This is a genomic window from Arthrobacter pityocampae (assembly GCF_002927275.1).
Classification (GTDB): Bacteria; Actinomycetota; Actinomycetes; order Actinomycetales; family Micrococcaceae; genus Arthrobacter_D; species Arthrobacter_D pityocampae.
This window is the reverse complement of record NZ_PRKW01000002.1, coordinates 110,877-341,562: the sequence shown is the minus strand read 5'-3', so window position 1 is coordinate 341,562 and position 230,686 is coordinate 110,877. Positions and strand designations below refer to the sequence as shown.

Genomic DNA, 230,686 nt, shown 5'->3' with positions numbered 1-230,686 from the left:
GACGTCCGTGATCCTCGGCGCCCGCACGCAGGATCAGCTGGCGGACAACCTCGCCTCCGCCGACCTGGAGCTCGCGCCCGAGGAACTCGGCCGCCTGGACGAGGTCAGCGCCCCGACGTTCTCCGACTACCCGTACGGCGGCCCCGGCATCGAGCAGCGCAGCCGGGCGGTCGACGGCGGCCGCTAGCCCGACCGGGTGGCGGCGCGGCCCGGGGTGCGGACTGCCTACGATGGACGGATGAGCACTCCGTGGCAGGGCGCACCCGGGCTGGCACTCGTCCGCGATCCGGTCTCGGACGACGCCGCAGCCGAACTCGACCGCGGGATCGGCCTCCTCCGGGAGGTCGCCGCCGGGGACCGGCCGCCGACCCTGCGCCTCTACCGGCCGAGCCCCACCGTCGCCTTCGGGCAGCGGGACGCCCGGCTGCCGGGGTTCGGCGCGGCCTCGGACGCCGTCGCCCGGCACGGCTTCGCGCCGCTCGTCCGGCGTGCCGGCGGTCGCGCCGCCGCGTACCACGGGGGCTGCCTCGTGGTCGACCACATCGAGCCGGCGCCCGACGCCGTTGCCGGCACCCGGGCCCGCTTCGCGGCGTTCGGGAACTTCTTCGCCGGGGTCCTCGCCGATGTCGGGGTCGATGCCGGCGTGGGCGAGGTGCCGGGTGAGTACTGCCCCGGGGAGTTCAGCGTGCACGGGCGGCACGGCGGGGTCCCGGCGGTCAAACTCGTCGGGACGGCCCAGCGGGTGGTCGCCGGCGCGTGGCTCTTCTCCTCGGTGATCGTCGTCGGGGACGCCGCGCCCCTGCGGGCGGTCCTGACCGACGCCTATGCTGCCCTCGGGCTTGCCTGGCGTCCGTCCACCGCCGGCGCCGTCGAGGATCTCGCCCCCGGCGTGGGCGTCGACGCCGTCGAGGAGACGCTGCTCGCTGCCTACGCCGGCGTCGTCGGTCTCTCTGGAGGCAGCCGGCAGGCCCGCACCTTCAACGGGAGCACTGCGGCGTCCGGCCTGTCCTGAGGCCGGACGCCGCACGCGTCAGGAGCCGCGCCGGATCCACTCCTCGAGGTGCGGTGCCTCGTCGCCGATCATGGTGCTGTCCCCGTGCCCGGTCCTCGCGACGGTCTCCGGCGGCAGGGTGAGCAGTTTCGTCCTGATGGACTCGATGATCGTGGGGAAGTCGCTGTAGGAGCGGCCGGTCGCACCCGGACCGCCCTGGAACAGGGTGTCGCCCGTGAAGACGGTGCCCGCCTCCTCCAGGTAGTAGCAGACCGAGCCGGGGGAGTGGCCCGGCGTGTGCAGCGTCGTCAGGGTGACCCCCGCCACCTCGATGGTGTCGCCGTCACCGATCGACTGGTCCGGGCTCAGCTCGGGGAACACCATGTCCCACAGCGGGCGGTCGCCGTCGTGTAGGTAGATCGGAGCGTGCACGGCGTCGAACAGGTCGCCGACGGCGCGGATGTGGTCGTCGTGCGCGTGGGTGAGGAGGATCGCGCGGACCGTCCGTCCGTTGACCTGCTCCACGATCGCCGCGGCGTCGTGCGGGGCGTCGATGATCACGCACTCGTCGTCGTCGCCCACGATCCACACGTTGTTGTCGACGTCCCAGGTGCCGCCGTCGAGCGAGAAGGTGCCCGAGGTGACGAGGTGCTCAACCCGCGCCGCCATCAGAGCTCCACCACCGAGCGGAGGACCGTGCCGCCGTGCATCTTGTCGAAGGCCTCCTCCACTTGGTCGAGCCGGATGCGCTCCGTGACGAAGGCGTCCAGGTCGAGGGTGCCCTGCAGGTAGTGGTCGACGAGCATCGGGAAGTCCCGGCTCGGCAGGCAGTCCCCGTACCAGGAGGACTTCAGGGAGCCGCCGCGTCCGAAGACGTCCAGCAGCGGCAGTTCGATGGTCATCTCGGGGTTGGGGACCCCGACGAGCACCACGGTCCCCGCGAGGTCGCGGGCGTAGAACGCCTGCTTGTACGTCTCGGGGCGTCCCACGGCGTCGATCACGACGTCGGCGCCGTTACCGCCGGTCAGGGCGCGGATGGCCTCCACGGGGTCGTCGTCCTTCGAGTTCAGGACGTGCGTGGCGCCGAGGCCCTTCGCGAGCTCGAGCTTGCGGTCGTCGATGTCGACGGCGATGATCCTCGTGGCTCCGGCGAGCTTCGCCCCGGCGACGGCGGCGATGCCCACGCCGCCGCAGCCGATGACGGCTACGGAGTCGCCGCGGGAGACGTTGCCCGTGTTGATGGCCGCGCCGATGCCGGCCATGACGCCGCAGCCCAGCAGGCCGACGGCGGCGGCGTCGGCCGCCGGGTCCACCCTGGTGCACTGGCCGGCGGCGACGAGGGTCTTCTCGGCGAACGCGCCGATGCCGAGGGCCGCGGTGAGGACGGTGCCGTCCTCGAGGGTCATCTTCTGGGTGGCGTTGTGCGTGGCGAAGCAGTACTGGGGCTCACCCCTGCGGCACGCCCGGCACTCGCCGCAGACGGCGCGCCAGTTCAGGATCACGCGGTCGCCCGGGGCAACCGTGGTGACGTCGTCGCCGACCGCGCTCACGACGCCGGTGGCCTCGTGACCGAGGAGGAACGGGAACTCGTCGTTGATGGCACCTTGCTTGTAGTGCAGGTCCGTGTGGCAGACACCGCACGTGAGGATGTCGACGAGTGCCTCGCCGGGCCCGGGATCGGGGACCAGGATGGTCTCGATGGTGGCGGGGGCATCCTTCGCCCGCACCACGACGCCCTGAACTTTGTGCACCATGTGTTGCTGTCCTTCCGCTGGGAGTGGCGGCCGGATGACCGGCCTGCCGCTCCCAGCATATGGGGGACTGCTCGGGCCCTAGGCTGCGACCCTGGCCTGGACCTCGGCGAGCGACGGGTTCGTGGCGGTGCTGCCGTCGGGGAAGATCACGGTGGGCACGGTCTGGTTGCCGCCGTTGAGGGACGCCACGAGCTCGGCGGTGCCCTCCACCTCCTCGATGTTGATCTCGGTGAAGCCGATGCCCTGCGCCGACAGCTGGGACTTCAGGCGACGGCAGTACCCGCACCACGTGGTGGAGAACATGGTGATGGATCCTGCTTCTGGCGTGTAGTCCACGGTGCTCCTCGTCTGTGCGCGCAGGCTTCCCGCGCGCAGGTGTCGAAACGGTGCGGGCCCGGTGTGGTCCCGCACCGTCGTCAACACGGAAGCGCACCGGCTCATTCCTGCGGGCCCGCCACGTCCGGCCCGTCACGCCCGGGACCGGCACGGGTAGGCTTCCGGCATGGCTGAAGCAGAGGAAGACCCGAGCGTGAAGCAGTTGGCCGCCGTCCGGGTGGCGATCAACGAGGTGGACGAGCAGATCGTGTCCCTCATCTCCCGCCGCGAGCGGCTCGTCCGGCGGGCCGGCGCCCTCAAGCACGACGACGCCTCCGTCCGCGCCCCGGCCCGCGTGGAGCAGGTCATCACGAATGTGCGCGGCTACGCGTCGAAGCTGGGCGTCGACCCGACCGTCGTCGAGCACACGTACCGCGCCATGATCGATGCGTTCATCGAGTACGAGCTGCGGGTGCGCCGGGAGCTGTAGCGCACGCGCCAGGGGCGCTCCCGCCGTCGTCGCGCGGGGAGCCTGTTGGTCGGCCCTGCGCGCACCCGATACGATCAGCAGGGCGGTTCCCGGGCTCACCGGATGCCGTCACGCCCCCTCGGGCGCCCCCTGTTCCGATTCCCCAAGGAGACCCTCCGTGTCAGCGCCGCAGTCCATGAAACTCATCGTCGACGGCGAAGAGACGCAGGCGACGACGGGCACCACCGGCACGGAGCTGTTCTCCGAACGGCGCGACGTCGTCGTCATGCGGGTCGACGGCACCCTGCAGGACCTCGACCAGGAACTGCCCGACGGCGCCGCCGTGGAGGGTGTGACCCTCGAGGACCCCGCCGGGCTGGAGGTCCTCCGCCACTCCGCCGCGCACGTCATGGCGCAGGCCGTGCAGCAGCTGCGCCCCGGGGCCAAGCTCGGCATCGGCCCGTACATCACCGACGGCTTCTACTTCGACTTCGACGTCGAGGAGCCCTTCACCCCTGACGAGCTCAAGCAGCTCGAGAAGATGATGCTGAAGATCGTCAACGCCAACCAGCGCTTCGTCCGGCGGGTCGTGTCCGAGGACGAGGCCCGCGAGGCGATGAAGGACGAGCCGTACAAGCTCGAGCTGATCGGCCTCAAGGGCGGCGCCACGGACGAGGACGGCGCCTCCGTGGAGGTCGGCGCCGGCGAGCTGACCGTGTACGACAACGTGGACCGCAAGTCCGGCGACGTCGTGTGGCAGGACCTGTGCCGCGGTCCCCACCTGCCGAACACGAAGCTCATCTCCAATGCCTACGCGCTCACGCGCTCGGCTGCCGCCTACTGGCGCGGCAGCGAGAAGAACAAGCAGCTGCAGCGGATCTACGGCACGGCGTGGCCCACCAAGGACGCCCTCAAGGCGTACCAGGAGCGGCTGGCCGAAGCCGAGCGGCGCGACCACCGGCGCCTCGGCACGGAGCTGGATCTCTTCTCCTTCCCGGACGAGCTCGGCTCCGGCCTGCCCGTCTTCCACCCCAAGGGCGGGGTCATCCGTAAGGCGATGGAGGACTACTCCCGCCAGCGCCACACCGACGCCGGATACGAGTTCGTCTACACGCCCCACATCACGAAGGGGCACCTCTACGAGGTCTCCGGGCACCTCGACTGGTACCGGGACGGCATGTTCCCCGCCATGCACGTCGACGAGGAACTGAACGAGGACGGCACGGTGCGCAAGCCCGGGCAGGACTACTACCTCAAGCCGATGAACTGCCCCATGCACAACCTGGTCTTCCGGTCCCGGGGGCGGTCCTACCGCGAACTGCCGCTGCGCCTGTTCGAGTTCGGCTCGGTGTACCGCTACGAGAAGTCCGGCGTGGTGCACGGCCTGACGCGCGTCCGGGGCATGACCCAGGACGACGCCCACATCTACTGCACCCGCGAGCAGATGAAGGACGAGCTCACCGGGACGCTGAACTTCGTGCTGGGCCTGCTCAAGGACTACGGTCTCGACGACTTCTATCTGGAGCTCTCCACCCGCAACCCGGAGAAGTCGGTCGGCTCGGAGGAGATCTGGGACGAGGCCACCCGCACCCTCGCGGAGGTCGCCGAGGCCTCGGGCCTGGAGCTCGTGCCCGATCCGGGGGGAGCCGCGTTCTACGGCCCGAAGATCTCCGTCCAGGCCCGCGACGCCATCGGCCGCACCTGGCAGATGTCCACCATCCAGCTGGACTTCAACCTGCCCGAGCGCTTCGAACTCGAGTACCAGGCGGCGGACGGCTCCCGCCAGCGCCCGGTCATGATCCACCGTGCCCTGTTCGGCTCGATCGAGCGCTTCATGGGCGTCCTCACCGAACATTACGCCGGGGCGTTCCCCGCCTGGCTGGCACCCGTGCAGGTGCTCGCCGTCCCCGTGGCCGAGGCGTTCAACGACTACCTGTTCGACGTCGTCGACAAGCTCAAGGCCGAGGGCATCCGCGCGCAGGTGGACGCCGGCTCCGACCGCTTCCCGAAGAAGATCAGGACGGCGAGCAAGGAGAAGGTGCCGTTCGTCCTCATCGCCGGCGGCGAGGACCAGGAGGCGAACGCGGTCTCCTTCCGCTTCCGGGACGGCAGCCAGGACAACCAGGTGCCGGTCGACGAGGCCGTCCGCCGGATCGTGGAGGCGGTTCGCAGCAGGGAAGCGACGCTCTGATGGCCGACGCCGGCAGTCCGGATACCTCCCCCCTCGCCGAGCCGCCGGCCGACTACCCGGGCGACCGGGAGGTCACCGACGGGTTCGAACTGGCCGGCGTGCCCGACGCCTTCCAGCGGCTGTGGACCCCGCACCGCCTCGCCTACATCAAGGGCGGGCAGGAGCAGGTGACCACGGAGGAGTCCTGCCCGTTCTGCCGCGCGCCGCAGCTCAGCGACGAGGACGCCCTGATCGTCCATCGGGGTGACCACGCCTTCGTGCTGCTCAACCTCTTCCCGTACAACGCCGGCCATCTCCTGGTCTGCCCCTACCGGCACGTGCCCGACTACACGGACATCGACGACGCCGAGACCGCGGAGATCGCCGCCCTCACCCAGACGGCCATGCGCGTGCTGCGCCGGGTCTCCAACCCCTCCGGGTTCAACCTCGGCATGAACCAGGGCGTCACGGGCGGCGCCGGGATCGCCGCGCACCTGCACCAGCACGTGGTGCCGCGCTGGGGCGGGGACGGCAATTTCCTGCCGATCATCGCCCAGACCAAGGCCATCACCCAGACGCTCGGCGACGTGCGCGGGCAGGTCGCGGCGGCATGGGACGCCCACGACCGCACGGGATCGGCCCCCTGATGCTCAACAAGTACGCGAGGGGCTTCTTCACCCGGCTCTTCACGCCCCTGGCGCGGCTCCTCCTGAAATGGGGGGTGACACCCGACGCCGTGACCATCGCCGGTACCATCGGCGTGGCCGGCGGCGCGCTGGTGTTCTACCCGCTCGGCGAGCTGTTCTGGGGCACCCTCTTCATCACGGCGTTCGTCTTCTCCGACGTCGTGGACGGCATCATGGCGAGGATCAAGGGCCACAGCGGGCCCTGGGGCAACTTCCTCGACTCCACGCTCGACCGCATCGCCGACGGAGGCGTCTTCGCCGGCGTCGCCATCTGGTTCTTCACGGGCGGGCAGAACACGCCCGTCGCGATCGCGGCCCTGACCTGCCTCGTGCTCGGCATGATCGTCTCCTACGCGCGGGCGAAGGCGGAGTCCCTCGGCTTCACCGCGAACGTGGGGCTGGCCGAGCGCGCCGAGCGGCTCGTGTCCGTCCTCGTGGTCACCGGCCTCACCGGGCTCGGACTACCCGAGGGGTTCCTGCTCGGTGTGCTCGTCGTCCTGGCCGCCGCGAGCCTCGTCACCGTCTACCAGCGCATCAGCGGCGTCCGCCGACAGTCCCGCGAGCCGAGGCCGGCCGCCTGATCCCTCCCGGCTCCGGCAGGAGTGCCACGCCGACGACCCGGCATGCGGCACCCGGCACCGCTGAGCGTCGGTGCGCAGCTACGGCGGGTCCTGGATGTGAAGACCCGCCATAGCCGTCCTGTCGGATGGGGTGCCGGCGAGCCCCCCGCGTCAGGAGGAGCCCCCCGCGTCAGGAGACGGAGGCGAGGACCGGCCGGACTCCGGCGAACGCGGCCGCATGGTCGCGCAGGGGCGTCACGGCGGTGCCCAGGGCGGAGAGGTACTCGGCGCGCCGCTTCGGAGCCACCCTGGACGTCGGGGCGGGTGACGCACCGGGGGTGTCGGAGTAGTGGGTGGCGAGCCCGTCGTGCAGCAGCCGGAGCGCCTCGGACTTCTGCTGGGACACGGCCGAGTGCGTGGTCCCGAGCTCGGCGGCGACGTCGGTCACCGAGCGGCCCTCGAAGAAGACCTGCTCGATGATGTGCCGCATGCGGGCGGGAAGGTGGACCACGGCGGCCCGCAGGTGCCGGATCTGCTCGTCGGCGAGGAGGGACGCCTCGGGCAGCTGGTCGAGGGAGGGGACGAGGTCGAGCACCGTGTCGTCCAGGACGTGCACGGAGCGGGCGGCGTCGTCGAGCGCGGAATGGACGTCCTGGCGGCTGACGCCCAGCGTCATGGCGAGCTCGTCCGTCGTCGGCTTCCGTCCCAGAGTGGCCGCGAGGGCGTCCTGCGCACCGAGGGTGTCGCCGATCCGGCGTCGGACGGACCGCGGCGCCCAGTCGTTGGACCGCATCTCGTCCGCGAAGGCGCCGGTGATGCGGCGCCGGGCGTACGCCCCGAAGGGCACGCCGAGCGTCGGATCGAAGGAGTCGGCCGACGTGATGAGTGCGATCGCGCCGACCGAGGCCAGGTCCTCCCGCGAGAGATGCGTGGCGCGGGCACACAAGGACGAGACGAGATACCCGACCAAGGGCAGGTTGTCGACGATGAGTTGTTCACGGTTCCGTGAATGCATGAGCAAGCTCCCCAGCTGCTTAGTCGCATTGCTGCCCGGCGGCCCGTGAAGGCTGCCCGAGCGGCGGTGTCGAGATGAAGCTATCAGCGGCATTTCGGGCGCGGAGGCCCCTTAGGTCAATCCTGCTCAAAGGCTGAGGTTCCTCGGCTTACACCGGGCAAAACTTCGGTGTGCCGCCCTGATCCACCAGCGATGGGTGCGATGACTTGCGGCCGTGGGACCCGTCTGAAGGGGGACCGACCACGCTGAGAAGAAGGACACGCCATGCCGCACATCCCCGCGTTCCTGCCGCCCGACCTGCACATCGTCTCGCAGGCGGAGCTGCTCCTGCTGGAGCGGGGAGCCGCCGCCCGTGGCGGCCCGCCGAGCGGCGGCGCCGATGGGCCGTCCTCGCCGTGGCCCGACGAGCCCCTCGATCGGCTGCTGGATGAACTCGAGCGACGCGAGGCGGTCGCGGGCGGCCGAGTGGTCGGCACCGGACGCGTATCATGAAGTGTCAGCTTTTATCTACCTTTTAGGGGCAAGTTGTGTCCACCGTTGAAGGAAACCCGGCACCCGCAGCGCAGACCGGTGGAAACCGGGTGAAGCGCGGTATGGCCGAGATGCTCAAGGGCGGCGTCATCATGGACGTCGTCACGGCCGAGCAGGCCCGCATCGCCGAGGATGCCGGTGCCGTCGCCGTCATGGCCCTCGAGCGGGTGCCCGCGGACATCCGTGCCCAGGGCGGCGTCTCCCGCATGAGCGATCCCGACATGATCGACAGCATCATCGCGGCCGTCTCCATCCCGGTCATGGCCAAGGCGAGGATCGGCCACTTCGTGGAGGCACAGGTGCTGCAGTCCCTCGGCGTCGACTACATCGACGAGTCCGAGGTCCTCACTCCCGCGGACTTCACCAACCACATCGACAAGTGGAAGTTCACGATCCCCTTCGTGTGCGGCGCCACGAACCTCGGGGAGGCCCTGCGGCGCATCAACGAGGGTGCGGCCATGATCCGGTCCAAGGGTGAGGCCGGTACCGGTGACGTCTCGAACGCCACGATGCACATGCGCAAGATCCGCTCGGAGATCAACCGCCTGTCCTCGATGGCCGAGGACGAGCTGTACGTGGCCGCGAAGGAACTGCAGGCGCCGTACGAGCTCGTGAAGGAGGTGGCCGCTGCCGGTCGCCTGCCGGTCGTGCTCTTCACCGCCGGCGGCATCGCCACCCCCGCGGATGCGGCGATGATGATGCAGCTCGGCGCGGACGGCGTGTTCGTGGGCTCCGGCATCTTCAAGTCGGGCAACCCGGCCGAGCGCGCGAACGCCATCGTCCAGGCGACGACGTTCCACGACGACCCCGACATGATCGCCAAGGTCTCCCGCGGCCTCGGCGAAGCCATGGTGGGCATCAACGTCGACGAGATCCCGCAGCCGCACCGCCTGGCGGAGCGCGGCTGGTAGTCCGCCCGTCTCGTCCCGAAGGGTCGCAGCTCTCCGGCTGCGGCCCTTTCGCGTTCCCTGGACCCGGACGCGGATCAGGTCAGAACCCCAGGACGAAGGTCTTCCCGCGGCCGAGCAGCGTGAATCCCCGCCGGGAGAGGAACGCGTAGCCCTGCGGCGTGGCATTCACGGCGAGGTCCTCCGCCCCCGCCTCGCCCGCGGCGCGCGCGGTGGCACTGAGCAGCGCCGTCGCGAGCCCCTGCCGCTGGTACGCCGGCAGGACCTCGAGGTGGTGGATGCCGCCGAGCCGGTGCAGCCCCGCGATCCCGGCCGGGTGGAACGAGTACCCGGCGCCGGAGATATTGCCGTGCGCGGGGTCGCGCGTCACGGCGTGCCAGGCCTGGCGGGGCTCGGACCGCACCACCCGCAGCTCCTGCTGCAACGGCCCCGAGTAGTCGGGCACCTCCGGTGGTGAGGGAGGCGGCGCCGTCCCCGGACCCGACGACGGCGGCGACGGGCGCGGCCATCCACCACGGCTGCCAGCTCGGGCTGAAGCCGAGACCACCGAGGTCTGCGCCGTCCACCGCGCTGTTGAGCCAGACCCTGGCCGAGGACGCACCGAGCCGTGAGCCCTCGGCCAGGGCTGGCCGGACGGCGTGGGCGCGGACGGTCTCGGGGAACATCATCATGAGCTCCCGCCGCGCCGGCAGCCACACCCAGGTGGCGCCGTGCGTGGAGAACGTCCTGCCGCCGGTCGCCGTCGCGAGCGCCGCGCACCAGGCGGACTGCAGCCGCTGGCAGGCGGCGACGCTCACCATGTCCGGCCGCCGGCGGACGGTCGCCTCATGCGAGGCCGCGGCGCACCAGCAGGGGCTGGAGCTCCGCGTCCCGCCCACGGAACCTGCGGAACGCCTCCAGCGGATCGATGCCGTTGCCGCGGGAGAGCAGTTCGCGCCGGAAATGGTCGCCGTTCTCCCGGGTGAGCCCGCCCGAGGACTTGAACCACTCGACGGTGTCGGCGTCGAGCATCTCGCTCCAGATGTAGGCGTAGTAGGACGCCGCGTACCCGCCGGCGAAGATGTGCGAGAAGTAGGAGGTGCGGTACCGGGGCGGGACCGGCGCGAAGTCGACGCCGGCGTCCGCGAGCGCCGCGGCCTCGAAGGCCAGCGGGTCCTCGATCACGGTGCCGGCCGGCAGGGAGTGCCAGGCGAGGTCGAGGAGGGTCGCGCCGAGGTAGGCGGTGGTCTCGAAGCCCTCGCCCCAGGCGCCCGCCGCGTGGAGGCGGTCGATCACGTCCTGGGGGAGTGCCTCGCCCGTCTCGTGGTGCCGCGCGTAGTGCGCGATGACCTCGGGCCACAGGATCCACATCTCGTTGACCTGCGACGGGTACTCGACGAAGTCCCGGGGCACCGAGGTCCCGGCGAAGAGCGGGAAGGTGACGTCGGAGAACAGGCCGTGCAGGGCGTGGCCGAACTCGTGGAACAGGGTGACCACCTGGTCGTAGGAGAGCAGCGTGGGCTCGCCCGCCCCCGGCATCGAGATGTTCAGGTTGTTGATCACGACCGCCCGCGTGCCCTCCAGCCGGGACTGGTCCACGAAGGAGTTCATCCACGCGCCGCCCTTCTTGGTGTCGCGCGTGTAGAAATCCCCGAGGAACAGCCCGAGCCCGGACCCGTCCTCGTTGAAGACCTCCCACACGCGGACGTCGGGGTGGTAGCCCGCGAGATCGGGGCGCTCCGTGAACGAGAGCCCGTACAGGCGGTGCGCGGCGTAGAACACGCCGTCCTGCAGGACGCGCTCCAGCTCGAAGTAGGGGCGCAGGGCCTCCAGGTCGACGTCGAACTTCGCCTTCCGCACCTTCGCGGCGTAGTAGGCCCAGTCCCAGGGCTCGATGGCGTGGCCGGCCTCCGCCTCGAGCTCCGCGGCCTCGGCCCGGGCGTTACGCACCGCGGGGGCCGCGAGTTCGCGCATGCGGTCCATGATCGCCTCGAGTGACGGCGCGGTCTGGTTGTCGGTCGCCGCGGCGGCGTGCGTGTCGAAGCCGAGGAGGGCCGCGCGCTCCGCACGGAGGGCGGTCATGCGCACGGCGACGGCGAGGGTGTCGGCGTCGTTGCCGCGCGCACCGCGGGTCACGGATGCCTCGTGCAGGCGACGGCGGACGTCGCGGTCCGTGAGCGACTCCAGCGCCGGCTGAGCGGTGGGCAGGATGAGTGTCAGGAGGTACTTCCCCGGGTGTCCCGCGTCCGACGCCGCGGTCGCTGCGGCGGAGATGGCGTCGGCGGAGAGCCCGTCGAGTTCCTCGGCGGTCCCGAGCAGCAACGCGGAATCGTTCGTGTCCTTCAGCAGCTTCTGCGAGAACTCGGTGCTCAGCGCGGACAGTTCGGCGTTCAGCCGGCGCAGCGTGGCCTGCGCGTCGTCGTCGAGCTCGGCCCCCGCGCGCACGAAGCGGCGGAGGTATTCCTCCACGAGGCGGGCCGACTCCTCGTCGAGGCCGTCGACGGGCACCTGCCGGAGGCGCTCGAAGAGGGCCCGGTTGAGCAGGACGTTGTCCTCGTGCTCCGCGACGCGGGGGGCGATCTGCTGCTCGAGCTCCTGGACGGCCTCGGTCGCGTGGCTGACCGAGTTGCTGAAGAAGACCCGCGCGACGCGGTCCAGGGTGCCTCCGGCGCGCTCGAGGGCGACGAGCGTGTTCTCGAACGAGGCCGGTTCCCCGGAGCCCGTGATGCTGTCGATCTCGGCGAGGTGCTCGGCGAACCCGGCGTCGAACGCCGGCAGGTAGTGCTCGTCCCGGATGGCCGCGAACGGGGGCAGCTGGTAGTCGAGGGTGCTGGGCTCAAGGAAAGGGTTGCTCATGGGAACTAACTTTTGCACGTCGGTGCAGGAGTGCGCATCACCCTTGACCCGACCGCGCGGGTTTCCCTACTGTCGGAATGCTTCGCTGCCTGATGATCGCCCGTCCTTCCCGGACCGGTGGTCCCCGGGCGGGGGCGCACGGCACCGACGCCGATGCGATGCGGGGCACGCCGGGCAGCGCAGCCCGGCCTCGAGAAGGAGCACCGATGATCCACCGTTCCCGGACGTCCATCCTGCTGACACTGTCCCTCGCGCTCACCGGTCTCGGCGTGTCGGCCGGACCCGCGGGTGCGGCGCCACCGCCGCCGACGGTCGCCCCGCCATCGGACGGCGCATCATCGGACGGTGCATCATCGGACGGCACGACGCCGATCCCCAGGGTCGAGGGTCCCCTCGCCTCGACCGCCGACTCCTACCCGTTCGGTGCCGCCGACCACCAGGAGGTCCCGCAGGACCTCTCGCGGCTGGGCTACGTGGAGGAGGAGTACCTGGTCAGCGGCAGCTCGAACGTCTACACCTGGCCGTCCGCGGGACCCGCCCAGATCCGCACCGAGGATGCCCCGTACACCACCCGGGTGCTCGTCCGGAAGCCGGCGAAGGGGCAGAAGTTCAGCGGCAACGTCGTCGTCGAGATGCTCAACCCGAGCAACCTGTTCGACCTCAACATCGGCTGGGCCATGGCGCAGGAGCAGATCGTGGCCAACGGCGACGCCTGGGTGGGGATCACCGCCAAACCGATCGCGGTCCAGGCGCTGAAGACCTTCGACCCGGAGCGGTACGCATCCCTCTCCTTCGCGAACCCGCTGCCGCTGGATGATCCGCGGAACTGTGCGACGGTCGCCGCCGACTCGGCCCGGACCACCGAGAACGGCCTGATCTGGGACATCTACTCGCAGGTGGGGGCGTGGCTGAAGAGCAGCGACGCCGACAACCCGCTCCGCTACGGGGCGCGGGACTCCCGTGTGGAGTACGCCTACGGTTTCGGGTACTCCCAGACCGGCGGGTACCTCGTCAACTACATCAACGGCGTGCACCCGCTCGTCGTGGCGTCGGACGGGGAGCCCGTCTACGACGCCTACATCGTCGCCGTCGCCGGGGGAGCCTTCGCCGGCGCCTACCCGATGAACCAGTGCGAGCCTGCTCCTCCGGCCACCGACACCCGCCGCCAGTTCAAGGACGTGGGTGTGCCCGTCATGCGCATGATGTCGCAGTCCGACTACCTGCTCGGCATCGGCTCCCGCCGTGCGGACAGCGACGCACCGAACGACGAGTACCGGCACTACGAGATGGCCGGTGCCGGACACGCGACGCCGGACGAGCTGACCTATTCGGCGTCGTCCGCGGACATCGAGGCCGCCGGCCGGGCCGTCCCGCCGGCCTCGTGCAACGAGGGGCCGCGCAGCAGGTTCCCCAGCTCCATCTTCTTCAACGCCGCGCTCCGGAACCTCGACCTCTGGGTGCGGGAGGGCATCGCGCCGCCGCGGGCCGAGCCGATCCTCGTGAAGAACGGGGCGCCCGTGCTGGACGAGTTCGGCAACGTGCAGGGCGGTCTCCGCTCGCCCTTCCTCGACGCGCCCACCAGCACCTGGTACGGCACCGCCACGGGGGCGTCGTTCTGCTTCATCGCGGGCTATGAACGGCCCCTGTCCCAGGACGTGCTCGACGGCCTGTACCGGAACCACGGCAGCTACGTCCGGGCGGTCAAGGACAGTGCACGGAGCCTCGAGGACCAGGGATTCCTGACACGCTACGACGCCCGCGAGCTGTGGCGCGACGCGGCACGGAGCGACATCCCCTGAGCAGGGTCCCGCAGCACGCCGGCGCCGGCCCCTACCGGGGGCGGGCTCCTGCGTGCTGCCGGGCGAGCTCGGCGAGCGAGTCGTCCACGCTGCCGTCGTCGAACGCCCCGAACTTCCGCTCCGCCGCGGTGCGCAGGAGGAAGTCGGCGATCGCCGGGTTCTTCGGCAGCAGCGAGCCGTGCAGGTAGCTCGCCACGATGTTCCGGTAGCGGGCGCCCTCGTGCTTCTCCTCGGCGTTGTTGCCGGCCCCCTTCACCACGGTCGCCAGGGGCCGCAGCCCGCCGCCCAGGAAGGTCTGCCCGCTGTGGTTCTCGTAGCCGTGGATCTCCCCGAACTCCTCGCTCGTGGCCACGACGTTCCCGATGAGCCGCTCGGAGCCGCCGCGGGTCTCGAGGTCGAGCACCCCGATGCCGGGGATCACGGTGCCCTCGTAGGTCCGGAAGGTGTTGCCGAACAGCTGGTACAGCCCGCAGATGAGGAGCATCGGCGTGCCGTCCTCGGCGAGGGCGCGCAGCCGCGGCGCGATGGACTGGAGGTCCTCCTGGATGACCTCCTGGCCGCTGTCCTGGCCGCCGCCGCCCACGATGATGTCGACGTCGTCCGGGAACGTGTCGCCCGCGTCGTGCTCGAGGATCTCGGCGCCGTAGCCACGCCAGGCCAGGCGCTGCCGGAGCACGAGGACGTTGCCGTAGTCCCCGTAGATGTTCATCTCGCGGGGGTACAGCTGCAGGATGCGCAGCGATCCCTTCTGCGGATCGGCGGGCGCCTCGGTGAGGGCGGCGGCGGATGGGGCGTCAGTCATCAGGAGACCACCTCGACCTTCGTGATCTTGGAGAGCTCGCGGCGGACCGCGAGCATGGCGGTATAGGTGCAGAAGATGCGCTTCGGACGGCCGGCGGAGCCCTGGATGAACTGCCGGAGCGCGTCGGTGGTGTCGGGTTCGACGGCGCCGACCCGGACGTCGTCGTACTTCAGGCGCAGCGCCATGTCGTAGGCGCGGACCCCGCTGACGACGTCCACCCCGCCGAGGCCCAGCGAGTCGAAGTCGACGTCCCACAGCCAGGACATGTCGCGGCCGTCGGCGTAGTTGTCGTTGATCGCGATCATGGTCGCGCAGCCGGCGGGGTCGAAGGACTTCAGGCCCAGGCGGAACCCGCTCGGGTTCTTGACGAGGACCAGTTCCAGCGCCTGACCGTCGACGACGAGGCTCTCACCGCGGCCGAACGCCGGTTCGACGGCGGCGAGGGAGGAGAACAGGCGGTCGCCGTCGGCGCTGCCGCCGAGGACCGCGCGGGCCGCCGCGAGGGCCGCGGCGGCGTTGAAGATGTTGTAGACGCCGCGCAGGCGGAGATCGGTGCGCGTCGTCGTGCCGTCCACCGCGAAGGTGGCGGAGTTGCCGTCCACGGAGGTCAGGACGACGTCGGCGGGCAGCGCCGACGCCGGTGCGGTGCCCGCGGCGCCCCGCAGTTCGTCGTCGTTCGGGAAGGTGCTCCGCAGCGAGGCGTCGAGGCCGAAGTAGACGACGTCCGCCGCGGTGATCGAGGACGCCAGGCCGGCGACGCGAGGGTCCTCGCGGTTCAGCACGACCGTCCCCGTGGTGGCGAGGGCGATCCGCTCGAGCAGGCGCGTGGTCGCGTCGATCTCCCCGAAGCGGTCCAGCTGGTCGCGGAGGACGTTCAGCAGCAGGGAGTACCGGGGCGGGACGAGCTTCACGAAGTGCACGGCGTGGGCCTCGTCCAGTTCCAGGACGGCGACGTCGGCGCTCAGGCGCCCGCGCCAGTCCACCTCGCCGAGGAGGGCCGCCGCGACGCCGCGCGTGAAGTTGCTGCCCGTGCGGTTGGTGAACACCGTGAGGCCCTGGCCCTCGAGCAGTTCCACCACCATCTTGGTGGTGGTCGTCTTGCCGTTCGTGCCGCTGACGACGACGACGCCGCGGGGGAGGGTGGACAGGGCGCGGCCCATGAAACCGGGGTCGAGGCGCTCGACCACGAGGCCCGGGAACGCGGAGCCGCCGCCGCGCAGGCGGGAGGCGAAGCGCGCAGCCTTGCCCACGAGAACTGGAAGGGGATTCATGCCAACAAATTATCGCAGCCCGGAGCGCCTGCCCGGGACGCGGCGGGGAGGCGCTCCTCACGCTCCGGCCGCGATGGGCGGCGGAGAACCTAGAATCGGGGGATGACCTCTTCGTCCTCCCCGGCTCCTCCGCCCCCGCCCGGCGTCGTCGTCGGCGTCCTCGCCGTCCAGGGCGATGTCCGCGAGCACATCGCGACCATCGAGTCCCTGGGCGGCCGCGCGGTGCCCGTCCGCCGGGCCTCGGAACTGGCCGGGGTGGACGGCCTGATCATCCCCGGCGGGGAGTCGACCACGATGGACAAGCTCACCCGTACCTTCGGGCTGGCCGACCCGGTGCGCGAGCGGATCGCCGGCGGGATGCCCGTCTACGGTTCCTGCGCCGGCATGATCATGCTCTCCGACGTCCTCGCGGACCCGTCCGCGGACCGCCTCGGCAACCCCCAGCAGACCCTCGGCGGCCTCGACATGGTGGTGCGGCGCAACGCGTTCGGACGCCAGCGCGAGTCCTTCGAGGCCGATCTCGCGTTCGGCGGACTCGCCACGACGGGGGACGCCCGCGGCACCGATCCGGTGCGGGCCGTGTTCATCCGCGCGCCGTGGGTCGAGAAGGTCGGCGACGGCGTCGAGGTGCTGGCGCAGGTGCCCGCCGCGGAGACGCCGCAGCCCGGGCCCACCCCGGACGGGGACGGTGCCGGAGCGGACTTGGAACCGGTCGCTAGAATTGTCGCAGTACGTTCGGGGAACCTGCTGGCCACGAGCTTCCACCCGGAGATCACGGGGGAACGGCGGGTCCACGAACTGTTTATCCGGATGATCAGAGGAGAAGCGTAGGCATGTCGGGGCACTCCAAGTGGGCAACAACGAAGCACAAGAAGGCCGCGATCGACGCCAAGCGCGCGAAGTCCTTCGCCAAACTGATCAAGAACATCGAGGTCGCGGCGCGAGCCGGTGGCGCGGACGTCGCCGGTAACCCGGGACTCGAACTGGCCGTCTCGAAGGCCAAGAAGACCTCCGTCCCCATCGACAACATCAACCGCGCGGTCAAGCGCGGTGCTGGGCTGCTCGGCGAGGCCGTCGACTACCAGACCATCATGTACGAGGCCCGCGGCCCCCAGGGCTCGGCGCTGCTGATCGAGTGCCTCACGGACAACAAGAACCGCGCGGCCTCCGAGGTGCGCCTTGGCATCTCCCGCAACGGCGGCACGGTCGCCGACCCGGGCTCCGTGGCCTACCTGTTCGCGCGCAAGGGCGTCGTCACGCTGCCGAAGAAGGACCTCACCGAGGACGAGCTGCTGATGTCCGTCCTCGACGCCGGCGCGGACGAGGTCAAGGAGTCCGCCGAGGCCTTCGAGATCGTGTCCGAGCCGCAGGACCTCCGCGCCGTCGTCGCGGCGCTGGACGAGAGCAGCATCGAGTACGAGACGGACGACGTCGAATTCGTCCCCTCCATGCAGGTGGACCTGGACGCCGACGGCGCGCGCAAGTTCCTGAAGCTCGTGGACGCTTTGGAGGAGCTCGACGACGTCCAGAACGTCTACTCGAACGCGCACCTGCCGGACGAGGTCCTGGCGGAGCTCGAGAACGACGACTGACATCGTCCCCTCCGGCACCGGACTGCGGAGCGACCCGTGACCTTCCGTGTGATGGGCATCGACCCCGGGCTGACCCGCTGCGGGCTCGCCGTCGTCGACATCGAGCCGAACCGGCGCTCCACCCTCGTGGCCGTCGGCGTGGTCGGCACCGACGCCGGCCAGGGCCTCGACCAGCGGCTCCTGGTCATCGCCGAGGCCGTCGACTCGTGGCTGGACCTGCACGAGCCGCAGGCACTCGCCGTCGAGCGCGTGTTCAGCGGGACCAACATCAGCACCGTGATGGGGACCGCGCAGGCGACCGGGGCCGTCATCGTGTCCGCGGCGCGCCGGGGCATCCCGGTGGCCCTGCACACGCCCACCGAGGTGAAAGCCGCGGTCACCGGCAACGGGCAGGCGGACAAGGTCGCGGTCACGAAGATGGTGACGAAGATCCTCCGGCTCGACACGCCGCCCCGGCCCGCCGACGCCGCCGACGCCCTGGCCCTGGCGATCACGCATGCGTGGCGCCGCGGCGTGGGCACACAGGCCGCCGCCGCCACGGCCTCCATCACCGGCGGACTGGTCACCCCCGCGCAGCGCCTCTGGGCCGAGGCGGAGGCCCGGGCCCGCCGCCGCTAGGACATTCCGCGCGGTGTGGCGACTCGTGCCGACGGCCCGACGCCGGTACCGTAGTGCATTAGAACGTATGTTCGACGCCGGGTGGACGCCCGGTGGTCCCGTCCCGCAAGTGCCCTTGGAGCCCTTCATGATCAGTTCCCTGCGCGGAACAGTGACCCACGTGGGCCTGCACTCCGCCGTCCTCGACGTCAACGGCTTCGGCATGCTGGTCCAGGCGACCCCCCAGACCCTCGCCGGGCTTCGGGTGGGGGAGCAGGCGAGCGTCGCGACGGCCATGATCGTGCGCGAGGACTCGATGACGCTCTTCGGCTTCGAGGACGCCGACCAGCGGGAGGTCTTCGAGACGCTCCTGGCCGTCAGCGGCGTCGGTCCCCGCCTGGCCCTCGCCGTCCTCGCCGTCCACACCCCCGAGGCCATCCGCATCGCCGCGGCTTCGGGTGACGACAAGGCGTTCAGCAAGGTGTCCGGGATCGGACCCAAGGGCGCCCGCCGCATCGTGCTCGAGCTCGCCGGCAAGCTGGTCCCCCTCGAGGTGACGCCCGGGGTGCCCAAGCAGACCTGGCAGGGCCAGGTCCTCACCGCCATGATGGGCCTCGGCTGGTCCGAGAAGGACGCCGCCGCCGCGATCGACGCGGCCGTGGAGGAGGCGCCCGAGGTGGCCGCGACCGGTGACGTCGGCCAGATCCTGAAGCTCACGCTGCGCCGGCTCGGCCAGGACGGCGCCCGCAGCTCGGCACGGACGGCGGTGGGCCGATGAGCGACAGGCAGCAGGAGGAGGCGCCGCTCGTCGCGCCGGCCGCGGACCCGGAGGACCGCGCCGTCGAGGCGGCGCTCCGGCCGAAGAACCTCGACGACTTCGTGGGCCAGAAGCGCGTGCGCCGGCAGCTCTCACTCGTCCTCGAGGCGTCCCGCCTGCGCGGGCGGAGCGCGGACCACGTGCTCCTGTCCGGTCCTCCGGGCCTGGGCAAGACGACGCTCGCGATGATCATCGCGGCCGAGATGAACGCCCCGCTGCGCATCACGTCGGGGCCCGCCATCCAGCACGCCGGTGACCTCGCGGCGATCCTCTCCTCCCTCACCGAGGGTGAGGTCCTCTTCCTCGACGAGATCCACCGCATGTCCCGGCCCGCCGAGGAGATGCTCTACATGGCCATGGAGGACTTCCGCGTCGACATCATCGTCGGCAAGGGGCCCGGGGCGACCGCGATACCGCTCGAGCTGCCGCCCTTCACCCTCGTCGGCGCCACGACCCGCGCGGGTCTGCTGCCCGGACCGCTCCGGGACCGCTTCGGCTTCACCGGGCACCTCGAGTTCTACTCGACGGAGGAGCTGGAGCTCGTGCTCCGCCGTTCCGCGATGCTCATGGACATGAAGGTGAACTCGGCCGCGTTCGCGGAGATCGCCGGCCGGTCCCGCGGCACCCCGCGTATCTCCAACCGCCTGCTCCGGCGCGTCCGGGACTGGGCGCTGGTGCACGGCGTCGACCTCATCGACGCCCGGTCCGCGGGTGCGGCACTGGACATGTACGAGGTGGACGCACGGGGCCTCGACCGGCTGGACCGCTCGGTGCTCTCGGCGCTCATCACGAAGTTCAACGGCGGGCCCGTGGGCCTGTCGACACTGGCCATCGCCGTCGGTGAGGAACCGGAGACGGTCGAGACCGTCGCCGAACCCTACCTGGTCCGCGAGGGCATGCTCGGGCGCACGCCGAGAGGCCGCATCGCGACCGCGGCCGCGTGGCGGCACCTGGGATTCGAGATGCCGGCAAACGTCGCCGCCGCGATGCCCGAGGACCTGTTCTCCGTCACGCCCGAGGACCTGGCGGCCACGGATCCGACGGTCGACAGCTGGGCGCAGACCGACTCCTGACGCGGGGACGCTCAGGAAACAGCTCTACACTGGTGTCTCACGATGTGTGCCGCGGCACAGCCCTGCCCCACACCCCACCCCCAGGAACGGATCCCCAGTGCTTGCACATGTAGTCGCCACCTCCACCACCGGGCAGTCCGGCGGTTTCGACATCTTCAGCCTGCTGCTCCCGCTGGCCCTTGCCTTCCTCATCTTCACGATGTTCCGCCGGCAGCGGAAGACGCAGCAGCAGGTCAAGGACATGCGGACCCAGATGGAGCCCGGCACCGAGGTCATGACCCAGTTCGGCCTGTTCGGGACCATCGTCTCGATCGACCAGGAGAACAACAAGGCCGTCCTCGAGCTCGCGCCCGGCACCCGTGCGACGGTCCACACGCAGGCGCTCTCCAAGGTGGTCGAGCAGCACCCCGCCGTCGCCTCAGAGGACGCCGAGGCCCCCGTCGTCGATCCGGCGGACCGGACCGGCGACGGCTACGACGCCGCGTCGGTGCCCGACGACGTGTCCTCCATCGACGGCGTCGACCGCACGGCCGGCGGGGCCTCCGCCGGTGGTTCCACGGCCGCGGGGACCCCGGGGTCGCCGTCGGGCGTCGAGACCCCCGAGGAGACGCTCGAGCGCCTGAACCGGGAGCCCGAGCGGGAAAAGCGCGACGCGCGCGACCCCCGCGACCCGAAAGCGAACCCGGACCACTAGCATTCCGTAGGGCCCCCTACGGGGCCCCCACGATCCACCGGCGCCCCGACGCGCCACTGCATAAGGACATCCACCATGCCTCGTACCGGTCCCGGGACGGCAGCCAAGCGGACACTCGTCTGGCTGGGCGTACTGACAGCACTGCTCGCCACCCTGCTGGGAGCGGGCGCCCACTGGAGCACCGCGAGCTGGAGCCCGCGCCTCGCCCTCGACCTCGAAGGCGGGACGCAGATGATCCTCGCCCCCCGGGTCCAGGACGGCAGCGAGATCACACCCGAGCAGCTCGACCAGGCGGTGGAGATCATCCGCCAGCGCGTCGACGGGTCCGGCGTCGCGGAGGCCGAGATCAGCACGCAGTCCGGCCAGAACGTGATCGTCTCCCTGCCCGGCACCCCCGACGCGCAGACCCGCGACCTCATCCAGGCCTCCGCCCAGATGGAGTTCCGCCCCGTCCTCACCGGCGGGCCCGGCCAGGCGCCGGCCGCGGAGACGCCGACGCCGGAGGACCAGCTCCCGCAGCCGGCCGCCGAGCCGAAGGACGCGAGTGATCCCAACTGGATCACCCCCGAGCTGTACCAGGAGTTCGAGGCGCTCGACTGCCTCGACCCGGCAGCCCTGGAGCCCGCCGAGGAGCCCGCGCCCGCCGACAAGCCGATGGTCGCCTGCGAGCCCGACACGCAGGGCAAGTACATCCTCGGCCCCGTCGAGGTGCCCGGAACCGACATCTCCACGGCGAGCTACGGACTGGAGCGCAGCCAGGGAGGGCAGACCCTCAACAGCTGGGCCGTGAACATCGACTTCAACGACGAGGGCACCGAGGTCTTCCGTGAGGTCACCGAGCGGCTCTACGCCTTCGGGGAGGGCGATCCGCGCAACCAGTTCGCGATCGTCCTCGACGGCCGGATCGTGTCCGCGCCGACCACCAACGCCGTCATCCCCGACGGCAACCCCTCCATCAGCGGCAGCTTCACGGAGGAATCCGCGGCGGCCCTGGCGGAGCAGCTCAAGTACGGGGCCCTGCCGATCAGCTTCGAGATCCAGAGCGAACAGCAGATCTCGGCGACCCTGGGCGCAGACCAGCTGCGCCTCGGGCTCATCGCCGGCCTGATCGGCCTCCTGCTCGTCGCCGCCTACTCGATGTTCCAGTACCGGCTCCTCGGGCTGGTCACCATCGCCTCCCTCGTCGTCGCCGGTGTCCTGACCTACCTCGCCATCTGCATCCTCGGCTGGACGGAGAACTACCGCCTCTCGCTCGCCGGGGTGGCAGGCCTCATCGTGGCCATCGGCCAGACCGCCGACTCGTTCATCGTCTACTTCGAGCGCATCCGCGACGAACTCCGCGAAGGACGCGGGCTCGTCTCCGCCGTCGAGAACGGCTGGCGGCGCGCCAAGCGCACCGTGCTCGCATCGAAGGCCGTCAACCTGCTGGCGGCGCTCGTGCTCTACTTCGTCGCCGTCGGCAACGTCCGCGGATTCGCGTTCACGCTCGGCCTCACCGCGATCGCCGACCTCATCGTCGTCTTCCTCTTCACCCACCCGGTCCTCCGGCTCCTGGCGCGGACGAAGTTCTTCGGCGAGGGCCACCCCTGGTCCGGCCTGGATCCGAGCCGGCTCGGAGGCATCCCGCTGTACCGCGGCGCCGGCCGCCTCCGCCAGCCCGGCGAGGGCACGGTCAAGCCGGTCACCGTCGCACGGACCAAGAACAAGGGCGCCTCGGCCGAGGCCGAGCGCCGCCTGACCATCGCCGAGCGTCGCCGTGCGGAACAGCAGAAGGCCCTCGCGGGCCGCACCGGTTCCTCCCAGAAAGAGACCAACGAATGAGCCGCACGAACTTCGCCACCTTCGGCAACGAGCTGTACTCGGGGAAGCGCTCCTACCCCTTCGTCGCCAGGCGGAACCTCTGGTTCCTCATCGCCGGCGTCGCCCTGCTGATCTCGATCATCATCCCGGTGGTCAAGGGCGGCTTCAACCTCGGCATCGACTTCCGGGGCGGCTCGGAATTCACGGTGTCCTCCACCCAGGACACCGATCCCGCGATCGGCGAACGGGCGGTGACCGACGTCGTCCCCGAGGCCGTGCCGCGTGTCACCAACATCGCCGGCGACACCATGCGCGTCCAGACCGAACGCCTCTCCGACGACCAGACGCTGAGCGTCCGTGACAACCTGGCCACGGGCTACGGCGTGGGCGAGGACCAGGTCACCTCGAGCTACGTGGGACCCACCTGGGGTGAGGACGTCAGCCGGCAGGCGCTCATCGGATTCGGGGTGTTCGTCCTCCTGGCCGCGATCCTCATGGCGCTCTACTTCCGGACCTGGAAGATGGCGCTGGCCGCGATGGCCGCCCTGGTGGTGGTCATGGTCCTCACGGCCGGGCTCTACTCGCTCAGCAACTTCGAGGTCACCCCGTCGGCGATCATCGGCTTCCTGACGATCCTGAGCTATGCCCTCTACGACACCGTGGTGGTGTTCGACAAGATCCGCGAGAATACCGCGGACATGAAGACCTCCGTGGAGCGGACCTTCGCCGAACAGGTCAACCTCGCGGTGAACCAGACACTCGTCCGGTCCATCAACACCTCCGTCGTCGCGATCCTCCCGGTCGCCTCGATCCTGTTCATCGGGTCCTTCCTGCTCGGCGCCGGGACGCTCCAGGACCTGTCGCTGGCCCTGTTCATCGGCATCATCCTCGGCACCCTCGGCACCATCTTCATCGCCGCGCCGCTGTACGCCGCGCTGCGCATCAACGAGCCCGAGCTGAAGAAGCAGGAGGAGAGGGTCCTCGCCCGCCGGTCCCTGACGGCGTCCCCGGCCTGAGTCCTCCACCTCCCTAGCATCGGCGCCGGCCGCAGGCGACCCCTCCGGGTCGCGTGCGGCCGATGCCGTTTCCGGCACGGCTAGAATTGAACCGTCGCACGACCGGTGGCATCGTAGGCCCCTCGAGGGGCCCGGGATCGAGATTGAGGGATGGCACATGGCTGAAGCGGTGAACCCCAGGGGCGGGCCCGACGTCGGGCCCGGCGCCCCCGCGACCGGCGGGCAGGGCCCGATCGCCACGGACGCGGCGCGCCCCGGAGCGAACCGGGGGCTCGTGCAGCCCGAATCCCCGGCCTCCGCGCCGTCCGCGACGAGCGCCGACCAGGCCGCTCCCGGCCGGCGCGGGCGGACCCGCGCGCGCATCGCCCGGCTCACCGGCCGTGGCTCCTCCGGCTACTCGCCCGTCCTCGAGCCGCTCCTGCGCACGGTCCGGGCCAACAACCCGAAGGAGGACCTCGACCTCATCCAGCGGGCCTACCTCGTCGCGGAGCGCAGCCACGAGGGCCAGACGCGCAAGAGCGGTGATCCGTACATCACGCACCCCGTCGCCGTCGCCACCATCCTGGCCGAACTGGGGATGACCGGCACCACGCTCGCCGCGGCCCTGCTGCACGACACCGTCGAGGACACCTCCTACACCCTCGCCGAACTCACCCGCGATTTCGGGCCCGAGGTGGCCATGCTCGTGGACGGCGTCACCAAGCTCGACAAGGTGTCCTTCGGGGACGCCGCGCAGGCCGAGACGGTCCGCAAGATGGTCGTCGCCATGGCGAAGGACATCCGGGTGCTCGTCATCAAGCTCGCCGACCGGCTGCACAACGCCCGCACGTGGCGCTTCGTCTCGCCCGCCTCGTCCGCGAAGAAGGCACGGGAGACGCTCGAGATCTTCGCCCCGCTCGCGCACCGGCTGGGCATGAACACCATCAAGTGGGAACTCGAGGATCTCTCCTTCGCGGCCCTGCACCCGAAGGTGTACGAGGAGATCGTCCGCATGGTGGGGGACAGGACCCCGGAGCGGGAGAAGCACCTCAGCCTCGTCCGGAACCAGATCGACGAGGACCTGCGCACCGTCAAGATCAAGGCGACGATCACGGGCCGGCCCAAGCACTACTACTCGATCTACCAGAAGATGATCGTCCGCGGTAAGGACTTCGACGACATCCACGACCTCATGGGCGTGCGCGTCCTGGTGGACAGCGTGCGTGACTGTTACGCGACCCTCGGCTCCCTCCATTCGCGGTGGAACCCCCTGCCCGGGCGGTTCAAGGACTACATCGCGATGCCGAAGTTCAACATGTACCAGTCGCTCCACACCACGGTGATCGGTCCGGGTGGCAAGCCCGTGGAGATCCAGATCAGGACCCACGACATGCACCGCCGCGCCGAGTACGGCGTCGCCGCCCACTGGAAGTACAAGAGCGGGGGCCGGCAGCTGGAGGCGCAGGACGGCGGGGACATGGGGTGGCTGCGCAGCCTCGTGGACTGGCAGCAGGAGACCTCCGACCCCAACGAGTTCCTCGACTCCCTGCGGTTCGAGATCAACGCCGCCGAGGTCTTCGTCTTCACGCCCAAGGGCGAGGTGATGGCCCTGCCGGCCGGGTCCACGCCGGTGGACTTCGCCTATGCCGTGCACACCGAGGTGGGCCACCGGACCATCGGGGCGCGGGTGAACGGGAAGCTCGTGCCCCTCAACAGCGAGCTCAACCACGGTGACTCCGTGGAGATCTTCACGTCGAAGGCCGAGGGGGCGGGCCCGAGCCAAGACTGGCAGGGCTTCGTCAAGAGCCCGCGCGCCCGGAACAAGATCCGGCAGTGGTTCACGAAGGAGCGGCGCGAGGAAGCCGTGGACAAGGGCAAGGACCTGCTGACGCGCGCCATGCGCAAGCAGAACCTGCCGCTGCAGCGCATGATGACGCACACCGCCCTCATGACCGTGGCGGAGGAGCTCCACCATCAGGACATCTCGGCGCTGTATGCGGCCGTCGGCGACGGCCACACCTCCGCCCAGAACGTCATCGAGCACCTCGTGGCGCTCATGGGCGGCCACGAGGGCGCCGAGGAGAGCATCGCCGAGACCGTGGTCCCGGCCCAGCCCCGACGGCCCAAGTTCTCCGACTCCGGCGTGACCGTCCGCGGGGTCGGCGACGTCTGGGTGAAGCTCGCCCGCTGCTGCACCCCCGTTCCGCCGGATCCCATCATCGGGTTCGTCACGCGTGGCTCGGGCGTCTCCGTGCACAGGACCGACTGCCGGAACGTGCAGGAGCTGCGCGACCAGCCGGACCGCATCGTGCCCGTGGACTGGGCTCCCACGCAGACGAGCGTGTTCCTCGTCGAGATCCAGGTGGAGGCCCTCGATCGTAAGAGCCTGCTCTCCGACGTCACGAGTGTCCTCGCCGAGAACCACGTGAACATCCTCGCGGCCAACGTGAACACGTCCTCCGACCGGGTGGCGATGTCCCGCTTCGCGTTCGAGATGGGCGATCCCAAGTACCTCAGCCATATCCTCAGCGCGGTCCGGCGCATCGACGGCGTGTTCGACGTCTACCGGACCACCGGCTCGCAGCGCCGTCCCTGACGGCCGCCGCGCCGGGGCGCTACTCATGAGCGGCGTCCCGGGCGTGCCGTTCCTTCCGGTGCGGGTCGCCGGGCTGCCCGCACCCTCGTCAGGGCACGCGTCTTGCCGGGCACCCGGGAGGTGCTCAGGAGTGCAGCCTCCACGAGGCGGAGCGGGCAGTCCAGGTCACGGTCCCGGCTGATCGCCCGCAGGATGTGCACCGCGTCGCGGTCCTCGCCGTGCACCGCGATATCCAGGGCGGTGCGGAGCGGGGTCGTCACGGGGACCCCGCCCACCGTGTTGACGTCGAACGGTCCGAGCGCCACCTGGTGCATGACCGCGGAGGTGAAGGGCGGCAGCGCCGTGGTGCGCCGCCGGTGGTCCGTCACGAGGCTGATCACGGCCGGCGGTGGGGCGCACCCGTAGATCCAGGCCGCGCACGAGCGCCCCAGCGCCACCCGGGCGCGCACCGCCCGCGGGATACACCGGGCGGCAGCCTGCGACCTGACGACGGGGTCCTCCCGGAAGTCGCTCCGGAGGTAGGACCCGCCGATGACCAGGCGCACGAGGCCCTCAATCCGCATGGCCTGCAGCTCCGCCGCGGTGAAGATCTCCCCCGCATGGAAGAGCGCGCCCCCGGTGGACGTGACCGGAGGGCGGGCCGCTTCCGGGTAGCGCTCGGGAGGGACAGCGGCGGAGGGGCCGTGCAGGGGAGCCATCCCCTCAGCATGGGGACTGCGCCGCCCACGCAGAAGCCCCCCGGCGCCGATGTGGACAAGGGTGCCGGGGGGGCTTCTGCGGGTGCGCTCGGGCGGCTAGGAGAAGTCCTGCGCCGACCTCTGCAGCATGTCGAGCCACTGCTCGCGTGCGGCCAGTGCTTCCCGTGCCGACGCGATCTTCTTGGCGTCGCCGGCACGCTCGGCGGCGGCGAGGTCCTCCTTGAGCTGGGCGATCGTCGCTTCGAGCTGGCTCAGGGCGCTGTTGGTGCGCGCCTTGGTCTCCGGGTTCGTCTTCGTCCAGTGCTCGTCATCGGCGGCCTTGACGGCGTCCTCCACCTTGCGGAGGCCCGCGTCGATGCGGCCCATGTCGGCGCGCGGGACCTTGCCGGCCTCGTCCCACCGGTCGCGGACGGACTGCAGGGCCTTCTTCGCGGCGGCGAGGTCCCTGATCGGCAGGATCTGCTGGGCTTCCCGCAGCAGCGCTTCCTTAGCCACGAGGTTGCCCGCGTACTCCTCGTCCACGGCTTCGTTCGCGGTCTTGCGTGCCTCGAAGAAACGGTCCTGGGCGGCGCGGAAACGGGCCCACAGGGCGTCGTCGTCCTTGCGGCTGGCGCGCTTGGAGGCCTTCCACTCGTCCATCAGGTGCCGGTACTCGGCGGCGGTGTGGCCCCAGTCCGTGGAGCCGGAGAGCTGCTCGGCCCGCTTGATGAGGGCTTCCTTGGCCTGCTTGGCCTCGACGTTGTCACTGTCCAGCTGCGAGAAGTAGGCGCGGCGGTGGCGGTCGAAGATGGTGCGGGCGGACCGGAAGCGCTTCCAGAGCGCGTCCTCCGTGCCGCGGCCGAGCCTCGGTCCGTTCTTCTGGGCAGCCTTCCAGAGCTCGAACAGCTCGTTCATCCGGGTGCTGCTGGCTTTCCACTGCACGGTAGAGGGGTCGCGGTCGGCGAGCTCTTCCGCTTCGGCCACGATCGCCTCACGGGCCGCGAGTTCCTTGGCCTTCAGGGCGTCGTGGACGGCCCGCTCGGCCTTCTCCAGGCCCGCGATGGCCTCCAGCAGGGCGTCGATGCGCGCCTCGAGGGCGAGGACGTCGCCGACCACCTTGCGTTCGCCGACCTGGGCGCGCAGGTGCTTGGCCGTCTTGGCCATGTCCGACGCCGGCGCCTTGGCCTGCACCCGCTGCTCGAGGAGCGCCACCTGGCTGGCGACGTCGTCGTACTTGCGCACGAAGTAGGCGAGGGCCTCCTCGCGCGTCGCGTCCGGGTACTGGCCCACCGGGTGCTCCTCGCCGTCGACGAGCAGGAAGACGTGGCCGTCCTCCTCGACGCGCGCGAACCTGCCGGCCTCCGCGAGGGGGGTGCTGTGGGCGACGGGGGCCGCCACCGGCGTCGCGGCCTTCTTCACCGGGCGTGGGGCCATCGTCGTCGGAAGCGGGGGGCGGGGAGCGGAGGGTTGCGGCTGGGCGGCAGCAGGCTCCGCGGCAGCAGGCTCAACGGCCGCGGGCTCCGCGCTTTCTGCCGCAACGGGCTCGGCCACCGCGGCTTCCTCGATGGTCGTCGCGGGCTCTGTGGCCGCAGGGGGCTGCGTTGCAAGGGCCTCCACCGCCGCGGGGGGCTCTGCAGCCTCGGGCTCGACGGCCACCGAGGGGTCCATCGCCTCGGGCTCGTCAACAGCGGGCTCTGCAGCCGCGCTGGGCTCTGCCGCTACGGGTGCTGCATCGGTACCGTCGCTTGCCGCAGCGTCCTGCTGTGGGCCCTGGCCGATGGTCGTGTCGTCGGATTGCTGACTGTCTGTCACCGCTAGAAGTCTTTCGCTCGTCGGATGGCCGTGAACCGCGCCAGGGCCATGTCATGCAGGATCCAGGAGTCTATCGGTCGTGCCGGTCGCGATACGGCGGCGAGTGCCTTCCGGCCGACCTCGCTGCGCATCCCGCCCTGCCTTGAAAACCGGGAACCTGCCCTGAGGCTACTTTACCCACTGGCCCCTGTTCCGCGGCATGGCGGGAGGTGGGCGTACGCGGCACGCTCCCAGAGTGGTCAGATTCCGCTCACCAGTGTGTCCGTGGTGCTCGTGAGGTCCAGTTGAACCGTCGAGATGCCTGACCGCAGGCAGTGATGACGAAATCCTCGGTGACGCGGGCGTCCTCACTGCCCGTAACGGAACCGTCACCGAGGCCAAGACCACCGATGGCGAATGCCGGGACTACGGTGCTACCGGGCACCACGCAGGCCGGGGACATCGAGGGGAGACCCGGCAGGGCTTCGTGGTCGCGGAAGCGGCCCAGGCGGCGCAGGGGCCCTCCATTGTGTTGAACGTCGTCGACGGGGCCGAGCGCAGAAGGTCCGCCAGCGGCTTCCCGGCACGGAGGCGACTCCCGTACGTCAGGTCGTGGAGACCCTCGCCGCGGTTGGTTGTGTCCTGCAAATCCTGCATGCGACGCGGTCGGAGGAAGCGTGGCATAAGAAAGCCGCCGAGGAGACCGACGACCGACCTCCCGAAATTCGTGAAGGCTGAAATGCCGGACATCGATTCCGGGTGTCGAGTAGGAGATCGGTAGGAGGCAACGTCGACGTCCGGAAACCCGGCGGGCCCCTATCTGACCCGTCCCGCACTCAACGCCCTGAAAGGTGGCCCTGTAATACTGCGGCCAGCGCGCCTCGGAATGTCTTCGCTATGGCGACCCTCACGGACTTTTGAGCCGAAGTAGGAATGCTTCACTCGGATTGTCGAGCGGTGTCGGAGCTCCGGTCGCTGGGGTTCAGTGGCGACGGGAGGTCAGTGGGATGAACACTGCGTAGAACACGCCCCAGCAGATCCAGAACACGGTCGAGATCCGCCGCTCAGAAATGTCCGGGTACCTGCGGCGCACTACGGCGGCAATTCCGGACACTGCCAGTGTCACCATCATGAACCGAACCATCCGGCCGGGCACACTCCAGGCAAGAAGTGTCACCAGCGGGGTCCGTTGCAGGCCGGCTGCCCGAGCGTAGAGCTTGTACGGGATTCCGCGGGTGGGGCCCTTCATCAGGGAAGCGGCCCCGGATTCAGCGATGTCCTGCTCCACCTTGCTGATCATGGCGTTCGTGATCGCCGGAACTGTCACCAGCGCGCTGCGCGAGGCCTCGGCGGTGACCTTGTGGCCCCACCAGTAGGTCACCGTGCCTCCGGCCATGGCACCACCGAGGGCTGAGATCGTGGTGCTGAGCGCGCGCTTCGGCCGGCGTAGCCCCACCCAGGATGTCCACACATCGGGGACCACGAAGAAGAACGTCGCTTCTGCGAAGCCCCATGCTCCGGCGATTCCATGGTCCCGCAGGGCGTTCCTGAAAACTGATGTGCGTCGAGCTCTCATGCTTTCACTGTAATGAATGGTGACGTGGAATTACGGGATTGATCGCGGGTTGCTGCCAGTTCCCCCGCCCGACTCCCACTACCGTATGAAATACGGCAAAGGGCCAAATGAACGGACACTCCACATGAGCCAAGGAACGGACAGGCGGGCAATTCCGCAGCGCAGCAGCCGGTGGGCGACACGATCTGCGGATATCCTTGCGGCGGCGAAACTCACCCCCAACCAGATCTCGGTCGGTTCAGTGGTGTTCGCCGCTGTGGGCGCCGCTGCGCTGATCTGGTCGGCGCATACCGACGACGCCGTAAGCGGGGCTGTCCTGTTGGCCGTGGCTGCCGCCTGTATACCGCTGCGTCTGCTGCTGAATATGCTCGACGGAATGTTGGCGGTCGAGAAGGGCATGAGCTCACCGGTGGGCGATATCTACAATGAGCTGCCCGATCGGATTTCTGATGTCTTGTTCCTGGGAGCAGCAGGCATCGCGACCGCCGGGCTGCTGAGCGCGGGCAGGGTCGATCTCGGGGTGACGCTGGGATTCCTAGCGGCGATATTGGCTGTACTGACCGCCTATATCCGCAGCCTCGGGTCAGCCCTCGGTACGAGGAACTTCTTCGACGGGCCCCTGGCCAAGCCGCACCGTATGTGGTTGCTGATGGCCGGGGTCCTGGTGAGCATCGCCGAACCATGGCTTCCGTGGTCGGAAGGGTGGGTGCTGGTCAGCACGCTGGCGCTCATCGCGCTGGGCTCCCTGCTCACCTGCGTTCGCCGACTGCGCCGTGTCAGCGCCTCGCTGCGCGCCCGCAGCAAGGACCTGCCCGCGTGAACGTGAGTAGCGTTCTCCGGCGCGGCCTCGCCACCCTGATCAGCGCGTTCGCCGGGGCGCGTGTCGCGACTGCAGCCGGAGACTCCGAACCGGAGCTGCCGGAGCAGGCCATCTATTACGCGAACCATTCCAGCCATCTGGACTTCCTCACCATCTGGGCCGCACTGCCGGGAGAGCTTCGAAGACGGACCCGCCCGGTGGCCGCCAAGGACTACTGGGGCTCCGGGGTGCGCAGGGTCTTCGCTGATCAGATCTTCAACGCCTATCTGGTGGACCGCCACGGCTCCAGTGGCACTCGACAGCGCACCTCCGACTCGGGGGTCAGCCCCAAGGGGCAGGTGGAGGGCATGGCCGAGGTGCTGACGGCCGGGGACTCGCTGATCATCTTCCCTGAAGGCACGCGCGGCGACGGCGAAACGATCGCCCGATTCCACGGTGGACTGTACAAATTGGCGCAGCTTCACCCTGAGGTACCTGTGGTCCCGGTGACGCTGGCCAACCTCGGGCGGATCCTCCCCAAAGGAGAGGTGATCCCGGTCCCTCACCTCTCGACTGTCATCTTCTGCGAACCCCTGTACTTGGCTCCCGATGAGGAGCGGCAGGCATTCCTGGCCCGCGCCCGGCAGGTTCTCGTGGACTGCCTGGCGGAGCATCAAGGCCCGCAGCCGACGGATGCTTCTGAAGCGGACGAACGCGTGTCGCCCCCTCGCAGCCAGGCCCGGCAGGACGACCTGTGAGCGGCTGGGAACTGGGGCTGCTGGACTCGTCGTCGCTGAAACTCCTCGGCGGCGTCGTCCTCGTTCTCGTGCTGGCCACCGCGATCGCGCGGCTTCTGGGCCGCCGTCTGGGCGCAACGAGCACTGTCACGAATCTGAAGCAACGCATCAACGCGTGGTGGCTGATGGTCGCCCTGCTCGGCGCTGTCCTGGCCGCCGGCGAGACAGTGACGATCGTGCTCTTCCTCCTGCTGTCGCTCCTGGCGCTGCGCGAATTCATCACCATCTCACCCACCGGCCGCGGAGATCACAAAGCGCTCGTGTGGCTGGTCTTCATCATCCCCGCCGTGCACTATTGGTTCGTCTGGGAACACTGGTACGGCATGTTCAGTGTGTTCATCCCGGTGTACGCCTTCCTCTTCCTGCCGGCGCGTAATGCGCTGGCCGGGCAGACCGCCGGGTTCCTGCAGCGCACCGCGACCATCCAGTGGGCGCTGATGGTGTGCGTCTACGCCCTCAGCCACGCCCCGGCGCTCCTGCAGTTGCCGATCGCCATGGAGCTGGGCCGGGACGCGGCCGAAGGGTCGGCGCCGGGCGCCGGTGGGGCTACCGGCGCGCAGCTGCTGCTCTTCCTGCTGATCGTGGTGCAGGGCTCCGATGTGCTGCAGTACGTATGGGGCAAGACGCTCGGGAAACATCCGATCGCGCCGAGCGTCAGCCCCAACAAGACTTGGGAGGGGTTCATCGGGGGAGTGCTTTCGGCCACCGCCCTCGGTGCCGCCCTCTGGTGGGTCACACCGTTCACTCCGTTCATGGCCGCGCTCCTGGCGTTCATCTCGTGTGTGATGGGTTTCGCCGGAGGGCTGGTGATGTCCGCCATCAAGCGCGACCGCGGCATCAAGGACTTCGGCTCCCTCATCCCCGGCCACGGCGGCATCATGGATCGCCTGGACTCGCTGTGCTTCGCGGCGCCGGTCTTCTTTCACACCGTGCGATTCTTCTACACCTGACGACGCGTGGTCCGACGGCGTGGCACCCATCCGCCCCGCGGACAGACTGGCCCGGCTTTTCCCGCGAAGGGTGCCCGGCACCTAGGATTGAGGCCGCAGAACCGGATCGTCCCGCCGCCGGGGCGAGGACCGGAAACCCCGTGCAGGAGGAGATTCCCCCAATGGCCCGCAAGGCATCACTGTCAGGCTTTCCCGAATGGCTCCCCGAGGAGCGCCTGATCGAACTCCACGTGCTCGAGGTGCTGCAGCGCACGTTCGAACTGCACGGGTTCTCCAGCATCGAGACGCGCGCCGTCGAGACCGTCGACCACCTCCTGCGCAAGGGTGAGATCGACAAGGAGGTCTACGCGGTCTCGCGCCTGCAGGCCGAGGAGGCGTCCGCGTCCGAGAGCGGACTTGCACTCCACTACGACCTCACCGTCCCGTTCGCACGCTACGTCGTCGAGAACGCAGGCCACCTCGCGTTCCCGTTCCGCCGCTTCCAGATCCAGAAGTGCTGGCGGGGGGAGCGGCCGCAGGAAGGCCGCGCCCGCGAATTCACCCAGGCGGACATCGACGTCGTCGGCGATGGCACCCTCCCGTTCCGGTACGACGTCGAACTCGCTCTCGCCGTCGTCGAGGCGCTCGGTGCCCTGCCGATCCCCGACTTCACCCTGCGTGTGAACAACCGGAAGCTCGCCGAGGGGTTCTACCGGGCGATCGGGCTCACGGATACGGCGGCGGTTCTCCGCAGCATCGACAAGCTCGAGAAGATCGGCCCCGAGAAGGTGGGCGTGCTGCTGCGCGCTGAGGTGGGAGCAGGCGAGGAGCAGGTGCGCCTGGCCCTCGAACTCGCGGGGATCCGTACCCCCGACACGTCCTTCGTGGAGCGGGTCCGGGAGCTCGGCGTCACGAGCGAGCTCCTCGAGGAAGGGCTCGAGGAGCTCCGGCAGGTCGTGGGGGAGGCGTCACGGCGTGCGCCGGGCCGGGTGGTCGCGGACCTCAGCATCGCCCGCGGGCTCGACTACTACACGGGGACCGTCTACGAGACGGTGCTCGACGGGCATGAGGGGCTCGGCTCCATCTGCTCCGGCGGCCGCTACGACTCGCTCGCCCGCAAGGGTAACCGCACCTTCCCCGGCGTCGGCCTGTCTATCGGCGTCACCCGGATCGTTTCGCGGATCCTCAGCCAGGGCTTCGCCACGGTCTCCCGCGCGGTCCCCACCGCTGTCCTGGTGACGCTCGCGGACGACGACGCCTGGTCGCAGGCACAGGACGTCGCAACGGCGCTCCGGGGCCGCGGCATCTCCGCCGAGGTGGCCGCGACGGCCGAGAAGTTCGGGAAGCAGATCAAGTTCGCCGACCGCCGGGGGATCCCGTTCGTGTGGTTCACCTCCGCCGACGGCACGCACGAGGTGAAGGACATCCGGTCGGGCGACCAGGTGGTGGCGGACCCGTCCTCCTGGACCCCGCCGGCGGACGACCTCCGGCCCGTCGTCGCCCGGGCCTGACGGACCCGGCTGGGGCGGACCGCCGCGGCGGGCGTCCAGACCCGGGGGAACGTTACCCCGGGTCTGGGCCGCCGCGCCGGGTGCACCCACACGCCCGCCCGCGCGCCCGCCCGCACGCATGCACGCACGGGGGACTCTTCCGCGTCCCTCAGGCCGCACGCCGGCGTCGGACCAGTACCGCACCCCGGACGACGACCCCGGCCGCGAGCACCGCGAGCATGGTCACCACCGACACCGCCGGGAGGGTGAAGGCCAGGACGAGGCAGGCGACCGCACCGACGACGTTCAGCCAGCGCGGGGCGTACCACTGCCGGTCGGTGAGCGTGAACGCGGCCACGTTCGCGATCGCGTAGTACACCAGCACCCCGAAGCTGGAGAACCCGACGACCGTCAGCACGTCCGTGGCGAGCAGCAGGAGCACGACGACGGCGGCGGTTGCGAGGTCCGCCACCCAGGGCACCGCGAAGCGCGTCGAGATGCTGGAGAGCGCCGAGGGCAGGTCCCTGTTGCGGGCCATGGCGAGACTGGTGCGGCCGACGCCGGCGATCAGGGCGAGCAGCGCCCCGAGACTCGCGAGCGCTGCAGCGCCGACCACCACGGTGTCGAGCACCCCGGTGGCCCCTCCGGGCGGCGTCCCGGCGTCGACGACGTCCCGCAGCGGTGCACTCGAAGCGGCCAGGGCCTCCGGCCCGAGGGCATTCAGCAGCGAGAGTGCCAGGAGCAGGTACACCACGAGGGTGAAGCCGAGGGCGCCGAAGATCGCCCGCGGGATGTTCCGGCGCGGGTTCCGCACCTCCTCGCCCATGGTCGCGATGCGCGCGTAGCCCGCGAACGCGAAGAACAGCAGGGCCGCAGCCTGCAGCACGCCGACGACGCCGCCCGTCCCGCCGGAGCCGGCCGTGGAGGGTGCGGCCGGGGCGGTGAACGCCACGACGACGACGAACGCCAGGACGGGCACGACGAGCGAGACGATCACGCGCGTCGCGAGGGCCGTCCGCGTCACCCCGAGGAGGTTCACCGCGGTCAGGCCGACGACGGCGGCCACCGCGGCGGCCTTCTCCGCACCGGGCGCGGCGTACAGGCCGAAGGTCAGGGCCATCGCCGCACACGACGCGAGCTTGCCGGTGACGAAGCCCCACCCCGCGAGGAAGCCGGGCCAGGGCCCGAGCTGCTTCCTGCCGTAGAGGTAGGTCCCCCCGCTGGAGGGATAGCGGACGGCGAGGGAGGCCGTCGCCGCGGCATTGCAGTAGGCGACGAACCCCGCGAGGACGACGGCGAGGGGCAGCAGCAGGCCCGCCGCGGCACTGGCGGGGGAGAAGACCACGAAGGCGCCTGCGCCGATCATCGCGCCGACGCCGACCGTGGTGGCGTCGAAGCCGCCCATTGCGCGGCGCAGTCCCGGTGGCTGGGTCATGGTGCTCCTCGGTGGTGCGGGTGAACCGGAGTTCGCGTGATGACGGGTTCCGGTGGAGGGTGGCTCCTCGGACGCGACAGCCCGGAACGGCGTGTCCGGTTCGGCGGACCCGGACCGGTAAAGTTGGACGGGTTTGCACCAACTCTAGGCAGGCGAAGCTCGCCTGCGACTCATCGAACGTATCTGTGGGAAGGAATGCTGTGCTCCGCACGCATGAACTCGGCTCGCTTCGGCCCGAGCACGTAGGACAAACCGTCACCCTGGCTGGATGGGTCGCCCGTCGCCGGGACCACGGCGGCGTCGCGTTCCTCGATCTCCGGGACGCCTCCGGCGTCGCGCAGGTCGTCGTCCGCGAGGAGGACGTGTTCTCGTCCCTGCGCAACGAGTACGTCCTGCAGATCGTCGGCGAGGTCCAGCAGCGCCCCGAGGGCAACGAGAACCCTGCCCTTCCCACCGGCGCCATCGAGGTCATCGCGGACACCGTGACCATTCTCAACACCTCGGACCCCCTGCCGTTCCAGATCGACGAGCACGTGGAGGTGGGCGAGGAGGCACGCCTGCGCCACCGCTACCTCGACCTCCGGCGCCCCGGCCCCCAAGCCAACCTGCGCCTGCGGTCCGAGGCCAGCCGGATCGCCCGCGAACTGCTGCACGCCGACGGGTACGTGGAGATCGAGACCCCCACCCTGACGCGCTCCACCCCGGAGGGCGCCCGCGACTTCCTGGTGCCCGCGCGCCTCGCGCCCGGCTCCTGGTACGCACTCCCGCAGTCCCCGCAGCTCTTCAAGCAGCTCCTGCAGGTCGGCGGCTTCGAGAAGTACTACCAGCTGGCCCGCTGCTACCGCGACGAGGACTTCCGGGCGGACCGCCAGCCCGAGTTCACCCAGCTCGACATCGAGGCGAGCTTCGTGGAGGAGGACGACATCATCGCCCTCGGCGAGCAGCTCGTCGCCGCGCTCTGGAAGCTCATCGACGTCGAGATCCCCCTGCCGATCCGCCGCATGACGTACGCCGAGGCCATGGCCAAGTACGGCTCGGACAAACCGGACCTCCGCTTCGGGCTCGAGCTCACCGAACTGACCGAGTTCTTCAAGGACACCGGTTTCGGCGTCTTCAAGGCCCCCTACGTGGGCGCTGTCGTCATGCCCGGCGGCGCAGCGCAGCCGCGCCGGCAGCTGGACGCCTGGCAGGAGTGGGCGAAGCAGCGCGGCGCCAAGGGCCTCGCCTACGTCCTCATCGACGACGACGGCAGCCTCCGCGGCCCCGTCGCCAAGAACCTCACCGACGCCGAGCGCGAGGGCCTCGCGGCCGCGACCGGGGCCGCGCCCGGCGACTGCATCTTCTTCGCCGCCGGCGACCGCACGTCGTCGCGCGCCATCCTCGGCGCCGCCCGGGTCGAGATCGGCCGGCGCACCGGGCTCATCACGGAGGGCGACTGGGCGTTCGTCTGGATCGTCGACGCGCCCATGTTCGAGCCGGCTTCGGCCGCCGTCGCCGCGGGCGACGTCGCCGTGGGAGGCGGCGCGTGGACGGCCGTCCACCACGCCTTCACCTCCCCGAAGCCCGAATTCCTCGACACGTTCGACACCGACCCGGAGAACGCCGTCGCCTACGCGTACGACATCGTCTGCAACGGCAACGAGCTCGGCGGCGGGTCCATCCGTATCCACCAGCGCGACGTCCAGGAGCGCGTGTTCGCGGTCATGGGCCTCGGCAAGGAGGAAGCGCAGGAGAAGTTCGGCTTCCTGCTCGAAGGCTTCAAGTACGGCGCGCCTCCGCACGGCGGCATCGCCCTGGGCTGGGACCGCGTGGTCTCGCTCCTCGCCGGGACGGATTCGATCCGCGACGTCATCGCGTTCCCGAAGTCCGGCGGCGGGTTCGACCCCCTGACCGCGGCGCCCGCGCCGATCACGGCCCAGCAGCGCAAGGAGGCCGGGGTCGACGCCAAGCCGAAGGCCGACGGCGGGCCGAAGGTCGCCGCCGAGGCCTGATCTTCGGTCCGGTTCGGGACATGTGCAGCTACGGCGGGTGCCGGTTCACGGCGCCCGCCGTAGCTGTACCCCGCCGGACCCCGCAGACCCCGAGGACGGCGCGGGCGCGCAGGATCGGCGGCTTCGCTCTCGGACGAATTGCGACCGACGTGCCGTGGACGGGGGCACGCTGTGAAATAATCGGCAGCGTACGTGCTCCGGGGTCGGTGTAAGTCCGAACCGGCGGTTATAGTCCGCGACCCGCTCAACGTCCCGCACCCGCGGGACGGCGGCGGTTGAGCCGGTGGAATTCCGGGACCGACAGTCAAAGTCTGGATGGGAGAAGCACGAACAGCAGGGACTGACCGTTGCCCGTCGTCGGGTCGCGGGGCTTGCCGCGGCGTCGTCCGGGGTGGGACGTCCCTTCTGCTGCCGTTGCCCGGAGCCGTGGACCCGGTGAAGGATCGGCATGGATTTTCTGCAGTGGCTCTTCGAAGCCCGCATCCCCGTAGGCAACGGGTCCCTCCTGCTGCGCGAAGTGGTGGGCAACGTGTTCGGTCTCCTCAGCGCCTTCGGCGGCATGCGCCGTCGCGTGTGGGCCTGGCCGGTCGGGATCATCGGCAACGTGCTGCTTCTCACCGTCTTCCTCGGTTCCCTCTTCGGTGCCGCGAGCGCCGCCAACCTGCTGGGCCAGGCCGGCCGGCAGGTCATGTTCATCGCCGTGTCGATCTACGGGTGGCGCCGGTGGCGGGCCAGCCGCGACCACGGGGGCCAGGCCGTCGAACCCCGTTGGGCCGGGACGAGGGCGCGCCTCGGCATGGTGTCCTTCATGATCGTGGGCACCTTCGCCCTGACGCCCCTGTTCCGCATGCTCGGCTCGTACGAGCCGGTCTGGGCCGATGCCTGGACATTCGTCGGCTCCCTCCTGGCCACCTACGGCATGGCCAAGGGCTGGGTGGAGTTCTGGCTCGTGTGGGTGGCCGTGGACATCGTCGGGGTCCCCCTCCTGTTCAGTGCCGGCTACTACGCGAGCGCCTTCATGTACGTGTTCTACGGCGCGTTCACGCTCGTCGGCTTCTTCGTCTGGGCTCGCGCCCAGCGCGCCGAGAAGCCGCGCATCGAGACCCTCCTGCCGGATCCGACGCTGCGATGAGCGCGACGCCCGGCAGCAGCACCTCCACCGCGGAGAGGGCCGCCATGCTGCACGCCCTGGACCTCGCGGGGCGCGGGGTGCGCGGCGCCAACCCCCTCGTGGGCGCCGTCCTGCTCGCCGCCGACGGAGCCGTCCTCGGCGAGGGCCACCACCGCGGGGCCGGCACGCCGCACGCCGAACCCTCCGCCCTCGCCGATGCCCGGCGGCGCGGCAACGATGCCCGCGGCGGCACCATGGTCGTCACGCTCGAACCGTGCAACCACACCGGCCGGACAGGACCGTGCGTCGACGCGCTCATCGACGCCGGTGTGAAACGGGTGGTGTACGCCGCCGACGACGTCAACGGGGCTGCCGCCGGCGGGGCGCGGCGGCTGCGGGAGGCCGGCGTCGACTGCGTGGGTGGCCTCGAGGCGGCCCGCTCGCAGCACCTCAACCAGCGCTGGACGGCGTCCGTCCTCGCCCGGCGCCCCTTCGTCACGCTGAAGTCCGCGCAGTCCCTCGACGGCCGGGTGGCGGCCCGGGACGGCTCCAGCCAGTGGATCACGGGCGCCGGCGCCCGCGCCGACGGCCACCGGATCCGTGCACTCGCCGACGCCGTCCTCGTCGGCACCGGGACCGTCCTCGCCGACGATCCGCGGCTCACGGCCCGGAGCGAACCCGCGCCGAGCGCACCGCCGTCGGCCCCCGGTCTCCGGGTCGTCCTGGGGCTCACGCCCGTGCCCGACGACGCCCTGGTGCGGGGCGAGGGCTTCCTCCACCTGGCCACCCGGGACGTCCACGCGGCCCTCGGCGAGCTCCACGCCCTCGGGGTACGGCACGTCCTCGTGGAGGGCGGCCCGCGGGTCGCCTCCGCGTTCCTCCGGGCCGGGGTGGTGGACGAACTCTTCAGCTACGTGGCGCCCGTGATCCTCGGCGACGGTGCACCGTCCTTCCCGGACCTCGGGGTGGGCACCCTCACGGAGGCCGTCCGCTGGGCGCTGGATGACGCCGGCGGGCCCGCCGTCCGGCAGTTCCACCCCGACGTGCGGCTGCACCTCGGGCCCCCACCGCCTCCCGCCTGACCCGGCACACCCACCACACGCGAAGGAAGTACCAGTGTTCACAGGAATCGTCTCCGAGCAGGGCAGCGTCGTCTCCCTGGAGCTCACGCCCGACGGCGAGAGCGCACTCCTCGTCTTCGAGGCGCCCGGAACCGGCCGGGACCTCGCGCCCGGCGCCTCCATCGCCGTCAACGGGGTCTGCCTCACGGCCGTCACCCTCGACGGCGGCCGCGTGGGCGTCGACGTCATGGGGGAGACCCTGCGCCGCACCACCACCGGTGGCCTGCAGCCCGGTGCGCCGGTCAACCTCGAGCGGTGCGTCCCGGCGGGTGGGCGCCTCGACGGCCATGTGGTCCAGGGCCACGTGGACGGTATCGGTGTGCTCCTCGAGCGCGAGGACCTCGGCGCCTGGCACCGGCTCCGTTTCGGGCTCCCCGCCCACCTGGGACGGTACGCCGCGGAGAAGGGGTCCGTTGCGATCGACGGCGTCTCCCTCACCGTCACCGCGGTGAGCCCGCCCGAGGACGCCGAGCAGTGGTTCGAGGTGGGGCTCATCCCGACCACCCTGCGGGAGACGGGCCTCGGCGCGAAGAGCCTCGGCGACCCGGTGAACCTCGAGATGGACGTGCTCGCGAAGTACGCCGAACGGCTCCTCGGCTTCGCCGCCGTCGACGCCCGCCGGGACGCTTCCGCCGGGGGTGCACAGTGACGGCATCCGCACCGGTGCGCCTCGACCCGATCGAGGACGCCGTCGCCGCGATCGCCGCCGGCCGCGCCGTCGTCGTGGTGGACGACGAGGACCGCGAGAACGAAGGCGATCTCGTCTTCGCCGCCGAGGACGCGACACCGGCGCTCGTGGGCTGGACGGTGCGCTGGACGTCGGGCGTGCTCTGCGTGCCGCTGCGCCCCGACGACGCCGACCGGCTCCTCCTGCCGCCCATGACCGCGGTCAACGAGGACTCCAAGGGCACGGCCTACACCGTCTCGTGCGACGCCGCGGCAGGCGTCAGCACGGGGATCAGCGCCGCCGACCGCGCGCGCACGGCACGCGTGCTGGCCGATCCGGCCAGCAGCCCCCTGGACCTCACCCGGCCGGGCCACGTGTTCCCGCTGCGGGCCGCCCCCGGCGGGCTCCGCGAACGGCCCGGACACACCGAGGCCGGCGTGGAGCTCAGCGTCCTCGCCGGCAAGCGTCCGGCGGCTGTCATCGCCGAACTCGTCCACGACGGCGGCGACATGATGCGCCTGCCCGCGCTGCGCCGCTTCGCCGACGAGCACGGAATCCCGCTCGTCTCGATCGAGGACCTCGTGGCCTACGTCCGGGCGCGCGAGGACCACCGGCACACGGCCTGATCCGTCACCGCCTGATCCACCAGCGCCTGATCCACCCTTTCCGACCCCTGCAGTACACGAACCGAAGGAGACCCATGAGCGGCCACGGAGCACCCAGCATCGACGTCAGCGCACTGACCACCCCGGACGGCGCGCCCCTGCGCCTGGCGATCATCGCCGCGAGCTGGCACACGCAGATCATGGACGGCTTGCTCGACGGCGCCCGGCGGGCCGCGGCGGAGGCCGGTGCGGAGGTCACCGAGATCCGCGTGCCCGGCAGCTTCGAGCTGCCCGTCGCCGCCGCGCGCCTCGCCCCCCTGTTCGACGCCGTCGCGGCACTCGGCGTCGTCATCCGCGGCGGCACGCCGCACTTCGAGTACGTGTGCCAGGCGGCGACGTCGGGCCTCACCGATGTCAGCGTCCGCACCGGCGTCCCGGTGGGTTTCGGAGTGCTGACCTGCGACACCGAGCAGCAGGGACTGGACCGCGCCGGGCTGCCCGGTTCCTCGGAGGACAAGGGGCACGAGGCCGTCTCGGCGGCACTGGCGACGGCCGCTGTCCTCCGCGCGTCGGAGCGATGAGCACGGAGGCGTCCGTCACAGGGCGCGACCGGCGTGCCGCGACACCCGCGCGAGCCGATAACCTAGAGGGTGTGAAAACCTTTGATTCCCTGTTCGAGGAACTCAGCGCGAAGGCGGTGGAGCGGCCGTCGGGGTCGCGGACCGTCGCGGAGCTCGATTCGGGCGTGCACGGCATCGGCAAGAAGGTCGTCGAAGAGGCCGCCGAGGTATGGATGGCCGCCGAGTACGAGTCCTCCGCGGAGGCCGCGGAGGAGATCTCCCAGCTGCTCTACCACCTGCAGGTCCTCATGATCGCCAAGGGACTCACGCTGGAGGACGTCTACAAGCATCTGTAGCCGCACGGCGCCCCGTGCGCCCGTCCGCGGCTCCGCCACGTCCCCGTTCCTGACCAGCGAAAGATCCCCCATGCTCCGTGTTGCAGTCCCCAACAAGGGCGCCCTCTCCGAGGCCGCCTCGTCCATGCTCGCCGAGGCCGGCTACCGCCAGCGCCGCGACTCCCGCGAACTGGTGCTCGTGGACCCCGAGAACGAGATCGAGTTCTTCTTCCTCCGGCCGCGCGACATCGCGGTGTACGTGGGCTCGGGGACCCTCGACGTCGGCATCACCGGCCGTGACCTCTTCCTCGACGCCCAGGTCCAGGCCGAGGAGCTCATGCAGCTCGGCTTCGGCGCCTCCACCTTCCGGTTCGCAGGGCCGGCGGGGGACTTCTCCTCGCTGGAGGAGCTCGAGGGCCGCCGCCTCGCGACCAGCTACGAGGGGCTCCTGAAGGACTACCTCACCGCGCGCGGCATCACGGCGTCGGTGGTCCGGCTGGACGGCGCCGTCGAGTCCTCGGTGCGCCTCGGCGTGGCCGACGCCATCGCCGACGTCGTCGAGACCGGCAGCACCCTCCGCGCCGCCGGCATGGAGATCTTCGGCGAACCCATCCTGCAGAGCGAGGCCGTGCTGATCGGGCGGACCGGTGCGGAGGCGCCCGCCGGCCTCGACGTCCTGCTGCGCCGCCTGCAGGGCGTCCTCGTGGCCCGCCAGTACGTGATGATGGACTACGACATCCGGAAGCACCTCGTGGACGAGGCCGCGGCCCTGACCCCCGGGCTGGAATCGCCGACGGTCTCGCCGCTGCGCGACTCCGACTGGGTCGCCGTGCGCTCCATGGTCAAGCGCCACCAGACCAACCGCGTCATGGACGAGCTGTACGAGCTGGGCGCCCGCGCCATCCTCGTCAGCACCATCCACGCCTGCCGGATCTAGGGCAGGGACCGCCATGACCGTCGCAGTGCGCGTCATCCCCTGCCTCGACGTCGACGCCGGGCGCGTGGTGAAGGGCGTCAACTTCGAGGACCTGCGCGACGCCGGCGACCCGGTGGAACTCGCGCACCGCTACGACCGCGCCGGCGCCGACGAGCTCACCTTCCTCGATGTCACCGCGTCCTCCGGCAACCGCGAGACCACCCTCGACGTCGTCGCGCGCACCGCGGAGGAGGTCTTCATCCCGCTCACCGTGGGCGGGGGTGTCCGCGAGATCTCCGACGTCGACCGCCTCCTGCGCTTCGGCGCGGACAAGGCGTCAATCAACACCGCCGCCGTGGCCCGCCCGTCCGTCATCGACGAGATCACCGGGCACTTCGGGGCCCAGGTCCTCGTGCTCTCCCTCGACGCGCGGCGGACGCGGGACGCGAGCACCCCGTCCGGCTTCGAGGTCACCACGTACGGCGGACGCAAGGGCACGGGGATCGACGCCGTGGCCTGGGCGAAGGAGGCCGCGGACCGCGGCGTCGGGGAGATCCTGCTCAACTCGATCGACGCCGACGGCACCAAGGAGGGCTTCGACCTGGAGCTCATCCGCGCCGTGCGGGCCGCCGTCGGGGTGCCCCTGATCGCCTCGGGCGGCGCGGGCAAGCCGGAACACTTCCCGCCGGCGGTCGCGGCCGGCGCCGACGCGGTCCTCGCGGCCTCGGTCTTCCACTTCGGTCCGGTGGACGCGATCGCGCAGGTCAAGGCGGCCATCCGCGAGGCGGGCTTCCCCGTCCGCTGATTCCTGGGGCTGGCGGGCATGCACCCGGCGCGGCGGCCCAGAGCCGTGGGGGCGTTCCCCCGGGACCGGGCACCCGCCGCGGCGGCCCGGCACATAGGGGGGCCTAGCCGACGGAGACGTCGAGCAACCGGGCTAGATGCCGACGTCGGCGCTCTGCAGCAGGGCGACGGCGTCGGGCTGGCCCTCGAAGGTCACCAGGGCCTGGCTGCGACCATGCGCGTGCAGGAGCAGCTCACCCGGGTCGCCGACGATCGCCACCGACACGGGCGCACGCTTGGCGACGTGCCGGGGCCCGTCCTGGCGCACGAGGACGATGCCGAGGTCGACGCCCCGGTAGAGGAACGCCGCACGCTTGACGAGTTCCTCCCAGAGGGCGTTGGCGTACTCGGCGTCGAGCGCACGGGGCGCCCAGCGCGTCGTCGCGCGGCGGACGTCCTCGGTATGGACGAAGTACTCGATCAGGTTGGCACTCCGGTCGATGGCGTTGAGGCGCATCGGCGACAGGATCGGCGGGCCGGCGAGGAAGCGGTTCACGAGGGCCTCGTAGGCCGCGGGCGAGTTCGCCCGTTCGCCCGTCTCCCGCGTGGCACGCTCCGTCGCGGGGGCGAACTTCCGGATCACCATGCCGAGGCCCAGGGCGGGCCGGTGCTCCCGGAGGTACAGATGCGCGGCGAGGTCGCGCGTCCGCCACCCCTCACACAGGGTGGGGGCATCGGGGCCGGCTGCCAGGAGCGTCTCGGCCAGGACCTCGCGGGACGGGGTTACGTAGTGCATCACTGCTGAAACTAGCATGACGGGCCCGCGCGGGGGCAGGGCCCGCCCGTGCCCCCGCGCGGGCCGCACTAGAATCAGGGGTGATGCTCTCCTCCACCTCCTCCCCGAACCGCGCCGCCCCCTCCGCCGATGCCGGCACCGGGGGAGACGGCCCCGCCCTCGATCCCGCGATCGCCCGCGCCCTGAAGAAGGACGACGCCGGGCTCGTCGCCGCCGTCGTCCAGCAGTACGACACCCTCGAGGTCCTGATGCTGGGCTGGATGGACGAGGAGGCGCTGCGGCGCACCCTGACCACGGGCCGCGTGACGTTCTACTCGCGGTCCCGCTCCGAATACTGGCGGAAGGGCGACACCTCCGGGCACCGGCAGTGGGTCAGGGGCGTGGCCCTCGACTGCGACGGCGACGCCCTGCTCGTCACGGTGGACCAGGAGGGCGCCGCGTGCCACACCGGCACCCGCACCTGCTTCGACGGCCGGGCCCTTCCCGCCCGGACCGCCCACCGCCCCGACCCCGAAGGACTCTGACCCATGCAGCACCTGGGCGCCATCAGCCCCACCCTCGAGGAGTTCCGTGCGCTGGCCAGGGCCCGCCGCGTGGTCCCCGTGCACCTGACCGTCCTCGCGGACGCGCACACGCCGATCGGCGTGTACCGCAAGCTCGCCGCAGGGCAGCCGGGCACGTTCCTGATGGAATCCGCCGCCGTCGGCGGCGTCTGGTCGCGGTACTCCTTCATCGGCTCGCACTCCCGCGCCACGCTGACCACGCGTGACGGGCAGGCGCACTGGCTGGGCGAACCCCCGGCCGGCGTCCCCGTGGCCGGGAACCCCGTCGAGGCGCTCCGCCTCACGGTCGAGGCCCTGCGGACCGAACGCTTCGAGGACCTCCCCCCGTTCACGTCCGGGATGGTCGGCTTCGTGGGATGGGAGGCGGTCCGGCACTGGGAGCGGCTCACCAGCCCCCCGGAGGACGACCTCCTGCTGCCCGAGCTCGCGATGTGCCTGGTGTCCGACCTCGCCATCCACGACAACTCGGCGGGCTCCCTCACCCTCGTCGCCAATGCGATCAACTTCGACAACACCGACGAGCGCGTCGACGAGGCCTGGCACGACGCCGTCGCGCGCGTCCAGGGGATGCTCACCAAGCTCGTCGCCCCCACCGAGCTCGCCGTCTCGGTGATGGCGCCCGACGCACCGAGCGCCGAGGCGTCGACGGACCGCGTCCGCGAGTCCTGGTTCGAGCCCGACTACCTCGCGGCGATCGACCGCGGCAAGCGGGCCATCGTCGACGGCGACGTCTTCCAGGTGGTCATCAGCCGGCGCTTCGAGATCGAGTGCGACGCCTCGGCGCTGGACGTCTACCGGATCCTGCGCACCACCAACCCCAGTCCCTACATGTACCTGTTCAGCCTCGAGGACGCCGACGGCCGGGGCTACTCGATCGTGGGCAGCTCGCCCGAGGCCCTCGTCACCGTGACCGGGGACGAGGTCATCACGCACCCCATCGCTGGATCGCGGCCGCGGGGGAAGACCGTCGAGGAGGACCGCGACCTCGCCGTCGAGCTCCGCGCCGACATCAAGGAGAAGGCCGAGCACCTCATGCTCGTCGACCTCGCCCGCAACGACCTCTCCAAGGTGTGCATCCCGGGCACCGTCGACGTCACGCAGTTCATGGAGGTGGAGAAGTTCAGCCACATCATGCACCTCGTGTCCACAGTGGTCGGACGGCTCTCGCCGACCAGGAGCGCCTACGACGTCCTGGCGGCGACCTTCCCGGCGGGCACGCTCTCCGGGGCGCCGAAGCCGCGCGCCCTGCGCCTCATCGACGAGGTGGAACCGCACCGGCGCGGGATCTACGGCGGAGTGGTGGGCTACCTGGACTTCGCGGGCGACATGGACATGGCGATCGCCATCCGGTCGGCCCTGCTGCGCGACGGCAGGGCGTACGTGCAGGCCGGGGGCGGCATCGTCGCCGACTCCGTCCTGGAGGCCGAGGCGCTCGAGACGGTCAACAAGGCGGCAGCACCGCTCCGGGCGGCCCTGACCGCGGCAGGCCTGCGCGCGGCGACGGCGGACCTCCCGTGAGCGCCGCCGAGCGCCCCGCAGGCCGCCTCACGCGCCGCGGCGTCGTCGTCCTGGGGATCGTGGTGCTCGCGCTGCTCGCCTTCGGCGCGACGACGCAGACCTGGCTCACGGTGCGCCTGCCCCAGGACGCCGTGCAGACCCCCGATCTCGCCATCGCCGGCAGCGACGCCGCGACACCCGTGACGGCGTTCGCCCTCGTGGCCCTGGCCGCGGCCCTCGCCGTGTCGATCGCGGGGCGCGTGGCCCGTTGGGTCATCGCCGCCATCCTCGTCCTCTCCGGGATCGGGATCACGCTGTCCAGCACGGCGGTCGCGCTCGACCCCTCCTCCGCCGCGGAACCCGCCGTCGGGACGGCGATCGGCGTCAGCGGCCTCGCCGGAGCCGAAGCGTCAGCGACCGCCCTGCCGTGGGTGGCCGCAGCGGCCGGGGTGCTCCTGGTGCTCGCCGCCGGGTGGGTGCTCGTCGCCGGGCGGACGTGGGGGATCAACCGACGCTACGACGCCGGCCCCTCGCGGGTGGTCCGCGCCACCCCGGGCAGCACGCAGCCCGGAGCTCCCGCGCCCTCGACGGGGGACGTACCGCCCGGCGTCGTGCCGGGTGACACGGACACCGGCGCTCCCGGCGGGATGCCGGCCGACCCGGACGCCGTCGTCCACGCAGAGACGAACACCCCCGGGGCCGCCGGGCCTGGCGCCGCCGAGGCCCCGAGCCCCGCGGCCGATACCGCCCCGAGTCCTTCCGGAGGCACCCCGACCGACCCCTCCGACGAGCCGGACCACGGACAGGGCGGGCAGCGCCGCACGCGGCAGCAGCGGGGGAGCGCCCACGCCGACGAGATCGACAGCTGGGACGAGCTGTCCCGCGGCAACGACCCGACGCGCTGACCGGCAGCGCGCGTCCCGCCCGCTCACCCGTCCCGGCGAGCCCGACGACGCCCGCGACGCCGTCGCCGACCCCGCGCGCCGACCCGCGCCCGCCTACCCGTCCCGGCGAGCCCGACGGCGCCGCCAGAGCCGGCAGCGTGCCGTGGCGTCGGCCCATCAGTGGCAGAATGGGAGACGACCCGTTCGAAGGAGATTACCCATGGCATCCGAGACCAGCGCCAGCGCCACCCGCAACACCCCGGCGACCCACGCCCAGATGGGTGACGAGACGATCGGCCACGGTAACAGCCCCGCCGCGTGGACCTGCGTGCTGATCATGCTGGCCGGCGCCGCGATCGCCTCCTTCGCCTACATCCTCGCAAGCACCCCGGGCAACTTCGACTTCGGCACCCTCCTGTTCTGGGGCGGCATCGGCGTCATGTTCGTGGGCCTGATCGTCGGTTTCGTCATGCGCAAGATCGGCTACGGCGTGGGTGGATCGAAGCTCAAGAACAACGGCCACTAGATGACGGTCCTCGACGACATCATCGACGGCGTCCGCGAGGACCTCGCGGAGCGCCGCCGGGCACTGCCTCTCGACGACGTGCGCGCGGCCGCCCTCGCGGCCCCAGCACCCCTCGACGCGTTCGATGCCCTGGGCGCCGGACGCGGCGGAGCCGTGGCGGTCATCGCCGAGGTCAAGCGCAGCAGCCCGTCCAAGGGCGCCCTCGCGGACATCGCGGACCCGGCCGCCCTCGCGGCCCGGTACGAGCAGGGCGGCGCGGCCGTCATCTCCGTGCTCACGGAGCAGCGGCGGTTCGGCGGCTCGCTCGCCGACCTCGACGCCGTCCGTTCGGCCGTGGCCCTCCCCGTGCTCCGCAAGGACTTCACGGTGGACGAGTACCAGATCTGGGAGGCGCGCGCCCACGGCGCCGACGTCGTCCTGCTGATCGTCGCGGCGCTCACGGACGAGGAGCTGGGCGCGTTCCTCGCGCTCACCGCCGAGCTCGGGATGCACGCGATCGTCGAGACGCACACGGTCGAGGAGGTGCGCCGCGCCGTCGCTGCCGGCGCCGTGATCATCGGCGTCAACGTGCGCAACCTGAAGACGCTGGACATCCACCGGGAGGTCTTCGCGGAACTCGCGCACCTCGTCCCATCCGGGACCGTCGTCATCGCCGAATCAGGGGTGCGGGACGCCGCCGACGTGGCCGACTACGCCGCCGGCGGCGCGCACGCGGTCCTAGTGGGGGAGGCGCTGGTGCGCCACAGCGACCCTGCGGCGACGATCGGCGAGTTCACGCGCGTCGGCGGGGCCGCCTGGCGTGCCCTGGACGCTCCGGCGCACGGCTGACGGATCTTCTCCGGCGGCACGGCGCGCAGGTTCACGCGGCTCGCCCCGACGGGCCGACGAAGCAGTACACGGACCGGCCACCCCGGTCCGCGAGGGACCCGGGCGGCACCACCGGCCGGGTCAGGACCAACAGGACAGGAACGCTGAAGTCATGACCGATACGCAGCAGGACACAGGCCACGAAGGCACCGGCGTCCGGGCGGAGGACGCCATCGACGCCGGAACGGCCGAGGCCTTCCTCAGCCACGACGAGAGCCTCCGCCACGCCCCCGGTCCCTACTTCGGCGCGTACGGCGGACGATGGATGCCGGAGTCGCTCATCGCCGCGCTCGACGAACTGCAGGACACCTTCGACACGGCCAAGGCGGACCCCGGGTTCACGGCGCAGGTCGCCGAACTCAACAGGAACTACGCCGGCCGGCCCTCCCTGCTCACCGAGGCGCAGCGCTTCGCCGAACACTGCGGCGGCGTGCGCGTCTTCCTCAAGCGCGAGGACCTCAACCACACCGGCTCGCACAAGATCAACAACGTGCTGGGTCAGGCCCTGCTCGCCAAGCGCATGGGGAAGACCCGCGTCATCGCGGAGACCGGCGCCGGCCAGCACGGCGTCGCCAGCGCGACGGCGGCCGCCCTCCTCGGACTCGAGTGCGTCGTCTACATGGGCGCGGAGGACACCCGCCGCCAGGCGCTCAACGTCGCACGCATGCAGCTGCTCGGCGCCACGGTCATCCCCGTCACCAACGGCTCCCAGACACTCAAGGACGCCATCAACGAAGCCCTGCGCGACTGGGTGGCGAACGTCGAGACCACGCACTACCTGCTCGGCACCGCCGCGGGCGCCCACCCGTTCCCGTCCATGGTCCGGTACTTCCACGAGGTGATCGGCGACGAGGCGAGGGAGCAGATCCTCGAGCAGACGGGCAAGCTCCCCGACGCCGTCTGCGCGTGCGTCGGCGGCGGCTCGAACGCCATCGGCATGTTCCACGGCTTCCTCGACGACCGCGACGTCGCCCTGTACGGCTTCGAGGCCGGCGGCGACGGCGTCGAGACCGGCCGCCACGCGGCCACCATCACCCTGGGCCGCCCGGGCGTGCTGCACGGGGCGCGGTCCTACCTCATGCAGGACGACGACGGCCAGACCATGGAGTCCCACTCCATCTCCGCGGGCCTCGACTACCCCGGCGTCGGCCCCGAGCACGCCTACCTCGCCGACATCGGGCGGGCGCACTACGAGCCCATCACCGACGCCGAGGCGATGGACGCCTTCAAGATCCTCAGCCAGACCGAGGGGATCATCCCGGCCATCGAGACCGCGCACGCCCTCGCGGGCGCCATCAAGGTGGGGCAGCGGCTCGCGGCGGACCTCGGACCGGGGGAGAAGGCGTCGGACAAGATCGTCGTCATCAACCTCTCAGGCCGCGGTGACAAGGACGTGGCGACCGCCGCGGAATACTTCGACCTCCTCCCGGACGACAGTGCCGAGCAGGAAATCGCCCAGGAGGGTGAACAGCTGTGACCACGCATCCCGCCACCACGGCATCCACCGGCCCCGCCACCGGATCCAAGGCCGCGGCCGCCATCGAGAAGGCGCGCAGCGAAGGCCGCGCCGCCCTCATCGGCTACCTGCCCGCCGGCTTCCCCGACGTCCAGACCACCATCGACGCCGGCATCGCCATGGCTGAGAACGGCGTGGACCTCATCGAGATCGGCATCCCGTACTCGGACCCCGTCATGGACGGGCACGTCATCCAGGAAGCGACGGTCGAGGCGCTGGACAAGGGCTTCACCGTCCCCCGGATCTTCGACGTCGTCGAGGGCATCACGAGCGCCACCAACGCCGCCGTCCTCGTCATGACCTACTGGAACCCGGTCATGCGCATGGGCGTCCGCGCGTTCGCCGAGCGCCTCGCCGCCGCCGGCGGTGCCGGCCTCATCACGCCGGACCTCGTCCCCGACGAGGCCTCCGAATGGCTCGCGGCCTCCGACGAGTTCGGCCTCGACCGCGTGTTCCTCGTGGCGCCGTCCACGTCCCCGCAGCGCATGCAGGCCACCGTCGACGCCAGCAGGGGCTTCGTCTACGCCGTCTCCGTCATGGGCGTGACCGGCGCGAGGACCTCCGTCGGTGCCGCCGCACGCGCCGTCGTCGACGCCGCCCACGCCGCCGGGGCGGAGCGGGTCTGCGTGGGACTCGGAGTCTCGTCCTCCGCCCAGGTGCGTGAGATCGGCGCGTACTCCGACGGCGTGATCGTCGGTACCGCCCTCGTCGCCGCCCTGCGCGACGGCGGAGTGGACGGCGTCGCCGAGCTCACCCGCGAACTGAGCACCGGCACGGGCAAGGCGACCGCATGATCGGCGGCCGCCTCGCCGCCTCGATCCCCAGCCCGCCCGCGGACTGGGCGAGCTTCAGCCTCGGGCCCGTGACCATCCACGCCTACGCCCTGTGCATCCTCGCCGGCATCATCCTGGCGCTCCTGCTCACCCAGAAGCGCTTCGTCTCCTTCGGCGGCCACGCCGACGCGGTGTGGGACATCGCCATCTGGGCCATCCCGTTCGGCATCGTCGGCGGACGGCTCTACCACGTGGTCTCCTCACCGGACGCCTACTTCGGCCCGGACGGGGACCTCGCGCGCATCCCGCAGATCTGGCAGGGCGGCCTCGGGATCTGGGGCGCGATCGCGCTCGGTGCCGTCGGCGCCTGGATCGGTGCCCGGCGCGCTGGCGTCAAGCTCTCCGCGTTCGCCGACGCCGCCGCGCCCGGGGTGCTGCTCGCCCAGGCGGTCGGGCGCCTCGGCAACTGGTTCAACCAGGAGCTCTTCGGCTCGCCCACCACGCTGCCCTGGGGCCTCGAGATCGACGCCGACAACGCGAACTTCCCTCCCGGCGCGGACCCCGGCACGCTCTTCCACCCCACGTTCCTCTACGAACTCCTGTGGAACCTCGCCGGTGTGGGCCTGCTGCTGCTGCTGTCACGGAAGATCACGCTGCGCGGCGGCCGCATGTTCTGGCTCTACGCGGCCTACTACACACTGGGGCGCGTCTGGATCGAGGCGCTCCGCATCGACGACGCCGAGATGATCACGCTCTTCGGCATCACCCAGCGCCTGAACGTGTGGACCAGCATCGCCGTGTTCCTCGTGTCCGTCGCCATCCTCCTCTACCTGACGCTCACGCGGGACCCCGACGAGGAGCTGTCTGTGTACCTGCCCGGCCGGGCACCCGCCGACGCCGTCGACGACGGGGCCCCGACGCGTCCCGCCGGCGACGACGCCTCGACACCCGCCACCGAGACCCCGGGCGGGACGCCCAAGGGGCCGGGGACAGCCGCCCTAGCGGGGTCCGCAGGTCCCTCCGACACGGCTGCCGGAACCGCGTCCGATAACGCTTCAGCGACAGGTAGCCACGCCTCGGACACGGGGCAGGGCGGGCAGAACCGCCGTGGTAATCTGTCCGAAACAGACGGTTCCTGAGTAGGCGATTCGTGTACTCGGGCCCCCGCGCAAGCGGAGCCGCGGGAGTCGGACCCCGACAGCAGTCCCCGGGCCACCGCCCCTCAAGGACGCAACACCACACCGTTGTGGACCTCAGGTGCGACGGCCGGATCACCCTCCGGACCAGCACCACCATCGCCGCCACGGGTGCCTGACGCCCGCAGCAACAGCCCGCCAACAGCGCCGGGCGCCACCGGCACAGGTGCTGGGACTCGAGACACACATGACGGCGACCGCTCCCAGACAGCGGCGCCCGGGGCCAAAGGCTGTCCCCTCCCGACGCTCCATCATGGGGGAAGGATCCTGATCTGATGACTGCTGCGACACCAGAAACGCCGCCCGAGGCCGCCCCGGAGGCCACGACACCCGGGACGGACGACGCCGGCGTGATCTCGCCGTTCACGCGCTTCGCCTCCGTCCCCGAGGCCACGGGCCTCTACGACCCGGAGAACGAGAAGGACGCCTGCGGCCTCGCCGTCATCGCGACCCTCCGCGGTGAACCCGGCCACGACATCGTCGACGCCGCCCTGACCGCCCTGCGCAACCTCGAGCACCGCGGTGCCGTCGGAGCGGACGAGGGCACCGGCGACGGCGCGGGCCTGCTGACCCAGATCCCGGACGAGTTCTTCCGCGCCGTCGTCGACTTCCACCTGCCATCCGCAGGCTCCTACGTCGTGGGGACCGCCTTCCTCCCGACCGAGGACAAGGAGCAGGCCACCGCGCGGGCCGGCCTCGAGTCGCTCGCCGAGGCCGAGGGGCTCGAGGTGCTCGGTTGGCGCGTGGTGCCCGTGGTCGCCGATCTCGTCGGCGCCATGGCCCGTGCGTGCATGCCGCACTTCGTGCAGCTCTTCCTCGCCCCCCTGGACGGCGACGCCTCCGACCTCGACGCGAAGGCGTTCCGGGTCCGGAAGCGCGCGCAGAACAAGTACGGGGTGTACTTCCCGTCGCTGTCCTCCAGGACCATCGTCTACAAGGGCATGCTGACCACCGCCCAGCTCGAGCCTTTCTACCCCGATCTCTCCGACGAGCGCTTCAAGACCTGCCTCGGCATCGTCCACTCCCGGTTCTCGACCAACACGTTCCCGTCCTGGCCGCTCGCCCAGCCCTTCCGCACCATCGCCCACAACGGCGAGATCAACACGGTGAAGGGCAACCGCAACTGGATGCGCGCCCGGCAGTCGCAGCTGTCCAACCCGCTGCTGGGGGACGCTCCGGAGGAGCTCTACCCCATCTGCACCCCGGGCGCCTCCGACTCCGCGACCTTCGACGAGGTGGCCGAACTCCTGACCCTCTCGGGGCGGCCCATCACGCACTCGATCATGATGATGATCCCGGAGGCGTGGGAGAACCACGCCACCATGGATCCCGCGCGCCGCGCCTTCTACCAGTACCACTCCATGCTCATGGAACCGTGGGACGGGCCCGCCGCGGTGTCCTTCACGGACGGCCGCCTCGTCGGCGCCGTCCTCGACCGCAACGGCCTGCGCCCCGCGCGCTACTGGGTCACCGAGGACGGCCTCGTCATCCTGGCCTCCGAGGTGGGCGTGCTCGACGTCGAACCCTCCCGCGTGGTCCGCAAGGGCCGCGTCTCCCCGGGCAAGATGTTCCTCGTCGACACCGAGGCCGGCCGGCTCATCGAGGACCAGGAGATCAAGGCGGAGATCGCCGCCGCTAACCCGTGGGGCGAGTGGGTCAAGGAGAACCTGATCCAGCTCGAGGACCTCCCCGAACGCGAGCACGTCATCCACACGAAGGCGTCCATCAGCCGGCGCCAGCGCACCTTCGGGTACACGCAGGAGGAGCTGCGCATCCTGCTCGGCCCCATGGCGAAGACCGGAGCGGAACCCCTCGGCGCCATGGGCTCGGACACGCCCATCGCGGTCCTGTCCAAGCGGCCGCGCCTGCTCTTCGACTACTTCGTGCAGTCCTTCGCCCAGGTCACGAACCCGCCGCTGGACTCCATCCGCGAGGAACTCGTCACCTCCATGGGCGTCACGATCGGCCCCGACGGCAACCTGCTGTCCACCGGCCGGGTCCGCTCCAAGCAGATCGCCCTGAAGTTCCCCGTCATCACCAACGACGAGCTGGCGAAGATCGCCAACCTCGAGACCGACGACGGCGACCGCCTGACCGTCCGCGTCCGCGGGCTGTACCGGCACGACGGCGGCGAGGCCGCCCTGCGCGCCCGCCTCGCGGAGATCTGCGAGCAGGTCTCCAGCGCCCTGAACCGCGGCGTCGAGTACGTGGTCCTCTCCGACCGCGACTCGAACGCGCAGTGGGCCCCCATCCCGTCCCTGCTCCTGACCAGCGCCGTCCACCACCACCTCCTCCGGAGCGCCACCCGCACCAAGACCTCCCTCGTGGTCGAGGCCGGCGACGTCCGCGAGGTCCACCACGTCGCGGTGCTGATCGGGTACGGCGCCTCCGCCGTGAACCCGTACCTGGCGATGGAGAGCTGCGAGGAACTGGTCCGCAACAGCGACATCACCGGCGTCAGCGCGGAGGCCGCCGTCGCGCACCTCATCAAGGGTCTCGGCAAGGGCGTCCTGAAGATCATGTCCAAGATGGGCATCTCCACCGTCAGCTCCTACTGCGGCGCGCAGACCTTCGAGGCGCTCGGTCTGTCGCAGGAGCTCGTGGACGAGTACTTCCACGGCACCCAGACGCAGCTCGGCGGCATCGGCCTCGACGTCGTCGCCGCCGAGACCGCGGCCCGGCACGACAGCGCCTACCCCGAGGACGGCATCGAGGACCCGCACCGCGGCCTCGACAACGGCGGCGAGTACCAGTGGCGCCGCGAGGGCCCGCCGCACCTCTTCAACCCGGAGACCGTCTTCCGCCTGCAGCACGCCACCCGCGAACGGCGCTACGACATCTTCAAGGCCTACACGCGCGGCGTCGACGACCAGTCGAAGGACCTCATGACGCTCCGCGGGATGCTGCGGCTCCGCGGCGACGCCCGCGCGCCGATCGCCATCGACGAGGTGGAGCCCGTCTCGTCCATCGTCAAGCGGTTCTCCACCGGCGCCATGAGCTACGGCTCCATCTCGCAGGAGGCCCACGAGACGCTCGCCATCGCGATGAACCGCCTCGGCGCCAAGTCCAACACGGGCGAGGGCGGCGAGGACGTCGACCGCCTGCTGGACCCGGAGCGCCGCTCCGCGATCAAGCAGGTGGCCTCCGGCCGGTTCGGCGTCACGAGCCTCTACCTGACCAACGCGGACGACATCCAGATCAAGATGGCGCAGGGGGCCAAGCCCGGCGAGGGCGGGCAGCTCATGAGCCAGAAGGTCTACCCGTGGATCGCCCGCACGCGGCACTCCACGCCCGGCGTCGCCCTGATCTCCCCGCCGCCCCACCACGACATCTACTCGATCGAGGACCTCGCCCAGCTCATCTACGACCTCAAGCGGGCCAACCCGAGCGCCCGCGTCCACGTGAAGCTGGTCTCCGAGGTGGGCATCGGCACGGTCGCGGCGGGCGTCACGAAGGCCAAGGCCGACGTCGTCCTGGTGTCCGGGCACGACGGCGGGACCGGCGCCAGCCCGCTCAACTCCCTGAAGCACGCCGGCGTCCCCTGGGAACTCGGCCTGGCCGAGACGCAGCAGACGCTGATGCTCAACGGCCTCCGCGACCGCGTGGTGGTCCAGGTGGACGGCCAGCTCAAGACGGGGCGCGACGTCGTCATCGCGGCCCTGCTGGGCGGCGAGGAGTTCGGGTTCGCCACGGCGCCGCTCGTGGTCTCCGGCTGCATCATGATGCGCGTGTGCCACCTGGACACCTGCCCCGTGGGGGTCGCGACGCAGAACCCGGAGCTCCGCAGCCGCTTCACGGGGAAGCCCGAGTTCGTCGTCAACTTCTTCGAGTTCATCGCCGAGGAGGTCCGCGAGCTCCTCGCCGAGCTCGGCTTCCGGACCCTCGAGGAGGCCATCGGCCACAGCGAGCTGCTCGACGCCCGGGAGGCGATCGAGCACTGGAAGGCCGACGGCCTGGACCTCGAGCCCATCCTGCGCGGCAACGAGTTCGGCACGGGGGAGCCGCTGCGGAACATGCTGCCGCAGAACCACGAACTGGACCAGCACTTCGACAACAAGCTCATCGAGATGAGCGCCGACGCGCTGCTCCACCGCGCGCCCGTGCGGATCTCGGTCGACGTCGTCAACACGGACCGTTCGGTGGGCACGATGCTCGGCCACGAGGTCACCCGCACCTTCGGGCTCGACACGCTCCCCACGAACACCATCGACGTGACGCTCACCGGGCAGGCCGGGCAGTCGTTGGGCGCGTTCCTGCCCGCCGGTATCACCCTCCGGCTCCTCGGCGACTCCAACGACTACGTGGGCAAGGGGCTCTCCGGGGGGCGCATCATCGTGCGCCCCGACCGCGCCAACGTGTTCCGTGCCGACCACAACGTGATCGCCGGCAACGTCATCGGCTACGGGGCGACCAGCGGCGAGATGTTCCTGCGCGGACAGGTGGGGGAGCGCTTCCTCGTCCGGAACTCCGGGGCGACCGCCGTCGCCGAGGGCATCGGCGACCACGGCTGCGAGTACATGACCGGCGGCCAGGCGCTCATCCTCGGCCGGACCGGCCGGAACTTCGGCGCCGGCATGTCCGGCGGCACGGCGTTCGTCCTGGATCTCGACCGTGCCCGGGTCAACCGGCAGAGCCTCGAGAACGGCGAGCTGCTGCTCGTCGGCCTCGACGCGGAGGACGTCGAGATCGTCCGGCAGCTGCTCATCCGGCACGTCGAGGAGACCGGGTCCACCCTCGCCGAGAGCCTCCTCGGCTCCTTCGAGGACACCATCGCACGATTCACCAAGGTCCTGCCGCGCGACTACGCCGCGGTGCTGGACGCCCGCGCCACCGCCGTCGAGCAGGGTCTCGACCCCGACGGCGAAGAGGCGTGGACCAAGATCCTGGAGGTAACCGGTGGCTGACCCACGCGGATTTCTGAAGGTGCGCGAGCGCCAGACCCAGCCACGCCGGCCGGTCCCGGTCCGCATCATGGACTGGAAGGAAGTGTACGAGGCGCAGGAGAAGGGCGTCCTGAAGGCGCAGGCGGGCCGCTGCATGGACTGCGGCATCCCGTTCTGCCACCAGGGCTGCCCGCTCGGCAACCTCATCCCCGAGTGGAACGACCTCACGTTCCGCGAGAAGGGCCGCGAGGCGATCGAGCGCCTGCACGCCACGAACAACTTCCCCGAATTCACCGGCAGGCTCTGCCCCGCACCGTGTGAGTCCTCGTGCGTGCTCGGCATCAACCAGGACCCGGTGACCATCAAGCAGGTCGAGGTGTCCATCGCCGACCAGGCGTTCGAGGAGGGCTGGGTGGAACCACACCCGCCCGAGCGCCTCACGGGACGCACGATCGCCGTCGTCGGATCGGGACCCGCAGGCCTCGCCGCCGCGCAGCAGCTCACCCGGGCCGGCCACACCGTGGCCGTGTACGAGCGCGACGACCGCATCGGCGGCCTGCTGCGCTACGGCATCCCCGACTTCAAGATGGAGAAGATCCACCTCGAGCGGCGCCTGGAGCAGATGACGGCCGAGGGGACCCGCTTCCGCACCGGCGTCGCCGTGGGCAAGGACATCAGCTGGGGTCAGCTCAAGCGGCGCTACGACGCCGTGATCGTCGCCACCGGCGCCACCGTCCCGCGCGACCTGCCCATCCCCGGGCGGGAGCTCGACGGCGTGCACTTCGCGATGGACTACCTCGTGCAGGCCAACCGCGTGGTCGCCGGCGAACAGGTCGAGGACCAGATCCACGCCGAGGGCAAGCACGTCGTCATCCTCGGCGGCGGCGACACCGGGGCGGACTGCCTCGGCACCGCGCACCGCCAGAAGGCCGCGTCCGTCACGACGCTCGCGATCGGCCAGCAGCCCTCCGCCGAACGGCGCCCCGACCAGCCGTGGCCCACGTTCCCCACGCTCTTCGACATCGCCAGCGCCCACGAGGAGGGCGGTGAACGCCGCTACCTCGCGTCCACCGTCGAGTTCGTCGGTGAGCACGGCGTGCTGCGCGCCATCAAGGTCGCGGAGACCGAGTTCGTCGACGGTCGCCGCGTCCCGAAGGCAGGGTCGGAACGCGAGATCCCCGCGGACCTCGTGTTCCTCTCCCTCGGCTTCACGGGCGCCGAGCCGGCCGGCATCACCGAGCAGGTCGAGGCCGCGTTCGACGACCACGGGAACGTGGCGCGGGACGGCTACTACATGACCAACACCCCCGGGGTCTTCTCCGCGGGCGACGCCGGCCGCGGCCAGTCCCTGATCGTCTGGGCCATCGCCGAGGGCCGCGCCTGCGCCGCCGCCGTGGACCAGTGGCTCATGGGCTCCACCCGGCTGCCGGCGCCCGTCGCCCCGAGCGACCGCTCCATCGCCGTCCTCTGAGGGCTGCCACCACTTTTCCTCCGACTTTCCCTCCGACCAACACGACTAGGCTAGGTTTCATGAGACGCGCAAAAATCGTTGCAACATTCGGCCCCGCAATCGCCAGCTATGAGAACACGCTCGCCGTGCTCGAGGCGGGCGTCGACGTCGCCCGGATGAACATGAGCCACGGCGACTACGCCGTGCACAGCAGCACCTACGAGAACGTCCGGCGTGCGTCGGCGGAGCTCGGCAAGCCCGTCGGTATCTTCGCCGACCTGCAGGGCCCGAAGATCCGCCTCGGCCGGTTCGTCGACGGCCCCCACGCGCTGTCCCCCGGGGACGTCTTCACCATCACCGTCGAGGACATCGAGGGTACGCAGGAGATCTGCTCGACGACGTTCAAGGGCCTGCCCCACGACGTCAACGTCGGCGACCTGCTCCTCATCGACGACGGCAAGGTCACCCTCCGCGCCACCGAGGTCGACGACGTCAAGGTCGTCACCGAGGTCGTCATCGGCGGCATGGTCTCGAACAACAAGGGCATCAACCTGCCCGGCGTGGCCGTCAACGTGCCCGCCCTCAGCGAGAAGGACGAGGACGACCTCCGCTGGGCCATCCAGATCGGCGTCGACATGGTCGCCCTGTCCTTCGTCCGCGACGCCGGCGACGTCAAGCGCGTCCACGAGATCATGGACGAAGAGGGACGCCGCGTCCCGGTCATCGCCAAGATCGAGAAGCCCCAGGCCGTCGACGCCCTCGAGGAGATCATCGACGCGTTCGACGCCATCATGGTGGCCCGCGGTGACCTCGGCGTCGAACTGCCCCTGCAGGACGTCCCGATCGTGCAGAAGCGCGCCGTCGAGCTCGCCCGCCGCTGGGCCAAGCCCGTCATCGTCGCCACGCAGGTCCTCGAATCCATGATCGACAACCCGCGCCCCACCCGCGCCGAGGCCTCCGACTGCGCCAACGCCGTCCTCGACGGCGCGGACGCCGTCATGCTCTCGGGCGAGACGAGCGTCGGCAAGTACCCGATGGAGACGGTCCGCACCATGGCCGACATCATCGAGTCCACCGAGCGCCACGGCCTCGAGCGGGTCCCCCCGCTCGGCAGCAAGCCGAAGACCCGCGGCGGCGCCATCACCCGCGCCGCCGTCGAGATCTCCGACCAGCTCGACGCCAAGTACATCTGCACGTTCACCCAGTCCGGCGACTCGGCACGGCGCCTGTCCCGCCTGCGCCCCAAGAAGCCGGTCTTCGCTTTCACCCCGGTGCAGTCGACGCTGAACGCCATGTCCCTCATCTGGGGCGTCCAGCCCCGGCTCGTCCCGTTCGTCGAGCACACGGACCAGATGACCGCCCAGGTGGACCGCGTCCTCTTCGAGCAGGGCCTCGTCGAGGTGGACGACCTCGTGGTCATCGCCGCCGGGTCCCCTCCCGGACAGGCCGGTTCCACCAACTCCCTGAAGGTGCACCGCGTCGGCGACATCACCGACGCCGGCCAGCTGCCCGACGACCACACGTCCTACATCAAGGAGGGCGTCGGTCCCTGGCCCGTCAAGAAGAAGTAGCCTGACCCGCAGCACCGACGACAGGACCCCCTCCCGATCCGGGAGGGGGTCCTGTCGTATCCGTGCGCTCGGATGCCGCGGTCAGTTGACCTGGTTGATGATCGTCTCCGCGACCTCGCGCATGCTCAGGCGACGGTCCATGGAGGTCTTCTGGATCCAGCGGAACGCCTCGGGCTCGGTGAGGCCCATCTTCGTGGTCAGGAGACTCTTGGCGCGCTCGACGAGCTTGCGGGTGGCGAACTGCTCCTGCAGGTCGCTCACCTCGGCCTCGAGCGCCGTGATCTCCTCGTGGCGGGACATCGCGATCTCGATCGCCGGGATGAGGTCGGCCGGGGTGAAGGGCTTCACCACGTAGGCCATGGCGCCGGCGTCGCGCGCCCGCTCGATGAGTTCCTTCTGGCTGAACGCGGTGAGTAGGACCACGGGCGCGATGCGCGCCTTGACGATCTGCTCGGCCGCGGTGATCCCGTCCATGACCGGCATCTTGACGTCCATGAGCACCAGGTCCGGCTTGTGCTCCTGGGCGAGCGCGACGGCCTTCTCGCCGTTGTCGGCCTCGGCCACGACCTCGTAGCCCTCCCCGCGCAGGATCTCGATGATGTCGAGCCGGATGAGCGTCTCGTCCTCGGCCACGATGACCCGGCGTGCGGGCCCGGCGGGCGTGGATTCGGTGGGTTCGGACACTGTTGCTCCTTGATGACGGCGGCGTACGGGGGGTCCGGGGAAGGGCGTGCATCCGGTCCCGCGCCAAGCCTATCGGCATGTAGAGTGGATTCGCGCACCGGCCGTTCAGGAAGTCACCCCTTCGGCGGCCGCGGCAGGTACGGCCCGAATGGCGGAATTGGCAGACGCGCTGCACTCAAAATGCAGTATCGAGAGGTGTGTGGGTTCGAGTCCCACTTCGGGCACCGAGATCCCCGGTCGGCGCCGGCCGCCCGGGAGCGGCCGGGGTCACGCCGCCAGGCAGCCGCCGTTCCGTGACAATCTGCCCGAACCGGCCCTTACGTACGGGTTTCGCAGGGTGTACCGTTTGGGGCTCATTCAGCTTCACACTCCGGCCCCGACAGCGGGTATCTGCACCCGCCGGCCGCACTCCTGCCCTCCGCCCGCTCATCAGACCCAGGCCGAGGTGACACCCCGCGACATCAGTCGACTCAAGGAAGAATCGTGATGGATGTTTTTGAGGACCTCGAATCGAACGTCCGCTCCTACTGCCGCACCTGGGACACCGTCTTCGCCCGTGCCGACGGAAGCAGGGTATACGGCGAGGACGGGAGGGGCTACGTCGATTTCTTCTCCGGCGCGGGAGCGCTGAACTACGGCCACAACAATCCCCTCCTGCTGCGGCCGCTCCTGAGATACCTGGAATCAGGGGCGATCGTCCATTCCCTCGACATGAAGACCCAGGCGAAACGGAGGTTCCTGGAAGCCTTCCGGGACCTCGTCCTCATTCCGCGCGAGCTGGACTACAAGGTCATGTTCACCGGGCCGACCGGCACCAACGCCGTCGAGGCCGCCCTGAAGCTCGCCCGCAAGGTCACCGGCAGGCACCACGTCCTCGGCTTCACCAACGCCTTCCACGGCATGACCCTGGGCTCGCTGTCCGTGACAGGCAACTCCATGAAGCGCCGGGGTGCGGGCATTCCCCTGAACAACACGTCGAGCATTCCGTACGACGGATACCTTCCCCCCGGAACCGACGATCTCATCTGGTTGCGTCAGATCCTCGCGGACAGCGGGTCGGGCGTGGACAAGCCGGCAGCGGTGATCGTCGAGACCGTGCAGGGCGAAGGCGGACTCCGGGCGGCGCGGGCAGCATGGCTCCACGATCTGTCCGAGGTCTGCCGGGCGCACGGTGTCCTCCTGATCGTCGACGATGTCCAGGCCGGATGCGGGCGGACCGGGACGTTCTTCAGTTTCGAACCCGCCGGCATCACCCCCGACATCGTGTGCCTGTCGAAGTCCATCTCGGGGTACGGGCTGCCACTCGCCCTGACGCTATTCAGGCCGGAACTGGATCTCTGGCAACCCGGAGAGCACAACGGCACCTTCCGCGGGCACAACCCCGCCTTCGTCACCGCTACCGCAGCCCTGGAGACCTATTGGGCCGACACCGGACTCCAGGAGCGGGTTGCCGCCCGAACCGCGGAACTGAGGGAAGGGCTCGAGGAGATCGCCGGCTGGTCCGACGGCGCACAGGTCCGAGGCCGGGGACTGCTCGCGGGGATCTTCTATCCCGATACGCGGACCGCGGCGAGGATAGCCCGACAGTCCTTCGCCGCCGGGCTGCTCGTGGAGACGTCGGGTCCGGAGAGCGAGGTGATCAAGGTCATGCCACCGCTGACCATCAGCGCCGAGGACCTCGCCACGGGCCTCGACCTGCTCGCCGGGGCGGCGACGACCGCGACGCGTGAAGCATCCCTGGCCCCCAGCAGGTGACGGATCAGCAGGGGATCACTGCGTCGCCGGTGTGCCCTGGGCGAAAGCCATTGTGGCGTGGCCGAGGGCTGCGGCCATCTCGGCGACGAGGTCGAGGTCGACATTGTCCACGTCGTCACAGCTGCGGTGGTAGCACGGGTCATGTGCGACGCCCGCCTCGCCGCCCTGCTCCTCGGCTTCGGTAGCGGACTTCATACCGACATCACCCGCGAACAGGCCGCCCACGGCGATGCCGGCGTCCTGGAAGGCGTCGTAGTCGGAACCACCATCGAAGGCGGTGGCTTCGACGGGCAGCTCCACCGCGGAGAAGTAATCGCGGAACACCTTCTCGATCTGATCCGATCCTTCCGGAGGACGCCCCCCGAACTCGGATCCGTCCCCGTCGTGGACGAAGCGGGCACCATTGGGCGAACCTGCCATGTCGATGTTCAGGTTCAGAACGGTCTGATCGCGCTCGTCGTCGGTCAGCTGCTCGACGTACTGCTTCGAGCCCTCGAGGCCGTCCTCCTCCGCACCCCAGAAGGCGAATCGCACGCGGTTGCGTAGCTCTCCACCCGACGCGGCGACCCACCGAGCGATCTCGAGGACCGCCGCCACGCCGCTGCCGTTGTCGTTGATGCCGGGTCCGTCGCGCACGGAATCCAGATGAGCTCCCACGACGATCGTGTGGGCCCCGTCCCCGGCCGTGTCCGCCAGGACGTTGAAGGAGTCGATCCGCTCGGCGTCGCGTCCGTGCCCGAAGGTGAAGGGCTGCCGGACGGGCGCATAGCCGGCGTCCCTCAGGACCTCCTCGACATACTCCGCCGACGCACTGTACCCGGACGTGCCCGCAGTGCGGTTCCCGCCGTTCCCGTCCGCGATCTCCTGGAGGGCGGCGAGGTGCTCCGCGTAGTCCGCGTTCTCCAGCGCCTGGCGCATGGGCGCGTTCGACGTCGGATGGGGTACGAGCGGAAAGGGCGACTGGCTCGCGGCCGCGCCGAACCACACCGCGACGGCGAGGGTGACGGCGAGGGCGAGGGCGACGAGAACCGCTTTACCGGACGTGGCTCGCATGCACTGAACCCTAGACCTGCGCCGCCGCGATCGAAAGGACTCGTCCCGGTGCGCTCGCGCGGGGTCGGACGCCCGGAACGAGGCCGCGCCGCAGGCTCCGGCGAGTGGACTACGTGGCACCGCCAGGGAAGTCAGGTGGCTTAGGACCCTTCCCGGGGGATGCGGGCCGACAGTACGATCGCCACACTTTCCGCCCTCCATCGAACGGAATTCGGCATGGAAGTTCAGCCGCCCGCTGACGAAGCGGCCGGGCACGCTTCGGAACTGGACGTACGACACGGCCCGCACTCATCCGTCCACCTACCCCTGTCCCGCTCCGTAGGGCCGTCGCGCTCCGCTCCACCACCCACCGGCAGCGTGATCGTTCAGAAGTTCGGGGGCTCGTCGGTGAAGGACGCGGCGGGGATCCGGCGCGCGGCCCGGCGCATGGCAAGCACCCACTCGGCCGGGTACAAAGTGGTGGGTGTGGTGTCGGCCATGGGGGACACCACGGACGAGCTGCTGGACCTTGCTCGGAGCGTGTCTCCCCGTCCCCGGCAGAAGCACCTCGATGCCCTCCTCTCCACCGGCGAGATCATCCCCATGACACTGCTGGTCATGGCCCTTGCCGATCTCGGCGTCAAAGCAGTTCCTTTCACGGGAGAACGAGCCGGTCTGATCACCGACCACGTTCATGGGGACGCTCGCATCATCGACATGAGACCCCACAGGGTCGCGGAGTGCCTCGACCGTGGAGAGATCGCGGTCGTCGCGGGTTTCCAGGGCGGTGCAGGGAAGAAGAAGAAGACCACCACTTTGGGCAGAGGGGGGTCCGACCTGACTGCCGTGGCACTTGCCGCCGCTCTGGACGCAAGCATCTGTGAGATCTACACCGACGTCGACGGCGTGCACTCGGCCGACCCGCGGATCGTGCCCCGGGCTCGGAAGATCGAGGTCCTCTCGAGCGAGGAGATGCTCGAATTCTCCGCCTCCGGGGCCAAGATCCTGCACCTGCGGTGCGTCGAGTACGCCCATCGGTTCCACGTCCCTCTTCATGTCCGTTCCGCCTTCACCGATGCACCCGGAACCCTCGTCCTCCCGAGCTCGGACGGTCACTGGGACAGGTCGGCGAAGGAGCATCCCGTGGTGTCGGCGGTGACGAGCAACAACTCTGCCGCAACGATCACGGTGGTCGACGTCCCGCGGAGTCCGGAAGCGACATCACGCATCTTCGGGGACCTCGCGGAATGCGGGCTCTCGGTCAGCATGATCGCCCGATCGGCACACGCGGCCGCTGATGGCAGATCCAGCGTCGTGTTCACCCTTCCGGCCGTCGATGTCCCGATTGCTCTCGCTACCCTCTCGGCCAGTCGGGAACAGACCGGCTGCGGACGGGCAGAAGTCCGGGACTCCATGGGCCGCATCACCGTCTCGGGCGTGGGGATGCGCTCATCCGCAGGGGTGCTGCGCGTGTTCTTCAGGGTTCTCTCGGACGCCGCCGTTCCCGTCCTGCTGGTCGAGACATCGGATCTGTCCCTTTCAGCCGTGGTTCCGGCCGGTCGCCTCGGCGAAGCGGTACGCGGTCTCGAAGTGGCCTTCGGCCTCGGAGGGACACCGGAGCACCTTCCAGCGCTCGAGCACCGAGACGCGGTCACTGTGCCGGGAACGGCAGACGGGTTCACACATGTATGAGGCGACATCACGACGTGGGTCCACCACTCGATCCGACCGACCGGCGTCCGGCCGAGGAAGAACGGGGTCGGAACGTCGAGCAGCACCACGGTCGGTCGTCCATGATCGAGGCGCACGATGGACGCCGGGGGAGCGGTTGGACACGCTCTTCGAAGCGCGGTGCGATCAGATCCACGACGCCCTGGGTGCCGGTCACCTGGCGGTCGACGCGGACGGCACGTCGCTCACCTATCGTGAACTCGATCAGGCGGCCAACAGGCTCGCCCGCTACCTGCAGGCCGGCGGGATCGTCCCCGGGGCGCGGGTGGGGCTCATGTTCGACACTCCGTGGCGCGCCTACGCTGCCATGCTTGCGGTCCTGAAGGTCCACGCGACATATGTGCCGCTCGACCCGGGTTTCCCCGCGGACAGGCTGAAGTACATCATCGATGACGCGGACGTGTCCCTGACGCTCACACTGTCCCACCTGGCAGGTTCGCTGCCCCGCGAGGCACGGATCATCAGCCTGGACCTGGCAGCACCGGACATCGAGGACCAGGACCCTGCACGCCGGACGGACCTCCCTGCCGTGGAGGACTCCGACGACCTCGCCTACATCATCTACACGTCGGGCTCCACGGGCCGCCCGAAGGGGGTCGAGATCACGCACTCCAGCATCTGCAACTTCGTGCAGGTTGCCGCCGAGGTCTACGGCATCGAACCCCGCGACCGCGTCTACCAGGGAATGACGATCGCCTTCGACTTCTCCGTCGAGGAGATCTGGGTTCCCTGGATGGCCGGGGCCACGCTGGTGCCCAAACCGCAGGGAGCCGGTCTGCTGGGCGCCGACCTCGCGGAGTTCATCCGGGACAACACCGTCACGGCGCTGTGCTGCGTGCCGACACTGCTGGCGACCATCGACGAAGACCTGCCCGACCTGCGGTTCCTGCTCGTTTCCGGAGAGGCCTGCCCACGCGACCTCATCGCCCGATGGCACAGGCCGGGCAGGCGGTTCCTGAACGTGTACGGACCCACCGAAGCCACCGTCACAGCAACATGGTCCGTCGCCGACCCGCACAGGACGGTGACCCTGGGTCAGCCCCTGCCGACCTACACGGCCGTCATCCTGGACCCGGAACGTCCTCAGGAGCTTCCGCACGGCGAGGTCGGAGAGATCGCCCTGGCCGGGATCGGGCTCGCCCGCGGCTACGTGAATCGCCAGGACCTCACCGATCGTGCCTTCATCCCCGACTTCCTCGATCTCGCCGACAACCCCTCGCACCGGATCTACCGAACCGGTGACCTGGGCAGGATCAATGACGAGGGCCAGATCGACTACCTCGGACGAATCGACACCCAGGTGAAGGTCCGCGGCTACCGGATCGAACTCACCGAGATCGAATCAACGATGCTCCAGGTACCAGGGATCGCGCAGGCGGTCGCGAGCTCGTACGAACCCGAACCGGGTTATGTGGAACTGGTGGCCCATTACAGTCTGCGTGGGGACACCGAGAGCATCGATGAAGGCCTGCTGCGGGCGTTCCTCCGCGAACGACTGCCCGGATACATGGTCCCGGCCTACATCGACCGTCTCGACGTGATCCCCATGCTCACCAGTGGCAAGGCGGATCGGAAGAGCCTCCCGAAGCCGCACGGTCAGCGCAGTTCGGCGACGAGCAACGCCTACGTACCACCCGCGACGGACCTGGAGAAAGCCCTCGCCGAAGCGCTGGCGCAGGTGCTGCACGTCGACAAGGTCTCGGTGGGGGATCACTTCTTCGACGACCTGGGAGCCAACTCCCTCCTGCTGGCCCACTTCGCAGCGCTCCTGCGACGCAAGGAGGAGTTACCGCCGATCGCCATGCGGGAGATGTACCAAAATCCGACGATCACGACCCTGGCCGGCGCGATTGCCGCGGAGGGCACAGTGACGACAGGAGCCTCCCCGTACGACGCCGGCCCTCCGGTCGTGGCCTCCACCGCCCAGTACCTGATCTGCGGGACCCTCCAGGCGCTGTGCTTCCTCCTGGTGGCTTTCGCGGCGTCCTCGATCCTGCTCGCCGGCTTCCTGTACGCCTCCGCAGGGGAGACCGCCGTCGAGGTACTGGGACGGGCCTTCCTGTACGGCACGGTCACCTTCACGGTGCTCTGCGTGCTGCCCATCGCGGCGAAGTGGGTCCTGGTGGGGCGGTGGAGAGTCGAGGAGATCCCGGTCTGGTCATTGCGCTACCTGCGCTTCTGGGCCGTCAAAGCCCTCATCCGGGGGAACCCGCTGCGGATGTTCGTCGGCACTCCTGTCTACGTCCTCTACCTACGGGCACTGGGGGCGAAGATCGGACCGAGGGTCGCCATCTTCGCCGCAGCCGTCCCCGTCTGCACCGATCTGCTGACCATCGGAGAGGAGACGGTGGTCAGGAAGGACTCGTCGTTCACCTGTTACCGCGCATACCGCGGAAGGATCCAGACCGGCCCGGTGACGATCGGAACGAACGCAGTCATCGGCGAGGCGTCGGTCCTGGACATCGGCGCGTCCGTCGGGAACTCGGCGCAACTCGGCCACGCGTCCTCGCTCCACGCATCACAATCCGTTCCGGACGGACAGTCCTGGGAAGGCTCACCCGCCCGACGCTGCACCTCCGACTTCCGCCTCGTGGACCCGGCACCCTGCAGTACGCGACGGCGCGTCACCTATGGCTGCGTCACGGTCTTCAACCGTCTGGTGCTCCTTGCCCCGATCGGGCTCGGTTCGCTGTCCCTGCTGCTCCCGCAGTATTTCGCGACCGACCACCTCGACCATTCCGACGCCCTCTTCTACGTGGAGCTCCTCGGCATCTCCTTCATCCTCTTCTTCGGGCTCGTCATCACGGGCCTCCTCGTCCTCGCCACGGTCCCGCGGCTGCTCAACCGTGCCGTGACCCCCGACAGGGTGTATCCCCTCTACAGCTGGCCCTATGCGGCGCAGCGCGCCATCGCGCGGATGACGAATCTCCGCTTCTACATGGAACTCAGCGGTGACAGTTCGCTCATCGTGCACTACCTCCGGCTGCTCGGGTACAAACAACCCGGCCTGGTCCAGACCGGGTCGAACTTCGGTGTCGCCCTCAAACACGAGAACCCCTTCGCTGTCACCATCGGCAGCGGGACGATGGTGGCCGACGGACTGTCCATCATGAATGCCGACGTCTCCAGTAGCTCCTTCAGGATCTCGCCCACAGTCGTGGGGGCCAGCAGCTTCTTCGGCAACAACATCGTGTACCCCCCCACGGCCAGTACAGCCGAGAACTGCCTGCTGGCCACCAAGGTCATGGTGCCCCTCGGAGGCCCCGATCGGCGGGACGTCGGCCTGCTGGGCTCCCCGGCCTTCGAGATACCCCGTTCCGTCCAGCGCGACAGCGAGTTCAAATGGATCGACCCGGTCCGGCTCAGGACCGAACTCAGGGCGAAGAACCGCCACAACGGCGTGACCATCGCCTATTTCCTCATCAGCAGGTGGATACTCACGTTCGTCGCGCTCCTGCTCAGCTCGTTCAGCATGGTGCACTTCACCGTCCTGGGTGTGCTCGCCGTCGCCGCGGGTTTCGTCTCGCTGCTCCTCTTCACCGCCGTGTACTTCATCCTCATCGAGCGGGCTTCTCTGGGCTTCGGTCGCCTCGAACCCCTGTTCTGTTCGATCTACGACCAGCGCTTCTGGCGTCATGAACGGTTCTGGAAGCTCAGCGCCACGAACTATCTGGAGATCTTCAACGGGACACCGTTCAAGAACCTCATCTGGAAGCTGCTCGGCGTGCGCATCGGCCGACGCGTGTTCGACGACGGCTGTTCCATACCCGAGAAGACCATCGTCTCGATCGGTGACGACTGCACGCTGAACGCCCTGAGCACCATCCAGTGCCACTCCATGGAGGACGGCGCCTTCAAGGTCGACGGGATCTCGATCGGCTCCGGCTGCACCATCGGGGTCAACGCCTTCATCCACTACGGGGTCACCATGCAGGACTCCGCGGTCCTCGAGCCCGACTCGTTCCTCATGAAGGGCCAGACCCTTCCTCCCGGTTCGATCTTCGGTGGGAACCCGGCCCAGGAGATCCGCCGGCCGTCCGAGGGCACCGGTCCGTCGGGACGCAGTGCCACTGTCACGGGGACACCACCGAGGACGGCGACGATCCCGCGGCAGTGAACGGGGGCCGTGCGGGACCTCAGCCTGCTGGCCTTTCGTAACACCGGGCCCGTGCGAAGCACGCTGCTGGTCCCGATGAGCGATCGCGGGAGACCATATCCCCATGGACGAGCGATCCCGGCAGCAGCGGTCCTGATGGGCGCCACCCGCTGCACGTGCGTCTGGGGCGTCCGGCCCCTCATCCGGCTCGTCGGCGATCCGACCTGCCCCGCCTACACGCTGCACGTCCTCGTAGAAAGCGCCGGCCCCGCCCGGGATCGCAGCCCCGAGTCCTGACCCGTCCGGGCTCCCGCCCCTGCCCGCCGGCCGGGGGTACATTGGGCCCATGGCCAGCGAAGCGATGATCCTCGACGTCGACGGACCGGACGGCGTGCGGCCCGTCCGGGTGTCGAGCCCCTCCCGGGTCCTGTGGCCCCGGGCCGGGCTGACCAAGCTCGACCTCGCGCGGTACCTCGTGGACGTGGCACCCGCCTTCCTCCGCGCCAACGGCGGCCGGCCGGTATCGCTCCAGCGGTTCGGCGGCGACGTGGACGGCGAGTACTTCTTCAGCAAGAACCCGCCCAAGGGGGCCCCCGACTACGTACGCAGCGTCGGGGTCACCTATCCCAGCGGACGCTCGCACCCGCAGCTCGTCCTCGACGAGCCCGCGTCCGTGGTGTGGGCGGCCCAGATGAACACCGTCGTCTTCCACCCGTGGGCCTCACGGGCCGAGGCGCCGGACCTGCCCGACGAACTGCGCATCGACCTGGACCCGCAACCGGGCACCGACTTCGCCGACGTCGTCGTCGCCGCCCACGTGCTGCGCGCCGTGCTCGGCGAGGCGGGCCTCACCTGCTTCGTGAAGACCTCCGGCAACCGGGGCCTGCACGTCTTCGCGCCCATCCTGCCGGTGCACGAGTTCCTCGAGGTACGCCACGCCGTCATCGCCGCCGGACGCGAGCTCGAGCGCCGCATGCCGGAGCAGGTGACGACGGCCTGGTGGAAGGAGGAGCGGGGGGCGCGTATCTTCGTGGACTACAACCAGGCCAACCGCGACCGCACCATGGCAGGCGCCTACAGCCCGCGGGCCCTCCCGCACGCCCCGGTGTCCTGCCCGGTGCGCTGGGACGAACTCGACGGCGTCGACCCCGCGTCCTTCACGATCGCGACGGTCCCGGAGCGGCTCCGGACGGTCGGCGACCCGTGGGAGGACCTGCACGCCGTGCCGGGCAGCATCGATGGGCTCCGCGGCTGGTGGGACCGCGACGTCGACAACGGCCTCGGCGAGCTCCCCTTCCCGCCCGACTTCCCGAAGATGCCCGGCGAGCCGATGCGGGTACAGCCGAGCCGTGCGCGCACCCGCGACTGACCCGTCGTCACCCGGCGCGGGGCCTCTCCGGAGTAAACTCGGGGCATGACCACCGACGATTCCCCCCACACCGCCGTGGTCATCGAGGACGACGACGACGTGCGGGATCTGCTGCACACCGTGCTGACGGGATCCGGCTTCCGCGTGCACACGGCGCCCGCCGGACTCGCCGGCGTGGAGATGGTCCGCCGGCTCCGGCCCGACGTCGTCACCCTCGACGTCGGACTGCCCGACATCGACGGCTTCGAGGTGGCGGGGCGGATCCGGCGCTTCTCGACGACACTGATCGTCATGCTCACCGCCCGCGTCGACGCGGCCGACGAGAAGCGCGGCTACGAGGCCGGCGCCGACCGCTACCTGCGCAAGCCCTTCCGCCCGGCCGAGCTGCGCCGGCACATCCAGGAGGGGCTCGCGGCGAAGAGCACCTGAACGGAGATCCTGCCGCCCGAGGCCTCAGCCCCGGGCACTCCGGTCAGTCGCGGTCGTCGCGGATCATGTTCGTGATCCGTGCCGTGGAGAGCCTCCGGCCCTGCTCGTCCGTCATCACCACCTCGTGCGTCGTCAGGGTCCTGCCGAGGTGGATGGCCGTGGCGGTGCCCGTGACCACGCCGGAGGCGATGCTCCGGTGGTGGGTCGCGCCGACCTCGATGCCGACGGCATGCCGGCCCGGCCCGGCATGGATCCCGGCCGCGAACGAGCCGAGGGTCTCCGCGAGCACCACGTGCGCCCCGCCGTGCAGGATGCCCGCGACCTGCTGGTTGCCCTCCACGGGCATGGTCGCGACCATGCGCTCGGCACTCATCTCCGAGAAGACGATGCCCATCTTCACGGTGAGGGCACCCACCCCGTAGCGGCCCAGCCAGCCGTGCATCGCGGCGGGGATCCCGGCGGCGACCAGCTCGGCCAGGCGCTCCCCGGACGGTGGCTGGGAGGCGTCGGCGCGGGTGCGGTTGTCTGTCATGGCAACTAGGCTGGCACCTGTGAGTGAAACAACCAAACCCGCCGCCACCCTGACCATCGCCCCTCCCGCCGAGGGCGCCGCGGAGGCCACGGCCGCGGCGGGCGCGCAGGATGCCGGGCGCCGCAGCGACGGCTCACGGAACCGGCTCCTGGTCATCGACGGCCACTCCATGGCGTTCCGCGCCTTCTACGCCCTGCCGCCGGAGAACTTCTCGACCGACACCGGCCAGCACACCAACGCGGTCTACGGCTTCACGGCGATGCTCATCAACCTCATCAAGGACCAGAAGCCCAGCCACGTCGCGGTGGCCTTCGATCTCGACACCCCCACCTTCCGGTCGGAGGAGTACACGGAGTACAAGGCCGGCCGCTCGAGGACGCCCGAGGAGTTCCACGGGCAGGTGGACCTCATCATCAAGGTCATGGAGGCCATGCGCATCCCCACCATCTCCCTCGACGGCTACGAGGCGGACGACATCCTCGCCACGCTCGCCAGCCAGGCGGCGGCCGCCGACTGGGACGTGCAGGTGGTCAGCGGTGACCGGGACGCCTTCCAGCTCGTCAACGACCGCGTCACCGTGCTGTACCCGAAGCAGGGCGTCACGAACATCCCGCAGATGGATGCGCAGGCCATCGAGGAGAAGTACTTCGTCCCACCGCACCAGTACTCCGACCTCGCCGCGCTGGTGGGGGAGAGCGCCGACAACCTGCCCGGCGTGCCGGGTGTGGGCCCGAAGACGGCGGCCAAGTGGATCAAGCTCTACGGCGGTCTGGAGGGGATCCTCGAGAACCTGGACAAGATCGGCGGCAAGGTCGGGGACTCGCTGCGGGCCAACATCGAGGACGTGAAGAGGAACCGGCGCCTGAACCGCCTCCTCACCGACCTCGACCTGCCCGTGGAGCTGGGGGCCATGGTGTCGCAGCACCCCGACCGCTCCGCCGTCGAGGACCTCTTCGACTCGCTGCAGTTCAACACGCTGCGCAAGCGTCTGTTCGACCTCTTCGGGGAGGAGGAGACGGAGGACGAGGCGGACGAGCAGCACGCCCCCGCCCACGAGGTGCTCCAGGACGCCGCCGGCCTCACCCACTGGTTCAAAGCCACCAACCAGGCGCAGGCATCCGTCGCGCTGGCGACGGAGACGACGGCGGGGGCCACCGACGTCGTCGGGATCGCCGTCGTCACGGGGCTCTCCGCCGCCTTCATCCCGCTCGAACCGCTCGATGCCGATGCCGAACGAGTGCTCGGGGCCTGGCTGGCAGACCGGGATGCGCCGAAGATCGTCCACGACTTCAAGACCGTGTTCAAACTGCTCTCCGCCCGCGGCTTCCTGCTGGCGGGGGAGGTCGACGACACCGCGATCTCCGGGTACCTCATCCAGCCGGACCGCCGCAGCTACGACCTCGCGGACCTCGCCCAGTACCACCTGCGCCTGTCCATCACGGCGTCCGCCACCGACTCCTCGGGGCAGCAGGCACTCGACCTCGGAGCCGACGACGCCGCGTCGCCGGCCGTGGTGGCGGCCTTCGCCGCCCTGCAGCTCAGCGAGCACTTCGCCGGGCAGCTCGTCGAACGCGGGGCGAACCAGCTCCTCGGCGGACTCGAACTGCCGCTCGCCGAAGTGCTGGCCCGCATGGAACTCACAGGTGTCGCCGTCTCGGTCGAGGGCCTGGACCGGCTGTACGACGACTTCTCGAAGACCATCAGCGCCGCGGGCGCGGAGGCCTACCGGATCATCGGCAAGGAGATCAACCTCGGCTCGCCCAAGCAGCTGCAGGCCGTCCTGTTCGACGAGCTCGGGCTGCCGAAGACCAAGAAGATCAAGACCGGGTTCTCCACGGACGCCGACGCCCTGACCGATCTCATCACCAAGACGGGCCACCCGTTCCTCGAGCAGCTCCTCGCGTACCGGGACGCCCTGAAGCTCCGCCAGACGGTCGAGGGCCTGCGGAAGGCGGTGGGCGACGACGGCCGCATCCACACCACCTACCTGCAGACCATCGCGGCCACCGGCCGGTTGTCCTCGACGAATCCGAACCTCCAGAACATCCCGGTTCGCTCGGACGAGGGGCGCCGCATCCGCGAGGTGTTCGTCGTGGGGCAGGGCCGGAACGGCGAGAAGTTCGAGAGCCTGATGACGGCCGACTACTCCCAGATCGAGATGCGGATCATGGCGCACCTCTCCGGCGACGAAGGGCTCATCTCGGCGTTCCAGGAGGGCGAGGACCTGCACCGGTTCGTCGGCTCGCACATCTTCGGCGTCGCACCCGAGGAGGTCACCAGTGCCATGCGCTCCAAGGTCAAGGCCATGTCCTACGGGCTGGTGTACGGGCTGAGCTCGTTCGGACTCTCGAAGCAGCTCACCATCTCCGTCGACGAGGCGCGCACGCTCATGCGCGACTACTTCGAACGGTTCGGGGCGGTGCGTGACTACCTGCGGGGGATCGTCGAGCAGGCCCGCAAGGACGGCTTCACCTCCACCATCGAGGGGCGGCGCCGCTACCTCCCTGACCTCTCGAGCGACAACCGGCAGCTGCGGGAGATGGCCGAACGCGCCGCCCTCAACGCGCCCATCCAGGGCTCGGCCGCCGACATCATCAAGAAGGCCATGCTCGGCGTCGACGCCGCGCTGACGCAGCGCGGCCTGGCGTCCCGCATGCTGCTGCAGGTGCACGACGAACTCGTGCTGGAGATCGCCGAGGGGGAGCGGGACGAGGTCGAGGCGCTGGTCCGCCAGGAGATGGGTGGCGCCGCGGACCTCTCCGTCCCGCTCGACGTCTCCGTGGGGACCGGGGCGAGCTGGCACGACGCCGCGCACTGATCCCCGGACGGGTGCCGTCCGGGTCGCCGGCGTCGTGCTGGTGCACGCCGTAGGCATCCGTCTAGGCTGGTGAACTGTGAGCCAGTACACAGCCCCCGCCCAGACCGCCCACCAGCCGGACCTGAGAACCGAGATCTTCACCCCCGGCGCCGACGAGGACGCCACGCCCGAGGGCCGCTTCGCGAAGTGGCTCGACAGCGAGAGCATCGGCTTCCACGAGGGGACGCTCGACCCCGAGGACATCCCCCAGTACCTGACGGCCTACCAGGCCGACCAGCGCGTGCTGTGGGGTGTCCACGACAGCGCCCAGCCCGCTGAGGCTCTCGGCGCCGGACACCCCGTCGCCACCTACGGCACCATGGTGCATCCGCTGAATGTCGGCGGCGCGCAGCTCGACGCGCACCAGATCACAGCCGTCACCGTCCGCCCCAGCCACCGGCGCAACGGGATCCTCCGGTCCATGATGATGAGCGACCTCCGCGGGGCGCAGGAGCGCGGGCTGCCCCTGGCGATCCTGACCGCCTCCGAGGCCACGATCTACGGGCGCTTCGGCTTCGGCGCCGCCACCTTCACCCAGAGCGTCGAGGTGGACGTCCGTGAGCGCTTCGAGGTGACGGCACCGCGGACCGGCACGACGGCGCTCGTCGCCCGGGAACACGCCGTGAACCTCGCCGAAAGCATCTTCGAGCGCTTCCAGGCCGGAACTTTCGGCTCCGTCGGCCGGCAGTACGCCGTGGCCCGGCGCATCGCGGGAGTCTGGGGACGCGAGCGGCCCGTCGAGGACCGCTCGGTGCGGATGGCGGTGCACTACGACGCCGCCGGCGAGCCCGCCGGGTTCGTCAGCTACCGCTTCGCGGGCTGGGAGACCACGCCCTACACCATGAAGATCGTGGACCTCGTGGCCTCCACGCCGTCGGCCTACCTCGAGCTGTGGCGCTACCTCGGCTCGCTCGACCTCGTGGAGCGCATCACCTGGGACTCCGCACGGCGCGACGACGCCCTGCCGTGGGCGCTCCGGGACCGGCGCTGCTACCAGGTGAAGGGCACCGACGACGTGCTGTGGGTGCGGCTGCTCGACGTGCCGGTGGCCCTCGGGGCGCGGTCCTACCGGGGCAGCGGCAGGATCGTGCTGGAGGTGCTCGACGACCACGGCCTCGTCACCGGCACCTATGCACTGACCGTCGTCGACGGCGTCGGGGAGGTCGAGCGGGTCGAGGCGCCCGCCCCGGATGTCACGCTGACCGTCAACGCGCTGGGGTCCCTGTACCTCGGCGGAGTGCCGGCCTCCACGCTCGCCGCAGCCGGAGGACTGACCGCGCATACGGACGGCGCCGCCGGCGTCCTCGACGCCCTGTTCGGGCGGGCGCAGGAGCCCTACTGCATCACCTTCTTCTAGGGGATGCGGCGCCCCCTGGCGCCGCGTCGTCCGGCATCCCCGGGAGCCTCCGCCCAGCTTTGACGGTGTTGGAGCCCGGCGCTAGACTAGACAGGCGCGTGGTGCGCTCTGATGCTTTCCGGTGCTCGGCCGTCCAACGGTACTCGACCGGCGATCCATGAGCGTGCACCACCATCCCTGAATCTCACCGAGATTCGGTCCAATTCGTCCACATCCGGACACAGGACCCCGCACCCGACCCCGTCGGATCCGCGGGGGCCGGCGTGACCGGAGCAACTAATCTTCCACAACGGAGCCCCAACTACATGACCATCACCACCACCGAGAAGCAAGGTGCCCCCGTAGTCGCGATCAACGACATCGGCACCGCTGAGGACTTTCTCGCAGCGATCGACGCGACCATCAAGTACTTCAACGACGGAGATCTCGTCGAGGGTACCGTCGTCAAGGTCGACCGCGACGAGGTCCTGCTCGACATCGGTTACAAGACCGAGGGTGTCATTCCTTCCCGCGAGCTGTCCATCAAGCACGACGTCGATCCCGGGGACGTCGTCTCCGTGGGCGATCAGGTCGAGGCTCTGGTGCTCACGAAGGAAGACAAAGAAGGCCGCCTGATCCTCTCCAAGAAGCGCGCTCAGTACGAGCGCGCCTGGGGCGACATCGAGAAGGTCAAGGAAGAGGACGGCGTCGTCACCGGCACCGTCATCGAGGTCGTCAAGGGTGGCCTCATCCTGGACATCGGCCTGCGCGGCTTCCTGCCCGCGTCCCTCGTCGAGATGCGTCGCGTCCGCGACCTGGCTCCGTACATCGGCCAGCAGATCGAAGCGAAGATCATCGAGCTCGACAAGAACCGCAACAACGTCGTGCTGTCGCGTCGTGCATGGCTCGAGCAGACCCAGTCCGAGGTGCGCTCCACGTTCCTCAACAAGCTCGAGAAGGGCCAGGTCCGTCCGGGCGTCGTCTCCTCGATCGTCAACTTCGGTGCGTTCGTGGACCTCGGCGGCGTCGACGGCCTCGTGCACGTCTCCGAGCTGTCCTGGAAGCACATCGACCACCCCTCCGAGGTCGTCGAGGTCGGTCAGGAAGTCACCGTGGAGGTCCTCGAGGTCGATCTCGACCGCGAGCGTGTCTCCCTGTCGCTCAAGGCCACGCAGGAAGATCCCTGGCAGACCTTCGCCCGCACGCACGCCCTGGGCCAGGTTGTCCCCGGCAAGGTCACGAAGCTCGTGCCCTTCGGCGCGTTCGTCCGCGTCGAGGACGGCATCGAAGGCCTCGTGCACATCTCGGAGCTGGCTGTCCGCCACGTCGAACTGGCCGAGCAGGTCGTCTCCGTGGGTGACGAGCTCTTCGTCAAGGTCATCGACATCGACCTGGAGCGCCGCCGCATCTCCCTCAGCCTCAAGCAGGCCAACGAGGGCGTCGACGCCGACAGCACCGAGTTCGATCCCGCGCTCTACGGCATGGCCGCGGAGTACGACGACGAGGGCAACTACAAGTACCCCGAGGGCTTCGACCCCGAGTCGAACGAATGGCTCGAGGGCTACGAGAACCAGCGCGCTGCCTGGGAAGCCCAGTACGCCGAGGCGCAGTCCCGCTGGGAGTCGCACAAGAAGCAGGTCGTCCAGCACGCGTCCGACGACGCCGCTGCGGCGAACGAGCCCGCCGAGTCGAACTCGACGAGCTACTCGTCCGAGCCCGTCGTCACCGAGTCCGGGTCCGGTTCGGGAACGCTCGCTTCCGACGAGGCGCTTGCCGCGCTCCGCGAGAAGCTGACCGGGGCGTAAGCTCCCGTCACAGCAGTACACGGAGAAGGCCCCCGTCCTCCGGACGGGGGCCTTCTCCGTTCCCGGTCCCGTCTCCGTTCCGTGGTCGAGCGCGCACGTGTGGCGGGTGTCGGGCGCTGCGACCCACCGGACGTGTCCCCTCGCGGGGAGCTTCCCGACGGCGCGTGCCCAGGCTCCGGTCGCGCGTGGTCCTAGCGGCGCGTCGACACCGTCACGGTGAAGCGCGGTGAACGGTCGAGCTGTCGGGTGGGGCCGATGGTCCGCTCGAGGGCCTGCCGGTAGCGGAGGTGGCTGTTCCACACCGTGATGAGTTCCCCGCCGGGCGCGAGGACCCGGGCACACGCATCGAAGAGCCGATGGGCCACACCGGCGTGGACCGTGCTGCCGAGGTGGAAGGGCGGGTTGAGAATGATGCGGCCGACGGAGGCGTCCGCCAGGGCGGAGAGCGCATCGTCCCTGCTCACCGTGATGCGGTCGGCCACCCCGTTGGCCGCCGCCGTCGCCCTCGTGGACGCCGTCGCCGAGGCGGACTGGTCCGTGGCGAGGACCCGGAGGTCCGGATGGGCCAGCGCCACGAAGGCTGCGATGGCACCGTTCCCGCACCCCAGGTCGACGACGTCGGCGTCCTCCGAGGAGATTGCCGGGAGCTCCGGGAGGCGGCGCAGATGGGGGAGCAGCAGTCGTGTCCCGGGATCGAGCGCCGGCCCGCCGAACGTCGCCCCGTAGGCGAGCAGTTCCAGCGGGCGGGCGAGCCCGACGTCGTGCCGTGCGCGGCGCGGGAAGGTGGACGCCCCCGTCGGCAGGGGAGCCGACGCCGTGAGGACCCGCGCCTTCTGCCGGGCGAGGCCCGCCGAGACGTTCCCGAAGTAGCGGCCGAGGACCGCGTTCATGGAGACGGACATGTGCTTGACCCGTCCTCCCGCCAGGACCTCGACGTCGGGCCGCGCATGGGCTGCGATGGTCCAGGCGATCTCCTCCAGTTCGTCGAGCGAGCGCGGCAGGCGCACCAGGACGGTCGACACGCCGTCGAGGAGTTCCGCGCCGAGGGGCAGTGGCCGATACGCGTCCTGCAGCCCCTGCTCGGCCGCATTCAGTGCGAGCGCCCGCTCGTGGACCACGCCGTCCTGGAAGGCGCGGACAGCCCGGACGGAGAGGTGCGCGGCGCCGAGCGTGAGCGCGCCGTAGGAGTCGTTGATGGTCGCGATGTCGCCGGGGAGGCGGAGCCGGTCCGCGCTGGTGTCGAGGAGCAGCCGGTCCGCCGCATCCACGGCGACCAGCTCGGCCGCCTCCAAATCGGGTCGGCGGCGCAGGGAGTCGAGGCTGAACGGGGTCACCGACCAATCCTAGGTGCGGGGGACGTGCGGCCGGGGCGACGGGCGCCCGTTCAGGAGCCGTCCTCATCGGATCCGCCAGACTTATCGGGCGGTGGACGGCGTGCCTAGGCTGGAGTTCCTCAGCATGCTTACCACGGAGCCAAGGAGTAGACGTGACCCAGTCGTCGGACCATGAAGCACTGCCCCTGCCCGATTACGACCACATCCCGCTCGGGACACTACCCACGCGCATCACCGGCCTCGACGAGGGCGGCCTCCAGGCCCTGCTCGACTATGAAGAGGCCCACGGCGACCGACTCCCCGTCAAGCTCGTGCTGCAGCAGAGGCTCGAGGCGGTGCAGGGCGGAGCCGACCTCGCGGCCGGCGCGGGCACGTCACACCCCGAGGTCGACAGCACCTCCGGGGGCTCTCCCGTCAGCCCGGTCACGTCCGGACCGCCGATCAATTCACCGTCCCAGGGCGACCCCACCAACCCGGCCCAGCCACGCTAGCTGCCGGGGGTCCGCGGGCCTACTGCCAGGGACCCGTCGTCGGGCCGGCGGCACTACCGTGCGCCCGGGAGTGCTGTGAGCAGCTTCCTGTCGAGGACCAGCTCGACCGACAGCGTCTTGTAGCCCTCCGAATCGAACAGGACGGTGATGACGCCCTCGTCGTACCCCATCACCGTGCCGGCGCCCCACTCGGGATGATCCACGGAGCTGTCGACGTCGAACGGAACGGTCCCGGCCTCCGCCGGCGGCACGGCGTCCGCCTCTGACGGACCTTCGGCGGACTCGCGGCGGGTACAGTTCCCGCAGTTGCCGCAGGGCTCGGCGAGCTCCTCCCCGAAGTAGCCGAGCAGGAACTGCCGCCGGCAGCCTCGCGTCTCGGCATAGCGTCTCGCCATCTCGACACGGGACTGGTCGATCCGCTCCCGGATCTCCGCCTGCTCCACCCCGCGCGCCACCGCGTCCGCGGCGGTCATCTTCCGCGCGCGGTACCCCTTCGCTCCCTCCACGATGCACTCCGACGCCTCGAGCAGATTGAGGAGTCCGGTCAGCTTCCGAGGGGACAGGCCCGAGAGCTCCTTCAGCTTCTTGATCTTCACCGGCTTGGTCCGGGCTGCGATGAGCACGAACAGGTCACGCAGCTGCGTGCGGTTCACGGATCTCGCGGCGAAGAAGCGGCGCAGGGACAGGTCCTCCGGGCGGTAGTGCAGGATCGCCCGCGCCTCGAGCCCGTCGCGCCCGCCGCGGCCGATCTCCTGGTAGTAGCTGTCCAGCGAATCCGAGATGTCCGCGTGGACCACATACCGCACGTCAGGCTTGTCGATGCCCATGCCGAAGGCCGTGGTCGCCACCACGACGTCGATCGTGCCATCGAGGAAACCCTGGTGGACCACCTCCCGCTCCTGCCTGAGTTTCCCGGCATGATAGGACTCCGCGCGCAGTCCCTTCTCCTGCAGTTCGGCCGAGAGCCCGTCCGCGGCCTTCTTCGTCGCGACGTACACGAGCCCGGGCCCGGTGAGCCCGAGGACCTGCTCCCGCACGGCGCGCAGCTTGTCCTCCTCCTCCACGTGGTGCACAGCGTCCAGGAAGAGATTCGGGCGGTCGAAGCCCTCCACGAGGACCACCGGGTCCACCAGCCGCAACCGGTCCATGATCTCGTTCTGCACGGGGTGCGACGCCGTGGCGGTCAGCGCGACGACGGGCGCGCCCAGCTCCCGCAGGAGATGCCCGAGCTGCAGGTAGTCGGGCCGGAAGTCATGCCCCCACGACGAGACGCAGTGCGCTTCGTCGACCACCACGAGGGAGATGTCGAGGGACTTCAGCCGCGCGGCGACGTCGTCCCGGGCGATCTGCTCCGGGGCGAGGAACAGGAACTTCGCCCGGGTCGCCTCGTCCTCGGACGCGGCGGACCAGGCCTCCTCCACCTCGCCCGTGGTCAGGCCCGAGTTGATGACGCGGGCGCGGGTGGCGCCCGTGTGCTCGTTGATCGACGCCGCCTGGTCGTGCTGCAGGGCGATGAGCGGGGAGACGACGAGGGCGATGCCCGGGAGCGCCATGGCGGGTACCTGGTAGATGGCCGACTTGCCGGAGCCGGTCGGCATGACGCAGAGGACGCTGTGGCCCGCGAGGACCGCGCTCATGGCCTCCTCCTGGCCGGGGCGAAGATCGTCCCAGCCGAACGTGGCGGCGGCGGTTTCCTGAAGGTCCTGCAGGGTGATGGTCACGGTCCTCCTCGAACAATGTAAGTGGGCTTAGCGTATGAGGGTCCTCCGACATTTCCTCCGGCGGCAGCCCGGACGTGGGGGAGTCTTGACAGCCCCGGACGGGGCGCGCACTAGGGTGGGCTCATGCTGCGTATCGGACTGACAGGGGGCATCGCCGCCGGGAAGTCGGTGGTGGCCCGCCGCCTCGCGGACCGGGGGGCGGTGCTCGTGGACTCGGACGTCCTGGCGCGTGCCGCCGTCGCGCCGGGATCGGACGGGCTCGCCGCCGTCGTGGCCGCCTTCGGCCCTGAGATCCTCGACGCGGACGGCTCGCTCGACCGGCCCGCCCTCGGGCGGCTCGTCTTCGCCGACGCGGCGGCCCGCGAGCGCCTCAACGCCATCGTGCATCCGCGCGTCGGGGCTGCGGCCGCGGCCCTCATCGGCGGAGCGCCGGAGGGCGCCGTCGTCGTCGAGGACATCCCCCTCCTGGTCGAGACCGGCCAGGCCCCGCGGTTCCACCTCGTCGTGGTCGTCGACGCCCCGGACACCCTGCGGATCGACCGGATGGTGGACCGGCGCGGCATGGAGCGGGCTGACGCCGAGCGGCGCATCGCGGCTCAGGCGTCACGGCACGACCGGCTGCGTGCCGCGGACGCCGTGCTCGTCAATGACCGCGGGGTCGAGGAGCTCCTCGCCGCCACGGACACCCTGTGGGAGACACGCATCGTGCCGTACCGCGACAACCTCGCGGGAGGACGGCCGGCGGACCGGGGCGTCGCGCGTCCGACGGCGGGCCTCGCCGGCACGCTCGGACTCCTGGATCGTGTCCGGGCGAAACTGGACGCCGTCCTGCCGCCCGGCTGCCGCGTGCTGCCGGAGGAAGGGCCGCAGGGGGCACCGGGGGCCGTGCGCGAGGACGCACGGGACGACGTGCGGGAGGACCGGGTGCGCGCGGCCGTCCGCGTCGTCGTTCCCCCTGCCGCGGACCCCGCCGCGGCGTCGGACGCCGTCACCCGGGCAGGCTTCCCGCCCGACGGCCCCACGGGTGCCGGAGGCACACCGTCGACGGCGTCCCACCGGGCGGCCGACCCGGCCGTCGACGTCACGGTGACGGTCGTCCCGGAGCCGGCGTCCGCCTGAGGTTCCGGACGGCGCCGGGGCTTTCAGCCGCCAGCAAACCGACGGGGAAGTGTCGGTGGCAGGGACTACCGTTGAACCATGAGTCTTGCGCAGGAAATCAAGCGTGTGGTCGCCCCGTTCGAGGTCATCAGCGAGTACACGCCGGCCGGCGACCAGCCCACCGCCATCAAGGAACTGTCCGCGCGGATCAACGCGGGCGAGAAGGATGTCGTCCTGCTCGGCGCCACGGGCACCGGCAAGAGCGCCACGACCGCCTGGCTGATCGAGCAGGTGCAGCGCCCCACGCTGGTCATGGTGCAGAACAAGACGCTTGCCGCGCAGCTCGCCAACGAGTTCCGGGAGCTGCTGCCCAACAACGCCGTCGAGTACTTCGTCTCCTACTACGACTACTACCAGCCCGAGGCCTACGTCCCGCAGACGGACACCTTCATCGAGAAGGACTCCTCCATCAACGAGGAGGTCGAACGCCTCCGGCACTCCGCGACCAACGCACTGCTGACGCGCCGCGACGTCATCGTCGTCGCGACCGTCTCCTGCATCTACGGCCTCGGCACGCCCGAGGAGTACATCAACAAGATGGTCACCCTGCGGCGCGGTGACCAGATGAACCGCGACGCCCTGCTGCGCCAGTTCGTGGGCATGCAGTACACGCGGAACGACATGGACTTCCACCGCGGCACGTTCCGGGTGCGCGGCGACACCGTCGAGATCATCCCCATGTACGAGGAGCACGCCCTGCGGATCGAGTTCTTCGGGGACGAGGTGGAGAACATCTACACCCTCGACCCGCTCACCGGGAACGTCATCCGGGAGGAGGAGGAGATGTACGTCTTCCCCGCCTCCCACTACGTGGCCGGTGAGGACCGCATGACGCGGGCGATCAAGGACATCGAGGACGAGCTGCAGCAGCGCCTGGCGGAACTCGAGTCGCAGAACAAGCTCGTCGAGGCCCAGCGCCTCCGCATGCGGGTCACCTACGACCTCGAGATGATGGCGCAGATGGGCTTCTGCAACGGCATCGAGAACTACTCGCGGCACATCGACGGCCGCGATCCCGCGTCCGCGCCCCACTGCCTGCTCGACTATTTCCCCGACGATTTCCTCCTCGTCGTCGACGAGTCGCACGTGACCATCCCGCAGATCGGAGCCATGTACGAGGGGGACTCCTCCCGGAAGCGGACCCTCGTGGACCACGGGTTCCGCCTGCCCTCCGCCATGGACAACCGCCCGCTGAAGTGGGACGAGTTCCAAGACCGCATCGGGCAGACGGTCTACCTGTCCGCCACGCCCGGCAAGTACGAGCTGGGCAAGGCCGACGGCTTCGTGCAGCAGATCATCCGCCCCACGGGCCTCATCGACCCCGAGGTGGTCGTCAAGCCGACCAAGGGGCAGATCGACGACCTGCTGGACGAGATCCGCAAGCGCGTGGCGATCAACGAGCGCGTCCTGGTCACCACCCTCACCAAGCGCATGGCCGAGGACCTCACCGGGTACCTGCTCGAGCACGGGGTGAAGGTCGAGTACCTCCACTCCGACGTCGACACGCTGCGCCGGGTGGAGCTGCTGCGGGAACTGCGGATGGGCACCTTCGACGTCCTGGTCGGCATCAACCTGCTGCGTGAGGGGCTCGACCTTCCCGAGGTGTCACTGGTCAGCATCCTCGACGCGGACAAGGAGGGCTTCCTCCGGAGCGCGACGTCGCTCATCCAGACGATCGGCCGCGCGGCACGCAACGTGTCCGGTGAGGTGCACATGTACGCGGACCGCATCACGGACTCCATGGAGCGGGCGATCGACGAGACCAACCGGCGGCGCGAGATCCAGGTGGCCCACAACCTGGAGCACGGCATCGATCCCACCCCGCTCCGGAAGCGCATCGCGGACATCACGGACACCATCAACCGTGAGGACGCCGACACGCGCGCACTGCTCGAGGAGGCCGGCAAGTCCCGGAAGCCCAAGAAGGGCGCCAAGCGGCACGAGGGCCTGGCCTCCGTGCCTGCCGAGGATCTCACGGATCTGATCCAGCAGCTCACGGACCAGATGCACGCTGCCGCAGCCGAGCTCCAGTTCGAACTGGCCGGCCGGCTGCGCGACGAGGTCAGCGACCTGAAGAAGGAACTGCGGCAGATGCAGTCCGCAGGCCACGCCTGAGGGCAGGCCGTTCACCGGCGCCGGCCTCGCAGGCCGGCACCGCGTCAAGAAAGGGGAGGAAAACGACGGCGGATAGTTCGTCGGCTTCCTTTCCCGACGGGTAGCATGGTCCCGACGTGGGGGAGTATCCCTAAGCGCTACGGACGTCAGCACGCGGGGCACAGTTGCCCCGCCGGGCGTAGCAGCCGACCGGCTCGATCCGGCGGCGGAGAGACTCACGGCGATCCACAGCACCCCCGGAAGGTATTACATGCCCGCATTGCCCGTAGCGTTCGAGGTCGGCACGTTCATCGTGCTCGGCCTGGTCCTGCTCTTCGATCTGCTGCTCGTCGTCAAGCGGCCGCACGAACCATCGATGAAGGAAGCGGGACTCTGGGTCGCGTTCTACGTGGGTCTCGCGCTGGTGTTCGCGGCCCTGATGTTCGTCTTCACGGGGCCGGAGTACGGCGGCCAGTTCGTGGCAGGCTGGATCACCGAATACAGCCTCAGCATCGACAACCTCTTCGTCTTCATCATCATCATGGCGCGCTTCTCGGTACCCAGGAAGTACCAGCAGGAGGTCCTCATGGTGGGCATCATCATCGCCCTGGTACTCCGCGGGATCTTCATCGCCCTCGGCGCGGCCGTGATCGAGAACTTCAGCTGGATCTTCTTCATCTTCGGCGCGTTCCTCCTCTACACCGCGTACAAGCAGGCCACCGATTCGGGTGAGGACGAGGAAGAGGCCGGCGACAACAAGCTCATCGCGAAGCTCCGCACGGTCCTGCCGATGTCGGACTCCTACGACGGCAACAAGATCCGCACGGTGGTCAACGGCAAGAAGGTCTTCACGCCCATGCTGATCGTCTTCGTGACGATCGGCCTGACCGACCTCCTGTTCGCCGTCGACTCCATCCCCGCGATCTTCGGCCTGACGCAGAGCGCGTTCATCGTGTTCACCGCGAACATCTTCGCGCTCATGGGCCTGCGCCAGCTCTACTTCCTGCTCGGCGGGCTGATGACGCGCCTCATCTACCTCAAGCACGCGCTGTCCGTGATCCTCGCGTTCATCGGCATCAAGCTGATCCTGCACGCGATGCACGTCAACGAACTGCCGTTCATCAACGGCGGCGAGCACATCGAGTGGGCCCCCGAGATCCCGACCTTCGTGTCGCTGGCCGTGATCGTGGCCACCATCGTCGTCGCCGTGATCGCCAGCCTCATCCGCTCCGACGCCACCGGCCAGGACAAGGCCGAGGACGGGCCCACGGACGGGACCGGGGACGACGCGTCGAGCACGCCCGCCGTCGATCCCGGACTCGTCGAGGCCGCCGACGAGGCCGACGTCAAGGAACCCCGCCGCTAGGCTTCACGCCGACGCAGCACACCGCAGGACACACGAGGGACCCCGCACGCTGCGTGCGGGGTCCCTCGTGGTCCCAGGGCGGTGCTACAGCCTGGAGCGGGTGGGCGCGATGTCGGTCCCGTGATGGCGGGAGGCCCGGGACACCCGCCACCGGGTCAGGCGCACGAGCGTGGTCAGTGCCGAGCGGACCAGCGGCCTGTCGAGGGTCGTGTAGGCGTCGGCGATGGCGGCCTGCCACAGGGCATCGTTGTAGGTCGGATAGGCGTGGGTCACCCCGGCCAGGTCGCGGGTCGTCAGCTTCTGGTGGACCGCGAGGGCCAACTCGCCGACGGTTTCCCCCGCCCTCGGGCCGACGACGGTTCCGCCCAGGATCCGGCCGCGCCGGTCGATGATCAACCGGGTGAAGCCGGCGATCCGGTCCTCGGTGATCGCACGATCCGCGTGCGCATGCTCGATCGTGCGCACCCGATGGTGGGAGGTCTCGGGCCTCGTGATGCCTACGGCCGCGACCTCGGGGGACGTGTAGGTGACCCGGGGCACCGTCCTGCTGACGGATCCGCGGACGCCCAGGACGGCGTTGGACACCGCCGTGCTCGCGTGCACGCCGGCCAGGTGCGTGAAGTCCGGGTTCTGGGTCACATCACCCGCCGCCCAGATCATCGGGCTCGACGTCCGCATCATGGCGTCCACCCGCACGTGTCCCTGCTCGTCGAGGTCGACGCCGAGGGACTCCAGACCCAGCCCGTCGGTGCGGGGTTTCCGCCCCGCTGCTACAAGAATGGTGTCCGCAGCGAAGGTCCTGCCGTCATCGATCTGGACGCGACTCACGGCTTCCGGTCCGCCGTCCGCGGAGGTGGTCACCCCCTCCACCGTGACGCCCTCGATGATGTGCACGCCGTCCCGAGCCAGACCGGCGCGGACGACGTCGACGGCGTCGGGATCCTCCCGGGGAAGGATCCGTGAGCTGACGAGCATCACGACCCCCGCGCCCAGTCGGGCGAAAGCCTGCCCCAACTCGCAGGCGATCGGTCCTCCGCCGATGATCACCAGGCGCCGCGGCAGCTCGGTCAGGTCCCAGACGGTCTCGGATGTGACGACGGGCGCCGCGTCCAGGCCGGGAATCAGCGGAAGGACGGGCTCACCTCCGGTGGCGACGAGTGCCTGACGGAAGCGGACGACGTCGCCGTCGATCTCTGCTCGGCCGGGCCCGGTGAAACGGGCAGCACCGTGGCGGACGGTCACGCCTGCCGCTGTCAGGGCGGCGGGTGAATCCTCGGGCTCGATCCGGGAGATCGCGTCCGCGATCCGTTCCCTGACCGTCGAGAAATCCGATCCCCCCGACGCGGGTCCGGCCGCCCCGGCCGGGCCGGATGCGCCCGCCGCGGCGGCGAGCAGCGTCTTGGACGGCACACATCCGGTCCACAGGCAGTCGCCGCCCGTGCGGTCCCGCTCCACCAGGACTACGCTCGCCCCGAGACGGGACGCCGTCGTGGCTCCGACGATCCCCGCCGTACCGCCGCCGACCACCAGAAGATCGATCACGTCGTTGCTGGTTCTCATGGTGCCGGCTCAACCTTTCGTCGACGTGGTGCCCCATCCCGGTGCTCCGTGGTGCTCGCCGGGGGCCTAAGCTGATCGCTCACGTGCTATTCGTGGCACCTACGTCCTGTGGAGTGGTTCCGATCGCGGAAAAATACAGTCGCTTCGCCCCGTTCTACGATCTGCTGTCCGGTGAGTTCCCCGTGTACCGCGCGGGCCGTGTCCTCGGGATACGGTCCCTGGACCTCGAGCCGGGTCATCAGGTCCTCGACCTCGCCTGCGGTACGGGACTGAACTTCGCGCACCTGCAGGACCGGATAGGGCCCAGCGGGACCATCGTCGGGATCGACCGCAGCGCGGAGATGCTCGCCCAGGCCCGGCGGAAGGCGGACCGACGCGGCTGGAGCAACATCATCCTGCTGCAGGCCGATGCAACCACCTCCTCGGCCGCGTCGCTCAGCGCCTCCATCGCCTCCCGGGGAGGGAAGGACCTCTCCGATGCCACCCTGGCGACCTACGCACTGTCGCTCATGAAACCGTGGGAGGCGGCGTGGGAGACCATGAAGGACCTCACCGCACCGTCGGGTTCCCTCTGCGTGGTGGACATGCAGGACCCGGCAAGCCGCATCCCCGGGATGACCGCCCTGGCCCGCGTCGCGTGCCGGCTCGGAGGCGCAGACATCACGGTCCAGCCCTGGCAGGGACTGGAGCGGGACTGTACCCAGGTCACCGGAGCAGCCGCCCGGGGCGGGCACCTCCAGGTGCGGACCGGCCGCCGGCGGCCGTGACGACCGGTTCACCCCGTGGACCCCTGTGAGCCCTGTGATCCCCCGGGGGCGTGCCGTGGTCCAGGACGGCCGCCGACCCGGGTGGCGCGGTCCGGTGTCCTACGCCGCCGGCCCGCGCCGCGTCATCGCGAGCAGCCGCTCGAAGATCGCCTCGCCGTCGTCGGCGATGCCGTCGTGGTGGAACTCGTCCGTCTCCCACACCTCCAGGTTCCGCACGCACGCCGCCGTCGCCAGCGAGAGGTCCCGATCCACGTAGATGTCGTGGCGGTACACGGCGGCGGCGGCGGGCACGGTGTTCGTCGCCAGGACGTCCGCGTCGTACAGCGGCCCCCAGTCGGCCTTCTCCGCGAGGACGTCGGCGACCGCCCGCAGCGGCCGGAGCGCCGGGTCCTCCTCGAAGTACCACGGGTAGACCATCTCCCCCGTCAGGAGGACCTCGGCGGCGTCGTCCCTGAACCACGGGTACTCCTCGAGGACGCGGGCGGCGGACCACGACGAGGGGAGCCCCTGGCAGTAGATCGATTCGTGCAGCAGCGCGTACAGCGGCTGCGACGCCCGGCTCACGACGGCGTGGACCTGCTCGAGGAACGCCGCCGACAGGCGGGGGCCGTCCACCGTCGTCGTGAACGCGTCCTCCAGCAGGTAGTGGAGGGCGTGCACGCGCGTGTTGCCGCCCAGGAAGGAGCCGATCATCTGGAACCGCCGCACCGTGAGCCGCTCGCCGCTCGGGAGGAACTCCGCCACCCGGTCCAGATGGCGGGCGATGCGCGTCACGCGGTCGCGGTCCTCCGGGTACCACCCGAAGTATTCGGCGTTGCGTTCTCCGACGCGCGTGAACGTCGCCCGGTATACCTGGTCCGGCGAGCCCGCCAGGGGTGCGAGACCCCCGGTGATCAGGGCGCGATCGACGCCCTCCGGCGCCCGGGAGAGGTAGGTGAGCGTGCAGAAGCCGCCGTAGCTCTGCCCGAAGACCGTCCACGGCCCGCTGCCCAGCCGACGGCGGATGAGCTCGGCGTCGTCGACGATCGAGTCCGCGCGGAAGTGGGCGAGGTAGTCGGCCTGCGCCTGCGGGGACGGCAGGTCATCGAGGGTCGCGGCATCGGCCGGCGTCGACAGACCGGTGCCGCGCTGGTCCAGCATGAGGATACGGAAGTCCCGGGCCGCGGCCTTCATCCAGCCCGAGAGCTGGGTGATGCGCACGCCCCGGCCGCCGGGGCCGCCCTGCAGGAACAGGAGCCAGGGAAGCCGGGCCACGGCGTCGTCGCTGTGCTCGGTGGAGGAGTATTCGCGGGCGAACACCTCGATGCGGGCGGAGTCCGGGTCAGCGTGGTCGAGCGGGACGCGGAACAGGTGGCTCGTGGCGCGTAGGCCGCGCATCACGGTGGTGCGGCCGACACCGTGATCGGCGGCGTGATCGGCCGTGTCCGGTGCGACGGTCGGCCCGGTCACAGGGCGGCGACGTCGGCGAGCGCGTCGCCGGTGAGCCGGAAGGTGCTCCACTCGGACTGCGCCGCCGCGCCGAGGTTCTCGTAGAAGCGGATGGACGGCTCGTTCCAGTTGAGCACCGACCATTCCACGCGGGCGTAGCCGCGCTCGGTGGCGATCCGGGCGAGGTTCGCGAGGAGGGCCTTCCCGTGGCCGGCGCCGCGGGCCTCGGGCCGGACGTAGAGGTCCTCGAGGTAGATGCCGTTGACGCCCTCCCAGGTGGAGTAGTTCAGGAACCAGAGGGCGAAGCCCTGGACCTCGCCCCGGTCCTCCGCCACGTGGGCGTAGATGGTGGGCCGGTCCCCGAACAGGGCCGCGTCGAGCGAGCCGGCGGTGTTCCGGACGGCGTCCGGCTCACGCTCGTAGAGGGCGAGGTCGTGGATGAGCTGGAGGATGACCGGAACGTCTGCCGGCCGTGCTTCCCGAATGGTAGTCATGCCTCCAGCCTAGTCAAGGAGCCAGGCCTGGTGTGGCCAGGTCAGGCGGCCGCAGGGCCCCCGACGCCGAGGATCCTCACCACCGGGCTGCCGGCCTCGTCGGACGCCGCGAGGTCGATCTCCGCGTTGATGCCCCAGTCGTTGTTGCCCTCCGGGTCCTTCAGGATCTGCCGCACCTTCCACGCCGTGGCCGTCTTCGTGATGAGCAGGAGGTTCGGGCCGCGCGCGTCGGGGCCGTCGTCGATGTCCTCGTAGTCCCCGAAGTAGCCGTCCAGGGCCTCCGCCCAGCGGTCCGCGGTCCAGCCGGAGTCGGCGTCGAGCGTGCCGAGCGCGGCGTCCTGCTCGTCGGCGAAGAGCTTGACCCGCTGGAACATCTCGTTGCGGACCATGACGCGGAAGGCTCGCTCGTTCGAGGTGACCGATGGCGGCTCCTCCGGCAGGTCGACCGTGTCCGTCGCGGCGGCCGGCGTGAGGCCGGCGGTCAGCTGCGTCCACTCGTCGAGGAGGCTGCTGTCCACCTGGCGAACCAGTTCGCCGAGCCATTCGAGGATGTCGCTGAGGTCCTCGCGCAGCGCCTCGACGGGGACGGTGTGGCGCAGCGCCTTGTAGCAGTCGGCGAGGTAGCGCAGGAGGATCCCCTCGGACCGGGTGAGGGAGTAGAACGCGACGTACTCGCCGAAGCTCATGGCCCGCTCGTACATGTCCCGCACCACGGACTTCGGGGCCAGCTCGAAGTCGCCGAGCCACGGCGCGGACGCCCGGTACACGTCGAAGGCCTGCTGCAGCAGTTCCTCGAGGGGCTTCGGGTAGCTGACCTCCTCGAGGCGGGCCATCCGGGCGTCGTAGTCGATGCCCTCCGCCTTCATCGCGGCCACCGCCTCCCCGCGGGCCTTCTTCTCCTGCGCGTTGAGCACCTGGCGGGGCTTCTCGAGTGTGGCCTCGATGACCGAGACGACGTCGAGCGCGTAGCCCGGCGCCTCCGGGTCGAGCAGCTCCAGGCTCGCCATCGCGAACGGGGAGAGCGGCTGGTTGAGGGCGAAGTTGGCCTGCAGGTGCACTTTGAGCCGCACCCGGCGGCCGTCCGGCTCGGGCTCGGGGAGCTTCTCGACGATGCCGGCTGTGACGAGCTCGCGGTAGATCCCGATGGCGCGGCGCATGAGCCGGAGCTGGGACGCCCGCGTCTCGTGGTTCTCGGTCAGGAGCCGCTTGGCGGCCGTGAAGGGGTCGCCGGGCCGTTCGAGGAGGTTCAGGAGCATGGAGTGGCTGACGGAGAACGACGACGTCAGGGGGTCCGGGACGCTCTCCACGAGCCGCTCGTAGGTGGGCTTCCCCCAGGAGACGAAGCCCTGCTGGGGCTTCTTCCGCACCACCTGGCGCAGCTTCTTCTGGTCGTCGCCGAACTTGGACACGGCCTTCGCCATCGCTTTGGCGTTCTCCACCACGTGCTCCGGCGCCTGGACGACGACGGTGCCCGCCGTGTCGTAGCCCGCGCGGCCGGCACGCCCGGAGATCTGGTGGAACTCCCGGGCGTTGAGCAGGCGCGTGCGGACGCCGTCGTACTTGCTGAGGGCGGTCAGGAGCACGGTGCGGATGGGCACGTTGATACCCACGCCGAGGGTGTCGGTGCCGCAGATGACCTTGAGCAGACCGGCCTGGGCGAGCTGCTCGACGAGGCGCCGGTACTTGGGCAGCATCCCGGCGTGGTGCACGCCGATGCCGTGGCGCACCAGCCGGTTGAGGGTCTTCCCGAAGCCGGCGGAGAACCGGAACGTCGCGATGAGCTCGGCGATGCGGTCCTTCTCCTCGCGCGTGCAGACGTTGACGCTCATGAGGTTCTGGGCGCGCTCGATCGCCTCGGCCTGGCTGAAGTGCACCACGTAGACGGGGGCCTGCCGCGTGGCCAGCAGCTCCTCGAGGGACTCCTGGACGGGCGTCTCGACGTAGTAGAAGTGGAGGGGGATGGGCCGCTCCACGGACGTGACGGTGGCCGTGGCCCGGCCGGTGCGCTCGGTGAGGTCCTTCTCGAAGCGCGTGACGTCGCCGAGGGTCGCGGACATGAGGAGGAACTGGGCCTGCGGCAGCTCGAGGAGCGGCACCTGCCAGGCCCAGCCGCGCTGCGGGTCCGAGTAGAAGTGGAACTCGTCCATGACCACCGTGTCGACGTCCGCCTGGGCGCCCTCCCGCAGGGCGATGTTGGCGAGGATCTCCGCGGTGCAGCAGATGATCGGCGCGTCCTGGTTCACGCCCGAATCACCCGTGATCATGCCGACGTTCTCCGGCCCGAAGATGTCGCAGAGCGCGAAGAACTTCTCGGAGACGAGGGCCTTGATCGGGGCGGTGTAGTAGCTGGTGCGGCCCTCGGCGAAGGACTTCAGGTGGGCGGCGATCGCGACGAGGGATTTCCCCGAGCCGGTGGGCGTCGCCAGGATGACGTTGCTGCCCGAGACGAGCTCCATCGCCGCCTCGTCCTGCGCCGGGTAGAGGGTGAGACCCCGGCCCGCCGCCCAGCCGGTGAAGGCCTCGTAGACCGCGTCCGCGGGAAGTCGGCCGTCGTCGTGCCGGGGGAGGTGCTCTTGGATGGTCATGGTCCCCTCAGCCTACCGGTGGACGGTCGGGGCCGGGGTCCTGCCGGGCCTCCTACCAGCCCCGCTGCTTCCACTCCGCCAGCGAACCGCGTTCCGCCCCGAGCGTGGTGCCCTTGCCGTGGCCCGGGTGCACGCGGGTGTCGTCCGGGAGGACGTCGAAGATCCGCGTCACGACGTCCTCGTACAGGGACGCGAAGCGGTCCCGATCGCCCTGGGTGTTGCCGAGGCCGCCGGGGAACAAAGAGTCACCGGTGAAGAGGTGCGCGGGCCCGTGGGGGTCGCGGTAGAGGAGCGCGACGGACCCGGGGGTGTGTCCGCGCAGGTGGATCGCCTCGAGCTCGAAGCCCTCGAAGGAGCCGACGTCGTGGTGTTGCAGCGGGACGTCCGTCGGCACGGCGATATCCGCGACGTCGTCCTCCCCGGCCGCGGTGCGGGCCTTCGTCGCCTCCCTGACCTCGGCCAGGGCCCGGACGTGGTCCCAGTGTGAGTGCGTCGTGACGATCAGCGCCACGCGGGCCTCGGCGTCCGTGTCCTCCTGCGCGTCGGCGAGGAGATCGAGGATGGCGGGGGCGTCGTCGGCGGCGTCGATGAGGACCTGGGCGCCGCTCGATCTGGAGGTCAGCACGTACACGTTGTTGTCCATGTCGGACACCGAGATGGAGCGGACGGTCACTTCTGCGAGGTCGGCGAGAATCATGCCGCAAGCCTACGAGAACGGCGGAAGCACTGCTTGCGCGGTCGAAACGAGCATGCTGACTATGCGGTACGCACGGTGGTCGAGCAGACGGCCCCAGGTTCTACGCTCAGGAGCGCACATGCTTGTCCGTCACCATCACGATTCTTCGCCGGACGGTGTCTTCGTCCCGGGCGCGGTGAAGCCGGCCGCTCCGGAAGGACGGCGATGATGCGCCGGGTGGGTGTCGAGGAGGAGTTCGTGATCGTCGACAGCGCCGGCGGGCGGCCGGTGGCGCTGGGCGAGGTGCCCGGGCGCCTGGGCCAATCGAAGATATTTAGCTATTGCCTATAGCTTCCAGGCAATGAATACTAGCTACATGACCTCCACCGCTCCCGCACCCATTCCTCCGACCCGGTTCATCGTCCGTCCCGAGGGGCGCGTCGCCTACGACCTCCAGGGGTCCGGCCCGCTCCTGGTCCTCGTGCCGGGCATGGGCGAACTTCGCTCCGCCTACCGCTTCCTGACGCCGAAGCTCGTTGCGGCCGGCTACTCGGTCGCGAGCACCGACCTTCGCGGTCATGGTGACAGCGACACCACCTTCTCCTCCTACGGCGATGTCGAGACGGCCAGTGATGTGCGGGCGTTGATCACACACCTCGGCAGGCCGGCGGTCATCATCGGAAACTCGCTGGCCGCCGGCTCCGCAGTGATCGTCGCCGCCGAACATCCTGATCAGGTCGACGGCCTGGTGCTGATCGGCCCGTTCGTGCGCAACCCTCCGGCACATGCCGTCACGCGGGCCCTGTTCCGCACCATGATGGCCCCGCTCTGGGTCGCCGCGGTATGGAAGGCGTATATGCCCACCCTCTACGCCGGCCGCAAACCGGAGGATTTCCAGGAGTACCGCAAGGCGGTCGTGGCGAGCCTTCGGCGTAAGCCCTATGGCAAGGCCTTCTCGCTCACCACCCGGCAGACCGACCACGATCCCGCGGAGGCGAAACTCGGCGCGGTGACCGCCCCGACGATGGTGATCATGGGGGAGAAGGACCCCGACTTCAAGGACCCGGCCGCCGAGGCCCGCTTCGTCGCCGGAGCCCTCCGGGCGGAGGTCGTGATGGTCGCCGATGCCGGTCACTACCCCCAGGCGCAGCAACCCGACGTGACCTCGAAGGCCGTCCTCCGGTTCCTCAGGGCGGTGCAGCGTGCCTAGGGCCGGTCTCTCGCGCGACCGCGTGGTGGAGGAGGCGGCCCTGATGGTTGATGAGACCGGTCTGCACCGCTTGACGCTCGCCGCCCTGGCCGAACGGCTCGGTATCCGTCAACCCTCGCTCTACAAGCACATCGACTCGATTGCGGGGCTGCACCGCGACATCTCGGTGCGCGCGAAGCGCGAACTGGGCCAGGTACTGGCCCGCGCCGCGGTCGGACGATCCGGCGCCGCGGCCGTTCAGGCCATGTCCCACGCGTACCGCGACTGGGCGCGACAGCACCCGGCTCGCTACGAATCCTCGCAACGTATGCCCTCACCCGGCGACGTCGAGGACGAGGCAGTGTCACTCGCGGGCGTTCAGGTCATCGCCGACGTGCTGGCCGCCTACGACCTGGCCGGCGACGACGCCATCGACGCGATCCGGGCCCTCCGCTCAGCCCTGCACGGCTTCGTCTCCTTCGAGACCACCGGATCGTTCGCCATGAGCGCGGACATCGACCGCAGTTTCGAACGCCTCGTCCACGGCTTCACCGTTGCCCTCACACGGTGGACCGAGACGGCAGACGCGGAAGAGGTGGCGGGACAGAAAGAGGAGAACCCTGCCGGGGCGAGCCCGTCGATGCCGTCGGAGGCGACGTCCACGCCGTCGCGGCGGATCTCGCGGTGATGGACCTCAGCGAGCTCGGCCTGCTGCCACTCGAACGCGACGGGGTCCGGCGACGCCGTTGTGGATGGATCTTCACGGCTACGACGGATCATCTGCTTTCCACCAGCCCTTCCCGCGTCGCCATCGAGAGTGGGCATCTGTACCCCGGCCCCGGGCGTCGACCCCACTCGATGCCGTTCAGATCGCGGCACGAGCAGCCGGATCGACGTCGACCGTTCACTCCGCGAAGCCCCTGGCAGCGCAGAGCCGCCGACCGACCGGCCCACCGACGGTAGGGTTCACAGGGAAGCCCCGGCAGTGGGACGCGGGGACCGAACGGCGAAAGGGCAGGGCGTGGAGCAGGCGATTCCCCGGTGGCTGAGACTCGATCCGGCCGGCGCGGTGCCACCGTTCGAACAGATCAAGCAGTGCATCCTGGCGTCGGTCAACTCCGGTGAGGCAGCTGTCGGCACACGGCTGCCGCCGGTGCGCGCACTGGCCACCCACCTCGGGATTGCCGCGAACACGGTTGCCCGCGCCTACCGCGAGCTGGAGCAGGCGGGCGTCGTCGAGACCAGGGGCAGGGCGGGGACGGTCGTCGCCGCCGGAGGGGACGCCGCGCGCCGCCGCGTGGCCGATGCCGCGGACGCGTTCGCCGCCGTCGTGCACTCGACGGGGGTATCGGAGGCCGACGCCGTCGCCATGGTGAGAGCCGCATTGCGCCGAGCGTGAACGGCACTCCCGCCGGCGCCGCAACCGCACGGATCGCGGACTATTCGAATATGCTTTCGAACGGCTTTTCTCTTACAGTGGTCGGGTGTCTATAGCAAATTCTCTCGAGCAGCACGCCCACAATCCGGAGCCCGCTCCCCAGGACCTGTCCCGGCTGATCGTCAAGGGTGCACGCGAACACAACCTGCGGAATGTCGACCTCGACCTCCCGCGGGACGCCATGATCGTCTTCACCGGCCTCTCCGGATCGGGCAAGTCCTCGCTCGCGTTCGACACGATCTTCGCGGAGGGGCAGCGACGCTATGTCGAGTCTCTCTCCGCGTACGCCCGGCAGTTCCTCGGGCAGGTGGACAAGCCCGACGTCGACTTCATCGAGGGCCTCTCGCCCGCGGTCTCGATCGACCAGAAGTCCACGAGCAAGAACCCCCGCTCCACCGTGGGCACGATCACCGAGATCTACGACTACATGCGCCTGCTCTGGGCGCGCGTGGGACGCCCGCACTGCCCGGTCTGCGGCGAGCTGGTGGCCAAGCAGACCCCCCAGCAGATCGTGGACCAGCTCCTCGAGCTCGAGGAAGGCACACGCTTCCAGGTCCTCGCCCCCGTGGTCCGGGCCCGCAAGGGTGAGTTCGTGGATCTCTTCAAGGAGCTCACGGCAAAGGGCTACTCGCGGGCCCGGGTGGACGGCACGCTCATCCAGCTCAGCGATCCGCCGAAGCTGGGGAAGCAGTACAAGCACACCATCGAGGTCATCGTCGACCGCCTCGTGGTCAAGGACGGCATCCGGCAGCGCCTCACGGACTCCGTGGAGACGGCCCTCAAGCTGGCCGACGGCCGCGTCCTCGCCGAGTTCGTCGACCTCCCCGAGGACGACGCCAAGCGCCTGCACGCCTACTCCGAGCACCTGGCCTGCCCGAACGAGCACCCGCTCGCCATCGACGAGGTGGAGCCGCGGTCCTTCTCGTTCAACAATCCCTTCGGCGCCTGCCCCGCCTGCACGGGCATCGGCACCAAGCTGGAGGTCGACGAGGAACTCGTCGTGCCGAACCCCGACCTGAGCCTCGCCGAGGGTGCGATCGCGCCCTGGTCGCTCGGGACGGCGACGCTCGAGTACTGGACCCGACTGCTCGAGGGCCTCGCCTCCGAGCTGAACTTCGACGTCACCACGCCCTGGCGCAAGCTGCCGGATCGCGCCCGTGAGGCGGCGCTGTACGGCAAGGACCACAAGGTCGTCGTGCAGTACAAGAATCGCTTCGGACGTGAACGCAAGTACAGCACCGGCTTCGAAGGTGCCATCCAGTACATCCAGCGCAAGCACACGGAGACCGAGTCCGAGAACGCGCGGGACCGGTACGAGGAGTACATGCGGGAGATCCCGTGCCCCACGTGCAGCGGCGCACGGCTGAACCCGGCCTCGCTCTCGGTGCTCATCAACGGCCGCAACATCGCCGAGGTCTCCGCGATGCCGATGCGCGACTGCGCCGACTTCCTCGACAACCTCGTTCTGACCGGACGCGAGGCGCAGATCGCGAACCAGGTGCTCAAGGAGATCCAGGCGCGCCTGACGTTCCTCCTCGACGTCGGACTCGAATACCTCAACCTGGAGCGCGCGTCCGGCACGCTGTCCGGCGGCGAGGCCCAGCGCATCCGTCTCGCCACGCAGATCGGCTCCGGCCTGGTCGGCGTGCTCTACGTCCTCGACGAGCCGTCCATCGGCCTGCACCAGCGGGACAACCGCCGGCTGATCGAGACGCTGACGCGCCTGCGGAACCTCGGCAACACGCTCATCGTCGTCGAGCACGACGAGGACACCATCGCCGAGGCGGACTGGATCGTGGACATCGGGCCGGGCGCGGGCGAGCACGGCGGCGAGGTGGTGCACTCCGGCCTCCTCGAGGACCTGCTGACCAACGAGAGGTCCCTGACCGGCGACTACCTCTCCGGGCGCCGGAAGATCGAGATCCCGGCGAAGCGCCGCAAGATCGACCGGTCCCGCCAGCTGAAGGTGGTCGGAGCGCGCGAGCACAACCTCGTGAACGTCGACGCCACGATCCCGCTCGGCGTGCTGACCGCCGTCACCGGTGTGAGCGGCTCGGGCAAGTCGACCCTCGTCAACGACATCCTCTACAAGGTGCTCGCCAACAAGCTCAACGGCGCCAAGCAGGTTGCCGGGCGGCACAAGCGGATCGACGGGCTGGAGCACCTCGACAAGGTCATTCACGTGGACCAGAGCCCCATCGGCCGCACCCCGCGGTCGAACCCCGCCACGTACACCGGCGTGTTCGACAACATCCGGAAGCTCTTCGCCGAGACCACCGAGGCGAAGGTCCGCGGCTACCTGCCCGGGCGGTTCTCCTTCAACGTCAAGGGCGGCCGCTGCGAGGCGTGCTCCGGTGACGGCACACTGAAGATCGAGATGAACTTCCTCCCCGACGTCTATGTCCCCTGCGAGGTGTGCCACGGCGCGCGGTACAACCGCGAGACGCTCGAGGTCCACTACAAGGGCAAGACCATCGCCGACGTCCTGGACATGCCGATCGAGGAGGGGGCCGAGTTCTTCGCGGCGTTCAGCCCGATCGCCCGGCACCTCAACACCCTCGTGGAGGTGGGCCTCGGCTACGTGCGGCTCGGCCAGCCCGCCACCACGCTCTCGGGCGGCGAGGCGCAGCGCGTGAAGCTCGCGAGCGAACTGCAGAAGCGCTCCAACGGACGCAGCATCTACGTACTCGACGAGCCGACCACGGGCCTGCACTTCGAGGACATCCGCAAGCTCCTGCTGGTGCTGCAGGGCCTCGTGGACAAGGGCAACACCGTCATCACGATCGAGCACAACCTCGACGTCATCAAGAGTGCGGACTGGGTCATCGACCTCGGGCCGGACGGAGGGTCCGGCGGCGGGCAGATCATCGCGACCGGCACCCCGGAGCAGGTGGCGAAGAACGAACGCAGCTACACGGGCGCCTTCCTGCAGGAGATCTTCGCCAAGGCCGCCGGATAGCGGCCCTATATTCCCGGGACGGCATGCGTGATGCCTGCCGTCCGGGGAATATGGCAAGCTTGGCCGGTGGAAACTACGCGTGCGCTGATTCTCTTCGATCTCGATGGAACGCTCGTCGATCCGGCAGGGACGATCACGGGAGGCATCGGCTCCGCCCTCCAGCACCACGGCTTCCCGGTCCCGCCCGACGACGCGCTCCAGGCGATGGTCGGGCCGTCCCTCGTCCACTCGCTGACCGTCACGGCCGGCGTTCCCGCCGCCCGGGTCCCCGACGTCGTCGCGACCTACCGCGCCGGGTACCTGGCCACGGGACTGTCCCGGAGCCGCCCCTACCCGGGGATCGCACGCTGCGTCCAGGCGCTGCTCGACGACGGCGCCACCGTCGCGGTCGCCACCCAGAAGCCGGAGTGGCTCGCCGAGGAGCTCCTCGCCGCGCAGGGCCTGCGGCACCTCTTCTCCTCCGTGCACGGCTCGCCGCGGGACGAGACCGCGACGGCCGGCGGCAAGACGCCCATCATCAGGGCCGCCCTCAAGCACCACCGCGTCGACGCGGCGGGCGCGGGCCGCGCCGTCATGGTCGGCGACCGCCGCCACGACGTCGAGGGCGCCACCGCGAACGGGCTGGACTGCATCGGCGTCGCCTGGGGCTTCGCGGGGCCCGGCGAGCTGGAGGACGCCGGGGCGACCGCCGTCGTCGACTCGGCCGACGCCCTGCTGGAGGTCCTCCGTGGGCATCTATGACCTGACCCGCAGCACCACGCGCGGGCTCATCGCCGGCCTGTGCCGGCCCACCGTCGAGGGGCTCGGCAACGTCCCGGCGGACGGCCCCTTCATCGTCGCCCCGAACCACCTCTCGTTCCTCGACAGCGTGCTGGTCCAGGCCCTCATGCCCCGGCCCGTCGCGTTCTTCGCGAAGGCCGAATACTTTACCGGAACCGGCGTGAAGGGCGCCCTCATGAAGGGGTTCTTCGAGGGTGTGGGGTCCATCCCGGTGGAACGCGGCCAGCAGGCCGCGAGCGTGCAGGCCCTCAGGACCCTCCTCGACCTCCTCGAGCAGGGCGACGGCGTCGGCATCTACCCGGAGGGCACCCGCTCGCGTGACGGGCGGCTCTACCGGGGGAGGACCGGCGTCGGCTGGCTCGCGCTGACCACCGGAGCGCCCGTGCTGCCCGTCGGCCTGATCGGCACCGACGCGCTGCAGCCGGCGGGAGGGAAGGGCATCCGCCCGCAGCACTTCACCCTGCGGATCGGGGAGCCGCTCGTCTTCGCCAAGACCGGGCCGGGGCACGCGCTGCCGGCGCGCCGCAGCGCCACCGACGCCATCATGGACGGCATCGCCGCGCTCACGGGCCAGGAGCGCGTGGCGTCCTACAACCAGAGTCCGCCCGCGGAATAGCCGGGTGGCTGTTCGCGGTGCAGCCGGCCCGTGCAGCCGTCAGCGGAACCCCGACCTCCGGGAAGGGGCTTGTCACCGCCGGGATCTAGGATGAAGGACGTGGCAAACCCCGTAACCTACCGCCCGAAGACCGGCGAGATCCCCGTGGACCCGGGCGTGTACCGCTTCCGCGACGAGCACGGCCGGGTCATCTACGTGGGCAAGGCCAAGAACCTCCGCTCCCGCCTGAACTCCTACTTCGCCAGCCCGCAGGGGCTGCTGGCGAAGACACGCCGCATGGTGTTCACCGCCGCGAGCGTCGAGTGGACCGTCGTCGGGAGCGAGCTCGAGGCGCTGCAGCTCGAGTACACGTGGATCAAGGAATTCAATCCGCAGTTCAACGTGATGTTCCGCGACGACAAGTCCTACCCCTACCTGGCCGTGACCATGGGGGAGAAGTACCCGCGCGTGCAGGTCATGCGCGGCGACAAGAAGAAGGACACCCGGTACTTCGGGCCCTTCTACCCCGCGAAGGCCATCCGCGAGACCGTGGACACCATGCTCCGCGTCTTCCCGGTCCGCACCTGCAGCACCGGCGTGTTCAAGCGTGCCGAACGCAGCGGCCGGCCCTGCCTCCTCGGGTACATCGACAAGTGTTCGGCGCCGTGCGTAGGGCGCATCAGCCCGGAGGACCACAAGGCCCTCGCCGGCGAGTTCTGCGACTTCATGTCCGGGGAGGCGAAGAAGTTCATCGCCGGCCTCGAGCGGAAGATGGCCGACGCCGTCGCCGAACTGGACTACGAGTCCGCCGCCCGCCTGCGCGACGACATCGCCGCCCTCCGCCGGGTCTTCGAGCGCAACACCGTCGTCCTCAGCGAGGACACGGACGCCGACATCTTCGCCCTCAAGGAGGACGACCTCGAGGCCGCCGCCCAGGTCTTCCACGTCCGGGGCGGCCGCATCCGGGGCCAGCGCGGCTGGGTCGTGGAGAAGGTCGAGGACATGGACACCGCGGACCTCGTGGAGCACCTGCTGCAGCAGGTGTACGGCGAGGGGAACAGCAGCAACGAACAGATCCCCCGCGAGGTCCTCGTCCCGGTCCTGCCCAGCAACGAGGACCAGATGCTCGAGTGGCTGCGCGGTCTGCGCGGCTCCCGGGTCGAGGTGAGGGTGCCGCAGCGCGGGGACAAGGCCACCCTCATGGGCACCGTCGAGCAGAACGCCGCGGACGCCCTGCGCCTGCACAAGAGCCGCCGGGCCGGGGACATCACCACGCGGTCCGCCGCGCTGCAGGAGCTCCAGGAGGCGCTCGACGTGCCGCAGCCGCTGATGCGCATCGAGTGCTTCGACATCTCGCACGTCCAGGGCACCAACGTGGTCGCGTCGATGGTGGTCGTCGAGGACGGCCTGCCGCGGAAGTCCGAGTACCGCAAGTTCTCCATCACCGGCGCCGCCGCACGGGACGACACCGCGTCCATGTACGACGTCATCTACCGCCGCTTCCGCAACTACCTGGCGGGCAAGGACGGGAAGCCGCGGGACGCCGCCGCGCCGGACCCCGAGGTCGAGCCGGAGGTCGACCCCCTGGACGACGCCGCGTCCGTCGTCGACCACCCGGACGTCGACGAGCAGGACGTCGAGGGGCAGGGCGCGCCGCTCAGGGACACGACGACGGCCATCACGCGCAACCGCTTCGCCTACCCGCCGAACCTCGTCGTCGTCGACGGCGGCCCGCCCCAGGTGGCGGCCGCCGCCCGCGCGCTGCAGGACCTCGGGATCGACGACGTGTTCGTGGTGGGACTGGCGAAGCGGCTCGAGGAGGTCTGGGTGCCGGACAGCGAGTTCCCGGTCATCCTGCCGCGCGCGTCGGAGGGGCTGTTCCTGCTCCAGCGTATCCGCGACGAGGCGCACCGGTTCGCGATCACGTTCCACCGCCAGAAGCGCGGGAAGTCCATGACGGCGTCCGCGCTCGATGAGGTCGCCGGGCTGGGCCCCGCCAAGCGGAAGGCCCTGCTCAAGCACTTCGGCTCGGTCAAGAAGATCCGTGCCGCGAGCGTCGACGAGCTCGTCGGGGTCCCCGGGGTGGGCCCGGCCCTCGCCCGGACCATCCGCGCCTCGCTCACCCCGGACGACGCCGTCGCACCGGCCGTGAACATGACCACGGGCGAGATCATCGAAGATTAGCTAGGCTGAGGCACGGCGGCCGGTCGTGCCGCCGTGAATGTACGCACGCGGAGTTCCACCCGCGGATTCACCCACCAGGGAACGCCGGATCACCGGGAGCCCCGTCGAGCCGGAACGGATCCATCACGATGACTGAGGCCATGAGCCTGACGCCGGTCAAGCCCACCGAATCCGAGCTGCTGGTGGTGACCGGCATGTCCGGCGCCGGGCGCAGCACGGCCGCCAACGCGCTCGAGGACCACGGCTGGTACGTGGTCGAGAACCTCCCACCCCAGATGCTGACGATGCTGACGGAGCTCGTGGCGCGCACCCCGCAGTCGATCCCGAAGCTGGCCGTCGTCGTCGACGTGCGCGGCAAGGAGTTCTTCAGCGACATCAAGGCGTCCCTGGACGGCCTGCGGTCCGCGGGCGTCCACCACCGCGTCCTGTTCCTGGACGCCGATGACAACGTCCTGGTGCGGCGCTTCGAGCAGGGCCGGCGCCCGCACCCACTGCAGGCCGACGGCCGGATCCTGGACGGCATCGCCGCGGAGCGTGAGGTGCTGAAGGAGCTCAAGCAGTCCTCCGACGTCGTGATCGACACCACGAAGCTGAACGTGCACGCCCTTGCCACCGCCGTGACGGAGCTGTTCTCCGACGCCGGGCCCATCGTTCTGCGCCTGAACGTCATGAGCTTCGGCTTCAAGTACGGGCTCCCCGTGGACGCCAACTACGTGGCCGACGTGCGCTTCATCCCGAACCCTCACTGGGTGCCCGCCCTCCGGCCGCAGACCGGGCTCGACGCCCCGGTGCGCGAGTACGTCCTCGGGGCGCAGGGCGCCGGGGACTTCATCGACAAGTACGTGGACGCCCTGGTCCCCGTCCTGGACGGGTACCGCCGCGAGAACAAGCACTACGCGACCATCGCCGTGGGCTGCACCGGCGGGAAGCACCGCTCGGTGGCCGTGACGGAGGAGATGGCGAAGCGGCTCGCGCAGCTGCCCGGGGTGCAGGTCTCGTCCCAGCACCGCGACCTCGGGCGTGAGTAGTGGCGGCGATGTCCGGATCGCTGCCGCTGGTCCCGGCGGCCGCGCGCCGCTCGGGTGACGGCCAGGGCGGCGGCCCCTCCGTCGTCGCCCTCGGCGGCGGCCACGGGCTGTCCTCCTCCCTGTCCGCGCTGCGCCTCCTGACGCAGGAACTGACCGCGATCGTGACCGTGGCGGACGACGGCGGATCGTCCGGGCGGCTGCGGCGCGAGCTCGGGGTGCTGCCCCCGGGAGACCTCCGCATGGCGCTGGCGGCCCTGTGCGACGACACCGACTGGGGGCGCACCTGGCGCGACGTCATGCAGCACCGCTTCTCCTCCCGGGACGGCGTGGAGGGCTCCCTCGACGGCCACGCGATGGGCAACCTCCTGATCGTGACGCTGTGGGAGTTGCTCGGTGATCCGGTGGCCGGCCTCCAGTGGGCCGGTGCGCTGCTCGGCGCGCGCGGGCGGGTCCTGCCGATGGCGAGCGTGCCGCTGACCATCGAGGGCGACATCCTGAGCGAGACCGCCGGGTCCCTGCGCGTCACCACCGTGTCCGGGCAGGCGAAGCTCGCCGTCGCCGCGGACACCGGGAACGTGAGCAACGTGCGGCTGGTCCCCGCCGACGCCCCGGCCTGCCAGGACGCCCTGGAGGCCGTGGAACTGGCCGACTGGGTGGTGCTCGGCCCCGGCTCCTGGTACACCTCCGTGCTGCCGCACCTGCTCCTGCCCGAACTGCGGGACGCGCTGTGCCGCACGTCCGCCCGGCGGTGCCTCACCATGAACCTCAGCAACGACACCCGCGAGACCCTGGGCATGAGTGCCATCGACCACCTGAATGTCATCTCCCGGTACGCGCCGGAGCTGACGGTCGACGTCGTCCTCGTGGACCCCTCGGTGGTGGCGGACCGGGGGGAGTTCGAGCGGGCCGTCGCCGGGATGGGCGGGCGCGCCGTCTTCGGTAGAGTGGGAGTTTCGACCGGCAAACCCGTGCATGATCCGCTGCGGCTGGCGACGTCCTACAACGACATGTTCGCGGAGATCTAGGAGTGTATCTGTGGCCCTGACCGCCGACGTCAAAGAGGAACTCTCGCACCTCGACGTGAAGAAGTCCTCGGTGCGGAAGGCCGAGGTGTCCGCGCTGCTGAGGTTCGCCGGCGGGCTCCACATCATCTCCGGCAGGATCGTCATCGAGGCCGAGGTGGACCTCGCCTCCACGGCCCGCCGGCTGCGGGCCGCTATCGCCGAGGTGTACGGGCACACCAGCGAGATCATCGTCGTCACGGGCGGGGGGCTCAAGCGCGGCAACCGGTACGTGGTGCGCGTGGTCCGCGACGGGGAGTCCCTCGCACGCCAGACCGGGCTGCTCGACAGCAGGGGCCGGCCCGTCCGCGGCCTGCCGTCCGCCGTCGTCAACGGGTCGACGGCCGACGCCGAGGCGGTGTGGCGCGGTGCGTTCCTCGCCCACGGGTCCCTGACCGAACCGGGACGGTCCTCGTCCCTCGAGGTCACGTGCCCGGGCCCTGAATCGGCCCTCGCCCTCGTCGGGGCGGCCCGCCGGCTGGACATCGCGGCGAAGGCCCGTGAGGTGCGCGGCGTGGACCGCGTGGTCATCCGCGACGGCGACACCATCGCCGCCCTCCTGACCCGCATGGGGGCCCACGACGCCCTGATGGTGTGGGAGGAGCGCCGCATGCGCAAGGAGGTCCGTGCCACCGCCAACCGCCTCGCCAACTTCGACGACGCCAACCTGCGCCGCTCGGCACAGGCCGCCGTCGCCGCCGGCGCCCGTGTGGAGCGTGCCCTCGAGATCCTGGGGGAGACCGCCCCCGAGCACCTGCGCTACGCCGGCGACCTGCGGGTCTCCCACAAGCAGGCGAGCCTGGACGAACTCGGTCGGCTCGCGGACCCCCCGATGACGAAGGACGCGATCGCCGGGCGGATCCGGCGGCTCCTCGCGATGGCGGACAAGCGGGCCGCGGACCTCGGGATCCCGGGCACCGACGCGAATGTCACCGCCGACATGCTCGACGAGTGAGCGGAGTGCATAGGATGGAACAGCAAGCCCGCTTCTGATCGGCGGGACGCCTGCCGTCCGGACCCCCGCGGGTCCGCACACCGCGCGGGCACCGAGATCACTACATGGAGGACTACGTGAGCGAATACGTACTGCCGGATCTTGACTACGACTACGCCGCCCTGGAACCGCACATCTCCGGCCGGATCATGGAACTGCACCACTCCAAGCACCAGGCCACCTACGTCAAGGGCGCCAACGACGCCCTCGCGCAGCTCGCCGAGGCCCGGGAGAAGGGTGCGTACGGCACCATCCCGAAGCTCTCCAAGGACCTCGCATTCCACGTCGGCGGTGTCATCAACCACAGCATCTTCTGGAAGAACATGTCCCCCGAGGGAGGCGACAAGCCCGAGGGTGAGCTCGCTGCGGCCCTGGATGATGCGTTCGGTTCCTTCGACGCGTTCCGCGCGCACTTCACCGCCGCGGCCACCTCGCTGCAGGGCTCCGGGTGGGCCGTCCTCGCCTACGAGCCGCTGGGCCGGAACATCGTCATCGAGCAGCTCTACGACCAGCAGGGCAACGTGCCCGTGGGCACCATCCCCCTGCTGATGCTCGACATGTGGGAGCACGCCTTCTACCTGGACTACGTCAACGTGAAGCCCGACTACGTGAAGGCCTGGTGGAACCTGGTGAACTGGGCGGACGTCCAGACGCGCTTCCAGGCCGCACGCACCGGGGCTTCCACCCTCATCACGCCCGGGGCCTGACGCCCGACGTCAAGCGTGCGATCCGGGGGCGGCGCTGAGTAGAGTTGGAGCGGTGCAGGGCAGAACTGCCCGGCACCGCTCCGGCGCACACCGCCATCAGCCGGACCCGCGCCACCAGCAGGACCGTACAACCAGCAGGACCCGAGAATTTCGGCACGAGGGTGTGCCCGGTACAGATCTATTCGTCGCCGGCATCACCCGCAAGGGCTCAGCAGGGCGGCACCACCTATGAAGGAGATGGAAACCAGTGACTACACGCGTTGGCATCAATGGCTTCGGCCGTATCGGCCGCAACTACTTCCGTGCGGCCCTCGAGCAGGGAGTGGACCTCGAGATCGTCGCGGTCAACGACCTCACCAGCCCTGAGGCGCTCGCGCACCTGCTGAAGTACGACTCCGTCACCGGCCGGCTGAAGGTCTCCGTCGAGGTCGACGGCGGCGACCTCGTGGTCGGCGGCAAGCGCGTGAAGGTCCTGGCCGAGCGCGATCCCGCGAACCTGCCCTGGAAGGACCTCGGCGTCGACATCGTCATCGAGTCCACCGGTTTCTTCACCAAGGCCTCCGACGCGCAGAAGCACATCGACGCCGGTGCGAAGAAGGTCCTGATCTCCGCTCCCGCCTCCGACGAGGACCTCACCGTGGTTCTCGGCGTCAACGACGGCGACTACGACCCCGAGAACCACCACATCATCTCGAACGCGTCGTGCACCACGAACTGCCTCGGCCCCCTCGCGAAGGTCCTGAACGACTCCTTCGGGATCGAGCGCGGCCTCATGACGACCGTCCACGCGTACACCGCCGACCAGAACCTCCAGGACGGTCCGCACAAGGACCTGCGCCGCGCCCGCGCCGCAGCCATCAACATGGTCCCCACCTCCACGGGTGCGGCCAAGGCCATCGGCCTCGTCCTCCCCGAGCTGAAGGGCAAGCTCGACGGCTACGCCATCCGCGTCCCCGTGCCCACCGGTTCCGCCACGGACCTCACGGTCACCGTGGGCCGCGAGGTCACGGCCGAGGAGGTCAACGCCGCCTACAAGGCCGCGGCCGCCGACGGTTCGCTCAAGGGTTACCTCTCCTACACCGAGGACCCCATCGTCTCCTCGGACATCGTGACCGACCCGGCGTCCTGCATCTTCGACTCCGGCCTCACGAAGGTCCTCGGCAACCAGGTGAAGGTCGTCGGCTGGTACGACAACGAGTGGGGCTACTCGAACCGCCTGGTCGACCTGACCGAAATCGTCGCCGCCAAGCTCTCCTAGGCGGTCCCGCCCGTGGCTTACGCATCACTGGACGACCTCCTTGCCGAAGGGGTCCGGGGACGCCGCGTCCTCGTCCGCTCCGACCTCAACGTGCCGCTCGAGGGGGAGGTCCCGGAGCTGAGGGTCACCGACGACGGCCGCGTGCGCGCGTCCCTGCCCGTTCTGCGCAAGCTGAGCGAAGCAGGGGCCGCCGTCATCGTCCTGGCCCACCTCGGACGGCCCAAGGGCGCCCCCGAGGCGAAGTACTCGCTCAAGCCGGCCGCCGACGTCCTCCGGGACCTGGCGGACTTCCCGGTCACCCTTGCGCCCGACACCACGGGGGAGGGCGCCCGCAGCGCGGCTGCGGCCCTCTCCGACGGGGAGGTGCTCCTGCTCGAGAACGTGCGCTTCGACGCCCGGGAGACCAGCAAGGACGACGCCGAGCGTGCAGCGTTCGCCCGTGAGCTCGCCGACCTGGCGGGCCCCGATGGCGCGTACGTGGACGACGCCTTCGGCGCCGTGCACCGCCGGCATGCGAGCGTGTACGACATCGCGGCGCTGCTGCCCGCCTACCAGGGCGATCTCGTACGGGCGGAGCTCGTGGTCCTCGAGAAGCTGACGAAGGACCCACAGCGGCCCTTCGTCGTCGTACTCGGCGGGTCCAAGGTCTCCGACAAGCTCGCGGTGATCGAGAACCTGATCGGTACCGCCGACCGCATCCTCGTGGGCGGCGGCATGGTGTTCACGTTCCTCGCCGCCCAGGGGCACAAGGTCGGGGCGAGCCTCCTCGAGGAGGACCAGATCGACGCCGTGCGCGGCTATCTCGAGCGTGGGGCACGGGACGGCACGCAGTTCGTGCTGCCCACGGACATCGTCGTGGCAGAGAAGTTCGCGGCCGACGCCGGATCGGGCGTGGCCGCGGCCGACGCCATCGAGGCAGGCGCCTTCGGGTCCTCCGGGATCGGGCTCGACATCGGGCCTGCGACCGGCCAGGACTTCGCGGCGAACATCGCCGAGGCCAAGACGGTCTTCTGGAACGGGCCCATGGGTGTCTTCGAGTTCGAGGCCTTCGCCGGCGGCACCCGTGCCGTCGCCCAGGCCCTCGTCGATGCGCAGGCGAACGGCGCCCTGACCGTGGTCGGCGGCGGGGACTCCGCCGCGGCCGTGCGGGGCCTCGGCTTCGCGGACGAGCAGTTCGGGCACATCTCCACGGGGGGCGGCGCCAGCCTCGAATACCTCGAGGGCAAGGAGCTCCCCGGGCTGACCGCCCTCGCCCGCGACTAGCGGCACCCTGCGGGTCGGACCGGCGACGGTTCGACCCGCTCCGCCCGTCCGCGGGTGCACGACCATGGTGGGACCCACTCGGCGTCAGCCGGGCGGGTCCCACCGCCATGAACGAACAGAGGGAGTACCACGATGACCACTTCGACCAACGGTGTCTTCGACCGCCGCCCGCTCATCGCCGGCAACTGGAAGATGAACCTCGACCACATGCAGGGCATCACGTTCCTGCAGAAGCTGGCCTGGACCCTGGACGACGCCAGCCACGACTTCTCGCGCGTCGAGGTGTCCGTCTTCCCGCCGTTCACCGACCTCCGTGGGGTGCAGACCCTCGTGAAGGGTGACACCCTCGAGGTCGCCTACGGCGGCCAGGATCTCTCCCCGGAGGACTCCGGGGCCTACACCGGCGACATCTCCGGGCAGTTCCTGAACAAGCTCGACTGCACCTACGTGCTCGTGGGGCACTCCGAGCGCCGCACCATCCACGCCGAATCCGACGAACTGCTCAACCGCAAGGTGCACGCCGCGTACCGCCACGGCCTGGTCCCGGTCCTCTGCGTCGGCGAGGGCCTCGAGATCCGCCAGGCCGGGACGCACGTCGAGCACACGCTCGAGCAGCTCCGCCGGGGCGTCGCCGGACTGACCGCCGAGCAGGCGGGCGACCTCGTCGTCGCCTACGAGCCGGTCTGGGCGATCGGCACCGGGGAAGTAGCCGGCCCCGAGGACGCGCAGGAGATGTGCGCGGCCATCCGCGCCGAACTCGGTTCCCTGTTCGACGCCGCGACCGCGGCCAAGACCCGACTCCTGTACGGCGGATCCGTGAAGGCCGCCAACGTGGCGAGCATCCTGCGCGAGCGCGACGTGGACGGCGTCCTGGTGGGCGGTGCGAGCCTCGATGTATCCGAGTTTGCTAGTATTGTCAGGTTCGAACAGCATCTGGTGACAGACTAAGTTCCGTGCGCCGGCCGCTTCATCGAGCGGCTACCGAGCCTTGAAAGGGCCCCGTGGAAATCCTTCGTATCATCCTGCTCGTCCTGCTCGGGATCACCAGCCTCCTGCTGACCCTGCTGATCCTGCTCCACAAGGGGCGCGGCGGTGGCATGTCGGACATGTTCGGCGGCGGCATGACCTCGAGCATGGGCTCCTCCGGGGTGGCCGAGCGGAACCTCAACCGTTTCACCGTCGCCCTCGGGCTGGCCTGGGGTACGGTCATCGTGGCCCTCGGCCTGATCCAGCGGTTCGCCGGCGAGTCCTAGGCACTTCCGGTACTCCCGGTCAGACCTGCTGGTCCGGCCTCCCTGCCCGAGAACAGAAGCCCCCGCTTCCAGCTGGAAGCGGGGGCTTCGTCGTCGACTTAGGGGTACTGCCGCTTACGCCACCCGCGGGATAGAAAGACTCGTGTGACGGCATGGCGTTGCGCAGCGGAGGTGTGGACCCGATCTACCAGGACAGTTTGATCTCGAACTCCCGTTCGTCGTCCTCGATCTCGACCTCTACCTTCATGGTGACCTCGTCAGGGACTTTGACGGTGAATTGTAGGCCGTTCTGCTCCATGTTGATCTCGTTGCCCGACGCGAGTTCGTCCGCGATGTCGCGGAGCTGCTGAGCGGCCTCTTCCCTGCGCAGGGTCTGCTTCTTCTCCAGCTCGATGTCCATCTGGGACTCCTCTCGTCACGGTCCGTATCCGCAAGCATGGCAGCGCCGCACCGGATCGGCAACGGTTTCAGCCCCCAACGCTGCGGATCGCTGGCCGCGTCGGCGAAGGCGACCGCCGCCGTCGCGTCCTCGGCGCAATCCACGCTTCCGAGGCGCGTGCGGGACAGGCAGCGGAGTGCAGGGCGTTCGTGCAGTGCGCCGCCGGCGCAGCTCCCACCCCGGGTGAGCCCCCGTTCGGGAGGAGCCGCCGTGTCGTCAGTCGGTCGCCTCGTCGTCGTGGTCGATGAGACGGCCGGGCAGCTTCTGGGCTGCGTCCTGGTCGATGAGCCAGCGGGTCCTCTTGAGGCCCCGGGCGCCCGCGGCCGGGACCTGGACGTGACCGGCGCCGGCCAGGGCGAGCCCCACGGCGCCGGCCTTGTCGCTGCCGCTGACCGACAGCCACACCTCCTGCGCCGTGTTGATCGCCTCCAGGGTCAGGGAGACGCGCTGCGGCGGCGGCTTCGGCGCATCGGGGACCCCCACGGTCGTCGCCCCGCGCGTGCGGATCCCGGCCATCTCGGGGAAGAGGGACGCCACGTGCGCGTCCGGGCCGACGCCGAGCAGGAGGACGTCGAAGCGGGGCAGGCGGGCATCGGGCTGGTCGAGGTCCTCGTCCGCGGCGAGCTCCGCCTGCGCGGCGGCCCCCAGCTGCGCCGCGTAGTCGGCGGCGGCGGCGTCCTCGTCGGGGAACTCGTCCTTCGACCCGAACTCGTGGACCTTCACGGGGTCGACGGCGATGCGGTCCAGCAGGGCCGCACGCGCCTGGACGGCATTGCGCTCGGGGTCCTCGGCCCGCAGGAAGCGCTCGTCGCCCCACCAGAAGTGGACGTTGGCCCAGTCGACGGCGGTGTGCGCAGGGGATTCCGCCACGGCTTCGAGGGCAGCGGTGCCGATCGAGCCGCCCGTGAGCACCACGGTCGCGGTGCCCCGTTCGCTCTGCACGTCCACGAGGCGGGTGATCAGCCGGGCCGCGACGGCCGCCGCGAGGGAGGCCTGGCTCGGATGGATGCTGACTTTCGGTTCAGCGCTCACTCGTTCGTACACTCCTTAGGTTGGTGCGGGCCAGGCCCTCGGTGATGACTTCGCCGAACACCTCGTCCGGGTCGAGGCGCCGCAGCTCCTCGGCGAGGCAGTCCCGGAGACCGCGGCGCGGCAGCGAGATGCGCTGGACGGGCTGGTGCGGCTGGTACAGCTCGGCGACGTCGTGGTCGGGGCGGTGCAGTTCGATGTCGCCGCCGCTCCGGGTGAGGCGCACCCGCCGCAGGCCGGTCCCGGTGGGTCCGGCGACGATGGTGACGGGGGCGTCGAGGGCCTTCGTCAGCCAGGCTGCCAGCAGCACGGTGCTGGGGGAGTCGGACGCCCCCTCGACGGTGACCGCGGTGACGGGCTGGTCGCCCTGCAGCTGGTCGAGGACCGCCGCGAGCTGGATCCGCCAGTTCGTCAGGCGCGTCCACGCGAGGTCCGTGTCCCCGGCCTCGTAGGTGCTGCTGATGTTGAACAGCGCCGCCGTCGGATCCTTCTCGTTGGCCGAGTCGGTGATCCGGCGGTGGGCGATGCTGCCGATCGAGGTCCGGGCCGCGGCGACCGGCACCCCGTGGGGCCACCAGGCGACGATCGGGGCGTCGGGCAGGAGGAGGGCGGAGACGAGGGACTCGTTCTCCTCCGACAGCTCCCCGTGCCCCCGCAGGACGACCACCTCGGACGCGCCGGCGTCGCCCCCGACCCGGATCTGGGCGTCGAGCCGCGTCGGCTCGTCCGGGGACTCCCCGGCCAGGACGATGATGCGGCAGGGGTGTTCCCGGCTCGCCTGGTTGGCGGCGTCGATCGCCTCCTCCTCGTAGCCGGAGCGGGTGATGACGACCAGCGTCAGCACGCGGCCCAGGGCGACGACGCCCCCGCTGTCCCGCAGGGCCATCAGTTCCTTCGACACCTTCGAGGTGGTGGTGTCGGGCAGTTCCACGATCATGGCCTTCTCCAGGTTCGTCCGTCGGCGGCGAGCAGTTCGTCCGCGGACGCGGGGCCCCAGCTGCCGGGCACGTAGGCTTCGGGCTGCGCGTCGAGCGACGCCCAGTGCTTCTCGAACGGGTCGAGGATCTTCCAGGACAGCTCCACTTCCTCCTGGCGGGGGAAGAGCGGCGGTTCGCCGAGCAGCACGTCGAGGATGAGCCGCTCGTACGCCTCGGGGCTGGACTCGGTGAAGGAGTGACCGTAGCCGAAGTCCATGGTGACGTCGCGGACCTCGGTCTGCGTCCCCGGGACCTTCGAGCCGAAGCGGATGGTCACGCCCTCGTCCGGCTGTACGCGGATGACGACGGCGTTCTGCCCGAAGTCCTCCTCGTGGTGGTCCTGGAACAGGAGGTTGGGGGCCCGCTTGAACACGACGGCGATCTCCGTGACCCTGCGGCCGAGCCGCTTGCCGGCCCGCAGGTAGAACGGGACCCCGGCCCAGCGGCGCGTGTGGATGTCCAGCCGCAGCGCGGCGAAGCTCTCGGTGGTGGAGTCGGCGGGGATGCCGTCCTCCTCCAGGAAACCGTTCACCCGTTCCCCGCCCTGCCAGCCGGCCTCGTACTGGCCGCGGGCCGAGCGTCCGGTGAGATCCGAGGGCAGGACGACGGCGGCGAGCACCTTCTCCTTCTCGGCGCGCAGGTGGTCCGCGTCGAAGGTGATCGGCTCCTCCATCGCCGTGAGGGCGAGGAGTTGGAGCAGGTGGTTCTGGATGACGTCGCGGGCCGCGCCGACGCCGTCGTAGTACCCTGCCCGGCTGCCGATCCCGATGTCCTCGGCCATGGTGATCTGCACGTGGTCGACGTAGTTCGCGTTCCAGAGCGGCTCGAAGAGCTGGTTCGCGAAGCGCAGGGCGAGGATGTTCTGGACCGTCTCCTTGCCGAGGTAGTGGTCGATCCTGAACACGGCGTCCGGGGGGAACACCTCCTCGACGATGGCGTTCAGCTCACGGGCGGACTCGAGGTCGTGCCCGAAGGGCTTCTCGATGACCACCCGGCGCCACTGCCCGTCGTCGGGCTGCGCGAGGCCGTGCTCCGAGAGCTTCTGGCACACGGTCTCGAACGCGTTCGGGGGGATGGACAGGTAGAAGGCGTGGTTGCCGCGCGTGCCCCTGCTCTGTTCCAGCTCCTCGATGGTCTCCCGCAGGTTCTTGAACGCCTCGTCGTCGTCGAAGTTGCCCTGGACGAAGCGGATGCCCGCCGAGAGCTGCTCCCAGACCGTCTCGTTGAACGGGGTCCGGGCGTACTGCGTGACGGACTCGCGCACCTGCGCCACGAACTCCTCGTCGGACCACTCGCGGCGGCCGAAGCCCACCAGGCCGAAGCTCGGCGGCAGGAGTCCCCGGTTGGCGAGGTCGTAGATGGCCGGCATGAGCTTCTTGCGGGCGAGGTCTCCCGTCACCCCGAACAGGACGAGGGACGACGGACCGGCGATCCGGCTCAGCCGCCGGTCGCGCGGGTCCCGCAGGGGGTTGGCGGCTCTCGCCGTACTGCTGTCAGGCATGACTACCCGTTCTCGTGATGACCCCGGCCGGATGCGGCGAGGGTGGAGATGACGTCCCGGAGCTGCGCGACGCCCGCCGCGCGGTCCGTCAGGTGCAGGCGGAGCACGGGGCGCCCGTGGTCGGTGAGCACCTGCGCGTCCCCGGCGGCCTGCGCGCTGATGAGCTCCCCGAACGTGAAGGGGCGGTCGGGGATCGCGAGGTCGGCGGTGCCGGCCCCGGTCAGCTGCAGGTACACCCCGATGGGCGAGCCGCCCTTGTGGTACTGGCCCGTCGAGTGCAGGAAGCGCGGGCCCCAGCCGAAGGTGACCGGCCGGCCGGTGACGGCGGCCAGCGGGGACCGCACGGATTCGAGGTCCGCCTGGCGGTGGCGGTCCAGGTAGGCCTGCACGGAGAGGTAGCCGTTCTCCGGCAGCGTGGCGAGCAGGGCCCGGAGCGCGTCGGCGACCGTCCCCGAGGAGCCGAGGAGGCCGGCGTCGCCGCGGACCTCGACCGCCCCGTCGACGAAGGCGGCCGGGGCCGGCTCCGGCTGGGCGTCGAGCATGCCGCGCGCGGCCGTCTTGGCGGCCTCGACGTCGGGCTGGTCGAACGGGTTGATGCCCAGCAGCCGGCCGGCGACGGCGACCGCGTACTCCCAGACGAACAGCTGGGAGCCGAGGCTGCCGCTGACGGTGACGCGGGTGCCCTCGGCGAGCTCCTCGCTGGGCGCCTCGTCGAACGGGGCGAGGAGCACGGGCAGGACGTCGTCGGCCACGTCCGCCAGCTCCGGCGCGTCGGTGGAGGCGACGACCGGGAGCAGGCCGGTACCCAGCTTGCCGGTCGATTCGGCGATGAGCTGTTCGGCCCAGTCGGCGAACCCGGGCAGGCCCGAGCCGGCGTCCGCGAAGACGATCTTGTCCCGCAGCGGGAGGGTGCCGCCGAGGACGGCGCCGAGCTGCAGGCCCACGTTGTCCTCGACGTCGTCGCCCAGGAATTCGGCGCTGTCCTCGGCATCGGTCAGAAGGGTCTCGATGTCCGCTCCGGCGAGGCCGGACGGCACCAGGCCGAACGCTGTGAGGGCGGAGTAGCGTCCGCCGACCTGCGGGTCGGCGGTGAACACCTTCCGGTAGCCGGCCGCTCTCGAGGCCTCCTCCAGCGGGGATCCGGGGTCGGTGACGACGATGATGCGCGAGGCCGCGTCGATGCCGGCGTCCGTGAACGCCTGCTCGAACACCCGGCGCTGCGAGTCGGTCTCCACCGTGGAGCCGGACTTCGAGGACACGACGATGGCGGTGCGCTGCAGGTCCTCCTCGAGGGCGGCGCGTACCTGGTCCGGGTCGGTGGCGTCCAGGACCACGAGCGGGACGCCGGCTTCCCTGGTGATGACCTCCGGCGCGAGCGAGGACCCGCCCATGCCGCAGAGCACGATGCGGTCGACGCCCTCGGCCGCGAGATCGGCGCGGAGCGCGGCGATCTCCGGCAGCAGCGCGCGCGAGCCCTCGAACAGGTCGATCCACCCGAGGCGGACGGAGGCCTCCGACTCGGCGTCGGCGCCCCAGAGCGTGGCGTCCTTCGCCATCAGGCGGGAGGCGAAGCGGTCCTTCACGAGCGCCGGCACGGCCGACTCGACCGCTGCGAGGGCGGCGCCGGTGGCGGTGAGTGCGAATGAGCCCATCGGGATCAGCCCTTCGCCGCGTCGAGGGCGGCCTGGACGGTCTCGAGGAGCTCGCCCCAGCTGGCCACGAACTTGTCGAGGCCCTCGGTCTCGAGCTGCTCCACGACCTCGTCGTAGGAGATGCCGAGCGCGTCGAGCCGGTTCAGGATCTCGTTCGACGCGTCGTAGGTGCCGGTGACGGTGTCGCCCTCGACGACCCCGTGGTCGGCCGTTGCCTCGAGGGTCTTCTCGGGCATCGTGTTGACGACGTCCGGTGCCACGAGGCCCGTGACGTAGAGGGTGTCCGGCAGGTTCGGGTCCTTGACGCCGGTCGACGCCCAGAGGGGGCGCTGCGCATTGGCGCCGGCGTTCTTCAGGACCTGCCAGCGCTCCGAGGAGAACTGCTCCTGGAAGATCTGGTAGGCGAGGCGGGCGTTGGCGAGCCCGGCCTTGCCCTTGAGCGCCGTGGCCTCCTCCGTGCCGATCGCGTCGAGGCGCTTGTCGATCTCGGCGTCCACGCGGGAGACGAAGAAGGACGCGACGGAGTGGATCTTCGAGAGGTCGTGTCCGTTCTCCTTGGCCTGCTCCACCCCGATCATGAAGGCGTTGATGACGGCGCGGTAGCGCTCGAGGGAGAAGATCAGGGTGACGTTGACGCTGATCCCGGCGGCGAGCGTCGCGGAGATCGCCTCGAGGCCCTCGACCGTCGCCGGGATCTTGATCAGGACATTCGTCCGCTGCACCTTCGCGTGCAGGCGCTTGGCCTCCGCGATCGTGCCCTGGGTGTCGCGGGACAGCCGAGGGTCCACCTCGATCGAGACGCGCCCGTCGGCGCCGTTGGTGCGCTCGGCCTCCGCCGCGAAGATGTCGCAGGCCTGGGCGACGTCGTGGGTGGTGATGTCGAAGACGGCCTGGTCGACGTCGGCGCCGGCCTCGGCGAGGGCGCCCACCTGGGAGGCGTAGGACTCGCCCTTGCTCAGGGCCGCCGCGAAGATGCTCGGGTTGGTGGTCACGCCGACGACGTCGAGGTCCTCGATGAGGTGCTTGAACGCGCCCGAGTTGATGCGCTCCCGGGAGAGGTCGTCGAGCCAGATGGAGACGCCGGCGGCGGAGAGATCAGCTGTGGGTGTAGTCATGATGTGTGCTCCTTGTCCGCTTCCGCGGAAGAGATGTGCTGGACGGTTGGAACGGATCGGGGGAGTTACTGCTGGTCGCCGGTTTCCGTGGCGCGGTGGCCCGACGGCAGGGCCGGGGTCCCGGCGGGTGCCAGGGGATCGGAGGCGACCGCCTCCAGGGAGTCCTGCGCCGCGGCGACGACGGCGTCCGCCGTGATGCCGAACTCGCGGTACAGGGTCTTGTAGTCGGCCGAGGCGCCGAAGTGCTCGAGGGACACGGTGCGGCCGGCGTCGCCGACGATCCCGTGCCAGCTCTGCGCGACGCCCGCCTCGACGGACACGCGGGCCCGGACGGCGCGGGGCAGGACGCTCTCGCGGTACGCGGCGTCCTGCGCGTTGAACCACTCCAGGCACGGCATCGAGACGACACGAGCCGCGATGCCCTGGGCCTCGAGGGCCGCGCGGGCCTCGACGGCGAGCTGCACCTCGGAACCGGTGCCGATGAGGATGACGTCGGGGGAGCCACCCTTCGCCTCGGCGAGCACGTAGCCGCCCTTCGCGACGCCCTCGGCGGAGCCGAACGTCCCGCCCTGGGCGGCGCCCTCGCCCCGCTCGTACGTGGGGATGTTCTGGCGCGTCAGGACGATACCGGCCGGGTTCTGGGTGTTCTCCAGGATGGTGCGCCAGGCGACGGCGACCTCGTTCGCGTCACCCGGGCGGACGACGTCGAGCCCGGGGATGGTGCGCAGCGAGGAGAGCTGCTCCACCGGCTGGTGCGTGGGGCCGTCCTCGCCCAGGCCGATGGAGTCGTGGGTCCAGACGTAGATCGCCGGGACGCCCATGAGGGCGCCGAGGCGCACGGCCGGCCGCTGGTAGTCGCTGAAGATGAGGAACGTGCCGGAGAAGGCGCGGGTGCTGCTGTGCATCACGATGCCGTTGACGATCGCCGCGGCGGCGTGCTCGCGGATGCCGAAGTGCAGCACGCGCCCGTACTGGTCGCCGGACCAGGACTTCGTCTGGCGGCCGGCCGGGATGAACGACGGCGATCCCTCGATCGTCGTGTTGTTCGACTCCGCCAGGTCGGCGCTGCCGCCCCACAGTTCGGGGAGGGCGGGGCCGATCGCGGTGAGGACCTTGCCCGACGCGGCGCGCGTGGACATGTCCTTGCCCGACTCGAACGTCGGCAGGCTCGCCTCCCAGCCCTCGGGCAGGGTGCGTGCCTGGATGCGTTCGAGCAGGGCCGCCTCGTCGGCGTGCGCGGCCTTCCAGGCGTCGAAGCCCTCCTGCCAGGCGCTGTGCGCCTCCGCGCCGCGCCGGACGACGCCGCGGGCGTGCTCGAGGACCTCCGGGTCGACGTCGAAGTGCTTCTCGGGGTCGAAGCCGAGGGCTTCCTTCAGCGCCGCGACCTCGTCCGTGCCGAGGGCCGAGCCGTGGATCTTGCCGGTGTTCTGCTTGTTCGGCGCCGGGTACCCGATGATGGTCCGCAGCGAGACGATGCTCGGGCGCGAGGTCTCGTTCTTCGCGGCGACGAGCGCGGAGTACAGCTCGGCGACGTCCTCGACGTACTCACCGGTCTTCGTCCAGTCCACGCGCTGCGTGTGCCAGCCGTAGGCCTCGTAGCGCTTCAGGACGTCCTCGGTGAAGGCGACGTCGGTGTCGTCCTCGATGGAGATGTGGTTCTCGTCGTAGATCACCACGAGGTTGCCGAGCTCCTGGTGGCCGGCGAGCGAGGACGCCTCGGCGGTCACGCCCTCCTGCATGTCGCCGTCGGAGGCGATGACCCAGATGGTGTGGTCGAAGGGGCTGGTGCCCGCGGGGGCGTCGGCGTCGAACATGCCGCGCTGGCGGCGCTGGCCGTAGGCGAAGCCGACGGACGTCGCGAGTCCCTGGCCGAGGGGGCCGGTGGTGATCTCCACACCCTTGGTGTGGCGGTACTCGGGGTGGCCCGGGGTCAGGGAACCCCAGGTGCGCAGGGCCTTCAGGTCGTCGAGTTCGAGGCCGTAGCCCGAGAGGAAGAGCTGGACGTAGAGGGTGAGCGAGGTGTGGCCCGGGGAGAGCACGAACCGGTCGCGTCCCGTCCACTCCGGGTCCGAGGGGTCGTGCCGCATGACCTTCTGGAACAGGAGGTAGGCCGCCGGCGCCAGGCTCATGGCCGTTCCCGGGTGTCCGTTGCCCACCTTCTCGACGGCGTCCGCCGCCAGGACGCGGGCCGTGTCGACCGCCTTGCGGTCGAGGTCGGTCCAGGTCAGTTCCTGCGTTTGCGTCTGTGGCACGTTTCCGGGCCCCTCTCTGTCCGGGACGGCCAGTGACGGGGGCGTGCTTCGGGCACGCCGTCGGGCCGGCCGTTCACCATTGAATCCTGCATATGTCGGACCCGTTGGGGACAGCACTGGGCCGGGACTGCTTATTCCGGGCGTGCTTCCGCAGCGGGCTTTCCGTCCCACACTATCCCGTCCGCCCTGCTGCCGGACGTGGGAGCGGAACATTGCGACACCGGCGCACGGCGCCGTCGTGGCGAGGGGGTTGCTGGACGGATCCCGCCGCCGATTTCTACAGGACGTAAAAGGGTATGATGGAGCTTGTCCTCCACTCCGGAAGAAACGAAAGTGTTGCCTTGTGAAGACCCAGCAGGCTCCTGCCACGGCACGTCCACCGCAGGCCCGTCAGGGTTTCGGTCGCAAAGCGAAGGCCTATTTCGCGCTCACCAAGCCGCGCGTCATCGAACTCCTCCTGGTGACCACCCTTCCCACGATGATCTTCGCGCAGGGGGGATTCCCGCCCGTCGGCCTGATCCTGGCGACCATGGTGGGTGGCGCCCTCGCCGCAGGAAGCGCGGGTGCGTTCAACTGCTACATCGACCGTGACATCGACAAGCTGATGCACCGCACCGAGAACCGGCCCCTGGTCACCGGCGAGGTCACGCCGCGGGAGGCGCTCGTCTTCTCCTGGATCCTCGGCGTCGTGGCGATCGCCGTGCTCTGGTTCGGGGCCAACCCGCTCGCCGGGGCGCTGGGCGTCGCGGCGATCTTCCTGTACGTCGTGGTCTACACGCTCGTCCTCAAGCGCCGCACCTCGCAGAACATCGTCTGGGGCGGCGCGGCCGGCTGCATGCCCGTCCTCATCGCCTGGGCCGCGGTCACGAACGCCGTCGAGTGGCCCGCCGTCGTCCTGTTCCTCATCATCTTCCTGTGGACGCCCCCGCACTACTGGCCGCTCTCCATGAAGTACAGCGACGACTACAACGCCGCCAACGTCCCGATGCTCGGCGCGATCGCCGGAGCCCGTGCGGTCTCCGTCCAGGTGGTCCTCTACGCGTGGGCCATGGTGGCCTGCTCGCTCCTGCTCATCCCCGCCGGCGCGGGCTGGGTCTACGCGATCGCCGCGGTCGCCGGCGGCGCCTGGTTCATCCGCGAGTCCCACCGGCTGCACTCGCTCGCCCACCGCGGCGAGCTGCACCCGAAGGCCGCGATGAAGGTCTTCCACGGCTCGATCAGCTACCTCACGGTCCTCTTCCTCGCCCTGGCCGTCGACCCCTTCGTCGGATCGGCGATCCTGGCCTGATCCCGCGGTGCGGGATGAGCATGCCGGCCCTAGGCTTGCACCCATGGACTTCACCGGCCTGATCGCCTACCCCCTCACCCCGTTCCTGCCGGACGGCGCCGTCGCGACCGCGGACCTCCGAGGCCTCGCGGAGGGCCTCGCCTCCTCGGCGGTCGACGCCGTGGCCGTCCTCGGTTCCTCCGGGAGCTTCGCCTACCTCGACCGCGCCGAACGGGCCCGGGTGGCGCGCACCGTCATCGACGCCGTCGACGGCCGGCTCCCGGTGGCCGTCGGCATCAGCTCGGTGGGCACGCGCGAGGTGCTCGAGGCCGCCACGGACGCTCAGGAGGCGGGAGCGGCCGGCCTCGTGCTCTCACCCGTCTCCTACGTGCCCCTCACCGACGACGAGGTCCTGGCGCAGGTCCGGGCCGTGGACGAGGCGACGGACCTGCCGATCTGCCTGTACAACAACCCCGGCACCACGCAGTTCGACTACTCGCTGCAGGTGGTGGCCGAATTGTCGTCGCTGCCGGACGTCGTGGCGTTCAAGGACACTGCCGCGGACGCCGTCACGTTCAACGCCCGGCACGCCGAGCTGGCCCGGCTGGTGTCCGCGCCCTTCAGCCACGGTGTGAGCGGCGACCGCCTGATGATGACCGGAGAAGTGGCCGCCGACGCCTGGCACAGCGGGCCGGCGGCGCTCCTGCCCGCCTATTACGCGCGGCTCCGGGCGGCCGTCGTCGCCGGGGACCGCACGGAGGCGGAGCGGGTCCGGCGCGTCCTTGCGCCCCTCGTGGACCACGTCGCCGGGTTGCGCAGCATCAGCGGCCTGCACCTGCTGGCCCGCGCCTGCGGCGTCTCCGCCGGGGATCCCCGCCCGCCCCTGCTGCCCAGCCCTGGCTCCGAGCTCCGTGAGCTCGGGCGGCTGCTCGACGTCCTCGAGGCGGCGTTCGACGACGCCTGACCGCGGGTGCCGGCCCGTCTCCTAGGAGACGGTCTGCGGCACCCGGGTGGCGGCCGGCGTGCCCGGCAGGGTCTTTCGCGTGGTCCCGGTGTAGTGGGCGTGGACGGCGGCGGCCATGAGCAGGGACGCCCCGAGCATGTGCAGCGCCACGAGCGCGATGGGCAGGTGCAGGAAGTGCTGCACGTACCCGACGGCGCCCTGCACCAGCACGATCACCGCGAGCAGCACCAGCGCCTTGCGCAGTTTCGCGTGGACGCCGGCGCGGTAGGCGACGACGACGGCGAGGGCCACCGTGGCGACCAGCAGGTACACCGGGAGGGCGTGCAGGCGCGTCATCAGGTCGGAGTCGAGCCCGTTGCGGGCGGCACCGTGGTCGCCGGCGTGCGGGCCGGACCCGGTCACGACGACGCCGAGGAGGATCGTGATCGACGTGAGCACGGTGGAGGTCACCAGCAGTTGGCGGAGCAGCGGCGGTGCGGCGGGCGCACGCCCGGTCCGGTACTGCTCCATCTCGAGGCGTGCGCGGTTGACGAGCACCGTCGCGACGGCGACGAGGATCATCGACACCACGAAGTGGAGGCCCACGATCCAGGGGTTCAGTCCCGTCCACACCGTGATGCCCCCGATGACGGCCTGCGCGGGGATGCCGAGGAAGAGGCCGATCGACAGGCGGAACAGGTCCTTGCGCTCCCGGCGCATGCCGAGCACGGAGACGATCATGGCGACGGCGATGATCACGAGGACGAAGGTCAGGAGCCTGTTGCCGAACTCGATCACCCCGTGGAAGCCCATCTCCGGCGTGGTGACGATGGAGTCGGCGGTGCAGCGCGGCCACTCCGGGCACCCGAGCCCCGACGCGGTGAGGCGCACGGCGCCGCCGGTCACGACGATCGCGATCTGGGAGACGAGGGAGGCGACGGCCAGCCGCCGCACCACGGGCGTGGTGGTGCGGGGGAGGGCGCCGGCGAGGCGGGAGAGCGCGGGAAGAGTCATGCTGTCAGCTCCATTTGAACCAGCGGATGGCCGCGAGGCTAGCGAGGGCGGCCCAGGCGAGGAGGACCAGGCACGCGATGGGGTCGAACACGCCGTCCACGAGGGCGGCCCGGAGGCCGTCGCCCAGGGCGGCGGAGGGAAGCACCGAGACGAACGGCTCGGCGGCGGCGGGCAGGCTCGCCGCCGGGATGATCACGCCGCCCGCGGCTGCGAGCAGGATCCACACGAGGTTGGTGACCGCGAGCGTCGCCTCGGGCCGGAGGGTCCCGGCCACGAGGAGGCCGAGCGCGGTGAAGGCCGCCGATCCGAGGAGCAGCAGCAGGGCCGCCGGCAGGATGCCGGCCGGTTCCGGCGTCCACCCCATCAGCACGGCGGCCCCGCCGATCACGACGAGCTGGACGGCGAGCACCACGGCGACGGCGACGGCCTTCCCGAGGATCAGCCCGGAGCGGCCGAGCGGCGTCGTCGACAGGAACCGCAGCACCCCGTACCGGCGGTCGAACCCCGTCGCGATGCCCTGGCCCGTGAAGGCCGTGGACATGGTGCAGAGGGCCAGGACGCCGGGCGCCGCGACGTCGATGCGGTCCGGTCCGTAGGCGTCCAGCACGGGCGTGAGGACCAGCGCCGTGAGTGCCAGGAGCGGCAGCACGATCGCGAGGACGAGCTGCTCCCCGTTGCGCAGCATGCCCAGGGCCTCGTACGCGCCGTGGCGCAGCACCCGGGCGGGTAGCGGTGCTGCGGTCCCGCCGCCGGCCTGGCGGACCGGGCTCCCGCCGGGAGCCGGGGTGGAGAGGGTCATCGGATGCTCCGTCCGGAGATGTCGAGGAAGACGTCCTCGAGCGAGCGGGGGGCAAGGGAGATGGACGTCGGCATCACGCCGCACGCGTCCCACCACCGGGCCAGCCGGGCGACGTCGTCGGCCGTGAGCGGCCCGCGGAGGACGTACTGTCCCGGCTCGGTCTCCCGCTGGAGCAGGTGGGGGAGGAGATCGGACGGGAACGACAGGCCCGGCACGGTCTCGAAGCGCAGTTCCCGCGTGCCGTCGGCCTCGGTGTCCGCCGTGAGCTCGGCGACCGTGCCCTCGGCGACGGTACGGCCGCCCTCGACGATGAAGACGTAGTCGGCCAGCCGCTGCGCGTCGTCGAGCAGATGGGTGGTGAGGATGACGGCCAGGCCGTCGGCGCGGAGCTCCCGGATGATGTCGAACACGATGGTGCGGGACTGCGGGTCGAGGCCGGCGCTCGGCTCGTCGAGGAACACCACCTCGGGGCGTCCCACGAGGGCGCAGGCGAGGGCCAGGCGCTGCTTCTGCCCGCCGGAGAGCCGGCGGATGGACACGGCGCCGAACGCGTCGAGGCCCAGGCGCCCGGCGAGGGCGTCCACGGGCAGGGGGTCGGCGTACATGGAGGCGACGTGGCGCAGGAGGGCCAGCGGGCGCACCGACGGCGGCAGCCCGCCGTCCTGCAGCATCACGCCGACGCGCGCCCGCAGCTGCGGCGTGGCCCGCCACGGATCCTCGCCGAGCAGGCGGACCCGCCCGCCGTCGGCGCGCTGCAGGCCCTGCGCGCATTCGAGGGTCGTCGTCTTGCCGGCACCGTTCGCGCCCAGCAGGACGGTGACGGCGCCGCGCTCGGCGCGGAGGCTGACGCCGTCGAGCACGCGGACCATCCGGCCGTCGAGGGCGCCGACGGGCCCGAAGTCCTTGACGAGACCGTCGATCTCGAGGGCGGGGGAAGATGTCGGCACCCGCTTATTCTACGGCAGGTAGTAGGCCCTCCGACGGGGCCCGATGGATAGCCTCGCCTAAGTGGTGGGACGGAATACATTAGGTCATGCTTGTGTTGTGTATTTTGTCGCCGACGGAGGGAATGGACCGTGACCGCATCACCCCGTGCCACCACCCCGGCGGCCGTGCTCCGTGACGCCCCGACGTCCACGCCCACCGCGCAGATCGTCTCCCCGGATCCCGACGAACGCACGCGCGACCGCGTGCTCTCGGCCGTCCTGGAACGAGGACCGGTCAGTGCCGCCGAACTCGGCGACCGCCTCGGGTTCACGCCCGCCGCCATGCGGCGCCACCTCGACGCCCTCTCCTCCGACGGCCTCATCGAGGTCAAGCGCGTGCGCAGCGCGGCCACCGGTGCGGGGCGTCCTGCCCGGCGCTACGTGCTCAGCCGGCGCGGCCAGTCCACGATGGGCAACGACTACCTCGACATCGCCGTCGCGGCCCTCGCGCAGCTCGGCGAGGCCGCGGGCCCGGAGGCCATCGAGGAGTTCGCCCGCACGCGGTTCTCCGGCATGGAGGAGCGCTACCGGCCGATCGTCGAGGCCGCGGGCCCCGACCTCGCCGACCGTGCCCAGGCCCTCGCCGGTGCCCTCACCACCGACGGCTTCGTCGGGTCCACCAGGACGGTGGGCCCCCCGCAGGGCAGCGGTCCACGGACCGCCCCGGCGCCGACCCGCCCGGTGATGCTCAGCGTGCAGCTGTGCCAGGGGCACTGCCCCATCCAGGGACTGGCCTCGGCCTTCCCGGCGTTCTGCGACCAGGAGACCGCCGTCTTCGCCCGCCTGCTCGGCGTCGACGTGCGCAGGCTCTCCACCCTGGCCCGCGGCGGGCACGTCTGCACCACCCACATTCCCCTGGGACGGACGACGGCGGCTCCGGCCGCGGCGGTCGGCCCGGACGCCCCCGGACCCGCGCAGGCGGATCCGGACGCCGTTCCGCGCAGCATCCCAGCAACGTTATCCATCCATCAGCAAGGAAGGCCATGATGACGGATCAAGTAGACCGCACGCCCGCTGCAACGGCAGTGCCGGAGTCGGTGATCAGCGACATCCTCGAGAAGAACCCCGAGCTCGAAGGCATCGGGACCTATCAGTACGGATGGGCGGACAAGAACGAGGCGAGCGACAACGCACGCCGCGGCCTCAGCGAGGAAGTCGTCCGCGACATCTCCGCGAAGAAGAACGAGCCCCAGTGGATGCTCGACCTTCGCCTCAAGGGCCTCAAGTACTTCGACCGCAAGCCCATGCCCGCCTGGGGCGCGGACCTCTCCGGCATCGACTTCGACAACATCAAGTACTTCGTGCGCTCCACCGAGAAGCAGGCGAACACGTGGGAGGACCTCCCCGAGGACATCCGCAACACGTACGAGAAGCTCGGCATCCCCGAAGCGGAGCGCGCCCGCCTGGTCTCCGGCGTCGCCGCCCAGTACGAGTCCGAGGTGGTCTACCACCAGCTGCGCGAGGACCTGGAACGCCAGGGCGTCCTCTTCCTCGACACGGACACCGCGCTGCGCGAGCACCCCGAGATCTTCAAGGAGTACTTCGGCACGATCATCCCCGTGGGCGACAACAAGTTCGCGTCGCTGAACACGGCCGTATGGTCGGGCGGCTCGTTCGTCTACGTCCCCAAGGGCGTGCACGTCGAGATCCCCCTGCAGGCGTACTTCCGCATCAACACGGAGAACATGGGCCAGTTCGAGCGGACGCTGATCATCGCGGACGAGGACTCCTACGTCCACTACATCGAGGGCTGCACCGCCCCGATCTACACCTCCGACTCCCTGCACTCGGCCGTCGTCGAGATCGTGGTCAAGAAGGGCGCCCGCGTCCGCTACACCACCATCCAGAACTGGTCGAACAACGTGTACAACCTGGTGACCAAGCGCGCCATCGCCCACGAGGGCGCCACCATGGAGTGGATCGACGGCAACATCGGCTCCAAGGTCACCATGAAGTACCCGGCCGTCTACCTCGTCGGCGAGCACGCCAAGGGCGAGACGCTCTCCATCGCCTTCGCCGGCGAGGGACAGCACCAGGACACCGGCTCGAAGATGGTGCACATCGCGCCGAACACGAAGTCCTCGATCATCTCGAAGTCCGTGGCGCGCGGCGGCGGACGTGCCGCGTACCGCGGGCTCGTCCAGGTGCGGGACGGTGCGACCCACTCGGCCAACACGGTCCGCTGTGACGCGCTGCTCGTGGACACCATCTCGCGCTCGGACACGTACCCGTACGTGGACATCCGCGAGGACGACGTCACCATGGGCCACGAGGCCACCGTGTCGCGTGTCAGCGAGGAGCAGCTGTTCTACCTCATGTCCCGCGGGCTCCCCGAGGACGAGGCCATGGCCATGATCGTGCGCGGCTTCATCGAGCCGATCGCCCGGGAACTGCCCATGGAGTACGCGCTCGAGCTGAACCGGCTGATCGAACTGCAGATGGAAGGGGCCGTGGGCTAGCAATGGCTGACACCACCCAGATTTCACCCGACACCACGTCCGAGGGGGAGCGGACCGACCTCGGACGTGCCGCCGACAAGGCACGCATAGGTGCTCCCTCCGACACGGTGGACACCCGCGCCGTCATCGACGGCTTCACCGAGGAGGGCGAGAGCCTGCCCGGGGGCGACGACGGGGTCGAGCAGCTCGGCTTCAAGAAGCACAGCCACGGCAACGCGCCCGTCGTCCCGGAGGCCTCGCGCGGCGAGCGCCGACGGTCCTTCGACCTCGCGGACTTCCCGACGCTGACCGGACTCGAGGAGGACTGGCGGTTCACCCCGCTGAAGCGCCTCCGCGGCCTGCACACCGACCCCCTCACGGGTGCGGCCCCGGCCGTCTCCGTCACGGGCGCCGGCAACGTCACCGTCGAGACCGTCGATCGCAGCGACGCCCGGCTCGGCGCCTCCGCCACCCCGGAGGACCGCGTCGCGGCCGCCGCCTGGAACGCCTTCACGGAGGCCACGGTCATCACCGTCCCCCGGGAGACAGTGGCCGACGGCGAGGTGATGGTCGCCGTCACGGGTACCTCGCCCGCCGCCGCCGCGCAGCACATCCTCATCCACGCCGAGGCCTTCTCGAAGGCCGTCGTGGTCCTGGACCACACCGGCTCGGTCACGCTCGCCCAGAACGTCGAGATCGTGGTGGGCGACGGCGCGGAACTCACCGTCGTCAGCGTCCAGGAATGGGACGACGACGCCGTGCACGTGTCCTCGCAGCAGGCGAAGGTGGGACGCGACGCCCGCTACAAGCACGTCGTCGTCAGCCTCGGCGGCGACCTCGTGCGCCTCACGCCGTCGTCGATCTTCACCGCCACCGGCGCCGAGGTCGAGATGTACGGGCTGTACTTCGCCGACGCCGGCCAGCACCTCGAGCAGCGGCTCCTGGTGGACCACGCCGTCCCCAACTGCAAGTCCCGCGTGACCTACAAGGGCGCCCTGCAGGGCCAGGATGCGCACACCGTGTGGGTCGGGGACGTCCTCATCCGCAAGGCGGCCGAGGGGACGGACACCTACGAGACCAACCGCAACCTGATCCTCACGGACGGCGCGCGCTCGGACTCGGTCCCCAACCTCGAGATCGAGACGGGCCTCATCGAGGGTGCCGGCCACGCCAGCGCCACCGGCCGGTTCGACGACGAGCACCTGTTCTACCTGATGGCACGCGGCATCCCCGAGAAGGCGGCCCGCCGCCTCGTGGTGCGCGGCTTCCTCACCGAGGTCATCCAGCAGATCAAGGTCCCCGCGCTCGAGGAGCGGCTCTCGGAGTCGGTCGAGCGCGAGCTCGCGGCAGGCAACCTCTGATGTCCGAGGCGCCCCGCGGTGAGCTGATCTGCAGTGTCGACGACATCCAGGTCAAGCAGGCGCTGCGCGTCCTCATCGACGACTACCCCGTCGTCGTCGTCCGCGACTCCGAGGGCGAGATCCACGCGCTCGGCGACACCTGCTCGCACGCGGACATCTCGCTGTCCGAGGGCGACGTCGAGGGCTGCGCCATCGAGTGCTGGGGCCACGGTTCGCAGTTCGACCTGCGCAGCGGCGCCCCGCTGCAGCTGCCCGCGTACGAGCCGGTCCCGGTGTTCGCCCTGGCGATCCACGACGGCAACGTCTACGTCGACGTCACGACGGTCACCAACGGGGCGGCCGCACCGCAGCTCGGCTGACGGCCCACCCCACCCACCTACTTGCTGAACACCTCCTGCACAGCCAGGCGAAGGAGAAAGAACACGATGTCCACACTTGAAATCAAGGACCTGCACGTCAGCATCGACACCGAGCAGGGCAACATCCCCATCCTCAACGGGGTCACGCTGACCATCAACACCGGCGAGACCCACGCCATCATGGGCCCCAACGGGTCCGGGAAGTCGACCCTCGCGTCGACCATCGCCGGCCACCCCCGGTACAAGGTCGACAGTGGCACGATCACCCTCGACGGCGAGGACGTCCTGTCCATGAGCGTCGACGAGCGGGCCCGCGCCGGGCTGTTCCTCGCCATGCAGTACCCGGTCGAGGTGCCCGGCGTCACCATGACGAACTTCCTGCGCACGGCCAAGACGGCCCTCGACGGCGAAGCCCCGAGCCTGCGCCACTGGACCAAGGACGTCAAGACCGCCATGGCGCAGCTGCGCATCGACGCGGACTTCGCCCAGCGCAACGTCAACGAGGGCTTCTCCGGCGGCGAGAAGAAGCGCGTGGAGATCCTCCAGCTCGAACTCTTCCGCCCCAAGTTCGCGATCCTCGACGAGACCGACTCCGGCCTCGACGTCGACGCCCTGAAGGTGGTCTCCGAGGGCGTCAACCGCGAGCACGGCAAGGGGGAGATGGGTACGCTGCTCATCACCCACTACACGCGGATCCTGCGCTACATCAAGCCCGACTTCGTGCACGTCTTCGTCGCCGGCCGGATCGCCGAACAGGGCGGACCGGAACTCGCGGACCGCCTCGAGGACGAGGGCTACGATCGTTTCACGGCCGAGGCCGCAGTCGAGGCCTAGGACCCACCCGGCGCGTCCTGCGCGCCGATCGCAGAACACCAGCCCGAGAGGAAGAATTCGATGAGTGACGTGCAGCAGGCGCAGACCGCGCTGGATGACATCGAGGAGGCGCTGCGGGACGTGATCGACCCGGAGCTCGGCGTGAACATCGTCGACCTCGGCCTCCTGTACGGCCTGAAGTACGCGGAGGACGGCGCCCTCCTGATCGACATGACCCTCACCACCGCGGCGTGCCCGCTGACCGACGTGCTCGAGGAGCAGGTGGGCCAGGCGCTCGACGGCGTCGTGGACGAGTGGCGCCTGAACTGGGTGTGGATGCCGCCCTGGGGTCCCGAGAAGATCACCGAGGACGGCCGCGACCAGATGCGGGCCCTCGGCTTCAACATCTGAGCGTCCGACGGCAGGACGGAAGGGCGGTTCCAGCAGCGGCTGGGACCGCCCTTCCGCCGTCGATCGGGGGTCCTTCGGCCCTGATCGGCGTGTCCCGGGGGCCCTAGCGTTGGTCGCGAACCAACGACCAGGGGGACACAGGATGGCCGCGGTAGAGGTCCACGAGCTCCGCAAGTCCTACGGCGACCTCGTCGTGGTGAACGGCGTGTCCTTCACCGTGGAGGCCGGGGAGGTGTTCGCCCTCCTCGGGCCGAACGGTGCCGGGAAGACGACCACCGTCGAGATCCTGGAAGGGCATCGGCGGGCGGACAGCGGCACGGTGTCGGTGCTCGGGTTCGATCCGGCGACGCACGCCCGGGCGTTCCTCGAGCGGATCGGGATCGTGCTGCAGGACGCCGGGTTCGAGGAGGACTTCACCGTCCTGGAGCTCGTGAACCTGCAGCGCGGCCTCTACCCGCGCCGCGTGCCGGCGGACGCCCTGATCGAGACGGTCGGGCTCACCGGCAAGCGGAAGGCGCGCGTGAGGACCCTCTCCGGGGGCCAGCGCCGCCGGCTCGACCTCGCGCTCGGGCTGGTGGGGGACCCCGAGATGCTCTTCCTCGACGAACCCACGACCGGATTCGACCCCTCCGCCCGGCACCGGGCGTGGGGCCTGGTGGAAGGCCTGCGGGACACGGGGAAGACCGTGCTCCTGACGACGCACTACCTCGACGAGGCGGAGCACCTCGCCGATCGCGTGGCCGTGATGGTCGAGGGCCGCATCGTGGCGGTCGGGACCCCGGCGGAGCTGACCGCCGGGCAGCGCAGCGTCGTCATCTCGTTCCGCCTGCCGCGCGGGACCCCCGCGGCCGAGCTTCCCGAGCTGGGCAGCATGCCCGTCGCCGACGGAGCGGGCTGGACGCTGTCCACGGCGGAGCCCGCCGCGGTGCTGCACGCCCTCTCCGGCTGGGCGCTCGACCGCCGGATCGAGATCCCTGCCCTGGAGGTCCGCCGTCCCTCGCTCGAGGACGCCTACCTGGCGCTCGTCGGCTCGGCAGCCGTCGAGCGGGAGGACACCGCGGTCCGCCCGGGGAGGGCATGATGGGCGTCGGCGGCGCCCTACGAGGCAGCGCCGTCCGGGTCAGCGCCGCGTCCATGGCCCGCGACCAGCTGGTGCACGCCGTCCTCGCGCTCTGGCGGACGCAGGTGGTGCTGGTCTTCACCTTCGTGATGCCGTTGCTCTGGCTCCTCCTGCTCGGCCTGCTTGCCGGCAACGACGCCGTGGGCCCCGACGGCGTCCGGGTCATGCAGTTCGCCACACCGACCGCGATCGCGATGGGCACCTTCTTCGCCACCCTGCCGCCGGTGGCGATCTCGGTGGCGGAGGCGAGGGAGACCGGGGTCCTGAAGCGGCTCCACGGCACCCCTCTTCCCGCCTGGGGCTACCTCGTCGGGCGGATCGGTGCGGCCCTGCTGTTCGCCCTCGGCGCCCTCCTGGTGACGGTCCTGCTCAGCGTCCTGCTCTACGAGGTCCGCCTGCGCACGGAGACGCTCCTCGCCATGGCGGTCACGCTGGTCCTCGGAACCACGGCGTTCTCGGCCGTCGGCCTCGCGATCGGGTCACTGAGCCGTACGGCGTCCATCGCGGAGGCCGCCTCGATCGGTTCGGCCGTGGTGCTCTCCTTCATCTCGGGGCTCTTCTTCGTCGGAGCGACCCTGCCGGCCTGGCTCGACACCGTCGCGTCCGTGTTCCCGCTGAAGCCCTACGCCGACGCCCTGCGGGACCAGTTCAACCCCTACCTCCCCGGTCGCGGGTGGGACCCGGCAGGGCTCGCGGTCATCGCGGTGTGGCTGGTCGCCGGCACGGTGATCGGCCTCGGCGCGCTCCGCTGGGAGCGCTACCGGTCCCGCTCCGCCGGACCCGTGCAGCGGCAGCCGGTCAGGCCGACCCCGCCCGGGTCGTCCGCGCCTCCGTCGTCCTTGGAGGCGCGGAGGACGACGGACGGGCAGGCGACCAGGGGGCGTCCGCGGGTCCGCCGGCCCTCCGCCCTCGCGGTTCTCGCCGGCCAGTCCCGGGCGGCCCTCCGTGGTGCTGCCCGCCGGCCCGGGGACGTGTTCTTCTCGGTCGTCATGCCGGTGGGCCTCTTCTCACTCCTGGTCACCGTCCAGCCGGGCGACACCCTGACCGACGGTCGGCCCGCGGCCCTGGTCGTCGGCGCCAGCATGGTCACCTGGGGTGCGGGGGTGGCCCTGTTCATGAACCTCCCGGAGGGTGTCGCCCGGGCGCGCGACACCGGCCTGCTCAAACGCATGCGGGGGACGCCCTTGCCTCTTCCGGGATACCTCGCCGGACGGACCGTCGCGGGCTTCGTGCTCACCCTCGTCATCCTTACCGCCATCCTCCTGCTCGGCGCCGCCGCGTACGGCCTGCGCATCGGTCCGGCCGGGCTGCTGCTCGGGTTGGTGGTCCTCCTCGTCGGGGCACTCAGCCTGGCGGCCTGCGGGTTGCTGCTGACCACGCTGGTGCCCAGTGCGCGGGCCGTCGGCACCGTAGGGCTGGCGGTGCTGTTCCTCCTCTCCTTCTTCTCGGACGTGTTCCTGATCGACGGCCCGGACTGGATGGCCACCGTCGGCTCGCTGTTCCCCCTCAAGCACCTGCAGAACGGGCTGGCCGCGGCATGGGAGGGCGCGGCGGCACCGGTACCGTGGCTGGACCTCCTCGTGCTGGCCGTCTGGGCCACGGCCGCCGGGGCCCTGGCAATCCGGCGGTTCCGCTGGCAGCCGGCTACGCCATGAGGACGTCGGGCACGCGGACACGGTATACCGTCCGCCGGGTGGATGGCTGCTGACCGGACCCGCCGGGCGCCGGCGAGCAGGGCCGGCCGGGAGGGCAGGCCCCCGACGGCGAGCGCAGGGCCCGGGCTGAGCGCAGCCGAGGTGCGGGACCGCACGGAGTCGGGGCTCGCCAACACGGGCCCGGACTCCACCGGGCGCTCCCTCGCCGGCATCCTGCGGACCAACGTGCTCACCCTCTTCAACGTGGTCGTCGGCGCGTGCTTCCTCGCCCTGGTGCTCCTCGGCGCATGGCAGGACGCCCTGTTCGGGTTCTTCATCGTCGCGAACACCCTCATCGGCGTGGTCCAGGAGTACACCGCCAAGCGTGCCCTCGTGCGCCTGGCGGTGCTCGAGGCCCCCCGGGCGTTCGTGCGCCGCGACGGCGTCGACGTCGGGTGCGCCGTCGAGGCCGTCGTCCTCGACGACCTGCTCGTGCTCCGCCCCGGGGAGCAGGTACCGGCGGACGCCGTACTCGTCGAAGGCCGCGGACTGGAGATCGACGAGTCGCTCCTCACCGGCGAAGCGGTCCCCGTGGCCGTGACGGTCGGGCGAGCGCTGATGAGCGGGTCGACGATCGTCGCGGGGACGGGGTTCGCGCGGGTCACCGGTGTGGGCGCCGCGTCCTATGCCGCCAGGATCACGTCGGAGGCCCGGCGGTTCTCGCTCGTCGACAGCGAGCTGCGGCGGTCGATCGGCCGGGTGATCCGGTGGATCTCCCTCGGGCTGGTGCCCCTCTCGGTCCTCGTGGTCAACGGCCAGATGCAGGCGGCGGGCGGATGGCCGGCCGCCCTGTCGAGCGGAGCATGGCGCGAGGCGACCATCACCGCCGTGGCGAGCATCAACGCGATGGTGCCCGCGGGCCTGGTGTTCATGACCTCGGTGGCACTCGCGGTCGGCGCGGCGCGCCTGGCCCGGCAACGCGTGCTGATCCACGAGCTCGCTGCGGTGGAGGGGCTGGCCCGTGTCGACGTCCTGTGCATCGACAAGACCGGGACACTGACCGAGGGGTCCTTCGCCCTGGACCGGCTGGAAGCGGTGGACGGCGCGCCCGCCGGGTGGCAGCAGGCGCTCGCCTGGTTCGCGGCGGACCCGGCGGCGAACACCACCGCGCTGGCCATCGGCGCCGGGGTCCCCGCCGTCCGGTCCGGGAGCGCGCCGCCGGAGGCCACGGTGGCGTTCTCCAGCCGTCACCGGTGGAGCGGCGCGCAGTTCGCCGGGGGCGGACTGCACGGCTCCTGGGTCCTCGGCGGCGCCGATGTGGTGCTGGGCGCGGACGGCCGGGAGAGCGGTGTCGTGGCGGAGGCCGCGGCGGTCGCCGCTTCCGGGAGCAGGACCCTGATCCTCGCGCACTCGCGCCGGCCGCTACCCCGGACCGGAGGGAGGACGGCGCCGGCCCTGCCCGCGGACCTCCGCCCCGTCGCGATGGCGGTGCTGCGTGAGCGCGTCCGCCCCGACGCCGCCGAGACGATCCGCTACTTCGGCGAGGAGGGCGTCCGGGTGATCGTCATCTCCGGCGATGATCCCGGCACCGTCCTCGCGGTGGCCCGGGAGGTGCGCCTGCCCGGCGCGTCGTCGGGCGTGGACGCCCGCTCGCTCCCGGAGGACCCCGCCGCCCTCGCCGGGGTCCTCAGGACCGGGAACGTCTTCGGCCGGGTCTCGCCGGACCAGAAGAAGGCCATGGTGCTCGCGCTGCAGTCCCTCGGGCACACCGTGGCGATGACCGGGGACGGCATCAACGACGCCCTGGCGCTCAAGCACGCGGACCTGGGCATCGCGATGGGTTCCGGCGCCCCCGCGACGAGGGCCGTCGCGAACCTCGTGCTCCTCGACGGAGGCTTCGCCCGGCTTCCCGGGATCGTGGCAGAGGGCCGGCAGGTGATCGCGAACGTCGAGCGGCTCGCGAAGCTGTTCCTGTCCAAGACCGTGTACGCGGTCCTGCTCGCCCTGGTCTTCGCGGTGCTGCTGTGGCCTTTCCCGTTCCTCCCGCGGCAGCTGGCCGTCGTGGACGGGCTCACCATCGGACTCCCGGCGCTGGTGCTCGGGCTCCTGCCGAACACCCGGCGTTACCGTCCGGGGCTCCTGCGGCGCGTGGGCCGGTGGTGCGTCCCGTCGGGGATCGTGGTGGCGCTCGCGGTGTTCGGCGTCGTCGCGTACGCCCGGGGTCCCGCCGGTGCCTCCACCACGCAGATCCAGACCGCCGCGGTCATCACGCTGACGCTGAGCGCGCTCTGGGTGCTCGTCGTGATCGCACGACCGTTCACCAGGACCACCGCGGGCATCGTGGTCGCCGCCTACGCCGGCCTGCCCCTGCTCCTCGCACTGCCTGCCGCCCGGGCCTTCCTCCAGCTCGAGGTCCCCCCGCCGCAGCTGGTGCTCGTCGCGCTCGCCGTGTCCCTCGCGGCCAGTGTCGTGCTGGAGCTCGTGCACCGGCGGATCAGGTCCTGACCCGGCTCCCGTCGCCGCTGCCGGCGCCGCCTCCATCAATGTCACCGTCACCTCCATCGATGTCGACTCCATCGATGTCGTCGTCACCGCTCCCGTCGTCGTGGTCCCCGAGGCCCCGCGCCGCCAGGGCCTCGCCCGTCCTGTGGGCATACGCGACGGCGCCGATCACGAGCGGGGTCACGGCGACCCGCGGGTCGCGGTCGAGGCCGCGGGCCTTCGCGGCGTCCCGGACGTCGACGAAGAGTCCGGCGAGGTAGGGGATGCTGCGCAGCATGACGGACAGGGCGAGGGCGAAGCGCTCCGGCTGGGCGCCCAGCACCCGGAAGGGGCCGGCCAGCCGGACCACGCCGTCGAGGATGTCCTGGACGGGGGTCGTGAGTGTCAGGGCCCGCGCCGCGAGCAGGCAGGCGATGATCCCGCCCACGACGCCGAACGCGGCGGCCCACCCCTGCAGCCAGACCTGGTAGAGGGCGAGGATCACGAGGACGGGTGCCGCCGGGAGGAGCATCCGGAGGATCCGGGCGGGGGAGCGGTGCGCCCCGACCATCAGCACGGCCAGGGTCAGGAGCAGCGCGACGCCGGTGACGGACGGTGAGCGCCAGGCGAGCACGACGCCGGCGCACGCGAGGGACCCGGCGGCCTTGACGGGCAGCGGCGTCCGGTACAGGAAGCCGTGGCCGGGCTCGTAGAGGCCCATCGTGCTGCCGAAACCCCTCACGGGCCGTGCACCGGCCCTCCGACGAGCGCGCGGTAGTGGGCGACGGCGTCGGCGGGCGCCCCGTCGAAGACGACGGCACCGGCGTCGACGACGAGCGTCCTGTCGGCCTCGAGGGCGAAGTCCAGGTTGTGCGTCGTGAAGACGACCTGCTGCTCCAGGCCGGCGATGAGGGCCCGGACCCGGGCGTCGTTGCGCAGGTCCAGGAGCGTGGTCGGTTCGTCGGCCACGAGGATCCGCGGCTCGACGGCGAGCACGACGGCGAGTGCCAGGATCTGCCGTTCGCCGCCGGAGAGGTCGTAGATGCTGCGGTCGGCGAGGTGGTCCACGCCGAAGCGCCTCAGAACGTCCCCGGCCTGCCGGCGGCGCTCGGCAGGGGGCAGCTTCCGGGTGCGCAGGGACAGTTCCACGTCCTCGCGCCCTGTGGGCATGACGAGCTGCGACAGGGGATCGGTGAACACGAAGCCGACGGCGCGCCGGACCGCGCGCCCCGCCGTCCGGGTGTCCCGACCGAAGACGCTCACCGACCCGGCCGACGGGACGAGGAGGCCGTTGATCAGGCGCAGCAGGGTCGACTTGCCGGACCCGTTGGCGCCGATCACCGAGACCCGCCGTTCGCGCAGCGTCGCGGTGGCGTCGAGGATGGTCCGCCCACCCTCCACGCGCACCTTTGCGCCGGCGAACTCAATCACGGGCAGCGCGCCCGGCGAGGAGCCGGGGGAAGGCGCGGTGCACCGAGACGGCGATGACCGCGGCCAGGAGGTTCTTGAGCACATCGCCCGGCAGGTAGACGGCGTCGACGGCCACGGCTTCCGGCAGGGGCAGGCCCGCGTTGACCATGAGGCCCGCGATGCCGAGGGGGTGGATGGTCACCAGGCTCGCCGAGAGGCACGCCAGGAAGAGAAGGGGAACCCGGAACCGCTGCCGGCGCAGGACGACGACGGCGAGGAGCCCGGCGACGAGGGCCGCGAGGGGGAACGCCACGAGGTAGCCCGCGGACGGCCCGGCGAGCACGCCGAAGCCCCCGCTGAACCCGCTGAACACCGGGAGTCCGATCAGCCCGGCGACGAGATAAAGCAGGACGGCGGCCGTGCCGCGCGCCGGTCCGAGGACGATCCCCGCGAGCATGACCCCGAGGGTCTGCAGCGTGATGGGCACCCCGAGCGGGCCCATCGGGATACCGGGTAGGATTGCGAGGGCGGCAATGAGGGCGGCGAAGACCGCGACCAGCGAGAGATCGGTGGCATCCCACCGTCGTCCGGACAGGCGTCCGGAGGACGGGCGACTGCGGACCGGGTCGGCGGTGATCTTCTCGGCTGGCTGCATGGCACTCGCTCCTTCAGCGGGCCGGAGTCGCACCGGCTGCTCCGGTGATTCGTCGACTTCCTCCAGCCGTCACTGCTTCTGTACCGAGACTAGCGCCGGTCATCCGGGGATCCTTTGTGGGATTCCTACAACAACGCCGTCTCCGGCACCACCGAAAGGCCACACCGTGATTAGCGTATCGAACCTGGAGCTGAGAGCGGGTGCCCGCCTGCTCATGGACGAGGTGTCTTTCCGCGTCGACAAGGGCGACAAGATCGGCTTCGTGGGGCGCAACGGCGCCGGCAAGACGACGCTCACGAAGGTGCTCGCGGGTGAGGCGCTCCCGGCTGGCGGCACGGTCACCCGGTCCGGGGAGATCGGCTACCTGCCCCAGGACCCCCGGACCCCGAACATGGAGCAGCTCGCCCGCGACCGCATCCTCTCGGCCCGCAACCTCGACGAGGTGGTCAGCGAGCTGCGCCAGGCGCAGGAGGACATGGCCAGCGACAAGACCTCGGTCCGCAACAAGGCCATGGCCCGCTACGACCGCATCGAGGCGGCGTTCCTCGCCGGTGGCGGGTACGCGGCCGAGGCCGAGGCGGCGTCGATCTCCTCGAACCTGTCGCTGCCCGAGCGGATCCTCAACCAGCCCCTCAAGACGCTCTCGGGCGGCCAGCGCCGGCGCGTGGAACTCGCCCGCATCCTCTTCTCCGGCGCCGAGACCATGCTCCTCGACGAGCCCACCAACCACCTCGACGCCGACTCCATCGCCTGGCTCCGGGAGTTCCTGAAGAACCACCAGGGCGGCCTGATCGTCATCAGCCACGACGTGGAGCTGCTCGAGGCGACCGTGAACAAGGTGTTCCAGCTGGACGCGAACCGCGCGACCATCGACATCTACAACATGGGCTGGAAGCGCTACCAGATCCAGCGGGAGACCGACGAGCGTGCCCGGAAGCGCGAGCGCGCCAACGCCGAGAAGAAGGCGCACGTCCTCATGGACCAGGCGAACAAGATGCGGGCGAAGGCCTCGAAGGCCGTCGCCGCCCAGAACATGGCCAAGCGTGCCGAACGGTTGCTCGGCAACCTCGACGCCGTCCGCACCTCTGATCGTGTAGCCGCGCTGCGCTTCCCCGAGCCGTCGCCGTGCGGCAAGACGCCGATGACGGCGGAGGGACTGAGCAAGTCCTACGGCTCCCTCGAGATCTTCACCGATGTGGACCTCGCCATCGACCGCGGGTCGAAGGTGGTGATCCTCGGGCTCAACGGTGCGGGGAAGACCACCCTGCTGCGGATGCTCGCGGGCGTCGACGCCCCGGACACGGGCAAGGTCGTCGCGGGCCACGGCCTGAAGGTCGGGTACTACGCGCAGGAGCACGAGACCCTGGACACGCAGCGCACGGTGCTCGAGAACATGAAGTCCTCGGCCCCGGACATGCAGGACGCCGAGGTGCGCGGCATCCTCGGGTCCTTCCTGTTCTCCGGCGACGACGTCGACAAGCCCGCCGGGGTGCTCTCGGGCGGCGAGAAGACCCGCCTGGCCCTGGCGACCATCGTGGCGTCCTCGGCGAACGTGCTCCTTCTGGACGAACCGACGAACAACCTCGACCCCGCCAGCCGGGCCGAGATCCTCGGCGCCCTCAAGAACTACAGCGGTGCCGTGGTCATGGTCAGCCACGACGAGGGCGCCGTCGACGCCCTCGACCCCGAGCGGGTCGTCCTCCTGCCGGACGGCGTCGAGGACCTCTGGAACGACGACTACCTGGAGCTGGTCACCCTCGCCTAGGGGTTCCGCGACTACCCTTCCAGGGCGGGTTCACGGAGCGGGACGCCCGCTGCGTGTACTCCGTTCGCGGCGGCCGACAGGACGTCCTTCGCCACCTTGAGGATGATGGTGTCCAGGGAGCACGCCGGGTTGAACCGGGCGAGGCGCCGGGCGAGCGTACAGTCCGGGGCGCCGCAGCGGGTGTCCTCGGCGGTGCGGGGGGAGCCGCCGTCCGGGACGAGGGTGATCCTGCTGCGGCTGCCCAGGAGCTGGACCGTCCGATGCGCCAGTGCGAGGTCGGAGACCTCCTGGACGCCGCCCAGGTCCAGGACGAGCCCCCGGGCTGCCGGTTCGGCGATGATGCGGGCCATGGCCGGGACGATGTCCCCCACATAGGAGTAGCAGCGGGCCCGCCGGCCGTCTCCGGGGACGAGGAGCGGGTCGTTCCGCAGCGCGCACGCCACGAGCTCCGGGATGATCCCGCCGTAGCGGCGGGTCTGGCGGGGCCCCGCGACGGTGAAGAGCCGGACGATGGAGACCTTGAGCCCGTCGGTGTGCCAGTGGGCGTACGCGAGGGCCTCCTCGGAGCTGCTGACCACGGCGTCGTCCCGTCGCTGGGTGGACGGCCCGCCGGACGGGAGGCCGGACGATCGCTCCGCCGCGGCCGTGCCGGCAACCCTACCGCTGGAGGCGAGAAGCAGCTCCGTGTCCGCGGCCAGGCACGCGTCGAGGACGGCGCGGATGCCCTGACCGCCGGTGTGGGAAGATCCGGGCGGGCGGTCGCGGTCGGGCTCCGGACGACTCGCGCCGGCCAGATGGAAGACCCGGTCCGCTCCATCGACCACCCGGCGGACGGCTGTCCCGTCCCGACTGCTGCCCTCGTGGAGGGTGAAGGCCGGATTGCCCCGGCAGCCCTTCAGATTCTGCGGAGTGCCGCTGGAGAAATCATCCAGCACGGTGACGGTGTCCCCGGCGCCGAGGAGATACTCCGCCAGATGGCTGCCGATGAACCCGGCGCCGCCCACAATGGTCGTCCTCATTGAATCCCTCCGTTTCGGACGCTCGATCGCCCGCGACTGGAGTCTACGGAGCCCGGAGCTCCGACGAACGGGTGGGCGCCACTCGTCTCCGGGGCCGAAGACCCGCACGCGGTACCTGACAGTCCTCCCCGGATCGTGCGTGGTCCTCCGGAGGAGAGCCGCGGTGACGGTCCCGGCTCCGCGATCGGTCCCTAGCGCATGCCCCGCGCGTCGAGGATGGCGTCCTCCTCCTCCTCTGCGGAGGGGTGGCGACGGCGGCGGACCGGGCGGTCGGGAGCAGTGCCGTCCCGTTCGGCGTCACTCCTGCGCTGCTGCCGCGCGGCATAGCCGAGGCCCACGAAGGCGAGGACGCCGAACGCGAACCACTGCAGGGAGTAGGACAGGTGCGGCCCCTCGTCGATGGATGGCTTCGGCGCGGCGACCGGGGTCTCGGCGGCCGCCGGCCGTTCCAGCGCCAGCAGGCCGTAGGCGGCGTCCTGGAGGGGGTACTCCAGGCGCTCCGCGAGCGCCGGGAGATGGACCGAGGCGACCTGCCCCTCGGGGGCTCCCCGGTTCACCTCCGGCTCGCCCGGCCGGATCCGCGCCGTGACCTCGACGGTCCCTGCGGGCGGCGCCGGGACCGTGTCCGGCCGTCCTGCCTCGACGTTGCCGATGGGCAGCCACCCGCGGTCGATGATGACGGCGGTCCCGTCCTCGAGGCGCAGGGGAGTGAGGACCTCGTATCCCGGCTGGCCGTTGAGGGGCCTGTTGCGGACCACGACCTGCTGGTCGACGTCGTACGTCCCCGTGAAGGTCACCGGCGTCCACTCACGGGCCGGATCGAAGGCGTCGAAGCCGTTGACGCCCGGCACGTAGCGCTCCGGCGGGGCGTCGTAGTTCGCCTCGATGCGCTGGATGTCCTCCACGACGGCCTCGCGCCGCTCCAGTTGCCACCGCCCGAGACCCACGCACCCGGCGGCCAGCACCACGACCATGGCGAGCCAGCCGAGCCAGCGGGCGGAGAAGAAGTAGCGGAACACCTAGCGAGTCTCCATCGGTCGGTCGGCGGTCAGGGGAAGGGTCTGCTTCCAGAGCCCGCGATCCCGGAGATAGTCCTCGAACCACGCCACGTGGTCGGGGCACGACGCCCAGGCCTTCCGGCGCTCCGGGGTGTGGATGCGCGGGTTGTTCCAGAGCAGCTGCCACGCGGCGTCGTTCCGGCACCCCTTGCGGGAGCAGACCGGAGGCCCGCCCTCGGCCGACGGCATCCCGAACAGGCCGAGGCCCGCGGTGGGAGCTGCGGCCGCGGGCCGGCCGGTGGCCTGCGGGTCAGTCACGCGCGCCGGGCCTGCCCGGGGACGCCGCGTGCGACCCGTGATGCACGGGATCCGCGGACTCGTCGACGATCTCGCCGCTGAGGACGTCGTCGCCGTCGTCAGGGCCGGCGTCGACGACCTTCGCCTCGATCTCCCGCACCGGGGCGCGGTCGATCAGCGCATCACTGTGGCGGATGTTGCTGGTGTCGCTGCCGCCGTTCGCGACGATCACGGCGAAGTAGGGCAGGAACACCGCTCCGGCGATCATGACCCACTGCAGCCAGACGTAGGGGACCACGAACACCAGGACGAAGCAGACGAGGCGGATGCTCATCGACACCGAGTACCGGATCATGCGTGTACGCATCTCGTCGCTGTGCGATTCCCGAGCGTCGGAGATGCTGTGGACGTCTGCGTTGTGCTTCGTTTGCTTACTCATCACACTCCAGAAAGACTCCCTCCATTGTCTCATTCGGGGCCCCGTTCCCGAAGTCGAGGGATGCGCCGCTAGGATCGTCGGGACAGTCCGACCGCCGCCCGCGGAGGCGGTCCGAGCGGGCCGGAACGCCCGTCCGGACCGACCACGCGGTGGTCGGCAGGAACAACGTGGACCGGTCTCCGGTCCGCAGACAGAGGAGTTACCCCCTTGGCACGTGATGCAGACAGCACGACGACGGCGTCCGGCCGCAGCGTCCTCGTAACCGGAGGCAACCGCGGGATCGGCCTTGCCATCGCCAAGGTATTCGTAGCCAACGGCGACAAGGTTGCCATCACCTACCGAAGTGGCGAGATTCCCGAGGGAATGCTCGGCGTACGGGCCGACGTCACCAGTGAGGAGCAGATCGACGCCGCGTTCACGCAGGTCGAGGCCGAGCACGGGCCGGTGGAGGTGCTCGTCGCGAACGCCGGCATCACCCGTGACACCCTGCTCATGCGCATGAGCGAGACCGACTTCACGGACGTGATCGACACGAACCTGACCGGCGCGTTCCGCGTCGTCAAGCGGGCCTCGCGCGGCATGATCCGCCTCCGGCGCGGGCGCGTCATCCTGATCTCGAGCGTCACGGGCCTGTACGGGGCGCCGGGCCAGATCAACTACTCCGCCTCCAAGGCCGGACTCGTCGGCATCGCCCGCTCCCTGACGCGCGAGCTCGGCTCGCGGGGTATCACGGCGAACGTCGTCGCCCCGGGCTTCATCGACACCGACATGACCGCCGAACTGCCCGAGGAGACGCGCAAGAGCTACCTCGCCACCATCCCCGCCGGGCGCTTCGCCTCCCCCGACGAGGTGGCGGGGGTGGTGTCCTTCCTGGCCGGCGACGCCGCCGGCTACATCTCCGGTGCCGTGATCCCCGTCGACGGCGGACTCGGCATGGGCCACTAGACCGTCCCGGCCCCCATCCCACCACCCAGCCCACCAGAAGGAGCACCATGGCCACCCTCGAGGGAACCACAGCAATCGTCACCGGATCGTCCCGCGGCATCGGCGCCGACGTCGCGCAGCAGCTCGCCGCGCAGGGCGCCGCCGTCGTCGTCAACTACCGCCAGAAGGCGCCGCGCGCCAACAAGGTGGTCGCGGGGATCGAGGCGGCCGGCGGCCGGGCCGTCGCGGTCGGTGCTGACCTGACGACGCCGGAGGGCCCCGCAGCGCTGGTCGACACGGCGGTCTCGACCTTCGGCGGGCTGAACCTGCTGGTCCTCAACGCGTCCGGCGGCATGGAGACGGGCCTGGGGGAGGACTACGCGCTGAAGCTCAACCGCGACGCGCAGCTCGCCATGCTCGACGCCGCCACGGAGGTGATGCCCGCGGGCTCGCGCGTGGTCTTCATCACGAGCCACCAGGCGCACTTCATCGAGAAGGTCGAGACGATGGACGCGTACGAGCCCGTCGCGCGCAGCAAGCGCGCCGGTGAGGATGCCCTGCGCGCCCGCATCCCGCAGCTCGAGGAGAAGGGGATCTCCCTGATCGTCGTGTCCGGCGACATGATCGAGGGCACGGTCACGGCGACGCTGCTGGACCGGGCCACCCCGGGAGCCATCGAGGCGCGCCGCCAGGAGGCGGGCCGGCTGTACTCCGTCGCCGAGTTCGCGACGGAGATCGTCCGGATGGTCACGGCGGACGTCCCCACCGGGCACACCGAGTACGTGGGCGGCGCCCAGGACTTCCTCGCCAAGAGCTGACCCGCGGCCCCCGCGCCGCAGTCCCGGCTACAGTCCGGCGAAATGGCGGACGACGTCCAGGTCCGGGAGGTCCAGGGCGACGTCCGCCGCCGCACGGACGGCGGGCTTCGCGTTGAACGCGACCCCGAGGCCCGCCGCCCCCAGCATGTCGAGGTCGTTCGCCCCGTCACCGACGGCGATCACGGCCTCGGGGCGGACGCCCGCGCGGTCGGCCTCGGCGCGGAGGGTCCGCGCTTTCTCGCGCCGGTCGACGACGGCGCCCGCCACCCGGCCGGTCAGCGTGCCGTCGAGGATCTCGAGGTCGTTCGCCTTCGCGAAGGACAGCCGGAGGCGCTCGGCGAGGGGTGCCAGGACCTGCGAGAAGCCGCCGGAGACGACCCCCACGCGGTGCCCTGCGTGGAGGTACGCGGCCACGAGGTCCTCCGCGCCGTCGCTCAGCCGGATGCGGTCCACGACCTCGCCGATCACGGTGGCGGGAAGCCCCTCCAGCGCACGGACCCGGTGGTGGAGGGACTGGGCGAAGTCGAGCTCGCCCCGCATGGCTGCCTCGGTCACCGCGGCGACCTCCGCCTCGCGGCCGGCATGCGCGGCGAGCAGCTCGATGACCTCCTGCCGGATCAGGGTCGAGTCGACATCCATGATCAGCAGCTTCGGCCCGGGCGCGTACGTGGGCGACGGCACCAGGGCGGCGCCGACCCCGGAGGCGGCCGTCCACCGGGCGAGACCGGATCGCACCGCGGTCGCCGCTGCGGCGAGTCCGACGTCGAGGGTCAGCACCGTGTAGGTCGGGGTCGTGGCCGACGAGGCGGCCGTGACGTCGGCGCCGAGCCCGCGCAGCACCGCGTGCAGGTCCTCCCGCTGTCCGTCGTCGATCCGCCGCGCATAGGCGACCACCCGTGCCGTGTCCCGCATGCTCCCGCTCCCGTCCGCGCCGATACCGGCGTCCGTCCCTTCTGAGGTCCTGATCGTGGGCCCTGCCCGCAACCTGCCCGCAGCCTGCCCGCAGCCTGCCCGCAGCCTGCCCGCGGCCGGAACCGGCACGACCACCGGGAGGGCCGGGCCGTCCCGCGCAGGGCGCGCCGGTGGGGCACAAGCAGCGGAGGCGGCCTGTCGGTTTCGCCACGGGGCCGCTCCTTAGCCTAGTGTCTAGAACCATGAGTGACGTTCTGGAACTGGCGGGAGTAAGCCTCGTCAGGGGTGGCAAGACCCTGCTCGACGAGATCGACTGGCAGGTCAACGAGGGCGAGCGCTGGGTGGTCATGGGCCCCAACGGAGCAGGCAAGACCACCCTGCTGCAACTCGCCGGGGCACGGCTCCACCCCACCCGCGGCGTCGTCGGGATCCTCGACGAGGTCATGGGCGCCGTCGACGTCTTCGACCTGCGCCCGCGCATCGGCCTCGCCTCGGCGGCCCTCGCCGCCCAGGTCCCCGATCACGAGACCGTCCTGAACGTCGTCGTCACCGCGTCCTACGGGGTCACCGGCCGCTGGCGCGAGCAGTACGAGCGCCTCGACGAGCGCCGCGCCTTCCGGCTGCTGGACGCCTGGGGCATGTCCCGCTTCATGAACCGCCCCTTCGGCTCCCTCAGCGAGGGGGAGCGCAAGCGCGTGCAGATCGCGCGTGCGCTCATGGCGGACCCCGAACTCCTGCTCCTCGACGAGCCGGCGGCGGGCCTGGACCTGGCCGGGCGGGAGGACCTCGTGCAGCGGCTCACCGAGTTCGCCCGCGATCCGGAGGCACCCGCCATGGTGCTCGTGACCCACCATCTCGAGGAGGTCCCGCCCGGCTTCACGCACGCGCTGCTGCTGCGCGACGGCGTCGTGGTCGCGACGGGGCCGATCGGGGACGTGCTGACCGAGGAGAACCTGAGCGCCGCGTTCGACATCGCCCTGAAGGTGAGCGAGGAGAACGGCCGCTACAGCGCCGTCGCGCGGGCGTGAGTAGCGTGAGTAGTCCGTCCCACCGCGGCCGGCCCGCTCCCTGATGCCCGTCATCCCCCTCGACGCGGCCGATGATCCGCGGCTCTCGGACTACCGCGACCTCACCGACGTGCAGCTCCGCCTCGCGAAGGAGCCCGCGGAGGGGCTCTATATCGCGGAGAGTTCGAAGGTCCTCCGGCGCGCCGTCGACGCCGGGCACGTGCCGCGCTCCTTCCTGCTGGCACCGAAGTGGCTCCCCGACCTAGCCGACGTCGTCGCCCGCTTCCCGTCCGTGCCCGCGTTCGTGGCCCCCGAGGCCACCCTCGAGGCCATCAGGGCTTCCACCTCCACCGGGGCGCCCTCGCCGCGATGCACCGGCCCGCCCCCCGGCCCCTCGGCGACCTGCTGGCCTCCGCCCGGCGCGTCGCGATCATCGAGGACATGGTGGACCACACGAACCTCGGGGCGGTCTTCCGCTCCGCCGCGGCCCTCGGCGTCGACGCCGTGCTCCTCAGCCCCCGCAGTGCGGACCCCCTCTACCGCCGGGCCGTGCGCGTCAGCATGGGCAGCGTCTTCCAGGTCCCGTGGGCCAGGGCTGCCTCCTGGCCCGGGGACCTCGCCGTCGTGCGGGCCGCCGGCTTCACCCTCGCCGCCCTCGCCCTGGGCCCCGGGTCCGTCCCGCTCGGCGCGTTCCCGGCAGGGGACCACGAGCGGCTCGCCCTGCTGCTGGGCACCGAGGGGGACGGGCTGAGCGACGCCGCGCTGGCAGAGGCCGACGTCGCCCTGACCATCCCCATGCACGGCGGCGTGGATTCGCTGAACGTCGCCGCCGCGGCGGCGGTCGCGTTCTGGGAGTGCCGGCACGACGGCGGCATGCACCCGGCGCTTTAGCCTCGCCGGTGCTCCTGCGCTAGTATGGACAGCTGGCGCTGTCGCCACACTTTCAATTTCCGTGCCTGGCAAAATCCAGGCCACCAGAGAAGGTAGTCCTGTGAAGTCTGATATCCACCCCAAGTACCAGTCGGTCGTGTTCCGCGACCTGGCCTCCGACAAGGCGTTCCTGACGAAGTCGACGGTCGGCTCGGCGAAGACCATCGAGTGGGAAGACGGCAACACCTACCCTCTCATCGAGGTCGAGATCTCCTCGGAGTCCCACCCGTTCTACACGGGCAAGCAGCGCATCATGGACTCCGCCGGCCGCGTGGAGCGCTTCAACGCCCGCTTCAAGGGCTTCGGCGCGAAGAAGTAGTCCCGCTCCCTCGAGCACCGGACCCACCGTCCGACGGAAGAAGCCACGCCCACCCGGCGTGGCTTCTTCCGGTTAACGCACCACGGAAGGCACTGATGGACCAGGCACAGGAGGCCGGGCGCCTGCACGGCGAGTACAAGACCCCGGGCGGCAAGCTCACCGCGGTGGACCTCACCGTGGAGGACGGGCGCCTCGCGCACGTCTCGGTCAACGGGGACTTCTTCCTCGAACCCGACGAGGCGCTGCTCGACATCAACGCGGCACTGGAGGGCCTCCCCGAGGACACCCCGCCCGGCGAGCTCGCCGCGGCGATCACCCGGCGCCTCGACCCGTCGGCCGTCCTCTTCGGCTTCTCGCCGGCGGCCATCGCCACCGCGGTCCGCCGCGCCCTCGGCCGGGCGTCGGGCTTCGCGGACCACCGATGGGAGATCATCCCTCCCACGCCGCTGCCCACGGCCATGCACGTCGCCATGGACGAGGTCCTCACCCACGACGTCGGCGCCGGCTCCCGCAACCCGACCCTCCGCTTCTGGGAATGGCAGGCGCCGTCCGTGGTGATCGGCAGCTTCCAGTCCGTGCGCAACGAGGTGGACCCCGGGGGAGCCGAGCGGCACGGGGTCACGGTGGTGCGCAGGATCAGCGGCGGCGGCGCCATGTTCATGGAGCACGGCAACGCCATCACGTACTCCCTCTACGTGCCGCAGTCGCTGGTGGACGGCATGAGCTTCGCCGACTCGTACCCGTTCCTCGACGCCTGGGTCATGGAGGCACTGCAGCGGCTCGGCATCCAGGCCTGGTACCAGCCGTTGAACGACATCGCCACGGAGGTCGGCAAGATCGGCGGCGCGGCCCAGAAGCGGCTCGCGAACGGAGGGATGCTGCACCACGTGACCATGAGCTACGACATCGATGCCGACAAGATGCTCGAGGTGCTGCGCATCGGGCGGGAGAAGATGTCCGACAAGGGGACGAAGAGCGCCAAGAAGCGCGTTGACCCCCTGCGCCGCCAGACCGGTCTGGCCCGCGAGGAGATCATCGGGGTTCTGCTGGAGACCTTCCGCGAGCGCTACGGAGCGGTGGAGTCCTCCCTCTCGGATGACGACCTCCGCCGCGCCGAGACGCTGGTGGAGCAGAAGTTCGGCACCGAGGAGTGGCTCTACCGCGTGCCCTGAGCCTGCGCCCGCAGTGCCCGCAGGAGATGGTCGCGTTCCTCGACGATGATGCGGAGCAGGGCCGCCGGGGCGTCGCGGTTGGCGTCCAGCCAGGCGTCCGTCCGCAGCACCACAGCGTGCTCGTCGGGCGCGCCGTCGAGATCCTGGTGCCCCGGGTACAGGCCGCGGACGATCCTGCCCGCCATCTCGATGCCCCGGGTCGCCCAGACTCCGCGGAGCGCCTCGAAGTAGGGCTCCCGGTACGGGTCGAGGAGGTCGTGCGGGCCGAGCAGGAACCCTTCGATCGCGGCGCTGAGCAGCTCGTTCGAGAGCCGGTCGCCGTGCAGGGCCTCGTCCCACGTGACCTTCTTGATGGCCGCGTCGGGGAGCGCCGCGGAGGCGAGGGTGAAGCCCACCCGGCCCGACGCCGTCGGATCCGCGGCCCGCTCGGCCTCGAGTTCGCCGGGCAGGACGCGCTGCTGCGCGGCGAGTCCCTGCAGGAAGGACCAGCGGAGGTCTGCGTCGAGGCGCAGGCCGTCGATCCGCTCATCGCTGTCGAGCACGGCGCGGACGACGTCGGCGGCACGCCCGGCGCTGCGGGCGGTGGTTGCGAGGGCCCTGGCCCAGGCGAGCTGGAGGTCCGATCCCGCGGCGGCGGCCCGGAGGCCGTCCGCCAGGAAACCGCTCAGCCGCTCGCGCAGCGCCGGGCGCTCCCGGGCGGGGGAGAAGCGCTCGATCGCGGTGTGGGCGTTGGCCAGCAGGACCTGCAGCACGCCCACCCCGCTCTCCGCCGGCGCCGCGAGCATCACGGCGGACAGGTAGGCGCCGACCGGCAGGCGGGCGTCCCTCGTGCTGGACCACAGGGCGGTGAGGCACGTGGCCCGGGCCAGGGGGTCCTGCAACCGGTGGACGGAGGTCAGCAGCGTGGCGAGGGACCGCTCGTCGAAGGAGAGCTTGGCATAGGTGAGGTCGTCGTCGTTGACCAGCAGGAGGTCCGGCTGGGCCGTCCCGGCGAGCGCCGGGACGGCGGTCCGCCCGCCGTCGACCGTGACCGCCTCGGCGTGGGTCCGCACGAGCCACCCGTCGGCGTCGAAGGAGTACAGGCCCACCCGGATGCGGTGCGACCGGGGCTCGTCCCGGCCCGTCACCGGGTCCACGGCGTCCTGGACGATCGTCACCCCCGTGAGGACGCCGCCGTCGGCCGTGACCTCGGCGGTCAGGGCGGGGACGCCCGAGGTCTGGAGCCAGGACCGCGACCACGCGGCGAGGTCCCGCCCCGTCGCAACGGACAGCACGTCGAGGAGGTCGGCGAGCGTCGTGTTCCGGTACTCGTGCTTGCGGAAGTACTGCCGTGCGGCGGCCGTGAAGTCCTCGCGGCCCACGAAGGCCACGAGCTGCTTGAGCACGGAGGCGCCCTTCGCGTAGGTGATGCCGTCGAAGTTCTGCTTGGCGGCCTCGAGGTCGGGGATGTCCGCGACGATCGGGTGCGTCGTCGGGAGCTGGTCCTGCACGTACGCCCACGACTTGCGGCGGTTCGCGAAGCTGACCCACGAGGTGCTCCAGCGCGTGGCCTCCGCCACGGCGAGGGCGCCCATGTAGTCGGCGAAGGACTCCTTGAGCCAGAGGTCGTCCCACCAGGACATCGTCACGAGGTCGCCGAACCACATGTGCGCCATCTCGTGCATGATCGTGTTGGCCCGCGCCTCGCGCTGGGCCTCCGTGGCCGCGGACCGGAACACGTAGTTCTCGGTGAAGGTCACGAGCCCGGGATTCTCCATCGCCCCGAGGTTGTACTCGGGCACGAACGCCTGGTCGTACTTCCCGAAGGGGTAGGGGTAGTCGAAGAGGTCGTGGAAGAAGTCCAGCCCGCGCCGGGTCGTGTCGAAGATCTCGGGCGCGTCGAAGGACGGCGCCAGGGAGCGGCGGCAGTACAGGGCCAGCGGCACCTCGAGGCCCTCCCCGGCCGTGCCCGCGGCCCCGGCCCACGCGTCGGTCTCCCGGTGGTAGGGGCCCGCCAGCACGGTGGTGATGTAGGTGGAGATGCGCCGCGTGGGCGCGAAGGTCCAGCGCGCCGTCGGGGTGGCGGCCCCGGCCTCGGCGTAGTCGCCGGTCCGGGGCTCGACGCCGGTCTCCGCGCCGTTGGAGGCGACCGTCCAGTCGGCGGGCGCGACGACGCTGAACGCGAACGTGGCCTTCAGGTCCGGCTGCTCGAAGTTCGCGAAGACGCGGCGGGCGTCGGCGGGCTCGTACTGCGTGTACAGGTAGGTCTCGCCGTCGGCGGGGTCCACGAACCGGTGGAGTCCCTCGCCACTGGTGCTGTACCGGGCCCGGCCCGTGAGCGTCACCGTGTTGTGGTCGGCGAGGTCGTGGAGCAGGACGCGGGCGCCGTCGCCGGCCGTGGCCGGGTCGAGGACCCGCCCGTTCACCTCGAGGCCGGTGACCTCCCCGATGAAGTCGAGGAACGTGGACGCCCCCGGTTCCCGGCAGGAGAACACCACGGTCGTCGTCGTGGGGTACGTGTCCTCGTCGGCGTCCCGGGCGCGGGAGAGATCCAGGTGGACGGTGTAGCTCTCGGTCTCCAGCAGGGCCGAGCGGGCGGCCGCCTCGTCGCGGGTCAGGTTCTCGTTCTCCATCCGGTCATTCAACCACGCGCCCGCCGTGCCCCCGGGCCCGGGGCTGTGACGCCCGCCCGGGCCCGGGGGGACGGCGGACGAGGACGCCCCCGGCCGATGCCGGGGGCGTCCTCGTCCAGCGCTGGGTGCGGGTGGATCAGCCCGGCGGGACGACCTGGCCCTTGCTGACGATCGTGAGTCCCGAGTCGGTGACGGCGAAGCCGCGGCGGCGGTCCAGGTCCGGGTCGACGCCGATCGTCGCGCCGGCGGGGATGCGCACGTTCTTGTCGATGATCGCCCGGCGCACCACGGCGCCGGCCCCGACATGGACCTTGTCGAGGAGGACACAGCCGGTCACCTCCGCGGCCTCGTCGATGAACACGTCGGTGGCCAGGACGGAGCTCTGGACGGCGCCGCCGGACACGACGACGCCCGCCGAGACGATGGAGTCGTGGGCCTCACCCGACTGTCCCGAGGAACTGCGGACGAACTTCGCCGGCGGGGAGACGCTCTGCCGGGTGTAGATGGGCCACTGCAGGTTGTACAGGTTGAACAGCGGCAGCGGCGAGATGAGGTCCATGTTGGCGTCGTAGTAGGAGTCCATCGTGCCGACGTCGCGCCAGTACTGGCGGTCACGGTCCGTGGAGCCCGGGATCTCGTTGGTCGTGAAGTCATAGACCGCGGCGTCGTTGCGCTCCACGAAGTAGGGGATGATGTCCCCGCCCATGTCGTGCTTCGTGTCCAGGCGGGCGGCGTCGTCCTCGAGGGCCTTGAGGAGGGCATCGGTGGTGAACACGTAGTTGCCCATGGAGGCGAGGAAGCTGTCCGGATCGTCCGGGAGGCCGGGAGTGCTCTTCGGCTTCTCGACGAACGCCGCGATGCGTCCGGGATCGTCCGGGTCCGTCTCGATCACGCCGAACTGGTCCACGAGGTTCATGGGCTGGCGGACCGCCGCGACGCTGACGGACGCGCCGCTCTTCACGTGGGCGTCGACCATCTGCGCGAAGTCCATGCGGTACACGTGATCCGCGCCGATCACGACGACGATGTCCGGCTGAGCGTCGTGGATGAGATTCAGGGACTGGTAGATGGCGTTCGCGCTGCCCAGGAACCAGCTCTTGCCGCGGCGCTGCTGCGCCGGGACGGACGCGATGTAGTTCCGCAGCAGGGTGGACATGCGCCACGTCTCCGAGATGTGCCGGTCGAGGCTGTGGGACTTGTACTGGGTCAGTACCACGATCTGGAGGTAGCCGGAGTTGACCAGGTTCGACAGTGCGAAATCGATGAGCCGGTAGCTGCCCGCGAACGGTACGGCCGGTTTGGCCCGGTCCGCCGTGAGCGGCATCAGGCGTTTGCCTTCCCCGCCTGCCAGGACGACGGCAAGTACTTTCTTCGGTGCCACTTCAGACCCCCCGCTCTTCGTTGAGTGTTCTGCCTGCTCGATGGGTGGTCGATCAGCGTACGGAAACACAGTCCGGAACCCTTCCGGTTTCTTCACACTAGAGGACACAGGTCACACTGCACTACGTTGGACGAGTGCGAGTAGACATTGTGACCAAGGAGTTCCCGCCCGAGATCTACGGTGGAGCGGGGGTGCACGTCGCCGAGCTGAGCCGGGTCCTCGCGCCGCAGGTGGACCTGCGGGTCCACGCATTCGGGGCGCCCCGACCGGACGAGTACCACGGGGCCTCCGTGCTCTCCTACGGCGTCCCGGAGGGCCTCGCCGGAGCCAATCCCGCCGTCCAGACCCTGGGCACCGACCTGCAGATGCTGGAGGCGATGGCGGGTGCCGACCTCGTCCACTCCCACACCTGGTATGCCAACATGGCCGGGCACCTGGCGTCGCTCCTGCACGGCGTCCCGCACGTCCTCAGCGCGCACAGCCTCGAGCCGCTGCGCCCCTGGAAGGCCGAACAGCTCGGGGGCGGCTACGCGGTGTCCTCCTGGGTGGAGAAGACCTCCTACGAGGCGGCGGCCGCCGTCATCGCCGTGTCCGCGGGGATGCGGGCGGACATCCTCCGCAGCTACCCCGACGTCGACCCCGGCAAGGTCCACGTGGTCCACAACGGGATCGACGTGGCCCAGTGGTCCCGCGACGAGGACGACGACGCCCTCCGCGCCCACGGCATCGACCCGGACCGGCCCAGCGTCGTGTTCGTGGGCCGCAACACGCGGCAGAAGGGCGTACCGTATCTGCTGCGCGCGGCCGCGCACCTGCCGGCGGACGTGCAGCTCGTCCTGTGCCTCGGCGCCGCCGACACCCCGGAGCTGGCCGCCGAGACCGAGGTGCTGATCTCCGCGCTGCGGGAGAAGCGCGGCTCGGTGGTGCTCATCGAGAAGATGCTGCCGCGCCGGGAGGTCGTCCAGATCCTGAGCCACGCCACGGTCTTCGCGTGCCCGTCCATCTACGAGCCCCTCGGGATCGTGAACCTCGAGGCGATGGCCTGCGGAGCAGCCGTCGTCGCGTCGGCGACCGGCGGCATCCCGGAGGTGATCGACGACGGCGTGACCGGCACCCTCGTGCCCCTCGACCAGGTGCAGGACGGCACGGGGACGCCGCTGGACCCGGAACGCTTCGTCCAGGACTTCGCCGCCGCGCTGAACGCCCTCGTCGCCGACCCCGCGCGGGCGTCGGCGATGGGCGCCGCGGGCCGGCAGCGGGCGGAGCGGCACTTCGACTGGGGGTCCATCGCGGAGACGACCCTCGGGGTGTACCGCAGCGTGCTCTGACCCTCCCGTCGCTCCGGCGCGGGCGAGGCGGACCCGCCCCGCCCCACCGTCCGTGGTGGCCTTGATCTGCAGCCCGAGGGGCTAGTGGAACAGGTGGGTCGCGTCCCCCAATGCCGCTGACGTGCTCGTAGCCGTCCTTGGACTCGTCCTGGGCCCACCGGTCCGTCCAGTCCTCTGGGGCGTCGGCGTGTAGGGTTCGAGCGCGTCCTCGCTCTCGAACCCGGCAGCCTCCGCTGCCCCCTCGGACCACTCACCCGCGCCCTTCGGGATTCGAGTTCGTGGAGATGATCAGGGGCAGGTTACATCGCGGTTCGCGGTACCGCGCGGCCTAGCTCCCGTCGCTGCGCGTCACCGTCCCGGCCGTGTCCCCGCCATCGATGACGAACTCGGCTCCCGTGACGAACGAGGACTCGTCGGACGCCAGGTACAGGACGAGATCCGCGACCTCCCCGGGGTGGCCGACGCGGCCGAGGGCCACGTGGCTCATGTCCGTCGCGATGTCGGCCGTCATCGGCGTGGAGATCACGCCGGGGTGGACCGAGTTGACCCGGATGCGGTGGGGGCCGAGATCCAGGGCCGCGCTCTTGGTGAGTCCACGCACGCCGAACTTCGCGGCCGTGTAGGCGGGGATCTGCTCGTAGCCCCGCATGCCCGCGATGGAGGAGATATTGACGATCGACCCGCGTCGGGCCTGCTTCATCGCCGGGATGACGGCCTTGATGCCATGGAACGTGCCCGTCAGGTTCACGGCGATCACAGCATTCCACCGCTCCAGGGTGTACTCCTCGATGGGAGCGAAGTCCACGATGCCCGCGTTGTTCACCAGGATGTCCAGGCCGCCGAACGCGTCGACGGCGGCGGCCACTGCGTTCTCCCAGTCCTGCGGATCGGTCACGTCGAGGTGGACGCAGAGAGCGCCGGAGCCGATTCGTTCGACCGTCTCCGCTCCGGCGTCGTCGAGGATGTCGCCGATGACGACCCTTGCTCCTTCTCCGTGCAGCCGGGCTGCCACAGCGGCTCCGATGCCGCGTGCGCCGCCGGTGACCAGCGCTACCTTGTCGATGACCCGTTCCATGTGATCCTCCTGCAGTGTCGGTGGCTCCGTGGGTGGAGTCCAGGGCCCCGGAGCCGTGGGCCTGGGCCTTGTCGACAGGAGCCCGCCTCAGGGCAGGCCGGCCTCCCCGCACGACGACGGCGGAGCCGGAGGCGTGCGGCTCCGCGGCCGCCCGGGGTGCTGCACCGGGCGGGCGGCGGCGTCGAGCAGCCGCACGACGTCGTCGTCCTGCGTGGGCGAGAAGTCCCGGTAGTAGCGGCCCACCGACTGGAAGCCGCGTGGTGACGCCAGGCAGACGACCTCGTCCGCCTCGGTGAACGAGGCAGCGGTGCGGGCCGGCGCCACCGGCACCGCCAGGATCACGCGTGCCGCACCGAGCCGCCGGGCCACGAGGCACGCCACCCGTGCCGTGGAGCCGGTGGCGATGCCGTCGTCGACCACGACGACGGTGCGCCCGCGGACATCTACCCGGGTCCTCCCTCGCCGGTACCGGGCCAGGCGCCGCTCCAGGAGGCTGCGCTGCTCCCTCTCCACCGTGCCCAGGTCCTCCTCCCGGACGTGGGCCCGCGAGAGGACATGCGAATCGAGGATCCGCGCGCCGTTCTCACCGATGGCGCCCATCGCGAGTTCCGGCTGGTACGGCACTCCCAGCTTCCGCACCACGATCACGTCCAGGGGCGCATCGAGCGCCTTCGCGACCTCGAAGGCGACGGGCACCCCGCCGCGGGGCAACCCCAGCACCACGACGTCCTGACCCCGGAGCGCGGTGAGTCTGTCTCCCAGCCGCCGTCCGGCGTCGGTCCTGTCCAGGAACTCGACCATCTTCCCTCACTAACGGCACGATCACGCCGGTCTCTGGCTCGATCCTCGACCCGGGCACGAGGTGTGATCAGAGGCTTTCGTCCCTGGCAGGCCAGGAGGTCGCCTCCCGGCGGATCCACGGGGTCGCCGGCCGGCGCCCCAGCGGGGCGGGATCAGGCCTGGAAGACGTCGTCGAGGGTGACCGCGGTGAGCCCGCGGTCGGCGAGCAGCTGCTCCAGCTGCTGGAACACGCGGGTCACGGGCAGGAAGTTCAGGTGCCCGATCACGATGTGGGCGGGCAGGAACCACTCACCGGCCAGGCCGAGGATCTCCTGCTCGGGGCGGTGCTCCGAGTCGGCCAGCGACCCGTACCACATGACGGGGGAGGTGTACCCGATGGACGCGGCCGCCGCATCCGTCCGTGCGTCGCGATAACCGTACGGGGGGCGGTAGTACGGACGGGGATCCACGCCGAACGTGGAGACGATGAAGTCGTGGTTGCGCTGCAGCTCGGCGACGACCCCTGCATCGTCGAGGCTGGTGAGATCGGCATGGGACCAGGTGTGGTTGCCGAGCTGGATCTGGCCGGAGTCGACCAGGGGCCGGAGCAGCGCCGCGTGCTCCGACCACCCGGGGTAGCACCCGTTGAGGAAGAAGGTCAGCCGGGTGCCGCTCGTGCGCGCGAACTCGAGGTAGCGCCGGATCACCTCGCCGTCCGATCCGTCGTCGACCGTCCAGGCGAGGACCTGGTCGGAGGTGGGCAGTCCGGTGATGACGCCTGCGGAGACCGGCACCTTGGCCATGGCGGGCGGTGGCGGGAGCGGGGTGGGAGTGGGCGTCATCGGTGACGGTCCGGCGGACGGCAGGGACGGACCTGAGGGCGCTGCCGTCGTCGGGGCCGCGCCGGGGACGCCGGTGGCCCGGGCGCATGCGGCCAGACTCAGGCCCACGCTTCCGGCGATGACGGCGCTGATGAATGTCCGGCGCTCCAAATGACTGCCCTTCCCCCAGGAGAATCACGGAGCACGGACCAGCCGATACCCACGTTCGGATCTCACACTACGTGCCTGACACCGTTCTCCCCGACGGTCCGGGATGATGACGTGCATGGAGGACGTTCTGCGGCACGTGATCCGCATCCTTTCCAGCAGCCTTCGCACCGGCGGTCGGCTGGTGGCGATCGACGGCGTCGACGGCAGCGGCAAGACGTCCTTCGCCGCCCGCCTGGCCGCCGCGATCGATGATCGGCCCGTGATCGTCGTCCACGCCGATTCCTTCCTGAACCCGTCCTCCATCAGGCATGGGAAGGGGCGCTGTTCGCCGGAGGGGTTCTGGGCGGACACCTACGACGACGCGGCTCTGAGCGAGCACGTGCTCCGACCGCTCGGCCGCGGCGGGAACGGCTGGTACTCGGCGGCCTCCTACGATCCGGTGGCCGACCGCACAGCGGTGACGGAACCCGTCCGTGCCCCGGTTGATGCGCTGGTCCTGGTGGAGGGCATGTTCCTGCACCGCGACGAGCTGGCCTCCCACTGGGATGCCTCGGTCTTCCTCGACGTCCCGTTCGCGGCGACCGCGGCGCGCATGGCCGCCCGGGACGGGAGCAACCGCGACCCCGAGCATCCTTCGATGCGCCGCTACGTCGGTGGCCAGCGCCTCTATTTCGAGGCCGTGCGCCCCTGGGAACGCGCGACGGTCGTCGTCGACAACCGGGACTTCACCGCACCGGGAATCATCCCCGCCCACGCGGTCTCGGCGCTCCGATGACCTCCATGCCGGGTGGCGTTCCAGCTCCACCCGACCCGGAGGTCCGCGCGGTGCTGAGGCCCCGACCGCCGCCCGGCCGGGGCGCGGCATCCCTAGCCGACGGGGCTCGGTGACGCCTTCCTGGCTTTCCTGGCCTTCCTGGCCTGCTTCGCCTTCTTCTCCCGGGCGTCGCGGGCGAGCAGCGTCTTCTCGTCGATCGGCGCGTCCCCGCTGGCCCGGCGTCGCCGCGTGTACTCGGCGGCTTCCTGCTGGCGCTCCTGTTCGGCGCCGCTGGCGATCGCCGAGCGAAGGTGCTCCTGGCCGTAGCCGAAGGCCTGCACGAGGTCGAGGGCATGGGGCCGGATCTTCACCAGCAGTCGGTTGATGTAGGCGTCGAGGGTACGGGCACGCTGCGCGGAGAGGCGCCCGTTCATGAGGAACCAGGCGAGGTCCTTCTCGATCAGGCACAGGCCGAACAGGTCGCGCAGACGGGTGAGCACCTGGCGCGTCCCCGGGTCGGTGATCCTGTGGACGCCGCGGGTGAACGCCTCCCACTGCAGCAGCTCCGCATGTGCGTGCGCCACCTCGATGAGTTCGTTCTGGTGCTCGTTGAAGAGCGCGGCCGACTGCTCCTGCGACATCCCCTTCGCCCCCCGCAGCGTCGCGGCGAGATCGGCGACGCGGGACTGCACGCGATCGGTCAGTAGATCGTGCTGTGTCTGCTCGTCGCGCAGTGCGATGGCCGACTTCTTGCCCGACCCCGTGTCCGCCAGGGTCTGGGCGACCCGGCGCAGGCCCGAGCGGTGCAGCGTCCGGCCGGCGGCCTGCGATACCGCGTAGCGGGCCAGGACACCGAAGTCCACGCCCTTGAACTCCTTGGCGTAGTCCGTCAGGAGCCGCTTGGCGACGAGCTGCAGCAGGACGTTGTTGTCGCCCTCGAAGGTCACGTACACGTCCAGGTCCGCGCGGAGCGAGGTGAACCGGTTCTCCGCCAGGAAGCCCTGCCCGCCGGTCGCCTCGCGGCACTCCTGGAGGGTGTCGAGGGCGAGCCAGGTGCTCTGGGGCTTGAACGCTGCGGCGAGGGTCTCCAGGTCCTGGCGGTCCCCGTCGGTGTCGTGTTCGCCGGAGAAGACGCCGTCGAACTTCTCGAGGAGCTCCTCGTGCGCGAAGGACGCGGCGTAGGTCGCGGCGAGGCGGGGCAGGAGGCGGCGCTGGTGCCGCTGGTAGTCCATCAGCACCTCCTCGGTGAGGTTCGAGGACGCGTTGAACTGGCGGCGCTGCGTCGAGTAGGTGATCGCAGCCGTGAGGGCGAGCTTGCTGGCGGCGACCGCCGCGCCGTCGAGCGAGACCCGGCCCTGCACGAGGGTTCCGAGCATCGTGAAGAAGCGCCGTCCCGGGGAGGCGATGGGTGAGGTGTAGGTGCCGTCCTCGGCGACGTCGCCGTACCGGTTCAGCAGGTTGGTGCGCGGGATCCGGACGCCCGTGAAGTGCAGGCGGCCGTTGTCGATGCCGTTGAGGCCGCCCTTGATGCCGTCGTCCTCCCCGCCCACGCCGGGCCTGAAGGAGCCGTCCTCGTTGCGCAGTTCCACGTAGAAGCCGTGCACGCCGTGGCTGACCCCGTTGGTGACCAACTGGGCGAACACGACGGCGGCGCGACCGTCGATCGCGCCGTTGCCGATGTAGTCCTTCCAGGCGGCGCGGAAGGGCGTGTCGATGACGAACTCGTCGGTGGAGGGGTCGAACGTGGCAGTGGTGGCGATGCTCGCGACGTCGCTGCCGTGGCCCGTCTCGGTCATCGCGAAACAGCCGGGGATCCGCAGGTCCATGATGCCCGGGAGCCATGCCTCGTGGTGCTGCCGGGTCCCGAGGTGCATCACCGCCGACCCGAAGAGACCCCACTGCACGCCCGCCTTGATCTGCAGGGACGGATCCGCGACGACGAGCTCCTCGAAGCCCGCGATGTTCCCGCCGTGGTCGTCGTTGCCGCCGAGCGCCGCCGGGAACGCGCGGTGGACGGCCTGCTGCTCCACGAGATAGTGGAGCTGGTCGAAGCAGCGCAGCCGGTGATCGGTGTGGGTGAGTCCCTCGATCTTCTGGACCTCGGGACGGCCCGCGAGCTCCCGCGCCGTGCGGCGGATGTGCGCCCACCGGCCGAGGAGCAGTTCCCCGAGCTCGGCGGTGTCGACGGTGGCGTGGTCGTCCTCCGGGATGTCGGCCGTGGCGGGGATCTGCTGCGGCCTGGTGATGGTCTGGGTCATGGCGTGTCCTTCGCGCGTTGGCGGGTTGAGGGATGGGGGGCTGCCGGGGGGACGAGTGCCTCGTACCGGCTGATGCCGTCGAAGAGCCAGCCGGTGATGTGCCGGGCCATCTGCTCCTCGGTCGGTTTGTCGCGGGTGTCGGGGGAGGAGAGCCAGTGCTCACCTGTAGCGCGGACCATGCCGATCGCCGCGGTGGGCCAGTACTCGGGGGCGGCGTCGTCCGGGGCCGACGGCCGGTCGGGGGAGAGCAGGTACCCGCGCATGGGACCGGCGATCATGTCCGTGACGGCGGCGAGGAAGTGCGCGAGAGTGTCCTGGCTGCCGTCGGCCGTGGCGCCCGGCGAGGAGGCACCGGACGACGCCTCGGCGATCCCGACGCGCGTGACGAACGCGTAGACGTTCGGTGAGGTCCGGGCCATCTGCAGGTAGGCGAGCACCATCGCGTACAGGCCCTCCCGCGGCGTGGGCGCGGCCTTCGCGGCGTCGAGCACCTTCTGCTGCATCTGGCCGATGACCACCTCCGCCATCGCCCGCTGCAGGCCGGTCTTGTCCCCGAAATAGCGGTAGTACACGGACTTCGAGGTCTCACCCGCGGTGGCGATGTCCTCCATCGAGGCGCCGGGGCCCAGGGCGTCCACGGCCCGCCGCGCGGTCCTGATCAGCTGGCGCCGCCGCTCGGCCCGGTGTGCCTCCCACCGGCTGGACCTGCCGTCCTGTGCGGGCGCCACGGTGCCCGCGGTCTTCGCGGAGGCGCTCTTCAGGGCGTGACCAAGCTTCATGATACCCAGCGTATCAGGTACGCTAGGTATCGGTAATCCACCCCCTCGCACCAGGAGCATCTCCATGGCAGATCAGGCCGGGGCGTCCAACGCTCCCATCCCCGCGCGCACGGCAGTCGTCATCGGCGGCAACCGCATCCCCTTCGCCCGCTCCGGCGGCGCCTACGCGTACTCGTCCAACAAGGACATGCTCATCGCCGCACTGGACGGCCTCGTGGCTCGTTTCGGACTGCAGGGCGAGCGCATCGGGGAGGTCGCCGCCGGCGCCGTCCTCAAGCACTCCCGCGACTTCAACCTCACACGGGAGGTCGTCCTCGGCTCGGCACTGTCCCCGGAGACCCCCGCCTACGACCTGCAGCAGGCCTGCGCCACGGGCCTCGAGACCGTGGTCGGCCTCTCGAACAAGATCAAGCTCGGGCAGATCGAGTCCGGCATCGCCGGCGGCGTCGACTCCGCCTCGGACGCCCCGATCGCGGTCAGCGAAGGCCTCCGCCGGGTGCTGCTCGACCTCTCCCGCGCCAGGACCACGCAGCAGAAGATCAAGGCCCTCGCCACGCTCCGCCCGAAGGACCTCTCGCCCAACGCGCCCACCACGGGCGAACCCCGCACGGGCCTGTCCATGGGCGAGCACCAGGCGCTCACCACCGCCGCCTGGGAGATCACGCGCGAAGCGCAGGACGAACTCGCCTACCGCAGCCACTCCAACCTCGCGGCCGCCTACGACCGCGGCTTCTTCTCGGACCTCATGACGCCGTACCGGGGCCTGACGAAGGACGCCAACCTGCGGGCGGACACCTCGCTGGAGAAACTGGCGACCCTGAAGCCCGTCTTCGGCAAGGGCCTCGACGCGCCGGCCACCATGACCGCCGGCAACTCCACCCCGCTCACCGACGGCGCCGCCGTCGTCCTGCTCGGCAGCGAGGAGTACGCGCGGTCCAACAACCTCCCGATGCTCGCGACCATCGTCGACGCCGAAGCCGCCGCGGTGGACTTCGTCACCGGCGAGGAGGGCCTGCTGATGGCCCCCGTCCACGCCATGCCCCGCCTGCTGCAGCGCAACGGCCTCACCTTCGAGGACTTCGACTTCTTCGAGATCCACGAGGCCTTCGCCGGGACGGTCCTCAGCTCCCTCGCGGCGTGGGAGGACGCGGACTACTGCAAGCGCGTCCTCGGGCTCGACGGCGCCCTCGGCAGCATCGACCGCGCGAAGCTCAACGTCAACGGATCCTCCCTCGCGGCCGGCCACCCGTTCGCCGCCACGGGCGGGCGCATCGTCGCCTCGCTCGCCAAGACCCTCTCCGAGAAGGGCGGCCGCGGCCTCATCTCCGTCTGCGCCGCCGGCGGCCAGGGCGTCGTCGCGATCCTCGAGGCGAGGTAGGCATGACCGACAACTACCTGGACCTCGTGAACACACCCCTGCCCGGGAAGATCGCCAAGGCCCTCGGCCTGCCGCGCCCCTCCGTGCTGCGCCGCTACACACCGGGGGAACCCATCGCCGCGAAGCCGGTCCTCGTCACCGGGTCGGGTGCCGGGGCGGAGGCGCTCGCCGACGTCCTGCTCGGCTGGGACGTGGAGGTGCGGCGCCACGTGCTGCCGGGCGAGAAGCTCAGCGCCGCCGTCGTCGTGCTGGACCGTGCTGCCTCGCCCGAGGATCTCGCGGGCCCCCTGCTCGAACTCGGGCAGGCGGCCAGGGTGCTGGTCCCCGGCGGCCGTGTCGTGGCGGTCTTCCGCTCCGCCGCGGACACCACGGACCCCGCCGTGGCCGCGGCGCGCCAAGGCATCGACGGCGCCATCCGCTCCGTCGCCCGCGAACTGCGTGGCGGGGCCACCGCCAACGGCATCGTCCTGCGTGCGGGCGCGACGACGACGGACGCCACGACGCTCGGAGCCCTCCGGTTCTTCCTGTCCGGCCGGAGCGCCTATGTGGACGGCCAGTTCCTCGAGGTGTCCGGGACGCCGGCGGAGGGCGTCGCCGGACTCGCCGCCGCGACGGCGGCGGTGGGGGAGGGCGTGCCCGACCAGCCGCTGGCCGGCAGGACGGCCGTGGTCACCGGAGCGGCCCGCGGCATCGGCGCGAAGATCGCCGAGACCCTCGCCCGCGACGGAGCCCGCGTGGTCGCCGTCGACGTCCCTGCGGCGGGCGAGCAGCTCGCGCAGGTCGCGAACCGGGTGGGCGGGACCGCCCTGCAGATCGACATCACCGCCCCCGACGCGGCGGCCCGGATCCTCGAGCACGTCGGCGGTCGGTACGGCACCCTCGACATCGTGGTGCACAACGCCGGCATCACACGGGACAAGCTGCTGGCCAACATGGACGCCTCCCGGTGGGACGCGGTGATCGCCGTGAACATCGCCTCCCAGCTGCGTATGAACGAGCAGTTCCTGGCCTCGCCGGTCTTCTCCACGACGGGGCGGATCATCAGCCTCGCCTCGACGAGCGGCATCGCCGGCAACCGCGGGCAGAGCAACTACGCCGCGTCGAAGGCCGGCGTGATCGGCATGGTCCGTGCGCAGGCGGCCTCGTTCGACGGCGCCGGGCGGACGATCAACGCCGTCGCTCCCGGCTTCATCGAGACGGACATGACGGCGAAGATCCCGCCCCTCACCCGTCAGGTGGCACGCCGGCTCAGCAGCCTGCAGCAGGGCGGCCTCCCCGTGGACGTGGCGGAGGCGATCGCCTTCCTGGCCTCCGACGCCGCGGCGGGCGTCAACGGGCAGGTCCTCCGGGTGTGCGGCCAGAACCTGGTGGGCGCATGAGCGGCACATCCCGCGAGGAGGTGACGCTGCCCGACGTGCCGGCCCTGCCCGGCCTGTACCGCCGGGCCCTCGCCCTGGCCGCACGGCGGACGATGCGCCGGGCACCCGTCGCGCTCGCGGTCCCGGCCGTGCAGCACCGCGTCGACGGCGTCCGGGTGGACCTGTTGGCCCTCACGCGGTTCCAGCAGCTGCTCGGCTCCGCGGCACGGGATGCGGTGCCCTCCGCCTACGTCCACACGCTGGCCTTCCCGGTGGCCATGAGCGTCCTCGTACGGCCCGACTTCCCGCTGCCCCTGCTCGGCATGGTGCACCTCAGCAACGAGGTGCGGCAGGCGCGCCGGATCGACGCGTCGGAGGCGCTCGACGTCGTCGCCTGGGCGGAGCACCTGCGCCCGCACGCCGCCGGGACGCAGGTCGACGTCGTCCTCGAGGTGCGCGTCGGAGCCGACCTCGTGTGGACCGGCCGGTCCGTCTACCTCGCGCGCGGCGTCCGGCTCGACACCGCCGGGACCGGGGGGCGCCGGGACGAGGAGCGGCCGGCGTTCACGGCGCCCACGCCCACGGGTCTCTGGCGGCTCGGTGCGGACACGGGACGGCGCTACGCCGCGGTCTCGGGGGACTGGAACCCCATCCACCTCAGCCCGCTGACGGCGAAGGCGCTCGGGATGAAGACGGCGATCGCGCACGGCATGTACCTCGCCGCCCGCATGGTGGACCAGGCCGTCCCCGCGCCGTCCGGGCCCCTGCACTGGCGCATCGACTTCGCGACGCCCGTGCTCCTGCCCGGGAGCGTCACGACGTCCTTCGCCCGGGCCGGGGACACCGGACACCGGACGGACGTCGTCGGCTGGTCCGCGAAGCGCCGTCACCCCCACTTCACCGGCTGGGTGCGCGCCGAATAGTTCCACGCCGGCCGGGCCCTGTCCAGACGCGCGGCGATTTTCGGGGGCAATCCGTGGAAAATGCGTCGTTCGGCTGGGCAGGGACCGCCCGCCCGGGGCAGACTCCGACTATCAGCCCCCGACGGCTGACCCATCGTATGGAAAGAGGAGTTTCGTGAACTCTCGAGGTCTCAAAGCAGGGCTGATCACCGCGTCGGCCCTGATGGCATCGGCGCTGATGGCAGCAGGTCCCGTCCAGGCAGCACCGACGGCGCCCCCGGCCGAAGCCGCCACCGTGTCCCACGTGCAGAACCAGGACCAGGCCGCACTCGACGCCTACTGGACGCCGGACAGGATGAAGAACGCGAAGCCCGCGAACACCATCAACTCCGGCTGGGCCGCCGAAGGCCGCTCGGTCCTGCCGAAGGCAGGGGAGCAGTCCGTGGCGAAGGCCCCGAAGGAACCCGCGGCGGAGACCCGCGCCACCGCCCAGACCACGGTCCCGCGCATCGGGAAGGTGTTCTTCACCCAGGGCGGGCAGAACTACGTCTGCTCCGGCAACTCGGTCCAGAGCGGGAACCAGAGTGTCGTTGCCACCGCGGGACACTGCACGCACGATCTCGCGACCGGCTGGGTCACGAACTTCGTCTTCGTCCCCGCCTACAACAACGGCGCGGCACCCTACGGCAAGTTCACCGCGCGGTCCCTGGTCTCGACCAGCGAGTGGGTGTCCCGCAACGACATCAGCTACGACGGCGCCTTCGCCGTCATGAACACGCTCAACGGCAAGACGCTCGCCGCCACCGTCGGCGCCTCGAGTATCGGCTTCAACATGGCGCGCGGCCTCACCTACAGCGCCTACGGCTACCCGGCAGCCTCGCCGTTCAACGGCGAGCGCCTGTTCAGCTGCTACGGGAAGGCCTCCGCGGACCGCATCGGCGGCACCCAGTCGCAGGGCATCCCGTGCGACATGACCGGCGGTTCCTCCGGCGGCCCGTGGTTCGTCGGCTCCGGATCCACCGGGACGCAGAACTCGGTCAACAGCTTCGGCTACAACACGCAGAGCAACGTGATGTACGGCCCGTACTTCGGCAGCTCCATCCAGACCGCGTACTCCACGGCCGCCAGCCGATAGTCCGGCGGTAGACCAGCGGTAGACCAGCAGGAGCCCGATCGGCAGGGCACGCACGGGCGGTTCCCCTCGCGGGGGACCGCCCGTGCGGCGTTCCGCCCAAATCAGGGGCAGGACGCCCCTAGACTGGGCGCATGACCGGCTTCGACCTCCTCACCCGCGCGGCGGACCTCGACGCCGCAGATCCCCTCGGCCCGCACCGTGCGCTGTTCCTCGGCACGAACGACGACGCCGTGCTCTCCTACCTCGACGGCAATTCCCTCGGCCGCCCGCTCACCGCGACGATGGACGGACTGGCCTCCTTCGTCCGGGACCAGTGGGGCGGTCGCCTGATCCGTGGGTGGGACGAGGGGTGGCTCGGGCAGGCGGAGCGGATCGGCGACCAGCTGGGCCGGGTGGCGCTCGGAGCGGCCGCCGGGCAGTGCGTCGTCGCGGACTCGACGAGCGTCCTCCTCTACAAGCTGGCACGCGCGGCAGTGGCGGCGCGCCCCGGGCGGACGGAGATCGTCATCGACCGCGACAACTTCCCGACGGACCGCTTCATCGTCGAGGGGATCGCCCGCGAGCGCGGCCTGACGCTGCGCTGGATCGATGTCGCGTACGACGGCGGGGCGACACCCGCGGACGTCGCCGCCGCCGTCGGACCCGACACCGCCCTCGTGCTGCTCAGCCACGTGGCGTACCGTTCCGGGTTCATCGCCGACGTCCCCGCCATCACGGGCATCGCACACGACGCCGGGGCCCTCGTCCTCTGGGACCTCAGCCACTCCGTGGGGTCCGTTCCGGCGGACCTCGACGCCTGGGACGTCGACTTCGCGGCAGGGTGCAGCTACAAGTACCTCAACGGCGGACCGGGAGCCCCGGCCTGGGCCTACGTCGCGGAGCGGCACCTGCCGACCCTCGACCAGCCGATCCTCGGCTGGCTGGGCAGCGCGGACCCGTTCGCCATGGGCGCCGCCTACCAGCCCGCCGACGGCATCCGACGGCTGGTCTCGGGCACCCCGCCGATCGTCGGTATGCTCCCGATGCAGGACATGATCACCCTCATCGAGGAGGTCGGCATGCCCGCCGTCCGGGCGAAGTCCGAGGACCTGACCGCCTTCGCCGTCGACGCCGTCGACGCCGTCCTGGCCCCGTACGGCGTGGTCCTCGCCTCGCCGCGTGCCGCGCAGGACCGCGGCGGCCACATCACCGTCGACCATCCCGCCTTCGCCGGGATGGTGCCGGAGCTGTGGCAGGACGGCGTCATCCCCGACTACCGCAACCCGAACGGGATCCGGCTGGGCCTCTCCCCGCTGTCGACGTCGTTCCGCGAGGTCGCGCTCGCCGTCGGGGCCATCGCCGCACGACTGGAGCAGGCGGCACACGGGGCCGGCGCCGATCGCCTCCATCCGGCGGCCCGCGGCGCCGGGTAGGGATCAGCGGTGGACACCCTGCCCGGGGAACTCTGGGAGCGGATCACCGACGGCTTCCTCCGGGTGGCCCCGCCCGCCATCGGTGCCACGGGACTCGTCCTGCTCGTCGTGGTGGCCGTCGCCCTCTCGGTGCCCCGGCGCTCCTGGCGGATCTTCGGACTGTTCGTCACGGTGGTCCACGAACTCGGTCATGCGGCCGCCGCCCTGCTGACCCTGCAGCGCGTCACCGGGATCACTCTCCGCCTCGACCACTCGGGCACGACGACGAGCCGCGCCCGCCGGGGTTGGCGGGCGGCGTTCACGACCTTCTGGGGCTACCCGGTGCCCGCCGTCGTCGGCTCCCTGCTCCTCTGGGGCGCCGCGTACGGCTGGGCGCCGGCCGCCCTGTCGCTCGGCGCGGTGCTCCTGGTGGCGGCCCTGGTGCTGATCCGGAACGGGCAGGGCGTGCTCATCCTCGGGGGCAGCGCAGCGGTGTCCCTCGGGCTCGTCTGGTTCGGGGGAGCGGCCCCGGCGGGCTATGCCTGCCTGGTGCTGGGCGTCGCGTTGCTGGTGGGGGCGTGCCGTGACTGGGTGAAGGTGGCCGGCGTCCACCGACGACGGCGGGACCTCGCCTCGTCCGACGCCCACCTGCTCCGCCTGGCGACCCGCGTGCCGTCGCCGGTCTGGCTCGGCCTGTTCGCCCTGGTCATCGCCTCGGCGGTTGCCCTGTCCGTGGCGCCGCTGGCCCTGATCGCGGCGGCGTCGTCCTGATCTCAGGTGTCGCCGTGCTGGAGGTGCCCTGAGCTGTAGGGGGCTCCCTGCTGGCGGCAGAGGTCGTCGTAGAGTTCGTTGACGGCCTGCGAGATGAAGTCCCGCTCCGTCTCAGGGAGGTCGATCAGGCCGTTCAGGTAGGCGGTGACCTCGTACTCGTCTACGCCCCCGCCCATGCTCGAGTAGTGCTCCCAGAGGTCACGGACGGAGATGTTCGCGCGCTTCATGGCGTCGCAGGTCAGGGCATGCTGGTCCTGGTCGCGCTTCTTGGCGGGTTCCATGCCGACTGTGCGGTCGGAACCAGTGCGGCAGTCGTCGTCCATGTAGTCCCTTCCCTTCCTGCGATGCAGTGCGGTCGGTGGTCACTCTTCCTTCAACAATAGTCGGGAAGGATTCTCGACGACAGGACGCCGCCACGGTTGCAGTTCGCCCGGTCGAGGTATCCGCCCTTTCCTGGCGCAGTCGGACGAGGCGCCCGCCGGCGCGGGGGCGCCCGCCGATTCACCATCCGGGCCTCGGTCGTGTTAGAGTCTTTCTCGTTGCTTTCGCCGGTTTCTACGGTGAAAAACCACCCGCGCGGGTGGCGGAATGGCAGACGCGCTAGCTTGAGGTGCTAGTCCTCTTATTGAGGGTGGGGGTTCAAGTCCCCCTCCGCGCACAGTGAAGCCCCTGGTCAGAGAAATCTGGCCGGGGGCTTTCTCGTGTCCTCGAGCAGGGAGGGACGTGATGGCCGCATTCCAGCCCAAGTGCTCTTGACCCTCCCGGACGGCAGGTCCATTCTGGTCTCGCGAATCCGGCAGGTCCTGCCGATCGGCAGGACCCTGGAGAAAGCGGTCGCTACCCACCACCGGAGGTCATGATGCCAGGTCTGGTCAGGAAGAACTTCGACGCCCCCGAGGAGACGCGTCCCTTCGAGGGGGATACGGGCCATCTGCAGCTCGTCGGCTCGGGGACGGGGGTGGTGGGCCGCGCCACCTTCCAGCCCGGCTGGCGCTGGTCCGAGCACGTCAAGCCGATCGCCGGCACCGACAGCTGCCAGTCCGCGCACGTGGGCTACTTCGTCTCCGGCCGGATGACGGTCGTCATGGACGACGGGGAGGAGATGGAGTACGGGCCGGGCGACGTCGCGGTCATGGCCCCCGGGCACGACGCCTGGGTCGTGGGGGACGCACCCTGCGTCTTCATCGACTGGCAGGGGTTCGCCGACTACGCCAGAGGCTGACCCCGAGGCACCAGCTCCGTTCGGACAGCACGGCAGGCGTCGACGAGACCACAGGACGAGACCACAGGATGGCGCGCTTTCTGCCGCTGGTCACGTACCGGGTCTCCAGAGATGATCCGGAGTCGGAGGAGGGCGTCGACTGGACGGGAAGCCATCACGGGGAGCTCGACGGCAGTCCCCTCGGCAGCGCGCACGGCGACGCCTGTCCCCATGACGACACCGTTCATGAACGCGCCGGCCGCCCTGGCAACACGACGGCCGCCCCGGTGGAGGCCGACCGGCCTGATCCGACCGGGGCCTCTCCGTGTCCACGGGCAAGCCGGCGTCGTCATGGCGCACGCGCTCGGTAGGCTGGAGGCGCAACCGCTACCGAGGAGGACCACGTGGGCATCACACCCGAAGATGAAGTCGTCAGGATCTGCCAGGAACTGATCCGCATCGATACCTCGAACTTCGGGGACAACGCCGGTCCGGGGGAGCGGAAGGCCGCCGAGTACACGGCCGCGCTCATCGAGGAGGTGGGACTCCCCACCCAGCTGTTCGAAGCCGCCCCTGGCCGCACCTCGGTGCTCGCCCGCATGGAGGGCTCCGACTCCTCGCTGCCCGCCCTCGTGGTGCACGGGCACCTCGACGTCGTCCCCGCGCAGAAGGAGGACTGGACGGTCGATCCCTTCGGCGGGGAGGAGAAGGACGGCCTCATCTGGGGTCGGGGCGCCGTGGACATGAAGGACATGGACGCCATGATCCTGTCCGTCCTGCGCTCCATGCAGCGGAACGGCATCAAGCCCCGGCGGGACCTCATCTTCGGGTTCTTCGCCGACGAGGAGGCCGGCGGCGCCTACGGTGCGTCCTGGCTCGTGGACAACAAACCGGAACTCTTCGAGGGAGCCACGGAGGCCATCTCCGAGGTGGGCGGGTTCTCCGCGACGATCGGCGGGCAGCGCACCTACCTCCTGCAGACGGCGGAGAAGGGCATCTCCTGGCTGCGCCTCGTGGCCCACGGCCGCGCGGGGCACGGTTCGCAGATCAACACCGACAACGCGGTCACCGCCCTCGCGCGTGCCGTCACCCGCATCGGGGACCACGCCTGGCCCATCGAACTGACGCCCACCACGCGGCAGTTCCTCGACGGCGTCACCGAGCTGACCGGCGTCGAGTTCGACCCCGACAACCCGGACGTGCTCCTCAGGGAGCTCGGCACCGTGGCGCGCTTCGTCGGGGCGACCCTGCAGAACACCGCGAACCCCACCGTGCTCAAGAGCGGCTACAAGCACAACGTGATCCCCGGGACCGCCGAGGCGCTGATCGACGTGCGCACCCTGCCCGGCCAGCAGGACCAGGTGCTGGAGATCATCCGCGGTCTCGCGGGCGACGGCGTCGAGGTGAGCTACGAGCACAAGGACACCTCCCTCGAGGTACCGTTCGCCGGCAACCTCGTGGACTCGATGATCGATGCCCTGCACGCGGAGGACCCGGGCGCGAAGGTCCTTCCCTACACGCTCTCGGGCGGCACCGACAACAAGTCGCTGAGCCGTCTCGGCATCACGGGGTACGGCTTCGCGCCCCTGCAACTGCCCGACGAGCTCGATTTCACCGGCATGTTCCACGGCGTCGACGAGCGCGTCCCCACGGACTCGCTGCGCTTCGGGGCGAGGGTGCTCTCCCGCCTGCTGACCACCTACTGAGCTGGATCCGACGACCGAGCAGGATCCGACCACCGCTGGAGGCGCCATGACCCTCACGACGACGACCGACGACCTCGGGCAGCTCCTGCCCGATGACCTGCTGGAACGGTTCCGGGGACGGGCGGCAGGCCATGACGCCGCGAACACCTTCTTCGCCGAGGATTTCGACGACCTGACAGCGGTCGGGTACCTGCGCCTGCTGGCGGACACCCCGCCCGGCGACGCCGGCGGGATGGCCCGGGCCGCCGCGGCCCAGCGCCGACTGGCGGCGGCGGCCCCCGCCACGGCGCTCGGCATCAACATGCACCTGGTCTGGACGGCCGTCGCCGGTCTCCTCGCGGACCGCGGCGACTCCTCGCTGCGCTTCGTCCTCGACGAGGCCGCGCAGGGCGAGGTGTTCGCTTTCGGCGTCTCCGAGCCCGGCAACGACGCCGTCCTCTTCGACTCGCTGACCCGCGTGGACCGCCTCCCCGACGGCGGCTTCGCGTACACCGGCACGAAGGTCTTCACGAGCCTCTCACCCGTGTGGACCCGCCTCGGGATCTTCGGGAAGCTCGACGGCGAGGACGGCGGGGACGCTGCAATCCTCCACGCGTTCGTCCCGCGCGGCACGCCCGGCGTGGAGATCCTCGAGGACTGGAATCCGCTGGGAATGCGCGCCACCCGGTCGAACACGACCCGCCTGGACGGCGTGCGCGTGCCCGCGGACGCGGTCTTCCGCACCCTGCCGGTGGGACCCAATGCCGACCCGCTGGTCTTCGGGATCTTCGCGGCGTTCGAGACGCTCATCGCGTCCGTCTACCTCGGCATCGCGGACCGCGCCCTCGACCTCGCGGCGGCTGCGTTGACGCGTCGACGGAGCCATGTGGGGGACCGCCCGCTGGCCGACGATCCCGTGCTGCGGAACCTGCTGGCCGGGCCCGGCATGCAGCGGATCGGCGTGGCCGCCGAGCTCCGGCAGGTCACCCAGGACCTGGACGCACGGGCGGGCGCGGTGGCCGAGTGGTTCGCGCGCCTCGTGACACTGAAGACCCACGCCGTGGAGGCCGCGGTGGCTGCCACGACGGCGGCGCTGCATGTGGGCGGGGGGTCGGGGTTCTCGGCGTCGTCGGAGGTGGTCCGCCTCCACCGCGACGCCCTGGCCGGGCAGTTCCATCCCTCGACGGAGGAGTCGGCACGTGCCACGGTCGCGGCTGCGCTGTTGGGACCGCCGTCGGCCTGACGGGCCCACTCGGCCTCTGCGACGCAGCCGGTCTCAGGCGGTGCGCTCGACGCGGAGGACCTTCCGGCGCAGCCAGTACCGCCGGCCACCGCCCATGTAGATGCAGCTCCGCTCGAGTTCCCACTTGCCGTACTCCGCGTGCTCCGCGACGAGCTTGCGCGCGGCGGGCAGCGGTTCCCCGGCGTTCACCGTGAGGACCAGGTATTCGTACTGCCGCCCATAGTCGCGCTCCCGGACGGCTGTCGCATTCAGAAAATGTTCTCGCATGTTCCTCCAATTCCGTCCACTTTACCGATAACGTCGAGCCATGAGCATAGATCCGCGCGTGGCGCTCCAGTCCCTCGTGACGGCCCTCGAGGAGCACCTCGCGGCGTCGGCATCACGACGGCGCGAGGACGACCCGGCCGTGGAAGCGGCCTACGTGGGGATCGCCGACGCCTTCGAGGTCTACGAGGAGGCTCTCTACGACGCCTTCGGGGAGAGCCTCCCCCTCGACATCTACGAGGACGACGAGGACGAGGACGACGACGAGGACGCCGAGTACGCGTCGCGCCTCGTGGAGGCCGAAGTCGAGAACTAGGGGACGGATCCTGCGGCGTCGCCGGACCCGAGGCGGCCAGGCCGCCGGATCCCAGCCGCCGTCCTAGGCGGAGACCTCGTCGAGGACCGCCGCGATGGGGTCGGCGACGGGCGAGGCGCTGGTCTGCAGGATCTCCTTGAGCTGCTGCGGCGTCCTGGCGCCCACGATCGCGGAGGCCACGCCGGGCCGGTGCAGGAGCCAGCGCAGGGCGAGTTCGTGGGGTTGCAGATCGAGCCCCCGCGCGGCCGTGCACAGCGCCTCCGTGACGCGCTGCGGCTTCCCGGCGAGATAGGGCTCCACGTACGGCGCCCACACGTCGGAGGCGCCGCGGGATTCCGTGGGGATCCTCCCGCGGTACTTGCCGGTCAGCACGCCCCGGCCGAGGGGCCCCCAGGCGAGCACTGCGGCCCCGAACGCCTCGACGGCGGGGAGTACGTCCCGCTCGGCGCCGCGGTTCACGAGCGAGTACTCGACGTCGTTCACGAGGAGCGGGAAGGACGCCGTCGCGGCCGCCCGCGCGAACTCCCAGCCGGCGTACCCGGAGACGCCGACGTAGCGGGCACGGCCGGTCACGTAGGCGGCCTCCAGCGCGCTGAGCGTCTCCTGCAGCGGGACGGCGGAGTCGGGGGAGGGCGCGAGCCAGATGTCGACGTGGTCCGTCCCGAGCAGCGACAGGGAGGCGTCGAGCGAGTCGAGCAGGCCCCGGCGCGATCCGTCGAGGCGCCGGCTGCCGGTACGGGTGGTACCGCCCTGCGCCACGAGGACGAGTTCCGAGCGGGCCACGGTGTCGCCGATGAAGCCGCCGAGGATCGCCTCCGCCTGGCCCTCGCCGTAGCGCGCAGCGGTCTCGACGAGCGTGCCCCCGGCGTCGGTGAACAGGCGCAGCTGCTCCCGCGCGGCCTCCTCGGACACCTCCTGGCCCCAGTTCATGGTGCCCAGCCCCAGAGCGGACACGGTCAGGCCGCTCATCCCCACATTTCGCCGTTGCATGAGGGCAAGCCTAAGCCTGGCGCCGGCCGGATGGCGGCGGGCCGTGCCGTATGGCTTAGGGTTTCAAGGGTGAATTGGATAGAAGCAATCATCCTGGGGTTCGTCCAGGGCCTTACGGAATTCCTACCCATTTCATCGAGCGCACACCTGCGGATCGTCGGTGAGTTCCTCCCCGGCGCGGAGGATCCGGGGGCAGCGTTCACCGCCATCACCCAGCTGGGGACCGAGACCGCCGTCGTCGTGTTCTTCTGGAAGGACATCGTGCGGATCGTGGCGGCCTGGTTCGGTGCTCTGAGGGGCACCGTCCCGCGGGACGACCCGGATGCGCGTATGGGCTGGCTGGTCATCATCGGCAGCGTGCCCATCGTGGTGCTCGGCCTCCTGTTCCAGGACCAGATCGAGAGCTCCTTCCGCAGCATGTGGATCGTCGCCACCATGCTGATCGTCTTCGGGCTCATCCTGGCGGTCGCCGACGCCGTCGGACGGCAGACGCGCGACCTGAAGAGCCTCACCTACCGTCACGGCATCCTCTACGGGCTGGCGCAGGCGCTGGCGCTGATCCCCGGTGTGTCACGCTCGGGTGGCACCATCACCGCCGGCCTCCTGATGGGCTACACGCGGGAGGCCGCCGCGCGCTACTCGTTCCTGCTGGCCATCCCCGCCGTGTTCGGCAGCGGCGTGTTCCAGCTCGTGAAGAGCTTCGACGAGACCGGTCCGTACGGGCTCGGGGAGACCGCCCTCGCCACCGTCGTGGCCTTCCTGGTCGGGTTCGCCATCATCGGCTGGTTCCTCCGGTACGTCACCACACGCGGCTACGGGCTCTTCGTCTGGTACCGGATCCTCCTCGGCCTCGCCCTGTACGTGCTGCTCGGCCTCGGCGTCATCAGCGCCTGAGCGAGGCCCGTAAGGTTGATCGTGTGATTGCGTGGAATTCGACCCCTGTCCCAGTACTCGACGGCACCCAGGCGGGTGTCAGCCTGTTCGACACGGCACTCCAGGGGCCCGCGCCCCTCGGGAACCGGCCGGAGCAGAGCCTCTACGTCTGCGGGATCACCCCGTACGACGCCACGCACCTCGGTCACGCGGCGACGTACGTGGCGTTCGACCTCCTCAACCGGACCTGGCGGGATGCCGGGTCCACGGTGCGCTACGTGCAGAACGTGACCGACGTCGACGATCCGCTCCTCGAGCGCGCCACCGCCACCGGCGTGGACTGGCGGGACCTCGCCGCCGACCAGATCGCCCTGTTCCGGGAGGACATGGAGGCCCTGAACGTCCTGCCGCCGGACCACTACGTCGGGGCCGTCGAGTCGATCGACTGGATCGTCCCGATCGTCGAGAAGCTGGTGGGGCGTGATCTCGCCTACACGGTGCCCGGGGAGGGCGCGGAACCCGACGGCGACGTCTACTTCTCCCTCGACGCGGCGGCCGCCCTCGATACCGACGACGACGCACGCTGGTTCCTCGGTCAGGTCTCGCACCTCGACGTCGAGAAGATGCTCGCGCTCTCGGCCGAGCGCGGCGGCGACCCCCAGCGACCCTTCAAGCGCAACGCCCTCGACCCCCTGCTCTGGCGCGCGGCACGGCCGGGGGAGCCGAGCTGGCCGGGCGGATCGCTCGGCGACGGGCGGCCGGGCTGGCACATCGAGTGTGCCGTCATCGCCCGGCAGTTCCTGCCGTCCCCGTTCACCGTCCAGGGCGGGGGCTCGGACCTCGTCTTCCCGCATCACGAGATGAGCGCCGCCCATGCGTGGGCTGCCGGCGGCACGCCCCTGGCGCAGCACTACGCCCACGCCGGGATGGTCGGCTACGACGGCGGGAAGATGAGCAAGTCCCGCGGGAACCTCGTCCTAGTCTCGAAGCTCCGCCGGGCCGGCGTCGATCCCGCGGCGATCCGCCTCGCGATCCTGGCCCACCACTACCGCGCCGACTGGCCCTGGACGGACGAAGTCCTCGAGACCGCGATCCGCCGGCTGGCCCTGTGGCGCGAGGCCGCGCGGTCCGCGACCCACGACGACGTCGCCGGGCTCCGCGAACAGGTGCGGGCGCATCTGGCGGACGACCTCGACGCGCCGGCAGCGCTGGCCGCGATCGACGCCTGGGCTGCGACGCCGCGTGCCGGCGGGACGGACGGGCGGGCTCTGGCGGACGTCGTCGACGCCCTGCTCGGCGTCCGGCTCTAGCGCCGGCCGACTGGTCCTACTGGTCGCGACGGCGCTTCTTCAGGTACCGCTCGAACTCCCGGGCGATCGACTCGCCGCTGGCCTCCGGGAGGTCCACGGTGTCCTTGGCCTCCTCGAGCTGGCGCACGTAGGCGGCGACCTCGGGGTCCTCCGTGGCGAGTTCGTCGACCCCGCGCTCCCAGGCCTCCGACTCCTCCGTGAGCAGATGGGTGTCCACCGCGACCTGCAGGATCTCCTCGAGTTTGTTCAGGAGCGCGAGCTGCGCCTTCGGCGAGGGCGACTGGCCCACGTAGTGCGGCACGGCGGCCCACAGGGACATGGTGGGGATGTCTGCGAGGAGCCCCATCTCGGCCAGCACGCCCACGATCCCGATCGGACCCTCGTACGTGGACGGCTCGACGTCCAGGCTCTGCCGGACGAGGTCGTCGTCGGAGGTGACCGTCACCGGGATGGGCCGCGAGTGCGGGACGTCCGCCAGGAGCGCACCGACGAGGACGATGCAGTCGACGCTGAGCTCCTTCGCCAGTGCGACCAGTTCGGCGGTGTAGGCGCGCCACTTGTAGGACGGCTCGACGCCGTTGACGAGGATCAGGTCGATGTTCGAGTGGGGCACGACGGTCTTGCTGATGCGGGTGTTGGGCCACTTGATGCGGCGCTGACCGGCCGCGTTCCGCTTGATCATGGGGCGGGTGAACTGGAAGTCGTAGAACTCGTCGGCGTCGATCGTGGAGATGCGCTCACTGCCGAAGAAGCGCCCCATGTACTTCAGCGCGTCGCTGGCCGCCTCGCCGGCGTCGTTCCATCCCTCGAAGGCCGCGAGCATGATCGTGGTCCTGCGCTCGGGCTCGGCGGCGTCCTGGAACAGGTCCTGCACGCCGGTCGGCTGGTTCTCTTCGAAGCTATCCACGCTCTCACCCTAGACCCCGGCACGCGGCGATGTCAGGCGGGCTGTGCTGCCGTGGAGGGGGCGGCGGACGTGCCCTGCCGGGCCGCCCCCGTAGACTTGAAGGCATGGCACCCCACCCTCCCGGCAGCATGCACCTCCTTGCCCCCGACGCGATCGACGACGACGGCGCGGCCGGCGCCGGGAACTCCGGCGGCCTGCGGGGCGTGCTCTGGGACATGGACGGAACCATCGTCGACACCGAGCCCTACTGGATCCGGGCCGAGAAGGACCTCGTCGAGGCGCACGGCGGGACGTGGACGGACGAGCAGGCGACCACCCTCGTGGGCCAGGCCCTCGAATTCTCTGCCGGGCAGCTCCAGCAGGCCGGCGTGGACCTCGGCACCCGCGACATCATCGATCACCTGATCGGGCGCGTGGCAGCCGACGTCGCCAGGGCCGTCCCCTGGCGTCCGGGTGCACGCGAGATGCTCGCCGCGCTGCACGCCGAGGGCATCCCGTGCGCCATGGTCACCATGTCCGAGACCCTCCTCGCCGGTGCGGTCGCCGCGCACCTGCCCGAGGGGACGTTCTCCCACCTCGTCACCGGGGACCGCGTGAGCGCCGGCAAACCCGATCCGGAGGCCTACCAGCTGGGCTTCGACCTGCTGGCGGCCGACCAGCCGGGACTGGGCAAGGACGCCGTGGTCGCGATCGAGGACTCCCTGCCCGGGGTGACCTCGGCCCTCGCCGCCGGGCTCACCACCCTCGCCGTCCCGCACTTCGTGCCCCTGCCGCCGGATGCACGCCGCACCGACTGGGACACCCTCGCCGGACGCACGCCGGCGGACCTCGCGGCCCTGCTGCCGGCCGCCGGGAGCGGTGTCGGGGACGACGCCTTCGACGACGGCGAGAACGTCGCGTGAGCGGAGCCCAGCAGGCACCGCAGCAGGAGAGGACCGCCGGGCTGCCGCTCGGGCGGATCGCCGGCGTCCCGGTGATCCTCGCCTGGTCCTGGTTCGTCATCACGGCGTTCATCGTGCTGGTCTTCGGACCGCGCGTGGGCCAGGTCGTCCCCGGGATCGGCGTCGGCGCGTACGCCGTCGCCCTCGGCTACGCCCTGCTCCTCGCGGCGTCCGTCCTCATCCACGAACTCGCGCACGCGCTCACCGCCCGGTCGTTCGGCTGGCCCACCAAGGAGATCGTGCTCAACCTGTGGGGCGGACACACCCAGTTCGCGAGCTTCAACTCCTCCCCGGGGCGCTCCCTCCTGGTCGCCCTCGCGGGGCCGGCAGCGAACTTCGTGCTCGCCGGCCTGGGCTGGGGAATCCTCCAGATGGTGGACCCTGGCGGCGTCGCCTACCTCCTGACGGTGATCCTCGTCTGGGCGAACCTGCTCGTCGCGGTGTTCAACGTCCTCCCGGGGCTGCCCCTGGACGGCGGGCGCCTCGTCGAGAGCGCGGTCTGGCGGGTCACCGGGAGCCAGGAGAAGGGCACCGTGGCGGCCGGCTGGGCCGGACGCGTCCTCGTGGTCCTGCTGCTGGGTTCCGTGGTGGCCGTGCCGCTGGTCCAGGGCCGCGGTCCCGATCTCCCGTTCATCCTCATCGCCGTGGTCATGGGCGCCTTCCTGTGGATGGGGGCGACGGCCGCGATCACGAACGCGAAGATGCGCCTGCGCCTGCCCGCGATCAGCGCCGGACGCCTGCAGCAACCCGCGGTCGGTGTCCCCGCGGGCACGAGCGTGCTCGCCGTCCGCCGCATCCTCCGGGAGAACCCGGGGACCGCCGTCGTCCTCACCGGGCCCACCGGTGTCCCCGAGGCCGTGGTGGACGACGCCGCACTGCTGGCCGTCCCCGACGAGACCGCGGACGCCACAGCGGCCACCGCCGCCGCGCGGCGCCTCGCCGCCGGCGCATACGTCCCCGAGTGGGCCGAGGGGCAGGAGCTCGTGCAGTTCCTCGCACGCCTCGAAGGCAACGAGTACGCCGTCGTGAACCGCGCCGGCGCCGTCACCGGACTGCTCCACCAGCGGACGGTCGTGCAGGCCATCACGGGCAAGGGCACCGCGGGAACAGCTCCCGGCGCCTGACCGACGGCCGCACTCCGCCCCACCACGCACCCGTCCTCCCCGCCTCGACCACCCCATTCATGCCGGCCCCGCCGGCCCACGCCGAAGGACCCTCCATGAGCACCGCCCCCACCCCCGAAGCCCCCGCCGGCCCGCACGGCGCCGCGGCCCGCCGCGGCCCGTTCCGCGCCGGCGAGCGCGTCCAGCTGACCGACGAGAAGGGCCGCATGAACACGGTCACCCTCACGCCCGGCGGCGCGTTCCACACCCACAAGGGCTTCCTCCAGCACGACTCCCTCATCGGCGCCACCGAGGGCACCATCCTCGAGAACACCACCGGCCAGCTGTACCAGGCCCTGCGGCCCCTGCTGTCGGACTTCGTCCTGTCGATGCCGCGCGGCGCGGCCGTCGTCTACCCGAAGGACGCCGGCCAGATCGTGACGATGGCCGACATCTACCCGGGCGCGCGCGTCGTCGAGGCCGGCGTGGGCTCCGGGGCGCTGTCCATCTCGCTGCTGCGGGCCGTGGGCGACGACGGCTATCTGCACTCCTTCGAGCGCCGCGAGGAGTTCGCGGACATCGCCCGCGGCAACGTCGAGACGATCTTCGGCGGACCCCACCCGGCCTGGCGGATCACCCTCGGCGACTTCCAGGAGCAGGTCCTCGCCCAGGAGGAGCCCGGATCCGTGGACCGCGTGGTCCTGGACATGCTCGCACCCTGGGAGTGCCTCGACGCCGTCGCCACCGTGCTGGCCCCCGGGGGTGTCTGGATCAGCTACGTGGCCACGGTCACGCAGCTCTCCCGCACCGCCGAGGCCATCCGCGCGGACGGCCGCTTCACGGAGCCCGAGGGGTGGGAGTCCATGGTGCGCGGCTGGCACCTCGAGGGCCTCGCCGTCCGCCCCGACCACCGCATGGTCGCCCACACCGGGTTCCTGCTGACCGCCCGCCGGCTGGCCGAGGGCGCCACCGGCTTCACCCCGAAGCGCCGGCCCTCCAAGACCGGGTTCAGCGAGGAGGACCTCAACGCCTGGACACCGCAGGCGGTGGGGGAGCGCGAGGTCTCCGACAAGCGGCTGCGCCGCGTGGCCCGGGATGCGGCGTCCACCATCCAGCGCGGCTCCCTGCCGGCCGAGGAGGCCCAGGCCCGCCGCGACGCGATCGCCGACGGCGGCACCGTCGAGTAGGGCGTCGGCGGGTCCCCGATGACGGGAAGATGACGGGAAGAGGTCCGAGGCCCCCACGCGTTACACAGGGCAGCAACAGTACGTAGAGCGGACCGAGGTCTGCGCTAAGGTCGAAAGACAGCCGAAGGTCGAACCGAAGGTGGCGAACCGAAATGCCGGAATCCGATGATTACGCTCCTGCCGCCGGATCGAGCGAGCCGAACGCCCCGCTCGTCGACAACTCCGCCGCGCAGCGCCAGCTGAACGTCCTGCGGGACAAACTCCGCCACATCGACCGCCAGCTCGGGGCAGCCACCCAGAACAACGGGAAGCTCGTCGCCGCCCTCGAGTCCGCGCGCACCGAGATCGTCCGGCTGAAGGCCGCCCTCGAGAAGGAGGGCGCGGCTCCCTTCAGCTTCGCCACCGTGATGCAGGTGAACCCGAAACGCCCGTCCGAGCCCGGGACCACCACGGAGGCCACGGTGCAGGACACCGCGGACATCCTGCAGTCGGGGCGGAAGCTGCGCGTCACCGTCAGCCCGCTGATCAACGTCCGGCAGCTCGCGCCCGGCCAGGAGGTGCTCCTCAACGAGTCCCTCACGATCGTCGCGGCCCTCGGCTACGAGCGCGCCGGGGAGATCGTCACCATCAAGGAACTCCTGGGCACCGACCGCGCGCTCGTGGTGGGACGCACGGACGACGAACGCGTCATCAAGCTCAGCGGCCCCCTGCAGGCCGAGAGGATCCGCGTGGGCGACGCCCTCGCCGTCGACACGAAGTCCGGCTACGGTCTGGAGAAGGTACCGCGCAGCGAGGTGGAGAACCTCGTGCTCGAGGAGGTCCCGGACATCGCGTACGGCGACATCGGCGGGCTCGGCCCGCAGATCGAGCAGATCCGCGACGCCGTCGAGCTCCCGTTCCTGCACCCCGACCTCTACCGGGAGCACGGCCTCAAGCCGCCCAAGGGCATCCTCCTGTACGGGCCGCCGGGCTGCGGGAAGACCCTCATCGCAAAGGCCGTCGCCAATTCGCTCGCCGCCCGCGCGGCGGAGCGCGCCGGCGTCGAGCAGATCCGCAGCTACTTCCTCAACATCAAGGGCCCCGAGCTCCTCGACAAGTACGTGGGCGAGACCGAGCGCCACATCCGGCTCATCTTCGCCCGCGCGCGGGAGAAGGCCTCGGACGGCAGCCCCGTCGTCGTGTTCTTCGACGAGATGGACTCGCTCTTCCGCACCCGCGGCACCGGTGTCTCCTCCGACGTCGAGACGACGATCGTCCCGCAGCTGCTCAGCGAGATCGACGGCGTCGAGAAGCTCGAGAACGTGATCGTCATCGGCGCCTCCAACCGCGAGGACATGATCGACCCCGCCATCCTGCGGCCGGGCCGGCTGGACGTGAAGATCAAGATCCAGAGGCCCGACGCCGAGGGCGCCGCCGAGATCTTCGCGAAGTACATCACGGCGGACCTGCCGCTGCACGCGGACGACCTCGCCGAGAACGGCAACGACCCGCGGACCACCATCGCCGAGATGATCCGCCGCACGGTCGAACAGATGTACTCGACCGACAAGTCCAACGAGTACCTCGAGGTGACGTACGCCAACGGCGACACCGAGATGCTCTACTTCAAGGACTTCAACTCCGGCGCGGTCATCCAGAACGTCGTGGACCGCGCGAAGAAGTACGCCATCAAGGACCTCCTCCTGGACGGCAGCAAGGGGCTGCGCATCGAGCACCTGATGCGCGCCGTGGTGGACGAGTTCCGCGAGCACGAGGACATGCCCAACACCACGAACCCGGACGACTGGGCGCGTATCTCCGGCAAGAAGGGCGAGCGCATCACCTACATCCGCACGATCGTGCAGGGCAAGGCCGGCCAGGAGCCGGGCAAGTCGATCGAGACGACGGCGAACACGGGCCAGTATCTGTGATCGTCACGGGGGGACGAGAGACCGGGCAGCCGGGGGAGCTGCCCGCCGTCGGTGACGGCATCTCCGTCCACCGGGTCATGGGGACGGAGACCGAGTACGGCATCATCGCCCCGGCCCTGCCGTCGGCGAATCCCACGCTGCTGTCCTCGCAGGTGGTCAACGCCTACGCCGCGACGCTGCGCGAGGGGCTCGGCAACCTCGTCAACACGCGCTGGGACTACACGGACGAGACGCCGCTGACCGACGCCCGCGGGTTCCGGATGGACCGCGGCAGCGCCCATCCCAGCCAGCTCACCGACGAGCCCGTGGAGCTCACCGCCGAGCAGATCGCGCTCGAGCGCGGCGAACCCGCCGAAGCCGCCGTGCTCATGAACCTCGTCCTCAACAACGGTGCCCGGCTCTACGTGGACCACGCCCACCCCGAGTACTCCTCACCCGAAGTCACGAACCCCCTCGACGCCGTGCTCTGGGACCGCGCCGGGGACCACGTGGCCGTGGCCGCGATGGACCGGATCGGTACCACCCCCGGCTTCTCGCCCGTGATCCTGTACAAGAACAACACGGACAACAAGAGCGTCTCCTACGGCTCCCACGAGAACTACCTCGTCCCCCGGAGGGTCCCCTTCTCCAGGCTCGCCGAGGCCCTCATCCCCTTCTTCGTCTCGCGCCAGGTGATCTGCGGTGCAGGGCGTGTGGGCCTGGGCCCCCTGAACCAGGAGGCCGGCTTCCAGATCAGCCAGCGGGCCGACTTCTTCGAGAACGAGATCGGCCTCGAGACGACCGTCCGGCGTCCCATCATCAACACGCGCGACGAACCCCACGCGGTCGCGGAGAAGTACCGGCGGCTGCACGTCATCATCGGCGACGCCAACCTGAACGAGGTGTCCAACTACCTGAAGCTCGGCACCACCGCCCTCGTGCTCTCGCTCATCGAGCAGGGCCTCGCGCCGGTCCCCGAGCTCGAGGACCCGGTCGAGGCCCTGCGCGCCATCAGCCACGACCCCTCCCTGACGGTGGAGGTCCGGCTCAGGGACGGGCGGTCCCTGACCGGACTCCAGCTGCAGGAGCTCTACTGCGACGCGGTCACGGCCGCACTCCCGGCGGACGCCGACCGGCAGACCCGCGACGTCGTCGACCGCTGGCAGTCGCTGCTGGCGACGCTGCGGCGCGACCCGATGGAGGCGGCCCGCGCCGTCGACTGGGTGGCGAAGCTGAAGGTCCTCGAGGCGTACCGGACCCGGGACGGCCTCGCGTGGACTGATCCCCGCCTCGCGCTCATCGACCTGCAGTACGCCGACCTGCGCCCCGCGAAGGGCATCTACCAGCGCCTGGCACGCAGGGGGGACGTCGACCTGCTCGTCGAGCCCGCCGACGTCGCGCGGGCCGCCGTCGAACCACCGCGGGACACGCGCGCCTACTTCCGTGGCCGGTGTATCGCCGAGTACCCCGCCGAGGTGGTCGGCGCGAGCTGGGACTCGCTGATCTTCGAGCTCCCGGGGGAGCGGAGGCTGCAGCGCGTCCAGACCCGCGAGCCGCTGCGGGGCACGGAGTCGCTCACCGGGGCGTTGTTCGATGCAGCCACGGACGCCGAGGATTTCCTCGCCCGATTGTTGAGCGGCCCGGATCGGCGCGTGGCACCATAGGAGCCTGACCTCCGAACCCAGCAGAACGACGGAAAGGGTGGATACCGTGGCGACACAGGACCGCAAGAACACCGGCGGAACGTCCTCCGCGGAGGAGGAAGACCTCGACACACCCGCCCCCGCGGCTCCCGCGGCGGCGCAGGATTCCGGCCAGACCCAGGGCGTCGACGACCTGCTCGACGAGATCGACGGCGTCCTCGAGTCCAACGCGGAGGAGTTCGTGCGCGGCTTCGTGCAGAAGGGCGGCCAGTAGCGGATGCTCCCGGATGATGCAGCGGCAGCGGTCCCACGGGCCGCCTCGACGTCCTTCGCCGACTATCTGGGCGCTCACCATCCGGGACTGCTGCCGTCGAACCGGTCCCTCGGACCGGCCCCCGCGACCTCCGACGCCTCCCGTCTCGCCCCGCACGCGACGACGATCGTCTCGCTCACCTTCCCGGGCGGCGTGCTCATGGCGGGTGACCGCCGGGCGACGATGGGCAATGTGATCGCGAGCCGCCACATCGAGAAGGTGTTCCCGGCGGACCGCTCCTCCGTGCTCGGGATCGCCGGCAGCGCCGGCATCGGCGTCGACCTGGCGCGGCTGTTCCAGGTGGAGCTGGAGCACTACGAGAAGATCGAAGCGACCATGATGAGCCTGGACGGCAAGGCCAACCGCCTCGCCGCGATGGTCCGGCAGAACCTGCCGATGGCCATGCAGGGCCTCGCCGTCGTCCCGCTCTTCGCCGGCTTCGACGCGGACCGGCACCTCGGGCGCCTGTTCTCGTTCGACGTCACGGGCGGCCGCTACGAGGAGCACGAACACCACTCCGTCGGCTCCGGGTCGGTCTTCGCCCGGGGGGCGCTCAAGAAGCTGTGGAACCCGCACCTCACCGAGGCGTCGGCCGTCCGCGTGGCGGTCGAAGCCCTCTACGACGCGGCCGACGACGACTCCGCCACCGGCGGTCCGGACACCGTGCGCGGCCTGTGGCCCGTGGTCTACGTCGTGGACGCAGCCGGTACGCGCCGCGTCCCGGAGCGGGAGCTCGAGGCCGTGGCGCACACCATCATCGACGCCCGTTCGTCCGCGGGCCGGGAGGCATAGGCCATGACGCAGCAGTTCTACGTCTCACCCGAGCAGCTGATGAAGGACCGCGCCGACTTCGCGCGGAAGGGCATCTCGCGGGGCCGGTCCGTGGTGGTGATGAGCTGCCGGGACGGCATCGCCCTCGTCGCCCAGAACGCCTCGCCCTCCCTGCACAAGCTCGGGGAGATCTACGACCGCATCGCCTTCGCGGCGGTCGGCAAGTACAACGAGTTCGAGAGCCTCCGCCAGGCCGGGGTCCGCTACGCGGACGTCCGCGGCTACTCCTACGCCCGCGAGGACGTCACGGCGCGGGGCCTCGCCAGCGTGTACGCGCAGAGCCTCGGCGCCGTGTTCACGGCCGAGAGCAAGCCCTTCGAGGTGGAGCTCGTGGTGGCCGAAGTGGGCCGCAGCCAGGAGGCCGACCACCTCTACCGGCTCACCTTCGACGGCTCCATCGCGGACGAGGCGGGCTTCGTGGTCATGGGCGGCGCGGCCGACGCCGTCGTCGGCGGCCTCCGCGACACGTGGTCCGCGGACGTCGGGCTCGCCGACGGCGTCCGGGCCGCCGCACGGGCCCTCGCGGGTGCGGCCACCGGCACCGCGGGCGACGGCGACCGGTCGGGGACCCCCGCCCTCGACCCCTCCGTCCTCGAGGTCGCGTTCCTCGAACGCGACCCTGACACCCTGCGCGGCAGCCACCGCGCGTTCCGCCGGATCGGCGGACCCGAACTCGAGATCGTGCTCCAGGGCGGGCAGGAGAACTGATGGACCGGCGTATCTTCGGTGTCGAGACCGAGTTCGGGATCTCCTACTCGGGGCCCGACTCCCGCCCGCTGTCACCCGAGGAGGTGGCCCGCTACCTGTTCCGCAAGGTCGTCAGCTGGGGCAGGTCCTCCAACGTGTTCCTGACGAACGGGTCGCGCCTGTACCTCGACGTCGGTTCGCACCCCGAGTACGCGACGGCGGAGTGCGACGACCTCGCGCAGCTCGTCGCCCACGACCGCGCCGGCGAGCTGATCCTCGAGGACCTCGTCTCCGAGGCGCAGCGGAAGCTGTCGCAGGAGGGCTACGACGGGCGGATCTACCTCTTCAAGAACAACACGGACTCCGCGGGCAACTCCTACGGCAGCCACGAGAACTACCTCATCCCGCGCAAGCTCGAATTCGCCCGGCTCGCGGACATCCTGATCCCGTTCCTCGTGACCCGCCAGCTGCTCGTCGGCGCCGGGAAGGTCCTGAAGACGCAGGCCGGGTCCATCTACGCGTTCTCCCAGCGCGCGGACCACCTGTGGGAGGGCATCTCCTCCGCGACGACCCGCTCACGGCCCATCATCAACACCCGGGACGAGCCGCACGCCGACGCCGAACACTACCGCCGGCTGCACGTCATCGCCGGTGACTCGAACATGTCCGAGACCACGACGCTGCTCAAGATCGGCTCCGTGGACCTGCTGCTGCGGATGGTCGAGGCGGGCGAGCTGATGCGCGACTACCGCCTGGAGAATCCCATCCGGAGCATCCGCGAGATCTCCCACGACCTCACCGGCCGCCAGCTCCTCAAGCTCGCGAACGGCCGTCACATGACGGCGCTGGAGATGCAGCGGGAGTACCTCGCGAAGGCGACGGCCTTCGTCGAGCAGCACGGGGCCCACAACCAGCACGTTCCCGCCATCCTGGACCTGTGGGAGCGCGTCCTCGACGCGGTGGAGACCGGGAACACCGCGCCCGTCGACCGGGAGATCGACTGGGCGATCAAGAAGAAGCTGATCGACCGGTACCTGGCGCGGTCCGGCGACGACCTCGATTCGGCGAGGGCCGCCCAGCTCGACCTCACCTACCACGACATCTCCCGCACGCGCGGCCTCTTCTTCCTCCTTCAGGCCAGGGGGGAGGCCGCCCGCGTCGTCGAGGAGACGGCGGTGAAGGAGGCGGTGGACGTGCCGCCCCACACCACCCGGGCACGGCTGCGCGGCGAGTTCGTCCGGCGCGCCAAGGAGGCCAACCGTGACTACACGGTGGACTGGGTGCACCTCAAACTCAACGACAGGGCGCAGCAGACCATCCTCTGCAAGGACCCCTTCGCCTCCGTCGACGAGCGGGTCGAGGCGCTGCTGCGGCAGCTGTGACGGCGACGGCGCTCCTCGGAACCGTTAGGCTGGGCGGGGCCCTTTGTTCCACGGGCGGCCCGGACCGGATCCCCAACCGAAAGTAGCTTCGTGCGAAAAGTACTCACAACCTCCGTTGCGCTCACGCTGTTCCTGTCAGGCTGTGGCGGGCTCATGACGGACGACCTGACGGGCGACTCGGCCGGGGACTCGTCGGGCAGTTCGTCCGGGACGTCGGCCGGCGCCACCGGGATCCTCGAGTCCGTCGAAGTATCCGGCGGAACGGACGAAGAGGCACCGAGCGTCGAATTCGACGAGCCCCTCGACATCACCGGTGTGGCCGCGAGGACCGTCGTCGACGGAGACGGGGACGCGATCGAGGCCGGCGAGCAGGTCCGGTACCAGATCGTCGCGCTCAACGCGGAGGACGGCGAGGTCCTCGGTGACACCTACAGCCAGGGCGAGCCGCAGGTCCTCCCCGTGGACGACACGCTCAAGGAACAGGATGCGGAGCTCTACGAGGTCCTGACCGGGTCGAAGGTCGGCGCGCAGGTGGCCTACACCCGCCCTGCACCCGAGGCCGTGGAGGGCCAGCCGGCCACCCCGGAGCAGCTGATCGTCCTGAAGGTCATCTCCGCCGAGCAGCCTCCGCCGGAGCCCGAGGTGCTCTCGCCCGCGGACGTCAAGAAGCTCGACGACGACGACCAGCTGCCCACCTTCACCTTCGGGGACGAGGGCGCCCCCGAGGTCACCATCCCGGACAACGAGCCCTCCGACGACCTCGTCGTGAAGGTCCTCAAGGAAGGCACCGGCGAGGAGATCACCGAGACCGACACCATCACCGCCAAGTACGCCGGCTGGCGCTGGGAGGACGGCGAGCAGTTCGACTCCAGCTACGAACGCGGCGAGCCCATCGAATTCCCGCTGACCGGCGTCATCGAGGGCTGGACCAAGGGCCTCGCCGGCCAGAAGGTCGGCTCCCAGCTGCTCCTGGTCATCCCGGGCCCCTGGGCCTACGGAGACCCGGCGCCCCAGGGACAGCCCTCCGGAACCCTCGTGTTCTTCGTCGAGATCACCGACAAGGCCGACGCCGAGTAACGCCCGCCCCGCCAACAACCCTTCACCGACCCAAGGAGCAGCCATGTCATTTGGACACCGCGAATTCGACCGCCAGAAGCCCGAGATCGACTTCCCCGCGCACGACGCCCCCACCGACCTCGTCATCGAGGACATCATCACGGGCACCGGCGACGAGGCGAAGCCGGGCAACACCGTCTCCACCCACTACGTGGGCGTCGCCTTCTCCACGGGCGAGGAATTCGACGCGTCCTGGAACCGGGGCACCCCGCTCGACTTCAAGGTCGGCGTCGGCCAGGTCATCCAGGGCTGGGACCAGGGACTCCTCGGCATGAAGGTCGGCGGCCGCCGCCGCCTCGAGATCCCCTCGCAGCTCGCCTACGGCGCGAACGGCGCCGGCTCGGCGATCGGGCCCAACGAGGCGCTGATCTTCGTCGTCGACCTCCTCGGGGTCCGCTAGCGCCACCGGTGCGGCCGCCCATCCGCGGCCGCCCCCTGTACTGCCACACGGAAGGGACGTACGTCGACCACGGTCGGTGTGCGTCCCTTCCGCCGCTCCCGTGAAGGTAGGGTTTTCCCGTGTCCGCAAAACGTACCGAACGCCTCCTCACCCTCGTGATCATGCTCCTGTCGAGCCGCCGCGGGTTCACGAAGGAGGAACTGTTCGAGGAGATCGACCTGTACCGGGAGGCGACGTCCGTCGCGGCCCGCGAGAAGCTCTTCGACCGCGACAAGGCGGCGCTGCGCGAGCAGGGCATCCCGCTGGAGGCCTACAGCGAGGACGCCCTGTTCGACAACGACAACACCGTGCAGCGGTACCGCATCAGCGCCGAGAACTACCGGCTCGGCGGCGTCAGCTTCCTGCCCGAGGAGTACGCCGTCCTCAACCTCGCCGCCGGCGTCTGGGACCAGGGCTCGCTCGACTCCGCGGCGTCCCGCGCCCTGCGGAAACTCAGCTCCCGCAGCACGGACGGCGGGACCGAGCTCACGCCGCTCATCCAGCCGCGCATCACCACGGACGCCCCCTACTGGGACACCGTGTGGCAGGCCCTGACCTCCCGCGCCCCCCTCCGCTTCCCCTACCGGGCCGCGAGCACCGGCCGCGAGGAGATGCGCACCGTGCACCCCTGGGGGATGGGCGCGCGCTTCGGCCACTGGTACGTCGTCGGCTTCGACACCACCCGTAAGGCCGAACGGTTCTTCCGCCTCTCTCGCATGACCGGTGAACCCGTCATCCTGCCGGGGACGTTCGAGGTCCCGGCGTCCTTCGACATGAACCAGACGCTGTCCTCGCTGTCCCGCAGCGAGCCCGACCGCATCGCGGTCGTCGCGGCGCGGCCCGGCTCCTGCCAGGTGCTGCGCGTGCGCAAGGACACCGAGATCCTGCAGACCGGGGAGGAGTGGGACGTCCTGCGGGTGCCGTACGCGGCGTCGAGCCCCATGGCCGCGACCATCGCCGGGCTGGGCGTCAACGCCCGGGTCCGTGAGCCGCAGGAGCTGGCCGCGGAGGTCGTCCGGCTCCTCGACGACGCCCACGCGGCGGCCCTCGCCGCGCCCGAGCACCTCGAGATCAGCGGGCGCGCCCGCCCCGCGCCGCGTCGCAAGTCCTCCTCCCAGGACCACCTGCTGCGCCTGCTCGACCTCGTCCCATACCTTCTGGCGCACCCCGGGGCGGAGGTGGGGGAGACGGCGCGCCGGTTCGACGTGACCGAGGTCCAGCTCACCAAGGACCTCGACCTGCTGTTCGTCAGCGGGCCGCGGCACTACCCGGACGGGCTGATGGACGTGAACATCGAGGAGGACAGGATCTACCTCACCAACGCCCGCGACCTCGCCGAGCCCGTGAAGCTCAGCATGGACGAGGCCTGCTCCCTCCTCGTGGGGCTCCAGGCCCTCCGGGAGCTCCCCGGCATGCGCGACAACGAGGCGATCATCAGCGCCCAGACGAAGCTCACGGCCGCGGCCGGCGACGCCGCGCGCATCGGGACGGCCGTCGCGACCAAGCTCACGGAGGACGACGTCGACCCGACGCTCGAGGTACTGCAGGCCGCCCTGCACTCGAACGTGCGCGTGGACGTGGACTACTTCGTCCCCACCCGCGACGAGATCACGCGTCGCCTCCTCGAACCGGTCCGCATCTTCCTGCACCAGGACACGTGGTACCTCGAGGCGTGGAGCGTGGACTCCGACGGGCTGAGGAACTTCCGGCTGGACCGCATCCAGCGGGCCACCCTGACGGACCAGCCGGCCACCGCGGACCTGGACGAGGAGTTCCTCGCCCGCGACCGGCGGAGCGTCGCGCCCTACCGCTCCGGGGACGCCGATCTCGCCGTCACGCTCCTGCTCGAGCCCCGGGCCCGCTGGATCGCCGCCCAGTACAACGCCGACGCCGTGCAGGAGCTCGGCGAGGACCGCCTGGCCGCCCGCCTCAAGGTGGCGTCCAGTGCCTGGATCCCGGGCCTCGTGGCCGGTCTCGGCGGATCGGCGGCGGTCATCGCCCCGGCGGAGCTGCGCGCGGAGACCCTCCGCTGGCTGGACGCTGCACGCGCGCACCAGGCACTGGCCTAGACTGGCATCATGCTCTGGTGGATGTGGATCGTGCTGTGGGTCGCGCTGGTGGCCGTCAGCGTCATCTTCCTCGTCGTCGTCGGCTTCCGCGTCTTCCGCCGCATCATGCGAACACTCCGTGAATTCGGGGAGGCGATGGATCGCCTCCAGGTGGACGCGCCCGCTGCCGGCACCGCGGACGACGGCGTCGGAACCGCCCGCTCGGGCGCGCCCGGCATCCCCGTCCCCGCCGTGTTCTCGGCCCCGGAGGCGGTCCGCGCGGCCCGGGACCTGGCCAGGACCCGCCGCGTCGACGACCGGCGCGCGCGCCGCATCGCGAGGCGTGCCCGGCGCGAACAGCCGCAGCTCCTGCAGGACATGCCCCACCTGTGAACTAAACTCGAGGGTGAACCAACGAGAGGAAATGGGCATGAGGCTCGAAGGCTGGCACATCGTCATCATCATCGTCCTAGCGATCGTCCTGTTCGGCGCGCCGAAGCTGCCCGGACTGGCCCGCAGCGTGGGACAGTCCCTGCGGATCTTCAAGTCCGAGGTGAAGCAGATGAAGGACGAGAACAACACCGGTGAGACCGGCACGGATCCCGTGGAGGGCCGCGTCGTGAACACTCCGGGGCCCCAGACGTACACGCCCACCTATCAGGCACCGGCGTATCAGGCGCCCGTCCCGCCGCACGGGCAGGCCCAGGGACCGGCGCAGCCCCACGGCGCGTCCCCGGTTCCCGGTGACCAGGTCCCCGGGACCGACGGCCAGGGGGCCGTCCCGCCGCAGGGTCCGTCACAGCAGAGCGGTAGCTCGCACACCAGCCCGTAGGCAGGATTCCTCCCCGTGTCACCCGCATCGGCGCGCAAGCGCGGCAGGAAGGCCAACCCCGAGGGGCGCATGGCCCTGAAGGAGCACCTGCGCGAGGCCCGGAACCGGCTGTTCAAGTCCGCGATCGCGGTTCTCGCCGCGACCGTGCTGGGCTTCTTCGTGTACGAGCCGGTCCTGCGCGCCCTCGCGGCCCCGATCATCGCGATCAACGAGCAGGAGGGCCGCACCGCGTCCCTGAACTTCGACAGTGCCGCCTCGCCGTTCGACCTCCTCATCCAGGTCTCGGTGTTCCTGGGTCTGGTGCTCTCCAGCCCGGTCTGGCTCTATCAGTTGTGGGCGTTCATCACGCCCGGTCTGAAGACCAAGGAGCGGCGGATCGCGCTGGCCTTCATCGCCGTGGCGTTCCCGCTGTTCCTCGCCGGGATCTGGTTGGCGTGGCTGATCCTGCCCAACGCGGTGCGGGTGCTGACCGAGTTCACGCCGGAGGACTTCTCCAACTACATCAGCGTGTCCGTGTACTTCGCGTTCGTGCTGCGGCTGATGCTGGCTTTCGGGATCGCGTTCCTGCTGCCGGTGGTCCTGGTCGGGCTCAACATGGTGGGCGTGGTCTCCGGGAAGCAGATCCTCAAGGCCTGGCGCATCACCGTGTTCCTGGTCTGCCTGTTCGCCGCGATGGCGGCACCGGGCGGGGACGCGCTGAGCATGTTCTACCTCGCGGTACCCCTGCTGCTCCTGTTCTTCGTGGCCATCGGTCTGTGCCTGCTCAACGACAAGCGCAGGGCCCGCCGCACCGCCGCCCGCGAGGCCGCCGTCGACGCCACCGCCGACACCGCCACACCCCTGGACGCCCTCTAGCCCGGGCACGCCGCGCCGCACGCCCGCAAGCAGGGCCCGGCACCGGCGGCACCGTGTGCCCGGCCCGGGTGAAGCGTCTAGGGTGGAACGATGAACACCCCCGCGGAGAGATACGCCGCTGCACGGGCCCGCGCCCGCCACTCCCGGACGCAGCTGTTCCAGTTCGAGCAGACCCTCGATTTCGAACTCGATCCGTTCCAGCGGGAAGCATGCACCGCCCTCGAGTCCGGCAGGGGAGTGCTCGTCGCGGCGCCGACCGGCGCCGGCAAGACGGTGGTCGGCGAATTCGCGGTCTTCCTGGCGCTGCAGCACGGCCTCAAAGCCTTCTACACCACGCCCATCAAGGCGCTCAGCAACCAGAAGTACTCCGAGCTGGCCGCCGTGCACGGCAGCGACCGCGTGGGCCTGCTGACGGGCGACACGAGCATCAACGGCGACGCCGACGTCATCGTGATGACCACCGAGGTGCTGCGCAACATGCTCTACGCCGACTCCGAAGCCCTCGACAACCTCGGGTACGTGGTGATGGACGAGGTGCACTACCTGGCCGACCGCTTCCGCGGCGCCGTGTGGGAGGAGGTGATCATCCACCTGCCCACCGAGGTGAAGCTGGTGTCCCTCAGCGCCACCGTGTCCAACGCGGAGGAGTTCGGCGCGTGGCTGGACACCGTGCGGGGGGACACCGACGTCGTCGTGTCGGAGCACCGGCCCGTACCCCTCTGGCAGCACGTCATGGTGGGCCACGACCTGATCGACCTGTTCGCCGGCGACATCGCCTTCGACGAGGCCGCGCCCGCCGGCGCGGAGGCCGGTGCCCGGGACCAGTACGACGTCAACCCCGAACTGCTCGACCTGGCCAGCAGCGAGACCCGCATGAACCAGCGCGCCGGCTGGGGCGCCGGCGGCCGGCGCGGCAAACAGCGCAACGGCCGCGGCGGGCAACCCCCGACGACGATGGTCCGGCGGGCCACGAGGCCCCAGGTGATCTCGGCCCTGGACCGCTCCGACCTGTTACCGGCCATCACGTTCATCTTCTCGCGGGCCGGCTGCGAGGCCGCCGTCACCCAGTGCCTGCAGGCCGGGCTGTGGCTCACCACGGAGGACGAACGCGACGAGATCAGCGAGACGGTGGACGCCGCCACGATGGACATCCCGCGCGACGACCTCGAGATCCTCGGGTTCTGGACCTGGCGCGAAGGCCTCATCCGCGGCTTCACCGCCCACCACGCCGGCATGCTGCCGACCTTCAAGGAAATCGTCGAGAAGCTGTTCGCCGCAGGTCTGGTGAAGGCCGTGTTCGCCACCGAGACCCTCGCCCTCGGCGTGAACATGCCGGCCCGCACCGTGGTGCTGGAGAAGCTGGACAAGTTCAACGGTGAGGCCCACGTGAACGTGACGGCGGGGGAGTACACGCAGCTCACCGGCAGGGCCGGGCGCCGCGGGATCGACGTCGAGGGCCACGCCGTCGTGCTGTGGCAGCCCGGCACCGACCCGGGGGCGGTGGCGGGCCTCGCCTCCCGGCGCACCTACCCGCTGAACTCGAGCTTCCGCCCCACCTACAACATGAGCATCAACCTCATGGCGCAGTTCGGCCAGGAACGCTCGCGGGAGATCCTCGAGACCTCCTTCGCGCAGTTCCAGGCGGACCGCTCCGTGGTGGGGCTCGCGAAGCAGGTTCGCAGCCGCGAGGAGTCCCTCAGGGGCTACGAGAAGTCCATGACCTGCCACCTCGGTGACTTCCGCGAGTACGCGAACCTGCGCCGCGAGCTCTCCGAGCTCGAATCCCGGGCGTCCCGCGACCGGTCCCGCACCCTGCGCTCGGCCGCGGAGTCGTCCCTGGAGTCCCTGCGGCCCGGGGACGTGATCGACGTCCCCGGCGGCCGCAGCCAGGGCTTCGCCGTGGTGCTCGACGGCGACACGTCGAGGGAACCCCGGCCCACCGTCCTCACCCTCGAGACGCAGATCCGCCGCGTCGGGGTGCAGGACCTCGACGGGCCCGTCGAGGTGCTCTCCCGCATCCGCATCCCCAAGCACTTCAGCGCCCGCAGCCCGAAGGACCGCCGGGATCTCACCTCGTCCCTGCGGAACGCGCTGCAGGAGAACCGTCCGCCCCGCCAGGGGGCGGACCGCGTGTCCGCCGGGTACTCGGCGTCGGCCGCCGCGGAGGAACGCGCCATCACGGACCTCCGGCGCCGCCTCCGCGCCCACCCCTGCCACGGCTGCAGCGAGCGCGAGCAGCACGCCCGCTGGGCCGAACGGTGGGGGAAGCTGCGCCGGGAGACCGACCGCCTCTCCGGCCAGATCCGGGGCCGCACGAACACGATCGCGAAGACCTTCGACCGCGTCTCCGAGGTCCTCGGGCACTACGGCTACCTCGACTACACCGGCGACGGCGTCGTCGTCAGCGCCTCCGGCCAGACGCTCCGGCGCATCTACGGGGAGAAGGACCTCCTGATCGCGCTGTGCATCGAGCAGGGGGCGTTCAGCGAGCTCGACGCCGCCGAACTCGCCGCGGTCGTCACGGTGCTCGTGTACCAGGCGAAGCGGGAGGAGCGGGGCCTGCGCCCGGTCATGCCGAGCGTGGCGCTGGAGGGCTCCGTCGAGACGATCATCCGCCAGTGGTCGCAGCTCAACGACGTCGAGGAGCAGCACCGGCTCCCCGTCACCGGGGAACCGGAGCTCTCGCTCGTGTGGCCGATGTTCAAGTGGGCGCAGGGCCGCTCCCTCCAGGCAGCCCTGAGCGGGACCGACCTGGCGGCCGGTGACTTCGTGCGCTGGTCGAAGCAGGTCATCGACCTCCTCGACCAGCTCGCGAAGGTCCCGGACCTGCCCGGCACCCTGCAGCAGACCTGCAAGCGCGCGATCGCCCTGGTCCGTCGGGGCGTGGTGGCATACTCGAACATCAGCGAGTAGCCCCCGCCGCCGCCGGACCAGCCCTCCACAGAAAGCCACCCAGCACCGCCATGTCCCTTCCTGAGCGCCCCCTGCCCGTCCTGTACCGCAACGGCTCCGTCTACAGCCCCGCCGACCCCTTCGCCACCGCCATGCTCGTGGACGGCGGGACGGTGGCGTGGGTCGGCACCGAGCACGCCGCCGCGAACCTCACCGGCCCCGGCGTCCGGACCGTGGACCTCGACGGCGCGCTCATCGCCCCCGGATTCGTCGACGCGCACACGCACACCACCGAGACGGGCATCGCCCTCGGTTCGATCGACCTCACCGGGTGCCGTTCCCTACGGGACCTGCTCGACGCCGTGTCCGCGGCGGCGGCCTCCGGCGCGTCCACGATCCTCGGGTTCGGCTGGGACGAGTCCGGGTGGCCCGAGAAACGGGTACCGACCGCCGGTGAGCTCGACCGCGCCGGCAACGGCGCCCTCGTCTACCTCGTGCGCGCCGACATCCATTCGGCCGCCGTCTCGGGTGCGCTGGCGGCCGGCCTCGGCCTCGCCGGAACGGACGGCTGGGACGACGGCTTCGTAGTCCGGGACGCCCACGAGGCGGCCCGCAGGGCCACCCGGAGCCTGTCTCCGGACCAGCGGCGCACCTACCAGCAGGCGGCGCTCCTCCATGCCGCCTCCCGGGGCTACGTCGCGCTGACGGAGATGGCCGCCCCGCACATCGCGCCCCGCGAGGACCTGGAGATCCTGCTCTCCATCGACGGCCCGACCGGCGGGGTGCCCCTGCCAGAGATCATCCCCTACTGGGCGCAGCGGACGTCCTCGCGGGACGAGGTGCGCGAGCTGATGCTGGGCTTCGGCGGGCGCCTGGCGGGCCTCGCCGGGGACCTCAACGTCGACGGGTCCATCGGCTCCCGCACTGCAGCCCTCCGCGAACCGTACAGCGACGCTCCGGGGAGCCGGGGCTCCCTCTACCTGGACGTGGACGCCGTCGCCGCCCACCTGCTGGCCGCGACGGCGGAGACGGTGCAGGCCGGCTTCCACGTCATCGGGGATGCAGGGCTCGACGTCGTCCTGCAGGGCCTCGAACGCACCGCGCGGGAGCTGGGCGTGGAGGAGGTCCGTCGCGCCCGCCACCGCCTGGAGCACGTGGAACTCGCCGACGACGACGCGATCGCCGCGCTGGTGCACTACGGCGTGGCTGTCAGCGGCCAGCCCGCCTTCGACGCCCTGTGGGGAGCCGAGGACGGCCTGTACGCCCAGCGGCTGGGGGAGCGGCGCGCGGGCATGAACCGCTTCGCCTCGCTCCTGTCCGCGGGCGTGCTCGTGGCGCTGGGGTCCGACAGCCCGGTCACGGCGCTCGACCCCTGGGCGTCGGTGGGAGCGTGCCTGCGCCACAGCAACGCCTCGGAGACCGTCTCCGCACGTGCCGCGTTCATCGCCCACACGCGCGCGGGCTGGCGGCTCGCCGGCCGCAGTCCCATGATGGGGCAGCTCGCCCCGGGGACGCCCGCGTCCTTCGCGGTCTGGAAGGTCGACGAACTGATGGTCCAGACCCCGGACAACCGGGTGCAGTCGTGGAGCACGGATCCCCGCGCGGGGACCCCGCTGCTGCCGGCGCTCGACACCGAGAACGCGCCGGAATGCCTCGAGACCGTCCACGACGGGCACCGCCTGTTCGCGGCGGAGGGCTTCGCGGGCGGCTGACCCGGAGCCCGGCGGCAGACATCCGGTGGCGGGGAACGACCGGCCCCTGACCTGCATCGGGACACGTTTCTGCAGGTCAGGGGGTTGTTGACACGTCCTCCACAGCACGTAAGCTCGGAAGAACGGGTTAGAGGACCTCCTGAGGGAGGGAACCTGGCCGGTCTCCGCAAGCGCAACGCATCGGCCTCTGTTCTGGCGCGCGTTGCCCACACCTCGGAGCCGGTATTCGAAGGGCAGGTCCCCACGCCAGTAGAAAACGGTGGCCGCACGCGTGCGGGCTCCGGTACGAAGGCGCGGGGATCTGCCCGAGTGCCGTGGTCGACGCCCCGTCCGTGCCGTCGCCTATACTGGCAGACTGGCTCCGCGTCCGGAGCAGTCCCTGCGCGATGCGCATCCTCGATGGAAAGGCCCCACCTGCGTGCGAGTCGTCACGATCATCCCCACCTACAACGAGATCGAGTCGCTGCCGGTGACCCTGGCCCGGCTGCGCGCCGCTGTTCCCGCCTCCGATGTGCTCATCGTGGATGACAACAGCCCGGACGGCACCGGCGACCTCGCAGACCGCGCCGCCGCAACCGATGCCCGGGTGCACGTACTGCACCGGAAGGGCAAGGAGGGCCTGGGCGCGGCCTACATCGCGGGCTTCCGCTGGGGCCTCGAGCGGGACTACGACGTCCTCGTCGAGATGGATGCCGACGGCTCCCACCGGCCCGAGCAGCTGCAGGGCCTCCTCGACGCCGTCGACAGCGCCGACCTCGTGATCGGCAGCCGCTGGGTGCGCGGCGGGAGCGTCGTCAACTGGCCGCTGCACCGGAAGCTCCTCTCCCGGGGCGGCAGCACCTACTCGCGGCTCATGTTGGGCCTGCCGGTCCGCGACATCACCGCCGGGTTCCGCGCGTTCCGCCGGTCCACGCTGGAGGCGCTCGACCTCTCGGCGGTGGACTCGGTGGGCTACGGCTTCCAGGTGGACATGACGTTCAGGGTCGCGCGCCTGGGCCTGACCATCGTCGAGGTGCCGATCACCTTTGTGGAGCGGGAGCTCGGCGATTCGAAGATGAGCGGGAACATCGTCGTCGAGGCGATCGCGAACGTGACCCGGTGGGGCCTCGGGGCGCGCTGGGCCAAGCTCACCGGCCGCGCCTGAGACCGGACGGCAGCACGGAAAAGGGCACCCGCCGCGGCGGGTGCCCTTTTCCGTCGGATTCCGTTGGACGGGGTCCGGACTATGCGCTCCGGCGCTCTCCGCGACGCTCGCGGAGGATCGTCAGGCGATCCTGCAGGATCTGCTCGAGCTCCTCGACCGAACGGCGTTCCAGCAGCATGTCCCAGTGGGTGCGCACGGGCTTGTCGTTCGAGGTGTCGGGCTTCTCGCCGTCGACCAGGAGGGCTTCCTTGCCGGTCTTCGACACCCAGGTGGCCGGGATGTCCGCCTCGGAGGAGAAGGTCACGAAGACGCGCTCACCGTCCTCGCACCGGTACTCCACGCGCTGCCGGGGAGCGGGCTCGACGCCGGACTCGGTTTCCATCGACTGCGCACCGAGGCGCATGCCGCGCAGGCTGCGATCGCTCATGTTGTTCTCCTAGTCACCTGGATCCCGCTGCCGGGACCCGCTGCTGTTGCTCCGGATGTATCGACCGGCCGTGCCGCCGAGACAGGCCGGGACCGCCGCCGCCGGGAGGCGACGCGGAAGCTGTCTGTTCCAACACCGCGCACCCCGGGGTTGTTCCTGCGGGGCGGACGGGTAAACAGCTAACTATACAGGGACCGACCTAGGGCCGGGGTGCGGGATCCTGCCCGTCGGACCGTGCATCGGGTGTGGTGGTGCCCAGCACGTTGCCGATGCCCTTCAGCGCCTCGCCGACCTCGCTCGGGATGATCCAGAGCTTGTTCGCGGAGCCGTCGGCGAGCTTCGGGAGGGTCTGCAGGTACTGGTAGGCGAGGAGCTTCTGCGTGGGATTGCCCTTGTGGATGGCGTCGAAGACCTTGTGGATGGCCTGGGCCTCACCGTCCGCCCGGAGGATCGCCGCCTTCGCATCGCCCTCGGCCGCGAGGATCGCAGCCTGGCGCTGGCCTTCGGCGGTGAGGATCTGGGACTGCTTAGTGCCTTCCGCCGTGAGGATGGCCGCCCGGCGGTCGCGCTCCGCGCGCATCTGCTTCTCCATGGAGTCCTGGATGGAGTGGGGCGGGTCGATCGCCTTGAGTTCCACGCGTCCCACCCGGATGCCCCACCGGCCCGTCGCCTCGTCGAGGACGCCGCGGAGCTGACCGTTGATCTGGTCGCGGGAGGTCAGGGCCTCCTCGAGGTTCAGCCCGCCGACCACGTTCCGGAGGGTCGTCGTGGTCAGCTGCTCGACGGCCTGGATGTAGTTGGCGATCTCATAGGTGGCAGCGCGCGGATCGGTGACCTGGAAGTACACCACGGTGTCGATGGACACCACCAGGTTGTCCTCGGTGATCACCGGCTGTGGCGGGAAGGAGACCACCTGTTCCCGGAGGTCGAGCAACGGCAGCAGTCGGTCGACGAACGGGATCAGGATCGTCAGGCCCGGGTTCAGTGTCCGCTGGTACTTGCCGAGACGCTCGACGACGCCTGCCCGGGCCTGCGGGATGATCCGCACGGACTTCACGAGGACGACCAGGACGAAGATGATGAGGACGATCAGAACGAGGGCGACCCCGATCGTTCCTGCGGAGGCGTTCATGGATCCCCTTCGTTGTGGTGGGTACGCTCCATTCGGCCGTTCGGCCGGAGAGCGGGACAGCCGGCGGTGCGTTACAGCTCGGCGACCGGAGGTACCGGGCGCTCCAGCGCGGGCTCGACGACGGCCGTGGCGCCGTCGATCCTCGCCACTGCCAGACGGGTGCCGACCGGGAGGGACGCGCCGTCGGCGGACCGCGCCGTCCACGTGTCCCCGCCGATCTTCACGGTGCCGGAGTGCGCGGTGACGGGCTCGAGGGCGACGGCGGCGGCGCCCACGAGGCGGTCGATGTTGTTCAGCTGGTCGGCGGGGCCCCTCTTGAGGTGACGGACCGCCACCGGGCGGACGAGGAGGATCATGAGCAGCGACACGACCGCGAAGACGACGATCTGGAGGACCGGGCCCGCGCCAGCGAAGTCGGCCACGAGGGCGGCCATCGCGCCGACGGCGAGCATGATGAACAGCAGATCGAGGGTGAGTGTCTCCACGACGGCCAGTCCCAGGAACAGGACCAACCACAGGATCCAGCCGTTGGCGATCATCCAGTCCATCGAGCATCCCTCCGTCGGCGCACCCTGCGAGGGCGCTACTCCCATTCTGGCAAACGGGGGCTCCAGAACCTAGGGATCGGCGGCTCGGATCGCAGAGGTGTTATCTTTCCGTGCCGTCCCTCGCCTCCGGTGCGCGCCCGGGATCACCGGCCCGGGCGAGGACCTGCACGGTGAAGCGCGCGGTCACCTCCAGCGGGGCCTGCCGCCCGGTGGACGGCGTCGCTCCATCTGCGCGCGCGTGGTGCGCGGCGGGGCCCATCACGAGCGCCGAGCGCGCGAGATCGCGGGGCAGGGACATGGTGTAGTCGAGGTCCTCGCGTCCGGTCTCCACGAGGGCACCGTCGAAGGCGGCCCGGACGTCGTCGGCCTTCTGGTCCGGGACGGACAGGAGCGGTCCCACCTCCTCGAGGCCCGCGAGGTGGCCCGGCCGCGGGGTGACGACCACGAGGCGGCCCCCGGGTGCGAGGACCCGCACGAACTCGCCGGCGTTCCGCGGCGCGAACACGTTCAGGAGCACGTCCACCGACGCGTCGGCCACCGGGAGCGGTCGCCAGACGTCCCAGACGATGCTGACCCCGCCCGGGAGGCGCCGCGCGGCCCGGCGGAGGGCGGTCTTCGAGATGTCGAGCGCGACGGGGAAGACGCCGGGCACCGCCGCCGCGAGGCCCTCCAGGTAGTACCCCGTCCCCGCCCCGGCATCGAGCGCCACAGCCGGCGCCCCTGCACCGCGCAGCGCGGCCCCGACCACCGCCGCACGCAGCGGCGCGTAGTGGCCCGATCCGAGAAACGCCTCCCGCGCCTCGACCATCGCCGCCGTGTCACCCTCGAACGGGGAGCCCCTGCCCGTCAGCAGGTTGACGTAGCCCTGGCGCGCGGCGTCGAACCGGTGCCCGCGCTCGCAGGCGAGCGTGCGTCCGACGTCCTGCAGCGCGAGCGCACACACCGGGCAGGTCAGGAGAGGCTGGGGGAGGGCGGGCACCCTCCCATCCTAGGCAGGACCCGCAGCCTACCCGTTGACTCAGGCCACTGTTTCGGGTCTGATCGGGAGGGTGAAACCAGACCAGATAGAACTCCTGACCACCACCGGCGCCCCCACCCTCCACCCGGACGGCACGCGCCTCGTCGTCGCCGCGACCCGGCCGGACCTCCGCGCCGACTCCTACGTCGGCCAGCTGTGGGAGATCACGGTCGACGGCGGAACACGCCGGCGACTCACCCGCGGCTTCCGCGACACCGCACCGCGCTACTCACCCGACGGCGAGCTCGTCCTGTTCCTCCGGGCGGCGCCCGAGGGCAAGCCCCAGCTGTTCGCCGTGCGCGCCACGGGCGGAGAACCCGTCCAGGTGACCGACCAGCCCCTCGGCGTGAGCCGCTTCGACATCTCCCCGGACTCGCGGACGGTGGTCTTCGCCGCGCGGGTGCCCGAGCACGGCCGCTACGGGACGCTCGACGGCGTCGGCGCCGGCCTGGAGGACCCGCGCCTGATCACGCACTACAAGTACCGGATGAACGGCCTCGGCTACGTGACGGACAAGCGCTCGCAGCTGTTCACGGTGAGCGTGCCCGATGTCGACGCGGAGCCCTTCGTCCCGGCGGTCGGCCGCCTCAAGCAGCAGCACACCGACGGCCCCCGCGCCCTCGAGGACGAGGGGGCCGTCCCGAAGGCCACCCGGCTGACCACGGCCGACGCCGACCACCTGGAGCCGGTCTTCTCCGTGGACGGCCGCCGGGTCTTCTTCACCGCGGCGCTCCAGCCGGACGCCGACTCGACGCTCGTGGCGGACGTCCACGTCATCGACGTCGACGGCGGGGAGCCACACCGGCTCACGAACCAGGGCGGGGACATCCGCCTGGGGTGCGGGGCACCGCGGCCGAGCGCCGACGGCGACTCGCTGTTCTTCCTCGCGTCGGACCTCTCGCCGTCGGGCCTGGACTTCGTGGCCCGCAACACGGCCCTGTACGCCCTGCCGCTGGCCGATCCCCGCGCCGCCCGGCGCCTGACCGACCCGGAGACCATCGACTTCGGCGACGTCCAGGAGATCGTGCCGGACGGCCCCGACTCCGTGCTCGTGTTCAACCGCGCCCGCGGGATGGGCGAGCTCCTGCGCGTCTCCGCCGGCGGGGTGTCCGAGACCCTCGTCACCGGACCCGCCGTCGTCGACGGGGCCGCCTCGAACGGCACCACCGTCGTCGTCTCCTACACCGATCCCTCGACGTCCGGCGACGTCGCCGTCCTCGAGGGCGGCTCCCTGCGCACCCTGTCCGACTTCTCGGCGGCCCTGCGCGCGAGCACACGCGTCGGCGAACTGCAGGAACGCACGTATCCGGCACCCGACGGCACCCCGGTGCACGGGTGGGTGGTGCTGCCCGAGGGGGAGGGTCCGCACCCCGTGCTCCTCGTCATCCACGGTGGACCGTTCGCCCAGTACGGCTGGGGGTACTTCGACGAGGCCCAGGTGTACGCGGCGGCCGGCTACGCCGTCCTGCTGTGCAACCCGCGCGGCGCCTCCGGCTACGGCCAGGCCCACGCCCGCGTGATCAAGGAGGCCATGGGCACGGTGGACCTCGACGACGTCCTCGCCTATGTCGACGGCGCGCTCGCCGACTTCGACGCCCTGGACTCGGAGCGGCTCGGCGTCATGGGCGGCTCCTACGGCGGCTACCTGACCGCGTGGACCATCGCGAACGACCACCGCTTCCAGGCGGCCATCGTGGAGCGGGGCTACCTCGATCCGCCGTCGTTCGTGGGGTCCTCCGACATCGGCTGGTTCTTCTCCGAGGAGTACACCGGGACCGATCCTGCGCACGTCGCCGGGCAGAACCCGTTCGCGCGGATCGCCGACGTGCGGACGCCCGCGTTCGTCATCCACTCCGAGGAGGACCTCCGCTGCCCGATCGAGCAAGCCCAGCGGTACTACACCGCCCTGAAAAAACTGGGCGTCGAGACGGAGCTGCTCGTGTTCCCGGGGGAGACGCACGAGCTGTCCCGGTCCGGGTCGCCGTGGCACCGCCGGCAGCGCTTCGAGCACATCCTGCGCTGGTGGGCGAGATACCTGCCCACGACGGCGAACCCCGCCGTGGCCGGTTAGGAGCGCGGCGGGGTCAGAAACCCAGGCCCCGCCGCGCCTCGTCGATCGTCGGCTGCGCCCACCGGTGGTGTTCCGCGTCGGCGGAGAGCGAACGCAGGATCGCCCGATCGAGGTAGAGCGTCCCGTCGAGGTGGTCGGTCTCGTGCTGGACGATCCGCGCCGGCCAGCCCTCGAACCCCGCCGTGACGGTGCGCCCGTCGGGCTGCGTGTAGGTCGCCTCGATCCGGTGGGGGCGCTCGACGACGGCCTGGTAGCCCGGGACCGAGAGGCAGCCCTCGTAGAACGCGGCGACGCTCCCACCGGCGGCGGCGTAGCGCGGATTGAGGAGGACGGTGAACGGCAGGGCAGGACGGGACCGCGCTGCGGCGACCGCAGGGTCGACGGTCCCCGCGTCCTCGAGGACGGCGATCCGCAGGGGAATGCCGATCTGCGGCGCGGCGAGCCCCACCCCCGGCGCGGCATGCATGACGCGGCGCATCGTGTCGAGCAGCCGGGCCAGGGTGTCGTCGTCGAGCTGCCCGTCGTAGTCCTGTGCGGGGCGGCGCAGGACCGGGTGGCCGGCGGCGACGATCCGCGGGAGGTCGGCGGCGAGGACCGACTCGACGTGGGCGGCGATCGCCTCCCGCGACAGCGGCGCGGCGGCGGTGGGACGTGGGGCATCGGCGGTCATCCTTCCAGCAAAGCACAGTGACGGATACGACCGCGTCCCTTGCCCGTGGCCGCGGAAGGCCCGAGAATCGGAGGGGCCGTCCCGGGCCGTCCGGGGAGTGAGTCGTTCCGCAGGGGCGCAGGGCCGGCACGCAGGGTTCCAGGAACGGCGGAGGCACGATGACCACGAGTACCACCGACGTCGGCCCCGCGGCAGCGCACGCGGCCGACAGCCACGATCTCATCCGGGTGCGGGGTGCGCGGGAGAACAACCTGAAGGACATCACGATCGAGCTCCCGAAGCGGCGGCTCTCGGTGTTCACCGGGGTGTCCGGTTCCGGCAAGAGCTCCCTGGTGTTCGGGACCATCGCGGCCGAGTCGCAGCGGATGATCAACGAGACCTACAGCGCGTTCGTGCAGGGCTTCATGCCCACGCTGGCCCGGCCCGACGTCGACGTGCTCGAGGGCCTGACCACCGCGATCATCGTCGACCAGGAGCGCATGGGCGCCAATCCGCGGTCCACCGTGGGAACCGCGACCGACGTCAACGCCATGCTGCGCATCGTGTTCTCCCGGCTGGGCCGGCCGCAGATCGGCCCGCCGCAGGCCTTCTCCTTCAACGTCGCCTCCGTCAGCGGCGCCGGGGCCATCACGATCGAGCGCGGCGGTACCACGGTGAAGGAGCGCCGCAGCTTCACCGTCACCGGGGGGATGTGCCCGCGCTGCGAGGGCATGGGATCGGTGACGGACGTGGACCTCAGCCAGCTCTACGACGACACCAAATCACTGACCGGGGGAGCGCTGACCATCCCCGGGTACAGCATGGAGGGCTGGTACGGGAGGATCTACGGCGGCTGCGGGTTCTTCGACGCGGACAAGCCCATCCGCGACTTCACCGACCGCGAGCTGCAGGACCTGCTCTACAAGGAACCGACCAAGATCAAGGTCGACGGCATCAACATCACCTACGAGGGCCTGGTGCCGAAGATCCAGAAGTCGATGCTGTCCAAGGACCGCGAGTCGATGCAGCCGCACATCCGCGCATTCGTGGACCGCGCCATCACCTTCACCCGATGCCCCGCGTGCCAGGGAACCAGGCTCAACGACGCTGCACGGTCCTCGACGATCGACGGCATGAGCATCGCCGATGCGTGCGCCCTGCAGATCAGCGACCTCGCCGCCTGGGTGCGGGGACTCGACGCACCGTCCGTCGCGCCGTTGCTGTCGGCGCTGGGGGAGACGCTCGACTCGTTCGTCGAGATCGGGCTCGGCTATCTCAGCCTCGACCGTCCGTCCGGCACGCTCTCCGGGGGCGAGTCCCAGCGGACCAAGATGATCCGCCATCTCGGGTCCTCACTCACGGACGTCACCTACGTCTTCGACGAGCCGACGATCGGCCTGCACCCGCACGACATCCAGCGCATGAACGAGTTGCTGCTGCGCCTGCGGGACAAGGGCAACACGGTGCTGGTGGTCGAACACAAGCCCGAGATGATCGCGATCGCCGATCACGTCGTGGACCTCGGCCCCGGCGCCGGCACGGCCGGCGGGAGCGTCTGCTTCGAGGGGGCCCTGGCGGACCTGCGCCGCAGCGGCACCCTCACGGGCAGGCACCTCGACGACCGCGCCACCCTGAAGTCCTCGGTCAGGGCGCGGCGCGGAGCACTGGAGATCAGGGGAGCGACGGCGCACAACGTGCGCGACGTCGACGTCGACATCCCGCTGGGGGTCCTGTGCGTCGTCACGGGCGTGGCCGGATCCGGGAAGAGCTCGCTCATCCACGGCTCGGTCTCCGGCCGGGACGGCGTCGTCGCGGTGGATCAGGGTGCCATCAAGGGTTCGCGCCGCAGCAACCCGGCCACCTACACCGGGATGCTCGAGCCCATCCGCAAGGCGTTCGCGAAGGCCAACGGCGTGAAGCCCGCCCTGTTCAGCCCCAATTCCGCGGGCGCCTGCCCCACCTGCAACGGTGCGGGCGTCATCTTCACAGACCTGGCCATGATGGCGGGGGTCGCCACGACCTGCGAGGTCTGCGAGGGCAAGCGGTTCCTGGCCGAGGTGCTCGACTACACCCTCGGCGGCAAGGACATCAGCGAGGTCCTTGCCCTGCCCGTCGCGGACGCCGCAGTGTTCTTCGGCGCGGGGGAGTCGAAGGTGCCCGCCGCGGCCTCGATCCTCGGCAGGCTCTCCGACGTCGGGCTGGGGTACCTGAGCCTCGGGCAGCCGCTGACGACGCTGTCCGGCGGCGAACGCCAGCGCCTGAAGCTCGCGACCCACATGGGGGAGAAGGGCGGCATCCTGGTCCTGGACGAGCCGACCGCCGGTCTCCACCTCGCCGACGTCCAGAATCTGCTGGATCTGCTGGACCGCCTGGTCGACGCCGGGCGATCGGTCATCGTCATCGAGCACCACCAGGCCGTCATGGCCCACGCGGACTGGATCATCGACATGGGGCCAGGGGCAGGCCACGACGGCGGCGCGATCGTCTTCGAGGGCACGCCGGCCGATCTCGTCGCCACCCGTGCCACCCTGACGGGGCGGCACCTGGCCGAATATGTCGGAATTTGACGACAAATCATCGGAACGACCGAAATCGATGGATATCGACCCAATAGATTCGTCGCGACGATAAAGGTACAGAAAGCCTGATCGAACAATTCGTGTGGATCGATGAATTGCTCGCGAAGTAACGCATGAAGAATTGTTCGCCATCCAGGGATGATCAGTAATTCGTCGGTGATAAGAAGTGCTGGATTCATCACCCTGCACAATTCTTCTGTTCTGCAGGGTCGACATGCGCGGTCAGGTGCTCGGCACCGGGAGTCCGGATTCCTCCGCCACGGCTCCGGGCGAGCCTGGCGCCGCACCGACGACGGCCTCCGGACGGTTCGGGCCGTCCGGCGACGGGGACGGCGGCGGTCGTCGCCGCGGTCGTGGATCCGCCACCGACAGGACCGGTCCGGTAGAGGACGGAACCGGTTGACGCCAGGCCGTCGACAAGCCCCTTTCGGAGCTGTCGCGATTCGCCGATAATCGACATTATGTCAACTAACCGTTCGGCGACCCTCCCCGGGGACGTTCCACCGGATCCCACAGGACGAAAGACCCTGTTGCGCACTGCAACCACTGGGCACGCTTCAGGCAACAGCACCACCCCGATCCCAGCGAGCCCGAGGAGAACCCCCATGAGCACAGCAACCGCCTCCCGAATCGTCGTCGGCGTCGATGGCTCGCAGCAGTCCGTCGAGGCGTTGCGGTATGCCCAGCGATTGGCCCCCGCCTTCGACGCGACGATCCTGGCGGTCGCCGCATGGGACTACCCGGCCGAGTATCCCGGGTACGTCCCGCTCGGCACGAGCGAGTTCGCCGACGCCGCCAAGATCCATCTGGAGCATGCCGTCACCAGGGCCTACGGAGGGAATGTCCCGAGCGGCCTCGAGACCACCGTGGTATTCGCGCACCCCGGCAAGGCCCTCGTCCAGGCATCCCGCGACGCAGCCCTGCTCATCGTGGGCCGGCGGGGCCACGGGACCTTCCGCGGGCTGCTCCTGGGGTCCGTGAGCAACAGCTGTGTGTCCCACGCCCACTGTCCCGTGCTCGTCGTCCACCAGGCGCCCGAGGACGCGACCTCGGAGGACACGGCATCGACGGGCAGGGCAGCCGACGACGCGGACTCGTGAGGGACCCGACGCCTCTCCCCCGGCGTGACCGGCGCAGCCCGTGCAGGTGCGGGGCCGGACCGGCCGGCGCGGGCGCAGGTAGCCGTGCGTCGTGAACCGGTGGACTTCGACCTCATCCTCGCCGGCGGTGGGCTCGCCGGACGGAGCCTCGCGTATTTCCTGAGCAGGCACCCGGGAGTCGGCGAGGCACGGATCCTCCTCATCGATGACAGCCGCCACTACCAGCACCGTTCCATCGTCTACTGGTACGACGGCGTGCTGCCACTGCGGCTGACCCCGTCGGCGAGCTACACGACCCTCGCGGTCGACACGGGCGCGGGGCTGCGAACGACGTCGCTCCATCGCCATACACTCTCCGTGACCTCCTCGCAGAGGATCTTCGAGTGCCTGGACGGGGTGATCGACGCCGACCCCCGCATCACGCGACTCGACGCCCGCACAGCGCGGATCGACGCACAGCAGGACAGGGTCTCGGTGGTGCTCGCCGACGGCCGATCCTTCACCGCCGGCCACTGTTGCGACAGCACCGCCCCTCCGTCCCGGGTGGCTCCACCGCTGGTCATGACCGGTGAGATCCGGCACGTCCGGACGACGCGCGCGTCCTTCGATCCGTCGGTCGCCACCTTCATGGACTTCAGGCCGGGCGACGGCGAACAGCCCGACCGCTTCCATTGCCTTCTGCCGGTCTCGAGCCGCGAAGCCCTCCTGGAGACCGGCAGGATCACGCCGGGTGGTGCGCCGGCCCTGGCCCGGCCCTCCGACGCGGCGGCCGCCGAATACCTGCGCCGTGCGTGCGGAGTGGCGGACTTCTCGACGCTCACCGTCCAGCGGGGCGTCATCCCGCTCGGTCTGCGTCGGCCGTCGTCTAAGGGGCGACACCTGTACGTGGGTGCGGCTTCCGGCATCGTCAAGGCCACGACCGGGTACGGCTTCACCCGGATCCTGCATCAGGCGGAGCGCATCGCGTCGTCCTTCGCTGCGGGCGGGTCGCCGCGCAGCCCGGAGGCGTCGCGTCGCTTCCGCTACTACGACAAACCCGTGCTCGGGTTGTGGCTGCACGACCCCGACGCCGCAGTCCGGTTCATGCGGGCGGCCTTCGCATCCGTTGACGCGGATCTGGTCCTGGACTTCCTCGACGAACGCACCACGCCGCTGCAGGAACGGACGCTCCTGGGCTCCATGCCGGTCGGGATGCTGCTGCGTCCGCGCTTCTGGCGGTGACCGCAATGGTGCCGAAAGTCCCTAGAGGCGCGTCCCGCCCCGCAGGACACTGGGATGCACCCCTTTCGGGAGTGGTCGTTGTGCGACGTCGGCGGGATCCCACGAAACATTTCAGCCGGTCTTCGATCACTTCCGAGCGAACGAAGGACAGATGAATGAGCTCGACAGAGCGCCCGATCGCCCCACCGATATCCGACACATCCATGCTCGACCTCGCTCCCTCCACAGGCGACAATTCCCGACTCAGCGGACGCATGCCCACCGGGTCCGACCTCAAACGCCTCATGGAGCGTCGCCGGGAAGCAGAACGGAAGCTCGCCCTTCATATCCAGAAATACCGGGAGACGCACCCGCTCCCCACCAAGGAGTGACCCAGAAGCTCGCGCCCGTGCCGGCGTGATGGCTGCTCCTGCCGCATCCATGCATGACCACGGAGGACGCCATGAGTTCGACTTCGTCGAGTACCACTCCCCCACCTGCCCGGACGTCCATGCGGGCGGGCCCCCTGGTCATGGTCCTGCTGGGCGCCCTGCTCGTATCGATAGCCGGCGGCCTCGCCTTCGGCGGCCTGCTCATCGGTGCCCTCGCAGGATTCCAGCGGGACGGACAATTCCTGACCACGTCCACGGAACGCTTCGCGTACGACTCCTACGCACTGACCACCCAGCCGCAGGACGTCCGGCTCGATACCGGGGACGGCGTCCTTCCCGCGGGCATCGCGACGGTCCAGCTGAAGGCCACGAACGTCCCGAGTACGAAGGCGGTCTTCGTCGGCGTGGCCCGACAGTCCGACGTGGACGCGTACCTGGAGTCCGTCCGGCACACCGAACTGACCGACGTGCGGACCGACCCCTTCCGCGCCGCCTACCGCGACATCCCGGGTTCCTCGGTGCCGGCCCCGCCCACCGATCAGACGTTCTGGACGGCCTCGGCCTCCGGCACCGGGACACAGGTGATCTCCGTGGACGTGCGCTCCGGGAGCTGGGCGGCGGTGGTGATGAACGCCGACGGAAGCCCGACCGGCGCCGTGGACCTGCAGGCGGGACTGCGATCGAGCCTCTTCGTACCAGTCGGGCTGACGCTGCTCCTGGTGGCCGGCCTCCTGATGCTGGTCGGCATCCCGCTCATGCTGATCGGCGCGAACGCGCTCGGGAAAGGGCTCGACCCGTCCCTCGCGCACGGCGTCGACCGGCGTGGGGGGTTGCCCGAGGAGCCCCACCGCGCCTCGTCGGGAGACCCCACGCGCGACTTCCTGCCCTACCCGGCCCGGCTCACCGGATATCTGCAACCCAGACTCTCGCGCTGGTTGTGGCTGGTGAAGTGGCTCCTCGTCATCCCGCATCTCGTGGTGCTGTGGCTGCTCTGGACCGCGTGCTTCTTCAGCACGATCGCCGCGGGCGTGGTCATCCTGTTCACCGGGCGCTACCCGGCCGGCCTGTTCGCCTTCACCGTGGGCGTCCTCCGCTGGACGTGGCGGGTGCAGTTCTACGCCGCCGCACTCGGCACGGACCTCTATCCGCCCTTCACCCTGGCCCGCGTTTCCGACTATCCGACCGATTTCGACGTCCCATACCCCGCCAGGCTCCACCGCGGCCTCGTCCTCGTGAAGTGGTGGCTGCTGGCACTCCCCCAGCTGCTCGTCGTCGCGGCCCTGACCGGCGCGTGGTCCACGACCGTCGTCGTCCTGCCCGGCTCCGGCGACGTGATCAGGACCACCGCGCCGTCCCTCCTGGGCCTGCTCTCGCTCATCGCCGGGGTCGCCCTCCTGTTCACGGCCCGCTACCCGGCACCGCTCTTCGCCCTGGTGATGGGAATCCACCGCTGGACCTATCGCGTCGCCACCTACGTCTTCCTCCTGCGGGACGAATACCCGCCGTTCCGCCTGGACCAAGGGGCGGAGGACGCAGACAGCGGGCCCCGCGATGCCGCCGGGTGGGGTGCCACGAGGGTGCAGGCGCCACCGGCCCCGTCCCGTCCCCCCGGTTCGTGATCGTCCACGACTTCTCCCACCGAACGACCACGACGGAAAGGCCCAACGATCATGACTCCCCTCCCACCTCACGAGATCATGGATCTTGCCCTCCTCCAGCGTGGCACCGAGGGTACCGGCGTCCTGGGCCACAGCACCCCCGTCAGTGTGGAGATCCGCGCGACCCGTCGCGTGCGGGTGACCTCGGTCCAGTTCACGCTCGTCCACGCGCTGGAGCTCGCGCAGACCCGCGCGAACCAGTTCGGCGGGACGTACCATGCCGCCGAGCGCCATTCGAGGGACGTCGGGAGCACGCAGGTCAGCACCGGCATCACCCTGCGCGAGGGTGAATCCTGCTTCGAGGTGAGTCAGCTGCTGATACCCGCCGACGCCATCCCCACCCTTCACGGGAAGCTCGCACTGTCCGGCTGGTCCGTGCGGGTCCGGGTGTCCTCCGACGGCAACGCGGACGTCGTCCGCGCCCACCCGCTGATCGTCCAGTCGGACGGAACCACGGACGGAACCACGGACGGCATCGCGTCCGATGTGGAGCCCGGCATCGGCCCGGCGGAGGGGCGCCACGCGGCAAGGGGCCTGCATCTGTCTGAGGTGTCGGCCGACGTCGTGCATCCGGGGGCGGAGGTGTCCGGCGTCGTGACGGTCGACGACTCGAGGGCGCGCACCGTCGCCGTCAGCATCGTCATGCGGGAGGAAGTGACGCCCGGGACCGGGCAGCATCCCCAGGACGCGCATCACCCCGGGAGCACCCTCGTCGAGGAGACGGTGATCGACCAGGTCCGCCTCTCGGCCCACGCGGCCAAGGGCCCGGGTGCTCCCTTCACCCTCACTGTCGGCTCCGTTCCTGCTCCGACGGTAGCCACGCCCGCCCTTCGGGTTCGCTGGGTCCTCAGGGCCGCCCTCGAAGTGCCGTTCCGGCACGACCCCGAAGTGACGGCGCCCCTGACGGCGAGCACCAGGATCCGCTCGCGGGCCTGACCTACCGCACGACGACGACGTTGCCGTCGGCGTGATGCAGGACCGCATGGACCGTGGATCCGAGCCGGACGCCCAGTGTGTTGCGCCCCTTGGCACCGAGGACCACACACGCGGCTCTCCGGCTCTCTTCGACGATGCAGCCCGGGATCGAGTCGGCGAGGAGGAGGTCCCGGCCTGCCGTCGGACCCGCGCGGTCGCCGAGCAGCGCCGCGGCCTGCTCCAGGACCGGATCCTGCTCCAGCTCCCGGGCGGACGCTTCGGCCGCCCCGTGCCGGTGCGGGGCGCCGACGTGCAGGAGCCGGAGCGACTTGTGCAGGGTGCGGGCCAGCTCGGCCGCCACCATCACCGCCCGGTCGCTCTCGTCGGAACCGTCGACGGCGACCAGGACGGTGTCGTGCGTCGGACGGGCGTCCCGGACGACCATCACGGGGCAGGACGCGGTGGAGACGAGGTGGAGGCTCACCGAGCCGATGAGCAACCCGGAGAAGCCGCCGAGGCCCCGCGTTCCGGTGACGAGGAGGGAGGCCTCCGTCGAGAGGGTCGTCAGGACGCCGGTGGGTGCACCCGTCACCATGCGGTCGTGCACCTCGAGATCCGGCTCGGAGCGCCGTGCCAGTTCGAGTCCTTCCGCCAGGATCCGGTCTGCCTCCCCGCGCAGCCCGCTGTCCTCGATGCCCTCGACCGGTCCCAGCCGGTCGGTGAAGTACGGCCAGATGAAGGCGTGGACGACGACCAGCGGCAGCCCGGCCACACCGGCATAGCGGGAGGCCCACAGGAGCGCCTTCTTCGACTGGTCGGAACCGTCGTAGCCGACCATCACCGGCTTGCCCCGCCGGGTTCCCCCGGCCCCGTCCGTACCGGCGGTCATGCCGAGGCCCCGGCGGTCCGGGCGGCTGCCGGTTCGGCATCGGGCGGTCGGAGCGTACCGTGCGCGATGAGCACCGGGCAGGCGGAACGCTCGGCGACGGCGGAACTCACCGATCCGAGGAGGAGTCCCACGAACCCGCCGTGGCCCCGGGATCCGACGACGATCATCGCGGCCTTCCTGCTCTCCTCGATGAGCACCTGAGCTGCGGGCCCTTGCAGCACCCGGCGCTCCACCGGGCAGGGCGGGTGGTCCCCGAACGCCGCCGACAGTGCATCGTCGAGTGCCGTCTCGGCCAGGTCGTCGGGGTTCCAGGTGATGGGAGCGAAGGTCCCGAAGCCGATGGGGTACTGCCAGACGGTCACGGCCCGGAGGACATCCCCGGCGAGCGGCACGAGGCTGCCCGCGAGTTCCAGCGCGGCGATCGATTGTTCCGATCCGTCGACGCCGACCACGATGACTCGGTGCTTGCGGGACGCGGGTGTGATGTCCATGATGGGGTTCTGCTCCTTCGCCACAGGTGAACGTGCGCCCCGTCATTCTCTTCGGCCCCTCGTGTGTCGGGTAGGGCCGAAAGGCCCGCCCGAGGTGGGGACGTTGTGCCCTGACGACGGGCACCGTACCCGGTGATGATGGGCGGGAAACCCACTGCTCGTGGTGATTGGGAACGAGACATTCGACGCGGTTGCATCGGATGCATCGACGACGTCGGAGGTTGGAGATGGACTACCCCGCGACCGGTGCACAGCCCGAGGGGACCACGGTGTTCCTCCTCGACGACCACGAACTGGTCCGGCGCGGGTTGCGCGAGCTGCTGGAGAGTGAGGGCTTCTCGATCGTCGGGGAATCCGGATCGGCCGAGGAGGCCACCCGGAGGATCCCCGCCCTGTCCCCGGACATCTCGATCCTCGATGCGCGGCTGCCCGACGGCACGGGGATCGAGGTGTGCCGCGATGTGCGCTCGGTCGACCCCTCCCTGGCGTGCGTGATCCTGACGAGCTATGACGACGAGCAGGCCCTGCGGGGTGCTGTCATCGCGGGTGCTGCGGGATACATCCTGAAGGAGATCCTCGGGTCCGACCTCGTCGAGAAGGTCCGCCGGGCGGCGGCCGGTGAATCGCTGTTCGCAGCCGGCGTGACGGAACGGATCATGTCCGGCCTCCAGGACGCCCCGGTCGAGGACCCGCGGCTGGAGGGACTGACCACCCAGGAGAAGAAGGTCCTGGCACTGATCGGGGCGGGGCTGACCAACCGGGAGATCGGGGCGGAACTGTTCCTCGCGGAGAAGACCGTGAAGAACTATGTGTCGTCCCTGCTGTCGAAGCTGGGGTTCCAGCGCCGCACCCAGGCGGCGGTGTTCATCTCCCGCCCGTCGGGGCCGCCGTCTCCGTCTGGTTCAGAGGGATCTTGAGGTGGACCTTCGTCCCGCCGGCGGGTTCACTGACGATGGAGATCGAGCCGTCGCACAGTTCGGCCCGGCGCTTCATGTTGGCCATGCCGCTCGAACGGGTGGGGTTCTCGAACCCCCGGCCGTCGTCGGCGATCCTCAATTCGAGGTATTGACCGATCGCCCGCAGGGTCACCGTGATGGTCTGGGCATCGGCGTGGCGTAGCGCGTTGGACAACCCCTCGAGCAACACGGCCCTGACGTGGTCGGCGCGTTCGTCGTCCACCGCCGCGTCGAGCGGACCGGACAGTTGGAGGACCGGCGCGAGGTCGTGGCCGTCGAAGGCATCCGCGACGAGGGAGAAGATGGTGGAGGTGAAGGTCGGGGTGACCTGCGGGACCGTGCGCAGCGAGTAGATGGTGTCACGCAGTTCCCGGATGGTCTCGTCGAGTTCCGTCGTCACCGCGGAGATGCGGGTCAGTGCCTCCGTGTCCGGCGTGTACTTGCGCAGGCTCTGGATGCTCAGTCCCGCAGCGAAGAGCCGCTGGATCACGAGGTCGTGCAGGTCACGTGCAATGCGGTCGCGGTCGCCGAATACGGCCTCCTGTTCCCGCTGGCGATGAACGCGCAGCAGTTCGAGGGCCAGGGACACATGGGACGCGAAGGTCGTCATCATCTCGTGGTCGACGTCGGAGAACGGTGACCCGGCGGAGGACCGGCCGACGACGAGGAAACGGCGGTCGCCGTCCCCCGGCAGCCTGGTGCACAGCGCCGTCCCGATCATGCCCTCGGGCGCGCCGGGAAGCACCCGGGTGAACTCGTCGGCGTCGAGCACGATGGGCGACAGGGTGCTCGGGAGCCTGGAGAGCAGCGTCGGATCCAGACTCGACCGGCCGAGCAGCGCCGCGACCTCGACGCCGTCCACGGCCTCGCATCCCACCCCCCGCTTGCCGCCGAAATCCCGGAGGACCGCTGCGAGGATACTCTGCGAGGCGTTGAGAGCGTGCGTGGTGAGGATGTCGAGATCGTGGTGGGATTCGTCGTGCTGGTTGAGCAGTTCCCTCACGGCGTTCAGCCCGCCCTCGAGCCATCGTGTCCGACGATTCGCTTCATCGAAGAGGCGGGAGTTCTCGATCGCGACCCCGGCTGCCGACGCCAGCGCCACGACGAGCTGTTCGTCCTCGACGGAGAATTCCGCGCCTCCCAACTTGTCCGTCAGGTACAGATTGCCGAAGACGCGGTCGTGGATACGGATCGGAACGCCCAGGAAGGACCTCATCGGCGGGTGGCCCTCCGGATAGCCGTACGCGAGGGGATGCTCGCGCAGGTCGGAGAGGCGGAGCGAGTGCGGCACGGAGATCAGCAGGCCGAGGATTCCGTGCCCGGTGGGGAACTGGCCGATCCGCCGGATCTCGTCCTTCTCCAGTCCGACGGTGGTGAAGTGCCCGAGCGTGCGGTCCGGGCCGATGACCCCCAGGGCCCCGTACCGGGCATCGACCAGTCGGCAGGCAGCCGAGATGACGCGTTCCAGGACGGTGTCGAGCCCGAGATCGTCCGCGATGGCCGCGAAGGCCGCGAGCAGGTCCTCCATGCCGGCGAGCGCCGTCGTCTTCGGGCGCGCCTCGTTGGACAGTCCATCGGAATAAGTGACCACGTGCCGCACCCCGTACTCTCGGCGCGATGCCCCGCCCCCGAGGAAATCACGTTCCGTCCTTCACGATGAGACCGGAGCGCCGGATCGGAAGAGGGGTCTGAGTGCCCTACCCGGCCCGTGGGTCGCTTCATAGTGTCGATCTATGGAAGCCGAGAATACACCTACGGAAATCCTTCCAGCGCACGAATGCTGGAGATTACTCCGAAATGCTCCCTTCGGACGCCTTGCCCTGTGCATTCAGGGCATACCGGGCATCTTTCCGGTCAATTTCGTCGTGGAACACGGCACGATCGTCTTCCGCACCTCGGAGGGGACGAAGTCCCGGTTCTCCGAGAAGGCCCCGGTCGCGCTCGAGACGGACGGAACGCTCAACGACGGTGCCCTGGTCTGGAGCGTGATCGTTCACGGACACGCGGCGACGATCAACCAGACGAGCGAGCTGCTGAACACGGTCACCCTGCCCCTGCATCCGTGGGAGAGCGGCCGCAAGGACCGGTTCATGCGGCTGGTACCCGAGACGATCACCGGACGTTCCTTCACTCCCCTGCAGGCATCGACCCATCCTCAGGGCGCTCGAGCTCCCGACGAGTGAGGACCAGGGTGGGGCAGGGTGGCTCCAGGAGCAGCGTGTGGGTGACCGAGCCGAGCGACATCGCTGAGCGCGCACCGCTCCCATGGCGGCCGATCACCAGCAGATCCGATCCGGTGCCGTAGAGTGCCAGCGCCTCGACGGGAGTGTGCAGGTCATCGACGATCCAGCTCACGAGGAGATCCGGGTAGCGGGTGCGCACGGCGAGGAGCATCGGTGACGCACCGACCGCCATGCGCTGCGGGGATGACCCCAGTGCGGTGACCACCGTCAAGGCCATGCCGGATGCGTGGGCCTCGTCGGCTGCTCGGAGGAGAGCGGCCCGCGACGCATCCGAACCGTCCACACCGACCACCACTCCCCTTCCGGCCTGGCTCGAGTCCGTCCGGTAGCCGTATGCCGGCGGCACGACGGCGACCGGTGTCGAGGAGTTCAGGGCCACCTGCAGTGCGATGGAGCCTTTGAACTCCCCGCTGACGGGATCCCTCCGGTCCGCGCCCACGACGATCATCGGCGCGGCCGTGGACAGTCCCAGCAACGCCTCGACCACATCACCGCAGTGCAGGTAGGTACTGATGCGCAGGCCGGGATGCCGGTGGACGACGCGCGATGCTTCGCGACTGACCATCACGCGCCCGGCGATCACCTCGTCGCCGTACAGGCGCCCGGGGGGCATCAGGGACGGGTCTGCGATGGCGTGCAGGACTGTGAGCGGGACATCGAGGGCCGCCGCACGCGCTGCTGCCCACTCCACGGCGGTCCGGTCGGCCGCAGGATCGCGCATCGCGACCAGCATCGGCTCGGAGCGCTGGATGGGGGGTCTCGTTGCTGTCGCCTCGGGAAGGACCGTGGTCATGGTGCATTCCTAACGTGGTGCATTCCTAACGTGCTGGATGTGATCCGGGAGGTCCATCCGGGCGTCCGTGAGTGGCCGGCGTCGCGGGGCGGATGGGTCACTCTCCCACGATCACAGATGCCGTAAGCGCTGATCAGGGGCTTTGGACCCTGATCAGGAGGTCGAGGTGTTTGTAGCGTCGACAGTAGGCACGCCTCGGCCCGGGAATCTGCGGGCACGGCGCCGCGATGCACCATCCCTACGGACGAAGGACGTCACCGTGTCGACACCCCCACGCCAGGACAGCTACTGGGAGATGCCGGGCGCCCTGCATGCGTCGGAAGCCCTCACGCCGACGCAATGCTGGGCCCTGGCGACCACGCAGTCGGTCGGCCGTCTCGGCTTCTTCCACGAGGGATGCCTGAACATCTTTCCGGTCAACTACTTCGTGCTCGACGAACACCTCTACTTCCGGACGCGGGCGGACGGCACCATCGCCAACAGCTACCTCGAGCATGCGGGGTTCCAGGTGGACGTCACCGACAGGAACACCCAGAGCGGGTGGACCGTCCTGGCGAACGGGCCGGCCACCCGTGTCGAGGACCCGGACCTCCTGACCACGCTGTGGGGCAAGGTCTCGGAGGAGCCATGGGCGCCCGGACTCCGCGATCTCTTCTACGAGATGGCTCCCACCAGGATGCGCGGTCGTCGCCTGTCGACCGCCCGTTAGCCCGATAGCCGTGGTGATGCGCCGATCCAGGGACCAGGGGCGGCCTGCGCGCCGCCCGTCGACGACGCCGGATGCGCGCATCGCGGACGCGACCGCTCTTCGTGGACGGGCCGGGCACGGTGAACACCCTCGTGGGGCGACCCCGCTCTGCCTGACCTGCGGAGCGGATGACGCCCTCGTCTATTCCGCCTACTCCGTGCAGGTGGTTCTCCCCAACGGCCGTGTCCGACCTGCCCGGGCGAGTTACTGCTGCGCCCGCTGCGGCCGCAGCAGGAATCACGAGGTGCCGATGGATTGGCGCCCGCCGGGCTGGTTCTGGTGCACGTGAAGCGCCTGGAGTAGTCCCACGTCAGTAGTCCACCTCGACGCCCCCGCGTCGGTGCACCCCGCGCTCGCCGTTGAGCTCAGGGTGCACCCGTTTCTTGCCGCCCCTCACGGGGCGGGAGCGATGACCCCCAGGGGGAAGGGCGCCGGTGCGGCCCCCTGCGCCGTGAGACGCGCGGTGATCGAGTCGGGGTACAGGTCCGTCCGCACGGAGTCCCAGGCCTGCGCTTCGCTCAGGTCGAGGACGACGTTCGTCCCCGGTGACAGGGTGGCGGCCCGTCGCACCACGAGATCGAGGGCGTGCAGATTGACCGACGACACGCAGCCGTGGACGAGGATCCGCACGATGTGCGCCTCGGCATCGGCGCTGACCAGGATCTTCAGTTTCCGGTTGGACGACGACGGGTGCATCGCCATGGCGCGGCGCCGCATCGTCTCCTCGGAGTCGGCGCCGAGGCCGGCCGTCCCCCGCCGGTAGGCGGTCCTGGCCGATCCCTGGGCCGCGCCGGCGGACGCGATCGGACGCCGCCTCACCGGTCGAGCATTTCTGCGTGATCGTGGAACCGGCGGTCGCCCTGACCTGCGGCGGTGTAGCCACCCAGTTCCTGCGCCCGGCGTCGGGCCTTCAGGAAGATGAGCTCTTCCCCCGAGAACCAGTACTCTCCGTGGGCATCCGCGTGGAGACTCTCGCCGATGGTCGCTTCCACCCGGTTGACCAGGGTACGTGGCAGGACGACGCACCCCGGATTCTCGAGGACCCACTGCTGCACGCCCGGATCGATCCTGGTCCAGATTGAACTGATGTTGGTCACTGTGCGAACCTCTCGCGATCGGTGTCTCGCTTTGCACGAACATCACACGCGAGACCCGGACCGACTACTAGGGCCTAAAGTCCCATCGGCCCCGGTCCGCGGCGAGAAGTGCGGGCCGGGCGGACAGGAGAGAGGACCTTGGACCCTGCAGGTGTCCGGGCGGCCTGACGCACAGTGGAGGCATGACGATGTCGGTCGATGATCACTCCGCGGGCGCCGAAGGAGGGCGCACGGCTGCTGATCCGGATTCACTCGAGGACCTTCTGCGCCACGCGGTCCGGCGCGCGGCCGACTGCGCACGCCTGGACCTCACCGTGTCGGAGGGCGTCGTCGTGCTCTCCGGCGTGGCACTGAGACCCGAGGACAAGTCGCGGGCCGGCTTCGCCTGCTGGTGCGACCCGGGCGTCCGCGCCGTGTACAACAACCTGACCATCTCCCCGGGCCCGTCATGAGCACCGTGACGATCGTCGGAAGCGGCAGGATGGCCAGAGGGATCGCCATCCGCATGCTCCACGCCCGATGCCAGGTCAGGATCCTCGGGCGGAACGGGGAGCAGACGCGGACACTGGTGGAGGAGCTCGGCCCCGGCGCCCAGGGGGGCTACCCCGGTGAGTCCATCGACGGTCACGTCGTGGTCCTCGCCATCCCCTACGCCGACATCCGGGAACTCGTCCTCGAGTACGGGTCGGGCCTCGACGGGAAGATCGTGGTGGATATCAGCAACCCGGTCGACGTCGCCGGCTTCGATCGCCTCCTCACCCCGCCCGGGACGTCATCGGCCGAACAGACGGCGGAACTCCTCGGCGGGCGGGCCGACGTCGTGAAGGCATTCAATACGGTGTTCTCCGGCACTCTCCAGGAGGGCCGGGTGGCCGGTGAACCACTGGACGTCTTCCTGGCCGGTGACTCCGAACAGGCGAAGGCCGTGATCAGCCGACTCGTGGCGGGATCGGGGCTGCGCCCCGTCGATGCCGGGCCGTTGCGCCGTTCACGCGAACTCGAGGCGATGATGCTCCTGGTCATGGGACTCCAGGTCGGGGACGCCCACCCGCACTTCAACTGGGACACCGCGCTGAAGATCCTCCCGTGAGACTCCCGGCAAGCGGACTTTCCACCGGGCACGATCCCTGCCCCCGTGCCCGCTGACCTCCCCGCCCGGCCCGGCAGCCGCTCGGGGCGAGACCAGGCGCAGACCGTTCCCCGGCCCTCCCATTCCGCGGGGCACCCTGACGCGCCATCGGAGGACCCGGGCGTGCGGAGGAGGACCTCGCTCCCCCGCCTCCCCTGGCTCGTCGTCATCACCTGCGTGGTCATCACGGCGACGATCCTCCTCGACGCGGCGGGGGCGGGTGCCGCCGCGCAGCGCCTTGCTACCGCCTATTCGTTGGCGGTTGCAGCCGTGCAGGCCTACGGCATGCTCCGGGACATCCGGAAGGGCCACTGGGGCGTGGACCTCCTGGCGCTGATGGCCATCCTCGCCACGGCCGCCACCGGCGAGTACTACGCGAGCATCGTCGTCGTGCTGATGATCGCCAGCGGGCAGGCGCTCGACGACTTCGCGTCGGCGCGCGCCCAGACGCAGCTGCGGGCACTGCTCGAGCGCGCACCCCGCGCGGCCCACCGCGTCATGGAGGAGGAGCGGGACCAGGACGGGACGGACGGCGCGCCCGCGGGCGGCGCGATCGAGGACGTGCCGATCGACGACCTCCGGGTGGGCGACCTCGTGCTGGTGAGGCCCGCGGAGGTGGTGCCCGCCGACGGGACCCTGACAGCGGACTCCGCGACCCTCGACGAGTCGATGCTCACGGGTGAGAGCCTGCCGGTGGACTACGTGCGCGGCGCGCACATCCTCAGCGGCTCCCTGAACGGGGCGGACGCCCTGACCCTGCGGGCGACGGCGACCCCCGCGCACTCGCAGTACAGCCGGATCGTCGCACTCGTCGCCGAGGCGTCGGCCAGCCGGTCGCCGACCGTCAGGCTCGCCGACCGGTTCGCCGTCCCCTTCACCGTGTTCGCGCTGGCCCTCGCTGCGCTGTCCTGGGTCCTCAGCTCCGATCCGACGCGGGCTGCCGCGGTCCTCGTCGCCGCCACACCCTGCCCCCTGCTGATCGCCGCGCCGGTGGCCTTCCTCGGGGGCATCAGCAGGGCCGCCCGCGCCGGCATCATCGTCCGGAGCACCCAGGCCCTGGAGCAGCTCGCCCGCGCCCGGAGCGTCGCGTTCGACAAGACCGGCACCCTGACCTCCGGCACGCCGCTGGTGGGCGCGATCGTTCTCGCCCCGATGGCGGCGCCCCTCACCGAGGACGAGGTACTCGGCCTGACCGCCTCCGCCGAGCAGTACTCCACGCACGTCCTCGCCGCGGCCATCATCGCGGAGGCCGCGCGCCGCGGGCTGGCCCTCCATCCGGCATCCGGGGCCCAGGAGTTCGCCACCGACGGCGTGCGCGCGGAGGTCGCCGGGACCACGGTCGCCGTCGGCAAACGCCGTTTCGTGGAGCGCCTCGTGGGGCCCGTCCCCGACCCGCCACTGTCACCGGGGGAAACGGCGGTCTACGTGGGGGTCGGCGAGCGCTTCGCCGGGTGCATCCTGCTGCGCGACGCCCTGCGCGGCACGGCGCCATCCACGATCCGCTCGCTCGTCGCCCTCGGAGTGCGGGAGGTGCTCATGCTCACGGGTGACGTCGAAGCAACCGCGCGCCCCATCGCCCGGGAGGCGGGGGTGGACACGATCCACACCGATTGTCTGCCCGGGGACAAGGTGGAGATCGTGCGGAACCTGCCCGAGCGCCCCGTCATCATGGTGGGCGACGGCGTCAACGACGCCCCGGTCCTCGCTGCCGCGGACGTCGGCATCGCGATGGGGGCGAGGGGGTCGACGGCGGCCAGCGAATCGGCGGAGGTGGTCATCACGGTCGACGACCTCGCGAAGGTCGGCGAGGCCGTGCTCATCGGGAAGCGGACCCTGCGGATCGCGCTGCAGAGCATCGGGATCGGCATCGGGCTGAGCCTGGTGCTGATGACGGGCGCCGCCCTGGGACTCGTCCCCCCGCTGGCCGGAGCGTTCGGGCAGGAGGGCATCGATCTCCTGACGATCCTCTACGCGCTGCGGGCGGCACGTGCCCCGCGGTCCGGAGCCCGCGGCTCGACCGACGCCGGGCGGTCCGCGCACGGGTAGACCCTCGGCGCCGGCGTCACATTACTTCTTGTTGACCGGAGCACCCGTCGGCGTGCCTATAGTGATTCCAGCTTCAAGAGATGCGGCCGCCAAGCTCCGACTAGGCCGTACACCAACCCCATGTTCGTGGGTGGTTCGGATGACGAAGCGGCCTCCGCCTTGGCACACAGTGCTGGTCCGGCGCAGGCAAGAGCACTTCGAGAGGCCACATCGTGAGCTGTAGCGCACCCCGCACCACGTCCTGACAGGCACGCAGTCCTGCGCCCTTCCTGCGCCTGTCCGTTTCCCTGACGTCGTCCTGCACCGGGCCGACTCTCCCTGAGGAGTACCCATGAACGTATCCGTAATCCCCCCTGCCCGGAATCAGCGGCACCTCCGCCGATGGACGGCCTCGTCCGTCGTCGCCCTCACGGCCCTGCTCAGCGGCTGCGGCGGTCCGGCGGGCTCCCCGTCGGTCGCCGGCGGCGAGCCGGTGGCCGGCGGTGTCCTCGACGTGTCGATCTCGGCCGAGCCGGGCTGCCTCGACGGACACGGCATCTCGGCGACCCAGCAGCAGTTCCTGGGGCGTCTCATCTACGACAACGTGGTGACCCTCGACGAGAACGGGGAGATCGCGCCGTACCTCGCCGAATCCTGGGACGTCTCGGAGGACGGCAGGACCTACACGTTCCGCCTCCGTCAGGGGGTCACGTTCAGCGACGGCTCACCCTGGAACGCGGAGGTCCTCCGGCAGAACTTCGAGCACATGCGGGACCCCGCCACGAAGTCGCCGCTGGCCGCCGCGTACATCGCCCCCTACGTCGATGGCACGGTGATCGACGAGTACACGTTCGAGGCCCATCTCGCCCACCCCTACACGCCGTTCCTCTACACGCTCGCGCAGTCCTGGCTCGGCATGACCTCGGGCAAGGCGATCTCGGAGTCGCCGGAGACGCTGTGCCAGAAGCCGATCGGTACGGGTCCCTTCACGGTCGCCGACTACAGGCCCGGCCAGAGCATCAGCTACACGAAGCGGGACGGCTACGACTGGGCGCCGGAGTGGCTGGACGGTGACGGCGAGGCACTGCTCGACGGCGTCGAGGTCACCCTCGTCAGCGAACCCGTCATCCGCCACCAGTCGCTCGTCTCGGGACAGTACGACCTGACGGAGAACCTTCCACCGCAGAACGCGGCCGCCGTCCAGGCCGATCCGGACTTCACCTACGAGAACCTCCCCCGTACCGGCAGCCCGTACGTGCTGGGCTTCAACCTCGGCCGGGCCCCGTTCGACGACCTCGCGGTCCGGCAGGCGTTCGCCGCCGCGGTGGACACGCAGGCCGTGACGCGGAGTCTCGGCTTCGGCACCTACACCCCGATCGACAGCTTCCTGTCGAAGGAGAGCAAGTACTACGACCCCTCGGTCGAGGGCGTCCTGACCCACGACCCCGAGCGGGCCGCCCGGCTCCTCGACGAGGCGGGCTGGACCGGCCGCGACGACGAGGGCTTCCGCACGAAGGACGGGAAGCGGCTCACGGTCGAGGTGCCCACGGTGGAGAGTTCGACGCCGAGTCCGCTGCTCGTGCAGCTGCAGGGCGAGGTCCGCAGGGTCGGCTTCGACCTCCGGATCGTCCAGCTCCCGCAGGCGCAGCTGACGGAACTCCGCTACGCCGGCGACTACGACGCCCTGGCCGGGGTGTGGCACACCAATACCACCGATGTCCTGTTCATCCGCTACCACTCCTCCGAGATCACCGGCGAGCGGATCGGCCAGAACTCGTCCTACGTGAACGATCCCGAGCTCGACGCACTGCTCTCCACGGCCCGCGAGGCCGACGACGGGCCGGCCGCCGCGGAGGCCTACGCGAACGCCCAGCACCGGCTGCTCGATCTCGTGCCCGGCGTGCCGCTCTACGAGAACCCGAGCCAGTTCGCCTACGCGAACACGCTGCACGACGTCGCCGTGGACACCTCCCACCCGGTCCCCGTCCTCACCTACGCGTGGAAGGCCGAGTAGATGGCCGTGCTCCGGCGCGTCCTCACGCGCCTCGGCGTCGGGATCGGCGTCCTCTGGGGGGCCGCGACCCTGACGTTCCTCGCGGTCTACCTGATCCCGGGCGACACGGCCCTGCTGATCCTCGGCGGGCCCGACGCGCGGCCCACCGCGGAGACGCTCGCGCAGGTCCGCGCCGACTATCTCCTGGACCAGCCCTTTATCGTCCAGTACGGCAGCTACCTCGGGAACCTCCTCCAGGGCGACCTCGGTCAGTCCTACCGGCTACGCCTGCCGGTCGCCGAAGCGATCGGGCAGCAGATCGGCGCGACGGCGGCGCTCGCGGCGGCCGCCGTCGCCGTCGCCCTGCCGCTGACGTTCGCGGTCGCGATCCTGTCCGCGCAGCGGGCCGCCTGGGTCCGGTCGATCGTCTCCGGCGTCGAGGTGGTCCTCGCCGCGACGCCCACCTTCATCATCGGCTTCGTGCTGCTCATCGTCTTCTCGTTCGGTCTGCGCTGGTTCCCCATCGGCGGGAACCAGGGTCTCGCGGCGCTGGTCCTGCCCGCGATCACCCTCGCCCTGGCGGTCTTCGGGACCCTGTCGCAGGTGCTCCGGAACGAACTGGAGGACGTCCTGGAGCAGCCGTTCATCCTGACGGCCCGCTCCCGCGGTATGCGCGACCTCCCCGTCAGGATCCGGCACGCCCTCCGGCATGCGGCCATCCCCGTGATGACCATGACCGGGTTCGTCGTCGCCGCCCTGCTCGGCGGGTCGGTGGTCGTGGAGACCCTCTTCAGCCGGCAGGGCATCGGATCGCTGGCCCTGGCATCGGTCTACAACAAGGACCTGCCGGTCATCATCGGGATCGTGCTCCTCTCGGCCGCGGTCTATGTCGTCGTGAACCTCGTCGTCGACCTCCTGTACACGCTCATCGACCCGAAAGTGGTGACCGCATGAGCCTCGCCTCACGCACCAGCGACACCGTCGTCCCGCCCGCCGCCCCGCCGGCAGGACACCGGGCCCCTCCGGCGGACCCGGCCGGTCCCGCCCCGGTGCGGCACCGCCGGTCGAGGATCCGCCCCGGCCTCCTGCTGGCGTCCGTGTTCCTCCTCTGGCTGGCGGCAGCAGTCCTCGTCCCGGACCTGCTCGCCCCGGCGGACCCGTACGCCGTCGATCCGGGCCGGAGTTTCGAGGCGCCGGGTGCCTCCGCGTGGTTCGGCACGGACGACTCCGGCGCCGATGCCTACACGCGGATCGTCCACGGGGCCGCCACCTCGCTGTACATCGGCGTCGGCGCGACGGCGATCGGCGTCGTCGGCGGGACCGCCGTCGGCCTCCTCGCGGGACTCAACGGGCGATTCGTCGAAGCCTCCGTGATGCGCTTCCTCGACGTCACCCTCGCCATCCCGGAGATCCTCCTGGCGCTCGTGGTGATCGGGATCATCGGGGGCGGCACGGAGAACGCGATCCTCGCCATCGGTGCCGGCAGCATCGCCTACTACGCGCGGATCACCAGGGCCCAGACCCACCTCGTCCGGCGGTCCGGCTTCGTCGAGGCCGCGCGGACCCTCGGCCTGCCCGCCTGGCGGATCCTCCTCACCCACACGGTCCCGAACGTCATGAAACCCGTCCTCGTCCTCGCCACGATCGGCATCGGTTCGGCGATCGGAGCAGGGGCGTCGCTGAGCTTCCTCGGGCTCGGCACCCCTCCCCCCGCACCCGAATGGGGCGCGATGCTCTCCGCCGGCCGCAACTTCATCTCGAACGCACCCTGGCTGATCACCTTCCCCGCGGCGTTCCTCGTCGCGACCGTCCTGTCCATCACCGTGATCGGGCGCGAGCTCCGACGCCGTGCCGAAGGGAGGCTCCCATGAGCCCCACCGCCCTGACCCGCCCCAGCATCCCCGCCCCGCCCTTCGTCGTTCCTCCGCCCGTCGTCGAACTCGAAGGGCTCTCCGTGGCCTTCGGCCGGGGCACCCACCGGCGGGAGATCATCCACGACCTCAGCCTGTCCGTCCGGCCGGGCGAATGCCTCGCGCTGGTCGGGGAATCCGGCTCCGGGAAATCCGTGACCGCACGGACCCTCGTGGGACTCACCGGCCCCGGCGCGCAGGTCCGCTCCACCGCGCAACGCTTCGACGGCCGGGACGCCTCCGCCTGGGGCGAACGCCAGTGGTCCCGCATCCGGGGCAGGGAGGCCGGCTTCATCCTGCAGGACGCCCTGTCCTCCCTCGATTCCCTGCGCACGGTCGGCGACGAGGTGGGAGAGGTCCTGCGCCTGCACGGGGACCTCGACCGCCACGCCCGCCGCGAGCGCGTGCTGGAGCTGCTCGCCTCCGTGGGCGTCCCTGACCCCGGGATCCGCGCCGCGCAGTACCCGCACCAGCTCTCCGGCGGACTCCGCCAGCGCGCCCTGATCGCCTCGGCGATCGCCGCGGACCCGGCCTTCCTGATCGCGGACGAACCGACGACGGCGCTGGACGCCACCATCGCGGCGCAGGTCCTCCGGCTGCTCGGCGACCTCAAGGGAGGCAGCACCGCGATGCTCGTGGTCAGCCACGACCTCGCCGTCGTCGCCGGCCTCGCCGATCGCGTGGCGGTGATGCGCGACGGCGCGATCGTGGAGGAGGGCAGCGTCCAGGCCGTCCTCCAGGACCCGCAGCACCCCTACACGCAGGGACTTCTGGCGGCGATCCCCTCGCGGTCCTCCCGCGGACGGCGTCTGACGGTGCAAGTCCAGGACCACAACCAGGACCAGGACCAGGACCAGGGCCGTCCGGTGCCGGCCCGGGACTTCCCCACGCCGGGACCGCCCGCCCTGGAGGTCCGGGGGCTCACCAGGGCCTTCCCCGGGCCCGACGGCGGCCGCCGGACGGCAGTGGACGGCGTGTCCTTCACCCTGCACCGGGGCACCACCCTCGGGATCGTGGGCGAATCAGGGAGCGGCAAGAGCACCGTGGCGCGCATGGCGCTCGGCGTCGAGCAACCCGACGCCGGTACCGTCCACGTCCGCGGACGCACCTGGGCCGAGCACCGCGCGTCCCGCGACCTCGCGGCCCGCCGCTCCGTGCAGATGATCTACCAGGACCCCCTGCAGTCGTTCGACCCCCGCAAGACCGTGCAGCAGGTGATCGGACAGGCCGTCGCCGCTGCCGGGACACCGCGGAACGCGCGGCCCGCGCGCGTCCGTGAACTGCTCCACCTCGTCGGCCTCCCGGCGGACAAGGCAGGGAGCCGCCCGCTGGAACTCTCGGGCGGCCAACGCCAGCGGGTGGCCATCGCCCGCGCCCTCGCGGCCGAACCGGAGGTCATCATCTGCGACGAACCGGTCTCCGCGCTCGACATCACCGTGCAGGCCCGCATCCTCGACCTCCTGACGGAGCTGCAGGAGCGCTTCGGGCTCAGCTACCTCTTCATCTCCCACGACCTCGGTGTCATCCAGCACGTGAGCCGTGAGGTGTTGGTCCTGAAGGACGGCATCGTCCTCGAGCACGGGCCGGTCGCCGGGGTCTTCGACGCCCCCGGTCACGAGTACACGCGCCGACTCATCGACGCCATCCCCGCACTCCCCGCACCCCGGAAGGACACACCCCACCCATGACACGCCAGATCGCCTTCAACCTCTTCGAGATGAACTGCGTGGGACACATCTCCCACGGCCTCTGGGTCCACCCGGAGAACAACCGCCACCGCTTCAACGACCTCGACTTCTGGGTGGAGACCGCGAAGCTGCTCGAGGCCGGGCTGTTCGACAGCGTCTTCCTGGCCGACGTGGTCGGCACCTACGACGGTTACCGCGGCGGTCCGGACACGGCGCTGCGCGAGGCCGTGCAGATTCCCAGCAACGACCCCCTGCTGGTCATCCCGGCGATGGCCGCGGTGACCGAGCACCTGGGCTTCGCCGCCACGTTCTCCACCACGTACGAACCACCCTTCGCCTTCGCACGGCGTGCCTCCACGCTCGACCACCTGACCAAGGGGCGGTTCGGCTGGAACATCGTCACGTCCTATCTCCCCAACGCCGCCCGGAACTTCGGGCTGGCCGACGAGGTGGAGCACGACCAGCGCTACGCCATCGCGGACGAGTACCTCGACGTCCTGTACAAGCTGTGGGAGGGCTCGTGGGACGACGACGCCGTGGTCGAGGACCGCGAGCGGCGCATCTACACCGACCCGTCGAAGGTCCGCTCCATCGACCATCGCGGCCCGCACTTCTCCGTGGCCGGCCCGCACCTGAGCGCACCGTCCCGCCAACGCACCCCCGTGCTCTTCCAGGCCGGGAGCTCGGTGGCCGGCAAGGCCTTCGCGGCCCGCCACGCGGAGGGCGTCTTCGTGGGCGGACGCGACGCCGCGGCGTACCGGGACAACGTGGCGGACCTGCGCCGGCTCGCTGTCGCCAACGGCCGCGGCGCCGACCACATCAAGACCTTCGCGAGCGCCGTCGTCATCGTCGGCAGGACGCACAAGGACGCCCAGCGCAAGGCGGAGGAGTACCGCCGCCTCTCCAGCGCGGAGGGCTACCTCGCCCACGCGGGCGGCGGCGGGATCGATCTCGCCGCCTACCGGGCCGACGAGGTGATCGACGACATCCTCGCCCGCGAGGACCGGCCCGGCCGCGACCGGCAGCCCAGCAACCGGAGGCACCCGGCGGGCACCACCGTCGGCGAGGCGCTCGAGCGCATCACCCGGTTCGACCGTGGTCCCTTCGTGGCGATCGGTACGCCCACGGAGGTCGCCGACGAGATCGAACGGTGGGTCGAGGGCACGGACCTCGACGGGTTCAATCTGCGGCAGTTCCTCTCCCCGGGCACGGCGGAGGACTTCATCGAACTCGTGGTCCCCGAACTGCAGAAGCGCGGCCTGTACCGCAGATCGTACGAGGAGTCGACCCTCCGCGAGCGCCTGTTCGGGCCGGGAGCCACACGGCTCTTCGACCGGCATCCCGGCGCGCGCTACCGCGGCGGGGCGAATCTTGGCCACGCCGCCGCGCCCCTCCGGACACCCCGCGCCGCCGGTGTCCTGCCCGGCACCGCTGCGCCCATCCCGCCCATCACCCCGTCCTACGCCTAGGAGCCCCCATGCCCACCGTGTCCGCCACCACCCACCAGTCCCCGACGGGCGAGCCGGGGACTCCGGCTACGCCGCCCTCGACGGCAGCCCTGCGGAAGCGCTTCCGCCCGCTCTTCGACTCCATCGCCGCCGGGGCGGCCCGGCGGGAGCAGGACCGCCGGCTGCCCTACGACGAGGTCGCGGCGTTGAAGGAGGCGGGGTTCGGTGCCCTGCGGGTTCCCGAGGCCTACGGCGGATCCGCGGTGTCCCTGCGGCAGCTGTTCGTCCTCCTCACCGATCTCGCGGCAGCGGACTCGAATCTCACCCAGCTGTGGCGCGGGCACTTCGCCTTCGTCGAGGGCACGCTCCTCCAGCCGTCGTCGGCACACCGGGACCGGTGGCTGTTCGACATCGCGGCAGGTGCCATGGTGGGAAACGCCTCGAGCGAACTCACCGGCACGTCGCTGCGGGACATCCGCACGGCCCTGACCTCCCCGGGCCCGCCCGGCGGCGCCCCGACGCTCACGGGCACCAAGTACTACAGCACCGGCAGCCTCTACGCCGACTGGATCGCCGGCAGCGCCCTGCACGACGGCGAGCGCGTCGGGTACGCGGTCCGTGCCACAGCCCCCGGCGTGGAGCGGATCGACGACTGGGACGGGTTCGGTCAGCGGCTCACCGGTAGCGGCACCACCCGCTTCACGGACGTGCGCGTCGATCCGGGGCACGTCCGCTCCTTCTCCACGGACGCGCCGACCCACGTACCCGCGTTCTTCCAGCTCGTGCTCGTCGCGTCGCTGGCAGGGATCGCCCGGGCCGCAGCCGAGGACGCGGCGGACTTCGTCCGGCCACGGACGCGGTCCTATCCCACCGCGACCACACCCCTGCCGCGCGAGGACCCCCAGGTGCTGCAGGTGGTGGGCGAACTGGGCAGCCGTGCGTTCGCCGCCGACGCCGTCGTCCTCGCCGCGGCGGACCTCCTGGACGCCGCGTACGGACACCTCCGGGCCGGGCGGTGCACCGGCGGGTCCACGAGTGGGTCCACGAGTGGGTCCGATGACGGGACGGACGACGGGTCGGACGACGACGGGCCCCGGGCGCGGGCCGCTGCCCGCGCGGCCGTGGACGACGCCGACACCGCCGTCAGCCGGGCGCAACTGGTCGCCGTCGCCCAGTCCCTGAGGGCCGCCACCGATCTGTTCGAGGTCGGGGGTGCGTCGGCGACGTCGACGGGCCGGGCGCTGGACCGCCACTGGCGCAACGCACGGACCATCGCCTCCCACAATCCCGCCATCTACAAGGCCCGCGCGCTGGGCTACCAGGCGGTCCACGGGGAGCGCGAGCCGCAGCCGGTCGGCGCCTGATCCGGAGATCCGACGCCCCCGGGCGTCACCGGCTAGCGTGGGAGCCATGACGCACGAGTACCGGTACGACGTCGAGATCCTGCACCTGCTCGTCTCGCCCGGGCACGCCTACTTCGGGCGTGCCCGGGACGGGGCAGCCGAGGTGGTCACCACCGATGCGGAGCGCGTGGAGGTCGTGGCGGGCAAGGGCATCGTGGGCGACCGCTTCTTCGGGAAGGCCGCCCACATGGATGCCGCCGTGACCCTGTTCGCCATCGAATCGCTCGAGGCCATCGCGGCGGAGCTCGGAACGGCACCTCTCGATCCGCTGCTCCCCCGCCGCAACGTGGTCCTCCGGGGTGCCGAGCTCACGCCGCTCATCGGCCACGCGTTCGCCCTCGAGAGCGCGGGCGGGAAGGTCTCGCTCCACGGCGGCCGGCACGCCCACCCCTGTGCCTGGATGGACCGGGTCCTGGCGCCGGGAGCCCATCCGGCCATGCGCGGCCGGGGCGGTCTGCGCTGCCGGCCGCTGGACAGCGGGACCCTGCACCGGGGTCCGGCCGTCCTCCTCAGCCCGGTGCCGTTGGATCCGGCACGGGCGGCAGTGGCATCGGTGCTCAGGCCCTCCCGGCTGCCCTAGGGCACATCGGCTGCCTCGCGGTGTCCGCCCGACGCGTCCCCGGCGCGGAGCGAGGGGGACCTGCGGACCGACTGCCGGGCGACCTCGTCCACCGTCAGGTCACGCGAGGTGGGAGCCGCGAGCAGCATGGAGGTCATGCCCTGCAGCTCGGATCCGGCCACGGAGAGCTGAGGGCAGGGGACGCCGTCGTCGCCACGATCATGCTCTCCACCCGGCGGATCCTCTCCCGGCGGATCAGTTCCTCCCACACGGCGTCACCTCCGCCCGCTCCGCGGAGTGCGGGAGAATTCGGCGCCACCCCGCAGAATGCCGGAGCGTCCGGTCACCGTGAGGTCCGCGCTCGCTGCGGGACGGGCTGCGGCGGGGTCCGCTGGTCGGACGCCCTGCGTGGATCCCGCGGCCGCGGGCGGCGTGACCGTCGAGCCCAGCGCGTCGAGGAAACGGACGAGGAGCGCGATCCAGCAGAAGATGATGACCGAGGTGCACAGCTCGTACGCCGTGAGGTTCAGGTAGCGGACCGGGCCCACCAGCACCGTGCAGGCGATCAGGGCGGCCAGCGACCCGTAGGTGCCGACGTGGAAGCATACCGGCAGCCCGGCGAGGACCACCGGACTGAGGATCATCAGCGACGCGAAGGAGATCGTCATGGCGACGGCACACGAGATGTGCAGCAGCCCCCGTCCGTGTGACGGGAAGACCCCCACGCCGACCAGCAGGACCCCGCTCGCCGTGATGCTCGCGAAGGTGAGGCCCGCACTCCACGCATGCTGCAGCAGGTGCCGCTCGTGCAGGCGCTGCAGCTCGCGCTGGAGATGGGAGGCGAACGTGGTGAGGAAGATCCCCGCCGCGACCAGCGTCACGTTGAACAGCTCGCCCGACCTCTCGCTCGGGTCACCGAGCCTGCTGAAATTGTGCTGCCACCAGGTGTGGTCCTGGACGGACGCCATGCCGGCCACGACATTGAGCATCACGAGGACGACGAAGAGGCCGTACAGCCGGCCGATGGTGAGCGCGAACACCGAGGTGTAGGTCCAGTACACGGCGAGTCCGCACCCGAAGCCCACGATCATGGCGGCCGCGGCGGGATGGATACTCGGGTCCCCGAAACTCCGCTGGAGCAACAGGTAGCCGACCGGAGCGGTAGCGGCGATCACGGCGTGGACGAGGGCGACCGACAGGCCGTCGAGGATGAGCCGCCAGGTGGGAAGCATCTGCCGGTAGTCGTGGCCCGGCTGGTACCTGGACCGCCAGTAGCCCATCAGCCCGG

Annotated in this window: 205 protein-coding genes, 2 tRNA genes, 1 pseudogene and 2 riboswitches (2 of these 210 only partly in view); of the genes and pseudogenes, 142 read left to right on the top strand and 66 right to left on the bottom strand. The window is 70.6% G+C overall.

From position 1 onward, the window contains the following. Together C4K88_RS05435 and C4K88_RS05430 are read left to right on the top strand one after the other, a co-directional pair. Positions 1–187, top strand: the end of a protein-coding gene (locus tag C4K88_RS05435; protein WP_104120606.1) for an aldo/keto reductase. It extends 845 nt beyond the left edge of the window; the window shows 187 of its 1,032 coding nt (coding positions 846–1,032); its start codon lies beyond the left edge, outside the window; the stop codon is at positions 185–187. Positions 188–238: 51 nt separating this feature from the next. Beyond that, positions 239–1,012: a lipoate--protein ligase family protein gene (locus C4K88_RS05430; RefSeq protein ID WP_241521722.1), complete on the top strand. Its 774-nt coding sequence runs from the start codon at positions 239–241 to the stop codon at positions 1,010–1,012. Positions 1,013–1,030: 18 nt separating this feature from the next. Here C4K88_RS05430 and C4K88_RS05425 read toward each other — a convergent pair whose 3' ends face one another. From C4K88_RS05425 to C4K88_RS17710, 3 genes are all read right to left on the bottom strand, one after another. Beyond that, a complete protein-coding gene (locus C4K88_RS05425; protein WP_104120605.1) occupies positions 1,031–1,660 on the bottom strand; it encodes an MBL fold metallo-hydrolase in 630 nt (209 codons plus the stop codon). Beyond that, the gene (locus C4K88_RS05420) at positions 1,660–2,745 is read right to left on the bottom strand and encodes an S-(hydroxymethyl)mycothiol dehydrogenase (protein ID WP_104120604.1); all 1,086 of its coding nucleotides are present in this window, start codon (positions 2,743–2,745) and stop codon (positions 1,660–1,662) included. Before C4K88_RS05420 ends, C4K88_RS05425 begins: the two co-directional genes overlap by 1 nt. Positions 2,746–2,823: 78 nt before the next feature. After that, a complete protein-coding gene (locus C4K88_RS17710) occupies positions 2,824–3,081 on the bottom strand; it encodes a mycoredoxin (protein ID WP_104120603.1) in 258 nt (85 codons plus the stop codon). Between the two features lie 166 nt (positions 3,082–3,247). On the opposite strand from C4K88_RS17710, the gene C4K88_RS05410 reads away from it, so the two are divergent. The 4 genes from C4K88_RS05410 (at position 3,248) to pgsA (ending at position 6,966) form a co-directional block, all read left to right on the top strand. After that, positions 3,248–3,550 (top strand): chorismate mutase, encoded by a 303-nt coding sequence (locus C4K88_RS05410; RefSeq protein ID WP_104120602.1) that lies wholly within the window; start codon positions 3,248–3,250, stop codon positions 3,548–3,550. Positions 3,551–3,725: 175 nt separating this feature from the next. Beyond that, on the top strand, positions 3,726–5,720 hold the full coding sequence (gene thrS, locus C4K88_RS05405) for a threonine--tRNA ligase (RefSeq protein ID WP_438502330.1): 1,995 nt from the start codon (positions 3,726–3,728) through the stop codon (positions 5,718–5,720). Beyond that, complete coding sequence (locus C4K88_RS05400) at positions 5,720–6,346, top strand: HIT family protein (RefSeq protein ID WP_104120600.1); 627 nt, start codon at positions 5,720–5,722, stop codon at positions 6,344–6,346. Before thrS ends, C4K88_RS05400 begins: the two co-directional genes overlap by 1 nt. Next, positions 6,346–6,966 carry a phosphatidylinositol phosphate synthase gene (pgsA, locus tag C4K88_RS05395; protein ID WP_104120599.1) on the top strand — a complete coding sequence of 207 codons (621 nt, stop codon included), beginning with the start codon at positions 6,346–6,348 and terminating at the stop codon, positions 6,964–6,966. Before C4K88_RS05400 ends, pgsA begins: the two co-directional genes overlap by 1 nt. Positions 6,967–7,135: 169 nt before the next feature. Here pgsA and C4K88_RS05390 read toward each other — a convergent pair whose 3' ends face one another. Further along, on the bottom strand, positions 7,136–7,960 hold the full coding sequence (locus C4K88_RS05390) for a sigma-70 family RNA polymerase sigma factor (protein WP_241521721.1): 825 nt from the start codon (positions 7,958–7,960) through the stop codon (positions 7,136–7,138). 264 nt (positions 7,961–8,224) lie between these two features. Here C4K88_RS05390 and C4K88_RS05385 point away from each other — a divergent pair, with 264 nt between their 5' ends. Both C4K88_RS05385 and pdxS read left to right on the top strand, forming a co-directional pair. Further along, a complete protein-coding gene (locus C4K88_RS05385; RefSeq protein WP_104120598.1) occupies positions 8,225–8,452 on the top strand; it encodes a hypothetical protein in 228 nt (75 codons plus the stop codon). 35 nt (positions 8,453–8,487) lie between these two features. After that, positions 8,488–9,402 (top strand): pyridoxal 5'-phosphate synthase lyase subunit PdxS, encoded by a 915-nt coding sequence (pdxS, locus tag C4K88_RS05380; RefSeq protein WP_104120597.1) that lies wholly within the window; start codon positions 8,488–8,490, stop codon positions 9,400–9,402. A gap of 79 nt (positions 9,403–9,481) precedes the next feature. On the opposite strand, the gene C4K88_RS05375 is transcribed toward pdxS, so the two are convergent. Both C4K88_RS05375 and C4K88_RS05370 read right to left on the bottom strand, forming a co-directional pair. Beyond that, a complete protein-coding gene (locus tag C4K88_RS05375) occupies positions 9,482–9,844 on the bottom strand; it encodes a GNAT family N-acetyltransferase (protein ID WP_206604350.1) in 363 nt (120 codons plus the stop codon). Between the two features lie 380 nt (positions 9,845–10,224). Then, positions 10,225–12,234: a M3 family metallopeptidase gene (locus tag C4K88_RS05370; RefSeq protein WP_104120595.1), complete on the bottom strand. Its 2,010-nt coding sequence runs from the start codon at positions 12,232–12,234 to the stop codon at positions 10,225–10,227. A gap of 206 nt (positions 12,235–12,440) precedes the next feature. Here C4K88_RS05370 and C4K88_RS05365 point away from each other — a divergent pair, with 206 nt between their 5' ends. Continuing rightward, complete coding sequence (locus C4K88_RS05365; RefSeq protein WP_104120594.1) at positions 12,441–14,033, top strand: alpha/beta hydrolase domain-containing protein; 1,593 nt, start codon at positions 12,441–12,443, stop codon at positions 14,031–14,033. A gap of 31 nt (positions 14,034–14,064) precedes the next feature. Here C4K88_RS05365 and C4K88_RS05360 read toward each other — a convergent pair whose 3' ends face one another. Both C4K88_RS05360 and C4K88_RS05355 read right to left on the bottom strand, forming a co-directional pair. After that, a complete protein-coding gene (locus tag C4K88_RS05360) occupies positions 14,065–14,835 on the bottom strand; it encodes a type 1 glutamine amidotransferase (protein ID WP_104120593.1) in 771 nt (256 codons plus the stop codon). Next, entirely contained in the window at positions 14,835–16,106 is a 1,272-nt protein-coding gene (locus C4K88_RS05355; protein WP_104120592.1) for a Mur ligase family protein, read from the bottom strand. The genes C4K88_RS05360 and C4K88_RS05355 overlap by 1 nt, the downstream gene beginning before the upstream one ends. A 102-nt stretch (positions 16,107–16,208) precedes the next feature. Here C4K88_RS05355 and pdxT point away from each other — a divergent pair, with 102 nt between their 5' ends. The 9 genes from pdxT (at position 16,209) to C4K88_RS05310 (ending at position 26,270) form a co-directional block, all read left to right on the top strand. Then, positions 16,209–16,937 (top strand): pyridoxal 5'-phosphate synthase glutaminase subunit PdxT, encoded by a 729-nt coding sequence (gene pdxT / locus C4K88_RS05350; RefSeq protein WP_104120591.1) that lies wholly within the window; start codon positions 16,209–16,211, stop codon positions 16,935–16,937. Positions 16,938–16,939: 2 nt separating this feature from the next. Beyond that, positions 16,940–17,698 carry a YebC/PmpR family DNA-binding transcriptional regulator gene (locus C4K88_RS05345; RefSeq protein ID WP_104120590.1) on the top strand — a complete coding sequence of 253 codons (759 nt, stop codon included), beginning with the start codon at positions 16,940–16,942 and terminating at the stop codon, positions 17,696–17,698. 36 nt (positions 17,699–17,734) lie between these two features. Beyond that, entirely contained in the window at positions 17,735–18,316 is a 582-nt protein-coding gene (ruvC, locus tag C4K88_RS05340; RefSeq protein ID WP_104120589.1) for a crossover junction endodeoxyribonuclease RuvC, read from the top strand. A 127-nt stretch (positions 18,317–18,443) separates the two neighbouring features. Next, positions 18,444–19,073: a Holliday junction branch migration protein RuvA gene (gene ruvA / locus C4K88_RS05335; RefSeq protein WP_104120588.1), complete on the top strand. Its 630-nt coding sequence runs from the start codon at positions 18,444–18,446 to the stop codon at positions 19,071–19,073. Beyond that, on the top strand, positions 19,070–20,185 hold the full coding sequence (gene ruvB, locus C4K88_RS05330) for a Holliday junction branch migration DNA helicase RuvB (protein ID WP_241521720.1): 1,116 nt from the start codon (positions 19,070–19,072) through the stop codon (positions 20,183–20,185). The genes ruvA and ruvB overlap by 4 nt, the downstream gene beginning before the upstream one ends. 97 nt (positions 20,186–20,282) lie before the next feature. Further along, positions 20,283–20,879 carry a preprotein translocase subunit YajC gene (gene yajC / locus C4K88_RS05325; protein WP_241521719.1) on the top strand — a complete coding sequence of 199 codons (597 nt, stop codon included), beginning with the start codon at positions 20,283–20,285 and terminating at the stop codon, positions 20,877–20,879. A gap of 75 nt (positions 20,880–20,954) precedes the next feature. Continuing rightward, positions 20,955–22,700, top strand: a complete 1,746-nt coding sequence (secD, locus tag C4K88_RS05320) for a protein translocase subunit SecD (protein WP_104120587.1) — start codon at positions 20,955–20,957, stop codon at positions 22,698–22,700. After that, positions 22,697–23,695 carry a protein translocase subunit SecF gene (gene secF, locus C4K88_RS05315; protein WP_104120586.1) on the top strand — a complete coding sequence of 333 codons (999 nt, stop codon included), beginning with the start codon at positions 22,697–22,699 and terminating at the stop codon, positions 23,693–23,695. Before secD ends, secF begins: the two co-directional genes overlap by 4 nt. Positions 23,696–23,852: 157 nt before the next feature. Next, complete coding sequence (locus C4K88_RS05310) at positions 23,853–26,270, top strand: RelA/SpoT family protein (RefSeq protein ID WP_241521718.1); 2,418 nt, start codon at positions 23,853–23,855, stop codon at positions 26,268–26,270. 23 nt (positions 26,271–26,293) lie between these two features. Here C4K88_RS05310 and C4K88_RS05305 read toward each other — a convergent pair whose 3' ends face one another. The 3 genes from C4K88_RS05305 to C4K88_RS05295 all read right to left on the bottom strand — a co-directional run bounded on the left by C4K88_RS05305 (position 26,294) and on the right by C4K88_RS05295 (position 30,314). Next, positions 26,294–26,968, bottom strand: coding sequence for a hypothetical protein (locus C4K88_RS05305; RefSeq protein WP_104120585.1), 675 nt, complete (start codon positions 26,966–26,968; stop codon positions 26,294–26,296). A 96-nt stretch (positions 26,969–27,064) separates the two neighbouring features. Beyond that, a complete protein-coding gene (locus C4K88_RS05300) occupies positions 27,065–28,759 on the bottom strand; it encodes a DUF349 domain-containing protein (protein WP_438502325.1) in 1,695 nt (564 codons plus the stop codon). A 961-nt stretch (positions 28,760–29,720) separates the two neighbouring features. Then, positions 29,721–30,314, bottom strand: a complete 594-nt coding sequence (locus C4K88_RS05295; protein ID WP_146065624.1) for a hypothetical protein — start codon at positions 30,312–30,314, stop codon at positions 29,721–29,723. Positions 30,315–30,330: 16 nt separating this feature from the next. Between C4K88_RS05295 and C4K88_RS05290 the strand changes: the two genes are divergently transcribed. The 4 genes from C4K88_RS05290 (at position 30,331) to hisS (ending at position 34,350) form a co-directional block, all read left to right on the top strand. Continuing rightward, positions 30,331–31,134 carry a CDP-alcohol phosphatidyltransferase family protein gene (locus tag C4K88_RS05290; RefSeq protein ID WP_241521717.1) on the top strand — a complete coding sequence of 268 codons (804 nt, stop codon included), beginning with the start codon at positions 30,331–30,333 and terminating at the stop codon, positions 31,132–31,134. 2 nt (positions 31,135–31,136) lie between these two features. Further along, complete coding sequence (locus C4K88_RS05285; protein ID WP_167398964.1) at positions 31,137–31,871, top strand: lysophospholipid acyltransferase family protein; 735 nt, start codon at positions 31,137–31,139, stop codon at positions 31,869–31,871. Continuing rightward, the gene (locus tag C4K88_RS05280; protein ID WP_206604349.1) at positions 31,868–32,860 is read left to right on the top strand and encodes a phosphatidate cytidylyltransferase; all 993 of its coding nucleotides are present in this window, start codon (positions 31,868–31,870) and stop codon (positions 32,858–32,860) included. Before C4K88_RS05285 ends, C4K88_RS05280 begins: the two co-directional genes overlap by 4 nt. Before the next feature lie 161 nt (positions 32,861–33,021). Next, complete coding sequence (gene hisS / locus C4K88_RS05275) at positions 33,022–34,350, top strand: histidine--tRNA ligase (RefSeq protein ID WP_104120580.1); 1,329 nt, start codon at positions 33,022–33,024, stop codon at positions 34,348–34,350. Between the two features lie 148 nt (positions 34,351–34,498). Here hisS and C4K88_RS05270 read toward each other — a convergent pair whose 3' ends face one another. Continuing rightward, positions 34,499–35,764, bottom strand: coding sequence for an APC family permease (locus C4K88_RS05270; RefSeq protein WP_104120579.1), 1,266 nt, complete (start codon positions 35,762–35,764; stop codon positions 34,499–34,501). A 200-nt stretch (positions 35,765–35,964) separates the two neighbouring features. Here C4K88_RS05270 and aspS point away from each other — a divergent pair, with 200 nt between their 5' ends. The 9 genes from aspS to hisF all read left to right on the top strand — a co-directional run bounded on the left by aspS (position 35,965) and on the right by hisF (position 43,875). Continuing rightward, positions 35,965–37,755 (top strand): aspartate--tRNA ligase, encoded by a 1,791-nt coding sequence (gene aspS / locus C4K88_RS05265; RefSeq protein WP_104120578.1) that lies wholly within the window; start codon positions 35,965–35,967, stop codon positions 37,753–37,755. Between the two features lie 189 nt (positions 37,756–37,944). Further along, positions 37,945–38,086: riboswitch (FMN riboswitch) on the top strand. A gap of 117 nt (positions 38,087–38,203) precedes the next feature. Further along, positions 38,204–38,887 (top strand): nicotinamide riboside transporter PnuC, encoded by a 684-nt coding sequence (gene pnuC, locus C4K88_RS05260; RefSeq protein ID WP_104120577.1) that lies wholly within the window; start codon positions 38,204–38,206, stop codon positions 38,885–38,887. After that, positions 38,884–39,948: a bifunctional diaminohydroxyphosphoribosylaminopyrimidine deaminase/5-amino-6-(5-phosphoribosylamino)uracil reductase RibD gene (gene ribD, locus C4K88_RS05255; protein ID WP_104120576.1), complete on the top strand. Its 1,065-nt coding sequence runs from the start codon at positions 38,884–38,886 to the stop codon at positions 39,946–39,948. Before pnuC ends, ribD begins: the two co-directional genes overlap by 4 nt. A gap of 34 nt (positions 39,949–39,982) precedes the next feature. Next, positions 39,983–40,636, top strand: coding sequence for a riboflavin synthase (locus C4K88_RS05250; protein ID WP_104120575.1), 654 nt, complete (start codon positions 39,983–39,985; stop codon positions 40,634–40,636). Further along, complete coding sequence (ribB, locus tag C4K88_RS05245; protein WP_104120574.1) at positions 40,633–41,280, top strand: 3,4-dihydroxy-2-butanone-4-phosphate synthase; 648 nt, start codon at positions 40,633–40,635, stop codon at positions 41,278–41,280. The genes C4K88_RS05250 and ribB overlap by 4 nt, the downstream gene beginning before the upstream one ends. 74 nt (positions 41,281–41,354) lie before the next feature. Further along, positions 41,355–41,840, top strand: a complete 486-nt coding sequence (gene ribH, locus C4K88_RS05240; protein WP_104120573.1) for a 6,7-dimethyl-8-ribityllumazine synthase — start codon at positions 41,355–41,357, stop codon at positions 41,838–41,840. 71 nt (positions 41,841–41,911) lie between these two features. Beyond that, a complete protein-coding gene (locus C4K88_RS05235) occupies positions 41,912–42,175 on the top strand; it encodes a phosphoribosyl-ATP diphosphatase (protein WP_104120572.1) in 264 nt (87 codons plus the stop codon). Between the two features lie 70 nt (positions 42,176–42,245). Beyond that, complete coding sequence (gene hisG / locus C4K88_RS05230) at positions 42,246–43,091, top strand: ATP phosphoribosyltransferase (protein WP_104120571.1); 846 nt, start codon at positions 42,246–42,248, stop codon at positions 43,089–43,091. Positions 43,092–43,104: 13 nt separating this feature from the next. Further along, complete coding sequence (hisF, locus tag C4K88_RS05225) at positions 43,105–43,875, top strand: imidazole glycerol phosphate synthase subunit HisF (RefSeq protein WP_104120570.1); 771 nt, start codon at positions 43,105–43,107, stop codon at positions 43,873–43,875. 132 nt (positions 43,876–44,007) lie between these two features. Here hisF and C4K88_RS05220 read toward each other — a convergent pair whose 3' ends face one another. After that, positions 44,008–44,649 (bottom strand): TIGR03085 family metal-binding protein, encoded by a 642-nt coding sequence (locus C4K88_RS05220; protein ID WP_104120569.1) that lies wholly within the window; start codon positions 44,647–44,649, stop codon positions 44,008–44,010. Positions 44,650–44,732: 83 nt separating this feature from the next. Here C4K88_RS05220 and hisI point away from each other — a divergent pair, with 83 nt between their 5' ends. From hisI to pyk, 11 genes are all read left to right on the top strand, one after another. After that, entirely contained in the window at positions 44,733–45,173 is a 441-nt protein-coding gene (gene hisI, locus C4K88_RS05215) for a phosphoribosyl-AMP cyclohydrolase (protein WP_104120568.1), read from the top strand. A 3-nt stretch (positions 45,174–45,176) separates the two neighbouring features. Beyond that, positions 45,177–46,730, top strand: coding sequence for an anthranilate synthase component I (locus C4K88_RS05210; RefSeq protein ID WP_104120567.1), 1,554 nt, complete (start codon positions 45,177–45,179; stop codon positions 46,728–46,730). Continuing rightward, entirely contained in the window at positions 46,727–47,614 is an 888-nt protein-coding gene (locus tag C4K88_RS05205) for a Trp biosynthesis-associated membrane protein (RefSeq protein WP_104120566.1), read from the top strand. Before C4K88_RS05210 ends, C4K88_RS05205 begins: the two co-directional genes overlap by 4 nt. A gap of 199 nt (positions 47,615–47,813) precedes the next feature. Next, positions 47,814–48,119 carry an HGxxPAAW family protein gene (locus tag C4K88_RS05200; protein WP_104120565.1) on the top strand — a complete coding sequence of 102 codons (306 nt, stop codon included), beginning with the start codon at positions 47,814–47,816 and terminating at the stop codon, positions 48,117–48,119. Beyond that, positions 48,120–48,947, top strand: coding sequence for an indole-3-glycerol phosphate synthase TrpC (gene trpC / locus C4K88_RS05195; protein WP_104120564.1), 828 nt, complete (start codon positions 48,120–48,122; stop codon positions 48,945–48,947). A 151-nt stretch (positions 48,948–49,098) separates the two neighbouring features. Then, complete coding sequence (gene trpB / locus C4K88_RS05190) at positions 49,099–50,463, top strand: tryptophan synthase subunit beta (protein ID WP_104120563.1); 1,365 nt, start codon at positions 49,099–49,101, stop codon at positions 50,461–50,463. After that, entirely contained in the window at positions 50,460–51,296 is an 837-nt protein-coding gene (gene trpA / locus C4K88_RS05185) for a tryptophan synthase subunit alpha (protein ID WP_104120562.1), read from the top strand. Before trpB ends, trpA begins: the two co-directional genes overlap by 4 nt. Continuing rightward, positions 51,293–52,414: a prolipoprotein diacylglyceryl transferase gene (lgt, locus tag C4K88_RS05180; protein ID WP_104120561.1), complete on the top strand. Its 1,122-nt coding sequence runs from the start codon at positions 51,293–51,295 to the stop codon at positions 52,412–52,414. The genes trpA and lgt overlap by 4 nt, the downstream gene beginning before the upstream one ends. 332 nt (positions 52,415–52,746) lie before the next feature. Then, on the top strand, positions 52,747–57,375 hold the full coding sequence (gene gltB, locus C4K88_RS05175; RefSeq protein WP_104120560.1) for a glutamate synthase large subunit: 4,629 nt from the start codon (positions 52,747–52,749) through the stop codon (positions 57,373–57,375). After that, a complete protein-coding gene (locus tag C4K88_RS05170; RefSeq protein ID WP_104120559.1) occupies positions 57,368–58,825 on the top strand; it encodes a glutamate synthase subunit beta in 1,458 nt (485 codons plus the stop codon). The genes gltB and C4K88_RS05170 overlap by 8 nt, the downstream gene beginning before the upstream one ends. A gap of 59 nt (positions 58,826–58,884) precedes the next feature. After that, positions 58,885–60,375, top strand: a complete 1,491-nt coding sequence (pyk, locus tag C4K88_RS05165; RefSeq protein ID WP_104120558.1) for a pyruvate kinase — start codon at positions 58,885–58,887, stop codon at positions 60,373–60,375. 81 nt (positions 60,376–60,456) lie between these two features. Here pyk and C4K88_RS05160 read toward each other — a convergent pair whose 3' ends face one another. After that, the gene (locus C4K88_RS05160; protein ID WP_104120557.1) at positions 60,457–61,059 is read right to left on the bottom strand and encodes an ANTAR domain-containing response regulator; all 603 of its coding nucleotides are present in this window, start codon (positions 61,057–61,059) and stop codon (positions 60,457–60,459) included. Between the two features lie 142 nt (positions 61,060–61,201). Here C4K88_RS05160 and C4K88_RS05155 point away from each other — a divergent pair. Both C4K88_RS05155 and ectB read left to right on the top strand, forming a co-directional pair. After that, a tRNA-Leu gene (locus tag C4K88_RS05155) sits at positions 61,202–61,283 on the top strand. A gap of 262 nt (positions 61,284–61,545) precedes the next feature. Then, the gene (gene ectB / locus C4K88_RS05150; protein WP_104120556.1) at positions 61,546–62,814 is read left to right on the top strand and encodes a diaminobutyrate--2-oxoglutarate transaminase; all 1,269 of its coding nucleotides are present in this window, start codon (positions 61,546–61,548) and stop codon (positions 62,812–62,814) included. A 15-nt stretch (positions 62,815–62,829) separates the two neighbouring features. Here the strand turns inward: ectB and C4K88_RS05145 are convergent, their stop codons facing one another. After that, positions 62,830–63,867, bottom strand: coding sequence for a M20/M25/M40 family metallo-hydrolase (locus C4K88_RS05145; protein ID WP_104120555.1), 1,038 nt, complete (start codon positions 63,865–63,867; stop codon positions 62,830–62,832). A 357-nt stretch (positions 63,868–64,224) separates the two neighbouring features. Here C4K88_RS05145 and C4K88_RS05140 point away from each other — a divergent pair, with 357 nt between their 5' ends. From C4K88_RS05140 to C4K88_RS05125, 4 genes are all read left to right on the top strand, one after another. Further along, positions 64,225–65,538 carry an aspartate kinase gene (locus C4K88_RS05140; RefSeq protein ID WP_241521716.1) on the top strand — a complete coding sequence of 438 codons (1,314 nt, stop codon included), beginning with the start codon at positions 64,225–64,227 and terminating at the stop codon, positions 65,536–65,538. 136 nt (positions 65,539–65,674) lie between these two features. Further along, positions 65,675–69,694, top strand: coding sequence for a Pls/PosA family non-ribosomal peptide synthetase (locus tag C4K88_RS05135; protein WP_241521715.1), 4,020 nt, complete (start codon positions 65,675–65,677; stop codon positions 69,692–69,694). A gap of 325 nt (positions 69,695–70,019) precedes the next feature. After that, a complete protein-coding gene (gene ligD, locus C4K88_RS05130) occupies positions 70,020–71,042 on the top strand; it encodes a non-homologous end-joining DNA ligase (protein WP_104120552.1) in 1,023 nt (340 codons plus the stop codon). A gap of 45 nt (positions 71,043–71,087) precedes the next feature. Further along, positions 71,088–71,471 (top strand): response regulator transcription factor, encoded by a 384-nt coding sequence (locus tag C4K88_RS05125; protein ID WP_104120551.1) that lies wholly within the window; start codon positions 71,088–71,090, stop codon positions 71,469–71,471. A gap of 43 nt (positions 71,472–71,514) precedes the next feature. On the opposite strand, the gene C4K88_RS05120 is transcribed toward C4K88_RS05125, so the two are convergent. After that, positions 71,515–72,003 (bottom strand): hotdog fold thioesterase, encoded by a 489-nt coding sequence (locus tag C4K88_RS05120; RefSeq protein WP_104120550.1) that lies wholly within the window; start codon positions 72,001–72,003, stop codon positions 71,515–71,517. Between the two features lie 169 nt (positions 72,004–72,172). Here C4K88_RS05120 and polA point away from each other — a divergent pair, with 169 nt between their 5' ends. The 3 genes from polA to rpsA all read left to right on the top strand — a co-directional run bounded on the left by polA (position 72,173) and on the right by rpsA (position 78,001). Further along, on the top strand, positions 72,173–74,821 hold the full coding sequence (polA, locus tag C4K88_RS05115; protein ID WP_241521743.1) for a DNA polymerase I: 2,649 nt from the start codon (positions 72,173–72,175) through the stop codon (positions 74,819–74,821). Between the two features lie 76 nt (positions 74,822–74,897). Further along, positions 74,898–76,217, top strand: a complete 1,320-nt coding sequence (locus C4K88_RS05110; protein WP_241521714.1) for a GNAT family N-acetyltransferase — start codon at positions 74,898–74,900, stop codon at positions 76,215–76,217. 305 nt (positions 76,218–76,522) lie between these two features. Then, positions 76,523–78,001: a 30S ribosomal protein S1 gene (gene rpsA, locus C4K88_RS05105; protein ID WP_104120548.1), complete on the top strand. Its 1,479-nt coding sequence runs from the start codon at positions 76,523–76,525 to the stop codon at positions 77,999–78,001. A gap of 191 nt (positions 78,002–78,192) precedes the next feature. On the opposite strand, the gene C4K88_RS05100 is transcribed toward rpsA, so the two are convergent. Next, entirely contained in the window at positions 78,193–79,335 is a 1,143-nt protein-coding gene (locus C4K88_RS05100; RefSeq protein WP_104120547.1) for a class I SAM-dependent methyltransferase, read from the bottom strand. 152 nt (positions 79,336–79,487) lie between these two features. Here C4K88_RS05100 and C4K88_RS05095 point away from each other — a divergent pair, with 152 nt between their 5' ends. Next, a complete protein-coding gene (locus C4K88_RS05095; protein WP_104120546.1) occupies positions 79,488–79,826 on the top strand; it encodes a DUF8129 domain-containing protein in 339 nt (112 codons plus the stop codon). A 53-nt stretch (positions 79,827–79,879) separates the two neighbouring features. On the opposite strand, the gene C4K88_RS05090 is transcribed toward C4K88_RS05095, so the two are convergent. Beyond that, complete coding sequence (locus C4K88_RS05090) at positions 79,880–81,547, bottom strand: RecQ family ATP-dependent DNA helicase (protein ID WP_241521713.1); 1,668 nt, start codon at positions 81,545–81,547, stop codon at positions 79,880–79,882. A gap of 123 nt (positions 81,548–81,670) precedes the next feature. Between C4K88_RS05090 and coaE the strand changes: the two genes are divergently transcribed. From coaE to C4K88_RS05075, 3 genes are all read left to right on the top strand, one after another. Continuing rightward, a complete protein-coding gene (gene coaE, locus C4K88_RS05085; RefSeq protein ID WP_104120545.1) occupies positions 81,671–82,666 on the top strand; it encodes a dephospho-CoA kinase in 996 nt (331 codons plus the stop codon). 78 nt (positions 82,667–82,744) lie between these two features. Then, a complete protein-coding gene (uvrB, locus tag C4K88_RS05080; RefSeq protein ID WP_104120544.1) occupies positions 82,745–84,820 on the top strand; it encodes an excinuclease ABC subunit UvrB in 2,076 nt (691 codons plus the stop codon). A gap of 250 nt (positions 84,821–85,070) precedes the next feature. Next, on the top strand, positions 85,071–86,165 hold the full coding sequence (locus tag C4K88_RS05075) for a TerC family protein (RefSeq protein ID WP_104120543.1): 1,095 nt from the start codon (positions 85,071–85,073) through the stop codon (positions 86,163–86,165). An 84-nt stretch (positions 86,166–86,249) separates the two neighbouring features. On the opposite strand, the gene C4K88_RS05070 is transcribed toward C4K88_RS05075, so the two are convergent. Continuing rightward, positions 86,250–87,725, bottom strand: coding sequence for a dihydrolipoyl dehydrogenase family protein (locus C4K88_RS05070; RefSeq protein ID WP_104120542.1), 1,476 nt, complete (start codon positions 87,723–87,725; stop codon positions 86,250–86,252). Between the two features lie 113 nt (positions 87,726–87,838). Here C4K88_RS05070 and C4K88_RS05065 point away from each other — a divergent pair, with 113 nt between their 5' ends. Further along, positions 87,839–88,492: a class I SAM-dependent methyltransferase gene (locus tag C4K88_RS05065; protein WP_206604348.1), complete on the top strand. Its 654-nt coding sequence runs from the start codon at positions 87,839–87,841 to the stop codon at positions 88,490–88,492. A 99-nt stretch (positions 88,493–88,591) separates the two neighbouring features. Here C4K88_RS05065 and C4K88_RS05060 read toward each other — a convergent pair whose 3' ends face one another. The 5 genes from C4K88_RS05060 to C4K88_RS17325 form a co-directional block, all read right to left on the bottom strand. After that, positions 88,592–89,869: an alpha/beta fold hydrolase gene (locus tag C4K88_RS05060; protein WP_104120805.1), complete on the bottom strand. Its 1,278-nt coding sequence runs from the start codon at positions 89,867–89,869 to the stop codon at positions 88,592–88,594. A gap of 68 nt (positions 89,870–89,937) precedes the next feature. Continuing rightward, entirely contained in the window at positions 89,938–90,414 is a 477-nt protein-coding gene (locus C4K88_RS05055; protein WP_104120541.1) for a GNAT family N-acetyltransferase, read from the bottom strand. A 41-nt stretch (positions 90,415–90,455) separates the two neighbouring features. After that, positions 90,456–92,999 (bottom strand): DEAD/DEAH box helicase, encoded by a 2,544-nt coding sequence (locus tag C4K88_RS05050; RefSeq protein WP_104120540.1) that lies wholly within the window; start codon positions 92,997–92,999, stop codon positions 90,456–90,458. A gap of 52 nt (positions 93,000–93,051) precedes the next feature. After that, positions 93,052–93,696, bottom strand: a complete 645-nt coding sequence (locus tag C4K88_RS05045; RefSeq protein WP_104120539.1) for an MBL fold metallo-hydrolase — start codon at positions 93,694–93,696, stop codon at positions 93,052–93,054. A gap of 135 nt (positions 93,697–93,831) precedes the next feature. Next, on the bottom strand, positions 93,832–93,999 hold the full coding sequence (locus tag C4K88_RS17325) for a hypothetical protein (protein WP_167398975.1): 168 nt from the start codon (positions 93,997–93,999) through the stop codon (positions 93,832–93,834). 52 nt (positions 94,000–94,051) lie between these two features. Here C4K88_RS17325 and C4K88_RS05040 point away from each other — a divergent pair, with 52 nt between their 5' ends. The 15 genes from C4K88_RS05040 to secG all read left to right on the top strand — a co-directional run bounded on the left by C4K88_RS05040 (position 94,052) and on the right by secG (position 110,384). Then, the gene (locus C4K88_RS05040; protein ID WP_104120538.1) at positions 94,052–94,885 is read left to right on the top strand and encodes an alpha/beta fold hydrolase; all 834 of its coding nucleotides are present in this window, start codon (positions 94,052–94,054) and stop codon (positions 94,883–94,885) included. A gap of 43 nt (positions 94,886–94,928) precedes the next feature. Then, positions 94,929–95,552, top strand: a complete 624-nt coding sequence (locus tag C4K88_RS05035) for a TetR/AcrR family transcriptional regulator (RefSeq protein WP_206604353.1) — start codon at positions 94,929–94,931, stop codon at positions 95,550–95,552. A 333-nt stretch (positions 95,553–95,885) separates the two neighbouring features. After that, positions 95,886–96,263: a GntR family transcriptional regulator gene (locus C4K88_RS05030; RefSeq protein ID WP_241521712.1), complete on the top strand. Its 378-nt coding sequence runs from the start codon at positions 95,886–95,888 to the stop codon at positions 96,261–96,263. A gap of 85 nt (positions 96,264–96,348) precedes the next feature. Next, positions 96,349–99,261, top strand: a complete 2,913-nt coding sequence (uvrA, locus tag C4K88_RS05025) for an excinuclease ABC subunit UvrA (protein ID WP_104120536.1) — start codon at positions 96,349–96,351, stop codon at positions 99,259–99,261. 66 nt (positions 99,262–99,327) lie between these two features. Beyond that, positions 99,328–100,002 carry an HAD hydrolase-like protein gene (locus C4K88_RS05020; RefSeq protein WP_167398974.1) on the top strand — a complete coding sequence of 225 codons (675 nt, stop codon included), beginning with the start codon at positions 99,328–99,330 and terminating at the stop codon, positions 100,000–100,002. Beyond that, positions 99,989–100,657, top strand: coding sequence for a lysophospholipid acyltransferase family protein (locus tag C4K88_RS05015; protein WP_104120534.1), 669 nt, complete (start codon positions 99,989–99,991; stop codon positions 100,655–100,657). Before C4K88_RS05020 ends, C4K88_RS05015 begins: the two co-directional genes overlap by 14 nt. Positions 100,658–100,756: 99 nt before the next feature. After that, positions 100,757–102,820, top strand: coding sequence for an excinuclease ABC subunit UvrC (gene uvrC, locus C4K88_RS05010; RefSeq protein WP_104120803.1), 2,064 nt, complete (start codon positions 100,757–100,759; stop codon positions 102,818–102,820). Between the two features lie 128 nt (positions 102,821–102,948). Next, positions 102,949–103,848, top strand: a complete 900-nt coding sequence (rapZ, locus tag C4K88_RS05005; protein WP_104120533.1) for an RNase adapter RapZ — start codon at positions 102,949–102,951, stop codon at positions 103,846–103,848. Then, positions 103,848–104,873, top strand: a complete 1,026-nt coding sequence (locus C4K88_RS05000; protein WP_104120532.1) for a gluconeogenesis factor YvcK family protein — start codon at positions 103,848–103,850, stop codon at positions 104,871–104,873. Before rapZ ends, C4K88_RS05000 begins: the two co-directional genes overlap by 1 nt. Before the next feature lie 10 nt (positions 104,874–104,883). After that, positions 104,884–105,864 carry a DNA-binding protein WhiA gene (whiA, locus tag C4K88_RS04995; RefSeq protein WP_104120531.1) on the top strand — a complete coding sequence of 327 codons (981 nt, stop codon included), beginning with the start codon at positions 104,884–104,886 and terminating at the stop codon, positions 105,862–105,864. A 116-nt stretch (positions 105,865–105,980) separates the two neighbouring features. After that, positions 105,981–106,610 (top strand): superoxide dismutase, encoded by a 630-nt coding sequence (locus C4K88_RS04990; RefSeq protein ID WP_104120802.1) that lies wholly within the window; start codon positions 105,981–105,983, stop codon positions 106,608–106,610. Positions 106,611–106,857: 247 nt separating this feature from the next. Further along, positions 106,858–107,868, top strand: a complete 1,011-nt coding sequence (gene gap, locus C4K88_RS04985) for a type I glyceraldehyde-3-phosphate dehydrogenase (protein WP_104120530.1) — start codon at positions 106,858–106,860, stop codon at positions 107,866–107,868. A gap of 12 nt (positions 107,869–107,880) precedes the next feature. Further along, positions 107,881–109,131, top strand: a complete 1,251-nt coding sequence (locus tag C4K88_RS04980; protein WP_104120529.1) for a phosphoglycerate kinase — start codon at positions 107,881–107,883, stop codon at positions 109,129–109,131. Positions 109,132–109,263: 132 nt separating this feature from the next. After that, a complete protein-coding gene (gene tpiA / locus C4K88_RS04975; protein ID WP_104120528.1) occupies positions 109,264–110,079 on the top strand; it encodes a triose-phosphate isomerase in 816 nt (271 codons plus the stop codon). A gap of 53 nt (positions 110,080–110,132) precedes the next feature. Next, on the top strand, positions 110,133–110,384 hold the full coding sequence (secG, locus tag C4K88_RS04970; protein ID WP_104120527.1) for a preprotein translocase subunit SecG: 252 nt from the start codon (positions 110,133–110,135) through the stop codon (positions 110,382–110,384). Positions 110,385–110,568: 184 nt separating this feature from the next. On the opposite strand, the gene C4K88_RS04965 is transcribed toward secG, so the two are convergent. From C4K88_RS04965 to tkt, 7 genes are all read right to left on the bottom strand, one after another. Further along, complete coding sequence (locus tag C4K88_RS04965; protein WP_104120526.1) at positions 110,569–110,784, bottom strand: amphi-Trp domain-containing protein; 216 nt, start codon at positions 110,782–110,784, stop codon at positions 110,569–110,571. Positions 110,785–111,039: 255 nt separating this feature from the next. Continuing rightward, a complete protein-coding gene (gene pgl, locus C4K88_RS04960; RefSeq protein WP_104120525.1) occupies positions 111,040–111,855 on the bottom strand; it encodes a 6-phosphogluconolactonase in 816 nt (271 codons plus the stop codon). Then, positions 111,845–112,789, bottom strand: a complete 945-nt coding sequence (locus C4K88_RS04955) for a glucose-6-phosphate dehydrogenase assembly protein OpcA (RefSeq protein ID WP_104120524.1) — start codon at positions 112,787–112,789, stop codon at positions 111,845–111,847. The genes pgl and C4K88_RS04955 overlap by 11 nt, the downstream gene beginning before the upstream one ends. Continuing rightward, positions 112,786–114,330, bottom strand: coding sequence for a glucose-6-phosphate dehydrogenase (gene zwf, locus C4K88_RS04950; RefSeq protein WP_104120523.1), 1,545 nt, complete (start codon positions 114,328–114,330; stop codon positions 112,786–112,788). The genes C4K88_RS04955 and zwf overlap by 4 nt, the downstream gene beginning before the upstream one ends. A 2-nt stretch (positions 114,331–114,332) precedes the next feature. After that, a complete protein-coding gene (locus C4K88_RS04945; RefSeq protein ID WP_104120522.1) occupies positions 114,333–115,982 on the bottom strand; it encodes a phosphoglucose isomerase-related protein in 1,650 nt (549 codons plus the stop codon). Between the two features lie 5 nt (positions 115,983–115,987). Beyond that, a complete protein-coding gene (gene tal / locus C4K88_RS04940) occupies positions 115,988–117,097 on the bottom strand; it encodes a transaldolase (protein ID WP_174705210.1) in 1,110 nt (369 codons plus the stop codon). A 65-nt stretch (positions 117,098–117,162) separates the two neighbouring features. Beyond that, positions 117,163–119,349, bottom strand: coding sequence for a transketolase (tkt, locus tag C4K88_RS04935; RefSeq protein ID WP_104120521.1), 2,187 nt, complete (start codon positions 119,347–119,349; stop codon positions 117,163–117,165). A 343-nt stretch (positions 119,350–119,692) separates the two neighbouring features. Between tkt and C4K88_RS04930 the strand changes: the two genes are divergently transcribed. Both C4K88_RS04930 and C4K88_RS04925 read left to right on the top strand, forming a co-directional pair. Next, the gene (locus C4K88_RS04930; RefSeq protein WP_104120520.1) at positions 119,693–120,637 is read left to right on the top strand and encodes a heme o synthase; all 945 of its coding nucleotides are present in this window, start codon (positions 119,693–119,695) and stop codon (positions 120,635–120,637) included. Between the two features lie 43 nt (positions 120,638–120,680). Continuing rightward, positions 120,681–121,580: a dihydrodipicolinate synthase family protein gene (locus C4K88_RS04925; RefSeq protein WP_104120519.1), complete on the top strand. Its 900-nt coding sequence runs from the start codon at positions 120,681–120,683 to the stop codon at positions 121,578–121,580. Between the two features lie 21 nt (positions 121,581–121,601). On the opposite strand, the gene C4K88_RS04920 is transcribed toward C4K88_RS04925, so the two are convergent. The 3 genes from C4K88_RS04920 to C4K88_RS04910 are packed head-to-tail and all read right to left on the bottom strand — an operon-like array spanning position 121,602 to position 124,319. Next, positions 121,602–122,573: a COX15/CtaA family protein gene (locus tag C4K88_RS04920; RefSeq protein ID WP_104120518.1), complete on the bottom strand. Its 972-nt coding sequence runs from the start codon at positions 122,571–122,573 to the stop codon at positions 121,602–121,604. Between the two features lie 4 nt (positions 122,574–122,577). Further along, the gene (locus tag C4K88_RS04915; RefSeq protein ID WP_104120517.1) at positions 122,578–123,372 is read right to left on the bottom strand and encodes an ABC transporter permease; all 795 of its coding nucleotides are present in this window, start codon (positions 123,370–123,372) and stop codon (positions 122,578–122,580) included. Further along, positions 123,369–124,319, bottom strand: coding sequence for an ABC transporter ATP-binding protein (locus tag C4K88_RS04910; protein WP_241521711.1), 951 nt, complete (start codon positions 124,317–124,319; stop codon positions 123,369–123,371). The genes C4K88_RS04915 and C4K88_RS04910 overlap by 4 nt, the downstream gene beginning before the upstream one ends. A gap of 165 nt (positions 124,320–124,484) precedes the next feature. Here C4K88_RS04910 and C4K88_RS04905 point away from each other — a divergent pair, with 165 nt between their 5' ends. The 9 genes from C4K88_RS04905 to C4K88_RS04865 all read left to right on the top strand — a co-directional run bounded on the left by C4K88_RS04905 (position 124,485) and on the right by C4K88_RS04865 (position 134,999). Continuing rightward, positions 124,485–125,345, top strand: a complete 861-nt coding sequence (locus C4K88_RS04905) for a helix-turn-helix transcriptional regulator (RefSeq protein WP_104120799.1) — start codon at positions 124,485–124,487, stop codon at positions 125,343–125,345. Beyond that, positions 125,345–126,817, top strand: coding sequence for a Fe-S cluster assembly protein SufB (gene sufB, locus C4K88_RS04900; protein WP_104120516.1), 1,473 nt, complete (start codon positions 125,345–125,347; stop codon positions 126,815–126,817). The genes C4K88_RS04905 and sufB overlap by 1 nt, the downstream gene beginning before the upstream one ends. Before the next feature lie 2 nt (positions 126,818–126,819). Then, the gene (gene sufD, locus C4K88_RS04895) at positions 126,820–128,157 is read left to right on the top strand and encodes a Fe-S cluster assembly protein SufD (protein WP_104120515.1); all 1,338 of its coding nucleotides are present in this window, start codon (positions 126,820–126,822) and stop codon (positions 128,155–128,157) included. Next, entirely contained in the window at positions 128,157–128,516 is a 360-nt protein-coding gene (locus tag C4K88_RS04890; protein WP_104120514.1) for a non-heme iron oxygenase ferredoxin subunit, read from the top strand. Before sufD ends, C4K88_RS04890 begins: the two co-directional genes overlap by 1 nt. A gap of 66 nt (positions 128,517–128,582) precedes the next feature. Further along, positions 128,583–129,350 carry a Fe-S cluster assembly ATPase SufC gene (sufC, locus tag C4K88_RS04885; RefSeq protein WP_104120513.1) on the top strand — a complete coding sequence of 256 codons (768 nt, stop codon included), beginning with the start codon at positions 128,583–128,585 and terminating at the stop codon, positions 129,348–129,350. Positions 129,351–129,410: 60 nt separating this feature from the next. After that, positions 129,411–129,740: a metal-sulfur cluster assembly factor gene (locus C4K88_RS04880; RefSeq protein WP_104120512.1), complete on the top strand. Its 330-nt coding sequence runs from the start codon at positions 129,411–129,413 to the stop codon at positions 129,738–129,740. A 142-nt stretch (positions 129,741–129,882) separates the two neighbouring features. After that, complete coding sequence (locus C4K88_RS04875; protein WP_104120511.1) at positions 129,883–130,821, top strand: ABC transporter ATP-binding protein; 939 nt, start codon at positions 129,883–129,885, stop codon at positions 130,819–130,821. After that, on the top strand, positions 130,818–132,515 hold the full coding sequence (locus tag C4K88_RS04870) for an ABC transporter permease (RefSeq protein ID WP_104120510.1): 1,698 nt from the start codon (positions 130,818–130,820) through the stop codon (positions 132,513–132,515). Before C4K88_RS04875 ends, C4K88_RS04870 begins: the two co-directional genes overlap by 4 nt. Positions 132,516–132,557: 42 nt before the next feature. Beyond that, positions 132,558–134,999: an HAD-IC family P-type ATPase gene (locus tag C4K88_RS04865; protein WP_104120509.1), complete on the top strand. Its 2,442-nt coding sequence runs from the start codon at positions 132,558–132,560 to the stop codon at positions 134,997–134,999. Here the strand turns inward: C4K88_RS04865 and C4K88_RS04860 are convergent. The 3 genes from C4K88_RS04860 to C4K88_RS04850 are packed head-to-tail and all read right to left on the bottom strand — an operon-like array spanning position 134,989 to position 137,040. Beyond that, the gene (locus tag C4K88_RS04860; protein ID WP_104120508.1) at positions 134,989–135,717 is read right to left on the bottom strand and encodes an energy-coupling factor transporter transmembrane component T family protein; all 729 of its coding nucleotides are present in this window, start codon (positions 135,715–135,717) and stop codon (positions 134,989–134,991) included. The genes C4K88_RS04865 and C4K88_RS04860 overlap by 11 nt on opposite strands. Beyond that, a complete protein-coding gene (locus tag C4K88_RS04855) occupies positions 135,714–136,412 on the bottom strand; it encodes an energy-coupling factor ABC transporter ATP-binding protein (protein WP_438502329.1) in 699 nt (232 codons plus the stop codon). The genes C4K88_RS04860 and C4K88_RS04855 overlap by 4 nt, the downstream gene beginning before the upstream one ends. Further along, on the bottom strand, positions 136,399–137,040 hold the full coding sequence (locus C4K88_RS04850; RefSeq protein WP_104120798.1) for a biotin transporter BioY: 642 nt from the start codon (positions 137,038–137,040) through the stop codon (positions 136,399–136,401). Before C4K88_RS04850 ends, C4K88_RS04855 begins: the two co-directional genes overlap by 14 nt. A 166-nt stretch (positions 137,041–137,206) precedes the next feature. Between C4K88_RS04850 and C4K88_RS04845 the strand changes: the two genes are divergently transcribed. Next, positions 137,207–138,805 (top strand): ABC-F family ATP-binding cassette domain-containing protein, encoded by a 1,599-nt coding sequence (locus C4K88_RS04845; protein ID WP_104120506.1) that lies wholly within the window; start codon positions 137,207–137,209, stop codon positions 138,803–138,805. Positions 138,806–138,816: 11 nt separating this feature from the next. Here C4K88_RS04845 and C4K88_RS04840 read toward each other — a convergent pair whose 3' ends face one another. The 4 genes from C4K88_RS04840 to C4K88_RS04825 all read right to left on the bottom strand — a co-directional run bounded on the left by C4K88_RS04840 (position 138,817) and on the right by C4K88_RS04825 (position 141,558). After that, complete coding sequence (locus tag C4K88_RS04840; protein WP_104120505.1) at positions 138,817–139,824, bottom strand: NAD-dependent epimerase/dehydratase family protein; 1,008 nt, start codon at positions 139,822–139,824, stop codon at positions 138,817–138,819. 191 nt (positions 139,825–140,015) lie between these two features. Further along, positions 140,016–140,843: an SURF1 family cytochrome oxidase biogenesis protein gene (locus tag C4K88_RS04835; RefSeq protein ID WP_104120504.1), complete on the bottom strand. Its 828-nt coding sequence runs from the start codon at positions 140,841–140,843 to the stop codon at positions 140,016–140,018. Then, complete coding sequence (locus C4K88_RS04830) at positions 140,844–141,071, bottom strand: hypothetical protein (RefSeq protein ID WP_104120797.1); 228 nt, start codon at positions 141,069–141,071, stop codon at positions 140,844–140,846. A gap of 61 nt (positions 141,072–141,132) precedes the next feature. Next, positions 141,133–141,558 (bottom strand): DUF3099 domain-containing protein, encoded by a 426-nt coding sequence (locus C4K88_RS04825; RefSeq protein ID WP_241521709.1) that lies wholly within the window; start codon positions 141,556–141,558, stop codon positions 141,133–141,135. Between the two features lie 207 nt (positions 141,559–141,765). Here C4K88_RS04825 and C4K88_RS04820 point away from each other — a divergent pair, with 207 nt between their 5' ends. After that, on the top strand, positions 141,766–142,503 hold the full coding sequence (locus C4K88_RS04820; RefSeq protein WP_104120502.1) for a beta-ketoacyl-ACP reductase: 738 nt from the start codon (positions 141,766–141,768) through the stop codon (positions 142,501–142,503). A gap of 47 nt (positions 142,504–142,550) precedes the next feature. Beyond that, the gene (locus C4K88_RS04815) at positions 142,551–143,300 is read left to right on the top strand and encodes an SDR family oxidoreductase (RefSeq protein WP_104120501.1); all 750 of its coding nucleotides are present in this window, start codon (positions 142,551–142,553) and stop codon (positions 143,298–143,300) included. 27 nt (positions 143,301–143,327) lie between these two features. Here the strand turns inward: C4K88_RS04815 and serB are convergent, their stop codons facing one another. Continuing rightward, positions 143,328–144,212 carry a phosphoserine phosphatase SerB gene (gene serB / locus C4K88_RS04810; RefSeq protein WP_104120500.1) on the bottom strand — a complete coding sequence of 295 codons (885 nt, stop codon included), beginning with the start codon at positions 144,210–144,212 and terminating at the stop codon, positions 143,328–143,330. Between the two features lie 242 nt (positions 144,213–144,454). On the opposite strand from serB, the gene C4K88_RS04805 reads away from it, so the two are divergent. The 4 genes and pseudogenes from C4K88_RS04805 (at position 144,455) to lplAB (ending at position 147,640) form a co-directional block, all read left to right on the top strand. Then, on the top strand, positions 144,455–145,240 hold the full coding sequence (locus C4K88_RS04805) for an ABC transporter ATP-binding protein (protein ID WP_104120499.1): 786 nt from the start codon (positions 144,455–144,457) through the stop codon (positions 145,238–145,240). A gap of 43 nt (positions 145,241–145,283) precedes the next feature. Continuing rightward, positions 145,284–146,110: pseudogene (locus C4K88_RS04800) on the top strand (TrmH family RNA methyltransferase). A 100-nt stretch (positions 146,111–146,210) separates the two neighbouring features. Further along, on the top strand, positions 146,211–146,468 hold the full coding sequence (locus C4K88_RS04795) for a type B 50S ribosomal protein L31 (RefSeq protein ID WP_104051131.1): 258 nt from the start codon (positions 146,211–146,213) through the stop codon (positions 146,466–146,468). A 95-nt stretch (positions 146,469–146,563) separates the two neighbouring features. Continuing rightward, the gene (lplAB, locus tag C4K88_RS04790) at positions 146,564–147,640 is read left to right on the top strand and encodes a lipoate-protein ligase LplAB (protein WP_104120498.1); all 1,077 of its coding nucleotides are present in this window, start codon (positions 146,564–146,566) and stop codon (positions 147,638–147,640) included. Here the strand turns inward: lplAB and pepN are convergent. Together pepN and glgC are read right to left on the bottom strand one after the other, a co-directional pair. Beyond that, positions 147,625–150,252, bottom strand: a complete 2,628-nt coding sequence (gene pepN, locus C4K88_RS04785) for an aminopeptidase N (protein ID WP_104120497.1) — start codon at positions 150,250–150,252, stop codon at positions 147,625–147,627. The genes lplAB and pepN overlap by 16 nt on opposite strands. A gap of 136 nt (positions 150,253–150,388) precedes the next feature. Continuing rightward, positions 150,389–151,633, bottom strand: coding sequence for a glucose-1-phosphate adenylyltransferase (gene glgC / locus C4K88_RS04780; protein ID WP_104120496.1), 1,245 nt, complete (start codon positions 151,631–151,633; stop codon positions 150,389–150,391). Positions 151,634–151,767: 134 nt separating this feature from the next. Between glgC and glgA the strand changes: the two genes are divergently transcribed. Further along, complete coding sequence (gene glgA / locus C4K88_RS04775) at positions 151,768–152,961, top strand: glycogen synthase (RefSeq protein WP_104120495.1); 1,194 nt, start codon at positions 151,768–151,770, stop codon at positions 152,959–152,961. A 328-nt stretch (positions 152,962–153,289) separates the two neighbouring features. On the opposite strand, the gene C4K88_RS04770 is transcribed toward glgA, so the two are convergent. The 3 genes from C4K88_RS04770 to C4K88_RS04760 form a co-directional block, all read right to left on the bottom strand. Next, a complete protein-coding gene (locus tag C4K88_RS04770) occupies positions 153,290–154,036 on the bottom strand; it encodes a glucose 1-dehydrogenase (RefSeq protein WP_104120494.1) in 747 nt (248 codons plus the stop codon). A gap of 87 nt (positions 154,037–154,123) precedes the next feature. Next, complete coding sequence (locus tag C4K88_RS04765) at positions 154,124–154,837, bottom strand: phosphoribosyltransferase (RefSeq protein WP_104120493.1); 714 nt, start codon at positions 154,835–154,837, stop codon at positions 154,124–154,126. A 152-nt stretch (positions 154,838–154,989) separates the two neighbouring features. Continuing rightward, positions 154,990–155,808 (bottom strand): polysaccharide deacetylase family protein, encoded by an 819-nt coding sequence (locus tag C4K88_RS04760; RefSeq protein WP_104120492.1) that lies wholly within the window; start codon positions 155,806–155,808, stop codon positions 154,990–154,992. Positions 155,809–155,923: 115 nt separating this feature from the next. On the opposite strand from C4K88_RS04760, the gene C4K88_RS04755 reads away from it, so the two are divergent. Then, positions 155,924–156,583, top strand: a complete 660-nt coding sequence (locus tag C4K88_RS04755) for a nucleoside/nucleotide kinase family protein (protein ID WP_241521708.1) — start codon at positions 155,924–155,926, stop codon at positions 156,581–156,583. Between the two features lie 92 nt (positions 156,584–156,675). Here the strand turns inward: C4K88_RS04755 and C4K88_RS04750 are convergent, their stop codons facing one another. Continuing rightward, positions 156,676–158,820, bottom strand: coding sequence for an acyl-CoA dehydrogenase family protein (locus tag C4K88_RS04750; protein ID WP_104120490.1), 2,145 nt, complete (start codon positions 158,818–158,820; stop codon positions 156,676–156,678). Continuing rightward, entirely contained in the window at positions 158,817–159,599 is a 783-nt protein-coding gene (locus C4K88_RS04745; protein ID WP_104120489.1) for a TetR/AcrR family transcriptional regulator, read from the bottom strand. Before C4K88_RS04745 ends, C4K88_RS04750 begins: the two co-directional genes overlap by 4 nt. A gap of 64 nt (positions 159,600–159,663) precedes the next feature. Here C4K88_RS04745 and C4K88_RS04740 point away from each other — a divergent pair, with 64 nt between their 5' ends. The 6 genes from C4K88_RS04740 (at position 159,664) to C4K88_RS04715 (ending at position 166,534) form a co-directional block, all read left to right on the top strand. Further along, on the top strand, positions 159,664–160,977 hold the full coding sequence (locus C4K88_RS04740; RefSeq protein ID WP_104120488.1) for an acetyl-CoA C-acetyltransferase: 1,314 nt from the start codon (positions 159,664–159,666) through the stop codon (positions 160,975–160,977). A 2-nt stretch (positions 160,978–160,979) separates the two neighbouring features. Further along, positions 160,980–162,356, top strand: coding sequence for a 3-oxoacyl-ACP reductase (locus tag C4K88_RS04735; RefSeq protein ID WP_104120487.1), 1,377 nt, complete (start codon positions 160,980–160,982; stop codon positions 162,354–162,356). Next, positions 162,353–163,258 carry a MaoC/PaaZ C-terminal domain-containing protein gene (locus tag C4K88_RS04730; RefSeq protein ID WP_104120486.1) on the top strand — a complete coding sequence of 302 codons (906 nt, stop codon included), beginning with the start codon at positions 162,353–162,355 and terminating at the stop codon, positions 163,256–163,258. The genes C4K88_RS04735 and C4K88_RS04730 overlap by 4 nt, the downstream gene beginning before the upstream one ends. 154 nt (positions 163,259–163,412) lie before the next feature. Then, on the top strand, positions 163,413–164,372 hold the full coding sequence (locus tag C4K88_RS04725) for a trypsin-like serine peptidase (RefSeq protein WP_241521707.1): 960 nt from the start codon (positions 163,413–163,415) through the stop codon (positions 164,370–164,372). Positions 164,373–164,503: 131 nt separating this feature from the next. After that, positions 164,504–165,784: a kynureninase gene (locus C4K88_RS04720; protein ID WP_104120485.1), complete on the top strand. Its 1,281-nt coding sequence runs from the start codon at positions 164,504–164,506 to the stop codon at positions 165,782–165,784. Between the two features lie 9 nt (positions 165,785–165,793). Continuing rightward, positions 165,794–166,534, top strand: coding sequence for a M50 family metallopeptidase (locus tag C4K88_RS04715; RefSeq protein WP_104120484.1), 741 nt, complete (start codon positions 165,794–165,796; stop codon positions 166,532–166,534). Positions 166,535–166,536: 2 nt separating this feature from the next. On the opposite strand, the gene C4K88_RS04710 is transcribed toward C4K88_RS04715, so the two are convergent. Next, positions 166,537–166,815 carry a hypothetical protein gene (locus tag C4K88_RS04710; RefSeq protein WP_146065621.1) on the bottom strand — a complete coding sequence of 93 codons (279 nt, stop codon included), beginning with the start codon at positions 166,813–166,815 and terminating at the stop codon, positions 166,537–166,539. A gap of 293 nt (positions 166,816–167,108) precedes the next feature. Here C4K88_RS04710 and C4K88_RS04705 point away from each other — a divergent pair. From C4K88_RS04705 to C4K88_RS04690, 4 genes are all read left to right on the top strand, one after another. Beyond that, positions 167,109–167,192: transfer RNA gene (locus C4K88_RS04705), tRNA-Leu, on the top strand. Between the two features lie 198 nt (positions 167,193–167,390). Next, the gene (locus C4K88_RS04700) at positions 167,391–167,756 is read left to right on the top strand and encodes a cupin domain-containing protein (RefSeq protein ID WP_241521706.1); all 366 of its coding nucleotides are present in this window, start codon (positions 167,391–167,393) and stop codon (positions 167,754–167,756) included. Between the two features lie 383 nt (positions 167,757–168,139). Continuing rightward, positions 168,140–169,441, top strand: coding sequence for a M20/M25/M40 family metallo-hydrolase (locus tag C4K88_RS04695; protein WP_104120481.1), 1,302 nt, complete (start codon positions 168,140–168,142; stop codon positions 169,439–169,441). 46 nt (positions 169,442–169,487) lie between these two features. Beyond that, positions 169,488–170,663: an acyl-CoA dehydrogenase family protein gene (locus tag C4K88_RS04690; protein ID WP_104120480.1), complete on the top strand. Its 1,176-nt coding sequence runs from the start codon at positions 169,488–169,490 to the stop codon at positions 170,661–170,663. A 33-nt stretch (positions 170,664–170,696) separates the two neighbouring features. Here C4K88_RS04690 and C4K88_RS04685 read toward each other — a convergent pair whose 3' ends face one another. Next, a complete protein-coding gene (locus C4K88_RS04685) occupies positions 170,697–170,930 on the bottom strand; it encodes a DUF5703 family protein (protein ID WP_104120479.1) in 234 nt (77 codons plus the stop codon). 40 nt (positions 170,931–170,970) lie between these two features. Between C4K88_RS04685 and C4K88_RS04680 the strand changes: the two genes are divergently transcribed. Further along, positions 170,971–171,243, top strand: coding sequence for a hypothetical protein (locus C4K88_RS04680; protein ID WP_104120478.1), 273 nt, complete (start codon positions 170,971–170,973; stop codon positions 171,241–171,243). Between the two features lie 63 nt (positions 171,244–171,306). Here the strand turns inward: C4K88_RS04680 and C4K88_RS04675 are convergent, their stop codons facing one another. Beyond that, on the bottom strand, positions 171,307–172,233 hold the full coding sequence (locus tag C4K88_RS04675; protein WP_104120477.1) for an aldo/keto reductase: 927 nt from the start codon (positions 172,231–172,233) through the stop codon (positions 171,307–171,309). 69 nt (positions 172,234–172,302) lie between these two features. Between C4K88_RS04675 and C4K88_RS04670 the strand changes: the two genes are divergently transcribed. Together C4K88_RS04670 and mshC are read left to right on the top strand one after the other, a co-directional pair. Further along, on the top strand, positions 172,303–173,127 hold the full coding sequence (locus tag C4K88_RS04670; protein ID WP_104120476.1) for an undecaprenyl-diphosphate phosphatase: 825 nt from the start codon (positions 172,303–172,305) through the stop codon (positions 173,125–173,127). 23 nt (positions 173,128–173,150) lie between these two features. Continuing rightward, complete coding sequence (gene mshC, locus C4K88_RS04665) at positions 173,151–174,416, top strand: cysteine--1-D-myo-inosityl 2-amino-2-deoxy-alpha-D-glucopyranoside ligase (protein WP_104120475.1); 1,266 nt, start codon at positions 173,151–173,153, stop codon at positions 174,414–174,416. Positions 174,417–174,432: 16 nt separating this feature from the next. On the opposite strand, the gene C4K88_RS04660 is transcribed toward mshC, so the two are convergent. Beyond that, on the bottom strand, positions 174,433–175,323 hold the full coding sequence (locus C4K88_RS04660; RefSeq protein ID WP_394251809.1) for a PAC2 family protein: 891 nt from the start codon (positions 175,321–175,323) through the stop codon (positions 174,433–174,435). A 104-nt stretch (positions 175,324–175,427) separates the two neighbouring features. Between C4K88_RS04660 and C4K88_RS04655 the strand changes: the two genes are divergently transcribed. From C4K88_RS04655 to C4K88_RS04570, 18 genes are all read left to right on the top strand, one after another. Then, positions 175,428–176,225 carry an HAD family hydrolase gene (locus tag C4K88_RS04655; RefSeq protein ID WP_277621634.1) on the top strand — a complete coding sequence of 266 codons (798 nt, stop codon included), beginning with the start codon at positions 175,428–175,430 and terminating at the stop codon, positions 176,223–176,225. Next, the gene (locus tag C4K88_RS04650; protein WP_104120474.1) at positions 176,222–177,388 is read left to right on the top strand and encodes a site-2 protease family protein; all 1,167 of its coding nucleotides are present in this window, start codon (positions 176,222–176,224) and stop codon (positions 177,386–177,388) included. The genes C4K88_RS04655 and C4K88_RS04650 overlap by 4 nt, the downstream gene beginning before the upstream one ends. Positions 177,389–177,483: 95 nt before the next feature. Then, positions 177,484–178,554: a tRNA (adenine-N1)-methyltransferase gene (locus tag C4K88_RS04645; protein ID WP_193900721.1), complete on the top strand. Its 1,071-nt coding sequence runs from the start codon at positions 177,484–177,486 to the stop codon at positions 178,552–178,554. A 152-nt stretch (positions 178,555–178,706) separates the two neighbouring features. Then, positions 178,707–180,464: a proteasome ATPase gene (arc, locus tag C4K88_RS04640; protein ID WP_104120472.1), complete on the top strand. Its 1,758-nt coding sequence runs from the start codon at positions 178,707–178,709 to the stop codon at positions 180,462–180,464. Between the two features lie 77 nt (positions 180,465–180,541). Continuing rightward, entirely contained in the window at positions 180,542–182,107 is a 1,566-nt protein-coding gene (gene dop / locus C4K88_RS04635; RefSeq protein ID WP_104120793.1) for a depupylase/deamidase Dop, read from the top strand. Between the two features lie 46 nt (positions 182,108–182,153). After that, a complete protein-coding gene (locus C4K88_RS04630; protein WP_104120792.1) occupies positions 182,154–182,360 on the top strand; it encodes a ubiquitin-like protein Pup in 207 nt (68 codons plus the stop codon). Positions 182,361–182,363: 3 nt separating this feature from the next. Continuing rightward, the gene (gene prcB, locus C4K88_RS04625; RefSeq protein ID WP_104120471.1) at positions 182,364–183,191 is read left to right on the top strand and encodes a proteasome subunit beta; all 828 of its coding nucleotides are present in this window, start codon (positions 182,364–182,366) and stop codon (positions 183,189–183,191) included. Positions 183,192–183,194: 3 nt separating this feature from the next. Beyond that, positions 183,195–183,938 (top strand): proteasome subunit alpha, encoded by a 744-nt coding sequence (prcA, locus tag C4K88_RS04620; RefSeq protein WP_104120470.1) that lies wholly within the window; start codon positions 183,195–183,197, stop codon positions 183,936–183,938. Then, positions 183,938–185,299, top strand: a complete 1,362-nt coding sequence (gene pafA / locus C4K88_RS04615; protein ID WP_104120469.1) for a Pup--protein ligase — start codon at positions 183,938–183,940, stop codon at positions 185,297–185,299. The genes prcA and pafA overlap by 1 nt, the downstream gene beginning before the upstream one ends. A 153-nt stretch (positions 185,300–185,452) precedes the next feature. Next, positions 185,453–186,376, top strand: coding sequence for an FKBP-type peptidyl-prolyl cis-trans isomerase (locus tag C4K88_RS04610; RefSeq protein WP_104120468.1), 924 nt, complete (start codon positions 185,453–185,455; stop codon positions 186,374–186,376). 43 nt (positions 186,377–186,419) lie between these two features. Then, positions 186,420–186,815 carry an FKBP-type peptidyl-prolyl cis-trans isomerase gene (locus tag C4K88_RS04605; RefSeq protein ID WP_104120467.1) on the top strand — a complete coding sequence of 132 codons (396 nt, stop codon included), beginning with the start codon at positions 186,420–186,422 and terminating at the stop codon, positions 186,813–186,815. Positions 186,816–186,934: 119 nt separating this feature from the next. Continuing rightward, positions 186,935–188,923: a helix-turn-helix transcriptional regulator gene (locus C4K88_RS04600; RefSeq protein WP_104120466.1), complete on the top strand. Its 1,989-nt coding sequence runs from the start codon at positions 186,935–186,937 to the stop codon at positions 188,921–188,923. Between the two features lie 9 nt (positions 188,924–188,932). After that, positions 188,933–189,295 carry a DUF948 domain-containing protein gene (locus C4K88_RS17510; RefSeq protein ID WP_174705209.1) on the top strand — a complete coding sequence of 121 codons (363 nt, stop codon included), beginning with the start codon at positions 188,933–188,935 and terminating at the stop codon, positions 189,293–189,295. 37 nt (positions 189,296–189,332) lie between these two features. Continuing rightward, a complete protein-coding gene (tatA, locus tag C4K88_RS17855) occupies positions 189,333–189,734 on the top strand; it encodes a Sec-independent protein translocase subunit TatA (RefSeq protein WP_277621633.1) in 402 nt (133 codons plus the stop codon). Between the two features lie 69 nt (positions 189,735–189,803). Continuing rightward, positions 189,804–190,589 (top strand): twin-arginine translocase subunit TatC, encoded by a 786-nt coding sequence (gene tatC, locus C4K88_RS04585; RefSeq protein WP_104120465.1) that lies wholly within the window; start codon positions 189,804–189,806, stop codon positions 190,587–190,589. Positions 190,590–190,679: 90 nt separating this feature from the next. Further along, complete coding sequence (locus tag C4K88_RS04580) at positions 190,680–193,502, top strand: DEAD/DEAH box helicase (RefSeq protein WP_104120464.1); 2,823 nt, start codon at positions 190,680–190,682, stop codon at positions 193,500–193,502. Between the two features lie 50 nt (positions 193,503–193,552). Then, a complete protein-coding gene (locus C4K88_RS04575; protein WP_104120463.1) occupies positions 193,553–195,193 on the top strand; it encodes an amidohydrolase in 1,641 nt (546 codons plus the stop codon). A gap of 418 nt (positions 195,194–195,611) precedes the next feature. Continuing rightward, entirely contained in the window at positions 195,612–196,337 is a 726-nt protein-coding gene (locus C4K88_RS04570; RefSeq protein WP_104120462.1) for a polyprenol monophosphomannose synthase, read from the top strand. A gap of 79 nt (positions 196,338–196,416) precedes the next feature. Here C4K88_RS04570 and C4K88_RS04565 read toward each other — a convergent pair whose 3' ends face one another. From C4K88_RS04565 to C4K88_RS04550, 4 genes are all read right to left on the bottom strand, one after another. Then, positions 196,417–196,764, bottom strand: coding sequence for an RNA polymerase-binding protein RbpA (locus C4K88_RS04565; protein ID WP_043445375.1), 348 nt, complete (start codon positions 196,762–196,764; stop codon positions 196,417–196,419). Between the two features lie 199 nt (positions 196,765–196,963). Continuing rightward, complete coding sequence (locus C4K88_RS04560; protein ID WP_104120461.1) at positions 196,964–197,896, bottom strand: SPFH domain-containing protein; 933 nt, start codon at positions 197,894–197,896, stop codon at positions 196,964–196,966. A 71-nt stretch (positions 197,897–197,967) separates the two neighbouring features. After that, positions 197,968–198,444, bottom strand: coding sequence for an NfeD family protein (locus C4K88_RS04555; RefSeq protein WP_241521705.1), 477 nt, complete (start codon positions 198,442–198,444; stop codon positions 197,968–197,970). 100 nt (positions 198,445–198,544) lie between these two features. Then, the gene (locus C4K88_RS04550; protein ID WP_104120459.1) at positions 198,545–199,423 is read right to left on the bottom strand and encodes a putative RNA methyltransferase; all 879 of its coding nucleotides are present in this window, start codon (positions 199,421–199,423) and stop codon (positions 198,545–198,547) included. A gap of 70 nt (positions 199,424–199,493) precedes the next feature. Here C4K88_RS04550 and C4K88_RS04545 point away from each other — a divergent pair, with 70 nt between their 5' ends. Further along, positions 199,494–201,533, top strand: a complete 2,040-nt coding sequence (locus C4K88_RS04545) for a S9 family peptidase (protein ID WP_104120458.1) — start codon at positions 199,494–199,496, stop codon at positions 201,531–201,533. A gap of 13 nt (positions 201,534–201,546) precedes the next feature. Here C4K88_RS04545 and C4K88_RS04540 read toward each other — a convergent pair whose 3' ends face one another. Beyond that, on the bottom strand, positions 201,547–202,203 hold the full coding sequence (locus C4K88_RS04540; protein WP_104120457.1) for a peptide deformylase: 657 nt from the start codon (positions 202,201–202,203) through the stop codon (positions 201,547–201,549). 158 nt (positions 202,204–202,361) lie between these two features. Between C4K88_RS04540 and C4K88_RS04535 the strand changes: the two genes are divergently transcribed. The 6 genes from C4K88_RS04535 (at position 202,362) to C4K88_RS04510 (ending at position 210,047) form a co-directional block, all read left to right on the top strand. Next, positions 202,362–204,749: an ATP-binding cassette domain-containing protein gene (locus C4K88_RS04535; RefSeq protein WP_104120456.1), complete on the top strand. Its 2,388-nt coding sequence runs from the start codon at positions 202,362–202,364 to the stop codon at positions 204,747–204,749. 617 nt (positions 204,750–205,366) lie between these two features. Next, the gene (locus C4K88_RS04530; protein WP_104120455.1) at positions 205,367–205,861 is read left to right on the top strand and encodes a universal stress protein; all 495 of its coding nucleotides are present in this window, start codon (positions 205,367–205,369) and stop codon (positions 205,859–205,861) included. Between the two features lie 84 nt (positions 205,862–205,945). After that, on the top strand, positions 205,946–207,082 hold the full coding sequence (locus C4K88_RS04525) for a lycopene cyclase family protein (RefSeq protein ID WP_167398973.1): 1,137 nt from the start codon (positions 205,946–205,948) through the stop codon (positions 207,080–207,082). A 155-nt stretch (positions 207,083–207,237) separates the two neighbouring features. After that, positions 207,238–207,453, top strand: coding sequence for a hypothetical protein (locus C4K88_RS04520; RefSeq protein WP_104120453.1), 216 nt, complete (start codon positions 207,238–207,240; stop codon positions 207,451–207,453). Between the two features lie 71 nt (positions 207,454–207,524). Next, complete coding sequence (locus C4K88_RS04515; protein WP_146065620.1) at positions 207,525–209,072, top strand: DUF4389 domain-containing protein; 1,548 nt, start codon at positions 207,525–207,527, stop codon at positions 209,070–209,072. A gap of 51 nt (positions 209,073–209,123) precedes the next feature. Further along, complete coding sequence (locus C4K88_RS04510) at positions 209,124–210,047, top strand: hypothetical protein (protein ID WP_146065619.1); 924 nt, start codon at positions 209,124–209,126, stop codon at positions 210,045–210,047. A gap of 1 nt (position 210,048) precedes the next feature. On the opposite strand, the gene C4K88_RS04505 is transcribed toward C4K88_RS04510, so the two are convergent. Together C4K88_RS04505 and C4K88_RS04500 are read right to left on the bottom strand one after the other, a co-directional pair. Beyond that, positions 210,049–210,915 (bottom strand): universal stress protein, encoded by an 867-nt coding sequence (locus C4K88_RS04505; RefSeq protein ID WP_104120450.1) that lies wholly within the window; start codon positions 210,913–210,915, stop codon positions 210,049–210,051. Continuing rightward, the gene (locus tag C4K88_RS04500) at positions 210,912–211,406 is read right to left on the bottom strand and encodes a universal stress protein (protein ID WP_104120791.1); all 495 of its coding nucleotides are present in this window, start codon (positions 211,404–211,406) and stop codon (positions 210,912–210,914) included. Before C4K88_RS04500 ends, C4K88_RS04505 begins: the two co-directional genes overlap by 4 nt. A gap of 227 nt (positions 211,407–211,633) precedes the next feature. Here C4K88_RS04500 and C4K88_RS04495 point away from each other — a divergent pair, with 227 nt between their 5' ends. Continuing rightward, positions 211,634–212,323, top strand: coding sequence for a response regulator (locus C4K88_RS04495; RefSeq protein WP_104120449.1), 690 nt, complete (start codon positions 211,634–211,636; stop codon positions 212,321–212,323). Here the strand turns inward: C4K88_RS04495 and C4K88_RS04490 are convergent. Continuing rightward, entirely contained in the window at positions 212,271–213,953 is a 1,683-nt protein-coding gene (locus tag C4K88_RS04490; RefSeq protein WP_146065618.1) for a GAF domain-containing sensor histidine kinase, read from the bottom strand. The two genes, C4K88_RS04495 and C4K88_RS04490, sit on opposite strands and share 53 nt — an antisense overlap. Before the next feature lie 142 nt (positions 213,954–214,095). Between C4K88_RS04490 and C4K88_RS04485 the strand changes: the two genes are divergently transcribed. Beyond that, positions 214,096–214,545 (top strand): pyridoxamine 5'-phosphate oxidase family protein, encoded by a 450-nt coding sequence (locus tag C4K88_RS04485; RefSeq protein WP_104120447.1) that lies wholly within the window; start codon positions 214,096–214,098, stop codon positions 214,543–214,545. Here C4K88_RS04485 and C4K88_RS04480 read toward each other — a convergent pair. Further along, positions 214,490–215,398, bottom strand: a complete 909-nt coding sequence (locus C4K88_RS04480) for a universal stress protein (protein ID WP_104120446.1) — start codon at positions 215,396–215,398, stop codon at positions 214,490–214,492. The genes C4K88_RS04485 and C4K88_RS04480 overlap by 56 nt on opposite strands. Before the next feature lie 259 nt (positions 215,399–215,657). Between C4K88_RS04480 and C4K88_RS04475 the strand changes: the two genes are divergently transcribed. Further along, positions 215,658–216,107 (top strand): pyridoxamine 5'-phosphate oxidase family protein, encoded by a 450-nt coding sequence (locus tag C4K88_RS04475; RefSeq protein ID WP_104120445.1) that lies wholly within the window; start codon positions 215,658–215,660, stop codon positions 216,105–216,107. 432 nt (positions 216,108–216,539) lie between these two features. Here the strand turns inward: C4K88_RS04475 and C4K88_RS04470 are convergent, their stop codons facing one another. Both C4K88_RS04470 and C4K88_RS04465 read right to left on the bottom strand, forming a co-directional pair. Beyond that, entirely contained in the window at positions 216,540–216,965 is a 426-nt protein-coding gene (locus tag C4K88_RS04470) for a hypothetical protein (RefSeq protein ID WP_104120444.1), read from the bottom strand. Continuing rightward, the gene (locus C4K88_RS04465) at positions 216,962–217,243 is read right to left on the bottom strand and encodes a hypothetical protein (RefSeq protein ID WP_104120443.1); all 282 of its coding nucleotides are present in this window, start codon (positions 217,241–217,243) and stop codon (positions 216,962–216,964) included. The genes C4K88_RS04470 and C4K88_RS04465 overlap by 4 nt, the downstream gene beginning before the upstream one ends. Before the next feature lie 182 nt (positions 217,244–217,425). Here C4K88_RS04465 and C4K88_RS04460 point away from each other — a divergent pair, with 182 nt between their 5' ends. The 10 genes from C4K88_RS04460 to C4K88_RS04415 all read left to right on the top strand — a co-directional run bounded on the left by C4K88_RS04460 (position 217,426) and on the right by C4K88_RS04415 (position 229,419). Further along, the gene (locus tag C4K88_RS04460; RefSeq protein WP_104120442.1) at positions 217,426–217,695 is read left to right on the top strand and encodes a BON domain-containing protein; all 270 of its coding nucleotides are present in this window, start codon (positions 217,426–217,428) and stop codon (positions 217,693–217,695) included. Then, a complete protein-coding gene (locus C4K88_RS04455) occupies positions 217,692–218,333 on the top strand; it encodes an NADPH-dependent F420 reductase (RefSeq protein WP_104120441.1) in 642 nt (213 codons plus the stop codon). Before C4K88_RS04460 ends, C4K88_RS04455 begins: the two co-directional genes overlap by 4 nt. Positions 218,334–218,495: 162 nt before the next feature. Further along, on the top strand, positions 218,496–220,418 hold the full coding sequence (locus C4K88_RS04450) for a heavy metal translocating P-type ATPase (RefSeq protein WP_104120440.1): 1,923 nt from the start codon (positions 218,496–218,498) through the stop codon (positions 220,416–220,418). A gap of 71 nt (positions 220,419–220,489) precedes the next feature. After that, positions 220,490–220,617, top strand: a riboswitch (SAM riboswitch). Positions 220,618–220,749: 132 nt separating this feature from the next. Next, positions 220,750–222,411, top strand: coding sequence for an ABC transporter substrate-binding protein (locus C4K88_RS04445; protein WP_104120439.1), 1,662 nt, complete (start codon positions 220,750–220,752; stop codon positions 222,409–222,411). Beyond that, positions 222,412–223,344, top strand: a complete 933-nt coding sequence (locus C4K88_RS04440; protein WP_104120438.1) for an ABC transporter permease — start codon at positions 222,412–222,414, stop codon at positions 223,342–223,344. Then, entirely contained in the window at positions 223,341–224,261 is a 921-nt protein-coding gene (locus C4K88_RS17590) for an ABC transporter permease (RefSeq protein ID WP_104120437.1), read from the top strand. Before C4K88_RS04440 ends, C4K88_RS17590 begins: the two co-directional genes overlap by 4 nt. Further along, positions 224,258–225,988, top strand: a complete 1,731-nt coding sequence (locus C4K88_RS17850; RefSeq protein WP_206604347.1) for a dipeptide ABC transporter ATP-binding protein — start codon at positions 224,258–224,260, stop codon at positions 225,986–225,988. The genes C4K88_RS17590 and C4K88_RS17850 overlap by 4 nt, the downstream gene beginning before the upstream one ends. Further along, a complete protein-coding gene (locus tag C4K88_RS04425) occupies positions 225,985–227,457 on the top strand; it encodes an LLM class flavin-dependent oxidoreductase (RefSeq protein WP_104120435.1) in 1,473 nt (490 codons plus the stop codon). The genes C4K88_RS17850 and C4K88_RS04425 overlap by 4 nt, the downstream gene beginning before the upstream one ends. Positions 227,458–227,465: 8 nt before the next feature. After that, on the top strand, positions 227,466–228,800 hold the full coding sequence (locus C4K88_RS04420) for an acyl-CoA dehydrogenase family protein (RefSeq protein ID WP_104120434.1): 1,335 nt from the start codon (positions 227,466–227,468) through the stop codon (positions 228,798–228,800). 46 nt (positions 228,801–228,846) lie between these two features. Beyond that, entirely contained in the window at positions 228,847–229,419 is a 573-nt protein-coding gene (locus C4K88_RS04415) for an MOSC domain-containing protein (RefSeq protein ID WP_104120433.1), read from the top strand. Here C4K88_RS04415 and C4K88_RS17320 read toward each other — a convergent pair. Next, positions 229,416–229,580, bottom strand: a complete 165-nt coding sequence (locus C4K88_RS17320) for a hypothetical protein (RefSeq protein WP_167398972.1) — start codon at positions 229,578–229,580, stop codon at positions 229,416–229,418. The genes C4K88_RS04415 and C4K88_RS17320 overlap by 4 nt on opposite strands. Positions 229,581–229,673: 93 nt before the next feature. Further along, positions 229,674–230,686: the 3' portion of a DUF998 domain-containing protein gene (locus tag C4K88_RS04410; RefSeq protein ID WP_104120432.1), read on the bottom strand. Its footprint extends 211 nt past the window's final position; 1,013 of the gene's 1,224 nt are visible here — the last part of the coding sequence; the start codon falls outside the window, past its right edge; its stop codon occupies positions 229,674–229,676.

What these genes read in the sequence shown, in the direction of transcription:
- ruvB (WP_241521720.1), top strand. Translation starts at nt 19,070, where the DNA reads ATGAGCGACAGGCAGCAGGAGGAGGCGCCGCTCGTCGCGCCGGCCGCG.
- C4K88_RS04830 (WP_104120797.1), bottom strand. Translation starts at nt 141,071, where the DNA reads ATGCCGTCGGCCGAGGGCGGGCCTCCGGTCTGCTCCCGCAAGGGGTGC.
- pnuC (WP_104120577.1), top strand. Translation starts at nt 38,204, where the DNA reads ATGGATTTTCTGCAGTGGCTCTTCGAAGCCCGCATCCCCGTAGGCAAC.
- C4K88_RS04480 (WP_104120446.1), bottom strand. Translation starts at nt 215,398, where the DNA reads ATGACCACGGTCCTTCCCGAGGCGACAGCAACGAGACCCCCCATCCAG.
- sufB (WP_104120516.1), top strand. Translation starts at nt 125,345, where the DNA reads ATGACGGATCAAGTAGACCGCACGCCCGCTGCAACGGCAGTGCCGGAG.
- C4K88_RS05120 (WP_104120550.1), bottom strand. Translation starts at nt 72,003, where the DNA reads ATGACAGACAACCGCACCCGCGCCGACGCCTCCCAGCCACCGTCCGGG.
- dop (WP_104120793.1), top strand. Translation starts at nt 180,542, where the DNA reads ATGGGGACGGAGACCGAGTACGGCATCATCGCCCCGGCCCTGCCGTCG.
- C4K88_RS05305 (WP_104120585.1), bottom strand. Translation starts at nt 26,968, where the DNA reads ATGGCTCCCCTGCACGGCCCCTCCGCCGCTGTCCCTCCCGAGCGCTAC.
- C4K88_RS05050 (WP_104120540.1), bottom strand. Translation starts at nt 92,999, where the DNA reads ATGACCATCCAAGAGCACCTCCCCCGGCACGACGACGGCCGACTTCCC.
- C4K88_RS04920 (WP_104120518.1), bottom strand. Translation starts at nt 122,573, where the DNA reads ATGACTCTTCCCGCGCTCTCCCGCCTCGCCGGCGCCCTCCCCCGCACC.
- tatA (WP_277621633.1), top strand. Translation starts at nt 189,333, where the DNA reads ATGAGGCTCGAAGGCTGGCACATCGTCATCATCATCGTCCTAGCGATC.
- C4K88_RS04425 (WP_104120435.1), top strand. Translation starts at nt 225,985, where the DNA reads ATGACACGCCAGATCGCCTTCAACCTCTTCGAGATGAACTGCGTGGGA.
- ligD (WP_104120552.1), top strand. Translation starts at nt 70,020, where the DNA reads ATGGCCAGCGAAGCGATGATCCTCGACGTCGACGGACCGGACGGCGTG.
- arc (WP_104120472.1), top strand. Translation starts at nt 178,707, where the DNA reads ATGCCGGAATCCGATGATTACGCTCCTGCCGCCGGATCGAGCGAGCCG.
- tal (WP_174705210.1), bottom strand. Translation starts at nt 117,097, where the DNA reads ATGACTACACCCACAGCTGATCTCTCCGCCGCCGGCGTCTCCATCTGG.
- C4K88_RS04520 (WP_104120453.1), top strand. Translation starts at nt 207,238, where the DNA reads ATGAGCTCGACAGAGCGCCCGATCGCCCCACCGATATCCGACACATCC.
- C4K88_RS17850 (WP_206604347.1), top strand. Translation starts at nt 224,258, where the DNA reads ATGAGCCCCACCGCCCTGACCCGCCCCAGCATCCCCGCCCCGCCCTTC.
- C4K88_RS05270 (WP_104120579.1), bottom strand. Translation starts at nt 35,764, where the DNA reads ATGACCCAGCCACCGGGACTGCGCCGCGCAATGGGCGGCTTCGACGCC.
- hisF (WP_104120570.1), top strand. Translation starts at nt 43,105, where the DNA reads ATGACCGTCGCAGTGCGCGTCATCCCCTGCCTCGACGTCGACGCCGGG.
- rapZ (WP_104120533.1), top strand. Translation starts at nt 102,949, where the DNA reads ATGACTGAGGCCATGAGCCTGACGCCGGTCAAGCCCACCGAATCCGAG.
- C4K88_RS04925 (WP_104120519.1), top strand. Translation starts at nt 120,681, where the DNA reads ATGGACTTCACCGGCCTGATCGCCTACCCCCTCACCCCGTTCCTGCCG.
- sufD (WP_104120515.1), top strand. Translation starts at nt 126,820, where the DNA reads ATGGCTGACACCACCCAGATTTCACCCGACACCACGTCCGAGGGGGAG.
- C4K88_RS05045 (WP_104120539.1), bottom strand. Translation starts at nt 93,696, where the DNA reads ATGATTCTCGCCGACCTCGCAGAAGTGACCGTCCGCTCCATCTCGGTG.
- C4K88_RS04510 (WP_146065619.1), top strand. Translation starts at nt 209,124, where the DNA reads ATGACTCCCCTCCCACCTCACGAGATCATGGATCTTGCCCTCCTCCAG.
- C4K88_RS04560 (WP_104120461.1), bottom strand. Translation starts at nt 197,896, where the DNA reads ATGAACGCCTCCGCAGGAACGATCGGGGTCGCCCTCGTTCTGATCGTC.
- C4K88_RS05220 (WP_104120569.1), bottom strand. Translation starts at nt 44,649, where the DNA reads ATGCACTACGTAACCCCGTCCCGCGAGGTCCTGGCCGAGACGCTCCTG.
- ribH (WP_104120573.1), top strand. Translation starts at nt 41,355, where the DNA reads ATGAGCGGCCACGGAGCACCCAGCATCGACGTCAGCGCACTGACCACC.
- C4K88_RS04505 (WP_104120450.1), bottom strand. Translation starts at nt 210,915, where the DNA reads ATGACCGCCGGTACGGACGGGGCCGGGGGAACCCGGCGGGGCAAGCCG.
- C4K88_RS05410 (WP_104120602.1), top strand. Translation starts at nt 3,248, where the DNA reads ATGGCTGAAGCAGAGGAAGACCCGAGCGTGAAGCAGTTGGCCGCCGTC.
- prcB (WP_104120471.1), top strand. Translation starts at nt 182,364, where the DNA reads ATGCTCCCGGATGATGCAGCGGCAGCGGTCCCACGGGCCGCCTCGACG.
- C4K88_RS04685 (WP_104120479.1), bottom strand. Translation starts at nt 170,930, where the DNA reads ATGCGAGAACATTTTCTGAATGCGACAGCCGTCCGGGAGCGCGACTAT.
- C4K88_RS04495 (WP_104120449.1), top strand. Translation starts at nt 211,634, where the DNA reads ATGGACTACCCCGCGACCGGTGCACAGCCCGAGGGGACCACGGTGTTC.
- C4K88_RS04745 (WP_104120489.1), bottom strand. Translation starts at nt 159,599, where the DNA reads ATGAAGCTTGGTCACGCCCTGAAGAGCGCCTCCGCGAAGACCGCGGGC.
- C4K88_RS04815 (WP_104120501.1), top strand. Translation starts at nt 142,551, where the DNA reads ATGGCCACCCTCGAGGGAACCACAGCAATCGTCACCGGATCGTCCCGC.
- C4K88_RS05385 (WP_104120598.1), top strand. Translation starts at nt 8,225, where the DNA reads ATGCCGCACATCCCCGCGTTCCTGCCGCCCGACCTGCACATCGTCTCG.
- C4K88_RS05290 (WP_241521717.1), top strand. Translation starts at nt 30,331, where the DNA reads ATGGTGACGTGGAATTACGGGATTGATCGCGGGTTGCTGCCAGTTCCC.
- rpsA (WP_104120548.1), top strand. Translation starts at nt 76,523, where the DNA reads ATGACCATCACCACCACCGAGAAGCAAGGTGCCCCCGTAGTCGCGATC.
- C4K88_RS04540 (WP_104120457.1), bottom strand. Translation starts at nt 202,203, where the DNA reads ATGACCGCCGATGCCCCACGTCCCACCGCCGCCGCGCCGCTGTCGCGG.
- C4K88_RS04870 (WP_104120510.1), top strand. Translation starts at nt 130,818, where the DNA reads ATGATGGGCGTCGGCGGCGCCCTACGAGGCAGCGCCGTCCGGGTCAGC.
- C4K88_RS04500 (WP_104120791.1), bottom strand. Translation starts at nt 211,406, where the DNA reads ATGGACATCACACCCGCGTCCCGCAAGCACCGAGTCATCGTGGTCGGC.
- C4K88_RS04765 (WP_104120493.1), bottom strand. Translation starts at nt 154,837, where the DNA reads ATGGTCGAGTTCCTGGACAGGACCGACGCCGGACGGCGGCTGGGAGAC.
- C4K88_RS05200 (WP_104120565.1), top strand. Translation starts at nt 47,814, where the DNA reads ATGGCATCCGAGACCAGCGCCAGCGCCACCCGCAACACCCCGGCGACC.
- C4K88_RS04955 (WP_104120524.1), bottom strand. Translation starts at nt 112,789, where the DNA reads ATGATCGTGGAACTGCCCGACACCACCACCTCGAAGGTGTCGAAGGAA.
- C4K88_RS04850 (WP_104120798.1), bottom strand. Translation starts at nt 137,040, where the DNA reads ATGCAGCCAGCCGAGAAGATCACCGCCGACCCGGTCCGCAGTCGCCCG.
- C4K88_RS04645 (WP_193900721.1), top strand. Translation starts at nt 177,484, where the DNA reads ATGAGCACCGCCCCCACCCCCGAAGCCCCCGCCGGCCCGCACGGCGCC.
- trpC (WP_104120564.1), top strand. Translation starts at nt 48,120, where the DNA reads ATGACGGTCCTCGACGACATCATCGACGGCGTCCGCGAGGACCTCGCG.
- zwf (WP_104120523.1), bottom strand. Translation starts at nt 114,330, where the DNA reads ATGCCTGACAGCAGTACGGCGAGAGCCGCCAACCCCCTGCGGGACCCG.
- C4K88_RS17510 (WP_174705209.1), top strand. Translation starts at nt 188,933, where the DNA reads ATGCTCTGGTGGATGTGGATCGTGCTGTGGGTCGCGCTGGTGGCCGTC.
- C4K88_RS04515 (WP_146065620.1), top strand. Translation starts at nt 207,525, where the DNA reads ATGAGTTCGACTTCGTCGAGTACCACTCCCCCACCTGCCCGGACGTCC.
- secD (WP_104120587.1), top strand. Translation starts at nt 20,955, where the DNA reads ATGCCTCGTACCGGTCCCGGGACGGCAGCCAAGCGGACACTCGTCTGG.
- ruvA (WP_104120588.1), top strand. Translation starts at nt 18,444, where the DNA reads ATGATCAGTTCCCTGCGCGGAACAGTGACCCACGTGGGCCTGCACTCC.
- thrS (WP_438502330.1), top strand. Translation starts at nt 3,726, where the DNA reads ATGAAACTCATCGTCGACGGCGAAGAGACGCAGGCGACGACGGGCACC.
- C4K88_RS04915 (WP_104120517.1), bottom strand. Translation starts at nt 123,372, where the DNA reads ATGACCCTCTCCACCCCGGCTCCCGGCGGGAGCCCGGTCCGCCAGGCC.
- C4K88_RS04730 (WP_104120486.1), top strand. Translation starts at nt 162,353, where the DNA reads ATGAGCGGCACATCCCGCGAGGAGGTGACGCTGCCCGACGTGCCGGCC.
- C4K88_RS04440 (WP_104120438.1), top strand. Translation starts at nt 222,412, where the DNA reads ATGGCCGTGCTCCGGCGCGTCCTCACGCGCCTCGGCGTCGGGATCGGC.
- C4K88_RS04655 (WP_277621634.1), top strand. Translation starts at nt 175,428, where the DNA reads ATGGCACCCCACCCTCCCGGCAGCATGCACCTCCTTGCCCCCGACGCG.
- C4K88_RS04420 (WP_104120434.1), top strand. Translation starts at nt 227,466, where the DNA reads ATGCCCACCGTGTCCGCCACCACCCACCAGTCCCCGACGGGCGAGCCG.
- C4K88_RS04750 (WP_104120490.1), bottom strand. Translation starts at nt 158,820, where the DNA reads ATGACCCAGACCATCACCAGGCCGCAGCAGATCCCCGCCACGGCCGAC.
- C4K88_RS05295 (WP_146065624.1), bottom strand. Translation starts at nt 30,314, where the DNA reads ATGAGAGCTCGACGCACATCAGTTTTCAGGAACGCCCTGCGGGACCAT.
- C4K88_RS05420 (WP_104120604.1), bottom strand. Translation starts at nt 2,745, where the DNA reads ATGGTGCACAAAGTTCAGGGCGTCGTGGTGCGGGCGAAGGATGCCCCC.
- C4K88_RS04690 (WP_104120480.1), top strand. Translation starts at nt 169,488, where the DNA reads ATGACCCTCACGACGACGACCGACGACCTCGGGCAGCTCCTGCCCGAT.
- C4K88_RS05210 (WP_104120567.1), top strand. Translation starts at nt 45,177, where the DNA reads ATGCAGCACCTGGGCGCCATCAGCCCCACCCTCGAGGAGTTCCGTGCG.
- C4K88_RS05390 (WP_241521721.1), bottom strand. Translation starts at nt 7,960, where the DNA reads ATGCATTCACGGAACCGTGAACAACTCATCGTCGACAACCTGCCCTTG.
- lgt (WP_104120561.1), top strand. Translation starts at nt 51,293, where the DNA reads ATGATCGGCGGCCGCCTCGCCGCCTCGATCCCCAGCCCGCCCGCGGAC.
- C4K88_RS05070 (WP_104120542.1), bottom strand. Translation starts at nt 87,725, where the DNA reads ATGAGAACCAGCAACGACGTGATCGATCTTCTGGTGGTCGGCGGCGGT.
- ribD (WP_104120576.1), top strand. Translation starts at nt 38,884, where the DNA reads ATGAGCGCGACGCCCGGCAGCAGCACCTCCACCGCGGAGAGGGCCGCC.
- tatC (WP_104120465.1), top strand. Translation starts at nt 189,804, where the DNA reads ATGGCCCTGAAGGAGCACCTGCGCGAGGCCCGGAACCGGCTGTTCAAG.
- C4K88_RS05400 (WP_104120600.1), top strand. Translation starts at nt 5,720, where the DNA reads ATGGCCGACGCCGGCAGTCCGGATACCTCCCCCCTCGCCGAGCCGCCG.
- C4K88_RS17590 (WP_104120437.1), top strand. Translation starts at nt 223,341, where the DNA reads ATGAGCCTCGCCTCACGCACCAGCGACACCGTCGTCCCGCCCGCCGCC.
- C4K88_RS05370 (WP_104120595.1), bottom strand. Translation starts at nt 12,234, where the DNA reads ATGAGCAACCCTTTCCTTGAGCCCAGCACCCTCGACTACCAGCTGCCC.
- coaE (WP_104120545.1), top strand. Translation starts at nt 81,671, where the DNA reads ATGCTGCGTATCGGACTGACAGGGGGCATCGCCGCCGGGAAGTCGGTG.
- lplAB (WP_104120498.1), top strand. Translation starts at nt 146,564, where the DNA reads ATGGACCAGGCACAGGAGGCCGGGCGCCTGCACGGCGAGTACAAGACC.
- C4K88_RS04875 (WP_104120511.1), top strand. Translation starts at nt 129,883, where the DNA reads ATGGCCGCGGTAGAGGTCCACGAGCTCCGCAAGTCCTACGGCGACCTC.
- C4K88_RS04700 (WP_241521706.1), top strand. Translation starts at nt 167,391, where the DNA reads ATGATGCCAGGTCTGGTCAGGAAGAACTTCGACGCCCCCGAGGAGACG.
- C4K88_RS04890 (WP_104120514.1), top strand. Translation starts at nt 128,157, where the DNA reads ATGTCCGAGGCGCCCCGCGGTGAGCTGATCTGCAGTGTCGACGACATC.
- C4K88_RS04965 (WP_104120526.1), bottom strand. Translation starts at nt 110,784, where the DNA reads ATGGACATCGAGCTGGAGAAGAAGCAGACCCTGCGCAGGGAAGAGGCC.
- C4K88_RS05425 (WP_104120605.1), bottom strand. Translation starts at nt 1,660, where the DNA reads ATGGCGGCGCGGGTTGAGCACCTCGTCACCTCGGGCACCTTCTCGCTC.
- C4K88_RS04720 (WP_104120485.1), top strand. Translation starts at nt 164,504, where the DNA reads ATGACCGGCTTCGACCTCCTCACCCGCGCGGCGGACCTCGACGCCGCA.
- C4K88_RS04610 (WP_104120468.1), top strand. Translation starts at nt 185,453, where the DNA reads ATGACGGACGACCTGACGGGCGACTCGGCCGGGGACTCGTCGGGCAGT.
- hisS (WP_104120580.1), top strand. Translation starts at nt 33,022, where the DNA reads ATGGCCCGCAAGGCATCACTGTCAGGCTTTCCCGAATGGCTCCCCGAG.
- C4K88_RS04605 (WP_104120467.1), top strand. Translation starts at nt 186,420, where the DNA reads ATGTCATTTGGACACCGCGAATTCGACCGCCAGAAGCCCGAGATCGAC.
- C4K88_RS05040 (WP_104120538.1), top strand. Translation starts at nt 94,052, where the DNA reads ATGACCTCCACCGCTCCCGCACCCATTCCTCCGACCCGGTTCATCGTC.
- serB (WP_104120500.1), bottom strand. Translation starts at nt 144,212, where the DNA reads ATGCGGGACACGGCACGGGTGGTCGCCTATGCGCGGCGGATCGACGAC.
- C4K88_RS04575 (WP_104120463.1), top strand. Translation starts at nt 193,553, where the DNA reads ATGTCCCTTCCTGAGCGCCCCCTGCCCGTCCTGTACCGCAACGGCTCC.
- C4K88_RS04710 (WP_146065621.1), bottom strand. Translation starts at nt 166,815, where the DNA reads ATGGAACCCGCCAAGAAGCGCGACCAGGACCAGCATGCCCTGACCTGC.
- C4K88_RS04740 (WP_104120488.1), top strand. Translation starts at nt 159,664, where the DNA reads ATGGCAGATCAGGCCGGGGCGTCCAACGCTCCCATCCCCGCGCGCACG.
- C4K88_RS04825 (WP_241521709.1), bottom strand. Translation starts at nt 141,558, where the DNA reads ATGAGTAAGCAAACGAAGCACAACGCAGACGTCCACAGCATCTCCGAC.
- C4K88_RS05125 (WP_104120551.1), top strand. Translation starts at nt 71,088, where the DNA reads ATGACCACCGACGATTCCCCCCACACCGCCGTGGTCATCGAGGACGAC.
- C4K88_RS05035 (WP_206604353.1), top strand. Translation starts at nt 94,929, where the DNA reads ATGGTTGATGAGACCGGTCTGCACCGCTTGACGCTCGCCGCCCTGGCC.
- C4K88_RS04840 (WP_104120505.1), bottom strand. Translation starts at nt 139,824, where the DNA reads ATGAGGACGACCATTGTGGGCGGCGCCGGGTTCATCGGCAGCCATCTG.
- C4K88_RS05145 (WP_104120555.1), bottom strand. Translation starts at nt 63,867, where the DNA reads ATGCGAGCCACGTCCGGTAAAGCGGTTCTCGTCGCCCTCGCCCTCGCC.
- C4K88_RS04555 (WP_241521705.1), bottom strand. Translation starts at nt 198,444, where the DNA reads ATGGACTGGATGATCGCCAACGGCTGGATCCTGTGGTTGGTCCTGTTC.
- trpB (WP_104120563.1), top strand. Translation starts at nt 49,099, where the DNA reads ATGACCGATACGCAGCAGGACACAGGCCACGAAGGCACCGGCGTCCGG.
- C4K88_RS05355 (WP_104120592.1), bottom strand. Translation starts at nt 16,106, where the DNA reads ATGAATCCCCTTCCAGTTCTCGTGGGCAAGGCTGCGCGCTTCGCCTCC.
- C4K88_RS04865 (WP_104120509.1), top strand. Translation starts at nt 132,558, where the DNA reads ATGGCTGCTGACCGGACCCGCCGGGCGCCGGCGAGCAGGGCCGGCCGG.
- pepN (WP_104120497.1), bottom strand. Translation starts at nt 150,252, where the DNA reads ATGGAGAACGAGAACCTGACCCGCGACGAGGCGGCCGCCCGCTCGGCC.
- C4K88_RS04770 (WP_104120494.1), bottom strand. Translation starts at nt 154,036, where the DNA reads ATGGAACGGGTCATCGACAAGGTAGCGCTGGTCACCGGCGGCGCACGC.
- C4K88_RS04755 (WP_241521708.1), top strand. Translation starts at nt 155,924, where the DNA reads ATGGAGGACGTTCTGCGGCACGTGATCCGCATCCTTTCCAGCAGCCTT.
- ectB (WP_104120556.1), top strand. Translation starts at nt 61,546, where the DNA reads ATGGATGTTTTTGAGGACCTCGAATCGAACGTCCGCTCCTACTGCCGC.
- C4K88_RS04460 (WP_104120442.1), top strand. Translation starts at nt 217,426, where the DNA reads ATGACGATGTCGGTCGATGATCACTCCGCGGGCGCCGAAGGAGGGCGC.
- hisG (WP_104120571.1), top strand. Translation starts at nt 42,246, where the DNA reads ATGCTCCGTGTTGCAGTCCCCAACAAGGGCGCCCTCTCCGAGGCCGCC.
- C4K88_RS05345 (WP_104120590.1), top strand. Translation starts at nt 16,940, where the DNA reads ATGTCGGGGCACTCCAAGTGGGCAACAACGAAGCACAAGAAGGCCGCG.
- C4K88_RS04485 (WP_104120447.1), top strand. Translation starts at nt 214,096, where the DNA reads ATGGAAGCCGAGAATACACCTACGGAAATCCTTCCAGCGCACGAATGC.
- C4K88_RS04675 (WP_104120477.1), bottom strand. Translation starts at nt 172,233, where the DNA reads ATGCAACGGCGAAATGTGGGGATGAGCGGCCTGACCGTGTCCGCTCTG.
- hisI (WP_104120568.1), top strand. Translation starts at nt 44,733, where the DNA reads ATGCTCTCCTCCACCTCCTCCCCGAACCGCGCCGCCCCCTCCGCCGAT.
- polA (WP_241521743.1), top strand. Translation starts at nt 72,173, where the DNA reads ATGGCGTTCCGCGCCTTCTACGCCCTGCCGCCGGAGAACTTCTCGACC.
- C4K88_RS05430 (WP_241521722.1), top strand. Translation starts at nt 239, where the DNA reads ATGAGCACTCCGTGGCAGGGCGCACCCGGGCTGGCACTCGTCCGCGAT.
- pdxT (WP_104120591.1), top strand. Translation starts at nt 16,209, where the DNA reads ATGACCTCTTCGTCCTCCCCGGCTCCTCCGCCCCCGCCCGGCGTCGTC.
- C4K88_RS05310 (WP_241521718.1), top strand. Translation starts at nt 23,853, where the DNA reads ATGGCTGAAGCGGTGAACCCCAGGGGCGGGCCCGACGTCGGGCCCGGC.
- C4K88_RS04805 (WP_104120499.1), top strand. Translation starts at nt 144,455, where the DNA reads ATGAGTGACGTTCTGGAACTGGCGGGAGTAAGCCTCGTCAGGGGTGGC.
- secF (WP_104120586.1), top strand. Translation starts at nt 22,697, where the DNA reads ATGAGCCGCACGAACTTCGCCACCTTCGGCAACGAGCTGTACTCGGGG.
- pgsA (WP_104120599.1), top strand. Translation starts at nt 6,346, where the DNA reads ATGCTCAACAAGTACGCGAGGGGCTTCTTCACCCGGCTCTTCACGCCC.
- C4K88_RS04565 (WP_043445375.1), bottom strand. Translation starts at nt 196,764, where the DNA reads ATGAGCGATCGCAGCCTGCGCGGCATGCGCCTCGGTGCGCAGTCGATG.
- C4K88_RS04580 (WP_104120464.1), top strand. Translation starts at nt 190,680, where the DNA reads ATGAACACCCCCGCGGAGAGATACGCCGCTGCACGGGCCCGCGCCCGC.
- C4K88_RS05360 (WP_104120593.1), bottom strand. Translation starts at nt 14,835, where the DNA reads ATGACTGACGCCCCATCCGCCGCCGCCCTCACCGAGGCGCCCGCCGAT.
- C4K88_RS04455 (WP_104120441.1), top strand. Translation starts at nt 217,692, where the DNA reads ATGAGCACCGTGACGATCGTCGGAAGCGGCAGGATGGCCAGAGGGATC.
- C4K88_RS04530 (WP_104120455.1), top strand. Translation starts at nt 205,367, where the DNA reads ATGAGCACAGCAACCGCCTCCCGAATCGTCGTCGGCGTCGATGGCTCG.
- sufC (WP_104120513.1), top strand. Translation starts at nt 128,583, where the DNA reads ATGTCCACACTTGAAATCAAGGACCTGCACGTCAGCATCGACACCGAG.
- C4K88_RS05365 (WP_104120594.1), top strand. Translation starts at nt 12,441, where the DNA reads ATGATCCACCGTTCCCGGACGTCCATCCTGCTGACACTGTCCCTCGCG.
- C4K88_RS04415 (WP_104120433.1), top strand. Translation starts at nt 228,847, where the DNA reads ATGACGCACGAGTACCGGTACGACGTCGAGATCCTGCACCTGCTCGTC.
- C4K88_RS04535 (WP_104120456.1), top strand. Translation starts at nt 202,362, where the DNA reads ATGACCACGAGTACCACCGACGTCGGCCCCGCGGCAGCGCACGCGGCC.
- C4K88_RS04945 (WP_104120522.1), bottom strand. Translation starts at nt 115,982, where the DNA reads ATGGGCTCATTCGCACTCACCGCCACCGGCGCCGCCCTCGCAGCGGTC.
- pafA (WP_104120469.1), top strand. Translation starts at nt 183,938, where the DNA reads ATGGACCGGCGTATCTTCGGTGTCGAGACCGAGTTCGGGATCTCCTAC.
- pyk (WP_104120558.1), top strand. Translation starts at nt 58,885, where the DNA reads ATGAGACGCGCAAAAATCGTTGCAACATTCGGCCCCGCAATCGCCAGC.
- C4K88_RS04445 (WP_104120439.1), top strand. Translation starts at nt 220,750, where the DNA reads ATGAACGTATCCGTAATCCCCCCTGCCCGGAATCAGCGGCACCTCCGC.
- C4K88_RS05060 (WP_104120805.1), bottom strand. Translation starts at nt 89,869, where the DNA reads ATGCGCGGCCTACGCGCCACGAGCCACCTGTTCCGCGTCCCGCTCGAC.
- tpiA (WP_104120528.1), top strand. Translation starts at nt 109,264, where the DNA reads ATGACCACTTCGACCAACGGTGTCTTCGACCGCCGCCCGCTCATCGCC.
- prcA (WP_104120470.1), top strand. Translation starts at nt 183,195, where the DNA reads ATGACGCAGCAGTTCTACGTCTCACCCGAGCAGCTGATGAAGGACCGC.
- gltB (WP_104120560.1), top strand. Translation starts at nt 52,747, where the DNA reads ATGACTGCTGCGACACCAGAAACGCCGCCCGAGGCCGCCCCGGAGGCC.
- C4K88_RS04880 (WP_104120512.1), top strand. Translation starts at nt 129,411, where the DNA reads ATGAGTGACGTGCAGCAGGCGCAGACCGCGCTGGATGACATCGAGGAG.
- C4K88_RS05055 (WP_104120541.1), bottom strand. Translation starts at nt 90,414, where the DNA reads ATGACTACCATTCGGGAAGCACGGCCGGCAGACGTTCCGGTCATCCTC.
- C4K88_RS04735 (WP_104120487.1), top strand. Translation starts at nt 160,980, where the DNA reads ATGACCGACAACTACCTGGACCTCGTGAACACACCCCTGCCCGGGAAG.
- C4K88_RS05075 (WP_104120543.1), top strand. Translation starts at nt 85,071, where the DNA reads ATGCCCGCATTGCCCGTAGCGTTCGAGGTCGGCACGTTCATCGTGCTC.
- C4K88_RS04680 (WP_104120478.1), top strand. Translation starts at nt 170,971, where the DNA reads ATGAGCATAGATCCGCGCGTGGCGCTCCAGTCCCTCGTGACGGCCCTC.
- uvrB (WP_104120544.1), top strand. Translation starts at nt 82,745, where the DNA reads ATGAGTCTTGCGCAGGAAATCAAGCGTGTGGTCGCCCCGTTCGAGGTC.